Source organism: Priestia taiwanensis, assembly GCF_014638355.1.
In the GTDB taxonomy this organism is placed as follows: domain Bacteria; phylum Bacillota; class Bacilli; order Bacillales; family Bacillaceae_G; genus Priestia_D; species Priestia_D taiwanensis.
Map to the genome: position 1 here is coordinate 230,685 of NZ_BMFK01000002.1, position 230,686 is coordinate 461,370.

The 230,686-nt window shown below is 37.6% G+C and carries 218 protein-coding genes, 2 tRNA genes, 1 pseudogene and 5 other annotated features (2 of these 226 only partly in view); of the genes and pseudogenes, 52 read left to right on the forward strand and 169 right to left on the reverse strand.

From position 1 onward, the window contains the following. The 10 genes from IEV41_RS13320 to IEV41_RS13365 form a co-directional block, all read right to left on the reverse strand. Positions 1 to 687 carry the 5' portion of an SPOR domain-containing protein gene (locus tag IEV41_RS13320; protein WP_188388999.1) on the reverse strand. It extends 267 nt beyond the left edge of the window, so 687 of the gene's 954 nt are visible here — the first part of the coding sequence; its start codon is at positions 685 to 687; its stop codon lies off the left edge, out of view. Positions 688 to 816: 129 nt separating this feature from the next. After that, positions 817 to 1,485 carry a type II secretion system protein M gene (locus tag IEV41_RS13325; protein ID WP_188389000.1) on the reverse strand — a complete coding sequence of 223 codons (669 nt, stop codon included), beginning with the start codon at positions 1,483 to 1,485 and terminating at the stop codon, positions 817 to 819. Further along, a complete protein-coding gene (locus IEV41_RS13330) occupies positions 1,482 to 1,949 on the reverse strand; it encodes a PilN domain-containing protein (protein ID WP_188389001.1) in 468 nt (155 codons plus the stop codon). Before IEV41_RS13330 ends, IEV41_RS13325 begins: the two co-directional genes overlap by 4 nt. A gap of 104 nt (positions 1,950 to 2,053) precedes the next feature. Next, positions 2,054 to 3,043, reverse strand: coding sequence for a type IV pilus biogenesis protein PilM (gene pilM, locus IEV41_RS13335; RefSeq protein WP_188389002.1), 990 nt, complete (start codon positions 3,041 to 3,043; stop codon positions 2,054 to 2,056). 26 nt (positions 3,044 to 3,069) lie between these two features. Next, a complete protein-coding gene (locus IEV41_RS13340) occupies positions 3,070 to 3,825 on the reverse strand; it encodes a prepilin peptidase (protein ID WP_188389003.1) in 756 nt (251 codons plus the stop codon). Between the two features lie 87 nt (positions 3,826 to 3,912). After that, the gene (locus tag IEV41_RS13345; protein WP_188389004.1) at positions 3,913 to 4,374 is read right to left on the reverse strand and encodes a type II secretion system protein; all 462 of its coding nucleotides are present in this window, start codon (positions 4,372 to 4,374) and stop codon (positions 3,913 to 3,915) included. Positions 4,375 to 4,391: 17 nt separating this feature from the next. Further along, on the reverse strand, positions 4,392 to 5,600 hold the full coding sequence (locus IEV41_RS13350) for a type II secretion system F family protein (protein WP_188389005.1): 1,209 nt from the start codon (positions 5,598 to 5,600) through the stop codon (positions 4,392 to 4,394). Continuing rightward, on the reverse strand, positions 5,587 to 6,642 hold the full coding sequence (locus IEV41_RS13355; protein WP_229722240.1) for a type IV pilus twitching motility protein PilT: 1,056 nt from the start codon (positions 6,640 to 6,642) through the stop codon (positions 5,587 to 5,589). Before IEV41_RS13355 ends, IEV41_RS13350 begins: the two co-directional genes overlap by 14 nt. A gap of 13 nt (positions 6,643 to 6,655) precedes the next feature. After that, entirely contained in the window at positions 6,656 to 8,305 is a 1,650-nt protein-coding gene (locus IEV41_RS13360; RefSeq protein WP_188389006.1) for a GspE/PulE family protein, read from the reverse strand. Positions 8,306 to 8,347: 42 nt separating this feature from the next. Beyond that, on the reverse strand, positions 8,348 to 9,634 hold the full coding sequence (locus tag IEV41_RS13365) for a VanW family protein (protein ID WP_188389007.1): 1,287 nt from the start codon (positions 9,632 to 9,634) through the stop codon (positions 8,348 to 8,350). A gap of 258 nt (positions 9,635 to 9,892) precedes the next feature. Between IEV41_RS13365 and IEV41_RS13370 the strand changes: the two genes are divergently transcribed. From IEV41_RS13370 to IEV41_RS13380, 3 genes are all read left to right on the forward strand, one after another. Beyond that, the gene (locus IEV41_RS13370; RefSeq protein WP_188389008.1) at positions 9,893 to 10,444 is read left to right on the forward strand and encodes a type IV pilus modification PilV family protein; all 552 of its coding nucleotides are present in this window, start codon (positions 9,893 to 9,895) and stop codon (positions 10,442 to 10,444) included. A gap of 69 nt (positions 10,445 to 10,513) precedes the next feature. Continuing rightward, entirely contained in the window at positions 10,514 to 11,005 is a 492-nt protein-coding gene (locus IEV41_RS13375) for a PulJ/GspJ family protein (protein WP_188389009.1), read from the forward strand. Positions 11,006 to 11,018: 13 nt separating this feature from the next. Beyond that, on the forward strand, positions 11,019 to 12,188 hold the full coding sequence (locus tag IEV41_RS13380) for a hypothetical protein (protein ID WP_188389010.1): 1,170 nt from the start codon (positions 11,019 to 11,021) through the stop codon (positions 12,186 to 12,188). 38 nt (positions 12,189 to 12,226) lie between these two features. On the opposite strand, the gene IEV41_RS13385 is transcribed toward IEV41_RS13380, so the two are convergent. The 3 genes from IEV41_RS13385 to IEV41_RS13395 all read right to left on the reverse strand — a co-directional run bounded on the left by IEV41_RS13385 (position 12,227) and on the right by IEV41_RS13395 (position 17,767). Beyond that, positions 12,227 to 13,516, reverse strand: a complete 1,290-nt coding sequence (locus IEV41_RS13385; protein WP_188389011.1) for a bifunctional folylpolyglutamate synthase/dihydrofolate synthase — start codon at positions 13,514 to 13,516, stop codon at positions 12,227 to 12,229. Between the two features lie 111 nt (positions 13,517 to 13,627). Next, the gene (locus IEV41_RS13390) at positions 13,628 to 14,800 is read right to left on the reverse strand and encodes an MFS transporter (RefSeq protein ID WP_188389012.1); all 1,173 of its coding nucleotides are present in this window, start codon (positions 14,798 to 14,800) and stop codon (positions 13,628 to 13,630) included. Positions 14,801 to 15,121: 321 nt separating this feature from the next. Then, entirely contained in the window at positions 15,122 to 17,767 is a 2,646-nt protein-coding gene (locus IEV41_RS13395; RefSeq protein ID WP_188389013.1) for a valine--tRNA ligase, read from the reverse strand. A gap of 58 nt (positions 17,768 to 17,825) precedes the next feature. Continuing rightward, positions 17,826 to 18,068: a binding site (T-box leader), on the reverse strand. A 197-nt stretch (positions 18,069 to 18,265) separates the two neighbouring features. Here IEV41_RS13395 and IEV41_RS13400 point away from each other — a divergent pair. Further along, positions 18,266 to 18,460, forward strand: a complete 195-nt coding sequence (locus IEV41_RS13400) for a YszA family small membrane protein (RefSeq protein ID WP_188389014.1) — start codon at positions 18,266 to 18,268, stop codon at positions 18,458 to 18,460. A 40-nt stretch (positions 18,461 to 18,500) separates the two neighbouring features. On the opposite strand, the gene ysxE is transcribed toward IEV41_RS13400, so the two are convergent. Further along, the gene (gene ysxE / locus IEV41_RS13405) at positions 18,501 to 19,532 is read right to left on the reverse strand and encodes a spore coat protein YsxE (RefSeq protein ID WP_188389015.1); all 1,032 of its coding nucleotides are present in this window, start codon (positions 19,530 to 19,532) and stop codon (positions 18,501 to 18,503) included. A 74-nt stretch (positions 19,533 to 19,606) separates the two neighbouring features. Beyond that, on the reverse strand, positions 19,607 to 20,641 hold the full coding sequence (spoVID, locus tag IEV41_RS13410; RefSeq protein ID WP_188389016.1) for a stage VI sporulation protein D: 1,035 nt from the start codon (positions 20,639 to 20,641) through the stop codon (positions 19,607 to 19,609). 233 nt (positions 20,642 to 20,874) lie between these two features. Between spoVID and IEV41_RS13415 the strand changes: the two genes are divergently transcribed. Beyond that, positions 20,875 to 21,441 carry a biotin transporter BioY gene (locus IEV41_RS13415; RefSeq protein ID WP_188389017.1) on the forward strand — a complete coding sequence of 189 codons (567 nt, stop codon included), beginning with the start codon at positions 20,875 to 20,877 and terminating at the stop codon, positions 21,439 to 21,441. A gap of 27 nt (positions 21,442 to 21,468) precedes the next feature. Here the strand turns inward: IEV41_RS13415 and IEV41_RS13420 are convergent, their stop codons facing one another. Beyond that, the gene (locus IEV41_RS13420; protein ID WP_188389018.1) at positions 21,469 to 21,894 is read right to left on the reverse strand and encodes a hypothetical protein; all 426 of its coding nucleotides are present in this window, start codon (positions 21,892 to 21,894) and stop codon (positions 21,469 to 21,471) included. A 126-nt stretch (positions 21,895 to 22,020) separates the two neighbouring features. Here IEV41_RS13420 and IEV41_RS13425 point away from each other — a divergent pair, with 126 nt between their 5' ends. Then, positions 22,021 to 22,185, forward strand: a complete 165-nt coding sequence (locus IEV41_RS13425) for a YflJ family protein (protein ID WP_188389019.1) — start codon at positions 22,021 to 22,023, stop codon at positions 22,183 to 22,185. 41 nt (positions 22,186 to 22,226) lie between these two features. On the opposite strand, the gene hemL is transcribed toward IEV41_RS13425, so the two are convergent. From hemL to IEV41_RS13490, 13 genes are all read right to left on the reverse strand, one after another. Continuing rightward, positions 22,227 to 23,516 carry a glutamate-1-semialdehyde 2,1-aminomutase gene (gene hemL, locus IEV41_RS13430; protein ID WP_188389020.1) on the reverse strand — a complete coding sequence of 430 codons (1,290 nt, stop codon included), beginning with the start codon at positions 23,514 to 23,516 and terminating at the stop codon, positions 22,227 to 22,229. 2 nt (positions 23,517 to 23,518) lie between these two features. Continuing rightward, complete coding sequence (gene hemB / locus IEV41_RS13435) at positions 23,519 to 24,499, reverse strand: porphobilinogen synthase (protein ID WP_229722241.1); 981 nt, start codon at positions 24,497 to 24,499, stop codon at positions 23,519 to 23,521. Beyond that, positions 24,456 to 25,301: a uroporphyrinogen-III synthase gene (locus IEV41_RS13440; RefSeq protein WP_188389022.1), complete on the reverse strand. Its 846-nt coding sequence runs from the start codon at positions 25,299 to 25,301 to the stop codon at positions 24,456 to 24,458. The genes hemB and IEV41_RS13440 overlap by 44 nt, the downstream gene beginning before the upstream one ends. Then, positions 25,294 to 26,232 carry a hydroxymethylbilane synthase gene (hemC, locus tag IEV41_RS13445; protein ID WP_188389023.1) on the reverse strand — a complete coding sequence of 313 codons (939 nt, stop codon included), beginning with the start codon at positions 26,230 to 26,232 and terminating at the stop codon, positions 25,294 to 25,296. The genes IEV41_RS13440 and hemC overlap by 8 nt, the downstream gene beginning before the upstream one ends. Before the next feature lie 14 nt (positions 26,233 to 26,246). Further along, a complete protein-coding gene (locus IEV41_RS13450) occupies positions 26,247 to 27,071 on the reverse strand; it encodes a cytochrome C assembly family protein (RefSeq protein ID WP_188389024.1) in 825 nt (274 codons plus the stop codon). A 14-nt stretch (positions 27,072 to 27,085) separates the two neighbouring features. Then, entirely contained in the window at positions 27,086 to 28,426 is a 1,341-nt protein-coding gene (gene hemA, locus IEV41_RS13455) for a glutamyl-tRNA reductase (RefSeq protein WP_188389025.1), read from the reverse strand. 339 nt (positions 28,427 to 28,765) lie between these two features. After that, positions 28,766 to 29,350, reverse strand: coding sequence for a ribosome biogenesis GTP-binding protein YihA/YsxC (gene yihA / locus IEV41_RS13460; protein ID WP_188389026.1), 585 nt, complete (start codon positions 29,348 to 29,350; stop codon positions 28,766 to 28,768). Continuing rightward, complete coding sequence (gene lon / locus IEV41_RS13465; RefSeq protein WP_188389027.1) at positions 29,347 to 31,671, reverse strand: endopeptidase La; 2,325 nt, start codon at positions 31,669 to 31,671, stop codon at positions 29,347 to 29,349. Before lon ends, yihA begins: the two co-directional genes overlap by 4 nt. 179 nt (positions 31,672 to 31,850) lie before the next feature. Then, positions 31,851 to 33,515: an ATP-dependent protease LonB gene (gene lonB, locus IEV41_RS13470; protein WP_188389028.1), complete on the reverse strand. Its 1,665-nt coding sequence runs from the start codon at positions 33,513 to 33,515 to the stop codon at positions 31,851 to 31,853. Positions 33,516 to 33,772: 257 nt separating this feature from the next. Continuing rightward, positions 33,773 to 35,038 carry an ATP-dependent protease ATP-binding subunit ClpX gene (gene clpX, locus IEV41_RS13475; protein ID WP_188389029.1) on the reverse strand — a complete coding sequence of 422 codons (1,266 nt, stop codon included), beginning with the start codon at positions 35,036 to 35,038 and terminating at the stop codon, positions 33,773 to 33,775. Between the two features lie 286 nt (positions 35,039 to 35,324). Continuing rightward, positions 35,325 to 36,611, reverse strand: coding sequence for a trigger factor (tig, locus tag IEV41_RS13480; RefSeq protein WP_188389030.1), 1,287 nt, complete (start codon positions 36,609 to 36,611; stop codon positions 35,325 to 35,327). Positions 36,612 to 36,789: 178 nt separating this feature from the next. Further along, positions 36,790 to 37,797 (reverse strand): hypothetical protein, encoded by a 1,008-nt coding sequence (locus IEV41_RS13485; protein WP_188389031.1) that lies wholly within the window; start codon positions 37,795 to 37,797, stop codon positions 36,790 to 36,792. 174 nt (positions 37,798 to 37,971) lie between these two features. Beyond that, positions 37,972 to 38,142, reverse strand: a complete 171-nt coding sequence (locus IEV41_RS13490; protein WP_188389032.1) for a hypothetical protein — start codon at positions 38,140 to 38,142, stop codon at positions 37,972 to 37,974. Here IEV41_RS13490 and IEV41_RS20260 point away from each other — a divergent pair. The 4 genes from IEV41_RS20260 to IEV41_RS20070 are packed head-to-tail and all read left to right on the forward strand — an operon-like array spanning position 38,108 to position 38,758. Continuing rightward, positions 38,108 to 38,320 carry a glycosyltransferase family A protein gene (locus IEV41_RS20260; RefSeq protein ID WP_308420341.1) on the forward strand — a complete coding sequence of 71 codons (213 nt, stop codon included), beginning with the start codon at positions 38,108 to 38,110 and terminating at the stop codon, positions 38,318 to 38,320. The genes IEV41_RS13490 and IEV41_RS20260 overlap by 35 nt on opposite strands. Then, complete coding sequence (locus IEV41_RS20060) at positions 38,226 to 38,435, forward strand: glycosyltransferase family A protein (RefSeq protein ID WP_239534569.1); 210 nt, start codon at positions 38,226 to 38,228, stop codon at positions 38,433 to 38,435. The genes IEV41_RS20260 and IEV41_RS20060 overlap by 95 nt, the downstream gene beginning before the upstream one ends. Then, positions 38,381 to 38,569 carry a hypothetical protein gene (locus IEV41_RS20065; RefSeq protein WP_229722264.1) on the forward strand — a complete coding sequence of 63 codons (189 nt, stop codon included), beginning with the start codon at positions 38,381 to 38,383 and terminating at the stop codon, positions 38,567 to 38,569. The genes IEV41_RS20060 and IEV41_RS20065 overlap by 55 nt, the downstream gene beginning before the upstream one ends. A 21-nt stretch (positions 38,570 to 38,590) precedes the next feature. Then, positions 38,591 to 38,758, forward strand: coding sequence for a hypothetical protein (locus IEV41_RS20070; protein WP_229722243.1), 168 nt, complete (start codon positions 38,591 to 38,593; stop codon positions 38,756 to 38,758). Between the two features lie 331 nt (positions 38,759 to 39,089). Here the strand turns inward: IEV41_RS20070 and galU are convergent, their stop codons facing one another. Continuing rightward, on the reverse strand, positions 39,090 to 39,968 hold the full coding sequence (gene galU, locus IEV41_RS13500) for a UTP--glucose-1-phosphate uridylyltransferase GalU (protein ID WP_188389033.1): 879 nt from the start codon (positions 39,966 to 39,968) through the stop codon (positions 39,090 to 39,092). A 307-nt stretch (positions 39,969 to 40,275) separates the two neighbouring features. Here galU and IEV41_RS13505 point away from each other — a divergent pair, with 307 nt between their 5' ends. Beyond that, positions 40,276 to 40,890, forward strand: coding sequence for a PH domain-containing protein (locus IEV41_RS13505; RefSeq protein ID WP_188389034.1), 615 nt, complete (start codon positions 40,276 to 40,278; stop codon positions 40,888 to 40,890). Positions 40,891 to 41,717: 827 nt separating this feature from the next. Continuing rightward, a complete protein-coding gene (locus IEV41_RS13510; RefSeq protein ID WP_188389035.1) occupies positions 41,718 to 42,215 on the forward strand; it encodes a hypothetical protein in 498 nt (165 codons plus the stop codon). A gap of 158 nt (positions 42,216 to 42,373) precedes the next feature. Here IEV41_RS13510 and IEV41_RS13515 read toward each other — a convergent pair whose 3' ends face one another. Then, the gene (locus IEV41_RS13515; protein ID WP_188389036.1) at positions 42,374 to 43,210 is read right to left on the reverse strand and encodes a hypothetical protein; all 837 of its coding nucleotides are present in this window, start codon (positions 43,208 to 43,210) and stop codon (positions 42,374 to 42,376) included. A gap of 217 nt (positions 43,211 to 43,427) precedes the next feature. Here IEV41_RS13515 and IEV41_RS13520 point away from each other — a divergent pair, with 217 nt between their 5' ends. Next, a complete protein-coding gene (locus IEV41_RS13520; RefSeq protein WP_188389037.1) occupies positions 43,428 to 44,042 on the forward strand; it encodes a hypothetical protein in 615 nt (204 codons plus the stop codon). A gap of 428 nt (positions 44,043 to 44,470) precedes the next feature. Here IEV41_RS13520 and IEV41_RS13525 read toward each other — a convergent pair whose 3' ends face one another. Both IEV41_RS13525 and IEV41_RS13530 read right to left on the reverse strand, forming a co-directional pair. Beyond that, positions 44,471 to 45,358 carry a hypothetical protein gene (locus IEV41_RS13525; RefSeq protein ID WP_188389038.1) on the reverse strand — a complete coding sequence of 296 codons (888 nt, stop codon included), beginning with the start codon at positions 45,356 to 45,358 and terminating at the stop codon, positions 44,471 to 44,473. Between the two features lie 387 nt (positions 45,359 to 45,745). After that, positions 45,746 to 48,487, reverse strand: a complete 2,742-nt coding sequence (locus IEV41_RS13530) for an nSTAND1 domain-containing NTPase (protein WP_188389039.1) — start codon at positions 48,485 to 48,487, stop codon at positions 45,746 to 45,748. A 175-nt stretch (positions 48,488 to 48,662) separates the two neighbouring features. Here IEV41_RS13530 and IEV41_RS13535 point away from each other — a divergent pair, with 175 nt between their 5' ends. After that, positions 48,663 to 49,658 (forward strand): hypothetical protein, encoded by a 996-nt coding sequence (locus tag IEV41_RS13535; RefSeq protein WP_188389040.1) that lies wholly within the window; start codon positions 48,663 to 48,665, stop codon positions 49,656 to 49,658. Between the two features lie 292 nt (positions 49,659 to 49,950). Here IEV41_RS13535 and IEV41_RS13540 read toward each other — a convergent pair whose 3' ends face one another. From IEV41_RS13540 to IEV41_RS13605, 14 genes are all read right to left on the reverse strand, one after another. Continuing rightward, on the reverse strand, positions 49,951 to 50,409 hold the full coding sequence (locus IEV41_RS13540; RefSeq protein WP_188389041.1) for a hypothetical protein: 459 nt from the start codon (positions 50,407 to 50,409) through the stop codon (positions 49,951 to 49,953). Between the two features lie 532 nt (positions 50,410 to 50,941). Next, positions 50,942 to 52,732 carry a hypothetical protein gene (locus IEV41_RS13545; RefSeq protein WP_188389042.1) on the reverse strand — a complete coding sequence of 597 codons (1,791 nt, stop codon included), beginning with the start codon at positions 52,730 to 52,732 and terminating at the stop codon, positions 50,942 to 50,944. Next, a complete protein-coding gene (locus tag IEV41_RS13550; protein ID WP_188389043.1) occupies positions 52,729 to 53,523 on the reverse strand; it encodes a hypothetical protein in 795 nt (264 codons plus the stop codon). The genes IEV41_RS13545 and IEV41_RS13550 overlap by 4 nt, the downstream gene beginning before the upstream one ends. A 335-nt stretch (positions 53,524 to 53,858) precedes the next feature. After that, the gene (locus tag IEV41_RS13555) at positions 53,859 to 54,869 is read right to left on the reverse strand and encodes a tyrosine-type recombinase/integrase (RefSeq protein ID WP_373284227.1); all 1,011 of its coding nucleotides are present in this window, start codon (positions 54,867 to 54,869) and stop codon (positions 53,859 to 53,861) included. A 133-nt stretch (positions 54,870 to 55,002) separates the two neighbouring features. Further along, positions 55,003 to 55,076 (reverse strand) — tRNA-Arg (locus IEV41_RS13560). Positions 55,077 to 55,083: 7 nt separating this feature from the next. Next, positions 55,084 to 55,157 (reverse strand) — tRNA-Gly (locus IEV41_RS13565). 94 nt (positions 55,158 to 55,251) lie between these two features. Beyond that, positions 55,252 to 55,764, reverse strand: coding sequence for a metallophosphoesterase (locus tag IEV41_RS13570; protein WP_188389044.1), 513 nt, complete (start codon positions 55,762 to 55,764; stop codon positions 55,252 to 55,254). A gap of 21 nt (positions 55,765 to 55,785) precedes the next feature. Next, positions 55,786 to 56,385: an XTP/dITP diphosphatase gene (locus tag IEV41_RS13575; protein ID WP_188389045.1), complete on the reverse strand. Its 600-nt coding sequence runs from the start codon at positions 56,383 to 56,385 to the stop codon at positions 55,786 to 55,788. Positions 56,386 to 56,398: 13 nt separating this feature from the next. Next, on the reverse strand, positions 56,399 to 57,136 hold the full coding sequence (gene rph / locus IEV41_RS13580) for a ribonuclease PH (protein ID WP_188389046.1): 738 nt from the start codon (positions 57,134 to 57,136) through the stop codon (positions 56,399 to 56,401). A gap of 148 nt (positions 57,137 to 57,284) precedes the next feature. Further along, complete coding sequence (locus tag IEV41_RS13585; RefSeq protein WP_188389047.1) at positions 57,285 to 58,322, reverse strand: GerMN domain-containing protein; 1,038 nt, start codon at positions 58,320 to 58,322, stop codon at positions 57,285 to 57,287. 158 nt (positions 58,323 to 58,480) lie between these two features. Continuing rightward, positions 58,481 to 59,275, reverse strand: a complete 795-nt coding sequence (gene racE / locus IEV41_RS13590; protein WP_188389048.1) for a glutamate racemase — start codon at positions 59,273 to 59,275, stop codon at positions 58,481 to 58,483. A 160-nt stretch (positions 59,276 to 59,435) separates the two neighbouring features. Then, positions 59,436 to 60,230, reverse strand: a complete 795-nt coding sequence (gene racE / locus IEV41_RS13595; RefSeq protein WP_188389049.1) for a glutamate racemase — start codon at positions 60,228 to 60,230, stop codon at positions 59,436 to 59,438. A gap of 117 nt (positions 60,231 to 60,347) precedes the next feature. Next, complete coding sequence (gene gerE / locus IEV41_RS13600; protein ID WP_188389050.1) at positions 60,348 to 60,572, reverse strand: spore germination transcription factor GerE; 225 nt, start codon at positions 60,570 to 60,572, stop codon at positions 60,348 to 60,350. A 216-nt stretch (positions 60,573 to 60,788) separates the two neighbouring features. Further along, on the reverse strand, positions 60,789 to 61,055 hold the full coding sequence (locus tag IEV41_RS13605) for a CsbD family protein (RefSeq protein WP_229722244.1): 267 nt from the start codon (positions 61,053 to 61,055) through the stop codon (positions 60,789 to 60,791). A gap of 166 nt (positions 61,056 to 61,221) precedes the next feature. Here IEV41_RS13605 and IEV41_RS13610 point away from each other — a divergent pair, with 166 nt between their 5' ends. Then, positions 61,222 to 62,211, forward strand: a complete 990-nt coding sequence (locus IEV41_RS13610; RefSeq protein WP_188389051.1) for a metal ABC transporter substrate-binding protein — start codon at positions 61,222 to 61,224, stop codon at positions 62,209 to 62,211. Positions 62,212 to 62,267: 56 nt separating this feature from the next. On the opposite strand, the gene IEV41_RS13615 is transcribed toward IEV41_RS13610, so the two are convergent. The 4 genes from IEV41_RS13615 to IEV41_RS13630 form a co-directional block, all read right to left on the reverse strand. After that, the gene (locus IEV41_RS13615; protein ID WP_188389052.1) at positions 62,268 to 63,149 is read right to left on the reverse strand and encodes a sulfite exporter TauE/SafE family protein; all 882 of its coding nucleotides are present in this window, start codon (positions 63,147 to 63,149) and stop codon (positions 62,268 to 62,270) included. A 128-nt stretch (positions 63,150 to 63,277) separates the two neighbouring features. Then, positions 63,278 to 65,236 (reverse strand): ABC transporter permease, encoded by a 1,959-nt coding sequence (locus tag IEV41_RS13620; RefSeq protein WP_188389053.1) that lies wholly within the window; start codon positions 65,234 to 65,236, stop codon positions 63,278 to 63,280. Next, the gene (locus IEV41_RS13625) at positions 65,223 to 65,990 is read right to left on the reverse strand and encodes an ABC transporter ATP-binding protein (protein ID WP_188389054.1); all 768 of its coding nucleotides are present in this window, start codon (positions 65,988 to 65,990) and stop codon (positions 65,223 to 65,225) included. The genes IEV41_RS13620 and IEV41_RS13625 overlap by 14 nt, the downstream gene beginning before the upstream one ends. Positions 65,991 to 66,177: 187 nt before the next feature. Continuing rightward, on the reverse strand, positions 66,178 to 68,148 hold the full coding sequence (locus IEV41_RS13630; protein WP_188389055.1) for a penicillin-binding transpeptidase domain-containing protein: 1,971 nt from the start codon (positions 68,146 to 68,148) through the stop codon (positions 66,178 to 66,180). Positions 68,149 to 68,290: 142 nt separating this feature from the next. Between IEV41_RS13630 and IEV41_RS13635 the strand changes: the two genes are divergently transcribed. The 4 genes from IEV41_RS13635 to IEV41_RS13650 are packed head-to-tail and all read left to right on the forward strand — an operon-like array spanning position 68,291 to position 72,628. Further along, positions 68,291 to 68,986 (forward strand): response regulator transcription factor, encoded by a 696-nt coding sequence (locus IEV41_RS13635; protein WP_188389056.1) that lies wholly within the window; start codon positions 68,291 to 68,293, stop codon positions 68,984 to 68,986. A 3-nt stretch (positions 68,987 to 68,989) separates the two neighbouring features. Then, entirely contained in the window at positions 68,990 to 69,964 is a 975-nt protein-coding gene (locus IEV41_RS13640; RefSeq protein WP_188389057.1) for a sensor histidine kinase, read from the forward strand. Between the two features lie 29 nt (positions 69,965 to 69,993). Next, positions 69,994 to 70,779 (forward strand): ABC transporter ATP-binding protein, encoded by a 786-nt coding sequence (locus tag IEV41_RS13645; RefSeq protein ID WP_188389058.1) that lies wholly within the window; start codon positions 69,994 to 69,996, stop codon positions 70,777 to 70,779. Then, entirely contained in the window at positions 70,739 to 72,628 is a 1,890-nt protein-coding gene (locus IEV41_RS13650) for an FtsX-like permease family protein (protein WP_188389059.1), read from the forward strand. The genes IEV41_RS13645 and IEV41_RS13650 overlap by 41 nt, the downstream gene beginning before the upstream one ends. A gap of 47 nt (positions 72,629 to 72,675) precedes the next feature. Here the strand turns inward: IEV41_RS13650 and IEV41_RS13655 are convergent, their stop codons facing one another. The 4 genes from IEV41_RS13655 to IEV41_RS13670 form a co-directional block, all read right to left on the reverse strand. Next, the gene (locus IEV41_RS13655) at positions 72,676 to 73,125 is read right to left on the reverse strand and encodes an acyl-CoA thioesterase (protein WP_188389060.1); all 450 of its coding nucleotides are present in this window, start codon (positions 73,123 to 73,125) and stop codon (positions 72,676 to 72,678) included. 93 nt (positions 73,126 to 73,218) lie between these two features. Then, entirely contained in the window at positions 73,219 to 73,980 is a 762-nt protein-coding gene (gene sdhB / locus IEV41_RS13660) for a succinate dehydrogenase iron-sulfur subunit (RefSeq protein ID WP_188389061.1), read from the reverse strand. Further along, on the reverse strand, positions 73,973 to 75,733 hold the full coding sequence (sdhA, locus tag IEV41_RS13665) for a succinate dehydrogenase flavoprotein subunit (RefSeq protein ID WP_188389062.1): 1,761 nt from the start codon (positions 75,731 to 75,733) through the stop codon (positions 73,973 to 73,975). The genes sdhB and sdhA overlap by 8 nt, the downstream gene beginning before the upstream one ends. Positions 75,734 to 75,746: 13 nt before the next feature. Next, positions 75,747 to 76,388 (reverse strand): succinate dehydrogenase cytochrome b558 subunit, encoded by a 642-nt coding sequence (locus tag IEV41_RS13670; protein WP_239534555.1) that lies wholly within the window; start codon positions 76,386 to 76,388, stop codon positions 75,747 to 75,749. A 275-nt stretch (positions 76,389 to 76,663) separates the two neighbouring features. Between IEV41_RS13670 and IEV41_RS13675 the strand changes: the two genes are divergently transcribed. Further along, entirely contained in the window at positions 76,664 to 77,104 is a 441-nt protein-coding gene (locus tag IEV41_RS13675; protein ID WP_188389277.1) for a YslB family protein, read from the forward strand. A 45-nt stretch (positions 77,105 to 77,149) separates the two neighbouring features. On the opposite strand, the gene IEV41_RS13680 is transcribed toward IEV41_RS13675, so the two are convergent. The 13 genes from IEV41_RS13680 to IEV41_RS13740 all read right to left on the reverse strand — a co-directional run bounded on the left by IEV41_RS13680 (position 77,150) and on the right by IEV41_RS13740 (position 89,681). Beyond that, a complete protein-coding gene (locus IEV41_RS13680) occupies positions 77,150 to 78,388 on the reverse strand; it encodes an aspartate kinase (RefSeq protein ID WP_188389064.1) in 1,239 nt (412 codons plus the stop codon). A gap of 117 nt (positions 78,389 to 78,505) precedes the next feature. Further along, positions 78,506 to 79,132 carry a sterol desaturase family protein gene (locus tag IEV41_RS13685; protein WP_188389065.1) on the reverse strand — a complete coding sequence of 209 codons (627 nt, stop codon included), beginning with the start codon at positions 79,130 to 79,132 and terminating at the stop codon, positions 78,506 to 78,508. A 75-nt stretch (positions 79,133 to 79,207) separates the two neighbouring features. Beyond that, positions 79,208 to 80,986: an excinuclease ABC subunit UvrC gene (uvrC, locus tag IEV41_RS13690; protein ID WP_188389066.1), complete on the reverse strand. Its 1,779-nt coding sequence runs from the start codon at positions 80,984 to 80,986 to the stop codon at positions 79,208 to 79,210. 224 nt (positions 80,987 to 81,210) lie between these two features. Next, a complete protein-coding gene (locus IEV41_RS13695; protein WP_188389067.1) occupies positions 81,211 to 81,609 on the reverse strand; it encodes a YhfM domain-containing protein in 399 nt (132 codons plus the stop codon). A gap of 17 nt (positions 81,610 to 81,626) precedes the next feature. Continuing rightward, positions 81,627 to 82,745, reverse strand: a complete 1,119-nt coding sequence (locus IEV41_RS13700; protein WP_188389068.1) for an anti sigma factor C-terminal domain-containing protein — start codon at positions 82,743 to 82,745, stop codon at positions 81,627 to 81,629. Continuing rightward, positions 82,732 to 83,235 carry an RNA polymerase sigma factor gene (locus IEV41_RS13705; protein WP_188389069.1) on the reverse strand — a complete coding sequence of 168 codons (504 nt, stop codon included), beginning with the start codon at positions 83,233 to 83,235 and terminating at the stop codon, positions 82,732 to 82,734. Before IEV41_RS13705 ends, IEV41_RS13700 begins: the two co-directional genes overlap by 14 nt. Before the next feature lie 413 nt (positions 83,236 to 83,648). Next, positions 83,649 to 83,963 (reverse strand): thioredoxin, encoded by a 315-nt coding sequence (gene trxA, locus IEV41_RS13710; protein WP_188389070.1) that lies wholly within the window; start codon positions 83,961 to 83,963, stop codon positions 83,649 to 83,651. A 110-nt stretch (positions 83,964 to 84,073) separates the two neighbouring features. Further along, complete coding sequence (locus tag IEV41_RS13715; RefSeq protein ID WP_188389071.1) at positions 84,074 to 84,466, reverse strand: VOC family protein; 393 nt, start codon at positions 84,464 to 84,466, stop codon at positions 84,074 to 84,076. Between the two features lie 103 nt (positions 84,467 to 84,569). Next, positions 84,570 to 85,547 (reverse strand): electron transfer flavoprotein subunit alpha/FixB family protein, encoded by a 978-nt coding sequence (locus IEV41_RS13720; RefSeq protein WP_188389072.1) that lies wholly within the window; start codon positions 85,545 to 85,547, stop codon positions 84,570 to 84,572. 80 nt (positions 85,548 to 85,627) lie between these two features. Next, the gene (locus IEV41_RS13725) at positions 85,628 to 86,401 is read right to left on the reverse strand and encodes an electron transfer flavoprotein subunit beta/FixA family protein (protein WP_188389073.1); all 774 of its coding nucleotides are present in this window, start codon (positions 86,399 to 86,401) and stop codon (positions 85,628 to 85,630) included. Positions 86,402 to 86,452: 51 nt separating this feature from the next. Next, positions 86,453 to 87,226 carry an enoyl-CoA hydratase gene (locus IEV41_RS13730; RefSeq protein ID WP_188389074.1) on the reverse strand — a complete coding sequence of 258 codons (774 nt, stop codon included), beginning with the start codon at positions 87,224 to 87,226 and terminating at the stop codon, positions 86,453 to 86,455. A gap of 14 nt (positions 87,227 to 87,240) precedes the next feature. Continuing rightward, positions 87,241 to 87,843 carry a fatty acid metabolism transcriptional regulator FadR gene (fadR, locus tag IEV41_RS13735; RefSeq protein WP_188389278.1) on the reverse strand — a complete coding sequence of 201 codons (603 nt, stop codon included), beginning with the start codon at positions 87,841 to 87,843 and terminating at the stop codon, positions 87,241 to 87,243. A 152-nt stretch (positions 87,844 to 87,995) separates the two neighbouring features. Next, positions 87,996 to 89,681 carry an AMP-binding protein gene (locus IEV41_RS13740; RefSeq protein WP_229722245.1) on the reverse strand — a complete coding sequence of 562 codons (1,686 nt, stop codon included), beginning with the start codon at positions 89,679 to 89,681 and terminating at the stop codon, positions 87,996 to 87,998. Between the two features lie 209 nt (positions 89,682 to 89,890). Between IEV41_RS13740 and IEV41_RS13745 the strand changes: the two genes are divergently transcribed. Together IEV41_RS13745 and IEV41_RS13750 are read left to right on the forward strand one after the other, a co-directional pair. Then, positions 89,891 to 90,463 carry a glycerol-3-phosphate acyltransferase gene (locus tag IEV41_RS13745; protein ID WP_505891278.1) on the forward strand — a complete coding sequence of 191 codons (573 nt, stop codon included), beginning with the start codon at positions 89,891 to 89,893 and terminating at the stop codon, positions 90,461 to 90,463. Next, positions 90,447 to 92,060, forward strand: a complete 1,614-nt coding sequence (locus tag IEV41_RS13750) for an aminotransferase class V-fold PLP-dependent enzyme (protein WP_188389076.1) — start codon at positions 90,447 to 90,449, stop codon at positions 92,058 to 92,060. Before IEV41_RS13745 ends, IEV41_RS13750 begins: the two co-directional genes overlap by 17 nt. A 33-nt stretch (positions 92,061 to 92,093) precedes the next feature. On the opposite strand, the gene argF is transcribed toward IEV41_RS13750, so the two are convergent. The 5 genes from argF to argC form a co-directional block, all read right to left on the reverse strand. Beyond that, positions 92,094 to 93,035: an ornithine carbamoyltransferase gene (gene argF, locus IEV41_RS13755; protein ID WP_188389077.1), complete on the reverse strand. Its 942-nt coding sequence runs from the start codon at positions 93,033 to 93,035 to the stop codon at positions 92,094 to 92,096. A 69-nt stretch (positions 93,036 to 93,104) separates the two neighbouring features. Beyond that, positions 93,105 to 94,256 (reverse strand): acetylornithine transaminase, encoded by a 1,152-nt coding sequence (argD, locus tag IEV41_RS13760; RefSeq protein WP_188389078.1) that lies wholly within the window; start codon positions 94,254 to 94,256, stop codon positions 93,105 to 93,107. After that, a complete protein-coding gene (gene argB, locus IEV41_RS13765) occupies positions 94,253 to 95,014 on the reverse strand; it encodes an acetylglutamate kinase (RefSeq protein WP_188389079.1) in 762 nt (253 codons plus the stop codon). Before argB ends, argD begins: the two co-directional genes overlap by 4 nt. 13 nt (positions 95,015 to 95,027) lie before the next feature. Further along, a complete protein-coding gene (gene argJ, locus IEV41_RS13770) occupies positions 95,028 to 96,257 on the reverse strand; it encodes a bifunctional glutamate N-acetyltransferase/amino-acid acetyltransferase ArgJ (protein ID WP_188389080.1) in 1,230 nt (409 codons plus the stop codon). A 22-nt stretch (positions 96,258 to 96,279) separates the two neighbouring features. Further along, positions 96,280 to 97,317 carry an N-acetyl-gamma-glutamyl-phosphate reductase gene (gene argC / locus IEV41_RS13775; protein ID WP_188389081.1) on the reverse strand — a complete coding sequence of 346 codons (1,038 nt, stop codon included), beginning with the start codon at positions 97,315 to 97,317 and terminating at the stop codon, positions 96,280 to 96,282. A gap of 184 nt (positions 97,318 to 97,501) precedes the next feature. On the opposite strand from argC, the gene IEV41_RS13780 reads away from it, so the two are divergent. After that, complete coding sequence (locus IEV41_RS13780) at positions 97,502 to 97,981, forward strand: DinB family protein (protein WP_188389082.1); 480 nt, start codon at positions 97,502 to 97,504, stop codon at positions 97,979 to 97,981. 180 nt (positions 97,982 to 98,161) lie between these two features. Here the strand turns inward: IEV41_RS13780 and IEV41_RS13785 are convergent, their stop codons facing one another. The 4 genes from IEV41_RS13785 to zapA all read right to left on the reverse strand — a co-directional run bounded on the left by IEV41_RS13785 (position 98,162) and on the right by zapA (position 103,136). Continuing rightward, positions 98,162 to 100,519 carry an endonuclease MutS2 gene (locus IEV41_RS13785; RefSeq protein ID WP_188389083.1) on the reverse strand — a complete coding sequence of 786 codons (2,358 nt, stop codon included), beginning with the start codon at positions 100,517 to 100,519 and terminating at the stop codon, positions 98,162 to 98,164. Between the two features lie 20 nt (positions 100,520 to 100,539). Beyond that, on the reverse strand, positions 100,540 to 102,252 hold the full coding sequence (polX, locus tag IEV41_RS13790) for a DNA polymerase/3'-5' exonuclease PolX (protein WP_188389084.1): 1,713 nt from the start codon (positions 102,250 to 102,252) through the stop codon (positions 100,540 to 100,542). Between the two features lie 86 nt (positions 102,253 to 102,338). After that, complete coding sequence (locus IEV41_RS13795; protein WP_188389085.1) at positions 102,339 to 102,866, reverse strand: CvpA family protein; 528 nt, start codon at positions 102,864 to 102,866, stop codon at positions 102,339 to 102,341. Positions 102,867 to 102,881: 15 nt separating this feature from the next. Continuing rightward, positions 102,882 to 103,136, reverse strand: coding sequence for a cell division protein ZapA (zapA, locus tag IEV41_RS13800; protein WP_188389086.1), 255 nt, complete (start codon positions 103,134 to 103,136; stop codon positions 102,882 to 102,884). Positions 103,137 to 103,307: 171 nt separating this feature from the next. Between zapA and rnhC the strand changes: the two genes are divergently transcribed. Continuing rightward, positions 103,308 to 104,231, forward strand: a complete 924-nt coding sequence (gene rnhC / locus IEV41_RS13805; protein WP_188389087.1) for a ribonuclease HIII — start codon at positions 103,308 to 103,310, stop codon at positions 104,229 to 104,231. Positions 104,232 to 104,301: 70 nt separating this feature from the next. Then, positions 104,302 to 104,451, forward strand: a complete 150-nt coding sequence (locus IEV41_RS13810) for a hypothetical protein (protein WP_188389088.1) — start codon at positions 104,302 to 104,304, stop codon at positions 104,449 to 104,451. A gap of 68 nt (positions 104,452 to 104,519) precedes the next feature. On the opposite strand, the gene pheT is transcribed toward IEV41_RS13810, so the two are convergent. From pheT to IEV41_RS13825, 3 genes are all read right to left on the reverse strand, one after another. Further along, positions 104,520 to 106,937: a phenylalanine--tRNA ligase subunit beta gene (gene pheT, locus IEV41_RS13815; RefSeq protein ID WP_188389089.1), complete on the reverse strand. Its 2,418-nt coding sequence runs from the start codon at positions 106,935 to 106,937 to the stop codon at positions 104,520 to 104,522. 16 nt (positions 106,938 to 106,953) lie between these two features. Beyond that, positions 106,954 to 107,997: a phenylalanine--tRNA ligase subunit alpha gene (pheS, locus tag IEV41_RS13820; RefSeq protein WP_188389090.1), complete on the reverse strand. Its 1,044-nt coding sequence runs from the start codon at positions 107,995 to 107,997 to the stop codon at positions 106,954 to 106,956. Between the two features lie 207 nt (positions 107,998 to 108,204). Continuing rightward, positions 108,205 to 108,450, reverse strand: a binding site (T-box leader). 48 nt (positions 108,451 to 108,498) lie between these two features. After that, the gene (locus IEV41_RS13825; protein ID WP_188389091.1) at positions 108,499 to 109,251 is read right to left on the reverse strand and encodes a TrmH family RNA methyltransferase; all 753 of its coding nucleotides are present in this window, start codon (positions 109,249 to 109,251) and stop codon (positions 108,499 to 108,501) included. 182 nt (positions 109,252 to 109,433) lie between these two features. On the opposite strand from IEV41_RS13825, the gene sspI reads away from it, so the two are divergent. Further along, positions 109,434 to 109,640: a small acid-soluble spore protein SspI gene (gene sspI, locus IEV41_RS13830; protein WP_188389092.1), complete on the forward strand. Its 207-nt coding sequence runs from the start codon at positions 109,434 to 109,436 to the stop codon at positions 109,638 to 109,640. Positions 109,641 to 109,801: 161 nt separating this feature from the next. Here sspI and IEV41_RS13835 read toward each other — a convergent pair whose 3' ends face one another. The 6 genes from IEV41_RS13835 to adhP all read right to left on the reverse strand — a co-directional run bounded on the left by IEV41_RS13835 (position 109,802) and on the right by adhP (position 114,746). After that, positions 109,802 to 110,887 (reverse strand): M42 family metallopeptidase, encoded by a 1,086-nt coding sequence (locus tag IEV41_RS13835; RefSeq protein WP_188389093.1) that lies wholly within the window; start codon positions 110,885 to 110,887, stop codon positions 109,802 to 109,804. 172 nt (positions 110,888 to 111,059) lie between these two features. After that, positions 111,060 to 111,419 (reverse strand): 50S ribosomal protein L20, encoded by a 360-nt coding sequence (gene rplT / locus IEV41_RS13840; RefSeq protein WP_188389094.1) that lies wholly within the window; start codon positions 111,417 to 111,419, stop codon positions 111,060 to 111,062. Positions 111,420 to 111,459: 40 nt separating this feature from the next. Continuing rightward, a complete protein-coding gene (rpmI, locus tag IEV41_RS13845; RefSeq protein WP_188389095.1) occupies positions 111,460 to 111,657 on the reverse strand; it encodes a 50S ribosomal protein L35 in 198 nt (65 codons plus the stop codon). Between the two features lie 21 nt (positions 111,658 to 111,678). Further along, a complete protein-coding gene (gene infC, locus IEV41_RS13850; RefSeq protein ID WP_188389096.1) occupies positions 111,679 to 112,182 on the reverse strand; it encodes a translation initiation factor IF-3 in 504 nt (167 codons plus the stop codon). Positions 112,183 to 112,249: 67 nt separating this feature from the next. After that, positions 112,250 to 112,377 (reverse strand) — a sequence feature (ribosomal protein L20 leader region). Positions 112,378 to 112,622: 245 nt separating this feature from the next. Next, a complete protein-coding gene (locus IEV41_RS13855; protein ID WP_188389280.1) occupies positions 112,623 to 113,312 on the reverse strand; it encodes a transglycosylase domain-containing protein in 690 nt (229 codons plus the stop codon). A gap of 417 nt (positions 113,313 to 113,729) precedes the next feature. Further along, entirely contained in the window at positions 113,730 to 114,746 is a 1,017-nt protein-coding gene (gene adhP / locus IEV41_RS13860) for an alcohol dehydrogenase AdhP (RefSeq protein ID WP_188389097.1), read from the reverse strand. 205 nt (positions 114,747 to 114,951) lie between these two features. Between adhP and IEV41_RS13865 the strand changes: the two genes are divergently transcribed. After that, on the forward strand, positions 114,952 to 115,683 hold the full coding sequence (locus tag IEV41_RS13865) for a glycerophosphodiester phosphodiesterase (RefSeq protein ID WP_188389098.1): 732 nt from the start codon (positions 114,952 to 114,954) through the stop codon (positions 115,681 to 115,683). A 37-nt stretch (positions 115,684 to 115,720) separates the two neighbouring features. Here the strand turns inward: IEV41_RS13865 and thrS are convergent, their stop codons facing one another. The 23 genes from thrS to IEV41_RS13980 form a co-directional block, all read right to left on the reverse strand. Beyond that, on the reverse strand, positions 115,721 to 117,652 hold the full coding sequence (gene thrS, locus IEV41_RS13870; RefSeq protein ID WP_188389099.1) for a threonine--tRNA ligase: 1,932 nt from the start codon (positions 117,650 to 117,652) through the stop codon (positions 115,721 to 115,723). A gap of 47 nt (positions 117,653 to 117,699) precedes the next feature. After that, positions 117,700 to 117,939: a binding site (T-box leader), on the reverse strand. A 35-nt stretch (positions 117,940 to 117,974) separates the two neighbouring features. Continuing rightward, positions 117,975 to 118,847 carry a sporulation protein YtxC gene (gene ytxC / locus IEV41_RS13875; protein ID WP_188389100.1) on the reverse strand — a complete coding sequence of 291 codons (873 nt, stop codon included), beginning with the start codon at positions 118,845 to 118,847 and terminating at the stop codon, positions 117,975 to 117,977. Between the two features lie 113 nt (positions 118,848 to 118,960). After that, positions 118,961 to 119,944 (reverse strand): DUF2705 family protein, encoded by a 984-nt coding sequence (locus tag IEV41_RS13880; RefSeq protein ID WP_188389101.1) that lies wholly within the window; start codon positions 119,942 to 119,944, stop codon positions 118,961 to 118,963. Then, positions 119,937 to 120,851 carry an ABC transporter ATP-binding protein gene (locus tag IEV41_RS13885; protein ID WP_188389102.1) on the reverse strand — a complete coding sequence of 305 codons (915 nt, stop codon included), beginning with the start codon at positions 120,849 to 120,851 and terminating at the stop codon, positions 119,937 to 119,939. Before IEV41_RS13885 ends, IEV41_RS13880 begins: the two co-directional genes overlap by 8 nt. 17 nt (positions 120,852 to 120,868) lie before the next feature. Further along, positions 120,869 to 121,657 (reverse strand): hypothetical protein, encoded by a 789-nt coding sequence (locus IEV41_RS13890; RefSeq protein ID WP_188389103.1) that lies wholly within the window; start codon positions 121,655 to 121,657, stop codon positions 120,869 to 120,871. Then, entirely contained in the window at positions 121,651 to 122,352 is a 702-nt protein-coding gene (locus IEV41_RS13895; protein WP_188389104.1) for an ABC transporter ATP-binding protein, read from the reverse strand. The genes IEV41_RS13890 and IEV41_RS13895 overlap by 7 nt, the downstream gene beginning before the upstream one ends. 1 nt (position 122,353) lies before the next feature. Further along, a complete protein-coding gene (locus IEV41_RS13900; RefSeq protein ID WP_188389281.1) occupies positions 122,354 to 122,737 on the reverse strand; it encodes a GntR family transcriptional regulator in 384 nt (127 codons plus the stop codon). 168 nt (positions 122,738 to 122,905) lie between these two features. Continuing rightward, positions 122,906 to 123,838: a primosomal protein DnaI gene (gene dnaI / locus IEV41_RS13905; protein WP_188389105.1), complete on the reverse strand. Its 933-nt coding sequence runs from the start codon at positions 123,836 to 123,838 to the stop codon at positions 122,906 to 122,908. A 2-nt stretch (positions 123,839 to 123,840) separates the two neighbouring features. Next, a complete protein-coding gene (locus IEV41_RS13910; protein WP_188389106.1) occupies positions 123,841 to 125,268 on the reverse strand; it encodes a replication initiation and membrane attachment family protein in 1,428 nt (475 codons plus the stop codon). Between the two features lie 149 nt (positions 125,269 to 125,417). Continuing rightward, complete coding sequence (gene nrdR / locus IEV41_RS13915; protein ID WP_188389107.1) at positions 125,418 to 125,876, reverse strand: transcriptional regulator NrdR; 459 nt, start codon at positions 125,874 to 125,876, stop codon at positions 125,418 to 125,420. 148 nt (positions 125,877 to 126,024) lie between these two features. After that, complete coding sequence (speD, locus tag IEV41_RS13920) at positions 126,025 to 126,408, reverse strand: adenosylmethionine decarboxylase (protein ID WP_188389108.1); 384 nt, start codon at positions 126,406 to 126,408, stop codon at positions 126,025 to 126,027. Positions 126,409 to 126,765: 357 nt separating this feature from the next. Then, positions 126,766 to 127,800 (reverse strand): glyceraldehyde-3-phosphate dehydrogenase, encoded by a 1,035-nt coding sequence (locus tag IEV41_RS13925; protein WP_188389109.1) that lies wholly within the window; start codon positions 127,798 to 127,800, stop codon positions 126,766 to 126,768. Between the two features lie 91 nt (positions 127,801 to 127,891). Beyond that, on the reverse strand, positions 127,892 to 128,506 hold the full coding sequence (gene coaE / locus IEV41_RS13930; RefSeq protein WP_188389110.1) for a dephospho-CoA kinase: 615 nt from the start codon (positions 128,504 to 128,506) through the stop codon (positions 127,892 to 127,894). 46 nt (positions 128,507 to 128,552) lie between these two features. Then, positions 128,553 to 129,293, reverse strand: a complete 741-nt coding sequence (ytaF, locus tag IEV41_RS13935) for a sporulation membrane protein YtaF (protein WP_373284232.1) — start codon at positions 129,291 to 129,293, stop codon at positions 128,553 to 128,555. After that, complete coding sequence (gene mutM, locus IEV41_RS13940; protein ID WP_188389112.1) at positions 129,253 to 130,077, reverse strand: DNA-formamidopyrimidine glycosylase; 825 nt, start codon at positions 130,075 to 130,077, stop codon at positions 129,253 to 129,255. The genes ytaF and mutM overlap by 41 nt, the downstream gene beginning before the upstream one ends. A 12-nt stretch (positions 130,078 to 130,089) precedes the next feature. Continuing rightward, the gene (gene polA, locus IEV41_RS13945; RefSeq protein ID WP_188389113.1) at positions 130,090 to 132,717 is read right to left on the reverse strand and encodes a DNA polymerase I; all 2,628 of its coding nucleotides are present in this window, start codon (positions 132,715 to 132,717) and stop codon (positions 130,090 to 130,092) included. 347 nt (positions 132,718 to 133,064) lie between these two features. Next, entirely contained in the window at positions 133,065 to 134,813 is a 1,749-nt protein-coding gene (gene pnpS / locus IEV41_RS13950) for a two-component system histidine kinase PnpS (protein ID WP_188389114.1), read from the reverse strand. Continuing rightward, positions 134,806 to 135,522 (reverse strand): response regulator transcription factor, encoded by a 717-nt coding sequence (locus tag IEV41_RS13955; RefSeq protein ID WP_188389115.1) that lies wholly within the window; start codon positions 135,520 to 135,522, stop codon positions 134,806 to 134,808. Before IEV41_RS13955 ends, pnpS begins: the two co-directional genes overlap by 8 nt. Positions 135,523 to 135,686: 164 nt before the next feature. Beyond that, positions 135,687 to 136,157, reverse strand: coding sequence for an FAS1-like dehydratase domain-containing protein (locus IEV41_RS13960; protein ID WP_188389116.1), 471 nt, complete (start codon positions 136,155 to 136,157; stop codon positions 135,687 to 135,689). Positions 136,158 to 136,259: 102 nt separating this feature from the next. After that, positions 136,260 to 137,192, reverse strand: coding sequence for a malate dehydrogenase (mdh, locus tag IEV41_RS13965; RefSeq protein ID WP_188389282.1), 933 nt, complete (start codon positions 137,190 to 137,192; stop codon positions 136,260 to 136,262). A gap of 22 nt (positions 137,193 to 137,214) precedes the next feature. Then, positions 137,215 to 138,501 carry an NADP-dependent isocitrate dehydrogenase gene (gene icd, locus IEV41_RS13970; protein WP_188389283.1) on the reverse strand — a complete coding sequence of 429 codons (1,287 nt, stop codon included), beginning with the start codon at positions 138,499 to 138,501 and terminating at the stop codon, positions 137,215 to 137,217. A 113-nt stretch (positions 138,502 to 138,614) separates the two neighbouring features. After that, positions 138,615 to 139,733, reverse strand: a complete 1,119-nt coding sequence (gene citZ, locus IEV41_RS13975) for a citrate synthase (protein ID WP_188389117.1) — start codon at positions 139,731 to 139,733, stop codon at positions 138,615 to 138,617. A gap of 237 nt (positions 139,734 to 139,970) precedes the next feature. Next, on the reverse strand, positions 139,971 to 140,432 hold the full coding sequence (locus tag IEV41_RS13980; RefSeq protein WP_188389118.1) for a DUF441 domain-containing protein: 462 nt from the start codon (positions 140,430 to 140,432) through the stop codon (positions 139,971 to 139,973). Between the two features lie 92 nt (positions 140,433 to 140,524). On the opposite strand from IEV41_RS13980, the gene ytvI reads away from it, so the two are divergent. Beyond that, a complete protein-coding gene (gene ytvI / locus IEV41_RS13985; RefSeq protein WP_188389119.1) occupies positions 140,525 to 141,634 on the forward strand; it encodes a sporulation integral membrane protein YtvI in 1,110 nt (369 codons plus the stop codon). A 29-nt stretch (positions 141,635 to 141,663) separates the two neighbouring features. Here the strand turns inward: ytvI and IEV41_RS13990 are convergent, their stop codons facing one another. The 8 genes from IEV41_RS13990 to dnaE all read right to left on the reverse strand — a co-directional run bounded on the left by IEV41_RS13990 (position 141,664) and on the right by dnaE (position 152,463). Continuing rightward, positions 141,664 to 142,044 (reverse strand): FxsA family protein, encoded by a 381-nt coding sequence (locus IEV41_RS13990; protein ID WP_188389120.1) that lies wholly within the window; start codon positions 142,042 to 142,044, stop codon positions 141,664 to 141,666. A 73-nt stretch (positions 142,045 to 142,117) separates the two neighbouring features. Further along, the gene (pyk, locus tag IEV41_RS13995) at positions 142,118 to 143,872 is read right to left on the reverse strand and encodes a pyruvate kinase (protein WP_188389121.1); all 1,755 of its coding nucleotides are present in this window, start codon (positions 143,870 to 143,872) and stop codon (positions 142,118 to 142,120) included. A 57-nt stretch (positions 143,873 to 143,929) separates the two neighbouring features. After that, complete coding sequence (gene pfkA, locus IEV41_RS14000) at positions 143,930 to 144,889, reverse strand: 6-phosphofructokinase (protein ID WP_188389122.1); 960 nt, start codon at positions 144,887 to 144,889, stop codon at positions 143,930 to 143,932. A gap of 406 nt (positions 144,890 to 145,295) precedes the next feature. Next, the gene (gene accA / locus IEV41_RS14005; RefSeq protein WP_188389123.1) at positions 145,296 to 146,282 is read right to left on the reverse strand and encodes an acetyl-CoA carboxylase carboxyl transferase subunit alpha; all 987 of its coding nucleotides are present in this window, start codon (positions 146,280 to 146,282) and stop codon (positions 145,296 to 145,298) included. Beyond that, positions 146,279 to 147,136, reverse strand: a complete 858-nt coding sequence (accD, locus tag IEV41_RS14010; protein ID WP_188389124.1) for an acetyl-CoA carboxylase, carboxyltransferase subunit beta — start codon at positions 147,134 to 147,136, stop codon at positions 146,279 to 146,281. The genes accA and accD overlap by 4 nt, the downstream gene beginning before the upstream one ends. 17 nt (positions 147,137 to 147,153) lie before the next feature. Then, a complete protein-coding gene (locus IEV41_RS20195) occupies positions 147,154 to 147,798 on the reverse strand; it encodes a FadR/GntR family transcriptional regulator (protein WP_188389125.1) in 645 nt (214 codons plus the stop codon). 14 nt (positions 147,799 to 147,812) lie between these two features. Beyond that, positions 147,813 to 149,045: an NADP-dependent malic enzyme gene (ystJ, locus tag IEV41_RS14020; RefSeq protein ID WP_229722246.1), complete on the reverse strand. Its 1,233-nt coding sequence runs from the start codon at positions 149,043 to 149,045 to the stop codon at positions 147,813 to 147,815. Between the two features lie 88 nt (positions 149,046 to 149,133). Next, on the reverse strand, positions 149,134 to 152,463 hold the full coding sequence (dnaE, locus tag IEV41_RS14025; protein ID WP_188389126.1) for a DNA polymerase III subunit alpha: 3,330 nt from the start codon (positions 152,461 to 152,463) through the stop codon (positions 149,134 to 149,136). 222 nt (positions 152,464 to 152,685) lie between these two features. On the opposite strand from dnaE, the gene ytrH reads away from it, so the two are divergent. Then, positions 152,686 to 153,021 carry a sporulation membrane protein YtrH gene (gene ytrH, locus IEV41_RS14030; RefSeq protein WP_188389127.1) on the forward strand — a complete coding sequence of 112 codons (336 nt, stop codon included), beginning with the start codon at positions 152,686 to 152,688 and terminating at the stop codon, positions 153,019 to 153,021. Beyond that, positions 153,022 to 153,522 carry a sporulation membrane protein YtrI gene (ytrI, locus tag IEV41_RS14035; RefSeq protein ID WP_188389128.1) on the forward strand — a complete coding sequence of 167 codons (501 nt, stop codon included), beginning with the start codon at positions 153,022 to 153,024 and terminating at the stop codon, positions 153,520 to 153,522. A 39-nt stretch (positions 153,523 to 153,561) separates the two neighbouring features. Here ytrI and IEV41_RS14040 read toward each other — a convergent pair whose 3' ends face one another. Continuing rightward, positions 153,562 to 154,500, reverse strand: a complete 939-nt coding sequence (locus IEV41_RS14040; protein ID WP_188389129.1) for a DHH family phosphoesterase — start codon at positions 154,498 to 154,500, stop codon at positions 153,562 to 153,564. A 148-nt stretch (positions 154,501 to 154,648) separates the two neighbouring features. Here IEV41_RS14040 and IEV41_RS14045 point away from each other — a divergent pair, with 148 nt between their 5' ends. Beyond that, a complete protein-coding gene (locus tag IEV41_RS14045) occupies positions 154,649 to 154,957 on the forward strand; it encodes a YtpI family protein (RefSeq protein WP_188389130.1) in 309 nt (102 codons plus the stop codon). Positions 154,958 to 154,999: 42 nt separating this feature from the next. Here IEV41_RS14045 and IEV41_RS14050 read toward each other — a convergent pair whose 3' ends face one another. Beyond that, positions 155,000 to 156,313: a DRTGG domain-containing protein gene (locus IEV41_RS14050; protein WP_188389131.1), complete on the reverse strand. Its 1,314-nt coding sequence runs from the start codon at positions 156,311 to 156,313 to the stop codon at positions 155,000 to 155,002. Positions 156,314 to 156,434: 121 nt separating this feature from the next. Further along, positions 156,435 to 157,118, reverse strand: coding sequence for a metal-dependent hydrolase (locus IEV41_RS14055; RefSeq protein ID WP_188389132.1), 684 nt, complete (start codon positions 157,116 to 157,118; stop codon positions 156,435 to 156,437). Positions 157,119 to 157,267: 149 nt separating this feature from the next. Here IEV41_RS14055 and IEV41_RS14060 point away from each other — a divergent pair, with 149 nt between their 5' ends. Then, positions 157,268 to 158,365 carry a M24 family metallopeptidase gene (locus IEV41_RS14060; protein WP_188389133.1) on the forward strand — a complete coding sequence of 366 codons (1,098 nt, stop codon included), beginning with the start codon at positions 157,268 to 157,270 and terminating at the stop codon, positions 158,363 to 158,365. Positions 158,366 to 158,568: 203 nt separating this feature from the next. Beyond that, positions 158,569 to 161,127: a bifunctional lysylphosphatidylglycerol flippase/synthetase MprF gene (gene mprF, locus IEV41_RS14065; RefSeq protein WP_188389134.1), complete on the forward strand. Its 2,559-nt coding sequence runs from the start codon at positions 158,569 to 158,571 to the stop codon at positions 161,125 to 161,127. 44 nt (positions 161,128 to 161,171) lie between these two features. On the opposite strand, the gene IEV41_RS14070 is transcribed toward mprF, so the two are convergent. Both IEV41_RS14070 and ald read right to left on the reverse strand, forming a co-directional pair. After that, positions 161,172 to 161,894, reverse strand: a complete 723-nt coding sequence (locus IEV41_RS14070) for a lytic transglycosylase domain-containing protein (protein ID WP_229722247.1) — start codon at positions 161,892 to 161,894, stop codon at positions 161,172 to 161,174. A gap of 132 nt (positions 161,895 to 162,026) precedes the next feature. Continuing rightward, positions 162,027 to 163,160: an alanine dehydrogenase gene (gene ald, locus IEV41_RS14075; protein WP_188389135.1), complete on the reverse strand. Its 1,134-nt coding sequence runs from the start codon at positions 163,158 to 163,160 to the stop codon at positions 162,027 to 162,029. A 209-nt stretch (positions 163,161 to 163,369) separates the two neighbouring features. Here ald and IEV41_RS14080 point away from each other — a divergent pair, with 209 nt between their 5' ends. Further along, positions 163,370 to 163,813 (forward strand): universal stress protein, encoded by a 444-nt coding sequence (locus tag IEV41_RS14080; protein WP_239534553.1) that lies wholly within the window; start codon positions 163,370 to 163,372, stop codon positions 163,811 to 163,813. Between the two features lie 67 nt (positions 163,814 to 163,880). Here the strand turns inward: IEV41_RS14080 and argH are convergent, their stop codons facing one another. Both argH and IEV41_RS14090 read right to left on the reverse strand, forming a co-directional pair. Further along, positions 163,881 to 165,257 carry an argininosuccinate lyase gene (argH, locus tag IEV41_RS14085; RefSeq protein ID WP_188389136.1) on the reverse strand — a complete coding sequence of 459 codons (1,377 nt, stop codon included), beginning with the start codon at positions 165,255 to 165,257 and terminating at the stop codon, positions 163,881 to 163,883. Further along, complete coding sequence (locus IEV41_RS14090; protein ID WP_188389137.1) at positions 165,254 to 166,456, reverse strand: argininosuccinate synthase; 1,203 nt, start codon at positions 166,454 to 166,456, stop codon at positions 165,254 to 165,256. Before IEV41_RS14090 ends, argH begins: the two co-directional genes overlap by 4 nt. 173 nt (positions 166,457 to 166,629) lie before the next feature. Here IEV41_RS14090 and IEV41_RS14095 point away from each other — a divergent pair, with 173 nt between their 5' ends. Further along, the gene (locus IEV41_RS14095) at positions 166,630 to 166,938 is read left to right on the forward strand and encodes a hypothetical protein (protein WP_229722248.1); all 309 of its coding nucleotides are present in this window, start codon (positions 166,630 to 166,632) and stop codon (positions 166,936 to 166,938) included. A 50-nt stretch (positions 166,939 to 166,988) separates the two neighbouring features. Here IEV41_RS14095 and IEV41_RS14100 read toward each other — a convergent pair whose 3' ends face one another. The 7 genes from IEV41_RS14100 to tpx form a co-directional block, all read right to left on the reverse strand. Then, on the reverse strand, positions 166,989 to 167,822 hold the full coding sequence (locus IEV41_RS14100) for an EcsC family protein (RefSeq protein WP_188389139.1): 834 nt from the start codon (positions 167,820 to 167,822) through the stop codon (positions 166,989 to 166,991). A 114-nt stretch (positions 167,823 to 167,936) separates the two neighbouring features. Further along, positions 167,937 to 168,782 carry a metallophosphoesterase gene (locus IEV41_RS14105; RefSeq protein ID WP_188389140.1) on the reverse strand — a complete coding sequence of 282 codons (846 nt, stop codon included), beginning with the start codon at positions 168,780 to 168,782 and terminating at the stop codon, positions 167,937 to 167,939. A gap of 247 nt (positions 168,783 to 169,029) precedes the next feature. Then, a complete protein-coding gene (locus IEV41_RS14110) occupies positions 169,030 to 169,881 on the reverse strand; it encodes a peptidylprolyl isomerase (RefSeq protein WP_229722249.1) in 852 nt (283 codons plus the stop codon). A 145-nt stretch (positions 169,882 to 170,026) separates the two neighbouring features. Further along, positions 170,027 to 170,563 carry a cell division protein SepF gene (locus IEV41_RS14115; protein WP_188389141.1) on the reverse strand — a complete coding sequence of 179 codons (537 nt, stop codon included), beginning with the start codon at positions 170,561 to 170,563 and terminating at the stop codon, positions 170,027 to 170,029. Positions 170,564 to 170,852: 289 nt separating this feature from the next. Then, the gene (locus IEV41_RS14120; protein WP_188389142.1) at positions 170,853 to 172,043 is read right to left on the reverse strand and encodes an acetate kinase; all 1,191 of its coding nucleotides are present in this window, start codon (positions 172,041 to 172,043) and stop codon (positions 170,853 to 170,855) included. Positions 172,044 to 172,321: 278 nt separating this feature from the next. Further along, positions 172,322 to 173,317: a class I SAM-dependent methyltransferase gene (locus tag IEV41_RS14125; protein WP_188389288.1), complete on the reverse strand. Its 996-nt coding sequence runs from the start codon at positions 173,315 to 173,317 to the stop codon at positions 172,322 to 172,324. A gap of 245 nt (positions 173,318 to 173,562) precedes the next feature. Then, the gene (tpx, locus tag IEV41_RS14130) at positions 173,563 to 174,063 is read right to left on the reverse strand and encodes a thiol peroxidase (protein WP_188389289.1); all 501 of its coding nucleotides are present in this window, start codon (positions 174,061 to 174,063) and stop codon (positions 173,563 to 173,565) included. A gap of 160 nt (positions 174,064 to 174,223) precedes the next feature. On the opposite strand from tpx, the gene IEV41_RS14135 reads away from it, so the two are divergent. Continuing rightward, positions 174,224 to 174,937, forward strand: a complete 714-nt coding sequence (locus IEV41_RS14135) for a nucleotidyltransferase domain-containing protein (RefSeq protein ID WP_188389143.1) — start codon at positions 174,224 to 174,226, stop codon at positions 174,935 to 174,937. Between the two features lie 41 nt (positions 174,938 to 174,978). Here IEV41_RS14135 and ytfJ read toward each other — a convergent pair whose 3' ends face one another. Both ytfJ and IEV41_RS14145 read right to left on the reverse strand, forming a co-directional pair. Then, positions 174,979 to 175,383: a GerW family sporulation protein gene (gene ytfJ / locus IEV41_RS14140; protein ID WP_188389144.1), complete on the reverse strand. Its 405-nt coding sequence runs from the start codon at positions 175,381 to 175,383 to the stop codon at positions 174,979 to 174,981. Beyond that, positions 175,383 to 176,024 carry a DUF2953 domain-containing protein gene (locus tag IEV41_RS14145; protein ID WP_229722250.1) on the reverse strand — a complete coding sequence of 214 codons (642 nt, stop codon included), beginning with the start codon at positions 176,022 to 176,024 and terminating at the stop codon, positions 175,383 to 175,385. The genes ytfJ and IEV41_RS14145 overlap by 1 nt, the downstream gene beginning before the upstream one ends. A gap of 181 nt (positions 176,025 to 176,205) precedes the next feature. Between IEV41_RS14145 and IEV41_RS14150 the strand changes: the two genes are divergently transcribed. Next, positions 176,206 to 177,024, forward strand: a complete 819-nt coding sequence (locus IEV41_RS14150) for an NAD kinase (protein ID WP_188389146.1) — start codon at positions 176,206 to 176,208, stop codon at positions 177,022 to 177,024. Here IEV41_RS14150 and IEV41_RS14155 read toward each other — a convergent pair. The 8 genes and pseudogenes from IEV41_RS14155 to ezrA all read right to left on the reverse strand — a co-directional run bounded on the left by IEV41_RS14155 (position 176,972) and on the right by ezrA (position 186,787). Next, positions 176,972 to 178,001: pseudogene (locus IEV41_RS14155) on the reverse strand (ABC transporter permease). The gene IEV41_RS14150 and the pseudogene IEV41_RS14155 overlap by 53 nt on opposite strands. Position 178,002: 1 nt before the next feature. After that, entirely contained in the window at positions 178,003 to 178,851 is an 849-nt protein-coding gene (locus tag IEV41_RS14160) for an ABC transporter permease subunit (protein WP_188389290.1), read from the reverse strand. A 68-nt stretch (positions 178,852 to 178,919) separates the two neighbouring features. Continuing rightward, the gene (locus tag IEV41_RS14165; RefSeq protein WP_188389148.1) at positions 178,920 to 180,494 is read right to left on the reverse strand and encodes an amidohydrolase; all 1,575 of its coding nucleotides are present in this window, start codon (positions 180,492 to 180,494) and stop codon (positions 178,920 to 178,922) included. 60 nt (positions 180,495 to 180,554) lie between these two features. Beyond that, positions 180,555 to 182,144, reverse strand: coding sequence for an acyl-CoA synthetase MbcS (gene mbcS, locus IEV41_RS14170; protein ID WP_188389149.1), 1,590 nt, complete (start codon positions 182,142 to 182,144; stop codon positions 180,555 to 180,557). Between the two features lie 149 nt (positions 182,145 to 182,293). Continuing rightward, positions 182,294 to 182,494 carry an alpha/beta-type small acid-soluble spore protein gene (locus IEV41_RS14175; protein WP_188389150.1) on the reverse strand — a complete coding sequence of 67 codons (201 nt, stop codon included), beginning with the start codon at positions 182,492 to 182,494 and terminating at the stop codon, positions 182,294 to 182,296. A 104-nt stretch (positions 182,495 to 182,598) separates the two neighbouring features. Then, positions 182,599 to 183,807, reverse strand: coding sequence for a tRNA uracil 4-sulfurtransferase ThiI (thiI, locus tag IEV41_RS14180; RefSeq protein WP_188389151.1), 1,209 nt, complete (start codon positions 183,805 to 183,807; stop codon positions 182,599 to 182,601). Positions 183,808 to 183,812: 5 nt separating this feature from the next. Then, positions 183,813 to 184,946 (reverse strand): cysteine desulfurase family protein, encoded by a 1,134-nt coding sequence (locus IEV41_RS14185; RefSeq protein WP_188389152.1) that lies wholly within the window; start codon positions 184,944 to 184,946, stop codon positions 183,813 to 183,815. Positions 184,947 to 185,086: 140 nt separating this feature from the next. Continuing rightward, positions 185,087 to 186,787 carry a septation ring formation regulator EzrA gene (gene ezrA, locus IEV41_RS14190; RefSeq protein ID WP_188389153.1) on the reverse strand — a complete coding sequence of 567 codons (1,701 nt, stop codon included), beginning with the start codon at positions 186,785 to 186,787 and terminating at the stop codon, positions 185,087 to 185,089. Positions 186,788 to 186,987: 200 nt separating this feature from the next. Here ezrA and msrC point away from each other — a divergent pair, with 200 nt between their 5' ends. The 3 genes from msrC (at position 186,988) to IEV41_RS14205 (ending at position 189,704) form a co-directional block, all read left to right on the forward strand. Beyond that, positions 186,988 to 187,473 carry a free L-methionine (R)-S-oxide reductase MsrC gene (gene msrC / locus IEV41_RS14195; RefSeq protein WP_188389154.1) on the forward strand — a complete coding sequence of 162 codons (486 nt, stop codon included), beginning with the start codon at positions 186,988 to 186,990 and terminating at the stop codon, positions 187,471 to 187,473. Positions 187,474 to 187,745: 272 nt separating this feature from the next. Further along, a complete protein-coding gene (gene rpsD, locus IEV41_RS14200) occupies positions 187,746 to 188,348 on the forward strand; it encodes a 30S ribosomal protein S4 (protein ID WP_188389155.1) in 603 nt (200 codons plus the stop codon). Between the two features lie 168 nt (positions 188,349 to 188,516). Continuing rightward, positions 188,517 to 189,704, forward strand: a complete 1,188-nt coding sequence (locus IEV41_RS14205) for an oxalate decarboxylase family bicupin (protein WP_188389156.1) — start codon at positions 188,517 to 188,519, stop codon at positions 189,702 to 189,704. 14 nt (positions 189,705 to 189,718) lie between these two features. Here the strand turns inward: IEV41_RS14205 and IEV41_RS14210 are convergent, their stop codons facing one another. Together IEV41_RS14210 and tyrS are read right to left on the reverse strand one after the other, a co-directional pair. Further along, positions 189,719 to 190,288, reverse strand: coding sequence for a mechanosensitive ion channel family protein (locus IEV41_RS14210; RefSeq protein WP_188389157.1), 570 nt, complete (start codon positions 190,286 to 190,288; stop codon positions 189,719 to 189,721). A gap of 535 nt (positions 190,289 to 190,823) precedes the next feature. Continuing rightward, positions 190,824 to 192,080, reverse strand: a complete 1,257-nt coding sequence (gene tyrS / locus IEV41_RS14215; protein WP_188389158.1) for a tyrosine--tRNA ligase — start codon at positions 192,078 to 192,080, stop codon at positions 190,824 to 190,826. Positions 192,081 to 192,136: 56 nt separating this feature from the next. Beyond that, positions 192,137 to 192,357 (reverse strand) — a binding site (T-box leader). A gap of 144 nt (positions 192,358 to 192,501) precedes the next feature. Here tyrS and IEV41_RS14220 point away from each other — a divergent pair. After that, a complete protein-coding gene (locus tag IEV41_RS14220) occupies positions 192,502 to 195,147 on the forward strand; it encodes a transglycosylase domain-containing protein (RefSeq protein ID WP_188389159.1) in 2,646 nt (881 codons plus the stop codon). Between the two features lie 51 nt (positions 195,148 to 195,198). Here IEV41_RS14220 and acsA read toward each other — a convergent pair whose 3' ends face one another. After that, positions 195,199 to 196,917, reverse strand: coding sequence for an acetate--CoA ligase (acsA, locus tag IEV41_RS14225; protein ID WP_188389160.1), 1,719 nt, complete (start codon positions 196,915 to 196,917; stop codon positions 195,199 to 195,201). A gap of 196 nt (positions 196,918 to 197,113) precedes the next feature. Here acsA and IEV41_RS14230 point away from each other — a divergent pair, with 196 nt between their 5' ends. From IEV41_RS14230 to IEV41_RS14240, 3 genes are read left to right on the forward strand one after another with little or no spacing between them, the layout of a single operon-like run. Then, positions 197,114 to 197,746, forward strand: coding sequence for a GNAT family N-acetyltransferase (locus IEV41_RS14230; protein ID WP_188389161.1), 633 nt, complete (start codon positions 197,114 to 197,116; stop codon positions 197,744 to 197,746). Between the two features lie 23 nt (positions 197,747 to 197,769). Beyond that, positions 197,770 to 198,414 (forward strand): CBS and ACT domain-containing protein, encoded by a 645-nt coding sequence (locus tag IEV41_RS14235; protein WP_188389162.1) that lies wholly within the window; start codon positions 197,770 to 197,772, stop codon positions 198,412 to 198,414. Further along, positions 198,411 to 199,589 (forward strand): acetoin utilization protein AcuC, encoded by a 1,179-nt coding sequence (locus IEV41_RS14240; protein ID WP_188389163.1) that lies wholly within the window; start codon positions 198,411 to 198,413, stop codon positions 199,587 to 199,589. Before IEV41_RS14235 ends, IEV41_RS14240 begins: the two co-directional genes overlap by 4 nt. A gap of 23 nt (positions 199,590 to 199,612) precedes the next feature. Here IEV41_RS14240 and ccpA read toward each other — a convergent pair whose 3' ends face one another. From ccpA to IEV41_RS14275, 7 genes are all read right to left on the reverse strand, one after another. Then, complete coding sequence (gene ccpA / locus IEV41_RS14245) at positions 199,613 to 200,611, reverse strand: catabolite control protein A (RefSeq protein ID WP_188389164.1); 999 nt, start codon at positions 200,609 to 200,611, stop codon at positions 199,613 to 199,615. Positions 200,612 to 200,949: 338 nt separating this feature from the next. Then, complete coding sequence (gene thrB / locus IEV41_RS14250) at positions 200,950 to 201,858, reverse strand: homoserine kinase (protein WP_188389165.1); 909 nt, start codon at positions 201,856 to 201,858, stop codon at positions 200,950 to 200,952. Further along, a complete protein-coding gene (gene thrC, locus IEV41_RS14255) occupies positions 201,855 to 202,910 on the reverse strand; it encodes a threonine synthase (RefSeq protein ID WP_188389166.1) in 1,056 nt (351 codons plus the stop codon). Before thrC ends, thrB begins: the two co-directional genes overlap by 4 nt. 4 nt (positions 202,911 to 202,914) lie before the next feature. Beyond that, a complete protein-coding gene (locus IEV41_RS14260) occupies positions 202,915 to 204,198 on the reverse strand; it encodes a homoserine dehydrogenase (protein WP_188389167.1) in 1,284 nt (427 codons plus the stop codon). A gap of 218 nt (positions 204,199 to 204,416) precedes the next feature. Further along, positions 204,417 to 206,606, reverse strand: a complete 2,190-nt coding sequence (locus IEV41_RS14265) for a bifunctional 2',3'-cyclic-nucleotide 2'-phosphodiesterase/3'-nucleotidase (RefSeq protein WP_188389168.1) — start codon at positions 206,604 to 206,606, stop codon at positions 204,417 to 204,419. Positions 206,607 to 206,755: 149 nt separating this feature from the next. Beyond that, a complete protein-coding gene (ytxJ, locus tag IEV41_RS14270) occupies positions 206,756 to 207,082 on the reverse strand; it encodes a bacillithiol system redox-active protein YtxJ (RefSeq protein ID WP_188389169.1) in 327 nt (108 codons plus the stop codon). Between the two features lies 1 nt (position 207,083). Next, positions 207,084 to 207,527, reverse strand: a complete 444-nt coding sequence (locus IEV41_RS14275; protein ID WP_188389170.1) for a DUF948 domain-containing protein — start codon at positions 207,525 to 207,527, stop codon at positions 207,084 to 207,086. A gap of 238 nt (positions 207,528 to 207,765) precedes the next feature. On the opposite strand from IEV41_RS14275, the gene IEV41_RS14280 reads away from it, so the two are divergent. The 6 genes from IEV41_RS14280 to IEV41_RS14305 all read left to right on the forward strand — a co-directional run bounded on the left by IEV41_RS14280 (position 207,766) and on the right by IEV41_RS14305 (position 212,611). Beyond that, positions 207,766 to 208,881 carry an aminopeptidase gene (locus tag IEV41_RS14280; RefSeq protein ID WP_188389171.1) on the forward strand — a complete coding sequence of 372 codons (1,116 nt, stop codon included), beginning with the start codon at positions 207,766 to 207,768 and terminating at the stop codon, positions 208,879 to 208,881. Between the two features lie 185 nt (positions 208,882 to 209,066). Next, entirely contained in the window at positions 209,067 to 209,423 is a 357-nt protein-coding gene (locus tag IEV41_RS14285) for a lmo0954 family membrane protein (RefSeq protein WP_188389172.1), read from the forward strand. A 21-nt stretch (positions 209,424 to 209,444) separates the two neighbouring features. Further along, positions 209,445 to 210,092 (forward strand): PspA/IM30 family protein, encoded by a 648-nt coding sequence (locus tag IEV41_RS14290; protein ID WP_188389173.1) that lies wholly within the window; start codon positions 209,445 to 209,447, stop codon positions 210,090 to 210,092. 113 nt (positions 210,093 to 210,205) lie between these two features. Continuing rightward, positions 210,206 to 210,937: a cell wall-active antibiotics response protein LiaF gene (liaF, locus tag IEV41_RS14295; protein ID WP_188389174.1), complete on the forward strand. Its 732-nt coding sequence runs from the start codon at positions 210,206 to 210,208 to the stop codon at positions 210,935 to 210,937. Beyond that, positions 210,934 to 211,977 carry a sensor histidine kinase gene (locus IEV41_RS14300; RefSeq protein WP_188389175.1) on the forward strand — a complete coding sequence of 348 codons (1,044 nt, stop codon included), beginning with the start codon at positions 210,934 to 210,936 and terminating at the stop codon, positions 211,975 to 211,977. The genes liaF and IEV41_RS14300 overlap by 4 nt, the downstream gene beginning before the upstream one ends. Before the next feature lies 1 nt (position 211,978). Beyond that, the gene (locus tag IEV41_RS14305; RefSeq protein ID WP_188389176.1) at positions 211,979 to 212,611 is read left to right on the forward strand and encodes a response regulator transcription factor; all 633 of its coding nucleotides are present in this window, start codon (positions 211,979 to 211,981) and stop codon (positions 212,609 to 212,611) included. Between the two features lie 40 nt (positions 212,612 to 212,651). Here the strand turns inward: IEV41_RS14305 and murC are convergent, their stop codons facing one another. From murC to IEV41_RS14375, 14 genes are all read right to left on the reverse strand, one after another. Further along, the gene (gene murC / locus IEV41_RS14310; RefSeq protein ID WP_188389177.1) at positions 212,652 to 213,950 is read right to left on the reverse strand and encodes a UDP-N-acetylmuramate--L-alanine ligase; all 1,299 of its coding nucleotides are present in this window, start codon (positions 213,948 to 213,950) and stop codon (positions 212,652 to 212,654) included. Between the two features lie 203 nt (positions 213,951 to 214,153). Beyond that, positions 214,154 to 215,263, reverse strand: coding sequence for a nicotinate phosphoribosyltransferase (locus IEV41_RS14315; RefSeq protein ID WP_188389291.1), 1,110 nt, complete (start codon positions 215,261 to 215,263; stop codon positions 214,154 to 214,156). 66 nt (positions 215,264 to 215,329) lie between these two features. Continuing rightward, entirely contained in the window at positions 215,330 to 217,936 is a 2,607-nt protein-coding gene (locus IEV41_RS14320) for a DNA translocase FtsK (protein ID WP_229722251.1), read from the reverse strand. A gap of 170 nt (positions 217,937 to 218,106) precedes the next feature. Further along, positions 218,107 to 218,829, reverse strand: a complete 723-nt coding sequence (locus tag IEV41_RS14325; protein WP_188389178.1) for a hypothetical protein — start codon at positions 218,827 to 218,829, stop codon at positions 218,107 to 218,109. 66 nt (positions 218,830 to 218,895) lie between these two features. Next, positions 218,896 to 219,504: a CalY family protein gene (locus tag IEV41_RS14330; RefSeq protein WP_188389179.1), complete on the reverse strand. Its 609-nt coding sequence runs from the start codon at positions 219,502 to 219,504 to the stop codon at positions 218,896 to 218,898. A gap of 73 nt (positions 219,505 to 219,577) precedes the next feature. Continuing rightward, a complete protein-coding gene (gene sipW / locus IEV41_RS14335; protein WP_188389180.1) occupies positions 219,578 to 220,153 on the reverse strand; it encodes a signal peptidase I SipW in 576 nt (191 codons plus the stop codon). Positions 220,154 to 220,171: 18 nt separating this feature from the next. After that, on the reverse strand, positions 220,172 to 221,032 hold the full coding sequence (locus IEV41_RS14340) for a DUF4047 domain-containing protein (protein WP_188389181.1): 861 nt from the start codon (positions 221,030 to 221,032) through the stop codon (positions 220,172 to 220,174). Between the two features lie 177 nt (positions 221,033 to 221,209). Next, a complete protein-coding gene (locus tag IEV41_RS14345; protein WP_188389182.1) occupies positions 221,210 to 221,797 on the reverse strand; it encodes a TasA family protein in 588 nt (195 codons plus the stop codon). Between the two features lie 268 nt (positions 221,798 to 222,065). After that, on the reverse strand, positions 222,066 to 222,680 hold the full coding sequence (ytpR, locus tag IEV41_RS14350; RefSeq protein WP_229722252.1) for a YtpR family tRNA-binding protein: 615 nt from the start codon (positions 222,678 to 222,680) through the stop codon (positions 222,066 to 222,068). After that, on the reverse strand, positions 222,677 to 223,480 hold the full coding sequence (locus IEV41_RS14355) for a DUF1444 domain-containing protein (protein WP_188389184.1): 804 nt from the start codon (positions 223,478 to 223,480) through the stop codon (positions 222,677 to 222,679). Before IEV41_RS14355 ends, ytpR begins: the two co-directional genes overlap by 4 nt. 90 nt (positions 223,481 to 223,570) lie before the next feature. Then, a complete protein-coding gene (locus IEV41_RS14360) occupies positions 223,571 to 223,888 on the reverse strand; it encodes a thioredoxin family protein (protein WP_188389185.1) in 318 nt (105 codons plus the stop codon). A 5-nt stretch (positions 223,889 to 223,893) separates the two neighbouring features. Then, positions 223,894 to 224,907: a PTS sugar transporter subunit IIC gene (locus IEV41_RS14365; protein WP_188389186.1), complete on the reverse strand. Its 1,014-nt coding sequence runs from the start codon at positions 224,905 to 224,907 to the stop codon at positions 223,894 to 223,896. Position 224,908: 1 nt separating this feature from the next. Next, complete coding sequence (locus IEV41_RS14370) at positions 224,909 to 225,430, reverse strand: DUF84 family protein (RefSeq protein ID WP_188389187.1); 522 nt, start codon at positions 225,428 to 225,430, stop codon at positions 224,909 to 224,911. A 66-nt stretch (positions 225,431 to 225,496) separates the two neighbouring features. Next, complete coding sequence (locus IEV41_RS14375; protein WP_188389188.1) at positions 225,497 to 226,570, reverse strand: M42 family metallopeptidase; 1,074 nt, start codon at positions 226,568 to 226,570, stop codon at positions 225,497 to 225,499. A gap of 192 nt (positions 226,571 to 226,762) precedes the next feature. Here IEV41_RS14375 and IEV41_RS14380 point away from each other — a divergent pair, with 192 nt between their 5' ends. Further along, entirely contained in the window at positions 226,763 to 227,101 is a 339-nt protein-coding gene (locus tag IEV41_RS14380; RefSeq protein ID WP_188389189.1) for a PepSY domain-containing protein, read from the forward strand. A gap of 50 nt (positions 227,102 to 227,151) precedes the next feature. On the opposite strand, the gene IEV41_RS14385 is transcribed toward IEV41_RS14380, so the two are convergent. Further along, positions 227,152 to 227,994, reverse strand: a complete 843-nt coding sequence (locus tag IEV41_RS14385; protein WP_188389190.1) for a YtnP family quorum-quenching lactonase — start codon at positions 227,992 to 227,994, stop codon at positions 227,152 to 227,154. Positions 227,995 to 228,082: 88 nt separating this feature from the next. Continuing rightward, positions 228,083 to 228,718 carry a tRNA (guanosine(46)-N7)-methyltransferase TrmB gene (gene trmB, locus IEV41_RS14390; protein WP_188389191.1) on the reverse strand — a complete coding sequence of 212 codons (636 nt, stop codon included), beginning with the start codon at positions 228,716 to 228,718 and terminating at the stop codon, positions 228,083 to 228,085. 143 nt (positions 228,719 to 228,861) lie between these two features. On the opposite strand from trmB, the gene IEV41_RS14395 reads away from it, so the two are divergent. Then, complete coding sequence (locus tag IEV41_RS14395) at positions 228,862 to 229,140, forward strand: YtzH-like family protein (protein WP_188389192.1); 279 nt, start codon at positions 228,862 to 228,864, stop codon at positions 229,138 to 229,140. Positions 229,141 to 229,232: 92 nt separating this feature from the next. Here IEV41_RS14395 and IEV41_RS14400 read toward each other — a convergent pair whose 3' ends face one another. Both IEV41_RS14400 and pulA read right to left on the reverse strand, forming a co-directional pair. Continuing rightward, the gene (locus IEV41_RS14400) at positions 229,233 to 230,018 is read right to left on the reverse strand and encodes a phosphotransferase family protein (protein ID WP_188389193.1); all 786 of its coding nucleotides are present in this window, start codon (positions 230,016 to 230,018) and stop codon (positions 229,233 to 229,235) included. A 294-nt stretch (positions 230,019 to 230,312) separates the two neighbouring features. Further along, positions 230,313 to 230,686, reverse strand: the final stretch of a protein-coding gene (gene pulA / locus IEV41_RS14405; RefSeq protein WP_188389194.1) for a type I pullulanase. Its footprint extends 1,762 nt past the window's final position; the window shows 374 of its 2,136 coding nt (coding positions 1,763-2,136); its start codon lies beyond the right edge, outside the window — the gene reads right to left on this strand; its stop codon occupies positions 230,313 to 230,315.

Genomic DNA, 230,686 nt, shown 5'->3' on the forward strand with positions numbered 1-230,686 from the left:
CATCTTTCTTGATTGCATCAGTTTCTCTTCATTCTCTTTCCCGACTACTTCTAATTTACTTTCTTCTATACTATATGTTTTCTTAAAAACACCCATATTTTTCTCTTTATATAACGTATGCAACTGTTCTAACGAAGCCTGCTCCTTCCCGACTCCAACAAGTACATAGTAGTTATCTCGTTTTACAATTGTTGCTGGTAGACCTTTTTCTCTCCATGTATGTTGAAATGCCTTCGCAGCATTTTCCGTCTTGAACACACCAGCTTGTAATACAGACAAAGATAACGCGGATAACGTTACATTGCTACCATTGGCAGGTACTGCAGGTGGTTGCTTCGTCTGTTGTGTAGATGGTTGTCCTTTCGGTGTTGGCGCCGTCTTATCTACAACACCTAACAACCCTTGACCTAAGATTGTACCTACTATTATTGCTCCAATAATAATGACAGCGACCTTCCCACCCACTCTTCGTTGCTTTCTAACAACCTCTTCTCCTTGTCCAAAAGAACGCTTCCGAAATAAAAATGGCTTTTTCCGATTCCGATGTTCCGCTAAAGATACAACTTTATGTGAACTAGTAGACCACTCCGCCTGTTCTTTCCATCCCTCTTGCTCTTTTGCTTGTCCACTATCTTTGAATACCGTTTCCGCACCGTTAATTTTCACCGAAACTTTCTTTTTATCCACTTGTTCCTCCTCCTTTCAAACAACTTTTCTCCATTAACCCTTACCGCAATAAACTTGTTTGCATTTTATCACATGCAAAATAAAAAAGAACAAGACATTTGTCGTCTTGTTCCCTTTACTTTCCGACATTTATTGCACCGTTAGTGGATTTGTTTTCTTGCTTCCCTTTGGAATATCCACTTTCGGTAATCCATCTTCCAATCCTTGTAGATCAGCTGCATAGAACGCAGATATTTTCACGCTATACGTTGATTCTGTCTTCTTTTCTACATTCGCTCCTTCCACTTGCCCTCTTCGTTCTTGCAACGGCTGTTCCATTTCATCCTTCCACGAAAATGCAAGTGCATCCACATGAATAATTCGTTTTTGGTTTTGGAGTAATTCAAGGAAATATTGCATTTTCTCATACGTTTCAAAGGACACTTTCACATCTAACGTCACTTTCTTCGCATTCTCAATACCTTCTATCCCTTCCTCGAACGTTATACTTTTCACTTTACTTCGTGACATCACTTCTGCTTTTTCAATAAATAACACAATTTGTTCCGTTAATGGTTGTATTGGTACTTTATATTGTAAAACAGCTGAACTTACAGTTGGATTTACACGTAACTCTTCTACACGCTTCTTCGTTTGCTCTAATAGTTGCCTCTCTGCTTGTAACGATTGCTTCGCTTGCTCATGCTCAGCTTGTACAGGCTTGATGTACAAATAATACGCGCCTATACTAGCTCCACTTAACATCACAAAAAGGAGAAGTGAAATAACTACTATTTTTTTCGTCACAGCTATTTTCATGACTCTCCTCCTTTCTGCAATTGTTGTAACGTTTCTTTCTCTATTTCAACTTCGTAGATACCTACATAATGACTCTCCACTTGATTTCCTGATCCTTCTACTTCATTCACAGAAGGCATCTTCACTGACTGTATCCACTCTTCATCCTGCAAGCGTTTATAATAAAAGGCCGCTTCCGTATACTCTTTAAACACTACTTGTAACGTTACTTTCCCCTCTGCATATGTATATGATTTGAAGTACCCTTCTGCCGGAAGTAAGGCAACAATTCGATCCATCATGTTAACACTTTTTATCGTACGCTTCTCTACCTCTGTCACAATTGTCTGCAATTGTTGCAAAGAGTTCCCATCCGTATTTTCCGTCAATTTCTTTTCTTCTCCAATTTTTTGCGCTTTCGCTTGTTGTATTTCCGTCTTCACCAGCTCGAGTTGTTGTTTCTCTTCTACCACCTTGCTATACAACAAACCTCCTATGATACTACACAGGAGAAGAAACACCCCACCTATCACAAACGGAGTCAGATTACGTGATTTTCTTCTTGGTAAAAGGTTAATTTCTACTAACATTACACTCCCTCTTTCACTGCCAATCCTAGTACACTATGAAACCTACGATCAATCGTATCATCGCTATTCGTCTTCATTAAGGACGTTGCTAACACTTCAATCGGTAACGAAAAATTACTCCTTACTTCTTCACAAATATCTTCAAAATATATATGATCCCCTGTCAGCAATATTTTCGTAATTGTCTTCTTTCCTTGGTGAAACGAAAATTCATAGAAACGAAGCATACGATTAATTTCGATATACATATCTTTTAACGCATTAATCATGTCTTCTTTCGGAAACTGGGCATCTTCTGCTAGTTTGCCTTCTTCTGTTGATTCAATTGTACATACCCCTTCTTTATATGGAATAATAACGTGCTGCATGAAAACAGGTTGATGATTTTCAAAGATTGTAATTGTCACCGTCTGCAAATCCATTTGCACAAGTAACGAGCGATCTTCTTCTTTTACAGCACCGTGGTGATGAAACAGCCGATAATGACAAAGTGGTGAAATATCTGCTACCACGGGTTTCGTTTTTTCTTCACGTAACTGAAAGTGATATGAATCAACAACTTCTTCTGGCGAAGCGACAAGTAACACTTCTTTCGTCTCCTCATCTTCCGATAATAAGGCATAATCTAACGTCGGATTTTCGAAAGGAAGATGAATTTTGTGCCCTAACTCAAAATAAAGATGACCTTGTATCTCTTCCGTTGGTACTTCCGCAGGTACGTCCACTTTCCGAATGACGACCGCAGGGTCAGGAACGATAAAACGAATGTTTCTTCCTTTCAATCCCCACTCCTGCACACATGTACGGATAATTTCTTTGAATTTATCCATATCAACAATTTTCCCGTTGTGAATAATCCCTTCGGGCACATAATACTCTTCACAACGATTCACCACAACCGGTGCACGGTGTTTAATATCTCCGTAGCGAATAACGTAATCTTTGATTTCAATACTCGCATCCTTTTTTCTTGTCAAAAACGATAACATGATTCATCCCCATCCTCTACATGATGCTACAAGTTCACTAGGTTCATATACCAATTAATAATCGGGGTATAGAAGAAATATGCAATAAGCGTACCAACCATAATATATGGTCCAAACGGCATCGTTTCGCCTCTCTTCACCCTTCCAATTAGTAGACCTACACTACCACCAATTGCCCCCGCAAGCGTTGAGAGAAAGAATGAAAGCAATACGACTTTCCATCCAAGCACATACCCTAACACAGCGTATAACTTAATATCACCGCCACCCATACCACCACGACTTACTACCGCAATCACATACAGCAATCCAAATCCAACAGCCATACCAAGTAGCGAATCATACCACAGCGTAGGTGGCACAATGAAACGACCTACCACAAATAAACAAAAGAAAAATACTAACACACGGTTCGGAATCAACATATAAGCCAAGTCACTAACCGTAATAATCATAAATAATGAGACAAGTAGAATCGCAATAGCTGTCTCACCTTGAAAGCCAAATAACAGAAATGATACGACGAACAACAATCCCGTTAGTAACTCCATACACGGATATAACGATGAAATCTTCGTCCTACAGTTCGCACATTTCCCTCGTTGCCACATATATGACAAGACAGGAACAAGCTCCTTAGCCCTCAATGTATGATGACACGCCGGACATGCCGAACGAGGTGTTACAATTGACTGCCCGTTAGGCACACGGAGACCAACGACATTGAAGAAAGAACCGAAGATGAGACCGATGGTGAAGATGTAGAGCGTAACAAAAAACATATACAACAATCCTTTTTTAGCATTCTAGTTATTTGAAAAAAGCGTGGTTATTATGGCGTATAACCACGCTTTTAATTAATTGTATCTCTAAGGTTTGACAACTACGGTTTGTTTATCTTCATCGTTAATATTAGCAAGTGTTGCGTTCTTAAATTCAATTTTTTTCTTACCAGCCTCAACGCCAGTTTCATTTGTGCTAATAGCCGGCACTCCTTCGTCATTGAATACAACTTTTACATCAACATTATCCCACTTCTCATTAGGAACATCTACCAATTCGTCTAATTTACCCCAATCATAAGTTTTAGTTTTCGTCGTTGTATTACCACTTGTTGTATCTTCACCTGCAGTAGCATCTTGTGTATACAATAATTTTGCTCCATTAATAATTTGAATTGCATCTGCTCTAGTCGCACTTTCTTTCGACTTCTGAATAATCCCACCAATAGCTGGAACAGCAATTGCCGCGACAATTGCTAACACAACGATAACTGCTAATAACTCGACTAACGTTAATCCTTTCTCGTTCTTTACTGCTTTTTTGAACATGAATAATTCCTCCTTTGTTATTTTATTGCATTAAATATTTCAAACATCGGTGCAATAATCGATAGGACGATTGTACCGACAATTGATGCTAAAAATACGATCATTAATGGCTCGATTAATGCCTTCATTTGATCGGTTGCGGTGTCGACTTCCGCTTCATAGAAGTCTGCTACTTTCATTAACATGTGGTCCAGTGACCCTGTTTGTTCGCCAATTACAATCATTTGTGTCACGAGCGGCGGAAACACCCAATGTTCATTCATCGGCTCTGTTAATGATTTCCCCTGTTCTAACGAATGACGTGACTCTCGTAAGACACGTGCGATAACTTCATTCCCAACAACTGCTTCTACAATGGTGACCGCTTGAAGAATCGGCACAGCACTTGAGAACAAGGAGCTTAACGTTCTCGTTGTACGAGCAAGCGCTGATTTTTGCAGCAAACCCCCGAAAATCGGCATTTTAAGTAGTGCATAATGCAAATAATACTTACTTCTCTGTTCTCTACTTACAACATATATAGAAGTGAATAATAGGCCTATTCCTAACCCCATTAACCACCAATAACTTAGCATCCACTCACTCGCCACTAATACAAACACCGTAATAGTCGGAAGTTCCCCGTCAAATTGATTGAACATATCAACGTACATCGGTACGGTATACATTAATAGAAAGACAACTACAACGAGAGAAATGATCCCAACAGCAATCGGATACGTTAACGCAGATTTCACTTTTTGCCTCGTACGATATTGCTTCTCATAGTAATCTGCCATTCTTTCTAACGTGCTGTCTAACGTACCACTCACTTCCCCTGCTCGTACCATATTAATGAACATGTTTGTGAAGATTTTCGGATGCTTGCTGTATGCGGCAGAAAGATGATTCCCTTCACGTAATTCTTCCTCTACTTCGTTTAATGCTTTCTTCAACGCTTTACTTTCTGTTTGCTGGGCTAAAATACGTGTAGCATCGACGACTGTAATACCAGCACGAAGCAACGTTGCCAATTGACGTAAATAAATGACGAATACTTTCAGCGGCACAGGTGCACCAATATGTATTTCTTTCGTCCAAATCGTTTCTTTCTTCTGTTCTACCTCAAGCACACGCATACCGCGTTCACGCATTTTCATATGTACTTCGTGTTTCGACTGTGCTTGTAGGATACCCGTCCGCTTCTTCCCTGTTCGATCACGAGCAATATAACTAAACTGTGGCATTCGCAATCCCCTTCATATACGTTCGTGCATCTTCATACGAAATCATATTTTGCTGCAGCAAGTCTCGAATACTCATCTCAAGCGTATACATCCCTTGATCACGAGACGTCTGCATTAACCCTGGAATTTGATGAATTTTTTCATTCCGGATTAAGTTACTAACAGCTGTGTTATTCACCAATATTTCCGTCGCCGCAACCCTTCCAGAAGCGAGATATAATGGGAAAAGACGCTGTGACACAATAGATAACAGTACCGTCGATAATTGATAACGCACTTGAGCTTGTTGCGCTGGTGGAAATACATCAATAATACGCTCAATCGTCGCTGGTGCACTTGACGTATGAAGGGTACCGAGTACAAGGTGACCTGTCTCAGCCGCGGTAATTGCAGTCGAAATTGTTTCTAAATCACGCATTTCTCCTACTAAAATAACATCTGGATCTTGGCGTAGTGCTGCACGTAATCCAGTCGCGAACTTATCTGTATCTGTCCCCACTTCTCGCTGGTCGATAATCGATTGGTTATGCTCATGCATGTATTCAATTGGATCTTCTAACGTAATAATATGTTTGCGTGCAGTCGCATTAATGTACGAAATCATCGAAGCTAACGTCGTTGACTTACCACTACCTGTCGGACCTGTCACAAGCACAAGTCCTTGTGGTTGGTTTGCTACTTCCTTTAACACACGTGGCATCTTTAATTCATCTAAACTCGGAATATGTTTCCCTATCAAACGAAAGGCCATTGCAATTCCTGAACGGTGTTTAAACACATTTACACGGAACCGAGAAGCATCTTGTAATTCATATGCAAAATCAGCATCTCCTGTCTGAATAAAGGCGTCCCATTCTTCCGTTCCCATCATTTCTTTTGCCATCCATTCCGTTTGTTCACTCGTACATACTACTTCCCCGTCGTTCACTAATTTCCCATGAATACGAAAGACAGGAGGTAACCCAACTGTGAGATGAACATCTGAAGCACCTTGCCCTACAGCTTCGGCTAATATCACATCTAATTGCGCTTTTCCTACCAAGACTTCCACCTCTTTAATCCGTAATAACACGTAATACTTCTTCCGTCGTCGTAATGCCTCGCTTCACTTTTACTAATCCATCATCTAACAAGAACTTCATTCCACGTTTCATAACAAACGATTGAATATCAGTGACTGGTTGATTGTTCATAATCATCCGTCTTAACTCATCATCCATGACGAGTACTTCATGTACCGCAATACGCCCCCGATACCCAGTCATATTACAGGTTGGACATCCCTTCCCTTTGTAGATCGTATGAATGGTCATTCCTCTACTTTCGAATATTTCTTTTTCTCGCTCCGTTGCCGCTTTTTCTTGCCGACAATCTCGACACACTTTTCGAATGAGTCGCTGTGATACAACACCATTTAATGACGAAGCAATAAGAAACGGCTCAATTCCCATATCAATTAAACGATTGATTGTACCAATCGAATTATTCGTATGTAGCGTACTTAACACAAGGTGACCTGTAATAGATGCCCGAACCGCCATATCCGCTGTTTCACTATCACGTATCTCTCCGACCATAATAATATTTGGATCTTGGCGAAGAATAGAACGAAGCCCTGCCGCAAATGTAAGGCCAACAGTCGGATTCGTCTGAATTTGATTAATCCCTTCTAGCTGATATTCAACCGGATCTTCAATTGTGATGATATTCACTTCTTCACTATTTAACTTGTGTAACGCTGCATATAACGTAGACGATTTCCCGCTACCAGTCGGACCAGTAATAAGAACAATCCCGTGTTGCTTTTTCATCAATTGGTTCATCTTCTCTAAATTACCCATTTCAAAACCAAGCTGTTCTAAATCATTCAAGACAGTATTCAAATTCAAAATACGAATAACAATTTTTTCTCCGTAAATCGTTGGTAACGTACTAATACGCAAATCCACTTCATACATATCAATGTTCATCTTCATTCGACCATCTTGCGGGATTCGTTGTTCCGTAATATCTAAGTTGGACATAATTTTCAACCGGGCTATTAAGACTCCTTGCATATGCTTTGGTAACATTCGTTCTGTACGTAACGTACCGTCTACTCGGTAACGAATATTGATTTTCGTTTCTTGTGGATCAATATGTATATCGCTTGCTCGTTGGATAACAGCTTGCTGCAACAGTTGATTAACAAGCTTAATAATAGGTGAGTCTTCTTCTACTCCAACAACCTCTTCTACCGCCGGCTTCGGAAGCGCCGATGCCCAGTCACTTACATAATCATCGAGTTCATAATACTTCGTAATGCTACGAATAATATCATCTTTCGTAGCAATAGCTGGTTCAATTTGAAAGCCAGTCGCAAGTCGTAAATCATTGATAGCGAAATAGTCCATCGGATCTGCCATCGCAACATACAACTTGCTTCCTTCTTTCTTCAATGGAATAACAAGGTGGCGTTTCGCAAAGTCTTTTGATATAACAGTGAAAATAGACTCATCAAACGGATAACGGTACAAACTCACATGCGGAATACCAAGCTGAAACTCTAGTACTTCGATTAATTGTTGTTCCGTAATATATCCTTTTTGAAGGAGAACATCCCCAAGCTTTTGGTTATTACTTTTCTCTGCTAATGCTTGCTGTAGTTGTACTTCTGTTAATAAATTCGTCTCTACTAATAAGTCTCCCAACCGCTTTCGCTGCATACTTATGCCTCCCTTTCCACTCCAACATCCACTTGAGCTGTGTTACTTCCCCTGTTGGTTAGATTGTATTTCCCCTTGCTTTTCTTGCTTCTCTTCCCGTTCCTCACTCTCTTCCCTATATAAAGAATCTTCCGTTACTTCTTTTATCTTCTCATTCTCGTTATTCGTCTCTACTTGTTTTGGTTCTGACATTCCTACTTCCATAACCGTTTTAGTTGGTGGATAGAAATCTTCAAACAACACTTCTTCTCCCACTACTCCAGAAGGTGATACTTTCTGTCGCATCACTACACCACTTATCCCATCTCGCCCTTGCTGCTTCACACGGCGCTTTCCTTCGCTTAAATGTGGCGCTACAATACTCTCCACTTGTGGTTCATATGTCACCTTGTTTGCCAAAAGCGTTTTATACGTATAAATAAAAGGTACTCCAATAACATCCATTGTTAATCGACCTTGTTCATATGTCGAGACAACTCGATATGTAGCCTTATTATTATGACCAAATGCAAAATCTAATTTATTTGTGACCACTTTCGCTTCACTTCCAAGAGTCGTATAACTTGGTAATGTCCGTCCTATATGTCGCTCTTGTATGTAGAAGTTCGTTGGCATCACTACTTGGAATAGTGTTGTCGAAATGAAACTCCACTCTTCATCGCTATACATATCTCCTTTTGCCATCGGTCCTTGTAAGAAAGAAAATGTTTCATTTTTCTCCAAACGAATATCACCGAACTCATCTACCCAATGAGAAACAACATCTCGAAATCTCTTCGGAACCTCTAAAGAAGACGTACTCACTACTTGCTCTTTCCCCGCTTCCACACGTACATAATCATTTAGGTCTATCACATATTTGCCACTTTGTAGCTTCCTTGCTCGTTGTATAATCGCTTCATTTAATGACGTAATATCCAAATGCTCCTGTAAGGTTCTATCTGCTATTTCTGTTACATGCCTTCTTAACATCGCATGACCCACTTGTATATGTATATCTAAGCTCGTTGGTTGTTCAATAATAAGTTGCTCCATTGTTTTATCTAGATCAATCCGAAAAACGTCAGAAGAAACTTTTTCTTCTTTCCCTTCATACAAAAGTGTAATTTGCTGTTCATTCTGCCACTTTTGCAAACTCGATTCTATTAAACTTCTCGCTTCTGTATATGACTTTCCATCCAACTCTATTCCAGCAACATTTGTCCCAGTTAGAAACGAATCTTCTCCGTAGACCACTGACTGAAAGAAATTCTTCCCATAATAAACAATGAATACACTACATGCTACTAGCAAACTAGCTATTAATATTCGTTGATTCTTCCTTTGCATTCGCACGCACCCCTCTTAAATAGGTATTAAATAATAGACAAAAATCGAAAACTCATGACTTTTTACTTATAAATATCCCTTTTTCCAATTGCATCATCTAGGAATATTTTATAATATATTAGTAACATATGGAATATATTTCTGCAAATTTACAAATGAATAGACATTTTGTCACATAAAACGACACATTTTATTTGTTTTTTAGACATAATTTCCATAAACCCCGACAAATAAGATGTAGTACAGGAGAATTAGATTATGATAAAAAGACTAGTAAAACAAGATGGATTCACACTTTTGGAACTACTACTTTCCTTTACCATTTTAATGATTGTCCTAATCGGATTTTTCACTTTCTTCTCTAATGCTGCTAGTTTCACAAAGAAAAACAACGAAGATTTACAGGCTATCAACCTAGCGCGTGATGTAGTAGAGAGAACAAAGGTATCTGTACATGCAGAAAATTTAATAAAAAAACACATAACGCCTAAGAAAGAAACGAGCACAAAAACTAGTACGATAAGCTCCATGACGTTATCACAAAAAACTATTCCAGGATTATTAGAGAACAAAGGTATCGGAAAAGACGTATCGGCTCTTTTAACAGAAATAGGAATTAACCAAAAAGGTATATTTATTGATCCTGAGAGTGATCATTTCCAAGTAGTTTGGGCACTTACTTCACCACCTCTAGATACACCTGGATTAATGATGCTTACCGTCTCTATCTATCATAAGGATACAGCCTTAGAGGATAAGGGAGAAGCCGTCACGGAGACATATGGATACATTGAAATAAGAGAAACATAATACGAGATCTTCCCAAAATCAAAAAGGACTTACAGTCATATACAGGGAGAGACATTGGAGGGATATAACATGAGACACATACAAAATCAAAAAGGACTTACGCTCATAGAACTATTGGCAGCTATGGCCATTCTTCTTACTACGTGTGGATTATTTTTCAGTATATTCATCAGTGTATTCCAGACAAATGACCGTATCCAACAGAAAATAACGGCTCAACAAGAAGCAAATTATATTGTATCGGCATTAACAAAAATGCATCAAGAAAGTCAAGAATATGTGATTAACCAACCTAGTCCATCTGAAATAGAATTAAAAGATACTAAGCATCCAATGAATGCCGTAAAATTAGGCAATACCGGATACGAATACAGCTTCATGATTACTCCGGCAAACAGCAAAGAAACAAAAAATATTTTTATGAACGAAAAGGTAACCTTAACCGGGCCAGATGCCCAAACACACCTACACGTTTCATTAACCGTTACAAACAAAGAGAATAACAAAGATACCTTCACCATTGTTACAACTATTTCCCGTATGACGAAAGCACCTGACTAAAAGGAGGATTACGATGACAAAGAACGAACAAGGCTCTACTTTACTCATTGTCCTACTAGCAAGCACATTAATTGTCACCTTCGGATTAGTACTACTTGGCAATACAATTAGTACCGCAAAACAAACGACTAAAACAGAGGAAACTATTCGGGCCACACATTTAGCAGAGATGGGAGTTGTCCATTTAAAGAAGGTATTAGAGACTTCAAGCGGGATGGATAAAAAGAATTTGGAAGCAGAATTAAAAGCACTTGCAACTAACATAACTAGTCCACCTTTTCAAACAAGCGATATGTATTATAACGTTACATTTAAAGACACAAAAGATAACAAAAACACTAGTACAGCTATCTTTGAGATAAGCGGAGTAGACGCTAAGGAAACAAAAACATTAACCTCCTCTTTTACGCTCACTCATTCAAGTAGCTATTCAAGTGTAGAAGATATTGAAAGTAATTTAACTTTTAAAAAGCCAGAGCCATTGTATATAGAACAAAACGCTTTAACTATCTCAACGAATGAAACCATTCAAAAAGATACTCAATTTAACGAAAACGTTACACTAATTAAAGGAGGAGAACTTACAACTAGTACAGCTATTTTTAAGAAGCCTTTCAACATGAGCGCGGACCATGAAACAAAGAAAGAAGGGAAATTAACGATAAACGGGAACGCACAATTCCAACGGTTTCACGGCTCCGCACCAAGCATCGTCACAATTAATAGAGATGCATTCTTCCATGACCGATTTATGCTTACCGGAACAAACTCTTCTCTCTATATAAAAGGAAATTCCAAATTTCACAACGGCTTCGAATTAACTAACAACTCTGACGCTACAATTGATGGGAGTATGTTTTTTGATGGATCTGGACAAAATTTAAACTTGGAAAGTGGTAGTCTACTTACTGTGAAGGGAGATTTCTTTATTCGAGTTCCATCTTTTGATAAATGGTTTCTAGACTTACGTGGCACAATTGTAGTCGAAGGGAATTTATATATTGCAACAAAAGACAAAGTATCCAACAAAGACATCATACGTGTAAACCCTACGTCTATCAGTCAAACACCTGTAACAGACAATGTTCCATCTATAATAGAATCAAATGCAAAGACTATTTATGTTAAAAAACGAGCAATCAATTCTAACTGGAGCGTTTCCCTAGATACAGTCGAATACTAAAAAAAGCAGGATAAGTCACCGACCTATCCTGCTTTCCATTATTTCTTCATATACTTCCTTACTTCGGAAATAAAATACAATGAACCTGTAATAACACAAATCTCATTTTCTCCAATTTCCGCTAAGGTCTCATCAATTGCCACTTTAAAATCACCGTATACAACATGTTCTTTACTTGCGTACTCTGCTAATGTTTCTGCCGGTAACGCTCGGTAGAAATCAAATGATGTGAAGACCATTTTGTCTGCTAATTCTTCTAACATCGGTACCATTTCCCCAATTTTCTTATCTGACACAGCACTAAACATAATGGTAATTCTCTTGTCACAATAATGTGTTTGCAGTGTATCAACTAAGCATTTTACTCCTTCTGGATTGTGAGCACCGTCAATAATAACAGTTGGATTGTCCTGGACTTTTTCAAAGCGACCTAACCAAAATGTTTTATGAAGAGCCACTTCCATTTGCTCTTTATCTACTAGTATCGAGAAGTATGTTTTTAAATAGTGCATTGCCATAAGTGCTAGTGAGGCGTTCTTCACTTGATGCTTTCCCTTCATTGTTAACTCCGCATGCGGCAATGAACCGAAAGCACATGAGAAGGAAAATGCCTCTCCGCCTTCTGACTGACCTTTGTATTCACTCATAAATTCTTTTCCTAACACGTATAAAGGCGCTTTTTTCTCTTTGGCAATCGGTGTGATAACTTCTAATGCCTCTAATTGTTCAATCGCTGTAATAATTGGTACACCGTTTTTAATAATACCGCCCTTTTCATACGCAATTTCTTGAACTGTCTCCCCAAGAATATGTTGATGATCTTGTCCAATGTTCGTAATAATTGTCACGAGTGGATGAATCACATTCGTAGAATCAAGACGGCCACCTAGACCTGTTTCAAACAAGACAATATCAGTCGGATTCATACAACCGAAATAGTAGATTGCCATCACCGTAATGATTTCAAATTCCGTCGCTTCTCCCAAATCTGTTTCACACAGTTTTTCCGCAACAGGTTTCACAATTTGAACTAATTTCGTAATCTCGTCATCAGAAATTGGTGTTCCGTTTACACTAATACGCTCATTAAACTGTTCAATATACGGTGATGTAAACGTTCCTACTTCGTATCCTGCTTCTTGTAGCATGTAACGCATATAACTTAGCGTCGAACCTTTACCATTCGTTCCTGCGAGATGAACGGCTTTTATGCGTCGTTCTGGGTTATCTAATTGTGCTAACATGAATTCCATTCGTTCTAATCCCGGCTTAATTCCAAATTGTAGACGATCATGAATCCACTGGATTGCTTCGTTATATGTATGCATCGTTCTTACTCCTTTTTATCCGTTTCATTTCTCGTTTCATTATACTATTTGTACTATGACGACGCCATAACGAAGCCCCCTCATTCCATCTGAATAAGGGGGCTTTCTTTTTTATAGATTACTAGCTTGTTCCTCGATCATTTGCTTCTCTCGTCGTCTCATACGAATCGCAATAAAACTACCAATGATTAAGAAGTTAAGTGCAGCTGCTAAGAAGCCACCTGCAGGTGATAAGGATAGTGCGCCTGTAATGAATGAACCTGCTACTACTCCTAATGAGAAAAATGCATAGAAGATACCGAATGCTTTTCCTCGCTCAGATTCCGTCGTATGTTGTACAATTAACACACTCATCGATGGGAAAATGAAAGCAAATCCTAAGCCATAAATTCCTAAAATAACGAACATCATGTTTTTTGTATCAAATATACTTAATAGTACTAATGAAAATGCGATAATTCCCATTCCAATTAACATGATTATTTCTCGTTGGAATCTATCAAATATTTTATTCGTTGGAAGAATAAAGAAAATAATAGCCACAATACCGAATGTGCTTAATAACATCCCTGTTGTGGATGAAGGTAAACCAAGCGCCTCTACTTTAACAGGTAACATATACGCTAAAATACCTTGTGAGAACATTAACGCAAATGAACCGATGTATGCATGAACAAGACCTTTTCGGCTCCATAATGCTCGCATTTCTGTAAAGCTAAACGTACGCTTCTTCTCCTCTTTGCTTTTCACATTACCTGGTAATACAATAAATACGAAAATAGAACAAACAATCATTAATACGGCAACAACGATAAATACCCATTCAATGCCGTACATAGATTTTACAATTCCACTAAAAGCAGGACCTACAATTGCTGCAAATCCAACTGCTGCACCAGATAATGCCATCGCTTTTCCTTGTTTGCCATCTTCTGAGCGATTCGCCAAGAATGTGAAGGCTGCTGGCACAAGGAATCCACCACTTATACCGTGCAAGAAGCGAATAATAATTAATTGAATTGGTGATGTCACCACTGTATATGAAAGAAGGATAATCCCTGTAACAAGCATTCCCCATCCTAATACTTTCTTAGCCCCAGTTCGATCAATCCACTCTCCAGCTACGACATTCCCCATCATATTCGATAGAGAATACATTCCGACAGCCATCCCCATTAGAAGAGGGGTTGCACCTAGACTTTGTGCATATGGACTAATAATCGGAAGCTGGGAGAACGTATCAATAAACGCTGTTACGACGATAAAATATAAGAAATATTTCATGACCTTTCTCCTCTACGCTAATTTGTTCTTAGTATACCATCATTGATAATTATTATCAATTAATAATAAATATAACCTAATAATAAAAGGATTACCACTTCCAATAATTAGCGAAGTTATCCTAGAATTCTATTTTCACTATGTTAACAGTATTTTTCATCCTTATACATTCTATCATATTATAACAACAGATATGCTTCATCATTTTTGTCTATTTTGTTACTAAATGTTTTCGAAGTAGATTATCTTGGATGATTTATCTAAAGTACCTAGAATTTATCAAAAAAAGCTACTAGTCATTCGACTAGTAGCCTCGTTGCATTATTTCTTTAATTCTTCAATACGCTTTAGAACTGCATCGCGTTTTTCGATGTAGTCTGCTTCTTTCGCGCGCTCACCTTCAATTACATCAGCTGGAGCTTTCGCTACGAAACCTTGATTTGATAATTTCTTCTGTACACGCTCTACTTCTTTGTTGAATTTCTCTAATTCTTTTTCAAGACGTGCAATTTCTTCATCCATGTTAATTAAGCCTGCAAGTGGTAAGAATAATTCTGCACCTGTTACGATTGTCGACATTGACTTCTCAGGAGCTTCCATGCCTGTTGCAATCGTTAAGTTCTCTGGGTTACAGAAACGCTCTAAGTACGAAGCATTCTTCACTAATTGTTCTTTAACGTTCTCGTCTTTCGCGTTAATCATTAATTCTACTTTCTTGCTCATTGGCGTATTTACTTCTGCACGGATGTTACGAACAGAGCGAATGATATCTACTAGAAGTTTCATTTCGTTCGCTGCGTCTTTGTCGCTTAACTCTGTGTTTACAGTTGGCCATGCTGCTACTGTAATAGACTCTCCGTTTGTCGGTAATGCTTGCCAAATTTCCTCTGTTACGAATGGCATGAATGGGTGTAACATGCGCATTACGTTATCTAATACGTATGCTAATACAGAGCGAGTTGTTTTCTTCGCTGCTTCATCTTCACCGTATAATGGAAGTTTCGCCATTTCAATGTACCAGTCACATACATCATCCCAGATGAAGTTATATAATACACGGCCAACTTCACCGAACTCATAACGGTCCATTAAGCGTGTTACTTCTTCGATTGTTTCATTTAAGCGTGTTAATACCCACTTATCTGCAACTGATTTCTCACCAGTTAAATCGATTTGATCATGTGTCATACCTTCCATGTTCATTAATGCGAAACGTGAAGCATTCCAAATCTTATTAACGAAGTTCCACGTTGCTTCTACTTTCTCATAGCTGAAGCGTAAGTCTTGACCTGGTGAGCTTCCAGTTGTTAAGAAGTAACGTAATGAATCCGCACCGTACTTCTCGATTACATCCATTGGATCTACACCGTTACCAAGTGACTTACTCATCTTACGTCCTGATTCGTCACGTACTAAACCGTGGATTAATACATCTTTGAATGGACGTTGTCCTGTGAATTCACGCCCTTGGAAGATCATACGAGATACCCAGAAGAAGATGATGTCATAACCAGTTACTAAGCAAGCTGTTGGATAGTAACGTTTGAAGTCTGCATCTTCTTCATTTGGCCAACCTAATGTTGAGAATGGCCATAAAGCACTTGAGAACCATGTATCTAATACGTCGTTATCTTGTGTCCAGTTCTCTACATCTGCCGGTGCTTCGTGACCTACGTGTAATTCACCTGTTTCGTTATGGTACCAAGCTGGGATACGGTGTCCCCACCATAATTGACGAGAAATACACCAGTCATGAATGTTCTCCATCCAACGTAAGTATGTTTTCTCAAAACGATCTGGCACGAAGTTTACTTTCTCTTCACCTTCTTGCATCTTAATTGCTTCTTCTGCAAGAGGTCCCATCTTAACGAACCATTGTTTTGAAAGGTAAGGTTCAACTACTGCACCACTACGCTCAGAGTGACCTACTGAGTGCATATGCTCTTCGATTTCAACAAGTACGCCAGCTTCTTGTAAGTCTTTCACTAACTGCTTACGGCACTCGAAACGATCCATTCCATGATATCTACCTGCTTTTTCATTCATTGAACCATCTTCGTTCATTACAAGAACGCGAGGTAAATCATGGCGGTTACCAACTTCGAAGTCATTCGGGTCGTGAGCTGGAGTGATTTTCACTACACCTGTACCGAACTCTTTATCTACATAATCATCTGCAATGATTGGAATTTTACGACCAACGATTGGTAATGTTACTGTTTTGCCGATTAAACCTTTGTAACGCTCATCTTCTGGATGAACCGCTACTGCTGTATCACCTAACATTGTTTCTGGACGAGTTGTCGCAATACGAATATGTCCTGAACCATCTGTTAATGGGTAATTCATGTGGTAGAATGCACCTTGTACTTCTTTATGAATTACTTCGATATCAGATAACGCTGTACGAGCAGCTGGATCCCAGTTAATAATACGCTCACCGCGGTAGATGTAGCCTTTTTCGTATAACTTTACGAATACTTCATTTACTGCTTTTGATAAACCTTCATCTAATGTGAAACGCTCACGAGAGTAGTCTAATCCAAGACCAACTTTCGCCCACTGTGCACGGATGAATGAAGCATACTCTTCTTTCCACTCCCATGCTTTCTCTAAGAATTTCTCACGGCCTAGGTCGTAACGAGTAACGCCTTCTGCACGAAGTTTCTCTTCTACTTTAGCCTGTGTTGCGATACCTGCATGGTCCATACCTGGTAACCATAATACGTCGTATCCTTGCATACGCTTGAAGCGAGTTAAAATATCTTGTAATGCTGTATCCCATGCGTGACCTAAGTGTAATTTACCAGTTACGTTTGGTGGTGGAATTACGATTGTATAAGGCTCTTTCCCTTCGTCACTCTTTGCTTCGAAGAATTTACCTTCTAACCACCACTGATAGCGATTTTCTTCTACTGCTTTAGGATCATACTTTGTTGATAACATTTTTTCAGTTGTATTCTCCATTGTTTTCCCTCCTAATGTTCATACTATAAAAACAAAAAACTCCACTCATCCTTCTTAACGAAAGGACGAATGGAGTTATATTCGCGGTACCACCTTTATTTGCAGCAACTAGTAATCATTCTATGCGTTGCTACACACTCATGTTTTAACGGTTATTATCCGTCTTTTGCTACTTAACAACTTGTTCACAAAAGCTGCTCGAGGGCTACCTTCTGACGCTACTATCTAGGAAATCTTTCAGCTAATGATTTCCCTCTCTTAAGATGTACTTCGTCGTACTCCTCCCTGTCATTGCATTACATATTTAATTTGGTTACACTCTAGTCTACAAAATAATGATAGCAATCGTCAATATGCTCGCTTATTTTTTTACAATTAAGTTATGTTTCATATGCCGAAACGTTCCTATATAGTTTACCTCTTCTATACAACTTTTATACTTTCAAGAATGATTAAGAAATACAAGCATACATATGTACTAAACTGGAGGTGTCCATCATGAAACAACGAAAATTGCTCCCTTATTCACGCTCTCCTTGGTTACAACGCTTTTTCTCTTCTTTCCGCACATACGTCGTACCACTAACAGTCTTTCAAGGATTTCGCACGTTATTTTTCCCTTCATTTGTTGATATTACACTATTTTTCATTTTACTTGCTTTTGCTATTAGCTTTCGTTCGAATAAGTTTTAACAATAGAAGAAGCAGCGATGAAGCTCACATATAATGGGCTTTATTGCTGCTTCGCTAATTCTTTCATATGCTCTGCTTGTTGAATTTGTGAAATAAGAAACTCTACATTATTCATCATCCAACTTGCTCGCTGTAATTTATCTGAGCTCGCTAACTCACTCTCCTTACGCTGCTGTTTCTCATATTGTAGAACATAGCGAACCATCGCGTGCGGATACGCTAAATAACTCATGAATAAATGTTTCTCTTCTTTTAATAATGGATAATGCTTCTCATATTCTACCAACCATTCAAATCGATCTGTCCTTGCGACAGGATACGTAAGAAGCGAACGCGAATAAAATGTTACTAAATCTTGAATAGGAGATGCTTCCTTTGCATTCTCTAAACTAATGAAAAAACCATTACTATCACCATCTATTAAAAAATGCTGTCTTGAGAAATTCCCATGTGTTAACACAGATCTCGTTGTTTCTTTCTCCTTCATTTCTTTTTGCCATGTTTCTAGTTGACCTACCGCAAATTCATACGCACGTGTCGTCTGATGATAATACGAACAATAATACAACTCAAACGGAGACATATACCACTTCTGTTCGCATTTCTCCACAAATTGGTCAAGTAATTCCCGCTCCGCCTCCCATTTCTTCTTCATTGTGTCGCAGTGCTTCGTGACTGTTTCCTCTGTTATCTCTTTTGATTTCGTTGTCTTCTCATGTAGCTTTGCTAGTGTACGAAACATATGATGATAATGCTCATTTTGCTCCGCAGCTCGATCCGCATTCTCTATCCACGGCATAACGTAATAGTACTCTTCTTTCTCATAAATTAAGAAACGTCCGTCATTGGTATAATAGAGTGGCAACATGCTACGAAATCCATTCTCGGTTAATAATTGCATATTTCGCAAAATATTGTTCCGTTGTTGCCCTTTTATCATTGCTTTTTTCAATGCATAGGTCCCTTTATCTGTGTATACTTTCGTTACATTTCCATGCTCCTCCATGAAATTTGCTTTTATATCAAACAACTCTAAAATAGATGCATATTTTTGAAAGAGTTCTACACGCATTTCTCTCTCCTTTCCTATGCAAATATCCCTCGCTTCGTCCATGTATTTGTTCGGAGCAAGGGATACATACTATGTTATGCTTTGGGCCTTGATGGACGTACTGGAATGTACAATAGTTGGCCTTCGAACAAAAAATCGTCCTCTAGTTGATTCTTTCTCGTAATCTGTTGTGTTTGCACTTCATATTTTTCTGCAATTGATTCTAGCGTATCACCATTTTGGACAAAATACATGCGCATTTTCCTGAATTCATTTTCACTATTACGCTGAAATAACTTCGTTAAATATAAGGCATTCTCTGGTCGATTCGGAACTTTTTCTCGGACCTCTTCTTCCTCTTCTTGTTCCACCGCCTCCATCTTTACTTCGCCTTCTTTTCCTTCATCAAGCGTATGCTTATAGCTAGCATCTTGCCTGCTAAAATATTCTACTTGCGGCTGCAAGAATGTATCCATCTCTTCTTTTTCTTTCAACTTCTCTTGTTCCATTTGCTCCTCTAAATCTTCTTCTGTCGGCATCTTTCTCATTTCAAATTGAAACGGTTCGAAGTAATGCTCACTTGCAGGCATATTTTGTACTTCTTCGGCCTCTACTCTCACTTCCTCGAACCGCGTTATTTCCGGCGGCGTATCTAATGGTTCAAATGGAACGAATGCCGATTCCATCGGTTGCTGTACTTCCTGTTCCGCCAAACCTTGGATGGATAAATCAGCAAGTATCCTTAATTCATTATCCTCTGTTAAATCATAATCAAAAGATTCAATTTGCACATACACATCTTCTACTTCTTGTATACGACTCCGTGGTATTGTAACATCTAGCGGAAATAAATGCGTTAATACATAAATACCATCTTCTCGTTCATACACTTCTTGGGCAGTACGTACGTGCCCTGTTTCCCTTAATGATGCCATCTCTCCAGCTGGCTTGGCATAATATTCCCCGTACAACTCAAGAGATCCTTTCACTTGAATATAGTCACTATATTCTTGTACTCCAACTTGTGGATGTAATTCAATCGATAGCAAGTCAGCGACTTCCTGTCCCCTTTGAAACCAAATAGCTTCGTTTAACGAAAAGCTCAATGATGTTTGATTTTCTGCTGACAAATAAATCCCCCTCCCTAGCTACACATCAAAATTCTATGACATTACAGATGTATGCACGAAAGAAGAATTTATGAGTAGAAACTTTTCCACCTCTATATGTAAACCTGTCATTATTTACAGTTTACAAAAAGGAAATCTCCTTTTATAATGCATAGTAAGTAAGAATAATAAGAATACTCTTTATAACATTCTTACAATACGCACTTATATTCTTTATCGGAGGAGAAAGAAAAATGAAAACGAAGGATATGGTTTTTGTCGCATTATTCGCGGCGCTTATGGGGGTATTAGCACTAATTCCAGCTATTAATCTAGGATTTACTCCTGTACCAATCGTCTTACAAACAATCGGTATAATGTTTGCCGGTGCTATTTTAGGTTCACGCCTTGGAGCCTTGAGCCAAATCGTGTTCTTATCATTAGTTGCTGTTGGTGTACCTCTTTTGGCTAACGGAAAAGGCGGAGCAGCAGTATTTGTTGGACCTACTGGTGGATATTTAATTGGTTACATTGTAGGCGCATTCGTAATTGGCTTTATTCTCGAAAGAACAGAAAATGTGACATTTGTTAAAATGTTCATCGCAAACCTTATTGGTGGCGTATTGATTCTATATGTATTCGGTATTCCAGTATTAGCATTTGTAACAAACATTTCAATTATGGAAGCTATTAAAGTTAATTATGCTTTCATTCCTGGAGACTTAATCAAAGTAACGATCGCAACAATCTTATCACTACGATTACGTAAAGCACTCGCAGTATATATAAAACCACATAAATCAGCTTCAAAAGTTGCATAAAAAATAGGCCTCTTCATCCAAAGAGGCCTATATCCATTTCTGCTCCTTATCCCTCTTTAATATCCCAATCGAAATACACATAGCAAGAAAAAATGGTGATAATATACTAGCAAATAAAAGTATAAATCCTATAGCGTAATTGTCATCGTCATGCGGATGTGTACTAGGAAACAACGTTCCTGCAGATAAAGCAAAAGAAAGAAAATACGGAAACCATAAGATAACGGGAACATACGATGTATACGAATTCTTCAATGATTTATTCGCTATGTATCCAATGAGTATGCCTATGAAACTAATAAACAAAATAATTAACGTAAAATATGTTAATTGATCGAGAGTTAGTCCTGTTTCCTCTGAAAGTTGACTCCCTCGCACTAATAATCCCCCACCTAATACAAAGAACACAGCATAAATGGCGCTAACCATATTAACATATCCAAACTGACTCATCTCTCACTCTCTTTTCTATATAGTAGACTATAACCTCTCTCTTAGTATTTTACAAAACTCTATCTTTCTAGTAAAATTAGAACAATTAGAATTTTCTAATAAACCATACTGTAGGGGGTTTTTATTATGGCATTCAAAGGTTCAAAAGGCTGGTACATTCAAGAATTAAAGAAGGTTGGTATTACACGTCACCCGATCGAATTACGCAAACTTGAAACATATAAAACTTCTATTATTCGCAGTATTTATGAAAAACATGTAGTAAACACAGAAACAGCAAAAGAAGCATAATAAAAAGGTCGAATTCTATTCAAGAATTCGACCTTCATTGTTTACTTCGTTAATTTCGCAAATACACGATCAACTGCCGCAAGTGATTTCTCAATGTCTTCATCGCTATGCTCTGTTGATAAGAACCAACCTTCGAATTGAGATGGCGGTAAGTATACTCCTTCATTTGCCATCTCACGGAAGAATGCCGCAAAAAAGTCTAAGTCAGATGTTTTTGCTAAATCGTAGTTAATTACTTTCTCCTTCGTAAAGAAGAATCCAATCATACTACCTGCACGATTTACTGTTAAAGGAACATTGTGCTTCGCTGATAATGCATTTAATCCTTTTTCTAACATATCACCTTTACGAATGAACTCATCATAATGAGCAGGCGTTAATTGACGTAATGTCTCAAATCCTGCTGTCATTGCCAGTGGGTTACCTGATAACGTACCGGCTTGGTATACAGGACCATCTGGTGCGATTTGACGCATAATCTCTTCTTTACCGCCGTATGCACCTACTGGGAGACCACCACCAATTACTTTACCTAAACATGTTAAGTCTGGTGTTACACCGAAGTAACCTTGCGCACAGTTATATCCTACACGGAAACCAGTCATTACTTCATCGAAAATAAGTAATGTGCCATTCGCTTCTGTCACTTCACGTAACCCTTCCAAGAATCCTGCTACTGGTGGAACTACTCCCATGTTACCTGCTACTGGCTCTACAATAACAGCAGCAATATCATCACCGTAATGTTCAAATGCTACCTTTACAGAGTCAATATCATTGTAAGGAACTGTAATTGTATTCACTGCTACTCCTTCTGGTACACCTGGGCTATCTGGTAGCCCTAATGTCGCCACTCCAGAACCAGCTTTAATTAATAATGAATCTCCGTGTCCGTGATAACAACCTTCAAACTTCAAAATTTTATTACGCCCTGTATAACCACGAGCAAGACGAAGCGCACTCATTGTCGCCTCTGTTCCCGAACTTACCATACGTACTACTTCAATCGATGGTACACGCTCAATTACTAGTTTCGCTAACTCACTCTCAATTAACGTCGGCGCACCGAAGCTTGAACCTGTCTCCGCTACTTTTTTGATTCCTTCTACTACTTGGTCGTTCGCATGACCTAAAATAAGCGGTCCCCATGATAATACATAATCAATGTATTCATTACCATCAACATCATATACTTTTGAACCTTTGCCACGTTCAAAGAAAATTGGGTTCATACCAACACTTTTCATTGCACGTACGGGGCTATTCACTCCCCCTGGCATATATTGCTTTGCTTCTTCAAACGCTTCTACCGAACGAGTATATTCTTTCATACTTATAATCCCCCTTCATCTAACCAACGAGCCGCATCTTTTGCATGATACGTAATAATTAAGTCCGCTCCTGCACGCTTCATGCTTGTTAACATTTCAAGCACCATATCCTTCTCATTTATCCATCCATTTTGTGCAGCAGCTTTAATCATGGAATACTCTCCGCTTACGTTATACGCAACGACCGGTACAGAGAAATTATTCTTCACATCACGAATAATATCTAAGTAAGATAAAGCAGGTTTTACCATTAAGAAATCTGCCCCTTCTACCACATCTGATTCCGCTTCACGCATTGCTTCGATTCTGTTAGCAGGGTCCATTTGATACGTCTTACGATCTCCAAATTGCGGAGCTCCTTTTGCTGCATCTCGGAACGGACCATAAAATGCTGATGAATATTTCACTGCGTACGACATAACTGGAACATGTGAAAAACCAGCTTCGTCTAACGCACCGCGAATTGCCGAAACGAATCCATCCATCATGTTAGACGGTGCAATAATGTCTGCTCCTGCTTTCGCTTGGGAAACAGCTGTTTTTGCAAGTAACGTTAACGATTCATCATTTTGAATAATACCATTCTCAATCGTCCCGCAGTGCCCATGTGAAGTATATTGACATAAACACGTATCTGCTACAACGACTAACTCGGGATGCGCTCCCTTAATTTGATGGATTGCTTTCTGTACAATACCATGCTCACAAAACGCTTCGCTTCCTACTTCATCTTTTTCAGCTGGTAGACCAAAGACAATGACAGATTTAATACCTAAAGCAACTGCTTCTGCAATATCTTCTTTTAGTACATCTAATGACATTTGATATACACCTGGCATAGACGGTACTTCGTTCTTTACATTCTCCCCATCTAAAACAAAGACAGGATAAATGAAATCCTCTTTATGTAAGTATGTTTCTCTCACTAATGCACGCATGTTAGCGCTTTGACGTAGACGACGATGGCGTTGAAATTGTAACATCATCGTTCCCCCTTTCTTTTTTCCCTATCTTATTTATCATTTCTTTCACTAATTCATCAAATGTGTATACGGCTGGAACAATCGTTGGTTTCATGCCGTACTCAATCGCAGCTTGCTCCGTTACAGGTCCGATACATGCAATGTGTATACCTTCTATTTGTTGCTTCCACTCTATTCCTTCTAATAAAGAAACGAAAGCACGAACAGTAGAGGGGCTTGAAAAAGTAAGTACGTCTATTTGTTTCATAGCTATTACTTCTTGTAACCCCTCTTGACTGCGCCTGTTTTCTTTCGTCTCGTACACAATAAGATCCTTCACATCTATATGATGCTTCTGCATGATTTCTGTAATCGAACTTCTCGCCAAATTTCCTTTCGGGAACAACACACGTTCTCCCGATTGAATATGCTCTGTTAATTCGGTTGCAAAAGCATCTCCCTCGAAAACAGACGGAACAAAATGAACATGTACACCTATCGTTTCAAGCACTTTCTTTGTCTTACTTCCAATTGCAGCTACTTTCATATGCTTTGGCAATGCGTATTGCTTCGTTACTGCCTGTAATAGATCAAAAAAGTAGGTCACTGCATTTTTACTCGTAAAAACAATCCATTGATAAGAAGCAATGTTCCTCACCTGTTCACGTAATTCTTTTGTCTTTTCTACTGCATCTATTGTAATAAGCGGAATGGTAATTGGAATGCTTTTCGCTTGCTTCAATTTCTCCGCGAATTCTTTTGCTTGTTGTTTTTCTCTCGTGATGACGATTCGCTTTCCTTGAAGAGGATACGATTTAGTCATTCGCTCCGATTTCTTCCTTTGCTTCGGCGATTAATTCGCGCGCGCCTTGTGCAGCCAATTTTTCTACCGCCTCTTTGCCTACCATTTCCGCGTTCTTTCCTACCACTACTTCCTTCACAATTGTTTTGCCATCTTTTGATCCTACTAATGCCGTTAACTCAATTTCGTCATTATCTGTTACCTGCGCATAACCAGCAATCGGCACTTGGCAACCACCTTCTAAACCATGTAGGAATGTACGCTCTGCATCTATACAACGACGTGTTACGTCATCATTCAACTTACTTAATACTTCTAATAAATCATGATCATCATCACGGCACTCGATTGATAGAGAGCCTTGTCCAACAGCAGGAATACACACATCTTCTCCTAAATATTCTGTCACTACATCGTCACTCCAACCAAGACGCTTCAATCCAGCTGCCGCTAAAATAATGGCATCATAGTCTTCATCTTTCAATTTTTGCAGGCGTGTATCAACATTTCCGCGAATCCACTTCACTTGCAAATCAGGACGTAATGCTAATAGCTGTGCACTACGACGTAAGCTACTCGTTCCTAGAATAGCGCCTTCTTTTAACTCCTGTAATGGTACATTATCTTTTGAAATTAATACATCACGAGGGTCTACACGTTTCGGTGTGCATCCAATTGTCAGCCCATCAGGTAATACAGCTGGCATATCTTTCATACTATGAACAGCCATATCAATTTCTTTATCTAATAATGCTTGCTCAATTTCCTTCACAAATAAGCCTTTCCCGCCTACTTTTGATAAAGTTACATCGAGTACAACATCCCCTTTTGTCACGATTTCCTTCACTTCAAACTCATACGGCAAGCCTAAATTCTTTAACTGTTCGATTACCCAGTTTGTTTGTGTAATCGCTAATTTACTTCGTCTAGAGCCAACAATAATTTTTCTCATAATAGCCTCCCAATTTACGCATACCAAAAATGAAACGATGACATGCTACCTGATAGAAAGAAGTTTAATAGTAATACAAGGTAACACGTAACATTCCACTGGCAAAAAACTCTCCCATTTAATCGATTACTTTTCTTCATATACAGTAATACAAGATACGACATCACAACAAACATCGAACCGATAATTTTCGGATCGTACCAATGGAAGGACTCTAACTTAATTGTCGCCCAAACTGTTCCAATAATAAGTGAAACTAACAGCATTGGTACACCAGTAACGTTCAGATAGTAAGACACTCGCTCGAGCTTTGACAATTCCCCTAGCCTTCTTAAGTGCTTATTCCACTTCTTCTTCTTAAGTAAGCGATACTGAATGATATACATAATCGATAATACAAATGATAATGAACACATTCCATACGATAATAACGCAAGGATAATATGAACAAATAGCAATTCAGATACAAGTGCCTCCGATAACTCCATCGATTGATAATAATTAGATGAAAACACAAATAGCATAAAAATAATGAATGCTAATACGTTCGCAAAAAACAAGATAAAATCTACCGATACGAGTTTATTTAATATTAACGATAATGTGGTCAGTAGCCATACATAGAAATAAATACTTTCTAAACTGGTTAATAACGGGAATGATCCCGTATACAGAACTTTACTGATGAAGAATGCAGTTTGTAATGCCCATATAATCGAAAGTAACCAAAAGGCTATTTTATTCGCCTTTTGGTTATGCTGTAGAAAATCAATGGAATAAAAGATTACGCTTAGCGCGTAAAGTACAATCGTTATTTCATAAACTAACGTATCATTCATATTAGCGCTCCTTACTACAACATAGCATTTTGCGCTGTCTTATTAGCGTTCCATACTTCCTTAGCTGTTTCCTGTTGCTTTGTCTCTATTTCTTGTTCAATGTTAAATATCTCTTTGAATAACATCAACTTTTCTTTTGCCATTGGCTCATTTGCCATTTCTTTCGCTTTTAAGATTGGATCACGTAGCATTTGGTTCACAATACTCTTTGTTAACTTATTAATGATTTTACGCTCCCTCTCTGTTAGTGACGGTAACTTGCGCTCTAAACTTTGAAGTGTCTCCTCTTGAATGGCCGTTGCTTTATCACGCAATGCCGCAATAACCGGAACAACTTCTAACGTTGATAACCATTTCTTAAATTGAAGCATTTCTTCTTCAATCATAATATCAATCTTCTCAGCTTCACGCGTGCGCTCTTCTACATTTGCTTCCACGATGCCTTCTAAATCATCAATATCATACAAGAAAACATTATCAAGTTCATGAATGGATGGATCTAAATCACGAGGAACCGCAATATCTACCATAAATAGCGGACGGCCTCGTCGCATTTTCTCGACATGTTCCATCATATCTTTCGTAATGACATATTCCTTTGCGCCAGTTGAACTAATTACAATGTCCGTTTCGACTAGTGCACACTGCAACTCATTCAACGATTTCGCATCACCTTCATATTTCGATGCCATACTTTGCGCCTTTTCATATGTTCTATTTAATACCGTTACTTTGTTCACACCATTACCATACAAGTTCTGCAGTGCTAGTTCACCCATTTTTCCTGCACCAATAATTAATACATTACAGTTGCGCAATGATCCGAAGATTTTCTTAGCCAACTGTACTGCAGCATAGCTAACAGATACGGCGTTTTCACCAATCTCTGTTTCTGAATGTGCTCGTTTCCCTACTGTAACAGCTTGCTTGAATAACATATTGAAGATTGTTCCTGTCGTTCCTAATTCTTGCCCTAATAAGAAACTAGACTTTACTTGCCCTAATATTTGTGTTTCTCCTACTACCATGGAACGTAGCCCACACGCTACATGGAATAAATGATCCACAGCTCCTTCTTCTTCATGAATACGTAAGTAAGGAGAAAATTCTTCTACAGGTAGTTGGAACCACTCTGACAAGAATTGCTTCACATAATAACGACCTCGTGGTAATTGATCTACAACCGCATAAATTTCCGTTCGATTACATGTAGAAACAATCACATTTTCTAAAATGCTATTGCAGTCTTTCAATGCTCTCATCGCTTTTTCCAAGTCTGAGCCTTGAAATGTTAACTTTTCCCGAATTTCTACTGGGGCAGTTTTATAGTTTAACCCGACAACCAAAATGTACACTTAGAAAGGCCCCCTATCCTTTTCTCTGTCCTTTTTCACTATTATAACATTATTTAAGTAAGTAAAATTTGATAATAATGTGAATATATTTATACTTATCATAAGAAAATGATGGTATTTGGTGACTTCCTACTTGCACATAGGTGTACTTTCACCCTTCACATACATGTTCGACATATTTCACACTACTCCCTATCCATATTTTATTATAATAGTTTATTCCGGAAATAAGAAAAAAAAAGAACTAATAATTAAAAAATAACTTTTCTCCCATTATTTTTCCACTTTTTCTATGTATATATGCAAAAAAGAAGTGCGTACGATACGCACTTCTTTTTTTTATTGTACAAACTTATAAATAGCAGACCATGCTTTTTCTTTTCCCTCTCCTGTTTCAGAAGAGAATAGCACAAGCTCGTCACCTGTTTCAATTTGCAATGTTTCACGCACTACTTTCAAATGCTTCTGCCATTTTCCTTTTGGAATCTTATCTGCTTTTGTCGCGACAATAACCGTCGGGATTTCATAATGCTTTAAGAAATCATACATCATGACATCGTCTTTAGACGGTGCATGGCGCAAATCAACAAGTAACACAACTGCTTTTAATTGTTCACGTGTTGTGATATATGTTTCAATCATCTTACCCCATGCAGCACGTTCTGTCTTCGATACTTTTGCATATCCATATCCAGGAACGTCTACGAAATATAAAATATCATTAATGTTAAAGAAATTTAGTAATTGCGTCTTTCCTGGCTTGGACGAAATACGCGCTATTGCTTTACGCTGTAGCATTTTATTAATGAATGATGATTTCCCAACATTTGAACGACCAGCTAAAGCGATTTCTGGGAATTGACTCACTGGATATTGGTCCGGCTTCACAGCACTTGTAATAAATTCGGTTTTTGTTACTTTCATTGTTTCTCTCCTACTAATGCATGCTCGAGTACTTCATCTAGATGTGATACTAATACAAATTCAATATCTTCTTTCACACTATCTGGAATGTCTTCTAAGTCTTTTCCATTTTCATACGGCATGATAATTTTCTTTAGTCCCGCTCGGTGTGCACTTAATGATTTTTCTTTTAAGCCACCAATTGGTAACACACGACCACGTAATGTAATTTCTCCCGTCATCCCTACTTCACGGCTAACAGGGCGCCCTGTTAATGCAGATACGAGTGCAGTTGCCATCGTAATACCTGCAGATGGGCCATCTTTTGGTACAGCACCTTCAGGAACATGGATATGAATATCATTCTTTTCATTAAACTGTGGATCAATATTCAACTCTTCAGCTTTCGAACGAATATAACTAAATGCAGCATGTGCTGATTCCTTCATTACGTCGCCAAGCTTTCCTGTTAAGATTAGCTTTCCTTTCCCTGGTGATAATGATACTTCAATTGCCAATGTATCTCCACCAACTGTTGTATACGCTAATCCTGTTGCTACACCAATTTGATCTTCTTTCTCTTTCGTACCATAGCTGAACCTCGGTTTTCCTAAGAAATCATGTAAGTTCTTCTCTGTTACGGTAATTCGCTTTCTTTTCTCCGTTACGATAATACGAGCCACTTTCCGGCAAATAGATGCTAGCACTCGCTCTAAACTACGAACTCCGGCTTCACGTGTATGATGGCGGACAATTGCAAGCAATGCCTCATCACGCACTTGAAGGTTCCCTTTTTTCAATCCGTGTGCTTCTAATTGCTTCGGTAGTAAGTGGTTTTTCGCAATATGCATTTTCTCTAATTCTGTATAACCAGCAATATGAATAATTTCCATACGATCACGCAACGGCGCTGGAATGGATCCTAGATTATTCGCTGTTGCTACGAACATTACTTTCGATAAATCGTACGTTTCTTCAATATAATGATCACTAAATGTATGATTTTGTTCAGGATCTAAAACTTCTAACATTGCAGAAGATGGATCACCTCGAAAATCATTCGACATTTTATCGATTTCGTCCAATAAGAAGACCGGATTAATTGTTCCAGCTTTCTTCATTCCTTGAATAATACGGCCTGGCATCGCCCCAACATATGTGCGACGGTGACCACGAATTTCTGATTCATCTCGCACACCACCTAACGAAACACGAACAAAATTACGATTCAATGATGTCGCAATTGAACGCGCGAGTGATGTCTTACCAACACCTGGAGGCCCCGCTAAGCAAAGGATCGGTCCTTTCAATGAATTCGTTAGTTGTTGAACAGCTAAGTATTCAAGTACACGCTCTTTCACTTTCTCAAGTCCATAATGTTCTTCGTCAAGAATTTTCTCTGCACGTTTTACATCTAATATGTCTTCTGTCGTTTCTGTCCAAGGAAGTTGTAATAACCAATCAATATATGTACGGATAACACCACTTTCAGCCGCGTTTGCTGGTAGTTTCTCGTAACGATCTAGCTCCTTAAACGCTACCTCTTTTGTGCTTTCTGGCATACCAGATTCCACGATTTTCTCGCGTAGCGTTTCTACTTCGCTACCCTTGCCATCTTTGTCACCAAGCTCCTTTTGGATAGCTTTCATTTGTTCGCGTAAGAAGTATTCTTTTTGTGTACGTTCCATTGAGCGCTTTACGCGTTGATTGATTTTCTTTTCAAGATGTAATAATTCTTTCTCATCTTGAATATGTGCAATCAACTTCATAAGACGCTCTTTCGCCTCATATGTCTTTAAAATATCTTGCTTTTCTTTTACTTTCAACGGAAGATGAGACGCAATCGTATCCGCAAGTTCACTTGAGGATGAAATATCTGCTGTCGCAAGGTATGTTTCATGCGTTACTTTCTTCGATAAATTAACGTATTGCTCGAAATGTTGAAGCAATGTGCGCATTAACGCTTTCTCTTCTAATCCATCTTCTTCCTTTTCTTCCAATACGCCAACCGTTGCTTCTATGTATGTTTTTTGCTCATCATACGTAATAATTTCTGCTCTATGTAACCCTTCCACTAAGACACGGATTGTGCCGTTTGGTAACTTTAATAACTGTTTTACCTCTGAAATTGTTCCAACTTTATATACATCTTGTTCATTCGGATTATCCTCATCCATCGCTTTTTGCGCAACAAGAAAGACTAATTTATCATTCGCCATTGCTACTTCTAGCGCTTCAATTGACTTTTCACGTCCTACATCAAGATGTAGCACCATTGTTGGATATACTAAAGTGCCTCTTAATGGCAGGAGGGGTAGAACCATCTCTTTTTTATTTGTCATTGTTAGTACACCTCCAAAATGTATTGCCCTATTATCATATTGTATATTACACCATGTGAAAAGGAAAGCGTATTTCACCGCCTATTCCTTATTCACCACGAACTCTTCTTCATGCACGGACATCAAAAAAGCTAGGAAAAGAGCTTTCCCTCTTCCTAGCTTCTCCATATATCCCTCTCTTACATCGATTTTGCTTCATTTTCTGGAAACACTAACGACGATTTATCTACTAATGACTGCTTACCAAATGTGATATGGAACACTTCTTCAATATGACTAACAGGAATAACTGTAATTCCCTCAACATGTTGAATCATTTCTTGATGATTCTCCTTCGGAATAAGTACTGTTTTCGCTCCTGCTTTTTTCGCAGCTTTAATCTTTGCTCGCACTCCACCAACAGGCTTTACATCACCGTATACACTTATTTCCCCTGTCATTGCAATCATATTTGTAATCGGAATACCACTAACAGCCGAATAAATACCTGTCGCAATTGCTATACCAGCTGAAGGTCCATCTACCGGTATCCCCCCAGGGAAATTAACATGAATATCATACCCTTTTGTCAATAACTCTAGTTTTCTTAATACCGTTACAACATTTTCAACAGATCCTTTTGCCATACTTTTGCGGCGAATAGATTTCCCACTATTCCCAAGGCTTTCTTCTTCTACAATACCTGTCACAGTAATACTACCTTGTTCCTCTGTTTTTATCGCATTCACTTCTATTTCAAGTAACGCACCAGTATCAGGGCCGTACACTGCTAATCCATTCACAATTCCGACACGAGGCTTTGTAGGAATCATCTTTTCATGACGCGGGGCTAATCGACTTGAATACACGACCCACTCTACATCTTCGTTGTAAATAGTCGTTTCATTTTTCGTAATCGCCATTCCCGCAGCAATTTGGACTAAATTAATAGCTTCACGTCCATTTCTTGCATATGTACTAATTAACTCCAACCCTTTCTCATCAATATGAAGTTTAATTTTGAGTGCCGCATTTTTCGCCACTTGTTTAATTTCTTCTTTTTCTAACTCACGGAAATATATTTCTAAACAACGTGACCGAATCGCCGGTGGAATCTCTTCCGGAGAACGTGTCGTCGCGCCAACTAAACGGAAATCTGCAGGAAATCCATTTTGAAAAATATCATGTATATATGATGGAATCATCATATTCTCTTCACTATAATAAGCACTTTCAAACAATACTTTGCGGTCCTCTAACACTTTTAACATTTTGTTCATTTGAATCGTATGAAGCTCTCCTATTTCATCGATAAACAAAATACCTCCGTGTGCATCTGTCACCGCACCTTTCTTTGGCTGAGGAACACCAGCCTGCCCCATCGGGCCAGCCCCTTGATAAATCGGATCGTGTACAGAACCAATAAGTGGATCTGCAATACCACGTTCATCAAAACGCGCAGTTGTTGCATCTAACTCCACAAACACAGCATCACGTCGGAACGGTGACTTTGCATTTTTCTTCGCTTCCTCTAATACAAGGCGTGCCGCGGCAGTTTTCCCTACTCCTGGTGGACCGTAAATAATAACATGCTGTGGATTCGGGCCGCACAGCGCTGCCTTCAGCGTCTTGATACCATCTTCTTGACCAACAATGTCTTCAAATGTCGTTGGTCTAACCCTTTCTGACAGCGGCTCTGTTAAAGAAATCTTTCGCATCTTACGTAATTGCTCCATTTCTTTTCTTGATTCCTTATCTACAGACACTTTTTGCGTGCGCTGGTTTCGGAGGAGATGCCAAAAGTATAATCCTATAATTACCCCAAAAAACAACTGACTAAATAACAATATATTTGTCCAGTTCATTGTATGCCTCCTACACTCATAGATGACTATTTATACTACATTAACGAGCTATAAAAACACTTCTCTTAAAAGGTAAACAGCTCGAAAAGGCCCGATTAGCGTCACTTACAATCACGAGAGACTCCAACTCCAATGATAGAAGTTCACTTTATATGTAGTATGTCCGCCACAAGGTAAAAATAAACAAAAAATCCCTTTTTCTCTCTCCTCAAAATACAAAAATCCCTCTGTACAAATTTGTACAGAGGGATTCATTGTTATGCAGATGTTTTCTTGTTTTCTTCTAATAACGTGCCATCTTGTAGCAATAATTTCGGTGCTACTTTATCACGTACTGTTTCTGCAGAGATAATGCATTTTTCAATATCATCACGAGAAGGAAGTTCGAACATCACATCTAACATAATGCCTTCAATGATTGAACGCAAACCACGAGCTCCTGTTTTACGCTCAATTGCTTTCTTCGCAATCTCTTGTAATGCACCTTCTTCAAACTCAAGCTCTACGTCATCAAGTTCTAATAACTTCTGATATTGCTTCACTAGCGCATTCTTCGGCTTCGTTAAAATTTCTACTAACGCATCCTCATCTAATGGTTCTAAGTTCGCAATAACAGGTAAACGACCGATGAACTCAGGAATTAAGCCATAGCGCAATAAATCTTCCGGTAACACATGGTTAAGAATATCCTTTTGCTCAATATCACCAGTTAACGTATCTGCACCAAAACCAATTACCTTTTTACCTAAACGGCGCTTGATAATTTGTTCAATACCATCGAATGCCCCGCCACAAATAAATAGGATATTCGTTGTATCAATTTGAATGAATTCTTGGTGTGGGTGCTTACGTCCACCTTGAGGAGGTACACTCGCAACTGTACCTTCTAAGATTTTCAGTAACGCTTGTTGCACACCTTCACCTGATACATCACGAGTAATAGAAGGGTTCTCTGATTTACGGGCTACTTTATCAATTTCGTCTATGTATATAATACCTTTTTCTGCCTTTTCAACGTCATAATCTGCCGCTTGAATTAGCTTTAATAAAATATTCTCTACATCTTCTCCTACATATCCTGCTTCTGTTAAAGAAGTAGCATCCGCAATTGCAAAAGGTACGTTTAAAATACGCGCAAGCGTTTGAGCTAATAACGTTTTTCCACTACCTGTAGGACCGATTAAGCTAATATTACTCTTTGATAACTCAACATCATCAATTTTGCTGTTTGAATTAATACGTTTGTAGTGGTTATACACCGCTACCGCTAAAGCTTTCTTCGCAGAATCTTGACCGATTACGTATTCATCTAAAATCTCATGAATTTCTAATGGCTTTGGAACATCTTTGAATTCAACTTCATCATCTTTTGCTAATTCTTCTTGTACAATTTCTGTACAAAGTTCGATACACTCGTCACAAATGTACACGCCAGGACCAGCCACTAACTTACGAACTTGGGATTGAGTCTTCCCACAGAAAGAACATTTCAATTGCCCTTTTTCATCATTAAATTTAAACATTGTTTCACACTCCTTTTTAAGTGCTTTTCAAAATATGTAATCTTTACACTAACCTACATTACGTCTTTCATCAACAAAAAAGTATGTAAATGTTGTTCTTTACTAACAGAATACCATTTGAAGGAGTAAAATATGTATACTTTCCACAGGAATAAAAGATGCGTACAAATATATTCTCTATTTGCCTTCTATTTCCTGCCCGTTCTAAAAATTATGTACACGATATTTCCATCTTATAAAACAAGGCACGATATCATCGCGCCTTGTTTGCTTGTGCTTAATTATATTATGCAACAGTTTTACTGTTTTCTACAAGTAATTCAACTGCTTTACGGAATTTAAGATCTTCCTTCACAGCACCAAGGTTAGCACCTAACATTTGCTTAATGTTTTCAACTGGCATGTTGTACATAGCAGCCATTTTTTCGATTTCAGCATCTACATCAGCTTCTGTTACTTCGATGTTTTCAGCTTTCACGATTGCTTCTAATGTTAAGTTGATGCGTACGCGCTTCTGTGCATCTTCTTTCATTTGACCTTTTAATGCATCTTCATCAGTACCTGTGAATTGGAAGTATAACTCTAAGTTCATTCCTTGGTGTTGTAAGCGTTGTTCGAATTCTTTCATCATACGATCTAACTCAGTGTCAACCATTGCTTCTGGAATGTCAACTTCTGTGTTAGCTGCTGCTGCTTCTACTAAAGCGTCGCGAGTTGTCGCTTCTGCTTCATTTTTCTTAGCAGCTTCTAAGTTTGTACGTAATGATGCTTTTAATTCTTCTAAGCTTGCAACTTCTTCATTAGCATCTTTAGCGAACTCGTCATCTAAAGCTGGAAGTTCTTTTACTTTCACTTCATGAAGTGTTACTTTGAATGTAGCTGGCTTACCTGCTAACTCTTCAGCATGGTACTCAGCTGGGAATGCTACTTCTACGTCTTTTGTAGCGCCTGCTTCTAAACCAACTAATTGCTCTTCGAAACCTGGGATAAATGTGCCAGAACCGATTGCTAATGAGTAGTTCTCGCCTTTTCCACCTTCAAATGCTTCGCCATCAACGAAACCTTCGAAGTCGATTACTACTGTATCACCTTCAGCTACAGCACCTTCTTTAACTACAAGCTCAGCTTGACGCTCTTGTAATTTTGTTAATTCAGCTTGTACATCTTCTTCTGTTACTTCTGTTGTTACAGCAGGAACTTCTAAACCTTTGTACTCGCCTAATTTAACTTCAGGCTTCACTGTTACTTTCGCAGTGAATACTAATTTTTGACCTTTAGCCATTTCTTTAACATCGATTTCTGGATGAGCAACTGGCTCGATTCCAGCTTCTTCAACAGCTTTACCGTAAGCTACTGGTAAGATTTCATCTAATGCATCATTGTAAAGTGCTTCTACACCGTACATTTTTTCAAACATTGGACGAGGAAGTTTACCTTTACGGAATCCCGGTACGTTTACTTTTTTTACAACTTTCTTGAAAGCTGCATCTAAACCTTTGTTTACATCTTCAGCTGATACTTCAACTGTTAATAAACCAACATTACCTTCTAATTTTTCCCATTTTGTTGTCATTATATTCGTTACCTCCAATATAAATTAAAATCTAGAGTAATGAATTTACTAATTAAGTATGTTATGGAATAAATATCCAATATTCATTCTTTATAAAATCGACTCTCTACAACCCTTACATTATACCATAGAATATAATTGTTTCAAGATTTGCAAGGATTCTTTTTTCTACCAATCCTTATAATATCGTCGAAACTTCTTCTATTTCTACTAAAAACTGAATTGCATCCTGTAATTGTTCCTCATCTACATCGTATAGAGATACAATCTCTGCCCCTTCAGCAAATCCATATAATCGAACACTAATTGTATGAAGTGCCGCAGCCCACAGGTTCTCTTCTTGCGGGTCCGGAAGAAGCGGGAATAATGTATATAAATGTTGTAGGAAGTAATCTCTTGCCGTTTCGGCAAGCATAGGGTTCTCTTGTCCAATTTTCTCCTCAATTACTTCCATAACACGTTGTACGAACGGATCATCACCTTCCTCATACAATACAAAAGGACTTACTTCCATTGTCCTCCTGAACTTTCTCACAAGTAACGTTGCCTCTATCTCTTCTTTCATCAAGACGTGTAGAATCATTGTCTTAACTAGTGGATGTTTTTCCCCATCTGCTAGGAATTCGCGGAAAGTTGACAAGGCATATTTCAACATTCGTCCATGTAATGATTGTACGAGCGTCATCTGTTCTTTCACATCGTCTCCTTGAATCAACACACGTTGTACATGCTGTAACTCTTCACTGTCCTCATCATCAACCACAGATTCAGTCATCTTCATCGAAATACTTAACAGCGCTCGAAGCTTTTGGATATGTTCTTCCGAAACACCTTCTTCGTGAAGCGCTCGTTGCAAGACACGCTCTACCTCTTCGTAATTATTTAATTGTACTAAAATAGACAAGTAAATTTCAAGCGCATCAAAGTGTTGCATCTTGCCCCACACTAATTCCTCACACGTTTCTTTTGCTTCTTGTAGACGACCTAATTCAACTAAACAAATAATTATTGCTAGCTCTGTTTCCGCCGTATGATATTCGTAATCTCGCATCATTTGGAATGTATCGTAAGCCTCTTGAAATCGTTTCTCGTTCAAGCACTCATGGCCACGCTCTAACAATCGTCTTTTTAATTGCGGAAATAACACAATATTATTTTGTTGTTCCCCATCCTTTGATTGCATCATCACTTCGCCCTCATCTATGTATAATTTTGTTCTTTGATAGACTATTTATCTTCCCTACAGTGTAACAAGAATACAGGGACAAACTCAACTATAAAATTAAACCCCTTATATATGAAAATATAACAAAAAGATGATCTTTGTTCCTATCCAAAGATCATCTTTTTTAAAACATATTTATCTTACAATTTCTTTATAATATCTCACTGTCTCTTTACGTAAGCTCTCTAATGAGAAATATGTCGTTGCTCGCTCATACAACCTATCGCCGCTCTCTCTTAGCTCGCCTTCTTTCTTCTCATATGCATCCTCAATCGCAACTGCTAATACATCACTATCTTTCACCATAACAATCCAACAGTACTGCTTACCTTCAATTTTAGATCAGATATATATAAATTTTGAAATCATTGTTGTAGATGACGAAAATACTGACCAACCCGCCACAATTATCAAACAACTACAAAACAAAATTAAGATATCATTCGTTATATTTCCAAAAAAACAGTGGTGTTGCAGTTGCTAGAAACACCGCCACCGAACACGCAACAGAAGAATACGTTGCTTTTCTAGATAGCGATGACTTATGGCATCCAACAAAAATTGGGAAACAAATAAAAACCTCCACGCCACCAACATGAATGCGGGTTATTGTGGATATAAGTATTATTATGAAGCAACAGAAGAAAAAGTCGAACAGAAAACAAACTTCATGAAAGGCTATATCACACATGCATTCATTACGCACCAAGTACTGGCTCAAACAAGTACCTGAATCATTAAACGTGATACTTTAATGATTCATCATATTCGTTTCACTCCTGATTGTAGCTGGGGCGAAGACTTAGAGTTCTTCTTCAAAGTAATGAGCATAACAAATGTATGCTATGTAGATGAATATTTAACGTATTATCGTATCCTAGCAAGTGGAAACTTGTCATCAAAGTATAACAATACTCGTTGAAAACGACAAAAGAGCTAGATGTTTTCCACCGGATGATGAAAAAGGCCCAGAATCACCTCATGAAACTATTTATAACGTAATAAAAGCTTTTCAAAAATATTTGTTACCTTACAACGTTATTAACAACGCATGCATTTATATTAAAGAACACAACAAAGTGGAAAAATGAAGAGGCACTGCAAATAAAGCGTGATTTAAAGACATACTGCAACAACTTCACCCTCTACAATGGGAAAAGAAGCATAAAATTATACTTAATGCTTTGGTTCACATGCTTAAGAGTGATGTTTTCATAATCCGTGCATTCAACCAGATACCTTCTCTTCTGTCATTATTTCGTATACTGTGTGATTGCTTTTGACATGAACTCAATTAATTGCTCACGTAGCTCTTCTTTTTGGAGCGCCATTTCAATAGTCGTTTCAATAAATCCTAATTTTTCTCCGACATCATAACGTTTGCCTTCGAAATCGAACGCAAATACACGTTGGATTTCATTCAACTTCTGAATTGCGTCTGTTAACTGAATTTCTCCACCCGCACCTATATTTTGTTCTTCTAAGAACATAAAGATTTCAGGTGTTAACACGTAACGCCCCATAATCGCTAGGTTAGAAGGAGCTGTTCCTTGTGCTGGTTTCTCAACAAATTGGCGAACTTGGTAACGGCGTCCATCCTTTTCTATTGGATCGATTACACCGTAACGATGTGTTTCATCGTCCGGCACAGGTTGCACACCGATAACAGACGATAATGTTTTTTCATATTCGCTAATTAATTGTCCTAAACAGGGCTTGTCTGCTTGTACAATATCATCTCCAAGTAATACTGCAAACGGCTCATCCCCAATAAATTTTCGTGCACACCATACAGCATGTCCTAGGCCCATTGGTTCTTTTTGACGAATATAATGGATATCTACCATTTTAGAAGACTCTTGCACCTTCTCTAATAATTCAAATTTTTCTTTTTCTATCAAACTTTGTTCTAACTCATACGCATTATCAAAATGGTCTTCAATCGCACGCTTTCCCTTTCCAGTAACAATAATAATATCCTCAATCCCTGATTCTATTGCCTCTTCCACAATATATTGAATCGTCGGCTTATCCACAATCGGTAACATTTCCTTCGGCATCGCCTTTGTTGCCGGGAGAAACCTCGTTCCTAATCCCGCCGCCGGTATAATCGCTTTTCTTACTTTCTTCATTGCATATAACCTCCAATAACAAAATCTCCAGAGGGACATTTTGTTGTTATTTGCTGGTTCTCTCTATAAAAAATAAAACAATTACTCTTCCAAATAATAACTACTACATAATTATAGCAAATTAACGTTAATTTTAACATTCATGAATCTAAAAGAAAGCTTGTCACTTTCGCTAAAAAATGTTTATATACAAAACAAGATTGAATACGCTGTCTCCTCTTCCATACAAAAACGAATGACCACCTCTACAATGATGGTATACTAAAAGGGAACCAGTCTAAATACGTAAATCAGGAGGATAAAAAGTATGTTCAAAAAAGTTGCAAACGACCTACTAGGATTAAGTGATATTGGTACAGTTATCAAACCTGCCGACTATGACAAAGTAGAAGCAGATGACTACATCATGCACGAAGAAGACGAGAAAATTTACTTCCTTATCAAATCAAAGACAGATGAGTATTGCTTTACAAACACAGCTCTTGTTCACGTAGATGGAACGAGCGCAGTAAGCAAAAAACGTACTCTCCGACGCTATAACTATCATACACACCGTATTTCAAATGTTTCACTTGAAACAGCTGGTACAATTGATTTAGATGTAGAAATTAAGTTCACAATGGGTGGCGAACATTACTCAATCGACGTACATAAGAAACATATCGAAGAAATAAAAGACTTGTACAAAGCCCTATTTAAAATCTCAGAAATTATGCACGACAACGAGATTACGACACAATATGCAAACAGAAGTTTAGACATCGCATCTTGCACATTAAATAACGTTCGAAACGCAGAAATAAATCTTGCTGAGCAATTTAAAGAAATTAACCAATTTGCATTCAACTGGCTCGTAGATACACGAGATCAATACAGTACAAAAGACTTCGGGCATGTATTTGAGAAGTTTATTAATAATTAATCAAGAAAAAAGCAAAGGCACGATTTAATGGCACCTTTGCTTTTTTCTATATAAGGAGAAGGATTCACCAAATCCACTCTTTCTCCTTTCAATTAAAACAAGCAAAATAATAAGCCCTCTAGCTCATTATTGATTTTTCTCACCATGAACCAGAAAGCTTATTTTACACAACAAAAAAAGCGTTAAGTTCATACAAACTTAACGCTTTTTGGACGTCCCGGGAGGGATTCGAACCCCCGACCGACGGCTTAGAAGGCCGTTGCTCTATCCTCTAGAAAACCCTTATATACCAATACTTTTACTCCGCTCAGTGCAACGGTCATTTTCCGAACTTTGACCGTTATCGCTTTTCTTATTATAATAGGGCTCGTTTATGAATTCAATATCTATTTGAAATACTTTCATATATAGAAATGTCTATACTGTGTATATGAAACTACTGCTTTGCACTGGGAACAAGATATTGATTTAGATAATCTTATATTAACCATCAATTATTCACTACGTCTTAAAAATGGTAATTACTGAACGATTAAACCAAGAAAAAACAAAGCAGGGATGCATGCAATTGCATTAGATACTGATACAATAGATATCTTAAAAATATGGAAGCCTCTACAAGAAGAATTTGGAAAAATTAATCTTTTATTCTCCTATGATGTCAGACCAACATCAAAATCGACTATTTTACGAGTTATCAAAAGGCATACAAAACTGACTGGTGTAAACCTATATAATTAACACTCTTAAAAATGAAAAATTTTTATAAAATAATAATTAATGGTATAATATTGAATATTATTACTTTTTTGAAAGAGGCGAAATTTATGTCCAAAAATGATTTTTATGCAGATTTAGATAAGATAAATGAAAAAGGTGTATTAGTCACAGGTCATGGAAAAGGCCTAGTTAGTAAGAATCCTAATATTAACGGAGAATATATAGCTAACGACATGGTTCGGCTAATAGCTAAGAATGGTGAGTTATTTGGTTACCAAGGATATGTTGAAAAAGAAGATAACGAATTAACTAAAATTGAATACCTTTTATACTTTTTCGAACAATCCGAACCTAATCAGCCACCAGAACCCGCTATTATTACTGCTGAAACTTATTTATCGTTGAGTAAACATAATATCGATATGGGTGAACAAACTTCAATGATGTTAAGTCCGTTATTTGGTAAACCTTCTCGAAATTCAAAAAGTGCGTACAGTGAATATGAAGAAATCTTAAAGCAAGTAAATAATGCTTATTTCATTTCCGTACCATTTACAAAAGACGAAAACCAGAGAGCGACATTTGTAAATAATCTAATTAAGTAAAAATTTTCTTTAGAAACTTAATTCGTCTAATTGTTTACAATTGGTTTGCAAAGACAGAAAAAGCTTAGAGCCCTTATAAATCAAGGGTTCTAAGCTTTTTATAGAATTCATCCATGTCTTTGGAATTTTTATGTAACTTTTTTGTATACATTTTTCATTTAAGTAATGTTATTTTTATGAGGTAAAGCTAACTTCCTTTCAATTCGTACAAAGGTTTTAGTCATTTCAGCTAACATAATAGCTTCTTCAGCTTCAATATTAGGAAGTTGAGTACTCCCGTGTCCTGCTAACGGTTCTTTATTTCTTTTTCTGTATATTTCAATTATATAATCCAAAATAGGTTCTGGAAGACTAGAATTCTTTCGATACCTATCAAAAAAGCCTCCGAGTGTTTGGTTTTCAATAGCCGCTAACCCTACCACATCTTTCGCTAACGTTTCAAATATTGTTGCACTTGTATGTAAAACAGCTGAGTAATCCCTATCAGCAAGTACATTATCCATTCTCTTGACTAATTTCCTGATATTTGGGTGTTCCTCTGAATCATTTACATCCTCTATTTCTTCAACAGGAGTAATGTACACTTTGACATTATTATAATTTTCCGCTTCAAAAAAAATAGAAGTCCCATCTTCAATTAGAATTTCATTAACGATATTAATATCTAACAAGTTTTCTTGTAGCATATCTGCCAATATTCCAACTAATTGTGTTGTATTTGGTCGCCTCATTATAATCTCAATTTCCCCAAAATGCCAAGCATGTTCAGCAACTTGGTATTCACCCATATCATCTGACTCTAGTATATAAAGTGGTTTACCAAGAACATTGTTAGCTATATTTACAAATCTGTTTTGTCTTAATAGATGAAGACTAGTATCATCACTATTAGATGCAATCTTAATCAAACGGGTTAACTTTAAACGTGCTTTATCTGAAATCACTTCATATTGAAGCCTCTCTTCATCAATTTTTGTTAGTCCTAAAAAACCCATTTTTAGTCCCCCTTTATTATATACAAACAAAAAATATTTTACTTTGATATTTCTCATTTGTACAATAATTCATCTTCCATTAATTATTAAAATACACTCTAACCAATTTATATATAGTTACAATTTCTCCTATCATAAATGAATTGTTGGAAAGATAATTCCAAACTATGGTAAAATAGTAGCGTCATAGAGCGATAGAATGGAGGGATCCCATATAATGGATTATAATAGACTGATGAGAGAAACCCCTAAAGATTATTCAAAACTTGATGATGAAAACTTCCAAGAATTAATCCAGTTAGATATTAAAAATAAACTGAATGAACAATTAGCCAGACAATTAAGAAAAGATGAAGAATCTGTAGTAAAATGGTTAAAAGAGCTAAAATCTTTATACGCTGACCTCCTCACACAGTTTTCACGACGTAAAAACGAAGATGAGGAATACAAGGCCGAATTGAAATTACGTTATAATGGAAAAGAATTTACCAAGAGGTGGGCAACACGAAAGGCTGAAACTAGCCGTTGGAAGAAAAATGTTGGGAGATATAAAGAAAACTTAAAATTGAGGTTAGACGAAGCAAAAGAATTAAACACTAAATTCAAACAACAACCACAACCCATGAAAAAATCTGATGCCAGCCTTGAACGTGTAAAATTAAAGAAAGCTATTGCAGAGATTGCCGATTTAATACGTCATGAACAATCTTTTGATGAATTTGAAGAAAATCAAAAAAAAATCCTTTCAATTATTGAACGTGCTGTTGGAAAATCAATAAGAGAGATGTTCGATAACCAAGACCGTAAAGAAAAAAGAACTCCAATAAAATAATTAATACACTAAACCTTTATTCCTCTATCTATAACGTTTTTTATAATTGGATAAACTACACAAGAAATCAAGGTCAAATAGACTATAACTAAAGGAGAATCTGCATCACTAGTCAAAAAAAGAAAACTATACAATTTTAAAACTGCAGTGTATTTCTCTCCTAATTCTCTTTCAAATAACTTTAGAAATGTTTTTCATACATGTATAACACTCCCTTTACCAACGCAAAAGAACAGTCGCTACACCTTTATTCAAACAGTTGAATTGGACTTTCATCTTTTTTAAATGTAGCAGGGTGCATAGATACTGTTCTCTCTGCTACATTATAATCTTTAAATTCTACACTACCTCTCCTTTAAAATACAAAAAACGTCCCCACAATCTGAGAACGCATAGTATAGTGAATAAATATCATCGTAACTTCTGAATTAATTTGCTTCCTTATTCTCATCTATTAGCGAATGTTCTACCACTATCCTATTCAACGTCTTATTATGAATTAAAAAGCCTACACTATTAAAGACCACAATTTCATATCTATTACTAATTTTACTAAATCGTACTTCACCAGTTGCTGAAAACACTAGGTTTCGATGTTCATTCAAGTATCTTTCTATATGATGAAACATCCCAACATAGCTCTTATTTGCAGCAAAAAATGCTTCTTCAAATTTAATATTAACTTGAACATTATTTTTCTCGACTTCTATCACTATACTTTTACTGCTATTAATTAACACTCTCTTTAATTGGCCTGTAACCGTTCTTGTTTCCCCTAAATCCTTTTCTTTTAATGCATCTGCACTTTTTTTATACAATCTCATCCCACCAGATATTAAATTTTCATTAATTTCATCAGGATTAGATACTATTCTTTGAGCAGCTTCTTTCTTTGTTCCACCACGGATTTTCTCTCTTTCCCGCTTTCTTTTCCTTCTTTCTTTATCTCTTTCTCGCTGTCTCTTCTTTTGCTCTTTTGACATCATTTCTAATAAAAAGGCTTCTCTAAGAGAATTTTTTATTCTTTCATCACTTACAATACCAGTAACTTGCCCCTCTGTTCTTTTCCCCTCACGAGTTGCTACTTTTTCAAAGTAAAATAGACATGTTTCTATATGCGGGCTACCTCTCCACGTTCTGAAGTGGTCACTGTCATTTTCTTTATGAACATACGCTAGTTTAGCCGAACAATTGGCCGTTGCACAGTACAAGTTCCCTCTATACTTATCAATATAATTTGCAGGATTAACACTATCAATATAAATCAGCTCTTGTTTTTCTTTTTTCTTATAATTCGCTTCATAAATACTTATCATATAGAACCACCCCTCATCTTCATTATTCAGAACATCCAATATATCTATATAATTACATTTTACTACAATTTTCGCAATTTTATTACTATAAACTTAAAATCATACTAATATAAAATTATAAAAATTGATAACATGTTAGATTTATCATTACCAAAGGAACTTGTATAACCAATTTGATACTCGAGAAGGGGGTATCCTAAAATTAAAATTCACTAATAACTAAGTTATCATAAAGAAATCGTCTAATATTATTAACCCCAAGTGTGAAGAGGCTCTCAAAAATACACTTGAAAAATACGAAAAACTTTTAGAGATTTAGTATTAAGATGACTTTTAAAAATATAAATACCCCCTATTAACTTCGATGAAATTAATAGGGGGTATTTATTATACAAGGACTAAAGGGTCTTTATTACCAATAATATCCATAGCCCACTTATGCCATTTTAATAACGATAGTCCTGTACGAGTTTTAGAAGCATCTTTCCATTCTCTATTTAAAAGTCCAGCAACTATTGTTCCAACTTCTTTTGCGGTAGGTGGAATTTCATTCTCTTTAATATAATGTTCAATCAATTGAAGTGTTTCCGTCTCAAGAACCTTATTAGCTAAAACCTTTTCATAATCATCATATAAATTCACTAATTTTAATGTATCCACTTGTTTTATTGCTAGTCCAAGCGATTTTAGAACAGTAATTGCATTTCTCAAGCCTAGCTTTTTCAACTCTTCCTCATCATTTATCCCAGCTTTAACCTTCGTAATTAACTCTAAAACTCTTTCTGCAGGAGCAGCTCCTAAAAATGGATGTAGTTTTGCATTAACAGTTATTCTACCCTTAGATATTAAAATTTGTTTAGTTATAGGGACTTTCTCCGATAAATAAGTAATTTTCCCATGATTAAACCTCATAATATTTAATCCCAAAAACCAATTTATAGCCCTATTAATATATGCTTCAAAAGTTTTTTCACTAAATTGAGATTCCTTATACAAGTTAATGAATGTCTTTCCAAATTCTTGGGAGGTTACACCAAAACTTTCACCATACTGAGTTACTAATGTTTTTAATAAAATGTGACTATTAAAGAAAGAATATGCTTTATTTATTGCCTCTATCTCTGTTTCTTGAAGAAGAATGATTTTTTCCCCTTGCCTAGTTACATTCCCAAACATAACCATATCACGAATGAGATTTTCTGAAGCCTTTCTACTTATCTTTAAATTTTTTGCTAGGTCAGTTAAAGACATCTCTCTTTCATTTAATAATAATTGAAGCAAGTCGTTATACTTTTTCAAATTCCCTTGAGGTATATACGTTACAGTTATTTGAGGTACAGAACCCGTTAAAACATAGTCCCTGAAAATATCCCAATATAATATTAGTTTGTGAGCTTTGCGAATTATTAATCTTCTATTCAATAGAGCATGGACTGTCTCACTCCCGAAGTCTTGGTCCATTTTAAAGAAGTCTGCAGGCGATTCATTAGCAATTCTCTTCAAGCACGCTAACTCTGAAGCAGATAATTCACTTAAATCTCTTTCAAATAGAGCTTGGATGTCCAGCCCTTTTCCCATAATTTCATTTTGTTCAATACCACTCTTAATTAAAGAATGAACATGAATACATAACTTCTTTAATAACCAAGGATATCCCTGACAATGGTCTATTAGGTATTTTTTCAAGTTCGGATTTAACGGTTGTCCTAATTCCTTTGAAAATATCCCCAATGCCCTATGTATTTCTTTAGGGATAAATGTAGAGAGTTGAAACTCTCTTCTTCTATCAGATAAACTTTGCCACATATAATACGCTGGATGGTCTGTTGGCGTTGTTCCATCTGTTTTCCAAGCAAAACCAAGCACAATATTTTCTTTAGCTGCATCTATTGCAATTGCTAGTCTTCGTATGCTTTCAAACAAATCCGCCAACTCATTTTTAGAAAATATTTCTTCAAACTGGTCGAAACATAAAACCAATACTTTACTTTCTCTCTTTAATGATTGTAATAACTCATTCATTCCTTCACTTGCTAAAGGGTTATTAACACTATTTATAATTAATTCTTTTTTAGGTTTATTAATAAATCCCTTTTCAATAGCAGAGTTGACACAAGACAATAATGACAATTCTCCATATCGACGTGAAGTTGCCGCACGCACATCTACCGCATGAACAAAGTATTTAGTTTTATACCTTCTCCCCTCTGCATTGGAAACTAACTTTAATAATGCAGAACTTTTCCCCCAGCCTGAAGGAGCTTTAATGGCTAAAAGTCGTGTGCTAGTTTCATTTTCTGCCACCGAATTAAGATACTTAAATATTTCACGAAGCAAATCTTCTCGCCCAACAAAATCTTTAGGCCTAGACGGCCTATAATCTGCCCATTGGTCTCCACCTGTAACTGTAGCAATGTTGCTAAGCTCCTCTATAATCTCATCTGTAATTATGTTATTTTCTTTGTTTAAATCACTAGTAATAAACTCAAGGTCATCAAATGAAGTTTGGAGTTTTGAAAGCGAATTAAGAACATCCTTGTCTGTTATCAGTTTGGCATTTTCAGCATCGTACAAAACTACTCCAAAAGGTACGCCTGCTGAAACATGTAATACTTTAATTGCCCAAAACCTTCCATATTCAGACACTAGAAGAGTATTTTCCTCTGCATATGTATATTTTTCATCTCTAGGTAAGGTTAAAGGATTACATATTTTCCCCGAATTAATTAGTAGTTCTACTAATTTATCAGATGTATAAATATTTAGTTTTCTTCTTTCTTCTGAAGGTCTCTGAGACCATTCTTCTTTAAATCCCTTTGCATCTTTACTAAGAGGTCCAGTCGTAAATAACCAGCCTGAAGAAACGCCCTTAAAAAATACATTTCCTAATAACTTTGTAAGCACATCGGACGATAGAGTATTCTGATGGGCTTTACATTCCACAAAAATTGTTTCACCACTAATACGATTTCTAGCTAACAAATCCACTTCCATCGCTGTAATTCTTACTTCATCCATCACTTCATACTGCAAAATAGATAGTAATTCTTTACCCAACACTTCCAAAAGTTTTCCTTTTTGAGTATTGGTAGATTTATCTGACACAACAATTTCAATAAAATTACCCATTCCCCTACCACCTTATTTCCTAATATACAATTAAAAACCTATAAAACCATAAACATACATTTATAATATTATTATATCATTCAACCTCATAAATGTAATAAAATAAACCAGTATGCTTGTTATTAAATTAGATATCATAAAATATAGATTGATAAAACAAAAGGAGAAATAAAAAATGCTGTTACTAGATAACGAACTAAACAACTATAGCGATTTATCATACCAAAAAATAAGTGGAGAAAAATTCCAAATAATTGACCATAAATTCCAAAAAGAAGTAGTCTTTAACTTAAAAAATACCACTACTACCTCACATCTTCAAAAGGAAAAACTTCATAAAGAAAAACTTCATGAAGACCTAGAAAAAATGAATAATTACCGCTATGTCAGTGGACATGGCTATTTTCTTGATGGATATAGTGAAGTTAGCATAACAGGTTTTATGGAACAAGAAAATTACCATGGCTTATTTGAAATTGGAAAGACATACTCCTTTGGAAGTTATCACTTTGAAATTGGTTCAAAAAGCGAACTTTTTAGCTTCCTAACATCTTATGAAGATGAATCAAAGTATGATTTTTACACTCTTAAACTTAACGGAGTTAGCAAGGACACCTTCTCTCTCGAAATAGAGAAAGCTCTCTTTTATATTGGTTCTAAATTTTCTGAGGACATTGAACAGGAGTATCGTGAGTTTCTTTACCCACGAGTTATTGACTTCCGAACAGTTGGCGTAACCAGTGAATTATTTAATTATACCGAAATCAACTTAAACTTAGACTGGGGTTCACCAATAGTTAGTAACCTTTCTTCATTTAATCAAGGCGAGTCATCAGATGATTATAACTTTTTCGCTTACTATAGATTCATAGAAACATTTTTTGGCACAGGGAATGAAGAAAATGAATTAATAATGTTAGTTGAGTCCATAGATTCAAAGGAATTATTAACCTTCTCTAAAGAACACCGACTTATCCAAAACAATGGAACAGCCAAATCATTAGCAAAATCTCTGTATCAGACCCGAAATAATTACATTCACCATAAATTAAATAAGAAAAGAACTTTTGACCCTACCTTTAACCTTCCTGTACAAGCTCTGACTAAATGGAAAGTCATCACAAGAGAAATAGCTATTCAGTTACTCAATCTTCATTGTGGCAAAAAATAAATAAAAGACAGATTTTATTAAATATCCACTCAACTCAAACAACCTTTTTATTTTATTTTTAACTAATATTAAGCCAACATTAGACAATTCTTTTTTTGTGTTGTTAACTTTATTGTTAGGGAGCTTATGTATATGATTTAGACTGACTCTTTGTTTTTTGGCGGATATATATAGATTATATTTATATGTCCGCCAAAAAACTGATTACCTGAATAGATAATCGATTTCACGTGAAGGAACACGTAAAAAGCAGAGATGACTTCCCTGCTTTTACATAACATATCTTATAGCTCTATGGCCGCTGCTTATCATCTATATATTTCCAATCATGTTTCTTCTCATTATCTTTATTTGCTTCTCGTACCCTTTCATTAATCAATTTTTCTGCTTCCGAGCCAAATTCTGTCTTTCCAATTTTATACGAAGATGCATCTATCATCACTTCAGCAGTTTCCCTTTTATCATTCTTAAATGTAATCTCTCTATCAAATACTGTTCCACTTTCAGTTTCTTCACGTATTTTCACCATATTTTTCACTTCATCATGTTCCAGGACTTTATATGTTTTTTCTTCAACCTTATCCTTAATAACTTGTATTAAGATTCCATCACCGACATAATAATGTGCGCCTGATTCTTCATCTGTCCAATGACCATAAAGTGATGTTTTTACATTTGATAAATCTCTACTACTACCACAAGCACTTAAAAAAACAAATATAATTACAGATAACAAAAACAATTTCTTCATTCGATATTTCCTCCCCTAAAATAGTTATCACTTCTAACAGAACAATCCCCCATTTTAAATACATTTAATTCTCATATCCTAATTTTTACTAAATATAATTATATCATTCAATAAAAGTTTACGGGTATGTTCACGGTAAAAATACATGGGCCCATGATAAAATCTTAATATGAACCTTCGGTAATCATTTTTAATAGAGATTAGAAGGCAATATCACTATTTATTGTACTAACTTAAAATGAGTGTATCTATACATGGAAATTACTGTGTGAAAAATAGTAGGTACTAAACCATCCTACTTTTCTTAATTAAAATCCACCTTATATCGGAAGAACGATATACCTGACGCTATATTTTCACAAAGAATAAAATCATTTTTTTATGAAATACTCGCTTAACATTACGTTTAAATCAAATAATGTTTTTGGTATTTTTATGTTTTTTCGTGTTTTTATTTGTACCTAGTGTTAAGCGAACATTTCAGGTACTCCGTATTTTTTTCGTGTTTTTATGTTAAACCATACAATAGTAGTTACACCTTTTCTCTAATAATATAGCCGTAGCCATTTCCTCCTATATTCATTTCCCCTTTTATTTCTTTATTTAATCTTATACACTCAAGATGATACGCATTTAACATTTCACCTAAACAAATTTTAAATTGTTTTTCTTTAAAGTTTTGCTGACCTTTAAAATAAAGTTTAACGCTATCCAATACCTCTCGTTCAGAAGTCCATCCTTTTTGTTTAATATTTTCAAGTACTGTTTTATGCATCATGGACACTACATCTTCACTTAAAGTAGAAATTTCTTTTCCTTTATCTTGTGGAAATACTCTATTCGCTTCTTCTATGCCAAAATTCCTCATTATTCCTTCGTAATTTATTGTCTTAGTTGTACATTTTTTCTGTAGCCACATTTTACACTTGCTATCTATCTCTTTAAAAAAATCATAACTATATAGATGCATCTCATAAGTACTATTCAAGTACTTATAACCTTTTTTCTTCCTTATACTCTGTTGAATATCCAACAGTTGTTTAGGAACTTCTTCTACATTAAGCTTCGATAATAGATTAAAGAATGTAAAAAGATTCATTCTTGTATGTGTTACACTCTTACTCCTTCCAAACTTTTTAGCTATTGTTTCAATAGAGTGATAAAACAACAATCGAGGGTCATCCCCTGAAGGTAAGTACTCCTTCACTAAATCAAGAAGTATATACATATCTTTTAGGTATCCATGATTAGAAAAAACCTTATAAAAATTAGGATACATTTCCTCCAAGTCTTCTGACTGCAAAAACTCCTTGTATGTATCAATTACTGCTTTTAGCTCTTTTTGCATATCACTCTCATGCAGCTCAATCTTGTATAACTCCATAAGAAATCTTTTCGCTTCTAAAATAGAACAGTTCAGTAATTTTTCTGTTATCTCCAAAATAGTCCCAGTGAATGAGTAACTATCTGAAAAACATTTATATAGTTGATGCCCATTATTCTTATTTGATTCATAAATTGAAGCACTTGGATTATTCTCTTCGTGGAAGATATCAATGAAGTTCTTATCCGTATGAATTCCTAAATATAAACGTAAATCACGTTTCTTTAAGTAATCGAAGATTTCATAATTATTATGCATAATTTGGGGTTCGGGGTTAATTATTTCGTGTAGTTTTCCTATGTTCTTCTGTTTTATTAGCTGGATATTTTCCGCTATATTGCTATTCACCTTGTATCCATTAGATTTTTTTCGTTGTTTTTTTGTAGACTGTATTATTTCTTCATTATCTATTTTCTTCATATCAGTTTTTAAGAAACTACTTACACCTAATCTATTATCATAATTCAACTCGATTAATTCTTTTCCTCCGTAGAATAAACGAGTGCAGTCTTTACATTGCACATCTGCTTGCGGGTACTTACTCATTAGCCCCGTTATTATTTGTTCAATTTCATCGGCTACGTATACTAGTCTATCTAAAACAAACACTACTCGAAACTTATGCTTCTCTTCCGTGTGAGAAAACGTAGTATACATAAAGGCCGCTGTATCAGAGAACTCATTAATTGCCTCATCTAAGTTCATTCCATTATCAAAGTCTAAAGCTACAACTTCCTGAGAATGCCAATATTCTCTTTTTCTTTGTATCGTACCATCTTTTTTTATAAAGTAGCCTGGTACAAAAGCCTTTCCTTTCGCCAATTCTTTCCCTAAACCTCTAACGTCAATATCAATTGGAGACTCAATTAGTCTATTACTAATATCTCCCGCATAATTAGGTTTTGATGCATAAGCATGTTTATCTAACATCATTTTCATTCTGGCATCATCTGACTTTCATTGAACCAAATACCATAAGTATAAAAACTATTTTGCCTTATGCCTATAAGGTATTCCTTTCCCGTCACATTATCTACCAAGAATTTCTTCATAGTAATAACTGCTTTATAAGATGGAGTATCTTGCACTTTTAACTGTCCATCTATAGTCTGTACAAACACGGAGTAAGCGCTATCAATTTCATGCATTCTACCACTATTTTTTATTACATTTAATACATTACGTCCTGAAATCCCCAATTCTTTCATAACAGCTTCCATAGACTCATAGTCTGCAACTCTAAATGGCCTTAAATTTTTAATAAACATTACTTTACATTTTGTACCGACGCCTTTGACTGTATTTTCACCATGCGGAAGTGCTTGTATATTGCTTAACATATAATGTCCTCCTTTTTCTATATCTGCTTCTATACGGTCTAATGTAGGCCTCAACGTATCTTTCCTTCCACTTATTTCATATACCTCGGTTAACCTTAGCCACTCATACCAAAAATCTTCCTTCTCCATTAAAGCATTTTTCATATCCAATGGTTTTTCCCAATCGATTTCCACTCCACGATAATGTTTCTTCTCATTTCTTCTACACCGTTCCAAGGCTCTTATACAGGACTGATGTAGTAAATGCTTTGCGTATTGAATACCCGTCAAAGCATCGATTCGATTCTTTGATTTTTGACTCCTACATTTTTTACACCTGTTTCCTTGATGATGAAATTCTTCATGTTTTACATTTTTATTGCAATCTTTGCAGTATTTTTTTTCACTCATATAATTCCTCCTTTTTTATTAAAAGTCTATTGACAGCAGATTGACTTTCAATGTATAATTATGATATATTAAGAGGGTTTACTACACTTTTTATATCATGAGATAATTATATAATATAATCATAGAATTGTCCAATTACATGTAACGATGATTTCGTATTTACATGATTTTGACGATTGTTTTTAGGCGGATATATATAGATTATATTTATATGTCCTGCAAAAAACCCCATTTCTGAATAGAGAATGGGGTTTTAGTGCAGGTATAGCAGTGCTATCACACTTATTCATGTATGTTGTAATCAATATGGTCATAAGTACCCCCTATTCATCATTTCATAAATAGGAACGCAAACTATCCACTACTTCATCTACATCTAAATGCAGGTACTTGGTTGTAACCGCTATATCACTATGACCCAACGCTTTAGAAATCACAGCCACATTCGCACCTTTATCCAGTAAGGACTTAGCAAAACCTCTTCTTAGTGCATGAGGATTAATATTCTTCAGCCCATACATCCTAGCATATTTGTTTAATCGTTTCTGAATGTTATTATGAGTTGGAGAATTTGAGATGATATCGCCGTATTTAGTAATGAATAGCCAACTATTCTGTTTTCCATATTCTTGTCTAATCACCACATTATGCTTCATCAATACTTCTAAAAGTTTTCTCAACAAGTCGTCAAAAGGCAACTTAATCTGTTGATGATTCTTCATGATGCTCCCTTCGAGGTTTAATACATTGTTTCCAAAGTCGATATGCCGTTCCTCAAGCTGAACCAATGTGTTAATACGAATACCAGTCTTAAACATCACTAGAATAGCTACAGCATCTCTTAATTGAATGAAGTTACTTAAGTCTAATACAGATAACAAGAGGTTTATCTCATGCTCTGTAGCACCTTCTTTAATCTTCTGGTCAACTTTAATATTAATTGTCTTCCAGAACTTCATTTTAATCCAACCGTTATCAAAACAACGTGAAAGAAAAGCCTTCAAACACTTTAAACGTGTTAACTTTGTTTGATTACTTACATTCATACTATCTAACCAACGGTAAATGGTAGCTGCTGAAATATCTTCAATACGCTTTGTGTTTGTTACACTCTGAAAGTGCTGTACATGTAGAATATAGTCACTAATAGTCCGACTCCTGTAACCACTCACCGTCATTTGCCTTGCAACAATATCCAGAGCTTCATCAATTAGCATGAAATCATTATTAGATACCACAGGTACTTTAATTTCTTTTTTAGAAGCATTAGAATTTTGCTTAGGCAATTCAGCTAACAATCCTTTTACATCCACCTTAATATCCAGTAAACCTTTCTTTTTCGTCACAACAAAAAACCTCCTATACCATTCAGTTCTGAAGTCGATAACAGGTGTAATTTCTTACGTGACCGTTATACTGACCGTTTCACTAAATGATATAGAAGGCTTATCTGACGCACTTTCAGCACGCTTTTTTGGACGTCCCGGGAGGGATTCGAACCCCCGACCGACGGCTTAGAAGGCCGTTGCTCTATCCTGCTGAGCTACCGGGACATATGTATGGAGCGGGTGAAGAGAATCGAACTCTCGACCAGAGCTTGGAAGGCTCTTGTTTTACCACTAAACTACACCCGCATATGTCTTTTTTATGTTTTGTCTCTTTCGACATTTTTTATTATATTCATATATCCTTTAGAAGTCAACACTTTTTTTCAATAAGCCAAAGGGATTATCCTTGGCTTATTGAAAATGTAACATAGTCTATCTCTTCATGCTCAGTGTTTAAGAAACGAACTGTCATTTGCTCATTATCTTTTTCTATTAATGCATAGGTCTTTTCTTTATACAAACGGGGTAATAAGATACTTCCTGGATTTACGAAGAGAATACCATCAATCATCTCCACACCACGAACATGCGAATGACCAAAGCAGACGATATTCGCTTCTACTTCTACCGCACGGTACAAAATACGTTGTAGTGACGTTTTGATACCATACAAATGTCCGTGCGTCACATAAAACCGCGTGTCCTGAACATCTTTTGTAATATCTACAGGGAAGTCTACACCGTAATCACAATTCCCTCTCACGATGTAGTATCCTCGCACCTCTTCATCCGTTGAAGATAGTTCTGAATCACCACAATGAAAGAACGCATCGACTTCTGTTGCATACTTTTCTTTCAACAATCGTAATTCACTTGTAGAGCCATGATTATCACTTACAATTAACACCTTCATCGTATGTATCCCCCGTTCTCTTTACTTCCCCATCTTCTCTGTTAATACTTGCGTCAACTTACGAAGTGCCTCAGAACGATGACTAATTACCGCTTTCTCTTCCGCCGTCAGTTGTGCCATTGTACGTTTCTTTTCTTCTACATAGAAAACAGGATCATATCCGAAGCCATTTTCTCCAGCCGGCTCTTGTGCAATCTTCCCTTCACACGTTCCATTCACAAAGATTGTTTCTTCCCCTGGAGTTGCAAGTGCTAGTGCACAGTAGAAACGAGCTGTACGTTTCTTTTCTTCAACGCCACCTAACTCTTGCAGTAACTTCTCATAATTCTTTTTATCGTTCTTTTCCGGTCCTGCATATCGGGCTGAATATACACCTGGTCTCCCTGATAACGCATCAACTATTAGACCTGAATCATCCGCTACAACCATTTCATTTAATTGCTTTGAAATACTCTCTGCTTTTAAAATCGCATTCTCTTCAAACGTTTCCCCTGTTTCTTCCACTTCTTCTAACTCAGGGAAATCATGCAATGATTTCACTTTCACATTTAATGGTTTAAATAATGTTTCAAAGTCTTTCACTTTTCCACGGTTATTTGTTGCAATAACGATTGTTTTCATTATGTCTATCCCCTTATTCGATATGTTGTGCTAATTCACCTAACGCTTCTTTTTGTTTCTGAATAAGATCTTGGATGCCTTGTTCTGCAACTGCTAATAATTCATTTAGTTCTGCATAGGAGAATGTTGCCTCTTCTCCTGTTCCTTGTAATTCTACAAATTGACCTTTTCCTGTCATGATAACATTCATGTCTACATTTGCCTTTGAATCCTCTTCGTAATTTAAATCAAGCACAACACCAATTTCATCCACAATTCCAACAGATGTTGCAGCTAAGTAATCTTTAATTGGTAACTTCTTGATACTACCCTTTTCAAGTAACTTGCCTAATGCTAATACCATCGCGACAAATGCACCTGTAATGGATGCGGTTCTCGTGCCACCATCTGCTTGAATAACATCACAGTCAATCCAAATCGTCTTCTCGCCTAAATCTTCTAATGAAACAACTGAACGAAGAGCACGACCTATTAAACGCTGAATCTCCATTGTACGGCCCGTTACTTTCCCTTTTGTCGCTTCACGCATTGTACGCTGTTCTGTCGCACGAGGTAACATTGAATATTCTGCTGTAATCCAACCTTTTCCTTCACCACGCATAAAAGGAGGTACACGATCTTCAATACTTGCTGAGCAAATTACTTTCGTATCCCCAACAGAAATTAATACAGAGCCCTCCGGGTGCTTTATGTAATTTGTCTCAATCTTAATATGTCTTAATTCATCTTGCTTTCTTCCATCTATTCTCATTAGTTCATCCTCCTTTAATCCTACATTAGTATAGCCAATAATTATTCAGAAAAGAAATCAACTTCCATTTTCATAAAAAAATCTTTTCATAGAAATAAATAAAAGGAGGAATACTCCTCCTTTTATTTATTATAGCAAATATCGTTTATTAATAACTACCTGTATTCACTTTTTGTGGGCGACTAACAGGCTCTGTTATTTTTTCTCCCTTGTCATCAAGCACATCTGTCTTCCCGTTTACTTGCACAACTACTTTTTTAACGTCTTTTTGCTCAGTCAATGATAAGACAAGTGACTTTAATGTATGCTCTGAAATTTTACCTTTTGACGTAATATTTTCGTTAAAGTTCAATGTAACAACACCATCTTTCAGCTGTGGTGCTCCTAGCAACTTCACATCTTCTTCTAAATCACTCACTAACTCTGATTGGACATCTTCTCCCTTAATTAATTCATTTACTGCAGCTGTTAGCATATCCGTTCCATCGATTGGAGCACGACGAGTTACTGGAACATAATATACCCCTCCTGCATTTTCCGATAAGAAATACACAACAACAGGTCTCGTATTCATTACATCTGTCGTATTACTATAATCAAAGTTAATGCCATTCGCTCTCGTCAATCCGTCTCCAATCGGACTCTTCGCTACTGGCATAACAGCTAAGTTAGAACCATTTACTTGGAACTTCACCTTCTTCACATTCTCAAATTGCGTTAACGTCCAAGTGACAGCTTGAAGGATTTTCGCTTCATCTTCTGCTTTATATTTTTGGAATTCTGGATTGAAGTCAATTGTCGCCACTTCCTTCTCCACTTTCACTTTCATCTCTGTTCCCGCTGGCAAAACTGCGCGGAAGCCATTCGGAAGTACATTTGCAACTGGTCCATCTTCTACTAAGTATTGAAGAACTTGATCAACCGTTGCCTTTTCCTTTGGAATTGCAACTGTTTGTGGTACAACATAACCGTGTTTATCAATTAAATAAATTTCTGTCCCATTTGTTATAGCTTCTTTATTCTCTTTGCTTTCTTCCTTACCTTCTTCTTTCTTCGCTTCTTGCGCTGGTTGTTTCTCACCGTTTAAGTCTTTTCCGACTTGATCATAGTTAATACCACAAGCTGATAATAATCCCCCACATAATAAAACAACACATCCAAGAATGAATGATTTTTTCTGTTTCATCCAAAACCCTCCTACCCATGTTTGTACTACTATGTATACGAGCTAACTTGTACTTTAGACCAAACATAAAAAAACTTTTTTCAGCATATATCCTCTCTATTCTAGCGACGTATCGTACATATACATAACAAAATGGGTATAGCCACCGGCTATACCCATTACAATGAAATCTGCTGTACATTATTAATTTGCTTACCAAATAGATGGGAAGCAATGATTCTAAATGTTTCTGTATCACCTGTCGTGAAGAATTGATGTTCGTTCTTTTCTTTTCCTTTGTTCAGCATACTACTATGGTGTAAGATTGTACTCACTTCTCGTGCTGTTTCATCACCCGAACTAATAAGTTTCACTTGCTGTCCCATTATTTCTTGAATAACCGGGCTTAGTAGTGGATAATGTGTACAGCCAAGAATAAGCGTATCAATATTCGTTCGTTTTAACGGCTCTAACGTCTCTCTTACTACCTCATATGCTTTTGATGATTCGAACTCAAACTTTTCTACTAACGGTACGAAAGGTGGACATGCTAGACTTTCTACCTTTGTATCTTGATTAATTTCTTTTAACGCATTCTCATACGCATTGCTTTTAATTGTCGCGATCGTACCAATAATACCAACATGATAATTATTTGTTACTTTAATTGCTGTACGTGCACCAGGATGGATAACACCAATAACAGGAATAGAAAGCTTCTCTCGCATTTCTTCTAGTACAACCGACGTTGCAGTATTACACGCAATTACTAACAATTTAATATTTTTATCTAATAAATAGTTCGTCATTTCCCATGTGAACTGACGAATTTCTTCTACACTTCGTGGCCCATATGGGCATCTTGCTGCATCGCCTAAATAAATGATTTCTTCTTTCGGTGATTGACGCATAATTTCTTTCGCTACAGTCAATCCACCAACTCCTGAATCAATGACACCGATTGGTCTATTCAAAAGATCGCCCCATTTTTCTGATATAAATTGTCTATGTAAGTCATACTGTCTTAAGATTGACCCTAACTATAAATTATCCTCCTGTTCATCTGAAAAATCAATGTAAAATAAATCCTAATCAAAAATAAATAACCAGCCCTCTAAAGGACACTGGTTATCTTCATAACGTTATTTGCTGGACGTGATGAATCTTTTTACGGAATAAATAAGAACCAATTGCTCGGAAAGCAGTTGGATCACCCGTTGTTAAATAAAGAGGTTCTCGCTTCGCCTTCCCGTTGTTCAACATGCGATTATGATACAAAATTGTACTCACTTCCCGAGCCGTTTCATCTGCCGAACAAATCAATTGAATGTGTTGCCCTACAACTTCTTGAATAATTGGGCGTATGAGAGGATAATGCGTACACCCTAAAATAAGCGTATCCATTTGAGATTGTTCAAACGGAGTTAACGATTCTTTGACAACCGAATATGCCTCATCCGTCAAAAATTGTAGAGTCTCTACTAACGTAACAAACTTAGGACATGCCACACTCTGTATCATTACTTCACTATTAATTTCCTTCAATGATTCTTCATACGCCTTACTATTTATCGTTGCAATCGTACCAATTACACCAACTTGATAATTATTCGTCACTTTAAGAGCTGTTCTTGCTCCAGGGTGAATAACTCCAATCACTGGTATGGGCAACTTCTCACTTAACTCCTTCAAAACGACAGAAGATGCTGTATTACATGCAACAACTAATACTTTAATATCCTTCTTCATTAAATAATTCGTCATCTCCCACGTAAATTGACGAATTTCTTGAACTGGCCTCGATCCATATGGACAGCGCGCTGTATCTCCTACATATATAATTTCTTCCTTCGGTAATTGCCGTATAATTTCTTTCACTACTGTTAACCCGCCAACTCCTGAATCAATTACACCAATTGGTCTATCCACAAGATCGCCCCATTTTCGAGAATATTTTCTTATGTATATTACACAGTAAGCTACTCATTTCCTTCTTATTTAAAACAACCGACTTTCCTCTTTACACGAAAGAAAGCCGGTTGAATACTATAACTCGAGTTCTCCCATTCGAAGTAACTCAACTACTGCTTGTGAGCGCCCCTTTACTCCAAGCTTTTGCATCGCATTTGAGATATGATTTCTTACTGTCTTCTCGCTAATAAACAACTCACTCGCGATTTCTTTCGTTGTCTTATCTTGAACTAACAACTCAAATACTTCCCTTTCTCGTTTTGTGAGCAACGGCTTTGATTGAAAATTATTTTCCTCCAAAAGTGTGAACCCTCCTTGCTTAAGCAAGAGCTGCCGTTCAGATGGGTATATATTTAGTCAATTTAGTTTATGAAACCTTATGCTCTGTGGTGCATAAAAGCTATCGAGAATAATGGGAAGTTTTTTATTCTTAGTTCATTAAATAAAACGAGCAGTATTTACCCGTAAGATAAAAAATAAATCTCCCTTTATAAAAAAGAGAGATTCAATGGTATTTTACTGCGTTGGTGGTTGTTTAAATAAGTCTTTTGCTTCTCCAATCTTTTCTTGTACAGCACCTTTAACTTGTTGCCACTTACCTTCCAACTCTGTACTACTATCACTCGTTAACTGACCAACGACTTCTTTTGCCTTCCCTTTTACTTGTTCCGCAATACCTTGTACTTTATCATCATTCTTAATCCGTTCGAACGTATCCGCCATTTGATCCGCTACTTGATCCACTTTATCCATGAAATTATTTGTTCCTATATCCTTATGCATAGCAAAAACTCCTTTGTGAGAATATATACATATCCTCCCACATAAAAAAACTTTTATGTACAGCATGATAAATAAGTCTTTATAAATCGTAATTATTATTATTTACAAATCGTAACCGTTACGATATAATAACAGACAAATAGTATAAGAGAGAGGAATACAACACATGAATAAAAAAATAATTGGCATGTTTGCATTACTGTTTGTAATGGCTACATTCTTTACAGCATGCTCAGATACAGAGAAAACAAGTGGTAATACGGATAAAGTAACAGTCTATACTACCATTTTCCCACTTGAAGATTTAACAAACAAAATTGGTGGAGATTTTGTAGAAGTGAAATCTGTATATCCACCAGGAGCTGACTCACACACATACGAGCCTACACAAAAAACAATGGTAGACATCGCAAAGAGCGACTTGTTCATTTATAACGGTGCAGGAATGGAAGGATTTGCAGATAAAGTAACAGATATCTTAAAAAACGAAGATACAAAAGTAATCGTTGCTTCTGACGGTGTTGATTTATTAAAATCTTCTGATCACCATCATGGTCATGAACACGGAGAAGAAGGTCATGACCACAATCATGGTAAAGAAGAAGAGAAAGAGGAACACAACCATGATCACGGAGATGTTGATCCACACCTTTGGTTCGATCCAGTTGCAATGCAAAAAGTAGCTGAAAACATTAAAAACGGCTTAGTAGCTGCAATGCCTAGCCAAGAAGAAACGTTCAACAAAAACTACGAAGATGTATTAGCGAAATTACAGAAGTTAGATGCAGACTACAAAGCAATGGTAGATAGCGCAGCACACAAAGAAATTTTAGTATCTCATGCTGCATACGGCTACTATGAAAAACGCTATGGTATTAAGCAAATTCCAATCACAGGTATTTCCGCTTCACAAGAACCTTCACAAAAACAACTTACAGAAATCGTACAACTCGCAAAAGAACATCAGCTTGATACGATTTTATTCGAAACACTTGCAACACCGAAAGTCGCAGAAGTCGTGAAGAAAGAAATTGGTGCAGATAGCTTAACGCTTAATCATATCGCCACTATTTTAGAGGAAGATAAAAAGAATAATAAAGATTACTTCTCTCTCATGTATGAGAATTTAGAGATATTAAAGAAAGCAATGAACTAACCCCAATAGTTTTATACAGAGAAGCCTGTGTTGACGACAACACAGGCTTCTTTCTTTTATCCTGATATTTCTGCTGTAGGTGGCTTTTTGTATCGGCGTACTGCAAAAAGTACTGCTGCTGCCCATAACACTACGATTGCACCATATATATATGGATGGCTACTTGCAGGCGCGCCCCATGCTTTTAATAGCGTACGAGCATTCGTTAAAATAATTAACCCACCAACAAGTACTCCAAGCAGGTGCGAAGGGATAATACGTACAAGCCATGCTGCAATCGGCGCCGCTACTACTCCCCCTATCATTAACGCGAATACCCATTGCCACTGAACTTGCTCCCACCCTAGTGAAATAAGGAAACCTAATGTTGCCGACACTGCAATCGCAAATTCAGACGTATCAACTGTACCAATTACTTTACGTGTTTCAATCCCTTTATTCGTTAATAATACCGGCGTTGCAATCGGTCCCCAACCACCTCCACCAGTCGCATCAAAGAAGCCAGCTACCGCCCCTAACGGGATAAGTTGCTTATTTGATAACTCCTTTTTCTTTACTTCTTTTCCAGGTTGATAAAGGAATAAAAAACGAATAATAATATAAATTCCTAATGACAATAAAAATAGCGAAATATATGGCTTTACTAAATCGCCAGGAAGATTACTTAAGAAGCATGCCCCTACAAATGCTCCAATAGAACCAGGAATAATTAATCTCACAACCATTTTGCGATCCACGTTCCCGAACTTCCAATGCGACGCACCTGATGCCGCAGTTGTTACGACTTCGGCTAAATGTACAGAAGCAGACGCTGCCGCCGGAGCAACGCCAAATGACAGTAATAATGTTGTTGACGTTACCCCATACGCCATTCCTAACGAGCCATCAATCAATTGCGCGAGAAAACCAACCAAGATAAATATAATCAACTTATTCATTTCAGTTTACACTCCCTTTTTATAAAAACGTATTGAAGTTATTTTAATTCACACAATACCAACCTGTAAAGTATGAATTGATGAAAAAAATAAAAAAGTTCAGTGCTCAAGCACTGAACTTTCAACATTTACTTATTACTTACAATGCTCGTGTATGAGCGAACTGTTAACACATAATATCCTAAATAAATAAAGCAATAAATAACTGAGCTAATTAAAATAGGCGTGACATCTGATAACCCGAAGATTACTTTCGCCGTATTTAAAGCAAACAGACTGTGTAAGACCGCAACTAACAGCGGTGCAACGAATATAAATGCAATTTGCTTTCCAATTGATTTTTTCATTTCTTTTCTTGTTACACCAATCTTACGTAATACTTCGTAACTTCCTTTGTCCATCTCTGCTTCTGATAATTGTTTGAAGTAAATAATCGAACCTGTCGCTAATAAGAATACTAAACCAAGGAATGAACCGATAAAGATCATTAGACCTGAACCTTCAAGACCTTCACGATACATTGAATAGAAGTCTATTACCTCTACGCCCGTTAGCGTTTCTTTCATCTCTTTCGTTAAATCGGCACTTTCTTTTTGATTATCTACTTTAATGATACGGTGTGCCTCTTGTGTCCCTGTTTTTGTAGCTTCTGTATACATAGTATCTGGTAAAACAACAAGCATTGACATAAACTGAGGACCCGGTAAGACTGCTTGCTCCTTACGAATCATTTGCTTATGTTCCTTGCCATTTAACGTAAATACTGCAGCATGCCCTTCATAACTGAAATCAAATTCCTTGAATGCCTTTTCCATTTCTTCATTTAATTTAGGCTGTTCAGCTTTCACTAATACTGCTTCATTGTCTGATAATGAAGGCATATCTGTTATATCTAGTTTTTTGGCAATACGTTTATATTCACTCTGTGAAATAACATTAATTGTACGTTTATCTGCATGGGGATCGACCATGTTTATCTCTTCTGGAGATTTAATATCCCCTTTAATATTCATACTGTTAATAGATAAATCAGCTTTAACCGGATGCTTGTCCTTGTATTTCGCTAATACATCATCTACAGCCTTTTCATGTTTCACTTCTGTTGTCTTATAAGCATAACTTGTCGGCATACTCATTTCTACCATTTGACCTACGTTGAAATAAAGAGAAACAGAAATACCAATTGCACAAATTGTCACTGCACAAAGCGTTGCAATAGTCGCTAATGATGTTGCGTTTCCTTTAATACGGTATAGTAACTGTGATGTGCTAACCATATTCATACCATTGTAGAAGCTTCCTTTACGATTTCGCATGTAACGAAGAAGCATAACCGTTGAAAAATGGAACAGGATAAACGTCCCACCAACTGTTGTTACTAAAATAAGAATGGCTAACGTTAAAGGATCAAGACTTTTCGCTAACGATATAAAGTTATATGCGCAGTAATAACCAATCCCTACAGAGCTAAGACCAATAATCGCAAGTACAATTGAACCTTTTGGAATGGATTCCCCTTGCTTCTCTGCTTGGAATAATTCAATTAATTTAAAGCGATAAATTAAAAGATACCCTTGGAAAGACGTATATAAAATAATACAGAAAAATACTAATACTGTATTAAGAACCGCTTCAATTGGAACTTCAAATGAAATAGCTAAGTCAACTCCCATTAAGTTTAATAACAACTTAATGAATAACGTAGATAGTCCAGAACCGATGACGATACCAATTGCTAATGCAATGAATCCCATTAATAAATTTTCATAGCATAACATTTTTGCTATTTGACGTTTTTGTACCCCTAACAGTGAATATAATCCAACTTCTTTCTTACGCTTTCTTGTAAAGAAACCATTTGAATAGATAATAAATATTGCAACAAATAGGATTAATAAGATACTAGATGTCGTAAAAGCACCCGATATTTTCTTTGATCCTTCCGCCGCCTTCTCAATTTGAGAATTATACTGAATCGCTTTAAATGTATAGTAAATTACAATACTAAAGATCATGGAGAAGAAATAGAGGAAGTAACTTTTCATGTTACGCTTCATATTTCTTAATGCTAACTTAGATAGCGTCATCCTTATTTCCTCCAATCTCTCCTAGCACAGCTAAAATTTCATTAAAGAATTGCTTACGTGTTAATCCATCTTTATACATCTCTTTAAATAACGTACCGTCTTTAATGAAGATAATTCGTTCACAATAGCTTGCTGCAAACGCATCGTGCGTTACCATAACAATTGTAGAGTCGTCTTGTTCATTTAATGCTTTTAACGAGTCTAATAAGTCTGTTGCAGATTTTGAATCTAAAGCACCTGTTGGTTCATCACCAAAAATAAGACTTGGTTTTGTAACAAGCGCACGTGATGCTGCACAGCGCTGTTTCTGTCCACCAGAAATTTGGTATGGATATTTTTCTAACATTCCTTCAATACCAAACTTCGTTGCAATTTCTTCTACACGACGGTTAATTTCCCTTACTTTCACTTTCGATAACGCTAACGGTAATGCAATGTTTTCTCGTACCGTTAATGAATCAAGTAAATTATAATCTTGGAAGATAAACCCTAACTTTTCACGGCGGAAAGTTGCTAACTGTGCTTCTTTCATCTTCACAATACTTTGTCCATCAATTAAAATATCACCATCTGTTGCTGTATCAATTGTAGAAATAATATTAAGAAGTGTTGTTTTCCCTGCTCCTGAAGGACCCATTACTCCAACAAATTCTCCTTCACTCACTTGTAAATCAACATTATTTAAAGCTATATACTCATTCCCTTTTTTTCCGTATGTTTTCGAAACACCTTTTACGTCTAATACGTAGTTCATTTCTTTTCCTCACTTTCGTTATACGCAATTTCTTTGATGCCTTTATTGTAGGACAAAGAGTACATTGCCCCCATCTATTAACCTTACAGCTACATTACAATGTTGTAAGGTTGTTATATCTTTTCTTATATTCCCCACCTATAACGAAAAAGACGCCCCTCATTGTGAGAAGCGCCTTCTTCGTTTATTATTTAGCAAATTGCTGTAATACATTTTTCACTTTTACAGTTGGACTAACATTTTTACCTTTCGTATCTTCGATCATCATTGATACTAATACATTCGGTTTCGTTACGGAATAACCAACGAATAAACTATTTTCTTTGCCGTCTTCATTCGCTGACTTTTTCAGTTCAGCAGTACCCGTTTTCCCTGCAATATTTAATCCTTCTACTTTCGCTGCTTTACCTGTACCTTCGCTTTCATTCACAACACCTAACAATCCTTTTTGGATAACATTTCTTGCATCTGCTGATACAACATCTGTTTTCCATGTACCTTTTTCAGTGTTTTGGAATAAAACTGGCTTCGGAATATTCCCTTCATTCACATAAGGTGTATATGTTAATGCTAAGTGTAATGTCGTCATTAACACTTCCCCTTGACCATATGCTGTATCTGCTAATTGTTTCTCATTTTTGATTCCATCGTTTGCTAATTGAGATGCTTCAATACCGTATTCGAAATCAAATTCCTCTCCAAATCCGAATTTCTTCGCTTCGGTTTCAAACGTTTCTGTCCCTAACTCAAGTGCTTTTTGTGCGAAGTAAATGTTGTCCGAGTATACAAGGGCTTTATGCAGGTTCACACTGCTTATGTCTGATACACGCGTAACAGCATCACTTCCCCACGAACTACCTTTTGTCCATTTGTAACCTGAGATAGCTACCTCTTTGTTCGGGTCCAGCTTACCTGCATCTAACGCAATCGCTGATGTAATTGGTTTGAATACAGACCCTGGTACATATGCATGTGCAAAGCGATTAAAGAATGGTTTTCGTTCATCCTTTGCTAACTCTTCTTGATACACTTTACGAGAACCTCGTAATAACTTATTTGGATCATATGCAGGGCTACTAACAAGCGCTAACACTTCACCTGTCGTTGGGTGCATTGCCGTAGTTGAACTAGCGTCATTTTGCACTTCTTTGTAAATAGCAGACTGCATTTGTCCATCAAGTGTAAGGTGTAAGTCTTCTCCAGGTTGCGCTTTACGTTCGATAAGTGTATGCTTCACTTTCTTATCTGCACCGACAATTTGAATCTTACCACCGTTTTGCCCTCGTAATTTCTCTTCCGCAAGTTGCTCTAATCCTGCCTTACCAATTGTATCCGTAGCAACATATCCTTTTCCTGCATTCTTCTCTAATTCTTCTTTCGTAATGTCACCAATATATCCAACAACATGTGCCGCGGCCTCTTCAAGCGGATATGTACGTACTTTTACAGTATTTGCTTTCACCCCTGGTGTTTGGATATATGTATCTACTGACTCACCAAGTGGAATAATCATAAATGGAACGAACGAATCTTCTTTCACCCATTTTTGATCTAATTTCTTCTGTACATCCTCGACAGACATATTAAATAACTTCGCTACATTCGTAAGGTCGCTTCCTACTTTTCCAGGCACAAGACCTAACTCATACGCTTCTTGATTCACAGCTAACTCTTTATTATTGCGATCATAAATTTGACCACGCACTGCTTTCTCTGACTTAACTGATATTGTGTCACCATCTGCCATCTCCGGGAAAATAAGCGATGGACTCCATTCTACAAGCCACTTCGCTTCTTTCTTTTCTCCTTCTTTGACAAGCTTCGCACTATGTTTATACGAATACTCGCCAACGACCGTATCCATCTTCACTTCGTATCCATATTCATTTTTTTCTTCATTCTTATCATCCGTCGCTTGAATCTTTATGTTACTTGCTCCGACACCTGAGAAAATTTTCTCATATTTCGTTACAAACTCATCTTTCGAAATTTTTCCTTGCGCGTCACTAGAAAGCAAAGCATACATATCTTCATACTTTCCTTCTTCCCATTTTGCAAGGTAGTCAGCCATCGCATCTTCTGGTTTCGCCTCTTTGCCACACCCTGTTACAAGTAGCATAAGCACAAACCCTACTACCATTACTAGCTTCTTTTTCAACAATATCCCCCTCTTTCTCCCTCTATTATACTAAACATTGGAAAATATGGACAGGAAAGATGGCATGTTGCACTCTTTTTCACAATTAGTCATAATAACTAAGTAATACTACGTATATTTTTTCAAAGAAAAGAGGAACACCATGTATAAAATTATGATTGTAGAAGATGATCAAAGTATTGCAACACTCCTTAGCTCTCATATCGAGAAATATGGGTATGAAGCGATTGCTGTAGATAATTTCGAAACGGTATTTGAACAATTTGAACAACAAGCTCCTCATCTTGTTTTATTGGACGTTAACTTACCAAAATTTGATGGCTACTATTGGTGCCGTAAAATACGTCAAATATCCACATGCCCAATTATCTTTATTTCAGCCCGTGCTGGTGAAATGGAGCAAGTAATGGCCATTGAAAGTGGTGCTGATGATTATATTACAAAACCATTCTACTACGATGTAGTGATGGCAAAAGTAAAGAGTCAATTACGACGTGTCTATGGAAGTTATGCACCAAGTATGGACGAGCGCCTTGTTGAACTAGAAGGATTAAAGCTATACCCTGAACGACCAGAATTACACTTCCGTGACGAACAAATTTTATTAACAAAAAAAGAAGCAATTCTAGTGGAAGCTTTGCTATCGAAATATCCTAAAACAGCAACACGTGACGCCTTACTATCAAAGTTATGGGACGATGAAAGTTTTGTAGAAGAAAACACGTTAAATGTAAATATTGCGCGCCTTCGCAAAAAATTCACAGATTTAGGAATGGAAGAAGCAATTGAGACTGTTCGCGGCCTTGGCTACCGATTAAACGTGACATGGAGAAGCTAACAGATGAGACTATTTATTCGTGACCATCTATCTTTTTTTGCTTTATATGTATGTAACTTTGGATTGTTATTTGTTCTCTACCATATAATTGATGGATTCCGCACAAATGTTATGTACTTTTTAGTTGTAAGTTTCTTTCTCTTTACATGTTTTCTTACATACCGATACATGAGCAATCGTCGTATGTATCAAATCCTTTCAAATGAACCAACCCGACCAGAAGATATATTGCTTCGCTATTCATATACACCATTATCAACAAGCTTTGAACAATTATTAAAGCAACAATATCGTCTCTTCCAACAAGAGATACAAGAGTATGAGATTAGGCAAGACGAACACCAAATGTTTATTAATCAATGGGTTCATCAAATGAAGACTCCTTTATCCGTTATCCAACTCATTCTTCAAGAACATGAAGATGAACCACACATAGAGAAAATGAAGCAAGAAGTAGAGAAATTACATAATGGCTTGAATACAGCATTATATATGGCCCGCCTTGATACATTCCATCATGATTTTCGAGCTGAATCCGTTCTAGTAAAACCACTAGTCAAAAAGAATATTAACGAGCTAAAAGAACTTTTCATTCGAAAACGAGTATTCCCGAGTATTGATATTGCCGATGACTTAACTGTACCATCGGACGCAAAATGGTTAACATTTATTATTCATCAACTACTAACAAATGCAATTCGTTACTCAGGAGAAGGAAATAAAAAAGTATATATACGTGCCTATCCGTACCGTGAGCACACTGTACTCGAAGTACGAGATGAAGGAGTTGGTATTCCAAAAGCGGATATTAACCGGGTGTTTGATCCTTTTTACACAGGTGAGAATGGGAGGCGTTTTGGAGAGTCAACTGGAATGGGGCTCTATATTATTAAAAGTGTCTGTGAAAAATTAGGACATCAAATCGAATTAACATCTAAAATTGGAGAAGGTACAACTGTGAAAATTACTTTTTACTAATGATAACTACGTAGAGAGGTATGAATAAGATGAACACTTTACAACTACATCGTGTTTCAAAGATTTACGAAGGAAAAATAATGCATAAAGCATTAAAAAATATTAATCTTACTGTTAGCAACGGAGAGTTCGTTGCAATTATGGGACCATCTGGAAGCGGTAAATCAACACTATTAAATGTTATTTCTACCATTGACACACCAACAGCTGGAACTGTCACCATTAATGGGAAGAAACCACATGATTTACGTAAAGAAGAACTTGCTATATTTCGACGTAAAGAACTAGGTTTTGTCTTTCAAGATTTCAATTTATTAGACACATTAACAATCGGAGAGAATATCGTTCTGCCATTAACATTAGATAGTACTCCAGTAAGGGACATGGATAAAAAACTACAAATCATTGCGCCAATACTAGGGATTGATTACCTATTAGACAAACGTACATTTGAAGTATCTGGCGGTCAAGCCCAGCGAGCTGCCATCGCTCGTGCGATTATTCACTCACCTTCCTTACTACTTGCGGATGAACCGACTGGAAACTTAGATTCCAAGTCTTCAAAAGATGTAATGGAGCTGTTCGAAACATTAAACGTACGTGATAACATTACAACACTTATGGTGACACATGATGCATTAGCTGCAAGTTATTGCCAACGTGTTATTTTCATTAAGGACGGAGAACTATACAATGAAATTCATCGTGGAGATAACCGCCAACAATTTTACCAGCAAATTCTTAATATGCTCGCACTTCTAGGAGGAGAAAAACATGACATTTCGGCAGTTCGCTTATCGCAACATCACTCGTAATACACGAGCGTATGCCGCTTACTTCTTAAGCAGTACATTTTCTATTTTCATCTTTTTCTCCTTCGCTATTTGCATGTTTCATCCAAGTATGTATGTCAATCAAGATATTACACGTCACATCGAAGGCTCCTTACTAGCAGCCGAAGTAGCCATTGTTTTTTTCTCATTCTTTTTTATTCTGTATTCCATGAATGCATTTTTAAAAGTAAGAAGAAAAGAATTCGGGATACTTATCATGCTTGGCATCTCAAGGAAACAATTAAACAGGTTACTCTTTATGGAAAATATGCTAATTGGAATTATCTCCATTGTCTGCGGAATATTAATAGGGTTATTATTCTCTAACTTCTTCTTACAGCTACTAGGAATTGCTGTTTCAACGACAATGTTTTATTTCTATATCCCAATCAAGGCATATTGGGTAACTACTTGTACATTTACACCGTTATTCTTAGTTTTATCTTTTCTTGTGCCACGCTCTATTCGGCAAACAAAAGTGTCACATCTCTTACGTCAGACGAGAGAGAAAAAGCATACTATTTTCGTTTCTATTCTTTTATCTATCTTAGCATTTAGTTGTTTGTACAGAGGTTATTACCTTGCCTATACAGCGGCTTCCAGTATCCAAAATAATACATTACTTTCGATTCTATTCTTCGTTTCGTTAGGGACATATTTATTATTTAGACAAGGGAGTATCTTCCTTCTATACTTATTGACGTTAAGACGCTCTTTCTATATGCGAAAGACGAACATGATTTGGATATCAAACTTGTCTCACCGTCTACGTGACAACGCGATGATGCTATTTATCGTCACCATTTTATCTGCCATTTCTTTTACAGCAATCGCTTCGCTCTATTCTGTAAAAACAATTGAACAACAAGAACTTGAAATAAAACATCCATTTGCATTTACTTTTTATTATAAAGACACAGAAAACACAGAAGACACACACATGCTACAACAGCTAGAAAACGCCTTACAAAACGAATCATTTACATACGAACGGTTTGTAACACCATATATTAAGATACCAGAAGAACAGCACACCCTTATTGTATTAGCAAATTCTGACTACAACCAACTATCTAATGCATTAAATAGACCTCTCATTTCCTTAGAAGAGAAAGAAGCTTATTTAGCTGCAATCTATCGTTATCTAGACATTATGAAAGAACCGTTCTTTAACCAGTCAACCGTTTCTTTTCCTATTTTGGATGCACCTCTTACTGTTACTGGATTTACAAGTAAAGCCGTTCTCCCACATGGAATTGGAACCTACGTTATTCTCGTACATGATAATGTATTTACTGCATTACAAAAACATTATCCTACCATGAATTTATATAATTACAACGTTCCCAACTGGCAATATACAGGGAAAATAGCTAGCACGATATATGCCACATACCCAGATTCTAGAGCTACCTTCACTTCTGCTGCATATTGGTTCGATCAACAAAGTACTTCGTCGAATCTAATGTTGTATATTGGTACATTCATCGGGATTATTTTCTTCGTGGCAGCAGGAAGTTTTCTCTACTTCCGTCTATATACAGACTTGAACAAAGAGAAAGAAACATACTATAACATGAGCAAAATTGGGCTATCCTACAAAGAAATGAAAAAAGCAGCTACCGTACAAATTGCATTGCTATTCTTTGCGCCATTTCTACTTGCAACTGTTCATACCTTTTTTGCATTGCGAATACCAGAGCAATTACTTGAAGTATCGTTACTTGCTCCAACAATGACCGTACTTAGTATTTTTGGTATTCTACAAATAATTTATTTCTTTGTTCTTCGTTCTCTGTATATTCGTCATCTAGCCCGATATATGGTATAAGTGCAAAGGAACACCTCCTCTCACGTGAAAGGAGGTGTTTTTGCTTCTTATTTACTTTCTAATCGTTCTTTCCATTCCTCTGGCCATGACATACTCTTCCCCGTTTTCTTCGATACGTTCACCATCGTACCACGTCCTACGAAACAAATTTTCCCTTGTTCATTTTTTGCCATGTAATGAAGATCAACAGAAGAAGTACCGACACGCGCTGACTTTACGTATAGACGAAGCGACTCACCAAAGTACACTTGACGTATATAATCACACTGTAAATCTGCAACAACTGGCATCATTTCAACTGACATCTTTACCCACTCTTGCATGAATTCCATATGCTTAAAATATTCGATACGTGCCTCTTCAAAATAAACAAACATTACAGTATTATTCAAATGACCAAACATATCCGTCTCTGAGAAACGAACATTAATTGGGATTGAAAATGAAAATTCTTGTTCCCACTCTTCCATCTGATTAACATACGAAATACGACTCATTGTTTCTCCTCCTTAAATTACTTCTATATCGCTTTATACACAGAGAAGCCCCTTCTACAAATAGAAGAGGCTTCCTAATCTTGTTGTTTTACTTTATACGTTATCGCTACCGAAGAAGTCTTTAAATGCTTGGAATGTCGTATCACGGTTTAACGATGCGATTGATGTTGTTAAAGGAATTCCCTTTGGACAAGCTTGTACACAGTTTTGTGAGTTACCACAGTTCGCTAAGCCACCGTCTCCCATAATTGCATGTAGACGTTCTTCCTTATTTAATGCACCTGTTGGATGAGCATTGAATAGACGAACTTGTGATAATGGTGCTGGACCAATAAAGCTAGAATTGTCGTTTACGTTCGGACAAGCTTCTAAGCACACACCGCACGTCATACATTTCGATAACTCATATGCCCATTGACGTTTGCGCTCTGGCATACGTGGTCCTGGACCTAAGTCATACGTTCCATCAATCGGAATCCATGCTTTTACACGTTTCAGAGCGTTGAACATTCTGCTGCGATCAACTAATAAGTCACGTACAACAGGGAATGTCTTAATTGGCTTTAAGCGAATTGGTTGCTCTAATTGATCAATTAGAGCCGAACATGATTGTCTCGGTTTCCCGTTAATAATCATCGAACAAGCACCACATACTTCCTCTAGACAGTTCATATCCCACGTAATAGGGGATGACGAGTTCCCATTCACATCCACAGGATTACGACGAATTTCCATTAACGCAGAAATAACATTCATATTCGGACGGTATGGAACTTCAAATTCTTGATCATACGGAGCTGTATCTTCACTATCTTGTCTTATAATAATAAGACGAATCGTTTTATTCTCAGACATTTTGTTTCTTCGCTCCCTTCTTCGTGTAATCACGTTTACGAGGTTTGATTAACGATACATCGATGTCTTCGTAGTGGAATGCTGGTGATTCTCCGTCGAACTTCGCCATTGTTGTCTTTAAGAACTCATCGTCATTACGGTCTGGGAATTCCGGCTTATAATGAGCTCCGCGAGATTCGTTACGGTGATATGCACCTAATGTAATAACACGTGCTAAGTGTAGCATGTTCTCTAATTGTCTTGTAAACATCGCACCTTGGTTTGACCATTTTGCTGTGTCATTAATGTTAATGTTTTTGTAACGCTCTAGTAACTCTTGAATCTTATCATCTGTACGAAGAAGTCTATCATTATAACGAACTACCGTTACATTATCTGTCATCCATTCTCCTAGCTCTTTATGAAGAATATAAGCATTCTCTTTACCATCCATCTTCATAATATCTTGGAATTTCCCTTCTTCTTCTCGTACGCTTGAAGCGAATACTTCAGATGAAAGATCATTTGCAGATACTTCTAATCCTTTAATGTATTCAACTGCTTTTGGACCAGCTACCATACCACCATAAATAGCAGATAGTAGTGAGTTTGCACCTAGTCGGTTTGCACCGTGCTGTGAATAATCACACTCACCTGCTGCAAACAGCCCTGGAATATTTGTCATTTGATCATAATCTACCCACAGTCCACCCATTGAGTAATGAACAGCTGGGAAGATTTTCATCGGAAGTTTACGAGGATCATCTCCAGCAAACTTCTCATAGATTTCAATGATGCCACCAAGTTTAACATCTAACTCATGTGGATCTTTATGAGAAAGGTCTAAATACACCATGTTCTCACCGTTAATACCTAATTTCAAGTCAACACATACGTGGAAGATTTCACGCGTTGCGATATCACGTGGTACAAGGTTTCCGTATGCTGGATATTTCTCTTCTAAGAAGTACCAAGGCTTTCCGTCTTTGTACGTCCATACACGACCACCTTCTCCACGCGCTGACTCACTCATTAAACGAAGCTTGTCATCACCAGGAATTGCCGTCGGATGGATTTGGATGAATTCACCGTTCGCATAGTATGCACCTTGACGGTAAATTGCCGCTGCCGCTGAACCTGTATTAATAACAGAGTTCGTTGATTTACCGAAAATGATACCAGGTCCACCAGTTGCCATAATAACAGCATCTGCTGAGAAACTCTTAATTTCCATTGTTTTTAAGTCTTGAGCAACAATTCCACGACAGTGGCCATTATCATCCACTATTACTCTTAAAAACTCCCAACCTTCATACTTCGTTACAAGGCCATCTACTTCATGACGACGTACTTGCTCATCTAATGCGTATAAAAGCTGTTGTCCTGTCGTAGCTCCAGCGAACGCTGTACGGTGATGAAGTGTTCCACCGAAACGACGGAAATCTAATAATCCTTCTGGCGTACGGTTGAACATAACACCCATACGGTCCATTAAATGAATAATACCAGGTGCAGCTTCACACATTGCTTTAACTGGTGGTTGGTTCGCTAAGAAATCACCGCCGTATACCGTGTCATCAAAGTGACTCCAAGGAGAATCCCCTTCCCCCTTCGTATTTACCGCACCATTAATACCGCCTTGTGCACATACAGAATGTGAACGTTTAACTGGCACTAATGAGAATAAATCAACTGCAACGCCTGCCTCCGCTGCTTTAATTGTCGCCATTAGACCTGCTAATCCACCACCAACAACAATGATTCTTTGTTTCATCGCCTTTCACTCCCTACATTTTCGCTAGTTCTGGATCTATAAACGCTAACATTGTTCGAATACTCATGAACGCTAACGCTACGAAAATCCCCATCGTAATATACGTTGATATGCGCTGAGAACGAGGTGATACTGTGATTCCCCAGCTAATAAAGAATGACCATAAGCCATTTGCAAAATGGAAAATAGATGCAAGTACACCAACTAAATAGAAAATAAACCACGGCGTACTACTTAAAATATCTGCCATCATGTCATAGTTAACCTTCGTGCCCAGTGCCGCTTGCACACGTGTTTGCCATACGTGCCAAACGATGAAGATTAACGCAATAACGCCTGTATAACGCTGCAACATAAACATCCAGTTACGGAAGAATCCATATTGTGTTGCATTGTTTTTTGCCGTAAACGCTATGTACAAACCGTAAACTGCATGATATAACAATGGTAGAAAGATGAAGAAAATTTCTAAAAGATAACGAAATGGTAATGCTTCCATAAACTGTGCCGCTTTGTTAAACGCCTCTGCACCTCTTGTTGCAAAGTTGTTTATGACTAAATGGTTAATTAAGAATAACCCTACAGGAATAACACCTAGTAAAGAATGTAATTTCCTGTTAACAAATTCACGTTCTTTCACAACAATACCCCCCATCGAGAATCCATCTATTGTCATACAATTGCAGACATTTGAAGTAGAGATTCTCTAATTTCGAAACAGATGAAAACTTCAAAAAATTCTGGTTACAATTTATGACAAGTTTATTTTACTCCTACTATAATAATAACGTCAAGGCAACGTACTCGTAAAATAAAACGCTTGCATTTCCATTATTTCGAAATAACAAAAGCGAAGAAAAAATGTGTTTATTTCCTACATAATAAGATATAATAACTGCAGATAGAAAGAGGGGAACCATATTGACAGACATGAAAACAAACGAATCGTTACATAACATACACGTATCAGGATTTGCTTATGAATTACTCCGAAACGACTTACTTCCTAATTTAATTGGAAAAGAAATTTCTTCCATCCTTTACTGGGCTGGAAAGAACTTAGCTCGTAAGTATCCTCTTCAAACAATCGATGAAATTATGGACTTCTTTATCCAGGCTGGCTGGGGGCACTTACACCTCGTTCACGAAAAAAAATCCGAATTAGAATTCGAGCTTAGTAGCGAACTCATAACAGTTCGTCACGAACAAAATAAACAAACTTGCTATCAACTAGAAGCAGGTTTCATTGCAGAACAAATTCAACAACAAAAACGCTTCTTAACCGAAGCATGTGAAAAACCGAAAAAGAAAAGTGCATCCATTATCTTAACGGTCCAATGGGATCCAAAAGATAGCATTGATAACGAATAAATATAACGAAGCACCCATCTCCATAAAAGACGGGTGCTTTTCTACTTACATTGTTTCTACTGAATCTTTCGCTTTTGCTTCTAATCTAAAGCCATCGTGAATAGCACAAACTGCTTTTTTCATTGATTCTTGCGTAATAACTGTTGATACTTTAATCTCTGATGTACTTACCATCTTCACGAGAATACCCTCTTCTGCTAAGATATTGAACATCAATGCCGCAACTCCAGGGTTGGATACCATTCCTGATCCAACAATAGATACTTTACATAAATCTTTCTCATATTGTACAGAATCAAATTGAAGCTGATGTTTCTCATCTTCTAATGTTACAAGTGTATCTTGTAAGTCCTCTGTCTTGATAGAGAACGAAATATTCATTTTCTCTTGCACGATATGTTGAATAATAATATCAACATTCACCCCTTTATTCGCAAGAGATGAGAACACAACTGATAATCCATCTACTGTAATTGGTAAGCCTTTTACCGTTACTTTCGTCACATCCTCCTCAAATGCGATACCCTTCACTACTGATTGATTCTCCACAACCTCTTCCTCCCCAATGACTGTACCAGGTACACTTTCCATGCTCGAACGTACACTTACTTTCACATGATAATTCTTCGCAAACTCTACAGCACGGGGATGAATCACACCAGCACCTAAGTTTGCAAATTCAAGCATTTCTTCATACGATACAAAATCTAATTTACTAGCTGTAGATACGACACGTGGGTCAGTTGTGTAGACACCTTGAACGTCAGTATAAATATCACATACGTCTGCCTCTAAAGCAGCTGCAATCGCTACCGCAGTCGTATCCGAGCCACCTCTTCCTAATGTTGTGATTTCACCTTCAGCGCTCATACCTTGGAAACCAGCAACAACTAACACTTTTCCTTCATCTAAATAGCTCTTCATACGATCTGTACGTATATTTTCAATACGTGCATTCCCGTGAAAAGATTCCGTTTCAATCCCAGCTTGCCAACCAGTTAACGAAATGGCATCCATTCCTTTGCTTTTCAATGCCATTGTTAGTAAAGCGATGGATACTTGTTCACCTGTAGACAAAAGCATATCCATTTCTCGCTTATATTTCACCTCTGATACACAATTCGCTAGATGTACTAGCTCATCTGTTGTATGCCCCATCGCAGAGACAACTGCAACTACCTTACTTCCTCTTTTGTACTCATTAATAATTAAATCCGCAACATGGTGAATACGTTCCGGAGAACCGACGGATGTCCCGCCAAACTTTTGTACTACTATCCCCACTAGTCCCATCCCTTTCTACCCAAATGAATTTGAATAATCAGAATTATATCACAACGTATTTGTGGACACAACAAAGAAAACAGAAGATTTTCCATCCCCTGTTTCCTCGTTTTTTCATTAGGTAGTAGATTTATATTTTCTTTTCTCTAAATCTCGCGCAGTCTTACTTGTTTCGACTTCTTTCTCATCTTTTAACGTACCAAAAATTTTATCGAAGACTGGATTTGATACACCGTACCAATAGTTTTCATTTTTGAAATGATGTAAAATGTGTGTCTTCTTCAACCATTGCCCAAACTTCGTCTTCGGCTTAATTGGACGATGTGCAATATAATGCTTCCATTCATATAAAAGTAGCATACACATAAGTCCGCCTGAAAAAGAAAGCGTTATCAAAAATGATTGAATGAATACATAGAAGACAGCTGCTAAGACAAATAAGTTTGGGATACTGTACCAAAGCGGCAAAAACAAAAGAGATAAGTCATTCGGATGGACATGATGGTCATAATGAAGCCTCTTAATAAGCTTCAACATAAATGCATTTTCTGGTGGCTTCATATGGAAAATAAAACGATGCGTCACATACTCACTAAAAGAAAAGATAATTAATCCTAATACGAATGCACCTACTAAAACGAACGTTAAGCCACTATACACTACATAAGCAATGGCTCCTAAAAGCATCATAATAACAAAAAAAACATCAAAGTGAAAAAAGAAATCTCGATATACTTTCGGCATACTATTTCCCCTCTCTTCCTTCCTACTTCTATTATACTAAATATTCTGTCTCTATGATGTAAAAAAAGACGCTCATCACGCCTTTTCTTCTTGTAATTTTTCATAAATAAGTTGTGCAGTTGCTGATGGTATCCCTGCCTCCCGAATTTCGTCTACTGTCGCTTCTTTTAATTTCTTTACCGAACCAAAATGTTTTAGCAATCCTTTTTTTCGTTTCTCGCCGACACCAGGAATATCATCTAATACAGATTGGAATAACGACTTACTACGAAGCTGACGATGGAACGTAATTGCGAAACGATGAACCTCATCTTGAATACGTTGCAGTAAATAGAATTCTTGGCTATTATGCGCTAACTCCACAACCTCTAACGGATTCCCAAGTAATAGTTGTGACGTTCGGTGCTTTTCATCTTTCACAAGGCCTGCAATCGGTACTTCTAACCCTAATTCATTTAACAATACGTCTTCTACTGCTGCTAAATGTCCTTTCCCACCATCGATAATAATTAAATCAGGAAGTGGTAAATTCTCTCGTAGTACGCGTGTATATCGTCGACGCACTACCTCACGCATCGATTCATAATCGTCCGGTCCTTGTACCGTCTTAATTTTGTACTTACGATAGTCTTTTTTCGCAGGCTTTCCGTCCACAAAAACAATCATCGCCGATACAGGATTCGTTCCTTGTATATTCGAATTATCAAACGCTTCAATACGATACGGAGCGGATATGCCCATCTTCTCGCCTAAGTTCTCCACTGTCTTAATTGTTCGTTCCTCATCTTTCTGTACAAGGGCGAATTTCTCAGCAATCGCAATCTTCGCATTTTTCTCCGCTAAGTCAACAAGTTCTTTCTTTTGCCCTCGTTGTGGCTGAACAACCTTAATACCAAGTAATTGACCTACTAATTCGCTATCAACTGCCTTTGGCACGAATACTTCTTTGGGCTTAATATTTCCATTTTCATAAAATTGCCCGATAAATGTAAGGAACTCCTCTTCTGGCTCATCATAAATGGGAAACATCGACGCATCACGTTCAATCATCTTTCCTTGACGAATGAAAAATACTTGAACACACATCCAGCCTTTATCAACGTAATAACCAAATATATCACGGTTTACTAAATCAGCAGATAAAATTTTCTGCTTCTCCATCAGTGCATCAATATACGAAATTTGATCGCGGTATTCTTTCGCACGTTCAAACTCTAGATTCTCGGATGCTTCAAACATTTTCTTCGTTAAACTCTCTTTAATCTCTTCATGCCCACCATTTAAAAAATTCGCTATTTCCTCAACGATCTCACGGTTTTGTTCTTCCGTTACATCTTTTACACAAGGCGCTAAACATTGTCCCATATGGTAATACAAACATACTTTGTCTGGAATCGTTGCACATTTTCGTAATGGATATAATCTATCTAATAACTTCTTCGTTTCATACGCTGCTTGAGAATGAGGATACGGACCAAAGTACTTTCCTTTATCCTTTTTCACATTTCGTGTAATAAGAAGACGTGGTTGCTTTTCTGATGTGATTTTAATATATGGATAACTTTTATCATCCTTTAGCATGACGTTATACTTCGGATCGTACTTTTTAATTAAGTTCATCTCTAATAGTAGCGCTTCTAAATTCGATGAGGTCACGATATATTCGAAATCAACAATATCATTTACAAGGCGCAATGTCTTCCCATCATGCGCCCCCGTAAAATAAGAACGTACACGATTCTTTAGCACTTTCGCTTTTCCAACGTATATAACAGTACCTTGGCTATTCTTCATTAAATAACAGCCCGGTTGATCTGGTAATATCGCTAACTTTTCTTTTAAATGTTCATGCATCAATGTACCTCCTCTCTTGCCTTATCTTCCGGTGATGACACAAATAATCAGCAGGTCCTCTCCACTGATTATTTGTATCGTCTATCTAGTACTATTATATACGTTTTCCATACGTTATTCCTAGTCTGATACGTACAAATGTTTGTTTTTGTATTTTTGCATTCCATACGTCACCTCGTTATATATATCTTTAAAAAGAAAAAGGATAATACATATAGCATGCATTATCCTTCTATATAATCAACTAGCTTTTTCACATCTTCTTCACTTAGCGAATAATACCAATCACCTTGCTTGATTTGTCCCAATAGACGTTCTGCATCCATCCATAAAAAGTACTCTTTCTCTTCGCCATTTTCCCGAAGTACTTTAAGATGATAATCTGCACCATTTCCATATGCCACAATTCCAATCTGTTCTTCTCCACTTGTTAATATCCTTGTTATTCCCTTTATATCATCTTCCTCACTAATTGCTTTATACGTTTCCAATTTGGGATTATCATCCGATCGATCATTCTTAATTACTTGCTTTATTTCAATAGAAGTAACTGGATTAAATGCATCACAACCGCTTATTACTATAAGTAATAACACTCCAACAAAGAATAACGGCTTCTTCACACACTCTCTCCTCCTCCTTATTGATTTTTATCAGCTACAGCGCCTAACGAAATTGCTTTCACAAATGGCAAACCTTGTAGAGACTGTAGTCTTTTCTCATCTCCTGTTACAACTGCTCCAATAATACGAATGTCCTCTTTCCCTGGCTCTACTTTTCCTCTACTTAATTCATCGTACACATCTTCAGCATAATGACGAAAATCATCTACGCCCGCCATATTATGAAATGCTCTTAAACTCCCGTCACCTTTGGCTTTTTTCTTTCCTTTCGCAATTCGAATTTCCTCAATGAAACCCTCTTCTGTTTTTGTCACATCAAACCCCATTACATATTTATCCCAAATTGGATATATTGGTGGATTATCATAGTACTGCATGCTATCTAGTGGAGTGTCTACCCAGTACCACACTTGTGTCACATCTGCTGGTAACATCTTCTTTACTTCTTCTAATAAATACGATTTGTCAAATGATAAAGCTACTTCCATCACTTTATTTTCATACTTGCTTATCCTCTCTAAATCGTTCGGATACATATCATATTGTTTGTCATGATGATAAAACTGCATTTCACGTTGCTTCGTTTCTAATGAATAAACAGTGGATTTATCTTTGTCTAATTGGAATGTAGTTGCATCTTCCCCGTACTTTATAGAATGCGAGACTTTCGGAAAGTAGGCCTTTTGTGATTCGGAATATTGATACATTTCCTCTTTCCACGGAATAAGAATTCCTTCAATTACTTTGTAACTAATCGCTACGACTTCTCGCTTTTCCCAAAACCTTTCTAACAGTACTTCCCTAGCACCAATTCCTAATGAATCCATACGTGCCCAAAAGTCTTTAGGTTGATAATTATTTATATTAATATCGTATTCTGTATTTGGATGCCCTAGCTCATATTCACTTGTTAACGTATTAATAATCTCATTTTCTTTCTTTCTCATATCCGCCAATACTTCTTCTGCATAATTCGAAATCATTCTCGTTAAGATTGTAGAAATAAGAATAATTCCTATTAGCATAACAGCAAGCGCAATACCACTATATTTAACAATCGCTTTCCACCTTGCTTTTCGTAACATCTGCTTTACCTTCTTATCCTCTAACTCAAAAGGTACTTTATCCTCTTCCATTTTTCATCACCTCATATCGCTCTTTGAATACGTTACGAGCACGGTATAACGTTGTGCGCACAACATCTTCACTCATATCAAGAACTTGCGCTATTTCCCGGTAAGATAGGTCATAATCGTATTTAAGTAGGAGTACGTGCTTATATGTGACGTGCATCGTTTCAAAGACAGCTCTGATTTCTTCTTGTAATTCTGCCTGCAGCAACTCTTCTTCGATTGCTTTGCTTCCAATTAGTTGGCATACTTCGATTGGAACAGTATCTATTCGCTTCTTCTTTCGCACATAGTCGTGATACACGTTCAAGCCAACTTTGAACATCCATGCTTTCACGTTAGTAACAATCATCGTTTCAATAGAAACAAGCGTTTTGTATAACGTATCTTGCACAATATCTTCTGCATCACTATGTGGCACACCTAGCTTTAAGAAATATTTATATAATACTTTTGCTTGCGCTTGTAATATATCTTCTATTTTTCCCTTCGCCATACTCCCTCCTTTCTCGACCTCTCTACTTAATAAGACGATGATAAGGCGAAAAAGTAAACAGAAAATGGAAAAATTTTTATATACTCATATATTCCTTTGTAGCATTAACACATTTATCGACTAAAAATTTCTTTTATCAGTCTAGATAAGAGTCACAATTGTCCCCTAGTAGTTATCGGTTTGGTTTTGAGAGAATAAAAAATATTGCATACACGAAGCGGAGAGTGGCGACTCCTGCGGGAATAGCGAGGAAAGTGAGCCCCCGCAGGCTTTTGCCGAGGAGGCTCACTCTCGCCCGCGGAAAGCGTCCACTCGGAGCGCAGTGTATAAAAGTCCACCCGCCCTACTCAAGATGCACTTTTTTGCATAAAAAAAAGAGAATGGAACATAATGTCCATTCTCTTTAATAAGTATTATAAGTGTTTGTCTAATAACTCAGCTAATGCTTCTTTTGGTTGGAAACCTACTGTTTGCTCCACTACTTCACCATTCTTTAATACGAATAATGATGGAATGCTCATTACTTCGAATTTCGCAGCAATTTCTTGGTTCTCATCTACATCAACCTTAACGATTTTTGCTTTGTCGCCATACTCTGCAGCTAATTCTTCAAGAACTGGAGCGATCATGCGGCATGGACCACACCAAGTTGCCCAGAAATCTACTAAAACAACGCCTTCGCTTGTATCTTGTGCGAATGTTTGGTTTGTTGCGTTTACAATTGCCATTTTATTTCCTCCTATACAAAAAACTTTATGTGCTACTAAAAGTGTAGCACTTATTAGTAAATGAAGCTATTATAATGCACTTCCTTTAGTGTTGTCTACCCTTTTGTGATCTATTCACTTGCTGGTTCGAACAATTCTAACCATTCACCGTCTGGCCCTTTGAAAAAAATATACTTTGAGCCATTCGGCAACGTTGTAGGAGCTTCGTCAATGAACTCTACATTTAAACGCTTAAAGCGTTCTATTTCTTCCTCCAACTGATCGACAGTAAAGGCCAGATGGTGAACAACACCTTCTTTTGGAAGTGAATCATTATATCCTTCAATTAATTCAATATCCGTATGCGCACTGTCTTTGAACTTTAGAAATGCTAATTTGATTACTTCATTTGTATGTATGAATGTCTTCTGAAGTTCTAATCCAAGTACATTTGTGTAAAAGTGAATCGATGCCTCAATATCCTTCACCATAATTCCTGTATGCTCTAAACGCCTAATTGCCATCCCACAACCCCCTTAACCAAGTAATTTAATCGGATTATAAGACAATTGTCATCTTCAGTCAATCAAAAAGGGTTACGTATGACCGTAACCCCTCTTCACATTTTTACGCGTTTACTTTTAATTTCTTTAACTCTTCCGTTAACATTGGGACAACTTCGAATAAGTCCCCAACGATACCGTAGTCTGCCACTTTGAAAATATTCGCTTCTGGGTCTTTATTAATTGCTACGATTACTTTTGAATTCGACATACCCGCTAAATGTTGGATTGCCCCTGAAATACCACAGGCGATATAAAGGTCAGGTGTAAGAACTTTACCTGTTTGACCAATTTGAAGTGAATAATCACAGTATTCTGCGTCACACGCACCACGTGATGCACCAACTGCACCGCCTAATACGTCTGCAAGTTCTTGAAGTGGTTTGAAGCCGTCTTCACTCTTCACACCACGTCCACCGGCAATAACTACTTTCGCTTCGGATAAGTCAACACCTTGTGTAGCCTTACGAATGACGTCACGTACGATTGTACGTAAGTCTTTAATTGCTACGGATAATGATGATACATCGCCTGTACGCGCAGCATCTTTCTCTAGTGCTGGAACGTTGTTCGGACGAATTGTTACGAACATTAATCCGTCTGTCACAATTTTCTTCTCGAACGCTTTACCAGAGTAAATCGGGCGTGTAAATACGATATTTCCACCTGCTTCTTCTAATGAAGTCACATCTGAAATAAGACCTGTATCTAATTTACTTGCTAAGCGTGGCGATAAGTCTTTTCCTAATGCTGTATGACCGAATACAAGCGCCTCTGGGCTCTCTTCTTCCATTACAGCTAATACCGCTTGGCTGTAGCCATCTGATGTATATGTTGCTAATAATGCATCTTCTACAGTAATAACACGGTCTGCACCGTATTGAATTAATTCTGATCCTAAAGAAGCAACGCTCTCTCCTACTAATAAACCTACTACTTCGCCACCTTCAGCCATTACTTTCGCTGCAGCGATTGCTTCAAATGATACGTTACGTAAAGATGAATCACGAACTTCTCCCATTACTAATACTTTACGAGCCATTAATAATCCCTCCATTTACATAGTTACATGTTCATTACTTATACTGTTATTACTTATTAACTGATACGACTTACGACGTTTTATACTACTTTCGCTTCTGTATGCAATAATGACACAAGCTCTTTTACTTGGTCTGCTAATTCCCCTTCAAGCACCTTTCCAGCATCTTTTTTTGCTGGCATGTAAATTTCAATTGTTTTCGTTTTTGCTTCTACATCGTCTTCTTCTAAATCTAAATCATCCAACTCTAACTCGCTAAGAGGCTTTTTCTTCGCCTTCATAATTCCTGGTAATGATGGATAACGCGGCTCATTTAAGCCTTGTTGCGCTGTAACAAGAAGTGGTAACGTTGTTTCAATTACTTCTGTATCCCCTTCTACGTCACGCTCAATTTTCACGTTTGTTCCGTCAATCTCAAGCTTTGTAATAGTTGTTACGTATGGAATATCAAGTAGTTCTGCTACACGTGGTCCCACTTGACCAGAACCGCCATCAATTGCAACATTTCCACCAATGATTAAGTCTACTTCTTGCTCTTTCAAATACTGCGCTAATACACGTGAAGTTGTATATTGGTCGCCACCTTCTACATCATCTTCAATATTAATTAATACCGCTTTATCGCAGCCCATTGCTAATGCTGTACGTAATTCTTTTTCACTATCTTCTGTGCCTACTGTAACAACTGTTACTTCGCCACCGTGCTCTTCTTTTAATTTAATTGCTTCTTCTACCGCATACTCATCGTATGGGTTAATAATAAACTCTGCACCGTCTTCTTGAATCGCACCGTTTTTAACAACAATTTTCTCTTCTGTATCGAATGTTCTTTTTAATAATACATAAATGTTCATGTTCTTACCTCCACTTTTAAGAATATTCAGATATATTATTGTAAAAAAATATTATTTCCCTGTGAATACTGGTTTGCGCTTTTCAATAAATGCTGCTACACCTTCTCTAGCGTCTGCGGATGTAAAGACATCTCCGAAAATCACGGCTTCCTTCTCCACACCTGTATGAAATGCTTCTGTTTTCGATGTATGAATAAGCTTCATCACAGCTTGAACAGAAAGTGGGCTTTTCGCTGCCATTTTCTTCGCGACTGCAAGTGCTTCTTCAAATAATGTTTCTTCTTTGCAGCATCTCGTCGCAAGTCCACATGCAAACGCCTCTGCACCTGTGATTGGTTCGCCAGTTAACATCATTTCTAATGCTTTTGATGTTCCTACATAACGTGGTAAACGCTGTGTACCAGCAAAGCCTGGAATGATTCCTAAGTTCAACTCCGGTAAACCAAGCTTAGCTGTTTCACTAACAATCCGCATATGACAGCTCATCGCGAACTCTAAACCACCGCCAAGCGCAGCACCGTGAATAACCGCAATAATTGGCTTAGCAAAACTCTCCACACGCTCAAACAATTGCTGACCATTCTTTGCTACTTCATATGCTTCTTCTTTCGTTTCAATAGACGTAAATTCTTTAATGTCTGCACCAGCCGAGAAGAATCGTCCTTCTCCTCGAATTAGTACAACTCTTACACTTTCGTCATTCTCAACTGACTCCAACAATGGCAATAATTCTTTCAATACATGCGATGACATAGCATTTGCAGGCTGATTATTTAATGTAATCGTCGCCACATATTCATTCACACTCATTGATAACAAACTCATATTTTCCTCGCCCCTTATTGGTATGTTTTGCTAACAGGTACACAGCATCCATTCATCAAGAAATGATGAACATTTTTTGCTAATGCAACTAAATCATATTTATGCTCACTCATCACCCAACTTGTGACAATTTCATCTAACGTCCCGAAGATCATTTGTCTTGTTAAGCGTATATCTAGCTCCTTGCTAAATTCGCCTTTTTCCATCCCCGTGCGTAAAATAAGGTCGATCACTTCTAAATACTTCTTCAACACCTCGTTAATTTTCACACGAAGCTCCTTATTCGATTGACGAAGTTCTAATTGTGTCACAATTGCTAATTGGTGATCCGCAGCTAATAATGATAAGTGCGTCTCTATTAGCATGAATAACTTCTCGGAGGCACTTTCGATTCCCTCTATTTCCGCTTCAATTTTCGTAATGAATTCGCCCATTTTTTCTTGGAATAACGAAATCAAAATGTCCTCTTTGTTCTTGAAGTAAAGATAAATTGTACCATCCGCTACACCCGCCTGACGCGCAATCTTTGAAACTTGCGCTTGATGGTAGCCGTTTTCGGCAATTACAATAACTGCCGCTTCAATAATCTGCTTATATTTCGGTTTGTTTCTTTTCACCATTTCTATCCCCTTCTAGTGAATGACTATTCATTCATGATTCAATATTACAAATTTTCTTATTTCTTGTCAACAAAGATGCACAAAGCTTCATTCACTGAAGAGAATATTTACTTATCCAAAAAAAGAAGACGACTATGCTCGCCCTCGCATTACTGTTCGTTTGCTTTCTTTGCTTTCTCTTCTTCTTGTAATGCTCTTCTTAATATTTTCCCGATCATCGTTTTCGGTAGTTCTTTTCGGAATTCGTAGAGACGAGGCACTTTATAAGCTGCTAAATATTTCCGTGCAAATTGATCAACTTCTTCTTCTGTACACGTTACACCTTCTTTTAATACAACGTATGCTTTTACTGTTTCACCACGGTACTCATCTGGTATCCCAACGACAACTACTTCCTGTACTTTCTCAAATTCGTATAATACTTCCTCAACTTCACGAGGATAAATATTGAATCCACCTGCAATAATCATATCTTTCTTTCTATCTACGATATAAAAATAACCTTCTTCATCCATATATGCCATGTCACCGGTGTAGAACCAACCATCCCGTAATGATACAGCTGTCTCTTCCGGGCGATTCCAGTATCCTTTCATCACTTGTGGCCCTCGAATAATTAACTCACCAATTTCTTTCCCTTCAACCTCTTCACCTGTTTCAAGTGATACAACTTTTGCATCTGTGTCTGGCCACGGTACACCAATGCTGCCACTCACACGTTTACCCCAAATTAGATTACTATGTGTAACAGGCGATGTTTCTGTCAATCCATAACCTTCTACTAATTTCCCCCCTGTTACTTTTTCAAATTGATCTTGCACTTCAACAGGAAGCGGTGCTGAACCACTTAGACATGCGTCAATAGATGATAAATCATATTCTTTTAACTTAGGATTATTTAAGAGTGCAATATACATAGTTGGTGCCCCTGGAAACAATGTCGGTCGATGCTTTTGAATTGCTTTTAAAATATCTTCTACTTGGAAACGAGGCATAATAATAATTTTGTATGCTTCCATCACACCCAAAATTAAACATGCCGTCATCCCGTATACATGGAAAAATGGAAGTGCTCCTAGCATAATTTCTTCGCCTCTTCGGCATTTAAATAACCAATGACGAATCATAATTGTGTTCGATACTAAGTTACTATGCGTCAACATAACCCCTTTGGGAAACCCTGTCGTACCACCTGTGTATTGAAGTAATGCTAAATCTTCTTGTGGATTAACATCTACTGCTAGTTCATCTGCTGGGCTATTCTTTAAAATATAAGGTAGAAGATGATTCGTTCCTTTGTGTTCAACTTTTACAACAATATTGTGCTGTTTCTTTTGTATGAATGGATAAATGAGATTTTTCGGGAATGGTAAGAAGTCTTTAATACCAGTTACAATAATGTGCTCTAATGGTGTGGAATCTTTTACAGCTGTAACACGTGGATATAACAAATCTAAACAAAGGATAACTTTGGCACCTGAATCACTCATTTGATATTCTAGTTCTCGTTCCGTATAGAGAGGATTTGTTTGAACAACGATACCGCCCGCTAGTAATATGCCATAATAACCGATAACCGCTTGTGGACTATTTGGAAGCATAATAGCAACACGATCACCTTTTTCGATACCTAATTCTTTTAAATAATTAGCAAAGCGGAGAGCATGATGATATAGTTCTTGAAACGTTACGTCTTTCCCCATAAAATGAAGCGATACCTTATTCGGAAATTCAGTTGCTGTTTTCTTCAAATAAGACGGTAATGGTTCTACATCGTATTGCAGACTTACTGGAATTTCTTCTGGATAACTACTCAACCATGGTCGTTCTAACATATTATTGAATCCCTCCATTCATTTTTGAAAACCTTTTCATTTTTAGGTTTATCCCTATTATAGAACAGCGTACAAAGCCCATACAACTTATTTTTAGAAAATTTAGTTTAATTAAAACATACTTTTCTTCTCTTTTTTCAATTTCCATATTATGATAATTTTAAATAACTTTTTTCATTAGAAGGAGTGGTACTATTTTAGTCGTATATATTCTACTATCCTATTTAATTGGAAATTTCTTATTTGCTTATCTCATTGCAAAGTGCCTACGTGGCACTGATATTCGAGCAGAGGGAAGTACCAATCCAGGAGCACGAAATATTGGAACATTATATGGAAAACCTTTTTTCATCGCTACATTCCTTGGAGATGCTGGCAAAGGAGCACTTGTTGTCTACATCGCAACTGTTATGACGGAATTACATCCATATGCACTTATTGGCTTTTTAGCTGTTATAATCGGGCACTTATATCCTATTTTCTTTCGTTTAAAAGGTGGAAAAGGACTCTCCACATTTGCAGGTGGTTTGCTCGTAATTGAGCCACTTCTCCTTCTCGCTCTACTAGCAATTGCGGGTATTCTTTCTTTATTTATCCGTTCTTTCACGGTAGGAGGAATGATTGGCGTCGCAGTTGCACCAATTGGACTTTACTTTTTCACTCATTCATATATGGACATGTTTGTTATGGGTATTTGCTCCTTACTTATTATCTTTTCCCATCGTACAAATATTGTTCGTTCTTTAAAAAAGGAGGAAAAGCTGCATGAGTTTTCATTATAAAATCGCTACAAGCGAACGTGAATTTGAACAAATTCACCGCTTAAATTATCAAACATTTGTCGAAGAGATTCCTCAACATAGCATCAATGAAGAAGAACAATTAATTGATCGCTTTCATCATGATAATACATACATTATTTGCATTCACAAAAACGAAGTCATTGGCATGATTGCGGTACGAGATAAACGTCCGTTCTCACTCGATGAAAAGATTCCTAACTTAAATACGTACCTACCAAAAGAAGCATCGAACATATGTGAAATTCGCTTATTGACGATTGTTCCAAAATATCGTAATGGCCGTGTGCTTGTCGGACTTATTAAATGTTTATACCGTTATATCAAACATCATTACGATATGGCTGTTATTTCGGGTATTACAAAAGAAGTAGAATTATATAAACAAATGGGCTTTGTTCCATTTGCTTCTGTCGTTGGAACAGAAGCAGCGTCCTATCAACCGATGTACTTAACAGCGGAATCATTCAAACAATCCGCTGGTGGACGGCTACTAACAAAAGATATTTCATTCTTACCTGGTCCCGTGGAAATGGAAGACGCCGTACAAGCCGCTCTTCATACAACACCTATTTCACATCGTTCGACAACGTTTATGCATAAAGTACAAAAGGTAAAACAAACATTAGCTTCGATGACTCATACAACACATGTCCAAATTATGCAAGGTAGTGGGACATTAGCAAATGACGCAGTTGCAATGCAACTAACGCTTCTTTCTGGAAGAGGAATGATTCTCTCAAATGGTGAGTTTGGCAAACGTCTTCAAGAACACGCTACCCGTGCTGGCTTACAATTCGACGTAATAGAAGCACCATTCGGTGAGCCATATTGTTATGAATCTATTAAACAAGCAGTGCACGAGCATTCCTATTCATGGCTTTGGTTTGTTCATTGCGAAACATCTACCGGTATCTTAAATGATTTAGAAACATTAACAGCCTTATGTAAAGAACAAAGTATTCACCTCTGTGCCGATTGCATTAGTACGTTAGGAGCCATTCCACTTAATCTAAAAGATGTATATTTAGCAACCGGCGTAAGTGGGAAAGCAATTGGGTCCTACACAGGCTTAGCTTTTGTATTCTACAACCATACTATCTTGCCAAATAAAACGATTCCACGTTATTTAGATGTCGGCATGTATGAATCGTATGAGAGTGTGCCGTATACACATTCTTCTGTACTAGTAGAAGCACTAACAGCCGCTCTTCGAAAATATGAAACACCTGATATATTCACATGCATTCAAGAACGTTACGACATCATACGAACAGAGTTAGAAAATATGGGTGTACACATCTTAGCATCGAAAAAACACGCATCACCAGTTATTATGACACTCGTTCTAGATGAGCGTTATTCCTCAAAGGAAATTGGCGACTATATGACATTACAAGGATATATCGTACATTATCATAACCCTTACTTACTAGAGAGCAATTGGATTCAAATTGCTACAATCGGTGAGTTACATCAACGCGATATAAAAAACATGTTAAAAGCATTCCGCGTAGCGCTATCATTCGCCGATAAACCAAAAGAAGGAACAAACTCCATCTATACCGTGTCGCTATAACTATAAAAAACAAGAGTAGAGAAGGTACATCCTCTACTCTTGTTCTGTTAACAATGCTTTTAACAATGCTTTTTGGATATGCAAACGGTTCTCTGCTTGCATAAACACAATTGAATGTTCACCATCGATAATGGAAGTGGTCACCTCTTCCTCACGATGTGCAGGTAAACAATGCATAAAATAATAATTCGGATGTGCATGTGCTACTAAAGCATCATTCACTTGATATCCTTGAAAAACCTCTTTTCTCGCTTCTTGTTCTTTCTCTTGCCCCATACTTGCCCACACATCACTATAAATGAAATGCGCTCCGTGTACCGCTTCAATAGGGTCGTTTGTTATCTCAATGACCGCACCTGTTTGCACTGCAATGCCCTTTGCTTCTTCCACTATTTGTTCGCTTGGTTCATGACCTAACGGTGTCGCACATACCACATGTAAACCTACTTTTGCCGCAGCTAATAATAACGAATGGCATACATTATTCCCGTCCCCAATATATGTAAGCTTTACTCCATTAAATGTATCCATTATTTCATAAATTGTCATCATATCTGCTAATGCTTGGCAAGGATGGTGATCATCTGTTAATCCGTTAATAACAGGGATTGAGGCATACTTTGCAAGTAATTCTACTTTCTCATGAGAAAATGTGCGAATCATAATTGCATCCACGTATGATGACAACACTTTTGCTGTATCTTCAATTGGCTCCCCACGTCCTAGTTGCAAATCACTTCCATTCAAATATAATGCACTTCCCCCTAATTGAATCATTCCTGCTTCAAATGACACACGCGTTCTAGTTGATGCTTTATCAAAAATCATCCCTAATATTTTTCCTTGTAACACATTTTTTGTACCGTACTGTTTCATATCCATCGCCATATGAAATAGCTCATACATCTGTTCACTCGTCAATTCATGAAGTGTTAATAAATCCTTTGCATACACCGCTTTTTGTTTAATCTTCATGTTCTTCCCCTTTTCGGAATTTTTATTTATATTTTTGAATTTTTATACATTTATAAGCACATGAAATGACTAATTTTTCAGCGCAACATGCATTGCTTCTTTCATTATCGCAACAGCTTCTTCTAGTTCTCTCTTTGTCACCGTTAACGGTGGCAATAGTCGAATAACATTCGGTCCTGCTGATAATACTAATAATCCTTTTTGCTGCAATCGCATAATATACGGAGCCACTTCTTCTGTACACTCCACGCCTAGCATTAATCCTAATCCCCGAACTTCCGTAACACCTTGGCAATCATGTAACGCTTCTTTCAACAAAGAATAGAAGTGTGCTCCTTTTTCTTGTACATCCGCTAGAAATAGCTTATTTCCGATTGTTGTAATAACTTCCTTCACAACAGCCATCGCTAACATATTCCCACCAAATGTCGAGCCATGCGTTCCCGCTTGGAAAGTAGGAATAAGTTCCTCTTTCCCAATCATTGCTCCAACAGGAAATCCGTTTCCTAATCCTTTTGCAACCGTAATGATATGTGGAGAAACATTATATTGTTCATGTGCAAAAAATGTACCCGTTCGCCCAATTCCTGTCTGTACTTCATCGACAATGAACAATGAACCATGCTTCTTACATAAGCACTCAATCTTTTTCAAAAACTTCTCCGTTGCAGGAATAACCCCCCCTTCTCCTTGTACAACTTCCACCATGATTGCCGCTACCGTATCATCCATCTCATTTTCTAATGCAAGTATATCGTTATACGGAACATAGGAAAATGTCGGGAGTAGCGCACCGAATCCATCATGGATTTTCGATTGTCCAGTTGCACTCATCGTAGCAAATGTACGTCCATGAAACGACTGCTTGAACGTAATGATTTTCTCTTTACCTGTATGCTTTCTCGCTAGCTTAATTGCTGCTTCATTCGCCTCTGCACCGCTATTACAGAAAAACACCGCATTCCCATCACACTGCTCCGTTAACAACGTTGCTACTTGTTCTTGCAATGTATTCTCAAATAGATTTGATACGTGCCATACTTTTTCAATTTGCTCATGTAATGCCTCTTTCACTCCATCATGACAATGTCCTAAGTTACATACTGCAATACCAGACGTAAAATCTACATACTTCTTTCCGTTCACGTCCCATACGTGTGTACCTTTCGCTTCATTCACTTCAATCTCCCAGCGATTGTATACAGGAAACAAATGACTCATTGTACGTTCACCCCTTTTGTAATTGTCGTTCCAATTCCTTTTTGATACTTCGCAAGACAAGATATAATGCATACTTCTTGCACATGATGATCGATTGCCTTTAATGCTGCTTCTACTTTTGGAATCATCCCACCTGCAAGTGTTCCATTGCCCATAAGTGTATGGATATACCCTTTATCAATCGATGTGAGCAAAGTATCCTTCTCCATAATGCCAGGCACATCTGTAAAGAAAAAAAGTTGTTTTGCTTGTAAAAAAGAAGCAATTCCTGCCGCCGCGCTATCAGCGTTAATATTAAATCGATCATATGACCTATCAACACCAATCGGGGCAATGACTGGTATCATTCCTTGTTGAAGTAGACTCTCAAGCAAAGGTACATTCACACTCTGCAACTCTCCCACATAGCCAAATTGTTCTTTATTTAACGGTGTCACACAAAGAAGTTCCCCGTCGCATCCACTTAACCCTACTGCTTTTATCCCTTCTTTCTGCAACTGACAGACTACTTCTTTATTAATACTTCCAGCCAGCACCATTGAAACTACTTCCATCGTTTCTTTTGGTGTAATGCGTATGCCATCTTGTTTGCTTGTTTTTATGTGCAAACGACCTAACATCTCATCTAATTGCGGACCACCACCATGGACAATAATAATTCCATACTGATTCTGTAACTCTCGTAATTTTGTATAAAAAATATCTGTCAAACTTTGAAGAGCATTTCCACCTAGCTTAATGACAACGATATCCTTCAACACCATTTCCCCCTCACGTGCGATAACAAGCATTAATTTTCACATATTCATAGCTCAAATCACAGCCCCAAGCCGTACCTTTACTTTCTCCAATTCCAACATCAACATGAATGAAGACGGTGGATTGCTGAAGGTGTTTCATTACGTCTTCTTCACTATATAGTACCTTCATGCTATTCTTTAAAATCGGTACATCACCCAGCGCGATACTAATATTCGTTGGATTCACACATGCATCACTATGACCAATTGCACAAATAATTCGTCCCCAGTTTCCATCTTCACCGTGAACAGCTGTCTTCACTAAATTAGAAGCAACGATTTTCTTCGCAATCATTTTCGCGTCATTTTCACTTACTGCACCCGTCACATGCACCTCTATTAATTTTGTCGCACCCTCTCCATCCTTTGCAATTTGTTTCGCCAAATCTTCACATACTTGTTGTAATGTTAAAAAGAAATGACTCCAATCTGGATGTGTCTCTGTTAATACTTCATGTTCTACTAACTTACTAGCCATTACGACAACCATATCATTTGTTGATGTTTCCCCGTCTACTGTAATCTGGTTAAATGTTTTGTTCGTCACAAGACTTAACGCTCGTTGCAGTGCATCACTCTCAATATTTGCATCCGTGGTCACAAATGCTAACATCGTCGCCATATTCGGATGAATCATCCCAGATCCTTTCGCTGCTCCCGCAATTGTCACGACTTTCCCATTAATCGTCGTTTCATAACATGCTTTCTTCACTTCAATATCTGTCGTCAAAATAGCTTCATAAAATCCTTCTGCTTCTTGTTCGTCTTTACTCGGCGTTGCTAATTTAATTCCCTCTGTAATTTTATCCATTGGTAAATATTCACCAATAACACCTGTTGATGCTACTGCAACATGATGATCTGCCACAGAAAGTAACTGTGCCGTCAATGCCCGCATTGTGTATGCGTCTCTCTCTCCTTGCTCTCCTGTGCATGCATTCGCACACGCACTATTTACCACAATTGCTTGAAGTGTTTGCTCTTTCGCAATACTATCTTTCGTTACAATAATTGGTGCTGCTTGAAACGTGTTTTGTGTATATACTGCAGCACAACTCGCTGGCACATCACAATAAATCACCCCTAAATCTTTTTTCATCTTACGTAGCCCTGCATGCACACCAATTGCGGAGAAGCCCTTTGGCGTCACGATAGAACCTTGTTCAACATGTACATACATTTCTTCTTTTGACGTATACATTTCTCTTTCATCCCCTTTGTCATTATGGAAAAATCGGTAAAAAGTCTAATCCTGTTCGTTCATCTAATCCATACATAATGTTAAAGTTTTGAACCGCTTGCCCAGCAGCACCTTTCATCACATTATCGATAACCGATACAATCGTCACTCTACTTGTTCGTTCATCGTACGCAATCCCAATATCACAACAATTAGAACCATATACTTGTTTAATAGATGGATAGATTCCCTTCTCTTGAATACGCACAAACGAACAATCTTGATAGCATTCTTTGTATAAATTAATTAATCGTTCTATACTCTCTTCTTTTTTCACTTTTCCATACATCGTTGCCATAATCCCTCTCGTAACCGGCAACAAGTGCGTACTAAATGTAATAGGTGCCACATTTTTATTCCACTTTGCTAATTGCTGTTCAATCTCCGGAATGTGCTGATGTTCATTCATTCGGTAAATCTTGATGTTTTCATTTGTTTCAGGAAAATGAGTCATCATCGTCGGAGACTTTCCTGCTCCTGATACACCTGACTTTGCATCTATGACTATTGAATCCTCTTCAATAACGCCATGCACAAGCAACGGTGCTAATCCAAGTAATGCTGCGGTTGCATAACATCCTGGATTTGATAATACATTTGCGTCTCGGATATTTTCCTTATTCCATTCAGATAAACCATATACCGCTTGTTGTACATATGACATAGGTGCAGGTTGATTCTTATACCACTGTTCATACATACCTTCTTCTTGTAACCGAAAATCACCAGATAAATCGATTATCCGAATCCCTTTGTCAATAAAGGGAAGTGCTAACTCTTTTGCAATACCAGATGGTGTGGCAAAGAAAACAACATCACAAGCCTTCGCTATTTTCTCCACATCAATTTCTTCTAATTGAAGCGACAGCATTCCATGTACATGCGGAAAGTACTCATGTAAAGGAGTATCCACCTTCGAAGAACTATGAATAGAATGTATATTCACATGAGGATGTTTATACAGTAGACGTAAAAGTTCTATCCCAACATATCCCGTAGGTCCTATTATAGCAACGTTCATTCTCATCCTCCTGAATTTTCCGAATTTTAATATTGATTATAAGTTATGTATATTTATAAAGTCAATTAAATATTTATAAGTTTTTCTCAAGGTGTTTTACAAATTTTAAAAATACAATAGCAGGATTAAGATAGATTTGTACGAATATACTTAATCGTGGGCAGAATACAAGGGGGGATTTGTTATGTTTCAAACAGTAGAAGGCTTTATGAAAACATGGAAATACGAAGCTAGCGTTACGGAGAAAGTATTAGATACACTAACAGATGAGTCATTATCACAAGAAATTACTGCTGATCACTGGAATTTAGGTCAACTTGCTTGGCATATTGTTGTCGCTGCTCCGTTCATTCTATCAGCGACTGGATTGAAAATAGACTGGGAGATGAAGAGTACTCCGCCATCGTCTGCAAAAGCAATTGCTGATGAATACCGCGCAATGAGTGCAGCGTTACTTACAGCAGCTGAAAAACAATGGACGGATGAAGATTTAACAATAATTAGTGAGTTTTCTGGCTATACAATGACGAACGCACTTTTCTTAATGACTACTCTCAGTCACCAAAACCACCACCGCGGGCAAATGAGCGTTCTTATGCGCCAAGCAGGATTGAAAGTTCCAAGCATTTATGGACCAACGAAAGAAGAGAGTCTATCTCGCTAATAAAAAAAGGCAAAAGTCGCATCGACTTTTGCCTTTCTCTTTAACTTAAAAACAGTAAATACACAATTCCTACAAGCACAAATACCCCACAAAACCCAAAGAGCACTTTTGCTAGTTTGTCCATAAACATGTTGTATTCCCCTTATCTGTTCATTCTTCTCTCCATACATGAACACTTCGTTATTTTAATTCAACAACCGTTACACCTAAGCCACCTTCACCCATATCACCATAACGGAAATTCTTCACTGCACGATGTTTCTTCAAATACTCTTGGACACCTTGTCGAAGTGCCCCCGTTCCTTTACCATGGATAATCGATACGCGTGGGTAACTTGCTAACAGCGCATCATCAATATATTTCTCCACACGGATAAGTGCATCTTCATAACGTTCACCACGTAAATCTAGCTCTAAGTTCACATGATAATCTTTACCACGAATTGTCGCCAACGACTTCTTCTCAACCTGTTTCGGACGAGAAATGTACTGAATATCACTCTCTTTTACTTTCATCTTGATAATACCTAATTGTACTTGCCACTCATCAGCACTTACTTGTTCCAATAGCTGCCCTTTTTGGTTAAAGCTAATTACTTTTACTTCATCGCCTGCTTGTAAATTTTGTTTTGGCTTCTCTACAACTTGTTGCTTCTCTTTCTTCACAAGTGTAGGAGCAGCACCTTCAAGACGTGCTTTCATCTCAATTAACTCATGCTCTTTCACGTTTACGAGTTGTGCTTTTTGCAGAGCACGTAACTCTTTCATAATACCTTCTGCTTCTTTCTTCGCTTCTTCTACTTTCTCCTTCGCGAATTCTTCTGCTTTTTGGTACATTTTATCGCGCTCTTCATTGAATTCAATAATCTGACGTTGTAATTCTTTATGAAGCTTCTCTGAATCGTTACGGAACGCTTCCGCCTCTTTCCATTCTACTTCTGCTTGTTTTTGGCTTTCTTCGAGCGACGCAATCATATTCTCAACTTTATTGCTCTCTGCGCTCACATGTTCTTTCGCATAGCTAATCACACGATCTGCTAATCCTAATCGCTTCGAAATTTCAAATGCATTACTTCTTCCCGGTACACCAATCAATAATTTATAGGTCGGGCTTAAACTATTCACATCAAACTCAACGCTTGCATTAATTACTTTTTCACGGTTATAACTATATGCTTTTAATTCTGGATAGTGGGTTGTCGCCACAACACGTGCGCCGCGATTATGCACTTCATCTAAAATAGAAATCGCAAGTGCTGCGCCTTCTTGTGGGTCTGTTCCCGCTCCTAGCTCGTCAAAAAGAACGAGTGAATTGTAATCTACTTTATCTAAAATATCAACAATATTAACCATATGGGATGAGAATGTACTTAAGCTTTGCTCAATCGACTGCTCATCTCCAATATCTGCAAAGACATGGTCGAACATACAAATTTCCGAACCGTCTAATGCAGGTAATTGTAAGCCAGACTGAGCCATTAATACACATAGTCCAACTGTTTTTAATGTTACGGTCTTACCACCTGTATTCGGTCCCGTAATAACAATTGTTGTGAAGTCTTGTCCTAATTCAATATCATTCGCAACAACAACATCACGCGGAATAAGTGGATGACGTGCTTTCACAAGGCGCATGTACTTATCATTATTCATCTTCGGCTTACTTGCTTTAATACGATGGCTATATGCAGCTTTCGCAAAAATAAAATCGATCTCCGCTAAAATGGCAACGTTATGTAACAATTCGCCAGCTACTTGCCCAACTTCATTTGATAACGCCGTTAAAATACGTTCTACCTCTTGCTTCTCTTTCATACGTGCCGCTTGCAGTGTATTATTTAAATCAACAACGGACTGTGGCTCAATGAATAACGTTTGACCAGACGCCGATTGGTCATGTACGATTCCACCGTACGCACCACGATATTCTTGTTTCACTGGAATAACATAACGATCGTTACGGATTGTAATTAACGTATCTGAAAGCATTTTCGAAGCAGATGATGAACGAATCATACTCTCTAATTTCTCACGGATACGTGCTTCTGATGTACGTACTTGATGACGTAAACTACGTAACGTATCACTTGCATCATCCATAACATGCCCATTATCGTCTATTGCACGCTTAATGTTTTTTTCTAAGCTATATACATCTAATAGTCTCTCAGTAAGCTCAAGAAGAATTGGTACTTCATGATCATCGTCTACTAACGATTGAACGAAGTGTTGCATGTTTCGTCCAGCGTAAATTGTTCCTGCTACATCTAATAACTCACTTGGACTCAACATACTTCCAATTTCAGCACGCTTTACAAATGGACGAATATCTACTAATCCACCTAATGGTACATTTCCTTTTAATCGCAATATCGTTACTGCTTCATCTGTCGTATCTTGCAAGTGACATACTTCCTCAAAATCAATAGACGGTACTAAGTTCTCGACTTTCTCTCGTCCAAGTGAAGAAGCAACATGCTTGCTAAGTTGTTCCTTTATCTTTCCATATTCTAATACTCTAAGTGTACGCTCTTGCACACTGAATCCCTCCTAACAGACTACTTACGCTGTAAATAAGTAAGTAGCGTCTCTATATCCCATGTATTCACGACCGTATCACACTGAAGCCACGCTTTACGTGCTGTTGATACCCCGACCTTCATATCTTCTAACATATCTAAATTATGTGCATCTGTATTAATGGCAATCTTCACGCCATTTGCTTGTGCTTTCTTTAAATGTTCAACATTTAAATCTAGTCGATTTGGATTTGCATTTAATTCTAAAATTGTGCCTGTTTCTTTCGCTAGTTGAATAAGCATATCTACGTCTACATCATATCCTTCACGGCGACCAATTAGTCTACCCGTTGGATGGGCAATCATATCAACATGTGCATTCTCCACCGCTGCTTTTAATCGCTTCATAATTGTTTCACGATCTTGTGAGAAGCTAGAATGGACAGACCCAATAACGAAGTCTAGTCCTTCTAACACATCATCATCAAAATCAAGCGTTGCATCTGGTAAAATGTCCATCTCGATGCCACGTAAAATCATGAAATCATCATACTTTTCATTTAGGCGCTTTACTTCTTCTCCTTGCTTCAATAAACGCTCTTTCGTCAGTCCATTTGCTACTTTTAAGTATTGCGAGTGATCTGTAATTGCCATGTATCGATAACCTCGTGCACGACATGCTTCCGCCATTTCTTCGATGGAGTATCCACCATCACTCCAAGTAGAGTGCATATGGATATCGCCTTTTATATCTTCTAGACAAATAAGCGGTGTTGACTCTGTAAATAACTCTACTTCTTTTCCATCTTCGCGTAATTCTGGCGGAATAAATGGTAGACCAAAGTGTGCAAAAAATGCTTCCTCCGAGTCAAACGTCAACACTTCTCCCGTTTCTAAATTCTCGACACCGTATTCACTAATTTTCTCGTTGCGGTCTTTTGCTAATTGACGCATACGAACGTTATGATCTTTCGAACCTGTAAAGTGATGGAGTGTTGTGACAAATGCTTTCGGTTCAATTAGGCGGAAATCTACCGATAAATCATATTCATATGCAAGAACAACAGACACTTTCGTATCGCCACTTGCGATTACTTCTTTCACTTTTGCCAATTGTAAAAGCTGCTCACGAACAGCTGCTGGATTTTCCGTTGCAATAATATAATCTAAATCTTTCACCGTTTCTCTTCCACGGCGTAGGCTACCTGCACGTGAAAAACGGGAAACTTCTGTAAATGTTGCAAGTGCTGCTTCAATTGCTTCTGCAATTGGTAAAACAGTTGCAAGTGGTAAACGCTCTGGACGAGAACCAAACTGTTCAATTGCTTCTAAAATTTTCTCTTCCGTCTTCTTACCGAAACCAGCCAGCGCTTGAATATGATGGTTCACACACGCGTCTTTTAACATATGTATATCTTCGATACCAAGCTCTTTGTATAACTTTGCTACTTTCTTGCCACCCAGTCCAGGTAGCTTGAGAAGTGGGAGTAATGTACTTGGAATCTCTGCTTGTAACGCTTCTAACACAGAAGATGTTCCTGTCTCCATATATTCTGTAATAACAGCTGCTGTACCTTTTCCAATACCACTAAGCGCTGTAATATCTTCCATTTCCGACAAACTTCTTTCATCTACCTCAAGCGCATTTGCCGCTTTACGAAAAGCAGAGATTTTGAACGTATTCTCTCCCTTTAATTCCATATATAACGCAATTGTCTCTAACAATTTAATTATTTCTTTTTTGTTAATCATCGATTTGTCCTCTCTTTTTTCATACTATCTTTATCATACTCAAAAAAAAACTCCTCTTGCAATGAAAGAGAAGTTTTTTCTATGCGTTATGCCCATAAGTTTTTGATACTTTTTGAAAGGATAGGCGTCTGTTCTACAATTATTTCCGATAAATACGAATTTTGCATAGAATGTTGAATACTCTCTATTGGAAGCTTAGAACCAATTATAAGAAGCACGAACAGAAGTAAATACGTCTCTACTAATCCTAATGCTCCACCAGCAATCGAATTAATTTGCTTTAACACTGGAATACTTGCAACGAAATCCAACATCGAACCGACGATAAATAGTACAATTTTTGTTCCTATAAAAATAATAAAAAACGCAATGACATAATAATAAGCTGTCTCTACAGACACATCACGCAAAAATTCTGTTAAGAAACTTTGGTCACCTATCGCAGGAAATGGAATCCATAAGTGCAACTTAGCGCCTAAATCACCTGCATAGATGTACGCAACAATAAATGCTGCAATAGAGCTAAGAAGACGTATTGTCTGCATAACAAAGCCACGCTTGATTCCACGTAAAAACCCTACGAATAATAGTGCTAAAATAATAAAATCCAACATGTATGTATCAACCTCTTAGTTATGATCTAGTTTACTTCGTAATTCTTCTAGTTCTTCTTTCATTTTCAATGACTCATGGACAACATTTACGGCCGTTAATACTGCTAATCTTACTGTATCAAGACTAGGATTCTTCGCACCAATCTCTCTCATTTTCTCATCTACCATTGCGGCAACCATGCGAATATGGTGAGCACTTTCATCGCCAACTACTGTATATTGCTGTCCATAAATAGTTACTGTTTGCTTTTTTTTATTTTGTTGTGACAAACTTTTTGCCCCCAATCTGTCGTAAAGAATCCCTAATTTTAATCTTACCATGAATATTTATTGATTGAAAAGATAATTGACGTCTTTTTCTGAAAAGTATTGTCATTTTCTTCTAAAAACAATTATACTGGATAAATCACATCTAGCTCGTCTAAGGAGGTTATAAAGTAAATGGAAGTAATTATCGTTACTCCTTCTATAATAGAAGAAATGAAACAACATTATCAACGTACTATTCAACCAACTGTACCACAAGGCGGTGTCTTTCTAGCTAAAGAACCAGGATGTACAATTACTGCTTACAAGTCCGGAAAAGTGATGTTCCAAGGTAGTTCGTTTGATCGAGAAGTAGCTAAATGGAAGAATAACGCTACATCCGTACAAAAAAAAGAAACGAAACAAAAAGATACAGGTAATCTCCCACCTAACATTTCATCCTTGGCAGTCATTGGATCAGATGAAGTTGGAACTGGTGATTATTTCGGACCAATGGTTGTTGCTGCAGCGTACGTCCCACCAAGTAAATTTGCCCTCTTAAAAGAATTAGGAGTCAAAGACTCAAAAGATTTAAAAGACGAACAAATTTGCGAGATTGCAAAACAAATCATCCAAGTGGTACCGTATAGTTTGTTAACGTTACATAACGTCAAATATAATGAATTACAACAAAAAGGAACAAATCAAGGAAAAATGAAAGCATTGCTTCATAATCAAGCAATCTCACATCTCCTTCAAAAAATGCAGCCTGAAAAACCAGATGCAATCTTAATCGATCAATTTTGCCAACCGGGCGTTTATTTCAATTATTTAAAAGGTCGTCCAACTGTCATCCGAGAGCGTGTATGCTTCTCCACGAAAGCAGAAGGCGTTCACTTGGCGGTTGCTGCCGCTTCTATCATTGCTCGTTATGCATTCGTTCGTCAATTTGATGAGCTAAGCAAACAAGCTGGATTCCCTTTACCAAAAGGAGCAGGAAAACAAGTTGATCAAGCCGCAGCGAAACTCATCCGCAAAAACGGTGTCGAAGCTCTTCAACACTTCACAAAATATCACTTTGCAAATACAGATAAGGCTCTTACACTCAGTAAGAAATAGACGAATATGGACAAAGGAGAAACACATAAATTAGAATACGACATTTTATGAGAGGTGGCGGATACATACAATGATCAACCTGCTCATCGTGTTCTTATTTGTCTTCGTGATTTTCTTAACATTGCTCGTCTATGTCATGAATGAGAAACTATCCTTGCTGATGCAAAATAACAAAGACATCTTAAACCAAATAAAGCAATATAGAAAAGAAGAAGAGTAGTCACTCTTCTTCTTTTCTATATAAAGATAGCCGCTAAGTTCTACCTAGTGGCTATCTTCTCTATCTAATTACGCACGTAGCGTCGCAGCGAATACTTCTTCTACTTTTGCTAACACTTTGTCGTGTACTTTCGTTACTTCTTCGTCTGTTAACGTACGTTCTGGATCGAAGTAGCGTAATGAGAATGCTAGTGACTTCTTACCTTCTTCTACGTTGTCACCTACGTACACATCAAATAATGATACGTCTTTCAGTAACTTTCCACCTGTTTCAGTGATTGTTGCAAGAATCGCACCAGCTTCAACCGCTGTATCAACAACTACCGCCATATCACGAGTCATTGATGGGAAGCGAGGAATTTGTGTATATGAAACTTCTTGTACATCAGCATGTAATAATGCTGCTAATGAAAGTTCGAATACGTATGTTTCTTTTAAGCCCCAAGACTTTTGTGTTTCTGGGTGTAATTGGCCGATGAAACCAATAACGTTACCGTCTAATAAAACGTTCGCTGTACGGCCTGGATGCATATCATCCATTTTTCCTTTTACGAATGTTACACGGCTCGTTAAGCCTAATAAATCTACTAAGCCTTCTACAATACCTTTTAACACGAAGAAATCTACTGCTTTCTTCTCACCTTGCCACGGGTGATGTAACGTTAAACCTGTCATTACACTTGCAAGATGTGGCACTTCTGTTGGAAGCTCGCCCTCTTGTGTTGGTACGAAAATAGATGCAATTTCGTATAATGATACACTATCATTTTTACGTGCTACGTTGTAGCTTACGCTATCTAATAAGTGCGGGATTAAACTTAAACGAAGCTCACTGCGATCTTCACTCATTGGAAGTGCCAAGCGAACTGGTTTCACATCTTCTAATTGTGTAAAGCGAGTTGCTTTGTCTGGGCTTGTTAATGAATATGTTACAGCTTCGAATAAACCAGCACCTTCTAAATAACGACGTACTTTACGGCGTTTCGCTTGGTACGGTGTTAATGTACCTTGGCTAGGCTTCTTGTTAATATAACGTACTGGAATATCATCATATCCGTAAATACGTCCTACTTCTTCTACTAAGTCTTCTGGAATTGTAATATCCGGACGACGTGTTGGGATTGTTACGAAGAACGTACCGTTATCTTCGCGATAAGCAAATCCTAAACGACCGAAGATAGACGCAATTGTTTCTTGGTCAATCGTCATACCTAACACATCGTTAATTTCTGTTACAGTTACTTCAACAGTTGGCTCTGTAATCGTTAAGTTATTCACTTCGACAACGCCTTCTAACACTTCACCGCCAGCAAGCTCTTGCATTAATGCTGCTGCACGTTCGATTGCTGCTTTCGTACGTTGTGGATCGATTCCTTTTTCGAAGCGAACGCTAGACTCACTACGTAATCCAACGTCTTTGCTCGTTGCACGTACTAATAAGTTGTTAAATACAGCTGCTTCTACTAATACATCTACTGTATTTCCGTCTACTTCTGTATTTGCTCCACCCATCACACCAGCAACCGCAATTGCTTCTTTACCATTTGTAATCACAAGGTGAGATGCTTTTAATTCACGTTCTGTATCGTCTAACGTAACGATTTTCTCGCCTTCATTCGCCATACGAACAACGATTTCTTTTGAATCTAATTTGTTGTAGTCGAATGCATGAAGTGGTTGACCGTACTCCATTAACACATAGTTCGTAATATCAACGATGTTATTAATTGGACGAACACCAGCTGCCATTAAGCGCGCTTGCATCCATAATGGTGATTCTGCTACTTTAATGCCTTTTACCATTTTTGCAATGTATAACGGATTCTCTTCTTTTGCTTCTACTGATACGTTAATATAGCTGCTTGTTTTCTCTGCTGAAACAACTGGCGCTACTTCTGGTAATTTCACATCTGTACGTAAAATAGCTGCTACTTCGTATGCAACACCTAACATATTTAAGCAATCTGCACGGTTTGGTGTTAATGATAACTCAAGAACACTATCATGAAGTTGTAAATATTCTAATGCGTTCTGCCCAACTTCTGCATCGCTTGGGAAGACGAAGATGCCTTCTTGGTATTCTTTCGCTACTAACTTGCTTTCTACACCGATTTCTTCCAGGGCACAAATCATACCCATTGATACTTCACCGCGAAGTTTCGCTTTCTTAATTTTGAAGTTACCTGGTAACACCGCTCCAACTGTTGCTACTGGTACTTTTTGACCTTGTGCTACGTTTGGTGCACCGCAGATGATTTGTACAGGCTCTTCCGCACCAATATCTACTAAACATTTGCTTAATTTATCTGCTTCTGGGTGTTTTTCACGCTCTAATACGTGACCGATTACAACACCTGTAATCCCTTTATCTAACTTCTCAACAGCTTCTACTTCGATTCCGCTCTTCGTAATTAACTCCGCAAGCTCATCAGCTGTTTTTCCTTGTAAATCTACATATTCTTGTAACCAACGATATGAAACAAACATTTTCTTCTACCTCCTCTTATAGCTGCTTAAATTGTTGTAAGAAACGAACATCATTTGTATAGAAATGACGAATATCATCTACGCCGTATGCTAACATTGCGATACGCTCTTGACCGATACCAAATGCATAACCACGGTATTTCTTCGGATCATAACCAGCCATTTCAAGTACGTTCGGATGTACCATACCAGCACCTAAAATTTCAATCCAACCTGTACCTTTACAAATATTACAGCCACACCCTCCACACTTCATACATGAAGTATCTATCTCTACTGATGGCTCTGTGAACGGGAAGAAACTTGGGCGTAAGCGAATCTCACGATCTTCACCGAACATCTCTTTCGCAAATGCATCAAGAATACCTTTTAAGTTACTCATTCCGATATTTTCGTCTGTAATTTCTTCAATTACTAACCCTTCTGTTTGCATGAATTGATGTGAATGCGTCGCATCGTCATCATCACGACGGTATACTTTACCAGGGCAAATAATTTTGATTGGTTTACCTTTTTCTAATTCCATCGTTCTTGCTTGAACAGAAGATGTATGTGTACGAAGTAACATATCTTCCGTAATGTAGAATGTATCTTGCATGTCACGAGCTGGGTGACCTTTTGGTAAATTCAACGCTTCGAAGTTGTAGTAATCTTTCTCTACTTCTGGACCTTCGACGATTTCAAATCCTAAGCCTAAGAAGAAGTCTTCAATCTTCTCCACAACAGCTGTTAATGGGTGATGATTCCCTACTGCTACTGGGCGACCTGGTAATGTTACATCAATCGCTTCTGCTTCTAATTTCTTCTCGATAGCAGCGCGCTCTACGTCTGCCATCTTCGTTTCTAACTTCTCTTGGATTGCTCCGCGTACTTCGTTAGCGATTGCTCCGATAAGTGGACGTTCTTCTGCCGAAAGTTTACCCATTCCTTTTAATACTTCTGTAATTGGGCCTTTCTTCCCTAAATATTCAACACGAATATCGTTTAACATCTTTAATTCATTTGCTACTTCGATTTTCCCTAATGCTTCTTGTTGAAGTTCTTTTAAACGATCTTGCATAGTACAAACCTCCTAATTTTTGTTTCATAGGTAAATACAAGGTCTTTCACCAAAATCTGTGTTGACGCACTGTACTCCGAGTGGACGCTTTCCTCACTTTTTCCGTAGGAGTCGCCACTCTCCGTTTCGTGCATGAAATATCCTTCATTTTCAAAAATCAACCACATAATTTGAAGATAAACCAAATAAAAAAACCTCGCCCCCCTAGAAAGGGACGAGGTTATATTTCGCGTTACCACCCTAATTAGTAAAATGGATAAGACCACTCTACTCACTTCATTCCTAATAACGGCTCTTCACCGGAATACTTTTACACAAGTTCCTCACTTGTGGTCCTAGTATCAGCTCCAGAGGTGAATTCCTTTATCCCTATCATAAAAATGCTCCCAGTCTACGGCATTTTCTCCCTTCATGACGGTCGATAAAGTACTACTTCTCTTTCATGGCTTTTCGTATGATTATTTTCCTTACTATTATAGTCATTATTCGTTATCGATGCAACTACCCGCGTACATAATACAATAAAATTCCGCACGCAACCGCAACGTTTAATGATTCAGCACGACCATGAATCGGAATATATAAATTCTCATCTGTCATCACAAGTACTTCTTCTTGTACACCGCTTCCTTCGTTCCCAACGATTAATGCAGCTGGTCCCTCTACTGCTACTTCTTGATATGGTTTCGCTTCATGTAAGGATGTACCATATACTTTCACACCGTTCACTTGTAACTTCGTAATCCACTCTTTTAAATCACCTTTTATAACAGGCACATGGAAAAGAGATCCTTGTGTCGAACGAATTGCTTTGCTGTTGTAGACATCTACCGATCCGTTCCCAATAATAACAGCACGTACACCTGCTGCGTCTGCTGTACGAATCATCGTACCAATGTTACCTGGATCTTGGACCGCATCAAGTAATAAGTATGTTCCACCTTGTAAATCGATATCCGCTACGTCTCCCTTTTGGCAAACAGCAATGATTCCTTGCGGTGTCTCTGTTTCACTTAATACTTGCATAATGTCCTTCGTCACGATTACAACATCCGCATTGTCCATCTTCCATCCACTAGGGAATGTTATATCTTCTATAATTAAGACCGTTTCTACTACTTCTGCTTTTAGCGCTTCTTCTACTAAGTGGAAGCCTTCTACAAGAAACTTCCCTACTTTGTCACGTTCTTTCTTTGTATGTAATTTCTTCCACGTCTTTATACTTCCATTTTGAATAGAATCAATTCGTTTCATTCTGTATATATCCTCTCTCCGTCACTTCTTCTACCTATTATCATAGTCAAAACTAGATCATTTAATCCTCTTCTATCTTAGTGAATGAACCGACATAACACAAGTTTTTCTTAGATGAATACATAATTACATATTTTTTAACACATGATAACGAAGTAACGATAGCGAAAAGGAGTGTTTCGATGAGCTTTAACATTCGTGGTGCGGTTATTGCAAATGTCTCTGGGAATACAGAAGGAGAATTACAAGCTACTATTACAGACGCAATCCAAAACGGCCAAGAGAAGATGCTCCCGGGCCTTGGCGTTCTATTTGAAATCATTTGGAATAATTCAAATGAACAAGATCGCCAAGAAATGCTTCATGCACTAAAATCAGGACTGCAATAACGATATAACTTTACGTATTTTTTCAAGATGAAAATCCCCCTAACATCCTCTACAGTTAGGGGGATTTTCGTTTGTACTTAATAAGGAGCAAATTTTAAAAAGGATAGTGTTTCTTCATAAAAAAAGCTCACCAACTTCTGCTGGCAAGCTCTTCTTTATCATTAATCAAATGTAATCGTATGGACTGCTTGTGCATCTAATCGCTTAATTACTTCTGCAATTAACTTCACTGTGTTCTCATAATCATCACGGTGTAACATTGATGAATGAGAGTGAATGTAACGAGTTGCAATCGTAATCGCAAGAGCTGGTACACCATTCATCGTTACATGAATTGCACCTGAATCTGTTCCACCACCTGCAATTGCATCGTATTGGTAAGGAATATTTAACTCATCCGCTACACCTACAACAAAGTCACGAAGGCCTTTATGTGATACCATCGATGCATCATATAAAATGATTTGTGGACCTGCACCTAACTTACCTTGCGCTTCTTTCTCTGTTACGCCTGGTGTATCACCTGCAATACCAACATCTACTGCAAAGCCAATATCAGGTTGAATGAAGTGCGTAGACGTCTTTGCACCACGTAATCCCACTTCTTCTTGAACTGTACCAACTCCGTATACAACGTTCGGATGGTTGACACCTTCTAATTGCTTTAATACATCAATCGCAATAGCACAACCAATGCGGTTATCCCATGCTTTTGCTAATAATAATTTCTCGTTGTTCATCACTGTGAACTCAAAGTAAGGAACGATTTGATCACCTGGTAGTACACCAAATCCCATCGCTTCTTCTTTGCTTGTTGCACCAATATCAATGAACATATCTTTAATTTCCACTGGTTTCTTACGCGCTTCCGGAGGTAAGATGTGTGGCGGTTTTGAACCAATAACACCTGTTACGTCACCTTTTTTCGTTACGATTGTCACACGCTGCGCAAGCATAACTTGGCCCCACCATCCACCGATTGGTTGAAAACGTAAGAACCCTTTATCATCAATTTGAGTTACCATGAAACCAACTTCATCTAAATGTCCAGCAACCATAATTTTCGGTCCATTCGCATCACCGACTTTTTTCGCGATAAGGCTACCTAAGTTGTCCATCTCAATTTCTGTTGCGTATGGTTCTATGTATTTCTTCATCACTTTGCGTGGCTCTGCTTCAAAACCCGCAACACCTTTAGCATCGGTTAATTCTTTCAACATTTCTAACGTGTTATCTAACTTTGCCATGATGATTCCCTCCTACTAACACTATGTATAAAACTAACACTCTTATCATACTGCATATTTTTCAATTTTCATACTACCTCTATCCATTTTCACTGAAAATTCTCAAAGAAAGGTCATTTTTGCACATAAAAACCCTAGAATGCAATATTCTAGGGTTAAATACGTTCAATTATTATTTGTTTAATTGAGCTTTAGCAGCTTCTGCTAATTGTGCGAATGCTTTCTCATCAGCGATAGCTAAGTCAGCTAACATCTTACGGTTAACTTCGATACCAGCTAATTTTAAACCGTGCATTAAACGGCTGTAAGAAAGACCGTTCATACGTGCAGCCGCATTGATACGTGTGATCCATAATTTACGGAAATCACGTTTCTTTTGACGACGATCACGGTAAGCATACATTAATGATTTCATAACTTGCTCGTTAGCAGTTTTGTAAATCGTATGTTTAGAACCGAAATAACCTTTAGCTAATTTTAATACCTTTTTGCGACGTGCGCGAGTCACTGTACCGCCTTTTACTCTTGGCATATTATTTACCTCCTAAATATCTATCTACGTTCAGTTTTAATTACATTGTGTCTAACATTTGACGAATGCGTTTGAAATCTCCAGCGCTAACTACGCCAGCTTTACGTAATTTACGTTTTGCTTTTGTAGACTTGTTAGCGAATAAGTGAGAAGTATAAGCGTGAGAACGTTTTAACTTCCCAGATCCTGTCTTTTTGAAACGCTTTGCAGCGCCACGATGAGTTTTTTGTTTTGGCATAGGGTTTTCCTCCTCTATTAACTACTTATCATTTTTAGGTGCTAATACTAAGAACATGCTGCGTCCATCCATACGTGGTGCAGATTCTACAGTACTAACTTCCTTACAAGCTTCTGAGAAACGATCAAGAACACGTTGACCAATCTCTTTATGAGTAATCGCACGACCTTTGAAACGAATCGACGCTTTTACTTTGTCACCTTTTTCAAGGAATTTAATAGCATTACGAAGCTTCGTATTAAAGTCATGCTCATCAATAGTAGGACTTAAACGAACTTCTTTCAAGCTAATAACTTTTTGATTTTTACGTGCTTCTTTGTCTTTCTTTTGTTGCTCAAAGCGGAATTTACCGTAGTCCATAATACGACATACTGGCGGTTTTGCTGTTGGAGCAACCATTACTAGATCAAGATTAGCAGTAGTTGCTAACTCTAATGCTTCTTGACGAGTTTTGATTCCTAGTTGATCACCATTTTGGCTAATTAAACGAACTTCACGAGCGCGAATACCTTCGTTTACCATCATGTCCTTGCTAATAGTAAGCCACCTCCAAGGTTTTATAAAATACTGTCCATGTCTGAAGTGTCACCGACTCAACAAAAAAGTGTGAGTACATGACGCACCCACACTTATGACTTCACACATTAAATGTAATCATCGTAAACCTGTTAACTACAATTGTGTCAACCAGGTGAGAAGCGGGTGCTTCTTCTTGCATACAAACAAGTATTTTTTTCTTAAGCAACTATATCACAACGACTCAACTAGTGTCAAGCTAGCGTTTGTTTTAGTAGCAACAAAAAATATTCTAGCAAATTATCTTCGAACATGCAATGTTTTTTTTCGAAAACAAAACAAATAATGTATGTTATCCAATTATTTAGGGGAAACTAATGCGTTATAACATAAAAAAAGAGCGTCAAAATATATCTCTTCTGACGCTCTTCACATTTCCCAACACGCTATTACTTTAAGACGACTTTCTCTGTAATCGCTACTTCATACTCCTCATTCGTTATATAACCTTGCTCATGCATAAGACGCAACGTCAAATTACGACGTTCAATTGCCTTTTCTAAGTTATTCGTTGGAGCATAATACGTCGGACCTTTAATAACAGATGCTAACATTGCCCCTTCTGCTATCGTTAACTGTTCTACTTCTTTACCAAAGTAGTTATATGCAGCACTCTTAATGCCATACGAACCATTCCCATAATAAATATTGTTCATGTACATATTTAAGATTTGATCTTTTGAATATGTTCGTTCGATTTTCTTCGCGTATAAATATTCCTTCCACTTACGGGACCATGTACGATCATTCGTTAGGAAGATATTCTTCGCCAATTGTTGTGTAATTGTACTACCACCTTCTACAATACGTCCTGCTTTTATATCCGTAACCGCCGCACGAGCAATCGCTCTTACATCAATCCCATCATGTTCATAAAACCTTTTATCTTCTACTGCTATAAATGCTTGGCGGACATGTTCTGGTGTTGCACCTACTATTATCCCCTCTTGTTGGACAGGAATCATTTTTTTGTCTATATTGGCTACGTCTCCTGCGATAGTAGCACTTAACGAATATTGCAAGCGACTTATGTCTTGAAAAGCTATGGCGCTATTAATCGAAACGGCCATGAGTAACATAGCAATACACAAAACAATCGACCATATTTTCCATCGTTTTATTTTAGCAATATATTTACGTTCAAAGTTGGCTTCTTCTAGCATTATTGCATGTGCCATCTTCTTCACCTCTTTAGCTTATGCTTTCTACATATTATATCTTTTTCTCACTATTCCCTACATTGAATCAACTTACAGAACCCTTACATTTTTGTAAGTTTCCGTAGTGATTATAACCCACTCATAAAGCGAGATTTTTCATTATACACGAAAAGCTATAACACGTAAAATAGCAGTAACCAGATGAAAACCCTTTCTATAATAAGGTTCCTTCCACCTAATGTTCCACAAACAGCACAATCTAAAGAGTTGTAATTATTCTCAAATAATACAAAAAAAAACGCTTCTTTCTCTAATCAAAAGAAGCGTTTTTCATTTTTATTTTTTCATATCAATAACGATACGACCATTTATTTTCCCTTGTTCCATTTCATCAAAAATCTCATTAATTTCGTCTAATGTACGTGTTTCAATAATTGTCTTCACTTTTCCTTCTGCCGCAAATTGCAATGTTTCCTGCAAGTCTTTACGTGTTCCCACTATTGAACCAGCGATCTTCACTCCATTTAATACGGTATCGAAAATTGGTACTTCCATCATTTCTGGTGGTAGCCCAACTGCTACACACGTTCCTCCACGTCGCACAGCACGATATGCTTGTCCAAATGCCGCTTTTGATACCGCCGTACAAACTGATGCATGCACACCATCAATCTCACGATGGATAAACTCTGCTGCATCTTCCTTCATTGGATTGACTACTAAGTCTGCTCCTAGCTCTTTTGCTAACTCTAACTTCTCATCAAATGTATCGACTGCTACAACATTCATTCCCATCGCTTTTGCATATTGCACTGCCAAATGACCTAAGCCACCAACACCGAAGATTGCAACCCACTCACCAGCTTTTGCCTCCGACACTTTCAACGCTTTATATGTTGTTACTCCTGCACAAAATAGCGGTGCTGCTTCTACAAAGTCAAGGTTTTCTGGTACTTTCACAACATAATCCGCTGCAGCCACACAATACTCTGCATAACCACCATCTACTGAATAGCCTGCGTTATGTTGTTCTTTACAAAGGGTTTCACGTCCAGTAATACAATATTCACAATGTCCGCATGCTGAGTATAGCCAAGGAACACCAACACGATCACCGATCTTCAGATGGGTTACACCTTCTCCAACCTCTTCTACCGTTCCTACGCCTTCATGTCCTGGAATAAGTGGTAATTTCGGTTTTACAGGCCAATCTCCGTGTGCCGCATGTAAATCTGTATGACAAACACCGCATGCATGAATGTGTACTAATACTTCATTCACTCCTACAGATGGTTTGGGTACTTCTTTCACTTCTAGCTTCTCTTTGAATTCATTTACTATAGCTGCTTTCATTATCGAATCACCTTCACCTTATCGTATAATTGTGACGCTTCACATATATAATTGTAATATATTTCCGGAACGAATAAACTCTTCTATTGTTACAGGGAAATGAACATTATTTGGCAAAAATATGAACAAAATGGATTGTCATTATACCTCGTTTCTCCCATACTGAAAAAGAAAGAATAACTCATTACAGAGAGGAAAGATACATATGGCGAAAAAACCACTTATTTTTGCCCATCGCGGGGTGAAAAGTACACATCCCGAAAATACGATGATTGCATTTAAGGAAGCTGTCAATGTCGGTGCAGATGGTATTGAATTAGATGTTCAATTATCAAAAGACGGAGAAATCATCGTTATTCACGACGAAACATTAGATAGAACAACAACCGGAAAAGGCGCTGTCCAAGATTATACATTAGAAGAATTAAAACAAATTGACGCCGGAGAAAAATTCAACACAGTATTTAAAGGCGAAACAATTCCGACATTACGTGAAGTATTCGAATGGGCAACAACAAACAAGTTACTACTAAATGTTGAACTAAAAAATGATGTTATCCATTACAACGAACTTGAAGAAAAAGTAATCGCTTTAATAGAAGAATTCGAATTACATAGTCGTATCATTCTATCTTCCTTTAACCATCAATCAATTGCTAAATTATCCACATTAGCACCCGAATTAGAACATGCATTGTTATATGAAGAGAAAGAAAATGAAATCGTCCAAAATATTCATCAAAACCGTGCGAACGGATTCCACCCAAACTTCAAATGGTTAACAGAAGAAATGATTAAAGAAGTTCAACAAGCAGGCTTCATTGTTCGTCCGTACACAGTAAATAATATGGCAGATGTACAACGAATGATTGACTACGGGGTAGATGTTATTATTACAGACTATCCACAACAAGCAAAAGCATTGCTAGAAGCATAAAAAGGAGAAATGCGGCCGCATTTCTCCTTTTTCTATCTTATCGTCTTACTTCTTCTTTAATCATTTCTACAAATGATGCTAATGATACAGTCTCTGACTTCTGCTCACCGTATTTACGTACGTTTACGCCAGTTTCAGCAACTTCATTGTCACCTACCACAAGCATGTACGGAATTTTTTGCATTTGTGCTTCGCGAATCTTATAACCAATTTTCTCTTCACGGTGATCAAGTTCAACACGAAGTCCGGCCATTTGTAATTCTTCTTGTACTTTCTTCGCGTAGTCTAAATGCACGTTCGGAGATACTGGAATTACTTGTACTTGAACTGGTGCTAACCAAGTCGGGAATGCACCTTTGTACTCTTCGATTAAGAAGGCAACGAAACGTTCCATTGTTGATACAACGCCACGGTGAATAACTACTGGACGATGGTGCTTACCATCTTCACCGATATATGTTAAATCAAAGCGCTCTGGTAATAAGAAGTCTAACTGTACAGTTGATAATGTTTCTTCTTTACCTAACGCTGTTTTCACTTGAACATCAAGCTTCGGACCGTAGAATGCCGCTTCACCTTCTGCTTCGTAGTAATCTAAGCCTAGCTCATCCATCGCTTCTTTGATCATTACTTGTGCTTTGTTCCACATTGCATCGTCATCATAGTACTTCTCTGTGTCTTGTGGATCACGGTATGATAAACGGAATGAATAGTCATTGAAGTTGAAGTCTTTGTATACTTCAAGAACTAAGTTCACTACACGCTTTAATTCTTCTTTAATTTGGTCTGGACGAACAAAAATGTGTGCGTCATTTAATGTCATTCCACGTACACGTTGTAACCCAGCTAATGCTCCTGACATTTCATAACGGTGCATTGTACCTAACTCCGCAATACGGATTGGTAATTCACGGTATGAGTGAATGTCGTTTTTGTATACCATCATGTGATGAGGGCAGTTCATTGGACGAAGAACTAAATCTTCATTATCCATTTCCATCGGAGGGAACATGCCATCACGGTAATGATCCCAGTGGCCTGATGTTTTGTATAATTCAACACTTCCTAATACTGGAGTGTATACATGATCGTATCCAAGACGAACTTCTTTGTCCACGATATAACGCTCAATAACACGGCGAATTGTTGCGCCCTTTGGTAACCATAGAGGTAAACCTTGTCCTACTTTTTGAGAGTTCATGAATAAATCAAGTTCTTTACCTAATTTACGATGATCACGCTCTTTCGCTTCCTCTAATAAACGTAAATGCTCATCTAATTCTGCTTTCTTGAAGAATGCAGTACCGTAAATACGTTGTAGCATTTGATTATCAGAGTTTCCACGCCAGTAAGCACCAGCGATGCTTAATAACTTGAATGCTTTCACTTTCCCTGTTGAAGGAACGTGTACACCACGACATAAATCGAAGAACTCACCTTGTTCGTAAATCGACACTGCTTCACCAGCAGGAATTGCATCTAATAATTCAAGCTTTAAGTTATCATCGATTGCTTCGAAACGAGCTTGTGCTTCTTCACGACTTACTTCTACACGTGTGATTTCTAAGTTTTCGTTGATAATTTTTTGCATTTCTTTTTCGATTTTTACTAAGTCTTCTGGCTTGATTGACTCTTCCATTTCGATATCATAGTAGAAACCATTTTCAATAACAGGACCAATTCCGAACTTCACATCTTTGTAGATACGCTTAATTGCTTGCGCTAGAATATGAGCAGAACTGTGACGCATAATGTCTAGCGCCTCACCTGTTCCTTCTGTAATGATGCCAATACTTCCATCTACTTCAATTGATGTACGTAAATCGATTGGGTTACCATCTAATGTACCTGCAATCGCCTTCTTCTTTAAGCCTGGGCTAATTGATGCTGCGATTTCTTCTGTTGTGACCCCTTTTGGAAATTCCTTTACAGCCCCATCAGGGAATGTCATTTTTACTACTTCAGCCATTTCATTCACTCCTCTATTTTTGTGCAATAAAAAACACTCCTCCCATAAAAAGGGACGAGTGTTAAAGTCGTGGTTCCACCCTTGTTTCAGCCAATATGACATAATCATACACATTAACTGCTCAAGATACGATAACGGTTTGTTCCGTCAGTAATTACTAAGCTAGGCCGTTCACTACTGAAGTTCAGAGGTGGTAAATTACTTTCTCGTATTAGGAAGCTCTCAACCAGTGTCTTCCCTCTCTGTGAATCGTAAAAAATAATTCGTGTCCTCATCAATACTTCTTTGTTCTATTATGTAAAATATTATATGCATTCTATTTTTAAAAATCAAGTTCCTTTGTGTACTTTTCCTCATTTTCTCCACTTTTCGATCCCTGTATACGGTTTGTCAAAAAATCTTGCAGATTACAAATCGTTACCCTATCTTGAAAAACGTTCAATACAGTCACAATAAGTGGAATATCAATTGTTTTCGTATACATATATATTTTGCGCGGCGCATAATAAATTAACGGAGCCAATACTTCTGTATCCATCCCATTCTCTTCATCTATACTATCTAACATGGAACAATCTATTCGTTCGTACATATCGTCATACAACGTAAATCCATTCTCATATACAACATGGGCTATCGGTAATCCTTCTTCTACATCATTCACCCTTGTCCGCAATTCATCGATAAGTACTTGATATTCTTGTTCTAATTGATACTCATCAATCGCTCGTTGCGTCACAAGCAATAAATGATGGATGTACGTTCTTAAGCGAAACTGAAAAAACCCTTCTATTGAAAACGAAATAGAGAACGACATAAAGTCCTCTAACGCATGCGTAATTTTCTTTTTCCTTGTAGAAACAAAATCACTACCCGATAAATCTTTTCGCTTTCCATATAAAATATCTTTTCCAATTGTAACAATATAATCAATTTCCTCTATATCTTCGTAATAGAACTGCTTTTGTAGTAAGGACGCCATCCATCTTGCTTCTTTCATCGTAACGATAAACTCAACTAGCGTGGGAACAATAATATTCTTCAAGCATGCTTTCGCTTGCTTCTTACACGAGACGTTCACTTTCTTCTCGTCTAATTTGACCTTCATATAATGAAAAGAAGTTATCTTCTTCATTAATAATCGTTCATACACAAACATTGCTTCATCTCGATCTTCAAATAAAATCGTCAGCAACTTGCCCCCTCCCTTTCACATACGCTTGTTCCATGTATATGAGAAGAGAACACAAAAAATACACATCCGACATTTCTTTTGCGTCAGATGTGTATTTTTTTCAGAGTATACTCTTATATATCACGCTTTAGGAACGTTACAAAAGAAAGAGCATAGAAAACAACAGCGTATAGCACAAGTATTATAATAGAGAAGCCTAGTGTCATCCCTTTAACAACTGTTGCCCCTGCATAAATACTTCCCAGGTCTCCATGCATAAATAGAATATACTTAGACCACTCATATCCTCTCAGTAAACCAAAAGTTAATCCACTAACAACAAAGTTCAAGAACATTGTAACACCGATAGAGGCCCCTACCGACTTCATAAGAATTGAAATGAAGAAAGCTAGCGCAACATAAGGAAGCAATTCAATAACTTCAAAACCAATCATTCTTCCTAGCTCAACAATTAAGCTACCCTCAACAATTTTACCATCTACAATGTCTACTGTACGATACGTTTCTGCCACGAAACCTTCAAAGAATCCACCCACGATATATCCTAAAACAGCAGAAAAAATATAGAAGATAAGCGCTGCTAACAGTACCATCACTAATTTCGACATTAGAATTTGGAAACGGCTAACTGGACGAATTAATAAAAATTTAATTGTTCCAAACGCATACTCTCTCGCAACACTAGTACTTGCATAAACAATGATCATTAAAAAAATAACAGAAGATACAAATTTCAATGAACCAAACATATGACCTATCGCACCTGTATTTGTTGAGATATCATGTTCTAAATGATAAGCATTTTTTTGATAATCCTCAATATCGGGATTTTTCAACATTGGATCCTTTTCTATCGGAGTAGCAAGAATTTGTTCTTTCGTCATTTGTAATCTTTGCTCAATCTCTTTATTATCTTCTATTATGGATGTTTTCCAATCCGATTTAGATTCTACCTTAGCTTCCTCTTTACTCATCATCTTGCCAGCTACAGGTATACCAATAATTAATAACGCCAAAATTAAAAACGGCGCAATTGCAGACTTTGTTTTAAACATTTTAACAAATTCATTCTTAATCAACTTAAAAAACTTAGACAATTTGATTTCCTCCCGTCTTCTCTAAGAATCTATCTTCTAATGACTTCTTCTCTTCCATGACACGGAATATCGCTATTCCTTCACTAGCTAATTTCGTAATGATTGCAGGGACTTGCTCATCCTCCAACGTTATTAACACTTTCTTCTCATGTACATCCGCAACAAGATTGAAGTCTTTTGCTAAAATCGCGCTTGCTTTCGCTGTATCATCTACTACTAATGCAAGTGTAACCTCATCTGTTTCACTTTCGATAATACGCTGATCTTCTACAAACTTACCATTTTGAATAATAATAATACGATCACACATTAATTCAACTTCTGATAGCAAGTGACTTGATACAAGGATAGAAATACCCTCTTCATTCGCAATTTGTCGCATATATTCACGCATTTCACGAATACCAGCTGGATCCAAACCATTTGTTGGCTCATCCAGAATTAATACAGCAGGCTTATGAAGTAACGCCTGTGCAATACCTAGACGCTGGCGCATACCTAGTGAATATGCTTTTACTTTCTTGTCTAGTGCATTTGATAACCCTAATAATTCAACTACTTCTTTAATTCTCTCTTCTGTTACACCATCAGCCATACGAGCGTATTGCATTAAGTTATCGTATCCAGATAAGAACGGGTAGAACTCTGGATTCTCTAGAATTCCTCCAACGTGCGCTAGCGCTTTTGAACGCGCTGTTTTTACACTGTGACCGTTAATTGTTACGTCCCCTTCTGACATAGAGAACAATCCTACCATCATCTTCATCGTTGTTGTTTTACCAGCTCCGTTTGGTCCTAGTAATCCAACGATTTCACCTTTTCCTACTTGAAACGATAGATTGTCAACTAACGTCTTTGAACCGACGCGTTTCGTTACATTTTTCAACTCTAATACGTGTGTACTCATTTCTATCCTCTACCTCCTTAAATATCTTTACGTACCTTTAGTAAGTACGCAGTGCTATATATTAATACAATGCACAAGTTAATTACTATAAAGAAATGTGCAAAGTTAAAGCCATAACTTACTGTTTCAACTATCTTTTCTTGCGATACTTCATATACAACAGTTTTTTCTTCTAACATAATTGCCGGGCAAATGTTTAACACCCAATTTGCGACAAAGAAGTCCAATGCAACAAAAACAATAAAAATGATTGCCATCATGCAGGCACGAAACTTCTTGCCTTTTATAACTAACTTAATTGCTGTATATGCGAAAAAAAGAAGCAATAAATATGCGCAACTTACGACAAGAGCTTCTACATGACTCACCATAACAGCGAAATAATTATCAAGCATCATTGATTCAATAATCCCTTTTTCCATACCATTCAAATCATCAAAGTTATAAAAAAGGGAATATACGTAAATAGAGCCTATAAAATATGTAGCTGTAACACTCGAACAAATAAACCAAAATAATAACGGCGCTAAAATAAAAGATGTATCTTTCACCGGTAATAAGCACTTATAATAATTCGTGATATTTTCTCTATATAATTTGTACGAAACAATAAAGAGAATACACATGGCAACTACCCATAATACTAATGCAAAAAACAAATTCCATGATACTTGCATAGAAGCAAATGGCACTTTCCAGATACGTAATCCTAGTAGCATTAATATTTGTAAGCTTACAATCCCTAGCAACAATCCACATAATAAAGGTACTTTCGCTTTAAAATGATATTTGAGCAACGTCAACAATCTCCGTACACCTCCCGAAAGAGGTCATGAACCGATACTTTTCGTTTAAAGCGAATGTCCTCGACATTTTCATGAATAGCGATACTTCCGTCTTTCACGAAAATCACTTCATCAAAAATACGCTCAATATCCTTAATTAAGTGTGTAGAGATAAGCAACGTACTCTCCTCATGATAAAACTCGATAATCGCATCCAAAATCTTCTCACGTGCGATTGGATCTACGCCACCAATCGGTTCGTCAAGCACATATAACTTCGCATCTCGCGATAATGCTAGCGTGAGTTGTAATCGCTCCATCATTCCTTTTGATAAATCTACAATCTTCTCTTGCTTATCTAACTTCATGAATGTAAGCATCGCCTTAGCTTTCTCACTATTAAAATCTCTATAAAAGTCTTGAAAGAACGTTACAATATCCTCTACTTTCATCCATTTTTCAAAAGTCGCCTTATCCGGCATGAACGAAACAATCGACTTTGTCTGATATCCTACTGGAATGCCATCGATGCTAACGCTTCCTTCTGTCGGTCTAGATAGACCTGCTAGCATTTTGCATATCGTTGTTTTACCACTTCCGTTATTCCCCAATAACCCAACGATTTTCCCTGTTTCAATATGCAACGTAATGTTTTGTAGCACTTGTTTTGAAGCAAATTGCTTGCTAACATTCTCTATTTGCACACACAACCCCATCTTATTCCCTCTCCCTAGACTGATTATTTTCTACCGCACCTGTTATAACGTTAATAATTTCTTCTTTTGTGAACCCTAAAGAATACATCCCTTTTAAAAACGTCTGAATTAGCTCCTTTGACATTTCCCTTTTTATATCCATTATTTTCCCCCGTTCCTTCGTTACATATCGTCCCATTCCTCTTTTCGTTTCCACAATACCTTCTCTCTCTAACTCTTGAAACGTACGTTGAACCGTATTGGGATTGATTTGAAGTTCCGTTGCTAACTCACGAACAGAAGGAATCTTATCTCCTTCTTTTAACTGGCCCGTCACAATTTGCTTTTTGATATAATACATAATTTGTATATAAATCGGTAAATTATTGTCAAATTCCACACCTATACCTCCTTTCCCTTTGGCAAATTCACCGCACCACTGTACTACTTACATAATACACTAATATTCAAACACTGTGAATACTATTTTTACCATTTTTTATTTTTTTAAACAATCACGCACCTAAACATATACACACACAAAAGAGCATGCCGCTATCGACATACTCTCATCCTAATCTCGTCTATTTTTCCCCTGCAGTTCAATTGGATCTGCTAAATATTTAATCCGTTCCATAACACGAGCTGCTTTCATCTTTTCTTCTTCTCCGCGTTGTGTGTATGTTAAATGATGCAACAGTTGCTCAAAATTAAAGTTTGATGTAAAGAAAGTTGGTAAATTCTCGAGCATTCTAAATTGCAAAATTGTACCTAAAATGTCGTCGCGAACCCAACTTGACATTGATTCAGCTCCGATGTCATCTAGCATTAAAACAGGTACATTTTTTACAACCTCTAATTTTCCATTCAAGGAATTATCCTGCATCGAGCTCTTTAGCTCTCGTAAAAACTCTGGTAGATACACAAGCATAGACGATACATTTCTCTCTGCCAACTCATTCGCGATTGCTCCGAGGATATACGTCTTCCCTACTCCAAATGAGCCGTATAAATACAAGCCTTTCATCTTCTTACCAGGTTCGTACTGTTGAACAAAGTCACTTGCAAAATCAATCGCTTGGAATCTTCCTTTATCATCTAACGCCAAATCTGCTAGTGATGCTTGCAAGATATCCTTTGGAACATAAATGCTTTGAATTAGTGATTCATGTTTTTTACGTTCATCTTGTCGTACCTTTGTCGGACAACGATCATACTGTACATCAATCATTTTCCCTTGAATAACTAAGTGTGGGTGATAGCCTTGAATCATATTTTTGCACGAAGCTAGATTCTCACATCCTTCACAATTTACACTTTGGCCAATATACTCATACAACTTCACTAAACTTCTATCGAGCATGTCTTGATTTATTTCTTCTCGGTGCTCCGCCAAAAACAACTGCACTTTCGGATGCACCAACACTTCTTGCTTCATCGCCTCATATCTCGCACGAAATGAATCATTTTGAATTAATTGTTGCAATGATTGTCGTACTTTTTGCATGACTATCCCTCCTTCGATACTTTATTTTTCTGGAACTTCTGTAATTTCTCTTGTAGCTTTCTTCTTTCCTCATCTTCTTGATTTGTAGGTTGTTCCGAAACTGGTTCCTCTACTTTATTATTTCCAAACCACTCCGGTAACATTTCTGTACGTGTTCCTTTCTGGCTTCGTCCCTTTGCTTTTGGATTATTTTTTGTTTCTGCCCATTGCTGGTATTGACGATGTTCTTCCTTCGCAATCGCCATTGCTTCTCGAACAGTTCGGATTTTCTTCCTAGCCCAGTGACTAGCAATTTTCTCTACATATCCCTTTGTTAACTTCATATCCGTTCGTAACATCACGTAATGAACAAGAACATTAATTACACCCGGCAGGAGCTTCTGCTTAAACATAACATCCTCAATAATCTTCAAATCACTAGCTGACGGTTCCGCACCGCCTGAAAGTTCTACTAGTAGTTGACGTGGCGATGTTTGCTCTAATTCCTTCACAAATCGTTCCTCTTCGGTCACTGGCTCCTTCTTCGTCATCGTCTGATGCTTAACCGGTTGAATTCTCTCTGTTAATGCCGGCATCGCATCTCCGTTCTCGAATTGGTACCACTCACGTGCACTTTTACGCAGTTGTTCTATATCAATTGCCTCGTTCCCAGTAATAGCACTCATCAATACATTTTTCATCTGTAAGTGATCTATCCCATATAGAAAGGCTAACCTTACAATTGCTTCTTTCACCTTTTCTGTCACTGCTTTTTTCGGGATAACTGCATCTGATAATCCCTCATAGAAAAGATCAAAGTTAAAGAAGTCATTATATATGTTCACTGTGCTCTTATCTGTACGATCCAGTAACTCTTGTCCATTTACTTGGAATAACTCTTCAGCCTCATGTGATTGTAAAGAACTTTGTAACTGACTCGGATGCATGGAAGAGAACACCTCATTAAACGAACGTGTTACCTCCTTGTACATCGTTGTATCGACTTCTGGATATAAGAAGAAGTTTTTCACACTATTATATTTTGTTTTCCCTAGTCGATGGTAAATGAAAATATTAAGAACTGCATCATCAAAGAATACCTTTGGTGATAAAGGTGGAACAAGCTCATAAATAAAGCTACGCACGTCATCTTCCTTATTCATATGCACCTTCAACAATCCAATTCCCTCTAACTTCAATCGCTCTTCATATATATCTTTTAATGGACGATGCATTTGAATCATTAACGTATGATGTGTCATTTCTTCTCCCCACATCCCTCGCTGATCAAGTTCACTCCATAACGTCATATACAAGCTGAGACCATTACTCCCAATTAACGGTTGATATAACATTGTTAATATTTTTCTGTCGAACTCATGCAACATTCCACTTGCTCTCACTTTGTACCGATCCACTGGTACTAATTCCATCCAATGATGCTTTTCCATATTACAACCCTTCCCTTTTATCCGATGCCTTTATTATATAAAATAAAGAAAATGAAGCAACGCTACCATTCCTTCTCCTTTCTTTATTTTATATTCATACGTAAAGAGTAAAAAAGAGCCTCCAGCACATACGCTTCAAGCTCTTTCCTTCATCGGTTTTTACCTAACAATTCCTTTAATTCCTGAATAAATACGTTCAAATCTTTAAATTGACGATATACAGAAGCAAAGCGAACGTATGCTACCTCGTCCACCTTTGATAGATGCTCCATGACCATTTCACCAATGATTTCGCTGTTTACTTCCGATAAACCTTGGCTACGTATCTCTCGCTCAATTGCTTGAGTGATTTCCTCTAACTGTCTAAGTGCAACAGGACGTTTCTCGCACGCTTTAATCATCCCGCGTAAAATTTTATCTTTATCGAATTCTTCACGTATTCCTTCCTTTTTCACAACAACAACAGGAGATTCTTCCATTCGTTCGAATGTTGTGAAACGAAAATGACACGCTTCACACTCTCTTCTTCTTCTTGTAGAACGCCCTTCATCAACAGGACGAGAGTCTAACACTTTTGTACCATTATGAAAACACGTAGGGCATCGCATACAATCATCTCCATTTACTAACAAAATAAACAGTTCATTTGCACAAACATATTTATTCCTATTTTCTCATTCCTATACATATATGTAAACACTTAAAAAGAGAGGTTATATAACCTCTCTTAACATTTTAAAATATTTCGTTCACTTTTTAAAGCACTTTTGCTTTTAATTGTTCAACCGCAATCGGTCCCATACCGCGTGGTAATTCAATGTTTTCGCGCTTCTCTGCACCTAGTGCTTCTGCAATGTAATTTGCAGCTACATTAGGATCGATGCGATCACCGCATGTATAAACATCGATACTAGCATAACCATGCTCTGGAAAACTATGAATTGTCAAATGCGACTCTGAAATGATAACCACTCCACTTACACCTTGAGGTGCGAATTTATGGAACGCAACTTCACGAACCTCTGCTCCTGATTTTAACGCTGCATCTACGAATGTTTGTTCAATAAATTGCATATTATTCAATTTATCAAAATCACATCCCCATAATTCCGAAATAACGTGTCGGCCCATTGTATCCATTGTACAATTCCCCCTTATACAAAATAATATACTTGTTTGTGAAAGCTCTTAACTAACAAGTACGCACCTTAAACTACCACGGGGGAAAGTTAGTCCAAAGAGGTCCTAACCCTTTAAGTAGCTCGCAATGCTTAAGAAGTTCACGAAAAATAGTATACTTTTTTTGTTAAAAAATTGCAAGACCATTTTTCAAAATTTCTGGTAACTATTTCGCACTTCACAAACTCTACATCATTTTATCCCTTATATACCAAGAGATTCCAAATTGTTTGTGTAAATAAATTTTTTCTTTTTTTCGCATATTTTGTAGAAGATTCAAAAAAAGAGAGGTGTTTCTCCTCTCCTGTTTCTCTATAATTAATTAGTATGTGTTACATATTGTGGCTCCATCATTTTGTTTGCTACATATCTTACTAAATCAACAACTCTTCTTGAGTAACCCCACTCATTGTCATACCATGCTAATACTTTTATTTTATGTTCACCAATAACCATCGTTGACAAGCTATCAACAATCGCTGAATGCGTATTCGTATTAAAGTCAATTGAGACAAGTGGCTCATCGCATACATCTAACACATTTTTCATCGCACTAGCAGCTGCCTCACGAAACGCAGCATTCACTTCGTCGATTGTTACACGTTGTCTCACATCTATTACTAAGTCCACTAATGATACATTTGGTGTAGGTACACGTAATGCCATACCATGAAGCTTTCCATTCAGTTGTGGTAATACTTTTGACAGCGCTTTCGCGGCACCCGTCGTTGTTGGAATAATAGATTGACCACATGCACGAGCACGACGTAGGTCTTTATGTGGGTTATCAATATTCTTTTGATCATTTGTGAAAGCATGAACAGTTGTCATTAATCCATTCTCAATGCCAAACTTATCATCTAACACTTTCACAACAGGCGCTAAGCAATTTGTTGTACAAGATGCATTTGAAATAATATGATGTTGTTGAATATCTAATTCGTGTTCGTTTACACCCATTACGACTGTTTTGTCTTCTTCTTTGCCAGGTGCCGTTAAAATCACTTTCTTTGCTCCGGCTTCTAGGTGTAAGGCTGCTTTATCACGTGCATTAAATTTACCAGTTGCTTCAATAACAATATCTACTTGCAGTTCTTTCCATGGCAATTCCTCAGGGTTACGGTTATTTAACAGTAACACTTTCTTACCATCGACAAGAAGATATCCTTCATATGCTTCCACAGTACCGTCAAATTTGCCGTGTACAGTATCATATTTGATTAAATGTGCTAACGTCTCAGCTGGATAGCTTGCATTAATGGCAACCACATCTACCGTATGATCTTTGATTACTTGTCTAAATACCATTCTTCCAATTCTGCCAAAACCATTAACTGCAACTTTCAATAACATACAACATCCCCCTAAATGAGTTATACTAATTACTTGAAACTCCCACTATTAGTATATCATATTAGGTGCAAAAAAGTATTGGATAATGCTCCTATTTTTTCACTTTTTTCATAATTCCCCATTTACCTAGAATTACCATCAATGTTTTCTTTGTTTCTTCTAGGCTACCATTGTTGTTAATAGCTTCATCACTACGACTAACTTTTTCTTTTAATGGCATTTGCGAATGAATACGAGCTAGAGCTTCTTCCTTCGTAAAATCATTTCGTTTCATCAATCGGTCTAGTTGCACCTCTTCGTCCACATACACGACTAACACTTTATCGACAATATTCGTTAAGTTCCCTTCGAATAAAAGAGGGATATCAAGTACAACCGCTTCTTCTCCAGCCTGTAAATATCGATTTTTGCGTTCGTTCATGCATTCGCGAACAGCAGGATGTACAATATTATTTAATATTTTTCTTTTTTCTGCATCATTAAAAATAATTGCCCCTAATTTTAAGCGGTCTAGCTCTCCATTTGGCAACAAGATTTCTTCTCCGAATGTGGCGACAATTTTGATATATGCCTCTTGTCCAACTTCAACTACTTCTTTAGCGATTTTGTCTGCATCAATAACAGGTATTCCAATTTCCTCTAACATTGTTGAAACTGTACTTTTTCCACTAGCAATGCCGCCTGTTAATCCAATTACTACTGTCATACCCTTCTCCTCCTCACATATAACATGAGCATGGCAAACGCCATGCTCACATTTTCCATATTCCAATAATGATAAGTAATATTCCCGGCAAAAATGTCAATCGTTGCAACCACCTCATACTAGAAAGCGCCTTTCCCATTCTCATACCAATTAATAAGAATGATGAGCCCATGACTGTAATAAATAAAGCCATCAGAAGAGGGGAATAACCTAACAACGATGCTCCTATACCCGCTCCAAATGAATCTAACGACAAAGAAATCCCTAAGAGTAATGCCTCAATGCCAGTAATCGTTCCTGACTTGTCAATATCCGCAACAGTTGGCTTGCGTAAAATATGAATGACAATGCCTAACCATTTAATTTCAACATTTACTAACGTTTTCTGTTCCACTAATGGCTCATCTACTGATTGATCAGATTTGAAAAATTGAATTAACACCCAAACTCCAATCGCGATAAGAACAACTCCACCAATTTTCGTTGCAACCTCTGGAGAAACAAAAGTAGCAGCGGCATACCCTACCCCCATCGCAAGCACCAACACCGCTGCTGAGCAAATAGAAATAACAATGATGGACTTAAGTGGAATATGCACTTTTCGTAGACCATATGTGAACCCTACACTACAACTATCCAAACTAAGCGCACACGCTAACAACAATAACGAAACATATTGGGGCATATACGGACTCCTTTCTTCCATACTTGTGTATGTATATGAAAAGAGCCTACAATATGTTACTCTACTTCTGACATGTTGGGCAGTAGTGCGTTCCGCGTCCACCTACTACAGTCTTCTCAATTGGTACGCCACATGTGACACAACTTTCTCCTTTTCGACCGTATACAAGTAATGTTTCTTGGAATGTACCAATCTTCCCTTGGGAGTTCACATATGTTCGAATTGTACTTCCACCTTTATCAATCGCTTCCTGTAAGGTCGCAACTGTTTCTTCCCATACACGTCTCACTTCTTCTTTTGTTAACGAAGATGCGACTCTCTCAGGGTGAATAAGAGAACGATGAAGTACTTCATCAACATATATATTCCCAAGACCAACGACAATGTATTGATCCAGTAAAGCCACCTTCACCTTTCGACTTGTACGATGTAACTTCTCATATAAATAATCAGCTGTAAAAGCCTTATCGAACGGTTCTGGACCTAATGACTTAAGAGGATCATACAAATTTTCTGTTCCCTTCGGATAGACATGCATCGTTCCGAATTTTCGTACATCACGGTACCGAAGTTGTGTATCATCTGTAAAAGTAAAAAGAACATGGGTATGCTTATCACTCGGTTCCGAAACATTCGCTACCGTATATTTCCCTTCCATACGTAAATGAGAAACTAGTGTGCAATTTGTTAAATCAATAAGTAAAAACTTCCCTCGTCGTCTTACATCCTCAATCGTTTCTCCAATTAACAATGACTTGAATACTTCAACATCATCTGGCTCTTTAATAATTTTCGGCCAATGAACATCGATTTCTTTAATTGTTTTTCCTTGCACTAGTTGAAGCAATGTTCTCCTGACTGTTTCGACTTCTGGTAATTCTGGCATGTTGTCACTTCCTTATTTCGCATCAAACCATGTTGGTCCGAATGAGTAATCAGCTTTTAACGGCACTACTAATTCAATTGCTTTTTCCATTTCTTCTGGAACGATACGCTCTAATAGCTCAATTTCTTCTTTCGGTGCCTCAAAAATTAATTCATCGTGCACTTGTAACAACAATTTCGCCTGCATGTTTTCCTTCTTTAATCGTGCATCCATGCGAATCATCGCTAACTTAATAATATCTGCCGCACTTCCTTGAATTGGCGTATTCATCGCTGTTCGCTCCGCAAAGCTTCTTAAGTTAAAGTTTCGGCTCGTAATCTCTGGGATATAACGACGGCGATTCAGAAGCGTCGTCACGTATCCTTGTAATTTCGTTTCTTGAACTGCACGCTCCATATACTCTTTTACACCCGGGAAACTCGCAAAATACCGTTCAATGAAATCCGCTGCTTCTTTTCGAGTAATACCTAAGTTTTGTGATAATCCGTAGTCACTAATACCATATACAATTCCGAAGTTAACAGCTTTTGCTTGTCGTCGCATATTCGACGTTACTTCGTCTTCTTTCACATGGAATACATCCATTGCTGTCTTCGTATGAATATCTAAATCTTGACGGAACGCATCCATTAAATTTTCATCTTGTGAGATGTGCGCTAATACACGTAACTCAATTTGTGAATAGTCAGCCGCAAAGATAATCCAATCTTCATTAGACGGAACGAATGCTTGACGAATCTTTCTTCCTTCTTCCAGACGAATCGGGATGTTTTGTAAGTTCGGGTCAATCGAGCTAAGTCGCCCTGTTTGTGTTAGCACTTGATTAAAGCGTGTATGGATTTTCGATTCATCCTCATACACAACTTTTAACAAGCCTTCTACATACGTCGAATGTAACTTACCTAATTGACGATAATGAGAAATCAGTGGAATAATCGCATGTTGGTCCATTAGTTTCTCCAACACTTCTGCTGAAGTCGAATACCCCGTCTTCGTTTTCTTTACTGGGGGCAATTCTAATTTCTCAAACAAAATAACACCTAATTGTTTTGGAGAATTGATATTGAATGTTTCTCCTGCTAATTCATGTATCTCTTGCTCAATCGTTTGTAGCTGTGCTGATAAATCTTCACCCATTTCGTGTAGACGGCTACGATTCACCTTCACACCTATAAACTCCATTTCTGCCAAAATAGAAGCTAACGGCAATTCAAGGTCTACAAACAAACCATACTGCTCATTTTCCATTAGTTCCTTTATTAATACTGGTCCAATTTCATATAATGCGCGTGCTTTTCGAATAATATGATTTGCTAATGCATCTTCACTTGGAACAGCTCGCTTTGCACCTTTTCCATATACTGTTTCTTCCGCTTGTACATCTGCATAACCTTTAGCACTCACAATTGTTTTCAACTCTTTATTTGATTCAGAAGGGTCTAATATGTACGCCGCAATAAGTACATCGTTATCTACACCTGCTAACGAAATACCTTTCCACTTTAACGCGACTGTTGCTCCCTTCACATCATATGTGATTTTCTTCATATCTTTATTTTCAAGCCAAGCTCTAAAGTCATTTGATTGAAGTGCTACATCCGTAGGAATGTAATATACACCGTTCTCATTCACTACTCCAAATCCTTGAATATCGGCCTTGTGATAATTCTCGTCCATCATCTCTACAAGAAGAGAAGAATGAGCAAGCAACATTTCTGGCGTGATTACTTCCACATGTTCGAATTTAACATCTTCTAATTCCACTTCATCTACTACTTCTTCACCTGATACTTTCTCAAGTAGCGAATTGAAACCTAAGTTCTTGAACAACTCTGTCACAACATGCGCATCATATTCTTTTACCTCAGCGTCACCTACCGTCACAGTAATTGGTGCCGTACAATTAATCGTCGCAAGCTCTTTACTCATTAACGCTTGTTCTTTGTTCTCTGTTAAGCGTTCTTTCAACTTCTTGCCACTTACATCGTCAATATGCGCTAGTACATTCTCGACTGTTTGGAATTCCTTCAACAACTTAATTGCTGTTTTCTCTCCAACCCCAGGTACGCCTGGAATATTATCCGATGCATCTCCCATTAGACCTTTCATATCGATAATTTGATCGGATGTTAATCCGTATTTCTCATCGATCATTGCCGGCGTATACTTATCAACATCTGTAATACCTTTTCTCGTAATATGCACCGTCGTCGTATCTGTTACAAGCTGAAGTAAATCACGATCTCCTGAAATGACTTTTACTTCAAAACCATCCACTTCCGCTTGTTTTGTTAGCGTACCGATAATATCATCTGCTTCGTAATTTTCTAACTCATATCTTGCAATTTGAAAGGCATCTAATAATTCACGGATAAAAGGAAATTGTTCAGACAGCTCTGGCGGTGTCTTTTGTCTTCCACCTTTATATTCGCTAAACGTCTTATGGCGGAATGTCGTTTTACCAGCATCAAACGCTACTAATACGTGCGACGGCTTCTCCTCTTCCAATATTTTCATTAACATCATTGTAAAGCCATAAATGGCATTTGTATGTATTCCTTTATCATTATTTAATAGGGGCAGTGCAAAGAAAGCTCGGTAAGCAATACTATTTCCGTCCACTAATATTAACTTTTTCATACATATCCTCCTCTTCTAACTTGTCTCCTCTATTTTACCACGCCTAGCCTATAGAAAGAAAACAGACATCAAAAAATCCCGAACACATTTTTGCACTCGGGATTTATCTTTTACATAAAGATTATGATTTTGTGGACCTCTCGCATATCCACACAAAAGGATAATAAAAAAGAAGGACGAAAAGTCGGCACTCTCGTCCCACACACTAAATCGGATGAAGGGGTTTTCACTTAGTATATTACCAGCCAATCATTAACTTTAGTTTGAGCCTATGTAAAAAAAGTGTAAAGATATACCAGTAATCGATACAAAAAGAGCATCCATCATAGATGAACACTCTTTCCCCTTTATTTCTTCGGCAATGCAACAGTAAATACTGTCCCTTCACCAACTTTACTCTTTAGCCCAATTGTACCATGATGCGCTTCAACAAGGTGTTTAACAATCGCTAGGCCAAGACCTGTACCACCAGAGTTACGGCTCCTCGCTTTATCTACTCGGTAAAAACGCTCAAACACACGCGGTATTTCGTCTTCCTCAATACCAATTCCTGTGTCAGCCACTTGTATAATGATATGGCTCTTCTTCTCTTCTAATGTAACACATATGCTTCCTTCTGCTGGCGTGTACAAAATAGCATTATTAATTAAGTTAATGAACACTTGCTGCAAACGATGACCATCTGCAATTACTTCTACTTCTTCTGTTTCTTTTAAACATAACGTAAGGTCTTTATTCTTCGCTTTATCCTGTAGAAGCTCTACCATCTCACGTAACAACACGTTCATGTTAAGTTTGCCTTTATTCAACTCGAAACCTTGCTGCTCAATTTTCGATAGATCTAACAAATCTTGAATCAGACGCTGCATGCGATCACTTTCTTTCAAAATAATCGTTAAGAAGTATTGACGAAGTTGCTCATCTTCCATCGCACCGTCTAGTAACGTTTCCGAAAATCCCTTAATAGACGTAATTGGCGTCTTCAATTCATGTGACACGTTTGCTAAAAAGTCTTTTCTCATCTGTTCTAGCTTTTTAATACCAGTAATGTCATGGAAAACTAAGACAATGCCTTTCCACTCGTGATTCATTCCGATAATCGGTGCCCCGTATATCTCAAAATGACGTTTATCCCCCTTAAGTGGTAACATCAGTTGCTTACGGACCTGAACTTCCGATAGCAAAATTTCCTCTACAAGCTTAATAACATCATTATATGGAATTACTTCATAGAACAACTTACCTTCATATTCATCTTTGGATACACCAAAGATCTCTCGGTATGTTCTATTCGCTAACGTTACGTACCCACGTCCATCTAGCAATACAATACCACTACCGACATTTTCAATTAATGTACGCAAACGATCTTGTTGCATCTCATTCTTTCGTTCCATCTCTTGCAGATCACGGGCTAAGACATTAATGGCTTGGCTTAACATGCCTGTTTCATCAATATGGTCTTCATACGTTCTTGCTTTATAATTGCCTTTTGCCAGTTCAATCGCAACACGTGTGACAGATTCAATCGGCTTTGTATATTGACTCGCGATCTTAAGACCTAAGAATAAAATAACAACAAAAGCTAATGCTAAACTAATCGTCAAAATCACCCATATTTGCTGGGTAACCTCACTTAATGAGCTCACCGAGACAGAAACAATTAAATATCCTTCTGTATTCATTGAATCTTTTAAGTAAATTCCGTACTCATACTGACCATTCTCTTGATTTACAAAATACACTTCATCTTTGTTTTTCTCTGTCTCCTCAAAAATAGTAAGATGAGATTCTTCCGTACCGATTTCTTGATTATTCGTTGCATATATTAATTTTCGCTCGCTATCAAATAGCGCTAACTTCATTTCTAATTCATCGTCTATTTTATCTAACGTCTTTGAAATGTTCCGTATATCTTGGATATTATTCTCTTGGATTAATGATGTAATAAAATGTACTTCCCGCTTCATTTGTTTATTGAACGAGTCCACATAAAAACTCTTAAATAATTGACCAATAATTACTCCTAGGCCAACTAATATCGTGACCGTTAATGTAACAATAGCGAAGAGCAACCTCGAACGAAATCTATTCATTCATTTTTGGCTCCTCTAATTTGTACCCTAATCCACGTACCGTTTTAATGTACTGTGGCTTCTTCGAATTCTCTTCGATTTTGTCACGTAAATGACTAATATGCACATCTACAATACGTGTATCACCAGCAAAGTCATAGTTCCAAACAGAGCTAAGTAATTGATCTCTTGTTAATACACGCCCTTTATTTTTCGATAAATAAAGGAGTAATTCAAATTCTTTTGGTGTTAACTCCAGTTGCGCTCCTTTAAAATATGCTTCATATGATTCTGGCACAATTTTTAAATCTGCAATTTTCAGCGTTTCTGTCTCTACTTCTTTTGCTACAAATTCTTCATACATTTTCGCACGACGTAAAATAGCTTTTACCCTCGCTACGACTTCTCTTGGGCTAAACGGCTTCGTCATATAATCATCTGCACCTAGTTCTAACCCTAATACTTTATCAAATTCATCATCTTTCGCCGTTAACATCACAATTGGTGTCATGATTTTCTCTGAGCGAAGTTGCTTACACACTTCCATTCCATCTTTCTTTGGCAACATTAAATCAAGCACAATTAAATCCGGCGCTTCGTCATGTACTTTTTGAACCGCACTTTCACCATCCATTGCCGTTACAACTTCAAATCCCGCTTGCTGAAGATTAAATTGAATTAACGTCAAGATAAATTCTTCGTCATCTACAACTAAAACTTTTTTACTCATATTCTCCTCCAAATAATAAATTCCCCTATATCCGATATTCAGTTGGTTTCATCATACTATGAATGAAATGATACCTCAATACATAAATACAACTTCCAAACTTGCAGAAAATAAACTTTATTCTACAGAAAAAAGCTAGCTTCCTATAAGCTAGCCTTCCCTCTTCAGAAGTTATCTAATGCGTGGTGAACAGATGGCGTCATATACGGCGGGGTAACAACAATATTCCCGTCAATAACAAGTACGTCATCTTCTGTACATACTACCGTTTGCACCGTCACAATTTGGCGTTCCACATCTACATGTACGACTTCAAAATCAAACTTCAATAACTCACCATGATGAATAGCTTGAAGAAAGTTCAATTCTAGTTTCATAATATGACTGCCAGGTCCAGGTAAGTATTTATTAATAGATGAGGAAATAATTCCTGTTAACATTGTCGTAGGAACAATCGGTTTTTTATACGGTGTTTGCATTACGTAGTCGTGTTGAATATATAATGGGTTCGTATCATTTGTTAACCCTAAATAAAGAAGTAAGTCTTTATCCTCCATTTTCTCTGTTAATGATAACTTTTCCCCAACACAGATTTCATGAATATGTCTACCCATTCTCTTTTTCTTTCGTAACACGCCCTCGCCCTCCCCTACTTATATCAACATCTGTAGTGAAACAAAAAGTCGAGAACGTAACATATGTCCTCGACTTTCTATATGCATTAGTTAGTGTTCACATTATACTAATGCGTTCATTACCGCTTTAACAGATTCCACTGATTTCGCTAACGCTTTTTCTTCTTCTTCTGTTAAGTCTAATTGGATAATTTCTTCAATACCATTTCCACCAATAATTGTTGGAACACCTAAGTAAATACCATCAAATCCATACTCACCTTCTAAGTAGGCAATTGTTGGTAATACACGACGTTGGTCTTTTAAGATTGCTTCCACCATTTCTACTAATGAAGCTGCTGGTGCATAGTATGCACTACCATTACCTAATAAGTTAACGATTTCGCCGCCACCTTTTCTTGTTCTTTCCACAATTGCATCTAAACGCTCTTGTGGAATTAACTTTTCTAATGGAATACCACCAGCATAGGAGTAGCGTACTAGAGGTACCATATCATCACCATGACCACCTAATACGAAACCAGTTACATCTTTCACCGATAAGTTTAACTCTTGTGCTACAAATGTACGGAAGCGCGCTGTATCTAGTACACCTGATTGGCCGATAACACGATGTTTCGGGAAACCAGATTCTTGGAATACGCTGTATGTCATTGCATCTACTGGATTTGTTAATACAACAATGAAGCAATCTGGTGAGTATTTTACAATCTCACGTGTTACAGCTTTCATAATGTTGCCGTTTGTTGCAACAAGATCGTCACGACTCATACCTGGCTTACGTGCAATTCCAGCTGTAATAACAACTACATCCGAGTCTGCTGTATCTTCATAGTCGCTTGTACCGATAATGTTTGCATCAAACCCTTGAACTGGGCTCGCTTCTAACATATCTAACGCTTTTCCTTTTGTTGGGTTTTCCATTTGTGGAATATCCACTAATACAACATCACCTAATTCTTTTTGTGCTAATAAGAAAGCTGTTGTTGCTCCTGTGAATCCGCCACCGATAACAGAAATTCTTCTTCTTTTCATCTTTGTCATGGTATCTTCCCCTTTACTTTGCTAATACAGCAGTCATATTGTTAATTAACTCATCCGCAAACTCAGAGCACTTCACTTCCGTTGCACCTTCCATTAAACGAGCGAAATCATATGTTACTACTTTCGAAGAAATCGTCTGCTCCATCGCTTCGATTACTAACTTCGCCGCTTCGTTCCATCCTAAATGCTCTAACATTAGTACTCCTGATAAAACAACAGAAGATGGGTTCACTTTATCTAAACCAGCATACTTCGGGGCAGTTCCGTGTGTCGCTTCAAAAATTGCATGACCAGTTTCATAGTTGATGTTTGCGCCTGGCGCAATACCAATTCCACCAACTTGTGCTGCTAATGCATCTGAAATATAGTCACCATTTAAGTTCATTGTTGCTACAACATCGAACTCACGTGGGCGCGTTAAAATTTGTTGTAGGAAGATGTCTGCAATTGAATCTTTAATTAAGATTTTTCCTTCTTCTTCCGCTTTTGCCATTGCTTCATTCGCAGCATTCTTACCATGTTCTTCTACGATACGGTCGTATTCAGCCCATGTAAATACTTTATCACCGAACTCTTGCTCTGCTACTTCGTAACCCCAGTTCTTGAACGCACCTTCTGTAAATTTCATAATGTTTCCTTTATGAACTAATGTTACAGATTTACGTCCTTCTGAAATTGCATAGTTAATAGCTGCACGAACTAAACGTTTCGTACCTTCTGCTGATACAGGCTTAATACCGATACCTGATGTTTCAGGGAAACGGATTTTATTTACGCCTAATTCATTTTGTAAGAATGCAATTAACTTTTCTACACCTTCTGAACCTTGTGCATACTCAATACCAGCATAAATATCCTCTGTGTTCTCACGGAAGATAACCATATCTGTATCTTCTGGACGTTTTACTGGAGATGGCACTCCTTCAAAATAACGTACTGGACGTAAGCATACGAATAAGTCTAACTCTTGGCGAAGTGCTACGTTCAACGAGCGAATTCCGCCACCAATTGGAGTTGTTAATGGTCCTTTAATACCAATTAAGTATTCTCTAATAAGGTTTAACGTTTCTTCTGGTAACCACTCACCTGTTTGGTTGAATGCTTTCTCTCCAGCAAGAACCTCTTTCCATACGATTCCGCGTTTTCCATCGTATGCTTTTTCAACAGCAGCTTCTAATACACGTGAAGCTGCTTTCCAAATATCCGGTCCAATTCCATCACCTTCAATGAAAGGAATAATCGGATGACTCGGTACGTTTAATTGACCATTCGTTACTGTAATCTTTTCTCCATTTACCATCATTAAATAACCTCCTAATTTCTTCAATCGATACGACTAAATTAAATTGATAACCCAGTTATATCGAAATAGTTTTCTGCGTATATGAAATAATCAGTTTTTTTATTGTGTAATTAATCTCTTTGCTCTAATGGAACATATACTTGCTTATCCGGTCCTGTGTAATCTGCACGCGGACGGATTAGGCGATTGTTTTCATATTGCTCCATGATGTGTGCTAACCAACCAGACGTACGAGCAACAGCAAAGATTGGTGTAAATAAATCTGAGTCAATGCCTAATGAATGGTATACTGTCGCAGAATAGAAGTCTACATTTGGCGGTAAGTTCTTCTTCTTCTCCGCTAATAGTTCCTCTACTTTCACACTCATCTCATACCATTTTTGATTTCCAGTAATATCACATAAGCGTCTTGACATATCTTTCAAATGTTTTGTACGTGGATCACCTTGTTGATATACACGGTGACCAAATCCCATAATCTTTTCTTTCTTCTCTAACTTCTCTAAGATATACGATTCTACGTTATCTAACTCGCCAATTTCCATTAACATCTTCATTACGTTTTCATTTGCACCACCATGAAGTGGTCCTTTTAACGCTCCAATTGCAGCTGTCATACCAGAATATACATCCGATAATGTTCCTACACATACACGAGCTGTAAATGTAGAAGCATTCAATTCGTGATCGGCATGAAGTACTAACGCTTTATTAAACGCCTCTTCTTCAATCTCATTCGGCACACGACCATTTAACATGTATAAGAAATTTGCTGCAAAGCCTAAATCTTTACGTGGAGCAATTGGATCTAACCCTTTACGCAAGCGAGAAAACATTGCTACTAACGTTGAGATTTTCGCTTGAACCTTTAGAGATTTTACATATAGTGCTTCTTTATCTAGTGAATCTGCATCTTTGTCGTAGAAAGAGAATAATGATACACCCGTTCTCACCACTGCCATAGGATTAATTTTATTTAATGGAATGCCTTTTAAATAATGAATAATATTCGACGGAATACTTGCATTAAGCGCTAACTCTTTTCGAATTTCTTCTAATTCCTGTTTATTAGGAAGTCTTTGGTGCCATAATAAATAAACTACCTCCTCAAAGCTACAAAATTGAGCTAACTCATCAATTCCGTATCCTACATACGTTAATGTATCATCGATAATTGATGAAATTGATGATTGTGTAGCTACTACGCCTTCGAGTCCTTTTACTACCATGTCAACCTCTCCTTTTCCAAAAAAATTTCTCCACCCCATACAATTCAAACTACTTTTCAAAGCCATATCAATCTATTTTCTCACAATTACACATACTAGTATGTAACGATAATAAAACTATAAATCTATTATAAACAATTATCTAACTTTTGTGAATTAAAACAATTTAAAGAAAGTAAGCGTATTCAAACGTATGATAAAAAGAAGTGTCATTTACACTCCTTTTTATCATACTACTTATTTGAAGTAATTAACAATCCACATGATCCAATATGCAATTCCAGCACCAATTAACGGACCTACAGCTACACCATTAAACAACGCTACAGCAAGAACTGTACCAAACACAAGCGCCGCTGTAATATGAGGATCGTTTGCTAATAAATTTAATCCACCTTTTGCAATAACTGCAACAAAAATACCCGAACCAATTGCAATCCATGCATAGTATGACTTTAATGCGTCTTGTAGCTGCCTAAATCCGATATCACCAGTTGCAATTGGGACAAGCACAGCAATTGTAATAACTGTAACTCCCCAATTTATTCCTTTAGACTGTAAATGCGGAAACACTTTATCTCCGAGTGGTGTAACTTTTAATACAAGTAATACAGCAACAGCCACCATTAATGACTGATTTTTCGCAACGAATCCAATAACAAGTAAAACTACTAAAAATAGAATCGGTTCTGAAAACATCCCGTATCATCCTCTCTCAAACATTTCTTTTCAAACAAACAATAAACGAGTACAATAAAATTACCATTATATAGGGAAAGGGGCACCCATCCTTGAATGTACATTATATACATGTCGTCTTGCGCTTACTGATCATCATCGCAATTATCACAGGTAGTATGTATCTATTCTTCTTTCTTGCCAAATTAGTATACCCTTTTGTTATTGCACTAGTACTTGCATATATGATGAATCCCCTTGTTAACTTCCTAGAACGAAACACACGCTTACCACGAGGATTAGCAGTCTTTTTATCACTCATTCTTCTTATTGGTTCACTTGGAGGTATTCTTACCTTTTTAATTGTTGAACTTATTAACGGTACACAATATTTATCAACTATTATACCGAGTTATTTCCGCCATACCGTTACCTTTATTGAAGACTACCTGACACAACATATCGTTCCTATCTACGAACAAATAAATTCTCGCTTCAGTGAATTAGACCCAAGTAATCAAAATACAATCATCCATAATATCCAAAATTTTGGCGAACGAATTATTGACTCTAGCACAAAAATCATTTCCAACATTCTACTAAGTATTAGTGTTTTCATTAGTAATTTACCTACAACTATTGCCGCACTTGTATTTTCTCTATTAGCAACCTTTTTCATCAGTAAAGACTGGGACAAACTACGTCGATTTATCCAACGGATTCTTCCGCAAAAGTTTCATCGTTACGGAAGACCTATCATTCATGAATTAAAGAAAGCTTTTTTAGGTTTTATAAAGGCACAACTTATGCTAATTACAATGACAACCGTTATTGTCTTAATCGGATTAACCATTCTACAAGTCCCATACGCTATTACTGTTTCACTCATTATAGGATTCGTTGATTTACTCCCATACCTTGGTACAGGATTCATTCTTATCCCGTGGATTGCATACTCTTTCCTCACAGGAAATATTAGCTTTGCAATTGCCCTCCTAGTCTTATACATCATTGTACTGATTCAAAGACAAATTATGGAACCTAAAGTTCTGTCATCCAACATTGGATTAGACCCATTAGCAACGCTAATTGCACTATTTGTTGGATTTAATTTATTCGGCTTCTTGGGGTTAATTATCGGACCAGTTATCTTAGTTATCATTAAGACATTACACTCCGTTCACATCTTTGAAGATTTATGGCGATTTATTATTAAAAAATAACAAAGTCTCCTTTTTGAAAAGGGAGACTTTTATCGTCGATATGAAGAAAGCACTCGATGCTGTATATATCCTTTTATTGTGTCTCTAACTTTTCCTCTTGTAAGCGGAAGAAGACACACAAGACCAATTACATCTGTCACGTAACCAGGAATAAGTAGCAAAATACCCCCAATGATAACACAAATACCATCCAATACAGCATCAGTTGGCACTTGCCCACGACTTAATTGCAATTTAATATCATTCATAATTTTAATACCTTGTTTCTTTAGTAACAAAATACCAATAATGCTTGTACATACAGAAATGAATATTATTGGTAGTACCCCAATATATTGACCAACTAAAATAAACACCATAAATTCAACAATGGCTATGCCACTTAGTCCAATAAATACATATTTCTTCATCCGTCCTCCCCCTTTAACATTATTATAATATAAAAAAAAGAGAAGGTCGAAACCTTCTCTCCATCAATATTTCTTATAGCACTCCTGAGTTACCATTATAAACAATTCCACGAGAAGCATCAACTGTAATATCTTGGCCATCTACAAAAATGTTCGTTGCATTTGCAGCACCAACAATTACTGGAATACCTAAGTTAACTCCTACTACTGCAGCGTGAGATGTTAATCCACCTTCTTCAACAATTAATGCAGCTGCTTTTTCGATTGCAGGCATCATATCTTTATCCGTTGCAGTTGTTACTAATACCGCACCAGCTTTCATTTTGCTCATTGCCTCTGCACCTGTATGAGCTACGACTACTTCACCAGTTGCTGATTTACGACCAATTCCTTGGCTTGTTAATAATGCTTCGCCAACCATTTGTACTTTCATCATGTTTGTTGTACCTGTTTCACCTACAGGAACTCCAGCAGTAATTACGATTGTATCACCGTTATTGATGAAACCAGCTTTCATACCAGTTTGAACTGCACTGTCAATCATTTCGTCTGTTGTGTTTACTTTCTTCGCAAGTTGAGCATTCACACCCCATACAAGTGATAAACGACGGCATACATGCTCATCAAATGTTACTGCCACGATTGGAGCTTTTGGACGGTACTTAGAGATTGTACGAGCTGTATGACCAGATTCTGTTGGAGTTACGATTGCAGCAACATCTAATGATAATGCAGTGTGTGCAACAGATTGTCCGATTGCATTTGTAATGTTTGTTTGTACGTCTTTCGTACGCTTGCTTAATAAGTTTTTGTAATCTAAGCTCGCTTCCACAGTCTCAGCGATTGTTGCCATCATGTGTACTGATTCAACTGGGTATTGACCAGCAGCTGTTTCACCAGAAAGCATGATTGCATCTGTACCATCTAAGATTGCGTTCGCAACATCAGATGCTTCCGCACGAGTTGGACGTGGGTTGCGTTGCATTGAGTCTAACATTTGCGTTGCAGTAATTACTGGCTTCGCAAGTAAGTTACACTTCTTGATTAAACGCTTTTGTACTAATGGTACTTCTTGAGGTGGAATTTCTACACCCATGTCACCACGAGCAACCATTAAACCATCAGATACTTCTAAGATTGCATCGATGTTATCGATACCTTCTTGGTTCTCGATTTTTGGAATGATTTGAATATAGTCAGCACCATTCTCACGAAGTAATTCACGAATTTCTAATACATCAGACGCTTTACGAACGAATGAAGCGGCGATGAAGTCCACACCTTGCTCAACACCGAAAAGAATATCTTGCTTATCTTTTTCTGTTATACCAGGTAACTTAATGCTTACGTTTGGTACGTTTACACCTTTTTTGTTTTTTACCATACCGCTGTTTAATACACGTGTACGGATATCAGTTCCTTCTTTAGCGATTACTTCTAACTCAATTAAACCGTCATCGATTAAGATACGAGAACCTACTTCTACATCATCGATTAAGCCTGGGTATGAAATCGAGAATCGCTCTGCTGTACCTAACACTTGCTCTGTAGCAAGAACTACTTCAGCACCTATTACTAATTCGGCTTGACCATTTTCAAAGTCATGCGTACGAATTTCAGGACCTTTTGTATCTAAAAGAATCGCAACTGTTTTTCCCACTTCTTTCGCAGCTTCACGGATTGTCGTAATACGTGCTGCATGCTCTTCATGACTACCATGGGAGAAGTTCAGACGACAGACGTTCATGCCTGAATTCATTAACTCGATTAATTTTTCTTTACTTTCACTTGCAGGACCAATTGTACAAACGATTTTTGTTTTACGCATTTTGTTTCCTCCATCTTTCAACTAGAAGTCTATACAAATTTTGTCAAATCCGTAAGACTAGATTGATAATTCTTGTGATAACTTATACATGTCGAAGCCAATTTGGTGCTTCTGAGATAATGCTTCGATAATGTCGTGGTCGACTAATTGGTTGTTTTGGATACCAACACAACGACCACCTTTTCCTTCTAGTAATAACTCAACAGCTCGAGCACCTAAACGACCTGCTAATACACGGTCAAATGCACTTGGAGCTCCACCACGTTGAACATGACCTAATACCGTTACACGTGTATCGAAGCCTGTTGCCTCTTCAATTTTCTTTCCAACGTCAACTGCACTTCCAACGCCTTCTGCAACAAGAATAATACTGTGTTTCTTTCCACGTTCACTACCACGTTTTAGACGAGTAACAACCTCATTCATATCATACTCTACTTCTGGTATTAAGATTGTTTCTGCTCCAGCAGCTAATCCAGCCCATAATGCTAAATCACCAGCGTGACGACCCATTACTTCAATTACGTATGTGCGCTCGTGAGAAGTAGCCGTATCACGAATTTTATCAACAGCGTCAATTACTGTATTTAAAGCCGTGTCAAATCCAATTGTAAAGTCTGTTCCTGGAATATCATTGTCGATTGTTCCTGGAACACCAATGCAAGGGTAACCATGCTCAGTTAATTTTTTCGCACCTTGGTAAGAACCATCTCCACCAATAACAACTAATGCTTCAATACCATGCTTCTTCAAGTTTTCGATGCCTTTTAATTGGCCCTCGACTGTCTTGAATTCTGGGCAACGTGCTGTAAATAACTTTGTACCACCACGTTGAATAATATCACCAACAGATCCAAGGTCTAATTTCTCAATACGATCTTCAATTAATCCTTGATAACCATTATAGATTCCGTACACTTCTAATCCATGAAACATTGCTTTACGCACAACTGCACGTACAGCGGCATTCATACCAGGAGCGTCACCACCACTTGTTAGCACGCCGATTCTTTTCATTTCAAATTCACCTCTATGTATGATTGTTCTGTCTTATTTTACACAAAAGAACATGTTTTTAAAATACCATGAACATATAGCTAAAACAATAGATATTCTACGACAATTTGATAAATATGCAACTGTTTTTCAAAAAAGTTTTCTTTCCTAAACAATAATATGTTACTTTACTTTTTTCATGAAACATAGCGAAGGAATACGCCTTAAATAGTACATACCATTATAGAAAAATAACAAAAAAGTATAAAACAATGAAAACGCTGTCTTTAGGTCCTTTTTGAACATAAATGGAATATTTTTGCTCAAAATAACGATATAGAGGAAGCATGTCCGTCTCTATCTTCTCTTATTATTTTATGTCAGAGCCTAAATAATACGCAAAAAAAGAAAAGCGTACATTCTTAAATTAAGAACGTACACTCTCTTTGCTGTTTCCCTCTGCAACCGTGAATTGACCAATCGTTCTAAACTTTTCATAACGTTGCTCAACTAACTCTTCCTTGTCTAATTGTAGCAATTCTTGCAGTGATTCTTTTACTAATTTGTCTATATAAGCCGATTGTTCTTTTACATCACGATGTGCTCCACCCTTAACTTCTGTAATAATATCATCAATAATACAGAAGTCTTTTAAATCTTGTGCGGTAATTTTCATCGTTTCAGCAGCTTTTTTCGCATATGAAGCATCTTTCCATAAGATTGAAGCTGCTCCTTCTGGCGAAATAACCGAATACGTTGAATTCTCCAGCATATAGAGCTTATTGCCAATCCCTAAACCTAAAGCTCCTCCGCTTCCGCCCTCTCCAATTACAATACAAATAACTGGAACGGTTAAGCCTGCCATCTCAAATAAGTTTCGCGCAATCGCTTCACTTTGGCCACGCTCTTCTGCCGCTTTTCCTGGGTATGCACCTTTCGTATCAATAAAACAAATGATTGGTCGGTTGAACTTCTCTGCTTGCTTCATTAAACGTAAGGCCTTTCTATACCCTTCTGGATGAGGCATCCCAAAGTTGCGACGAATATTCTCTTTCGTATCTTTTCCACGTTGATGACCAATAACAGTTACTGGTAATCCGTGATATCTTGCAATTCCACCCACAATTGCTGCATCATCTCCATACAAACGGTCCCCATGACACTCGAAAAAATCATCGAATAAGTAATGAATATAATCCAATGTCGTTGGGCGTTCTGGATGACGAGCTGTTTGAACTCGATCCCATACTTTCATATTCCCGTAAATTTCCTGTTCTAAATTTTCTAATCGTTGCTCTAAATGAAAAATTTCTGCTGAGAAATCAACGTTATTTTCACTTGTGAACTTTTTCAGTTCACTAATTTTATTACGTAGTTCAATAACCGGCTTCTCAAATTCTAATCCCGTATTCATTGTAGAACACCTCCACAATGTAATTCAACAATTAGCTGCAATCTCTCTTTCATATCTGATCGCTTAATAACCGCATCAAGCTGACCGTGCTTCAATAGAAATTCTGCTGTTTGGAAATCTGACGGCAAATCTTCTCGGACGGTTTGTTCGATAACACGTCTTCCCGCAAACCCAATTAATGCTCCCGGCTCCGCTAAATTATAATCACCTAGTGAAGCAAAACTAGCTGAAACACCACCTGTTGTCGGATGTGTCATAACAGAAATAATAAGTCCGCCTTGATCGCTAAATTTCTTGAGCGCAGCACTTGTTTTTGCCATCTGCATTAAACTAAACATTCCTTCTTGCATTCGTGCCCCGCCAGAAGCAGTAAAAATAAGAAATGGTACTTGTAATTGACCCGCTTTCTCAATTGCATTTGCAATTTTCTCTCCCACAACAGAACCCATACTTCCCATTCGGAACCTAGAGTCCATAACTGCAATTACAATTTTGTTACCGTGTAACAAACCTTCCCCTGTTACGATTGCCTCATTTAACTCTGTTTGCAATCGATCTTTTTCTGCCTTTTCTTCATATTGAGGGAAAGAAAGGGGGTTTGTAGAAATCATATCTTTATCATATTCTACAAACGTACCCTCATCGATAATAGATTGGATACGATCTGGAGCACTCATTGGATGGTGGTAACCACACGTTGTACATACTCGTAAATGTTTCACAAACTCCTTTGTCAAGGTGATTTTTTTGCAATTAGAACATTTTGTCATCACCCCGTCAGGCACATCACGCTTTACATGCTCTGAAGGTACTTGTGCATACTTCTTCTTTTTTGTAAATAGATCTTTTAACAAAGGATCAACCTCCCCTCTTATCCTTCCATATGAAACAATGTAAGAACATTCTCATATTGTTGCAGTGCATGTTGTTCATCTTTCATAGCAATGGCTTCATACAACTGTCGCATGACACTTCTGCTCTTTTCTTCATCTAGCTCTATACGTAACGAATAAAAGTATTCATTAATTATGTCCCAAATACGATACAACAAGAAGTTTCCCGTAGACTCTACAATCTTGGAAAAGAATAAGCTATACAAGTCAACAGAAGATGCCTCTTCTATTTTCTTTTCCACTAATTCTTTTATTTCTACAAATGTTTCATTTTTGCTACGCTGGCATGCTTGTTTAATTGCTTCACGTTCAATTAACATTTTCGTTGCAATTAAATCATCTTTTGCTTCCTTTCGTTGCAAAATAAACGTTCCTAATAAATGAATTAAATGATTGCCTCGAAAGTCTTTTAAAAATGTACCTTCTCCTCGTTTTGTTTCGATTAATCCTACTAGCTCTAAAGCACGGAGAGCCTCTCTCACAGAGGATCTCCCTACTTCTAAACGAGCGGACAATTCACGCTCAGAAGGCATCTTATCTCCTGGTTGTAAATTGTCCTCATCAATAATCGTACGTATTTGTTCAACAATATCTAAATATACTTTTTGTTGTGATATTGTCACAAGATTTCCTCACTTTATTCAATAATCGCTAATCGCTTCGTCTTCTCTGCTATTTCATTTGGATCTACTTTTACCCTTGCAACCCCTGTCTCCATTGCTGCTTTCGCTACATATGCAGCTACTTTCGGTGCAACACGAGAATCAAATGGTGCTGGAATAATGTAATCTGGATGTAACTCATCTTCAGAAATTAATTCTGCGATTGCTTGTACAGCCGCAACTTTCATTTCTTCGTTAATATGCGTTGCACGAACGTCAAGTGCCCCTCTGAAAATACCAGGGAATGCTAATACATTATTTACTTGGTTCGGGAAGTCTGAACGACCCGTTCCAACAACTAATGCTCCTGCCGCTTTTGCTTCTTCTGGCATAATCTCAGGATTCGGATTTGCCATTGCGAAGATAATTGGGTTCTCATTCATACTACGAACCATTTCCTGCGTTAGCGCACCTTCGACAGATACGCCTACGAATACATCTGCTCCTGCTAATGCATCTGCTAATGTACCAGCAACTTTATCACGATTTGTATACTTCGCTACTTCATTCTTCACTGGGTTCATTCCAACTGGACGACCTTCGTACACTGTGCCTTTTGAATCACACATAATAATATCGCGAACACCGTAGCTATATAATAACTTAATAATGGCAATACCTGCTGCTCCAGCCCCGCTTGCTACTACTTTAATTTCTGACATTTTCTTATTCGCAAGTTTTAATGCATTCACTAAACCAGCAACTGTTACGATTGCTGTTCCATGTTGATCATCGTGGAATACAGGTATATTTAATTCTTTCTTTAATCGTTCTTCCACTTCAAAACAATTTGGAGCTGCAATATCTTCTAAATTAATTCCTCCAAATGTCGGTTCCAATAATTTCACTGTCTCAACAATTTTATCCACATCTTGCGTATTTAAACAAATTGGAAACGCATCTACTCCTGCAAAGCTCTTGAATAATAATGCTTTTCCTTCCATAACTGGCATCGCAGCCTCTGGACCAATATTCCCCAGTCCAAGTACCGCTGTACCATCAGTCACAACAGCCACCATATTTCCCTTCACTGTGTAATCATATACTTTACTTTGATCTTCATAGATAACTTTACATGGTTCTGCAACACCTGGTGAATATGCCAAGCTTAAATCCTCTGCATTTCTTACTGCTACCTTTGAAACTGTTTCTAACTTCCCTTGATGTGTACGATGCATCTCTAATGCCTTCTCACGTAATCTAGACAAGGTGTTCACTCCCCAATCGATTAAAATATATTTTAGTGGTCTGACCAGTGACACCTATTATGATAATGAAAAAAACGGAAATTGTCCATTAATTTTTTAGGACGACATTTCCTTCACCTATTAATAGTTGTAATTTCTCCATGCACGATTTGGTCGGATGTACATGGAAGCGTTGGTCTAACTTCACCAACTTCTTCGCTTCTTCATCATACACATATACTTCTACATACCCTTTATGCTCTTGCAGGATACGCTGTATACGTTGTACAATTCCTTCTGCGTGTTGCTTCGTTATTTTGAGATAGAGAGATTTGCCTACATAGGATGCATATTCTTCCACACGTTGAATAGATTGAACATGCTTCATAATAAATTGCTTCTTTCCCATTCTCTCCTCTACATTCCCCTCTACATAAACAATTTCTCCTTTTTTTAACATTGGGAAAAATTGTGCATATTCATTCGGGAAAATTGTTGCGTCTATTTCTTTACTTTGATCAGAAATAGTTAAGAAAGCCATTTGTTGCCCTTTTTTTGTCTGAATTGTTTTTATTTCACTTACATAGGCAAGTACTTTCATACGCTTTTCTTCTCTGGCTAACATACCGATTTGTAAATTCTCTATAATATGTTGATAAGAACTCGTTGGGTGTCCAGATAAATACACACCTAACGTTTCTTTTTCTAACCTTAAAATTTCGATAGGTGACAACGCTTCTCCTTCCATATATTTTGGTTTTGGAATAAATTCCTCCTCCAAGAACATATCTTCCTGTTCTGTTGACGATGGTCGAACAAGCTCTGCATACTCTAGTGCAACATGTAAACTACTTACTAAACTACCACGCCCCACACTAAACTCATCGAAACAACCTGCATATATTAACGACTCCATGATGCGACGATTCACTTTCACTCGCACACAAAAGTCAAACAAGTCAGAAAATCTACGTTTCTTTCGTTCTTGCATGACCTCCTTTAAAGTAGCAATTCCGACATTTTTAATTGGTAGAAGTCCATAGCGAACTTTTTCTCCCTCCACCGTGAATCCATATTGACTGGCATTAATAGATGGTGGGAGTAATTCAATTCCTCGTTGCTTCGTCTCTGTAATACTCGTAGCCAACTTATCCTCTTGGCCCATTACGCTCGATAATAAATTCGCTGCAAAATCAAGTGCATAATGCACTTTTAAATAGGCAAGTTGATAGGCAATCATACTATACGCAACCGCGTGACTTTTATTAAATCCATAGTTGGCGAAGCGAACAATTAAATCATATACCTCATTCGCAATGTGCTCGCTGTACCCTTTTGCAATGCTTCCCTTAACGAAGTGAATACGTTCTTGATCCAATACCTCTTTCTTCTTCTTACTCACCGCTCGGCGTAGCAAATCCGCTTCTCCAAGAGCAAACCCTGCCATACGGGACGCAATATGCATAATTTGCTCTTGATACAAGATAACGCCATACGTCGGCTCAAGAATTGGTTTTAAATCTGGATGGATATAAGTCACACTTCGCTTCCCATGTCGATACTCAATAAAGGTTGGAATTTGCTCCATCGGACCTGGACGATACAGTGCATTCACCGCAACAATATCTTCAAATCCTGTTGGCTTTAAGCTCTGTAATACTTTTCTCATGCCCGCTGATTCTAATTGGAAGATACCCGTCGTATCCCCTTTGCTTAACAGCTCAAACACACCTTTATCTGTTAATGGCAATGATTTCAAATCAACGTTTTCCCCTAAGCGTTTTTGAATAGATTGGCAAATTTTCTCTAAAAGAGATAGATTCCGCAAGCCTAAAAAATCCATTTTCAACAGCCCGATTTCCTCTAACACATCACCTGTATACTGCGTTAAATACACCTCATCGTTCCCTTCTTGCAAGGCAACATAATTTGTTAACGGTTTGTCGCTAATAATAATGCCAGCAGCATGAATAGATGTGTGACGAGGAATACCTTCGATTCTTCGGGCAATATCATATATGCGTTCATGCAATGGCTTCTCATGAACATACGAACGGAAAGAAGCCGAATCTTCATACGCCTCCCTCAATGTGATACCTAGGCGACCTGGGATTTTCTTCGAAAAGAAATCAATCTCTTTCGGTGCCATTCCCATTACACGTGCCACATCTCGAATTGCTGCTTTTGCTGCTAATGTACCGAACGTAATAATTTGTGCAACATGGATACTTCCATACTTCTTCGCAACGTATTGAATGACCTCATCTCGACGATGATCTGGAAAATCAATATCAATATCTGGCATCGTAATACGTTCGGGATTTAAGAAACGTTCAAATAACAAGCCATACTTCAGAGGATCTACATCCGTAATATAAAGGACATACGCAACAAGTGAACCGGCTGCTGAACCACGCCCTGGCCCCACTAATATTCCATGTTCATGCGCATATTTTATGAAATCCCAAACAATTAAGAAATAATCACTAAATTGCATTTCTTTAATAATACTAAGTTCATATGTAAGACGGTCGAAATATGCCTCATCAATTGTTCCAAAACGCTGCTTTAGTCCTTCTATACATAGTCTCTCTAAGTATTCATCGGCCGTTTCACCTGTATGGATAGGATATTTCGGAAGAATTTTTTGATGAAATGGTAATTCAATATTACACATATCAGCAATACAAGTCGTATTCTCTATCACTTCTGGCATTGCTTCAAATAAAGCTGTCATTTCCACTGAGTCTTTCAGATAATACTCCTCACTTTGTAATGTAGGATGTGTACCCTCTATTAATTTCGAACCATATCCTATGCACGTTACACATTCATGAACAAGGCTATCGTTCTTCTCTATATAATGCACATCGTTCGTCGCAACAAGTGGTATATTATAGGATTGACTAATTCCCTTTAATTTGGGCACTATCATTTTCTCTTCTTCTATCGAATGATGCTGTACACTTAAATAGAAATCAGGAAATGATTGCTTATAAAATGCAACACTATCATGAATTTTCTCTTCTTCTCCATTTAAAATATATTGTTCAATTTCTCCTTCTAACCCTGGTGTAATAGCAACTAAGTGCTCTCCATATTTTGCTAACCATTTCTTCGGAATACCTTCTGCTGACTTCGTTTCAATCGCGCTCGATATTTTCAAGAGATTATGGTAACCATGTATATTCTTCGCAAGTAATAAAAGACCGAATGTACGATTCTCATCTAAAATAGACACATGCAATCCGATAATTGGTTTTATCCCTTGTTGATGGCACTCTTTATAAAAAGAAATAGCGCCGTACATGACATGCTTATCCGTTAGAGCAAGTGCTGTATATCCTTGCTCCTTCGCCTTCCTTACTACTTCCTTTATTGAGCACGTACTACTAAGTAGACTGTAGACACTCTTCATTTGCAAATGTACAAATTCCATACATTTCATTCCTTCTCTATTATTCTTTCTATATAGCATAACAAGTATGTTTTTTTACCGTTCCTACCTCTATAGTACCGCAAAAGAAAACATACTGCTCCCTTTTTGTCCATATACATGAAGTATACACACATCCTTCTTAAAACACACCCTCCACAAAGAGAAGTCATACAACAAAGACACCTCGAAAAAGAATGATGTATATAAGGAAAGGTGACGGCAATGGAATTCAAACAAGCATTTATTCCGTTATTAATTACAAGTTATTTCGTTGCATTAGGCGTTATACTAGGGGGATCTTTATTAGGAGGACTAGCTGCCTTCCTCGTTGGTGACCCACCATTTTATTGGCTTCGACGATTCTCTGAAGGGCTACGAATATGGGCAATCGTCGCAGCGATTGGTGGAACATTTGATACTTTTTATAGTTTTGAACGTGGTATTTTCGCTGGAGATACGAAAGAAATAGTCAAACAACTACTGCTCATTCTATTCGCCATGGGCGGTGCTCAAACAGGTGCAGCTATTCTGAAATGGTTTATACAGGAGAGTGGATAAATGCGTATTCCTACTCTGTATAAAGAAAAGAAATGGCAACTATTCTTTGCTGGTGCCGCCATTGGAGGTATTATTAGCTGGACTTTGTTTCTATATATACATGGAACATTCTTAGAAGCACAGCGCCAATTAGTCATTAATCAGACGGAAGAAATACGTCAACTAAAATTACAAGCGAACGTTTTATTGGAAGATAAACAAAAACTAAATGAAGAAAACAAACAAAAACTCGTGATTCAAGAAATCAATATCGCAATCCTACAAGCTGAAAAATATAATATTACTTCCTTATTAAAAGAACAACTTACACGCGCTGTCTATAAAGATTTACGTCATCTTCTTCTTCATCATGTCGAAAGCGTTGCACAAAATAAAGAAATTTTAACATCAGCAATTGAAAATAAAACATACGAAATTGACGATAGCCAGTATACATTTGCAGTGAAAACAATATTTTTCTACACAACACTTGAGATTGAACTAGAAATAAAAAGAAAATAAGAAAACGACTGTTGTTTCATAACAGTCGTTTTCTACTTTTTAATGTTCCTTACAAATACCTCTTAAATCTTCAATCAGACGATCTGCTTCTTCCCATGAGTATACAGTGGCACCAGAAGCAAGTGGGTGTCCACCGCCATTATATTTACCAGCTAAACCATTAATAACTGGACCTTTTGAACGTAAACGAACTCGGATGCGCTCATCTTCTTCAAAGAAGATGACCCATGCTTTAATGCCTTCTACATTCCCCATTGTGCTGACAAGCTGTGATGCTTCAGAAGTAGTTAAATCAAACTGACGTAATAATTCTTTCGTCACTTTCATCGAACCTGTTCCTTCTTCTGTAAAATCGAAGTGTTGCAATACGTACCCACCTAATCGCGCAACACGAATATCTGTTTTATACATATTCTCATAAATCTCTGGGAATGAGAAATCATGCTCTACTAATTCCGATGCATAACGGAATGTTTTGCTCGTCGTACTTGGGAATAAGAAACGACCTGTATCTCCAATGATTCCTGCGTACAAAAATCTCGCTGCTTCTTTCGTTAATACTAAACCTTTGTCACGTCCATACGAATAAAAATCATAAATCATTTCACTCGTTGAACTTGCTGATGTATCTACCCACACAATATCACCGTAAGGCTCTTTATTTGGATGATGATCGATTTTGACTAACAGTTTACCTGTCGTGTAGCGTTGATCACATACACGCTCTTCATTCGCTGTATCACACACAATAACTAATGCGTCTTCATACACGTCATCAGAAATTTCATCCATTTCATTTAGATATGTTAATGACTTCTCATGTTCACCGACTGCATATACTTTCTTTTCCGGGAAAGAGTTACGAATAATTTGGACAAGTCCACCTTGAGATCCATATGCATCCGGGTCTGGACGGACGTGACGATGAACGATAATCGTATCGTACTGCTTAATTGCTTCTAAAATTTGTTCTTTCATCTTTCTACTTCATCCTCCTTCAATATTTCCTATTAAATCAGGCACCCCAAAAACGAAATTCTATTTACCTGTAACATCTTAGGTGACATATACTATCATTCCTCGTTACAATAGAAAGAGAACATTATGTACAAACGGGGGATGTCACATGTTAATATTAGTTGTTTTCATTATTCTATCACTTACACTTTATCTTTTCTATAAGGTGAGATATGTTCGTACACAATTACCAATGGAGAAAAAATGGCTTTCTGCAAAATGTAGTATTGCACTTGGTTTATTCGTTGCTTTATTTGGCGCCAATATTTTCTTCGTACATCTTACTGCTGTCGGCATTACAATCGCTATCGTCTTTTTACTAATTGGTCTGAGTAGTGCCTTTACAGGATATAGAGCATATCGTCACTATTTACCTTTTGCTATTGAAGAAGCAGAGGCATATAAACAAATGAATTAACAAAAATAGCTACGGTAGGCATATGCTCCGTAGCTATTTTTGTTATCTGTCAATTAATTGTACCATCATTAATGCTTTTCCAACAACAACGCCTTCTTGATATACTTCTACATCTACTTTTCCAAATTTACGACCTAACTCTAGCACTTTTGGATACACTTCAATAGTCGTTTCAATTTGAACAGGCTTAATAAAGTACACCGTAATATTTTCTACAACCGTATCACCCTTCTTATGAGAACGAAGAACACGGTTCCCGGCTTCGGTAATAATTGTCGTAAATACACCGTAAGATAACGTACCAATAGCATTTGTCATTTGTGGGGTAACGACGAAACGATACGTATCTTGACTCTTCGAATCTTTCATATCAACAAATTGACTTGTTACAATATCATCAATCGTTTCTCCGACTTGTGGTTGACGCTGAATCATCTGTAGAGCCTTGAGTACATCTTGACGACTAATAATTCCACGTAGTTTATTATACTCATCTGTCACTGGTAGTAATTCGATACCTTCCCATACCATCATACGCGCAGCAGATGCAACAGATGTTTTGCCATTTACACTAATCGGATTTTTGGTCATTACTTTCTCGATAGGCGTATCTTTCTCTACACCAATGATATCCTTTGATGTTACCATTCCAATTACCTTGTGATTTACATCGATAACGGGGTAACGTCCGTGCAACGTTTCTTGATTATATGTATACCACGTTTGTACTGTATCAGAAGATGATAAAAATACCGTCTCCTCAATAGGTGTTAAAATATCTTCTACTAATACAATCTCCTTCTTAATAAGTTGATCGTAAATTGCACGGTTTATTAACGTCGCTACAGTAAACGTATCATAGCTTGTCGAAATGATTGGTAACTTTAGTTCATCCGCCAGCTTTTTCACATGTTCTTCCGTATCAAAACCACCGGTAATAAGAACTGCTGCACCCTCTTCTAATGCTAATTGATGCGCTTGTGTACGATTACCGATAATTAATAAGTTACCTTTTTCCGTATAACGCATCATCGCTTCTAACTTCATCGCACCGATAACAAATTTATTAAGTGTTTTATGTAATCCCTCTCGCCCACCTAATACTTGTCCGTCTACGATATTTACTACTTCTGCATACGTTAATCGTTCAAAATTCTCTTTCTTCTTCTTTTCAATACGGATTGTTCCAACACGCTCAATCGTACTAACATATCCTTTATTTTCGGCATCCTTAATAGCACGATAAGCAGTACCTTCACTTACTGCTAAATCTTTTGCAATCTGTCTTACTGAAATCTTATGGCCAATCTCGAGACTATCAATATACGCTAATATTTGATCATGCTTTGTTGCCAAACAGCTCACCATACTTTCGAACTAATGTTTTTCCCTCTACCTCTATTATAAAAGCGATAATGCGTTACTTCAATGATACATCTACAAAAAATCTGGAAATAAATTCACGAATGGAATCATTTCAAAGTTTGATAGTCTCCCCTACTTCTACAACCATTCCAACATTACTATCTAATAAACCGATGAAATCACAAGGGTCTTGTTCAATAACCGGGAATGTATTGTAATGAATTGGAACAACTTTTTTTGCTTGTATCCACTTTGCTGCAAGTGCTGCATCCGTCGGACCCATTGTAAAGTTATCTCCAATTGGTAAAAATGCTACATCAATACAATGTAACTCCCCAATCATTTTCATATCCGAAAATAGCGCTGTGTCTCCTGCATGATAAAGAGTTTTTCCTTCTACTTCTAATAGAATTCCTGCTGGCATTCCTGTATATGTAATTGTCTTCGTCTCTTCATCTACATAGCTAGAGCCATGAAAAGCTTGTGTCAACTTCACTTTCCCAAAATCAAACAGATGACTACCACCGATATGCATTGGATGTACCTTTACACCTTGCCAACTCAAGAATTTTGCTAACTCAAATGGTGCAATTACTACCGCATTATTTTTCTTCGCTAACGCTACTGTATCTCCTACATGATCGTTATGCCCGTGCGTTAATAAAATATAATTCACTTTTAATTCATCTACTGTTAAATCTGTTAAACTATTCCCTGTAATAAATGGGTCAATAATAAGAACTTGACCGCATGTTTCTACCTTTACAACAGAATGCCCATGATAGGAAATTTTCATTTTGTTACGCCTCTCTTCTATAAATATATATTCCATTACTCTTTTTCTTAATAATTAGACATACAATAAAAAAATCCTCTACTTCACTTGTTTTATCTTACTAAAATAGGTAAAGTTAACTTACAACCTTTTAGAAAACAGGTGATACTATGAATAACCGATTAACAAAATTAACAAACTGGTTACAAGCCGAACATCTTGATTTTGCTTTTATCTCATCCACTGATAATGTCTTTTACTTAACAAATTTCCATTGTGATCCGCACGAAAGACTACTTGGATTATTTGTCTTTCCACACGAAGAGCCTATTCTTGTTTGTCCAAAGATGGAGCTAGAACAAGTAAAAAGCGCTGGTTGGAACTATGAAACAATTGGATACACAGATACAGATAATCCTTGGAAAATGGTACAACAATCGTTAACAAAGCGTAACGTAAATGGAGAACATCTTGCAATTGAAATAGAGCATATGAATGTCAGTCGCTACGAAACATTAAAAACTCTTTTCCCACATGCAACATTCGTACCTGCTGAAACCAAGCTGCATGAGTTACGTATGTTAAAAGATAAAAAAGAATTTGCCATTTTACAAGAAGCTGCCGCTTATGCAGATATCGCTATCGATATTGGTGTATCCGCAATTAAAGAAGGCGCAACAGAATTAGAAATCCTTGCAAAGATCGAATATGAATTAAAGAAGAAAGGCATCCATAAGATGGCTTTTTCGACAATGGTATTAACAGGAGCAAATTCAGCATTGCCACACGGAGTACCTGGGGCTAACAAAATAACAAAGGGTGACTTCGTTCTATTTGACTTAGGTGTTATCATTGACGGATACTGCTCTGATATTACACGTACCGTTGCATTTGGACATGTAACAGAACAACAAAAAGAAATTTATCACACGGTTCTGCAAGCAGAGCAAGCTGCTATCGAAGCTTGTAAGCTTGGAACTCTATTAAAAGACTTAGATAATACAGCTCGCTCTATCATTACACAAGCAGGATATGGTGACTATTTCCCTCATCGACTGGGACACGGATTAGGAATTGGCGTTCACGAATTCCCTTCTTTAAAATCTGATAACGATATGCCACTTCAAGAAGGAATGTGCTTCACTATTGAGCCAGGTATTTACGTTCCAAAAATCGGTGGCGTTCGAATTGAAGATGACATCTTTATGACAAATGAAGGTCCACATATTTTAACCGCTTATCCAAAAGAATTAGTAATTGTTTCATAATGATGAAAAGGTCTCTTTTCTTTCGAGACCTTTTTCCATGTTTTTTAAACAAGGAATATTTATACAATATGTAATGAATTCTTTCTTTTCATTACATACTGTATAACGTAGCACTTTCATCACAATTCATTTTGATTGATAATAAATTATTACATACAGAAAGCGTATTATGACGTGTTAACATACATTGAGGAGTTGAAATTGTGTCAGATTCACTAAAAAAATGGCTCATTCGGATGGTAAAAATCTTATTTCCGATTGCCATTCTTACCTTTGTATTTATGCAAGGTAAAAAAGAATTATCTGGTTTATCGCTGAAAGAATCACTAGAGGCAATTAAATTAATGCCGGCTGGTGGTTTTACGTTAACAATTGTGCTAGGTGCAATTGCAGTTTCCACGATGTTTTTCTATGATTATTTACTTATTAAATCGTTGAACTTACGTGTTTCCGTCGGAAAAATTTTCCGCGTATCGTGGACAGCGAATTCATTAAACGGAATTGTTGGCTTCGGAGGCTTAGCTGGTGCTGGGATCCGAACAATGCTATACAAAGAACATATTGACGATACGAAACAACTTGTTAAAGGAATTGCATGGATGACCCCATCCATGTTAAGTGGTTTATCCTTGCTTGCATTCTTCGTCTTAATTGACGTATTTTCAGCAAAAGAGTTGTTAGCAGAAAAGCAATGGCTTTGGATTGCACTCATTGGTGTATTTCTCTTCTTGCCAGTATATCTAATTTCATCGAAGCACAAAGGGAAAGAAACAGCATCGGCAACACTTACATTTAAGTATACGCTTGTATCCGTCATTGAATGGTTATCTGCTGCATCTGTTGCGCATGCTATTCTCATTTTATTAGGTTCTGATATTCCAGCTTCGTCCGTATATGGCATCTTTATTTTGTCTGCTATTGCCGGACTTATTAGCTTAGTTCCTGGCGGATTCGGGACGTTCGACTTAACATTTATTCTTGGGTTTAAATATGTAGGTGTACAAGAAGAAATTGTCTTAACCGCGCTACTACTATATCGAATTGTGTATTACTTTATTCCATTTATTCTCGGGCTTATCTTTGCCATTTTTGAATTTGGTGGCAATGCTATCAAAAAAATCGAAGACAAACCAATTATTGGACCTGCACTAGAAACGACGAGTGTCATTTGGGCTGTCCAACGAAATTTCCTTTCGTCACTAGCTTACTGGGCACTTGCTACACTTGTTTTCTTAACAGGATTAGTTCAGTTCATTCTGTCTATTTTCCCACCAGATGAAGGTGATTTCGCATTATTCACACAGCTTATACCACCATCTGTCGCATACATTGCAAATGGATTATTATTTGGAACAAGCTTAATCCTACTTATGTCTGTTACAATTTATAACCGCACAAAGCGAACATATTGGATTGTATGTGGTGCTTTAGTTGTCGGTATTATTGGGAATATATTAAAAGGCTTCGAAATAGAAGAAACCCTTTGGTATGCTGTTATGCTTAGCATTTTTTATTTTAGCAGCCACTTGTTCACCCGTATTCGGAAACGTGTAACTGCAATCGGGACGCTTGTACGTGTTGGCTTACTTTATTACCTTGTCTACAGCTATTTCGTATTAGGGCTATCAACAGCCTTACTTGTCAACACAGAAGAAAGATTCATGACCTATACACCAAGTGAATTCCATCTTATCTTTTGGACTGGGATTATTTTCTTCATTCTTTATTACGTTGGAACCGTTGTTCTCTTTGAAATGAAACAGAAAGAGCAATTCGGAGTATCCATGACAAATGAACAACTCAAAGATTTCTTCCATACATACGGTGGAAACTTCTTAAGTCATCTTGTTTTTTTAGAGGATAAACAATTTTTCCTCTCATCTGATAAGAAAGTGCTCATCCAATTCGCTAGAAGCGGGAAGAAAATCATCGTACTTGGTGATCCAGCGGGCGAGAAAGAGTCATTTCGTGAAGCGCTACAAGAATTTTATGACCGTGCCGATTTGTTCGGATATGACATTATTTTCTATCAAGTAGATGCAGAATTAATGCCACTCTACCATGACTTCGGAAATAACTTCTTCAAATTAGGAGAAGAAGCAATTGTCGATTTGACGACTTTCACGATTTCTGGAAAAAAACGAGCAGGCATGCGCGCAACGAAAAATCGCTTTGAACGAGAAGGATATTCCTTTGATATCATTCATCCGCCATTCTCTCCTGAATTCTTAACAGAACTAAAAGATGTCTCAGACAAATGGCTTGGAAAGAAGAATGAAAAAGGATTTTCTCTCGGATACTTTGATGAAGCTTATTTATCTCACGCTCCAATTGCTATTTTACGAAATACAGAGCAGAATATTGTTTCCTTTATGAACATCATGCCTGTCTATAAAGAAGGTGTTCTATCTGTTGATTTAATGCGCCATTATCCTGATGCTCCAAGTGGTATTATGGATGCAATGTTCATTAACTTATTTGAATGGGCAAAGGGCGAAGGGTACACAACCTTTAACATCGGCATGGCACCACTATCTAATGTTGGACAATCCGTCACATCATTCTGGTCCGAACGTGTTGCCGGAGAAGTATTCAATAACATTCGCTATATGTATAGCTTTAATGGATTACGCAAATTCAAGGATAAATACGACCCAACTTGGGAGGCACGTTATTTAGCCCACCGAAAAAATCGTTCTTTACCAGCAACGATGATTGAAGTATCACGCTTAATCGGTAAAGGTATGCCAAAGAAAAAATAAAAAATCCCGCTTATTCACAAAGGAATAAGTGGGATTTTCTTGCATTAAGAATAATATGTATTTGTTACCTTCTTAATATAATTTTGTGTTTCTTTAAATGGTGGAACACCACCATACTTCCTTACATTCCCCATCCCCGCATTATAAGCTGCTAGCGACAACTTCAAATCACCATCATATTTATTTAAGTACTTGCGAATCTCTCTTGTACCAGCCTCAATATTTTGTCTTGGATCAAAACGATCTGTCACGCCGAATTCTTTCGCATTCACTGGCATTAATTGCATCAATCCTGCCGCTCCCGCATGGCTAACTGTCTTAGAATTAAAGTCAGATTCATGCTTAATCATCGATTTAATTAACTTGGGATCGACGTTATACTTTTGACCCATCTCTTCAATAATGTGGTCATATCGCGTATACTTCTCTTTATTTCCTAGAGCTGGCATATGCACACGATTCGATTGATACCCGTATTCCCCTTTACCAACAGTAGGAATAGTAGGTGTTACGGCCTGTTGTATATTCGTATTTGTTTTTTGATTTAATGTATGTGCCGCAAACGATGTATCCTTAGGCAACGATAATGACTGTGCTGCCGATTGTATCTGTTGTTGTTCCGTCAGCAATGACATTACTTCGACAGCTAACATATTCATAAAAGCATCACTATTTCCTACTAAACTATCTGTCGATGTACGCCTTGACGAACTAAGATTTTGAAGTGCTTGTAATTGCATCAGCGTTTGCAATGATTTAACGTCCACTTGTTGTGTCCCCCTTTGCTGTATTGCAGAAATTATTCCACGATGTAATTTCTCTTTCTTTTATTGTACTTAATCAGCAAAGGAATGAAAATGAGAAAAAAGGCACTTTTTCAAGTGCCTTTTCTTATCAAATTAAGAGGAAATAGATATGCCCTCTAGTAACATAGACGCTTCTGCATATGGAAGTCCATGAACATCTGCTACGGCTTTATATGTGATATATCCATTTAATGTATTGATGCCTTTTAATAAAGCTAGATTCTCAAGGCAAGCTCGTTGGTACCCTTTGTTCGCAATTTGCACAGCATATGGAACCGTTACATTTGTTAGCGCAATTGTCGATGTACGCGGAACTGCTCCTGGCATATTTGCTACTGCGTAGTGAACAACACCGTGCTTCTCATATGTCGGGAAATCATGTGTCGTGATACGGTCTGTCGTCTCAAAGATACCGCCTTGGTCAATCGCGATATCAACAATAACAGAGCCTGGCTCCATCGATTTTACCATTTCTTCAGTTACTAGCTTCGGAGCTTTCGCACCTGGAATTAATACAGCACCAATAACTAAATCAGATTCTTTCACAGCTTGAGCAATATTATATGGATTTGACATTAACGTTGTTACATCATTGCCGAAAATATCATCTAACTGACGAAGGCGATCTGGGTTTAAATCGATAATTGTTACATCTGCCCCTAATCCAATCGCAATTTTCGCTGCGTTCGTCCCTGCAACACCACCACCGATAATGGTTACTTTTCCACGTCTTACTCCTGGTACACCACCAAGTAAAATACCTTTTCCGCCTTTTGGCTTCTCTAAGAACTGAGCTCCAAGTTGAGCTGACATTCGTCCGGCAACTTCACTCATCGGCGTTAATAGCGGCAATGAACCGTTTCCTAATTGTACCGTTTCATATGCAATTGCTACTACTTTCTTTTCTACTAGTGCCTTCGTTAATTCAGGCTCTGGTGCAAGATGTAAATACGTAAATAAGATAAGCCCTTCACGGAAGTATACATATTCTTCTGGAAGTGGCTCTTTCACTTTCATTACCATATCAAGTCCCCATACTTCCTCTGCAGTAGGGAGAATATGAGCCCCTGCCTCCATATATGCTTCATTCGTAAATCCTGAACCAAGTCCAGCATCTTTCTCTATATATACTTCATGTCCCGATTTTACTAAATGAATAACACCAGCAGGCGTCATCGCAACACGATTCTCATTATTTTTGATTTCTCTTACTACCCCAATACGCATATAAAAGTCCCCCTAATAGATCGAAATAGATGCAAAACAGAGTAATCTGCTCTGAAATCTACTTTTATTCTATCATACTTCCACACACTTAAGAAAGCGTTATCATTCATGATAGGTATTTACGAAAAATTCCAATATTGTTCATATATACATGACTACTTCCTACTCCATAGCCATTACAATAAAGGTAAGGGAAGGAGAGAACAATAATGTTAACGTATCAAAACATACTCGTCGCAGTAGATGGCTCAAAGCAATCTGAATTAGCTTTAAAAAAAGCGATTTCTATTACAAAGCGAAATAACGCTACATTACATATCGTACACGTTCTCGAAACAAAAACACATGCGGAAATGGAAGCATGCAAAACCGTTATTACAGATCGCATGATCAAATATGCAGAAGACTTGCTACAAGAATACCGTCAGCTGTCATACGATGCGGGAGTGCTGAAAGTCTTAACAATTCTAGAACACGGTGACCCAAGAATAGCAATTCCACGAAAGCTAACTCCGCTATATGAAATTGACCTTATTATGTGCGGTGCAACAGGATTAAGCACAATAGAGCGATTCTTCGTTGGTAGCGTGTCTGAACATATCACTCGCCATGCAACATGTGATGTATTAATTGTACGTAATGCTAATGCTTAACTTTCATTCATCTAATATGTATAATGTATAGCTAGCAAAGCGTACCTCTATCTAGAGGTACGCTTTGCTATTCGTCTATTTGTTTCTTTGCTTGTCGCAACGCCTCTTGCACTTGAGCAAACCCAGTACCACCTGTACTATTTCGGCGTGAAACTACTGTCATCACATCTAGTATTTTATAAATATCTTCTTCAAAATAAACAGATGTCTCCTTATATACACTCATCGGCAAATCTTGTAAATATACTCCTTGCTGCAAGCATAGAAGAACAAGCTTGCCGACAATTTCATGAGCTTCTCGAAACGGAATGCCCTTCTCTGCTAAATAATCAGCAAGCTCTGTCGCATTTGAGAAGTCTTGCGTTGTCGCTTTATACATCTTCTCTTTGTTTATCTGTAATGTCTCAATCATACCTGTCATAATGGTAAGACAACCTTTTAACGTCGTGACGGTATCGAACATGCCCTCTTTATCTTCTTGTAAATCCTTGTTATAAGCGAGAGGTAATCCTTTCATCACCGTCAATAAGCTCATTAAGTTTCCATATACACGTCCTGTTTTTCCACGAATTAATTCCGCCATATCCGGATTTTTTTTCTGCGGCATCATACTGCTTCCAGTCGCATATGCATCATCAATCTCAACAAACTGAAATTCTTGGCTCGACCAAAGAATAAGTTCCTCACAAAAGCGCGATAAATGCATCATCATCATTGAAGCATTACTTAAAAATTCAATAATAAAGTCACGATCACTTACTCCGTCCAGACTATTTGCATATATTCCATCAAACCCTAGTAATTCTGCAGTATAGTGACGGTCAATTGGAAATGTTGTCCCTGCCAATGCACCGCATCCAAGTGGAGAAACATTAATCCTCTTTAATGAATCCTGCAAGCGCCTTATATCACGGTCGAACATCCAAAAATACGCCAATAAGTGATGCGCAAATGAGATAGGCTGTGCACGTTGTAAATGTGTATAACCAGGCAGAATTGTTTCCACATGCTCTTCCGCTTGGTGAAGAAGTGCTTGTTGGCATACTCGAAGTAAATGAATGACTTCAATCACCTCTTTTCGCATATATACATGCATATCTGTCGCTACTTGATCATTACGACTTCTTCCTGTATGTAGCTTACCTCCGACCTCCCCAATGTCATCGATTAGCATTTTTTCGATATTCAGGTGAATATCTTCTTGCTCTATTTTGAAAGACAAAGCTCCCTCTTTTGCTTTCAACGATAGTTTTTCTAGTCCACCTTTTATTGTTTTCACATCTTCCATCGGCAAAATCCCACATGCACCAAGCATCGTTACATGAGCAATGCTTCCTTGAATATCTTCTTCTACTAACGTTTGGTCGAACAAAATTGACGCACCGAATTCTTCTATCCACGCTTCTGTCGTCTTCTCAAATCTTCCTCCCCATGCTTTCTTCACACTTCCACCTTCTTCTGATGTACTTCAGCATGTACTTTCGTTGGTAATCCCCATAATGAGATAAAGCCAACTGCTGCCTCTTGGTCAAATGTATCTTCTGCTGAGTACGTCGCAAGTTCTTGATTATACAAGGAATACGGTGATTGTCTTCCTTCGACAATCGCATGTCCTTTAAATAATTTCACACGCACGACACCTGTTACGTTTTTTTGTGTTTCATGTAGAAACGCATATAATGCATCTTTTAGCGGCGAAAACCAAAGGCCATTATAAATCACTTCCGCCAACTTCTTACCAATAACCGGCTTGAAATGTGCAACTTCCTTTACAAGCGTCAAATCTTCTAATTCTTTATGTGCTTTAAGCAATGTCATTGCACCGGGACATTCGTACACTTCACGAGATTTAATCCCCACAAGACGGTTTTCCACGTGATCAATACGTCCAACACCGTGCTTTCCTGCTAATTCATTTAACTTTTTCACAAGTGTAGGTAGTGGATAGATAACGCCATCTAGTGCAACTGGAATACCAGACTCAAACTGTATTTCAATCGTATCTGCCGTATCTGGTGCTTTCTCTACACTTACCGTCAGTTCATACGCTTCTTCGGGTGGCGCCACCCAAGGATTTTCTAACATACCGCATTCACAGCTTCTTCCCCATGCATTTTGGTCAATCGAAAACGGATTATCAAGATTGATAGGAATTGGAATATTATGCTCTTTCGCATAGTTTATTTCCTCTTCACGTGACCACTTCCATTCCCTGACTGGCGCAAGGACTTTCAAATGAGGAGCAAGCGCATGGATTGATACTTCAAATCGAACTTGATCATTCCCTTTCCCTGTACATCCATGCGCGACGGCCATTGCACCTTCTAATTCTGCTACTTCTACTAGTTTCTTCGAAATAAGCGGACGTGATAACGCTGAAACAAGTGGATATTTCTCTTCATATAACGCATGGGCTTGCATTGCCATCATTGCATATTCATGCAAGAATTCTTCTTTCACATCCAACACAACTGACTTTACAGCACCTATTTGAAGTGCTTTTTCTTGTATAAAAGCTAAATCTTTTCCTTCTCCTACATCTAAACAACAAGCAATAACATCATATCCCTCTTCTTGTAACCACTTAATTGCTACTGATGTATCTAACCCACCTGAATACGCTAATATAACTTTCCCTTTCACATAAATCCCCTCTTTCTAATTGAATATTTATCATTAAATTTAAATAAATATTCATAATTTATTTAACACTTTAACAAATACCCGCTAACTTATCAACTATTTTTTCTCCTTATCAATCTACAAAATCGAACTTTTAGTGAAGATGCTTTACAATGAGAGAAAGGAGGAATAGCATGTATTTCAAATTAGACGAACGATTGCAAATAGAAATTCCCCATCTAGCAAAGGATTGGGACGAATATAGTGATGAAGAACAACAGTATATTTTACTTATGTGGGAGAGTATTCGAGGAAAAATCCCTGATCGTATTTTTGCACTGGAGGATATCATCAACGAAAAACAAGCAAAACTCTCCAATGAAACAGATTTCCATGCATCTTGCACACTTAACAGCGAAATTTCCGATTTAGCTTCTATGATTAATGATTTATGGCTTTGGTATCGAACAAATCAGGATATATCAGACAAACGTCATCTTTAGTTCTACAAAAAAGGCCCTCTTTTGATATAAATATCAAAAGAGGGCCTTTTTTAATTCATTTTATCGGCTAATGCGCGGAATTGATAAAAACGATTCGCAAAATCTGTGACGTGACGCGTTAGCTTATAGTTCGCTGTCGAACCAATCGCAATCCCAAGAAGCGGAATACCTTGCCATACTTTGCGACGAAGTGCATAAATTGCTAACATTTTCAACAATTGCTTCATCGGTTGCTCAAGCCACTTCTCATTCGTTAATTCTTCGTTTCCTTCATAAAAGAATGGGCGCTCACCTGGCTGCACATCTTGTACTAATTGGTCCCATGCATATTGTTGCAAATGTCCTGGCAATAACGCCGCATGGAATACCCTTAAAGCCATCATCATTTCATATGGCTTGTTCACATCATACCCATACGTCATCGCTACTAATTGTACCGCCCGTAAATTAATGGTTGCCATCGTTGGAATATCCATTCCTAAGAACAGAATACCACCTGTCCCTGCCACACCACCTTGTACGAACGAGTAAAGACGATGTTTCGCTAACATTTGATCTACCATATATGCACGAACATCAATGGATAAGCCACTCATATCTTCAATCTCTTCTACTGTTTCATCAAATGTACGAGCGTAAAGTAAAATGCGATTTTTCGCATCTATTTGTACTTGTGATTGTTGAATAAATGCATGTAGATGAAATAACCATCCATCAAGGTGACGGAAAAATGAGTGTTGTTTCTTCGTTGGTATTGTCTTAAATACTTCTTCCACCCATTTATCTAACTGTCGTTGTACAACATTCGCATCTTTATTTGCTAACGTGTTCTGCCATTCAAGAATATCATTCCAAATCTTTTGTTCACGTGTTGTTAATTCCATGGAGATTCCTCCTATGTACTAAATTTTCTTTAGTTTCATTGTACTATATCTAGTTAAATAACAAAAAGAAAGTCTAACAAATTACCGAAAAAGAGATTACACTTTAAATTGTTGTTACTTTGCTAAAGTAACAACTACAAGTTCTGGTCGATTAAAGATTCTTATAGGGATAATACTATTCCCTAAGCCTCTACTAACAATCATAGCTGTATTATTTTTCATGTGAATCCCTTCTGTAAACTCAGGAAAAATCCCTTGATCTGGAGCAACTACCCCTCCAATAAACGGCAATCGAAACTGCCCACCATGAGCATGTCCAGAAAAAACCAAATCAACTTCACTAGCTGAATAGACATGAAACAATTCAGGTCGATGAGAAAGCAAAATCCGAAATGTATTCGTTGTATCTATTAGCTTACTTACTATATCTTTCGTATATTCAACACCACTCGAGGTCGAAGAATTCAAATTAGCAAATGCAATATCTGATAAGCCAATCAGTTCAATCGAACTGTTTTCTTTAGAAACTTCCACTTTTGAATCCTCCAGTACTATAACATCTGTTTCCTCTAATTTGTGTTTTAAGCTATCATATACACCAGACCAAGCCTCATGATTTCCAGAAACATAGTAGGTAGGAGCCATTTCGCTTGCTCCTTTCATTAAATCAAGAGCAACATCGATGTTAGTAGTTTTAGAATCGATTAAATCGCCTGTAACAACAATGATATCCGGTTGTATCCTCTTTATTTTTGCTAGCAGTTTACTTTGCTTATCCCCAAACTCTTTATTATGTAAGTCCGATATTTGTACTATTTTGTACCCGTCAAACGCTTCTGGAACTTTCTCATTTTTGATTACTCGTTCATTTACAGTTATTGCATCATTTTGCCATGTAAAAAAACCAATCAACATAACAATAATAAACACTATCTTTTTTCTTCTCGTCTTTACAATCATCCTATCCCCCAGTGCATTGTAATAGATGTATTACCTATTTATCCCTCTACTACTTATTTTTTCTCCTTGAATGAATACTGCTGCTTCATTCCTCTAGTTAAACTCATTTTAACCCCTCTTATATAATTTTGTATATTCAGGCCTATGTACTTCATTACTCCAATACATAACCATACAAAAACTGCCCCTAATTAGTAGTTGTCGTCTAATAATTAGGAGCAGTATCTTTTGTTTGTAGATAGCTATATTATTTTTCTAAAATAGCCTTAAATGTATCTTTCAAGTCAGAATCTTTTACTTTAATATCTGCATCTGCCAATGCTTCTTTGATTACTTTGTTTTGCCATTCTGGGTCACTTAATCGTTTCATTTCAATTGTTTCACGAAGTGAGTCTTTTACTTCATCGAATGGCTTTAATTCTTTCTTATCTGTTACCTTAATAATGTGGTAACCGTGTGATGATTTCACCGGCTCACTCACTTGCCCTACTTCTAATGCATACGCAGCATCTTCAAATTCTTTTACCATTTTGCCAGGTCCGAAGAAATCTAAATCTCCGCCCTTCTCTTTCGAACCAGGATCAGTTGAATATTCCTTCGCTACGTCTTCGAATTTGGTACCGCTATTTAGTTTGTCTTTCACTTCTTTTGCTTTCTCTTCTGTCTCTACTAAAATGTGGCTCGCTCTAATTTCCGGCTTATGGTTCGCTTCCACATCCTCTTCTGTCACCGTATCTTTAATTGCCTTTTCAATTGCCATATTTAAACGAATACGGTCCTTTAACTCACTCTCACTCGGAATACCTTGTGATTGTAAGAATTGATCAAAACTCTCTCCAGCCTGTTCTTTCAATTCATCAAGAGCTTCTGTTACGTCTGCATCTGCAATTGGATATTTCTCGTTAATAATTTTCTCCACCATCATATGATATAACATTGCTTGTCCGGACTGTTCTTTTAACGCTTTTTCAAGCTCAGCTTTTGAAATATCGCCTGCACTAGACGATGCAATTGGAATGAAATGATCTTTGAAGCCAAATCCGAGTAGCCCGGCAATCGCGACAGCTCCAACTGCTATACTTATATATTTTTTCTTCAATGAAAGCACCTCTTTTTTTCTTTTTCTATCTAGTGCTTTATTGTACATAGGGGATGTGTCTAAGGTGTGAAGTTCACGTGAAATACGTCCGTACATAGAAAAAAGCGTACATTCATCTATCATGAACATACACTTTATCCATTTATTACCTTCTTGTCAATCCTAGTCGACGCTTTTCTTCTTCAATATCCTCATCTCGGTAAAGCTTTGACTCTTCTGTATACGTCTCTTTGTAAGAAGATACTTCTTCACTCTCAATTTCTTTGAATGCTTCTTCTTGAAATACTTCTTCATATGTAGGTACTTCTTCTATAGGTGCTTCTTCTACCATTTCTTCATCTTCCACTTCATCACGTTGCAGAAGTGCTTCTGAAATGCTTCCACTTACACTTACATTATTAGGTACACATAAGAAAATCCCCTCGCCAACTTCCTTCATATCCCCACCAATAACGTGAAGAACTCCATCTAAGAAGCTAACTGCTTGTTGTACAACATCTATGTTATCTGTCTTCATGCTCATAATAACAGATTTATTTTGTAATAAATAATTTGCTACTGTACTCGCATCTTCGTATACTTTTAACTCGAATAAAACAAGTTGCGATTCCTGTTCTTGTTCACCATTTCGTCTATTCGTTGCTTTCTCCGGTAAGTCAAACAATTTCGATATAATACTCATCTTAAAACCTCCTCGTTATCTACATTTTCCGTTCTACTGAGCAAAAAAACAAGTAAAATTTTTCACGAAAAAGACTTTGATTCTAAAAACATCTAAAATCCTCTTTATTACGGCAAAATCATTAATACTGATGTCTTTCTCTAATTAACTTATTACTTCTTTTCCATCTACTCACGATTATGTCATGAATGAATTTTTTTCATTATCGTAACAAAATCAAAAAGCTCCTTTCATGTATCAAAACATGAAAGGAGCTCAAGTTATCTGCTATTTGGCAAATAAAGAAATATTAAACTGATGCTAGACGTACTACGTCACGTGCGATCATTACTTCTTCATCTGTTGGAATAACCATTACTTTAACAGGAGAATGCGGGAAGCTGATGAATGCTTCTTTACCACGAACGTTGTTTTGCTTCGCATCGAAGTATACGCCCATGAACTCTAATCCTTCTAAGATGCGCTCACGTAATTCGATTGCGTTCTCACCGATACCAGCTGTAAATACGATTGCATCTACGCCTTTCATACGAGCAGCGTAAGAACCGATGTACTTGTGAATACGGTTAACGAAGATATCTAATGCAACTTGTGCACGCTTGTCGCCTTCTTCAGCTGCGCCTTCTACGTCACGTAAGTCACTTGAAAGACCAGTAAGACCTAACATACCACTCTTCTTGTTTAATACGTCTGCAACTTCTTCAACTGTTTGACCAGTTTTCTCCATGATATATGGAATTAACGCTGGGTCAATGTTACCAGAACGTGTACCCATTGTTACACCTGCAAGTGGTGTGAAGCCCATCGATGTATCAACAGATTTTCCACCTTCGATTGCAGCGATACTTGCACCGTTACCTAAGTGACAAGAGATGATGCGTAATTGCTCAACTGGACGACCTAATAAGTCTGCCGCACGTTGTGATACGTACTTGTGAGAAGTACCGTGGAAACCATACTTACGAACGCCAAATTTCTCATAGTACTCATAAGGTAAGCTGTATAAGAATGATTTCTCAGGCATTGTTTGGTGGAATGCCGTATCGAATACTGCTACTGCAGGTACGTTTGGTAAGATTTCTTTAAATGATTTAATACCAACGATGTTAGCTGGGTTGTGTAATGGTGCTAACTCATTTAAGCTTTCGATTTGCTCAATTACTTCGTCTGTTAATACAACAGAGTCAGCGAATTGCTCGCCGCCGTGTACAACACGGTGTCCGATACCATTAATTTCTTCTAATGAGCTAATAATACCTAGACCTGTTAATTTATCAAGTAACATTTTAACTGCCACTGCGTGATCTGGGATATCTGTAACTTCTGTTACTTTCTCATCATTTACTGAGATTGTGAATACAGAATCTTTTAAGCCAATACGCTCTACAAGACCTTTTGTTAATACTTTTTCGCTTGGCATTTCGAATAATTGAAATTTAAGTGAAGAACTTCCTGCATTAATTGCAATAACTTTTGACATAGCGTCTATCGCTCCTTTTACATTCCTGATCAAAAAATGACTAATTCTGACGAAATAAGTCGAACCGTTTTCTTTCCATCTCTAATTTAAACACCGACTGAAAGATATTTCAAGAATAAAATGAGCAAAAATCATTATTACACATATTTTTTTTTAGTAATACAGATTCACTTTCACTCTTTGTACACAAATAAAAAAGCATGTTAACAAAAAAGGGAATTTTATCCGACACAAAACTGTAACAGTTCAAAATGACATCTGTTATATAACTAACCTACTTATCGTTTAGCAAATTCCGTGTCGAACCAATTATTCATTTGCACCATCATCTTCTCCATTGCTGCCATGTTCGTAAATGAAGGAAGCTCTGCAAGTAACACTTGTTTCGGTGCTTTTGCACCCGCTCCTTTTTTCTGTAAAACAAAAATACTTTTTGCATGACGATCATTTTTGAACATAGAGACAGGAAGCTGCAATAAGCCTTGGATATAACATGTCTCATTAATAAATTCATGCAACGACTTTGCTTCTTCTCCTTCAAACATAAAGTTAGGGATGAGTAAGAACATGTACCCACCCTCTTTTATATGATGTGCACATTGCTCAATAAATAAATGGTGTGTATATGACATACCATTATTTGCTTTTAAACGATACGTTGCTGCACGTTCCTCATTTGGATAGTGTCCAACTGGAAGATCACACACAATTGCATCTACTGGATCAATATATAGCGATCCAAGGCTATCTCCATTAAATAATTCAATACCATGCTTTTGCAAATTCGCATTCACAAACGCTAGACGAAGTAACAACTCATCTGCATCTACTCCGTAACCTGTCACTTCTTTTCCCTCTGCATTGTTTAAAATAGCCGTGACTAAATTCCCCGTTCCAACAGCTGGATCTAATAACGATAATTCTTTTTTCTCTTGTGTAAATTTATTAAATAAGTAACTAACAAATAATGCCACTGCATCTGGTGTCATTTCATGATGAGGTTGAATTCCCTCTTTCATTCCTTTTAATAGACAAAGCTGGAATGCACGACGAATATCTTCTGTTTTGTATTCTATCTCTGCAAATGCCTTCACACTTGCTTCTAATCGCTCCTTTACAGAATCAAAGACACCTTCTTGTAATACTTCCCCTTGGAACATGTTCTCTCCACTTTCTACAAGTGCTTCTAAATACGAATATCCTAACTGCTTTTTTAATAAAAGTGTCGCTTCATCAATTGTTGAGAATAACGTTTCCACATCTGTTCTTTCCATCATACGTTAAGTCCTCCATTATCATTTCTATTCATATATAGGTATTGTTACCTATGATGATTGTATATTTTTCGTATCTTCTATCCTGCATTAACGGACTGTATAATTCCGTTTAAATAGAAGAGCAACAGCCCGTAGGAAGAAAAAGCATTTCCTACGGACTGAAGTTTCACTCTATCTTACCATTCTTTTCACCAAAAGAAAAAGCTCCTCGTACGAAACAAGGAGCTTTTCAGGGAAAATACTTATTTTGCTTGACGAGCAGCTTCTAAAGCAACTTCGTAGTTCGGGTGATTTGTTGCTTCACTTACGTATTCTACGTGTGTTACGTTGTCTTCTGCATCTAATACAAATACAGCACGTGCTAACAAGCGAAGTTCTTTAATATGTACACCGTAGTTTTCACCGAATGACACTTCGCGATGATCAGATAATGTAACAACATCTTCTAAACCATTTGATGCACACCAGCGTTTTTGAGCGAATGGTAAATCACAGCTAATTGTTAAAACTTTCACTCCACCAATTTTTGTTGCTTCTTCGTTGAAGCGACGAGTTTGCGCATCGCAAACACCTGTATCAATAGAAGGAACAACGCTAATGATTCGTACGTTACCTGTTGTATCTTTTAATGTTACTGCACTTAAGTCATTTGCTAATACGTTGAAGTCTGGAGCTTTATCTCCTACTTTTACTTCGTTACCTAATAATGTTACTGCATTACCTTTAAACGTAATATTCGCCATTATTTTCACCCTTTCGAATAAGTAATTACATCTCAAATAATAGTCATTTTTATGTGATAAAGCAACTAAAATGACAAGGAAAATACACATTTTCAAGAAGGGAATGCCCTCCTCTATCACGAAACATAGGAGATACAAAGAAAGAAAAGAGGATGAAGCAATGAACAGATTATCTCCAATTGACGCCGCACAAGCATTTATTGAAAAACATTTCCCAACATGCCAAGGTGCACTATTAGCAGGAAGCGTAAGCCGAGGTGAAGCAACAGACACATCGGATCTTGATATTGTTGTATTTGACAAAAACCTTGCTTCTGCTTATCGAGAGTCCCTTATTGACTTTGACTGGCCGATTGAACTATTCGTACATAATTTAACATCATACAACGTGTTTTTTGAAGATGACTGCAAACGAGCACGACCGTCTCTCCCAAGAATGGTTTCAGAAGGAATTATCCTAAAGGACGAAGGAGTTATAAATACGATAAAACAAGAAGCAAGACATCTTCTACAAGCTGGTCCAGAAAACTGGTCAGAAGAAATTATTACAACAAAACGGTATTTTATTACCGACGCACTAGATGATTTTATCGGCGCATCAGATCGGGGAGAAGAATTACTTATCGCTAATACATTAACAGAACTCGTCAGCGAATTTGTGTTACGTACGAATAAGCAATGGATAGGCGAGTCTAAGTGGATCATTCGTTCTCTACGCCAATACGATGAAGCATTTACCGAACAATTTGTGAGGGCTTTCGATTTATTTTATCGAACGGGTGAGAAAGGAAAGGTTATTCAACTCGTTCATACTGTTTTATCTCCGCATGGTGGTACATTATTTAATGGTTTCTCACTTGGAAAAGAAGCATAAAAACAAGAAGAATTCCTTTTATCAGGAATTCTTCTTGTTTTTCACATCGTTACATTTTGCCTAGTTGAAGATGCTTCTTTCTTCTTGTTCATCATTTGTTGTACTTTATCAACTGCTTGAGGTGCTAAGTCAATTACTTTATCTAAAATGTGAGCTTGTTCTGCTAGATGAAGAACTTTAATGCCTTGTGAGCTGACGACAAGAAAAGCGACAGGATTAATAGATACTCCTCCACCGCTTCCACCGCCAAACGGCATAGCTCCACCTTCCTGATCACCGAACTGACTTCCTCCCGCCGCAAAGCCAAATCCAACTTTTGATACAGGAAGAATGACGCTACCATCAGGCGATTCAATCGGATCCCCCACAATTGTATTCGCTTTAATCATGTGTTCTAAATTAGTCATTGCTGTATTCATCAAACTTTGAATTGGATGTTCTGCCATTATGAAATACCTCCTTGCTCTACATGTTTTTCCTGTAGTGCGCGATATTGTACTTGTTGTTTTCGCCAATACCGCAGAAAAGAAAGTGCACAAATAAGAACAGACCACACTCGAAGAGACATACGAAGTTTCATTTCTGTCCTAACTCCCTTTCCTTGAAATACAGGCATAACATTCATATCTATTCTATCTTTTACTCGAAAATAAGAAGTCATCAAACCTAAAATCCATCCTTTTCCCGTCCAGCATATACCGGCTATCATTCCTGTAGACGCAGCATCACCTGTTCCAACAGAAGAATGCCATGTTAATTCGCGAATCGTCACACGCTTGAGAAACTTCTTAACGATAGTATGTATCTCGCCAATGCTTTTTATGAGTGAATGAAGCATCGCCTTTTTGTCTATTTCTTCTGTATCATCCTTTTCTTCTTCTCCTGTATTCTTTGCTTTATTCTTATTCGTCAACTCATCTAACACATCAATTGATATACGTATTAATCCAAACAGCATGTACACATAAACATATACTTGCTTCTCCTCTTCTGTGTAAAATGCGTGTACCTCTATTGTTATTTTCATGATTAATAAGAGTAACAATACTACAAGAATAACTCCAACAATCCATAAAGCTATATACACACGACTCACCTCTCACACATCCATTATTATCCAATACATACTAACCTAAACAATATTTCTTTGAAGAGATGGAATTTAATCGTGAGCTTGTCTTTTTTTAAGAAAATTCAAGGATTTTTGACTATTTTTATCGAATTATAGTAGAGAGTTGTTATTTTCACAATTTAAGGGGGGAAATGGCGTGCCAAATCGTCGTAATATTTATTTCTTTTATAAACACGATCCAGAACTAGTGAAATTAATCGAACCTCTGCATCACGTTTTCCAAAAATACGACTTCACAATCGTAGAACATCCAGAGGATGCAAACATTATTGTAAGTGTAGGTGGAGATGGCGCTTTTTTACAAGCTATAAGAAAAACAGGATTTAGGGAAGATTGTTTATATGCAGGTATTACAACTGACAAGCAAACATCGCTATATTGTGACTTTCACATCGAAGACAACGCAGATGGAATCCTGCATGAATTAACAACAAATGCAAGTGAAGATCGAGAAATCGAAGTACGTAAATATCCAACAATTGAAGTAATGTTAGATGATCATTCGTCATTCCGTTGCTTGAATGAATGTTCTGTTCGCTCAAGTATTATTAAAACATTTGTCATCGATGTATTCGTTGATGACCTTCACTTTGAAACATTCCGAGGTGATGGCTTAGTTATTTCAACACCAACTGGAAGCACTGCTTATAATAAATCATTAAATGGTGCAGTAGTTGATCCACAACTTCCGTGTTTCCAAGTATCAGAAGTCGCTTCCTTAAATAACAACACATACCGTACACTTGGTTCTTCCTTTATTTTAAGTGGCAACCGTATATTAACACTAAAAGTCCAACAAGACGGGAATGATTATCCAATTATCGGTATGGACAATGAAGCAATTGCCATCCGTCACACAAAAGATATTCGCATTAGATTAAGTGAAAAACCGATTAAAACAATTAAATTAAAAAATAACTCATATTGGGAGAAAGTAAAACGTACTTTCTTATAATACGTATATAAAAAAGGAAGTTGTTCTCATGAACAACTTCCTTTTTGCTGCGCGCGAATAACCTTCCTTTTCTCCAGTGCGCCTTGTATACTTGCCAATATCATATTGCTTGCCATAATCGTCAGCGTAAAGCACAGAATCGGAGTAAGTGGAATCCATGGATGTGAAGATAATGAACGAAAATAACCTCCAATTAACCCCGACCACTCATTTGTCACAGAATAAAAAGACATATCTCCTGCTCCACTAGCTACAATTGTTCCTCCAAAAAATAAATTCAATATACCTAAGTGCAAAAATAAAACAAGCACTTGTACAAACTGTTGCATGAAAACAATTGGAAGCGTAGAAGATAAATGTGGGAACACATGCCTTCTAAAAACTTCCCACCTTCCTGCTCCCAATACTTTCGCTGCCACAACAAATTCTTCCGTCCCTATCTTCCTTACTTCATTTGCGATATAGAAAGCAAGTGGCGGTACCGCTAAACATGTAACAACTCCAACTTGGAAAAAAAGCCGATAATAAAACGGAATAGCATCTTCTCCACTAGAAAACATCAATACATTCACTAATAAGAAATAAGCAATAAGTGTCAGTGGAAGTACAGAAAAGCTATCAAAAAACGCCTCGATTTTTTTAAATCCTCGTCGAACATATATGCCGACCACTATACCGAAGATCATTCCAAATATAATGCGTAACACCCCAATAAAGAATGCCGCACCAATCGTCCATTTCGCTCCTTCAATTACAACTTGAAGTAAGTCTTTCCCGCTTGAATCGGTCCCTAACAAAAATTCAGACGAAGGAGGGAATGGCGCAGCCGTTACTTTCCCATCTTCAGGCATTAACATACGTACTTCGCGAATATGCCCGTCATAAAAAATTGTATTTCCAATACTCAGCAGCATCATTATGACTAAAAAACTAAGACTAACAAGGAACTTTTTATCTCGAACTAAATATGCCCACACTTTATATCTCCTCCTTTCTTACATGAGGTGCTATAAAGCGTAGTACATGAAACACACAAAAAATAGGGATATACAGAAGTAGCAATGAAATTGTAAACACTTCAGCAGTTGGATGATCATAAATAAACATAAAAATACCCATGGAGTTGAATAAGTACTCTACGATAAATAAATTAGAAAGCATAAACCAAATAATTGTTTTTGAAAAGAAAAGGATACTTAACATAACATTCCGATAAATATGATGATGCAGAATATATAACTTTCGCATTCCTTTTGCTTTTGCAAGTAACACATAGTCTTTTACTAGTTCATCCTCAAATCGAAGTAACAACATCTTTGTAAACATAATAATTGTCGGGATGCTTAAACAAATAATTGGCAATGCACGTACAGTTTCATCCCACGTTCCGACAATACGAAAAATGATGATTCCTGTTTGCTGAAAAATCCAAACAACTACGAGTTGCACACCAAGTATAAATGCAACGTCTGGAATCGATTCTAGTATAAGCAAAAACGCCTTCACCCTCGCTTGAGCTTTGTTACTCATATGCAACAATCCATACACAAGCAATGTTGCTACTACTAACGATATAACGAAAGCAGATATAAATATAATAAGGGTTTCACCATATTGTACAAAAAGCTGCGGAAATAACAATCGATCATAATCTCCATATGTAATAGAAGTAGGGTTAAGCAATTGTACACATAATTGCTTAATTGTTTGTATATAAGCCTCAACGTTTACCTCTAGGCCTACAAACAGACTCGGTAATGCACCTAAACAAATAATTCCACTTATCGCCAACACAAGATGTACTACTAGATGAAGCAACGGATGCATAACTTTCTTCACTCATTTCCTCTCCCTTAGGCAAAACGATCATTATTTCTCCATTTTCTACACATTACTTATTTCCTCTGGTAGACAACTTCCCCATCTACAATAGTCATCACTGCTTCTATAAACGGAATTTCTTTTATCTTCAGGCCAAAAACATCTAAGTCAATAACCGTAAAATCAGCGTCATACCCTACTTGAATCATCCCTCTGACATTTTCTTTATTACTTGCATACGCACTACCTGTTGTATACAACGATACTGCTTCAAAGACAGTTAACCTTTCCTGTTCACCGTATACAACATCCTTCTCGCCATGGAAACTTTTTCGTGCAACTGCACTATATATGCCGATAAATGGGTTTGCTGTCTCAATAGGAGAATCTGAACCACCAGAACAAGCTATTCCATTATCTAGTAATGTTCGCCACGCATAGCTGTATGTCATTCGCTCTTCTCCTAAACGATTTATCACCCAAGGAAAATCCGAAGCAAGGAAAGTCGGCTGAATATCTGCTACCATTTGTAGATTTTTCATACGCGCTACTAATGCCCCGTCCAGTACTTGGCAGTGAATAAGCCTATCACGCTTGTTATTAACAGGACCGTGTTGTTCAATTGCATCAATAACATATTCCATCGCTAAATCTCCAATCGCATGTGTTGCAATAGCCATCTCTCTCGTTCTCGCTTTATGAACAAGCGTTGCTAATTCATCTTTCGTAAATAAAGCAAGTCCCTTTTTAGACGTGTCGTCTGCATACGGTTCACGTAACAAAGCTGTTCGACTTCCTAACGATCCATCTACAAAAATCTTCATTGGCCCCATTTCAATATAGTGAGAAGATTCTATGTCCCTCATTTCATCTACTACTTCATGGTGTACAAGTAAATGTAATTTGAATCGCTTCTTTCCCTTCTCCACTACTTCTTGGAACGTATGATGTACAAGCTTTGCACTACCGTAATAATTCAAGTCTTCCGTATGAACCCCTGTAATCCCATATTTCCACATATCTTCAATTGCTAAAGTTACAGCTTCTTTCAAATAAGCTTCTGTTGGGACAGATGCAAGAGAAAGGACTTTCTCTTGCGCTGTATCATACAACATGCCTGTTAACTCTCCATCTTTTTGACCAATTTCTCCACCTTTTGGTGACAACGTATCAATTGTAATTCCCGCTTGTTGTAACCCAAGCCTATTTACAAAAAGCGAATGTCTACATACACGCTTTAAAACAATGGGATGAGAATTCGTAATTACATCGATTTCTTCTAAAGAGAAGTCTTTCTTATCAAGAAAAATATTCTCATTCCATCCTTCACCGACAATCCATTGATTCTTCGGTGTTTGTGCCACTTTCTCTGCTACTTTCTCCATGACTTCTTTCATGGACGTACACATACTTAAATCGAGCCTATTTAGCATTTCTCCGTGACCAATAAGATGGATATGGCTATCTACCAACCCAGGTATCATCGTCCGTCCTTGTAATTCTATATATTCATCAATAGGATACTCTTGCTCTAACTTCTTTTTATCACCAATGGCGATGATCGTTGCATCATCTGTCACAACTGCTTCAACAACTTCGCCTTCTTCTCTCATCGTATAAATTATTCCACCATGCCAAAGCTTCTTCATACGGCATCCCCTTATCCTAAAGATAGACAGCTGGCAAGATGCCTAGCTGTCTCTTTTGTTTTATCTATTGTATGATGCATTCAATTCCTTCTCACGTAATTCTACTCTTCTTATTTTACCAGAAACTGTCTTCGGAAGTTCTTTCACAAACTCAATTTTACGAGGGTATTTATACGGTGCAGTTAATCGCTTCACATGATCTTGCAATTCTTCCTTAAGTATTTCTTCATCTTGCAACGAAACGTGGTCTAGAAGGACAATATATGCTTTCACAATACTTCCTCTTATTTCATCAGGACTAGCAACAACGGCACATTCCCGAACAGCTTCATGCTTTACAAGCGCATCCTCTACTTCAAATGGTCCGATTGTATAACCCGAACTAATAATAATATCGTCACCCCTACCTTCGAACCAGAAATATCCATCCTTATCTCGCTTTGCCTTATCACCAGTAATGTAATATTCTCCGCGGAATTGACTTCTCGTACGCTCTTCATCTTTGTAATAACATTTGAATAATGCAGGTGTGCTTATATGGACAGCAATATCTCCAACTTCCCCTACTTGTACAGGTTCGCCGTCTTCATCAATAATTTCTACAACATTCCCCGGCGTTGGTTTTCCCATCGAGCCAATTTTCACATCCATATTTTTCAATGTTCCAACTAATAGCGTATTTTCTGTCTGCCCATATCCATCTCGTACCGTTAACCCAAAATAACGCTGAAACGTATCAATTACTTCTCTATTCAATGGCTCTCCTGCCGATACAGCACTATGGAGCGAAGATAATGTGTAATCTCCTAGCGATTTCACTTTTGCCATTAACCGATACTCTGTTGGTGTACAACAAAGAACGTTAATTTGATACTTGTCCATTAACTGTAAATACATGTTAGGATCAAACTTTCCGTTATAGACAAAAGCTGTTGCACCAGAACCTAGTGTTGCAAGAAATGGACTCCAAATCCACTTTTGCCAACCTGGACTTGCTGTCGCCCAAACAAGATCATCTGACTCAATACTTAACCAACTTCTCGCGGATGTTTGCAAATGCGCATACGCCCATCCATGTGTATGCACCACCCCTTTTGGTCTCCCTGTCGTTCCAGACGTATACGATAGAAAGCACATATCCTCACAAGTTGTTTCCCCCATACTTAATTCATCCGATTGTTTCTGCATTTCTAATAAAAGAGGGATCCATCCTTCTACTTCTTCTCCAATAACAAACGATTGAACATTTTGCATCTCTTCTATCTCACTAAATTGATGCACAAGTGGAGCATATGCGATAACTGCCTTTACTTCTGCATGTACAAGACGGTACACAATATCTTGCTTCCGTAACATTTCAGAGCTCGGAATAACAACTAGTCCGAGTTTCAACGCTGCTATGTATGCCATGTACGTTTCAACTAACTTAGGAAGCATAATGAATATCGTATCTCCTTTTTGCAATCCCTTCTCTAAGAAAACGTTACCAATTTTATTTGCGCCTCTTAACATTTCTGCATATGTAAGCGTACGTGAATTATCATTCTCATCTACCCATACAAGTGCCACTTTCTCTTCACTGCTTGCATATCTTTCCATTTCCTCTACGAGGTTATATATATGAGGAGCAATCAATTCTTCTCGTTTCATCTTTATTCCCCCATTTCCGACGATTCTCTCTTCCATTATAACGAAGATGCCACTTTCACCGACGTACATTCGTCCTACAAAATCAGCCAAATCTCGCACAAAAAAAGAAGGTGGGACAATCCCACCCTCTTAAGCCATTTTATATACAATTATTTTTGGAAGCCGCCTAATTGTTGTTCAGCCATTTGAACTAGACGTTTTGTAATCTCGCCACCTACAGAACCGTTTGCACGTGCTGTAGCATCTGGCCCTAATTGTACACCAAATTCGCTAGCGATTTCGTACTTCATTTGATCAAGCGCTTGTTGAGCACCTGCAACTACTAATGAGTTTGAACCGTTGTTTGCCATGTGTTATTCACCTCCTTGTGAGTATAGAGTGTGTTAAAACACATGGCTTCATACGAAAAATAACTAGGTAATTTTTGGTATAATATCTTCAAAGAAAATGACAATTATAATAAGTCTTTAAATTCGTCTTCTACTTGTTTCACTTCATGCTCAAGAATGATTTTCTCTGTACGCTCTACTGCATCTTGAATTAGTGCTTCGTAGTCGAATAATTGTTCAAAGTGCTGTGCCTTTTCACGCTTCGGCTTCGTTGCCGGATTAGCTGGTGTGAAAATTGTACAGCAATCTTCGTACGGACGAATTGAAATATCGTACGTATCAATCGCTTGTGCAATATCAATAATCTCCAATTTGTCCATTGTAATCAGCGGACGAATGATTGGATAATTTGTTACTTCATTAATTGTGTTCATGCTGTCTAACGTTTGACTCGCTACTTGTCCTAAACTCTCACCTGTCGCTAACGCCATTGCACGACGATTCTCAGCGATACGCTCTGTAATACGCATCATCATACGACGCATAACTGTCATTTCGTAGTTAGAAGGTACTTTCTTATGAATCATCTTTTGCATATCTGTAAACGGTACAACATGCAGAACAACACCGCGGCAATACTTCGTTAAATGACGAGCAAGGTCAACAACCTTTTGTTTTGCACGTTCGCTTGTATAAGGTGGACTATGGAAGTGAACAGCTTCCACTGTTACTCCACGTTTCATCGTTAAGTAGCCAGCTACTGGACTATCAATTCCACCTGATAGAAGAAGCATTACTTTGCCACCAACACCAACTGGATAGCCACCCGCACCTTTCACTTCTCCACATGTAATGTACGTTGCATCTTGTCTTACTTCGACGCGAACGTCTACATCTGGATTATGCACATCTACACCAATATTGCCTGCATTAATTAAAATATGTGCGCCTAATTCTTTATTTAATTCCATCGTTGTTAGTGGGAAACCTTTGAATGAACGACGCGCTGTAATCTTGAACGTCTTGGCATCTTTACGTTCTTCGTTAAACGCTGCTAGTACACCAACTTTAATATCATCTAAGTTCGTTTCCGTACGCATAGCTAAACTGAACGTATGAATACCAAACACATGACGAAGATCTTCCATTACTTCTACATGGTCTTCACCATTTAACATGATATACATACGATCTCTCGTTGCTTCATATTTTAAGTTTCCAAATCGTTTTAGCTTTGTTGCAATATTTTGACGTAAAATGCTGACAAAACGATTACGGTTTTTTCCTTTTGTTGTCATTTCGCCGTAACGAATTAAAATGCGATCATATTTCATTTCCTTTACCTCATCACTTCATATAAATTTGGAACAATTTCTATAACAGCTTGTTTGAAAGCTTCTACTTCTTCTTTTGTATTTTCAAATGAAAGGCTAATACGAATAGCACTTTCTGCAATTTTCTCTTGTAATCCAAGCGCTAATAAGACACGGCTTATCTCTTTTTGTTTCGATGAACATGCTGATTTCGTCGAAACAAAGATTCCTCTCTCTTCAAAAGCATGTACAAGAACTTCAGGCTTTAAGCCAATAAACGATACGTTTAAAATATGCGGTGCTCCTCCGACTGGAGAATTTACGTGTGCATAATCAAGTCCTTCTAGAAAAGTTTGAAGTTCTTCCTTGAGAGCTGTGACATAGCCTACTGCTTCCTTGCTCTTCTCTAGAGTCATACGTAATGCTTTTGTCATAGCAACAATTCCTGCTAAATTCTCTGTTCCAGACCGAACAAAGCTTTCTTGCTGTCCACCTGAAAGAAGAGGATCTAACTTCACACCATTTCGAATGTATAGAATCCCAGTTCCTTTTACACTATGAAATTTATGGCCTGATACTGTACATAAATCGATATGTTGCAGAGAAATTGGTACTTTTCCAATTCCTTGTACATGGTCCACGTGGAAGAAAACTTTCGGATAATTCTTTAATAACTGAGCAATTTCTTGGATCGGTTGAATTGAACCGATTTCATTATTTACATGAATAAGCGATACAAGAATTGTATCGTCACGTAATGCTTCTTTCACCGACTGAACAGTAACTACACCTTGTTCATTTAAAGGTAAATACGTAACGTCAAATCCTACTTGCTCAAGTTGTTTACAAGCTTCTACAACAGAAGGGTGTTCACCTTGTGATGTAATAATATGCTTCCCACGATTTCGATGCTTCAACGCAATTCCTTTAATCGCTAAATTATTCCCTTCCGTGCCACCTGATGTAAAAACAATTTCCGATTGCTTTACATGTAACAAGCTCGCAACAACGGTTCTCGATTGTGTTAACAATCGTTCTGCTTCGCTTCCTAGTTGATGAATGGAGGAAGGATTTCCAAAATAATTTGTAGAAACCGTTACGAATGCATCCAATACCTCTTTATATGGCTTCGTAGTTGCACTATTATCAAAATAAATCAACACTACCCCTCCAACCTTTACATTTCGTTGCATCCCATAATCTTATCATACAATAAATAAAGAATCTATATCCTACCATCATCGATGTACAGCTTCATCTACTTATGTAAAAAAGAAAAAAGATGCATCTATATGCATCTTCAATCTACATCAATCATTTCTTTTAATTTTCTTACAACACCCGGCTCTATCGTTTCTACAACGGAGGCCGCTTGCTCTAACGCTTCCTCATACTCGTACTTTCTAAATAAACTCTCAGCTTGTCCAAGCATATAGGCTGCTTTTTCATCACGACTACGATACCTATTTCCATATTGAATAACTTTCTCTACTAAGTATGCTTTCTCAATAAGCGTCTTCGTGTTTTGATACGAACTCATCACATGTGTTCTTGCTTCTTCTAGTAATTCATTTACCTCAGCCATATGCAATGGCTTCACTTCTAATTGATCATATACTGCTTGCACTTTTTTGCTAGCTTGCTCAAATTCAAATAGATGACTCTTTGGCAATCCTGGTAAATTCGAATGATGAAGCATTCGTCTTGCTTCCATCATATAGTGTTTCATTTCTGCTAATTGTTCACGAGCTTGCTTTTCGTCTTTACGCAATACTTGTAGTAATTCCTCGTATTCTTTATGTGCTTCACGTGCCGCATCTAATTGCTTACGAATATCTTTCAAGTCATCTTGCATCACAGAGAACGCAATATCCTTTTCTACAAGACGTAATTGCACCATATCAAAACGCTTCTTCAATATTTGAAGTTGCTTATCAATGTACTTCTGCATTTCTACATCTTTGTCATACAATTGATAGTTTTGTTTCACAATTTGTGTTTCTTCTTTCGTAGCAGCTGCACTTTCTTTAAATACTACTAATGCTTCCTCTACTTCGATAACTTCTTTCTTTACGAAGTGTTTTGCATTAACTTCTGTTTCTAATTGATCATATACATCATCCATATAACCTTTTATATATGCTAATAGCGTCTTTGCTTCTTCTACTTGTAACAATTTAATATGTTCGATGCACTTCTGATTCGCCTCTACTAATTGCTGTGCTTCCTCTTCTAGCGACAGATGGTTCAATACATAACCATCTTCTTTCATTTGACGGTATCCATCTAACATGCTTTCAATTTGCACAGGAAGATCTGCCTGGCACTCCACCTGCATATGTGGTAATTCTTTCATCTTCTCTTGAAGCTCTACCACTTCTTTCGAAACATCGGCACAGATTTCTCTTGCAAGTAAGTAATTTCCTTCCTCGGTTGCTTCATTGAAGCGCTGGAAGTCTTGTTGCAATTTATCTAACGCTTGTTCAATTGCAGTTTCGCATAAGACAAACATGTGGCGATGTGCCAATAGATTCTTCTTACAATCACGATAAACCCCTTGTGCCTCTTCCATTGCTGTGACACTTTTTTCTTTACTACCAATTAAATCTTCTAACTCGCGGCAAATTGCTGCTGTTTTATCATCTATCTCTTGCAGTATATTCTCAATTTCCTGTAACTGACTTTTTGCTTTGCGATATTTATACTTGGTAGCTTGCTGTTCGACTGTATCAGAAAGTTGTTCTACATTTGGCAACATAACACCAACGATTTCATCCCACTCTACACGCCATTTTTCAAATAATTCTTCTGTTTGACCTGTTAAGTTCAATTCTTTAAGACGTCCTAGTTGTTCTGCAACTGGTCTACTTGACAGTTCAATTCTCCACACCTCTAGCCTATCCAATTCTTTAAACACTTTGTTTCGAATCATTAACCCTACAATCATCGAACAGATAATGATTGCAAGAATTAAAATAATAATGCCAAATGTACTATTCATGGTGCTACCTTTTTCCACCCTTCATCCAGTAATTACAAATTCCGTACCTTATTTTATATATCGTCATAAAAGAACACATTTCCATAGAAACATGTATCGTGCAATATGTATATTATATATGATAACATGTAACCAACCTTTTTTGACCTAAATTTTTGAAATTTTTTAAGAGAATTATTAGAATGAGGGGCGGTATATTCATGTTTGAAGCAAAATCCTACACAGGAACGAAGGAAGAGAAATATGAACTTGTATTAAAGCAAGTAGAAGCATTGATTACTGGAGAAACAAACAACGTCTCAAACTTAGCTAACGCTTCTGCTTTATTGAATGTATTTTTGCATGATATTAATTGGGTTGGCTTCTACTTAGTAGACAAAGAAAATCAATTGGCATTAGGACCATTCCAAGGATTACCTGCATGTGTCCGTATTCCATTTGGAAAAGGTGTATGCGGTACCGCTGCACAAGAGAGAAAAACATTACGTATTGCTGATGTACATACATTCCCAGGTCATATCGCATGTGATGCGGCTTCTAATTCAGAAATTGTAATTCCACTAATTAAAGATGATAGTGTACTTGGTGTCTTAGATATTGATAGTCCAATCAAAGATCGTTTTGATGAAATAGACGAAGCTTATTTACAACAGTTCGTCACAATCTTAATGAAACACTGGACATAAGCTACATTTCTCTTAATAAAAGCAGACATGTTAAGCCTTTTACCTTAACACTTGACTCTGTCGAATAGACATATTATAATATTTTTTGTGTAAAATATCGCAGCCCACAAAAACACTTATAAGTATTCATTCTGTTCCTCCATGGGAGGTGTATCCCGTAACTTTTGCTGCAAAAGCGAAGATACATGAAAATAGAATGCGCTTATTTGGAGCTTTTGCGGTTGATTTTGTTTTATGCCAAATAAATCAAAACAACAAAGGAGGAGTCTATTATGGCTCGTTATACAGGTCCATCTTGGAAATTATCTCGTCGCTTAGGTCTTTCTTTATCAGGAACTGGTAAAGAATTAGAAAAGCGTCCATACGCACCGGGACAACACGGTCCTAACCAACGCAAAAAATTATCTGAATACGGTTTACAGTTACAAGAGAAGCAAAAGCTTCGTCACACTTATGGTGTTACTGAGCGTCAATTCCGCAACTTATTTGACATTGCTGGTAAAATGACTGGTAAACACGGTGAGAACTTCATGATCTTACTTGAGTGCCGTTTAGATAACTTAGTATACCGCATGGGCTTAGCTCGCACTCGTCGTGGAGCTCGCCAATTAGTTAACCACGGCCACGTAATGGTTGATGGAAAACGCGTTGACATCCCATCATTCCGCGTTAAAGTTGGTCAAACAATCAGCTTACGTGAAAAATCTCAAAACTTAACAGCTGTTAAAGAATCTGTAGAAGTAAACAACTTCGTACCAGAATACTTAGCATTCGATGCTGAAAAGTTAACTGCTACTTTCACTCGCTTACCAGAGCGTTCTGAATTAGCTGCTGAAATCAACGAAGCATTAATCGTAGAGTTCTACTCTCGTTAATAACATCGCTGATCCAAACCCTAGAAACCATGTTTCTAGGGTTTTTCTTTATAGATAACTTCTCATTTTCCTCCAAAGCGATATATTCCCCCTACCCACATCATACATTACTGATAGAACAAGACACTGTTCTCTATTCTTCCCCTATTAGAGAAAGGAGTATCGCTGATGAAAAAACAACATGGAAAGCTCCCCTCCTATAAATATATACCACACCCTATTCGTGATGATGGTGCTGGCGCAACAGATTTCGGTCCACGTGACATCTTAAGAGACCTTGAAAATCCCGATATGCTTGTTCCACCAGCTACTGATGCTGGAACAATCCCCAATTTAAAATTCTCTTTCTCCGATACACATATGCAATTAAATCATGGCGGTTGGTCAAGAGAAATAACGATTCGAGAACTCCCTATTGCTACAACACTGGCCGGAGTCAATATGCGACTTACACCAGGTGGCGTCCGTGAACTTCATTGGCACAAACAATCTGAGTGGGCATACATGATTCTTGGTAACGCCCGGATTACTTCCGTCGATCAAAATGGTCGAAACTTCATCGCGGATGTCAGTGCCGGAGACCTATGGTTTTTTCCCGCTGGAATTCCTCATTCTATTCAAGGATTAGGGGACGGATGCGAATTTTTACTTGTCTTTGATGATGGCAATTTCTCTGAGTTAGATACCTTCACCATTACTGATTGGTTCGCACATACACCAAAAGACGTACTCGCTGCCAATTTTGGCGTATCGAAAGAAGCCTTTTCTCACATCCCTACAAAACAACGTTATATTTTTCAAACAAATGTACCTGGCTCACTCGAAAACCAGAAAGTACCTGACCCTTATGGAGCCATCCCACAAAGTTTCACATATAAATTACTCGACCAAGAACCTATCATCACTCCAGGCGGAACCGTACGTATCGTCGATTCTACACACTTCCCTATTTCAACGAAAATAGCAGCTGCATTAGTTGAAGTGAAACCTGGTGGAATGAGAGAAATGCATTGGCATCCAAATAACGATGAATGGCAATATTACCTTTCCGGTACCGCTCGTATGACCGTATTTGGCGCAAGTGGTACTGCACGAACATTCAACTACCGAGCAGGTGATGTTGGATATGTACCATTCGCAATGGGACATTATATTCAAAATACAGGAGAGACTAGTTTATGGTTTTTAGAAATGTTCCAAAGTAATCGTTTCGCCGACGTATCATTGAACCAATGGATGGCATTAACCCCTAAAGAACTTATTAAAGACCATTTACATGTAGGAGAAGAACTAATCCATGCATTGCGAAAAGAGAAATGGCCTGTCGTTAAATATCCGGATACTGAACACCAATAGAAAAAGCAGCTGATTTACTCAGCTGCTTCTTCTTGTTCTGTTGCATATGTAAGGTTTGCTACTTGTGTAATACTACTATTTGATAAATAGAAATACTCGCCGTTATCACCTTTTATTTTTGTTGTACGAAGACCTAATTCTTCAACTGCCCCTTCAATACCGTTAATGCGTACTTTATCACCAACACCATATTGGTTTTCGAATAAAATAAAGAATCCTGTTACAATATCTTTCACTAAACCTTGTGCACCGAAACCAATCGCAAGACCTAATACCCCCGCACTTGCTAAAATTGGTCCTAATTCAATACCGAATAAACCAAGAATTGTTACGATTGCGATGAAATAAATCACATAGTATACGATATTCTCACAAAGTTTAATTAACGTTTGTTCCCGTCCTTCATTCACTTTTCCTGGCACACGTGCCTTCATCTTAAAGAAATTACGAATACCTTTGCTTGCAAGGCGCGTAATAATACTTGCAAGAACTAAGATAATAATGATTTTTAGGATCCCCATCCCAATTGTCATAAATGTTGCTGTGTTCACGTAATCTCGTTGAATACTATAAAAAACATCCATGTCGTTTCTCTCCTTTATTGTCATTAAAGTTAATATGAACTATTGTATGGTAATTCATGCATCAATTCAAGACATGTAAAAAGAGCCTTTCTTTTCCTATAAATCAGACTATTCAATCTATATAACGTAGTAAAAAACCTCCCTTTTGTCACAAAGGAGGTTTTTTACTGTACGTATGTTGTATGCCTATTTCACTTAAAGGTTGGTTACTTCGTCTGTTATACGGTGTAAATAGTGAGGGAGTATATCATCCATGATGCTAATAGCTAGCAAAGGAAGGACGAAGCTTTCTTTAATCAAATATGTTGTTTCCGACTGCATATACCTATGCTTGTTGTATAAAGGATTGATGAACTTGTTATAAAACCTTTGTTGTGTGCATGTCGAATACAACTATTATTATATCATTTCTCTAATTAAAATCAATACTTATTTAAAATAATTATTATTTAAATACAATTATTGAATGATGACGTAAAACAAAAGTCGTTTCAGCAAAAAACTCTTGCCAAAACGACTTCTGGTACAGTCCAAATTAATATTTAATTAAGAAGTATTTCTTCTTGCCACGACGGATAATTGTAAATTGACCTTCGATACGGTCTTCTTTCGTTAATACTTTTTCTAATTCTTGCGTACGTTCACCATTTACGTATACAGCCCCGTTTGTTACATCTTCACGTGCTTGACGTTTTGATGGAGAGATTTTTGCTTCTACTAATAAGTCTACAAGACCAACTTCTTCGTCTGTCGCTTCAAATGTTGGAACATCTTTGAAGCCTTGTTTAATTTCTGCCGCTGTTAATTCCGCTACTGAACCGCTGAATAATGCTGCTGAGATTTTGATTGCTTGTTCTAACGCTTCTTCACCATGAATTAAACGTGTCATTTCTGCTGCTAATGTTTTTTGAGCAACACGTAAGTGCGCTGCTTCTTCCATTTGTTTCTCAATATCAGCAATTTCTGCTTCTGTTAAGAATGTGAAGAATTTTAAGTATTTAATAACATCACGGTCATCTGTGTTAATCCAGAATTGATAGAACTCGTACGGGGTTGTCTTCTCTGGGTCTAACCAAATTGCACCGCTCTCTGTTTTACCAAACTTCGTACCGTCTGCTTTCGTTACAAGCGGAATTGTTAAGCCATACGCTTTTGCACCTTCCCCTTGCTTCTTACGAATTAACTCTAAACCAGCTGTAATGTTGCCCCATTGGTCACTTCCACCAATTTGAAGTTTACAGTTATGGTTTTCGTATAAATGGTTGAAGTCCATTGCCTGTAGGATTTGGTATGTGAACTCTGTGAATGAAATTCCTGTTTCTAAACGAGATGCTACCGTATCTTTTGAAAGCATGTAGTTTAAGTTAAAGTTTTTACCGAAGTCACGTAAGAAATCAATAATGCTAAGTGGTGATGTCCAGTCGTAGTTATTCACCATTTCTGCGCCATTTTTGCCTTCAAAATCAAAGATACGCTTCATTTGCCCTTGTAAGCATGCAACGTTATGTTGAATAGTTTCAAGACTTTGTAATTGACGCTCTTCCTTCTTACCACTTGGATCACCAATTGTACCAGTAGCTCCACCTACAAGAATAATTGGCTTATGTCCAGCTTGTTGGAAACGACGTAAAATTAAAAACGGTAATAAATGTCCGATATGCATACTGTCCCCAGTTGGGTCAATTCCGCAATACAGTGCAATCTGTTCTTTTTGTAATAATTCTTCTAATCCCTCTGCATCCGTTTGTTGATAAACAGCTCCACGCCACGTTAATTCTTGAATAATACTCATCGTTCAATCTCCTTTACTTGTTAAAATACACATAAAAAACGCCCCTACTGTTCACCAGTAGGGACGATATTATCGCGGTACCACCCTAGTTGTAGACAAAAGCGTCTACCACCTTGTTTAAATAACGGTTTATCACCGTCTTTCCCCTCTTGAATATTTCAATTGAAGAAAGATGCTCCAGACTGTAATTCATACTTATCCCCGTACTAGTTCTCACCGTCCACTAGCTCTCTTCAACAAGGTAATAAATACTACTTCGATCCTTCATCGCTTCTTATTCATATATATCTTCTTTTATATCATTACTTTACCCAAAAAGTCAAATAAGCCTCGTCTATATTACCTACATGAAAACCAAATAATGTATCTTTTTTCCGTACATGGTATAATAGGTGTAATTTTCTAGGAGGAATTTCTATCTATGAAAAAGAAAACAACATCTTTTCTTATACGAATCATTCACTTTTTCAAAAAAGAACCTACAAAAAGAAAAGCGAGGATTACATACGATGTAATATGGAATTTAACACTCGTTCTTTCCTTCTTACTTGTCGTAGGTCTTTGCTTTGGATTTGGTATTGGAATGGGCTATTTCACTTCACTAGTGAAAGACGAACCGTTGCGTAGCCATGCCGAGATGGAAAAACAAATTTATGATTATGAAGAAACGACGGAATTATATTTTGCCAATAATGAATTTCTCGGCAACGCTAGGTCAGACTTAGAACGGGAACACGTCGCTCTTGGAGACATGTCAGAACATGTGAAACATGCCATCATCTCAACGGAAGATGAGCATTTCTATGAGCATTCAGGTGTTGTACCAAAAGCAGTATTACGTGCTATGTTCCAAGAAGCTGCCAACACATCCGCTCGCTCAGGTGGTAGTACACTAACGCAACAATTAATCAAAAACCAAGTATTAACAAATGAAGTTTCTTTCGAACGTAAAGCGAAAGAAATCTTACTTGCATTACGACTTGAAACACTCTTTGAGAAAGACGAAATTTTGGAAGCATACTTAAATGTCGTTCCATTCGGTCGCAATTCGTCTGGTCGGAACATTGCAGGTATCCAAACAGCTGCAAAAGGATTATTTGGTATTAATGTGAAAGACGTTAATTTAGCTCAAGCGGCGTATCTTGCTGGGTTACCTCAAAATCCATATGCTTTCACACCGTACACCAAAAATGGTGAAGTAAAGGAAAATATCGATGCAGGACTAGCACGCATGCAGACGGTTTTAAATCGTATGCATAAAGAAAAATTCATCACGGACGAACAACTACAAGAAGCACAATCCTTTGATATTAAGGCAAGCTTAATTCCGAAACAACCATCACCATTCGAACAGTATCCATGGCTAACGATGGAAATTGAAAAACGAACGACTGAGATTTTAGCAGAAACGTTAGCAAAGAAAGATGGAAAAGACTTAAATACTTTAAAAAAGGATGAAAAAGAAATTTACAAAAATTATGCACAGCGTCAATATCGTCAAAATGGATATAAAGTACATACAACCATCGATAAGAAAATATATGATGCAATGCAACAAGCAACACAGACTTTTTCCAAATTTGGTCCAAATAAATCATATAAAGGGGAAAGCTATCAAGAAGAAACTGGCGCTATCATGATTGATAATAAGACCGGGGCTATTTTAAGCTTTGTTGGCGGCCGTGACTTTAACAAATCACAAATTAACCATGCCACCCAAGAACCACAACAAAACGGGTCGACAATGAAACCGTTACTTGTGTATGCACCTGCACTTGAAAATGGCTCTATTCATCCAGGTACAAAAATAGAAGATTCCCTAGATGGATTTAAATGGCCAAAAGGATGGAATCCAGGAAACGCTAATAACAAAGAAAATGGAATAGTTACAATTCGTGATGCAATCAAACATTCTTATAATATTCCAGCAGCAAAAGTATATTTAAATAACGCATCTACTAAACCTATTTCATACTTAGAAAAAATGGGTTTTACAACATTACATGAAAACGATCGTGGGGCCGCTTCATTATCTTTAGGTGGTATGAGTAAAGGGGTAACAGTAGAAGAAAATGTTAATGCTTATACAACATTCGCTAACGGCGGAAAATTCATTGATGCCTATATGATTGAAAAGATCGTAGATAAAGCAGGAAATATTATTTATCAACATGAAAGTAAACCAGTCGAAGTATTTAGTCCACAAACCGCTTACTTGACAACCGATATGATGCGCGATGTTATGCAAGGTACTGCCGGTTCATTAAATTCACATTTAAATTTCCGGACAGACTGGGCAGGGAAAACAGGAACATCGAATAACTACTATGACTTATGGTTTGTCGCAACAAATCCTAACGTCACATTTGGCACATGGCTCGGCTATGACAAAAACATCTCTGTTGATCCCAGTGGTCATCGCCGTAACTTAGAACTATGGGCTAGATTGGCAAATGCAGCTTATCAGGTCTCTCCATCTGTTGTGGGCCCAAAAATAACGCATCAAATGCCGTCTGGAATTGGGAAAAGAGAAATTTGTGGGATTTCAGGACTACTCCCTTCTGAAGGCTGTCGTCAAGCAGGTCATGTCACAAATGACTATGTCAACTTAAAGTTCTTACCGACAAAAGCAGATAACACAGTTAAACCAGAAAACTTTGTTATGATTAATGGAAAACTATATGCTAGCCTACCTACAACTCCTAGTGAGTTTATTGAATCGAAGTACAAAAATTCATCCTTATCTATCGAAAGAAGCATAGAAGATGGAAAAAACCCTTCACCAGTTCAAGGGGTAACACTCTCTGGAAATAGATTGGCATGGCAAGCAAATAAAGAAGCGGATGTACTTGGATACTATATCTATCGAGACAATAAGAAAGTCGCAACAATTAAACGTGATAGCTCATTACAAACAACGATTGCCGAAGCAGGTGACTACTATGTTGTCGCAGTAGATATAGCCGGAAAGTTATCCTCTCCATCAAATGTTGTTAAAATAGAAAAAGAAGATAGTCAGAACGAAGACAACACAGATGAAAGTAGTGAAAGTAATACAAACCAATGATAATATGAACCCATAAAAAAAGAGGCTGTGCTACCACAGCCTCTTTCTCTATTAATCTTCTAACGTCGATAAATCACCCGTTGGTAAATTTAATTCCCATGCTTTTAGCACACGGCGCATAATTTTACCACTACGCGTCTTCGGAAGTTTGTCTTTAAATTCAATAACACGAGGAGCTGCATGTGCAGCTAATCCTTTCTTAACGAACAAACGAATATCTTCTTTTAATTCATCACTTGCTTCATAACCATGACGAAGCGCAATAAACGCTTTAATAACCTCTCCACGAACAGGATCTGGAATACCGATAACCCCAGCTTCTGCAATTGCAGGATGTTCAACGAGCTTGCTTTCTACTTCAAATGGACCTACACGCTCTCCAGACGTCATAATAACGTCATCGACACGGCCTTGGAACCAGAAGTACCCGTCCTCATCCATATAAGCAGAATCACCTGATACGTACCAGTCTCCTGGCATAAAGTATGATTCATACTTTTGTGGATTGTTCCAAATTTGATGCATCATCGATGGCCATCCACGCTTAATTGCCAAATTCCCCATCGTATATGGTGGTACTTCGTTTCCTTCATTATCTACAATTGCAGCTTGTACGCCTGGAATTGGCTTACCCATTGAACCAGGACGCATGTCCATACATGGATAATTACAAATTAACTGTGCACCCGTTTCTGTCATCCACCACGTGTCATGTACACGTAAATGAAACATTTTCATTCCCCAGCGAATTACTTCAGGGTTTAATGGCTCTCCAACACTAAGAATATGACGCAACTGACTTAAATCAAATTTACGTACCACATCATCTCCAGCACTCATTAACATACGGAACGCAGTCGGTGCACTATACCATACCGTCACACCATAATCTTCTAGCGTCTTATACCACGTTTCTGGTTGGAATCGCCCGCCAACTACCACATTTGTTGATCCTGTTAACCACGGTCCAAAAATCCCATACGACGTACCAGTTACCCATCCTGGATCAGCCGTACACCAATAAATATCTTCTTCTTTTAAATCTAATACCCACTTCGCTGTTTGATAATGTTGAATCATCGCATTCTGAATATGTAATACGCCCTTTGGTTTTCCTGTTGAGCCAGATGTATAGTGAAGAATTAGTCCATCTTCCCTCGATAACCACTCAATATCTAATTTCTTCGACGCACTCTCAAAGCATTTCTTGTAATCGACAATTTTTCCGCCTTCTTCAACATCTTCTCCAACAAGGAAAATTGTCTTTAATGCTGGTAAATCATTAATTGGTACTCTCTCTAATAACTCAGGTGTTGTCACAAGTACTTTGGCTTCACTATCTTCTAAGCGATCCTTTACTGCACCTTCCATGAACGCTTCAAACAGGGGTCCAACAATTGCCCCCACCTTCAATGCGCCTAATACTGCAAAATATAATTCTGGGCTACGCGGCATAAAAATAAAGACACGGTCCCCTTTTTGTACATCTGCAACATTACGATACACATTTCCTGCTTTATTCGACAGCTCCATCATCTGCTTATACGTGTACGTTTCATTTCGCTTGTCATCTCGATAATAGAGAGCTACTTTATTCTTACGATAAGTGTTCACATGCTTGTCAATTGCTTCATATGCGATATTAACTTTACCAGTTTCATACCAAGAAAATTCCTTCTCTACTTCTTTCCAATCAAAAGCTGCATACGTTTTCTCGTAACTTTCTAAGTTAAATTGCCCATTAATCACCGGAAGCGTTTCCACTTTCATTTTGTAATCTCCCTCCTTCATCGTTCTATCTTCTATTATACCGATTATTTTTAAATTTTTTAGTATTTTCTGAACTTTTTGTGACAATTATTTATAGACAAATTTCGATTTATATTTCACTGTATATTCTGTATGATAAGAGTAGAAAGAAATTTCCAAAAATATTTTCTCATCAGAAGGTGGTGTATGAAATCTTATGGATCACAAAAAGATTTACCACGCTAGAAAGCTACGCACAGCAAAAGGAGATATCGTCATTGAAGGTCCTGTTAGTTCCCACGTGTTAGAAACATTAGATTTCAATGAAGGGCTAACGGCATTCCGTCTTCCACCGCAACAACATAAAGCACTAATTGAAATTGCGAAACTCCCAGAAGCTCGCATTTTAATTGCTAGATACAATCATGCAATTGTCGGCTATGTCACGTATTTATATCCAGATCCATTAGAACGCTGGTCAGAAGCGAAAATGGAAAATTTAATTGAACTTGGTGCAATTGAGATTAGTCCAGCTTTCCGCGGTAGTGGCCTTGGAAAGAACTTATTGCAAGTATCCATGCTTGACGATGCAATGGAAGATTATATCGTTATCACAACAGAATATTATTGGCATTGGGATTTGAAAGGGACAAAACTAAATATATGGGATTACCGAAAAATGATGGAGAAAATGATGAATGCTGGTGGTTTGCAGTGGTACGCAACAGACGACCCAGAAATTTGCTCGCATCCCGCAAATTGCCTGATGGCGCGTATCGGAAAACGAGTAGATCCAGATTCTATCCAACAATTTGATCGCTTACGATTCATGAATAAATTTATGTACTAATTCAAGTAAAGGAGGAACCCCTCATGCTTGTAGAAGAAATTATGACACAAGATATTATTACACTACATTCAACTGATACAATCGAAACTGCCTATAAAACAATGGTTCAGCACTCTATTCGTCATCTTCCAATTGTCGATGACGAATATAAACTAGTAGGGATTATTTCTGACCGCGATATTCGTGATGCAGCACCGTCTATTTTCCATCAAGAATTTTCGCTAAATTTGTTCCAAGAACCAATTGGAAAAATTATGATACAAGAAGTATTTACCTGTCATCCACTTGACTGTGTAGAAGAAGTTTCCCTTATTTTCTTTGAACAAAAAGTCAGTTGTCTACCTGTCCTTAACGGCGGTAAATTAGTTGGTTTACTGACCGGTTCCGACTGCTTACGCTCCGTACTCACCTTAACAGGTGTACATACACCTAGCTCACGTATCGAAATTAAAGCAAAAAATGAACCACATATGCTAAATAATATCACGCGTTTTTTTACGAAACGTCATATTAACATGGTTAGCATCCTTGTCTATCCTCATCAAGAAAGTGACTATAATGTATTTATTGTACGTTTTCAATCGTTAAATCCCCTTTCCCTTATTAATCAATTAAAGCAAGAAGGGTACACAGTCCGGTGGATTAGTGCAATGGGAGAGGCAGAATGAAACAAGATGCTGTCTTTGTTTATTCACCACAATTCAGCTCTTATTCATTCAACGATCATCATCCGTTCAATCAACTACGAGTAGATTTATCATTGGATTTGCTTAGAAAAGGGGATTATATTAACGATTCACACCTTATCCAGCCAAGAATTGCGACAGACGAAGAAATTTTGTTAATACATGATAAAGTCTATATGGATATAGTCAAACGGGCTGGTCACGGAGAAGTAACCAAAGAAGTAACACTTCCATATGGTATCGGTACAGAAGATACACCCATTTTTCAAAATATGCATGAAGCAAGCGCTTTGCTAGTAGGCGGGACATTAACAGCAGTTGACTACGTCCTAGAAGAAAAAGCACGTCATGCCCTGAATTTAGGTGGCGGCTTACATCATGGCTTCCACGCAAGAGCTTCAGGATTTTGCATTTATAACGACAGTTCCATTGCAATTAAATATATCCAACAAAAGTATAAGTTACGTGTTATGTATGTCGATACAGATGCCCATCACGGTGACGGGGTGCAATGGGCATTTTACGATGATCCAACTGTGTGTACATTTTCTATTCATGAAACTGGACGCTATTTATTCCCTGGTACAGGTGGTATACAAGAACGTGGACAAGGTGCTGGGCTCGGTTACTGCTTTAATATTCCAGTAGATGCCTTCACCGAAGATGAATCATGGTTATATGCGTATAAGACAGCATTTCGAGAGATTGCTGATTATTTTCGACCAGATATCATTATCACCCAGAACGGAGCAGATGCCCATTACTATGACCCACTTACCCACTTATCTTCTACCATTCGTATCTATCAAGAGATTCCAAAATTAGCGCACGAACTAGCACATAAATATTGTGACGGACGATGGATTGCCCTAGGTGGAGGCGGCTACGATATGTGGCGAGTTGTTCCTCGTGCTTGGTCCTATATATGGTTACATATGACTGAGCAAACAAATGTTAGTGGTGCTATCCCAAAAGAATGGCTTACAGCGTGGCAACCTTATGCACCAGTAAATATGCCCATAACATGGGAAGACCCTACTGACTTGTATCCCCCTATCCCACGGAGGATAGAAATTGAAGAAAAAAATGAAAAGACCGTTGCAAAGGCGTTAGAAATTATCCGTAAACATAGCAAAAACAGCCACTATTTCACATAAAATAGTGGCTGTTTCGTTTGCAATTATTTCGTTGATTGACGTACTTTGATACGGTGTGGAAGAGTAACCGTATGATTGTCTACCGCTTCTTTGTTCATTAATTTTGTTAATAAACGCATCGCAACAGCACCGATATCGTATGTTGGCTGTACAACCGTCGTCAATGTCGGACGAACCATTGTTGCTAATCGTGTATTATCGAAGCCAATTACTTCTACGTCTGTCGGGATTTGTAACCCTTTATCTTGCGCTGCATGAATTAATCCTAACGCTAATTCATCTGAAGATGCGAAGATTGCTGTCGGTTTATCATCTAATTCCCATAATTTATCAAACGCTTCCATTCCTGAATCGTATGTGAAGTCGCTATCTACAAGAAGTGATTCATCAAATGCAATGCCAGCCTCTTCTAACGCGCGACGATATCCAGCTAACTTCTTGTTTACACTATTAATTTCTTCTGTTGGTCCAGATACGAAACCAATACGTTTATTACCTTTTTCAAATAATGAAGTAACTGCATCGTACGTTGCTTGTTCATAATTAATATTAACCGATGGAACTACATTTCCTTCATCGAATGAAGCTGCTAATACGATTGGTACTGGCGAACGTTCGAACTCCTCTACAAGTACAGGTGTAATGTTCTCGCCCATGAAAACAATACCATCTACTTGCTTGCCAAGCATCGTATTTAATAAATGGAATTCTTTCTCTTTGTTTTGATCTGAGTTACTTAAAATAATGTTGTACTTGTACATTGTTGCAATATCTTCAATACCACGCGCTAATTCCGCAAAGAAGATATTTGAAATGTCAGGGATAATAACACCTACTGTTGTTGTCTTCTTACTCGCAAGACCACGTGCAACAGCATTTGGACGATATCCTAATCGTTCAATTGCTTCTAATACTTTCTTTCTTGTAGTTGGTTTCACATTAGGATTACCATTAACTACTCGTGATACAGTCGCCATTGAAACGTTCGCTTCACGAGCTACATCATATATCGTTACGTTCATCTTAATTATTCGCTCCTTTATGTACTATCTTTCTATTTAAACTATAGTTTTATTATTTTTACATGAAAATATGAAAAAAAGACATCTAAGCCGCGCATGAGATGTCAAAAAAAATACGTGTAGTCCATACAATTGTATACTACATTCACGATTTCGACAATTAATTACATAAAAAAACACGTTCTATTCGCAAGAAATATGCCAAATTACCCTTATTTCTTGTAAAAAAAATCCTCTTAGCCTAATACGAACCATATCCCATTACAAGAAAGCGTTAACATTTTTTTCTAAACGAGTAAGCAGGGTGTCTAATTCCCCTCCTTATCCGCTTTCAGATTTTATTGTTGTACCTCTTCACTCTCTCGTTGATTGATACAATGAATGATACGGGCACCTTCTTTTTCTACTTCAAGTTGTTGCACAAGCATATCTTCTGCTATCTTTTGCAAAACTTGTTGCAATGATTCACCTTCTCCTGCCCCTGTAAATACTAATACACAAGGTCCCGCTCCGCTCAAGACTGTTCCATACGCACCGTTTTCTTTCGCAACTTGACGAACTTTCTCTAAATGAGGAACAAGCTTGCTTCGATATGGTTCGTGAAATACATCCTCTTCCATAACTCCTTTTGCTGTATCCCAGTCTCCAAGTAATAGCGAAGCTACAAGTACATTCGCTGTAGCGCTTGCTTTTACCGCATCTTTGTAAGGCATTGCTTCCGGTAACACATTACGACTCTCTGTCGTCTTTAACTCCGTATATGGAATTACTGCAATGATATCACATGGTGGAAATGTATGATGAATATAACGAACTTTCGCTTCAACTACCATTCCAACAACAAAGTCCCCTAATATTGCTGGTGCAACATTATCTGGATGCTGCTCAATAATAGAAGCTATTTTTACCTTCTCTTCCTTTGATAACAATAAATTACCTAACATATTTGCTACCTCAATTCCAGCAACTATCGCAGAAGCACTACTACCAAGCCCTCTCGTCAATGGAATATCGTTGCGGACTTTTAACGTATGTGGTGGAAGAGATGGGTGCACATATAGTGCTGTTTCCACAATTAAATTTCGCTCATCCTGTGGAATATCATCACCTAAATCATGTATTACATTCCATACCTCTGAAGGGCCGATAACTTCTACATCTAAGTAGAGAGATAACGCTAATCCCATCGAATCAAAACCAGGACCTAAATTTGCTGTCGTTGCGGGTACACGTACTGTGAACATCATGCTAATACTCCACCACGAAGATACGTACGAATCTCTTCTATATCATTTAATTCCGTGATATTCACTTCACTAGAAGAAAGAGCCGTATCTTGATCTTTCAAGCCATTGCCCGTTAACACAAGTACCACTGTTTCTCCTTTCTTGATTTTTCCTTCTTCCACATGTTTTATTACACCTGCTACTGATGCAGCTGAACCTGGCTCCGCGAAAATCCCTTCCTTCCGTGCAATCTCGTGATAAGCATGAAGAATCTCATCATCCGTTACGAAGTCAATTTCCCCGCCTGACGTTGTTGCAGCCTGCACAGCACCATTCCAACTCGCAGGATTTCCAATACGAATTGCCGTTGCGATTGTTTCAGGAGCTTCAATTGGCTCTCCTTTTACAATCGCTGCCGCTCCCTCTGCTTCAAAACCATGTATACGAGGAAGAGCATAACCAGCCCTCTTATGATACTCATTAAATCCCTTCCAATATGCTGTAATGTTCCCAGCATTACCAACTGGAATGGCAAGCACATCCGGCGCCTCTCCTAATTGCTCACATACTTCAAACGCTGCTGTTTTTTGCCCTTCAATTCGATAAGGATTAACTGAGTTTACAAGTGTAATAGCTTCTGTTTCTGCTAATTTTCTTACCGCTTTTAACGCTTCGTCAAAGTTCCCATCAATCGCCACAATATTAGCTCCGTACATCACCGCCTGAGCTAACTTACCAAGCGCAATCTTCCCACTCGGAATGACGATATATGCTTTCAAACCTGCACGGGCAGCATATGCAGCCGCTGAAGCAGATGTATTACCTGTTGAAGCACAAATAATTGCTTCTGTACCTTCTTCTTTCGCTTTTGCCACCGCCATCACCATTCCACGGTCTTTAAAGGAGCCAGTTGGATTTGCTCCTTCTAACTTTGCATATAGCCTAATACCAAGTTCCTTTGATAACTGTGTAAGAGGCACTAACGGCGTATTTCCTTCTACTAATGATACAATTGGTGTTGCTTCTGTTATCGGTAAGAAATCTCGGTACTTGTCTAATAACCCTTTATACATGAACTTATTCCCCTTCCACTCGATATAAACTAACCATCTCCATATATTGACTGTCTAACGATGCACATACTTGTTGTATTTGCTTCTTCGATGTTGAATGCGTCACAACAACAACCTCCGCATTTTCATCATCTAGTGGCAATTGCAAAATTTTATCGAAGCTTATATTTTCTTGTACAAAACTTTTCGTCAATGCTAAGAATGTACCTGTTTCATCTTTCATATGCACACGCAAGAAATACTTTGAATGAATGTTGCTATCATCTTGTAACACTTTCGACCTAGATGCGAATGACATCGCTTTTCCTGTCGTACCAAGGCGCATATGCTTCACTACTGTTACAATATCACTTACAACAGCCGTTGCTGTCGGCAATTGTCCCGCACCTGGTCCATAGAACATTGTCTGTCCAACTGCTTCTCCGTACACGTATACAGCATTATATTCATTACGTACACCCGCTAATGGATGTGACTTTGGTATAAGTGTTGGTGCAACGCTAATCGATACCGCACCATCCTTCTCTTCAGCTGTTCCAATTAGCTTCATGACATATCCTAACTGTGAAGCAAGTTGTAAATCTTTTTGCGTAACATGGCGAATTCCTTTTACATCAACATCTTCAAATGCTACTTTCATCGAAAATCCTAATGTCGCTAAAATAACCATTTTTCGTGCCGCATCTAATCCATCGACATCCGCTGTTGGATCAGATTCAGCAAATCCTAGCGCTTGTGCTTCTCGTAACACACCTTCATACGAAACGCCTTCCTCTGTCATTTTCGTTAACATATAGTTTGTTGTTCCATTCACAATTCCCATTACTTTTTGAATGCGATCGGAAGCTAATCCATCTACTAAACCTCTTAAAATCGGAATTCCTCCTGCTACTGATGCCTCGTAATACAAATCCGAACCATTCCTTGCAGCAGCGTTCAATAACTCTTCTCCGTGCATCGCAAGCAAATCTTTGTTTGCTGTAACAACGTGCTTCTTCGCTTCAAATGCACGCAAAATATACTCCTTTGCTTCCTCTGTTCCCCCCATTACTTCTACTACAACGTGAATAGAAGTATCTTCTAGTATATCTTCAATACATGTCGTTAACTGTGCACCGTGTAACGGATAAGACCTTTCTTTTTCCTTATCACGAACAACGATTTTCTTCACTACTACATCACAACCTGTTTCTCGCTCCATCTTCTCTTTATGCTCATGCAAAATCCGTACTACACCACTACCAACTGTTCCATATCCTATTAATCCAACTCCTACAACCTCTTTCATTTGCTACACCCTCGTTTCTCCTATAATTTAAAAAGAATAATGCATTGATTGGTTTCTCTATTCCACTCATTATATAAAGTAATAGCTTAAAAAGCAAAATATTCTGATAATTAATTCGTTTTTCCATTATGTATATTGCAAGAATCAAAAGAGGTGCGACGGTATTCCATGCAAAAAGAAAAGACCACTTTCTTTTGCGGTCTTTTCTCTCCATCTCATTATTCATTTGATGTCATATGTTTACGACTGTATAGAAATACCCCACTACCAACTACAAATAATATTAACCCACTTAAAAGAAGATTAAAGATAGGGGTTGCTGTATTCGGTAGTTCTTTTTCTTCTGTTCCTTTCGTGTGTTCTTTCGTTACATCTTTTCCACCGTCCGATTCATTCAGACCTGGCTTTTCTGTTTCCTTCGTCTCCTCTTTCTCTTCTACCGTTGGTTCTTTCTGTTCTGGCGGTGTTGTTGTTTCTGCTTTTAGCGGTAATGTATATTTATATGTCGCAAATCCGCTTCCTTCTGTTTTTGCATACGAAATTGGTGAATCCGCTCCGATATATGCTTGTCCCTTTGGTGAAGATTCAAATACTGTATTTACATGTGCATATTGTTTGTCGATTGGGGCAAATGACCAGTTTTTATCTGCTGTTGGATTAATATTTTTTGTATCACGAATGTATTCAACGATTGTTTCTCTCGTTTCTTTCGCACCGCTATAGATTGTCTGTGCATCTTTCACACCTGGAAATGCTTTATTCGAACCACGATAGTTATTTGTCACCACAACAAATTTCTGATCTGCCACTACTGGCTTCCCGTTGTAGGAAAGGTTCACAATACGACTTGTATTCGCATTTAACACTTCATTTTTCGCACCGTATTTAGCTGGCTTTGTTACGTCAATCTGGTATGTTACACCATCAATGACATCAAAATTATACGTACGGAACTTCGTGTCTACTAATTGTTGCTCTTCTTTCTTGGATACATCGATATGATTAAATTGCCCTGCCGACATCTCTAACCATTCTTGTAGCTGACTACCTGTTACTAATAGACCGTACACTGTATTCGGATATACGTATAAGTCTGCTACGTTTTTAATTGCTAACGTTCCTGGTTGAATATCTGTATAATACTCTACTCCGTTACGGCCACCTGCTTTAAATGGTGCAGCTGCCGATAAAACTGGATACTTCTCATATTCTGTTCCTTTTAATTCTTTCTCCATAAACCACTTCTGGGCGTTCGATACGATTTGAACAGATGGATCATCTTGTACAACAGCAAAATAGCTATTAATAGATGCTGTTGTTTTGCCAACTTCTTGGTTAACATATTTAATTGTATTGTCATGGTCTTCCTTCACAACATTCATTAAACCTTCGTCATTACCCTTAATATCTTTAATGGCACGAAGAGAACCTTTTCCATTCTTTACGCTCCATTTGTTGTTCTCTTTCGTTAACGTTAAATCAATTACACCTAGATGACTTCCATATACACCAGGCATCGTCGTTGGTGTATCGTTCATTGTTCCATTCGCTGCATCTACATTCGGTAAATGTGTATAATTCGTTCCTGATGGGAATTGATCATGCGAGTGCCCTGTTAGAACGGCATCAATTCCGTCTAGCTTGGTTAGTTGATACGACGCATTTTCCATTCCTTTTTCATGTGTTGCAGAACCGTATCCAGAATGAGAGAGTGCTACGATAACATCTGCGCCTTTTTGTTTCATTTCTGGAATGAATTTATTGGCTGTTTCTACAATATCTTCTACTCTTACTTTTCCATCAAGATGTAACTTGTCCCAGTTCATAATTTGCGGTGGAACAAATCCAATAACACCGACTTTAATCTCTTGCTTGTTGCCATTTGATTCTTTTACTTCACGTGTTAAGATTTCATATGGCTTATAACGGTTTTTATTTGTGTTCACATCATACACATTCGCATTCAAAATTGGTAATCCAGCTGACGCGATTGCTTCATCTAAGAATGATAAACCATAATTAAACTCATGGTTACCTAAATTACTAGCATCAAAACCTAAATACTTCATCGCACGATAAACAGCGTGGTTTTTTCCTGTTTTCTTAACAGAAGCAGTATAATCTCCTAGAGGATTACCTTGTAATGCATCCCCGTTATCTAGCAAAATAGTATTCTCATTTTCTTGTTTTGCTTGTTTAATAAGTAAAGCTGTTCGTGTTAATCCTACATTATTATCTTCTTTTGTTTGATAATAATCGTAGTTTGTAAGATGTGTGTGTAAATCCGATGTTCCTAAAATACGAAGTGCAACTTCCGCTTCTTTCGTTTCAGCTGAAGCAGTTGGTGATACAATAAATGATAGAATAAATACAAGTGCTACTACTAAATGAAACCATTTATTTCTCATGTTCTACCTCTTTCATATTTTATTCATTACAACCATATCTTACATTTTTCGGCTTGTTTTGAGAATTTATTTATCTTATTTTTCTACACATTCAGACTATAGTAGGAATAAAAAAAGAAACTTGATGCTATCGCACCAAGTTTCTTCGTTTATCCAATATGTTTTGTTAATGAATCTACTGTAATACGCCAGTGCGATTCGTTCCATGTAACTTCTCCGTTTTGAACGTATAATACTTGCGGAGATTGATGACGAACACCGTATTTCTCTGCAATGTGGTTTGATAATGGGCGTGCTTCTTGCACGTATAAATAGTAGCTAGGTAATGATTCATTTTTGCTCATGTATGTATTGTATTCTACGAATGCATCTTCGCTAATGTTGCACGTTGTGCTCGCTTTGAAAATAAGGAATGTTTGTTGTTCCTGTGCAATTGTTTCAAACTCTTCTACTGTAATAATCTTTTGTTGTGACATATTATTCTCCTTCTCGCTCACGATAAATTTTCGCTTGCTTCTTCTTCATGCGTAATTTGTTAATTTGATCTAAAAAGCCGTTCACCACTTCTGATACTTGGACGAACTTCGTTGCGCTTACTTGTAAGTGATCTGTCACTGTATTTGATACGTTACGTACCTTATGGTTGAATGTCGAAACAGTTTCACCAATCTCCCCAACAGCGTCTACTACTTTGTTTAACTTCTCCGACTTCTGTTCTATATCTTCCGCTAAGCGGTTCGTTTTATGTAATAATTCAGCTGTTTCCTTCGTAATACCCTGCATTTGTTTCTCTAAACTATCTGTTGTCTTTGCTACTTCACTTAATGTTTTTGATAATGAGTTTAACGTCTTTGCTAAATACCCTACTAATACGGCAAATGCTACCGCAATAATAAACACACTTATATGCAATAGATCCATCTTTCTCAACCTCCATTATGATAATAATATGTATTCGACTTTTTGACTCCTTTAATCATACTATATCATACCCAAAATTGCTTCTAATCTACTTTTTGATAGAATGTTAAATATTTTTAGATAACTAAAAATATATTTACTTCAACATTTCGAATAAGTTAGGGTACAATTAAGAAGAGACAGTATACTACTTGTCATACTAATAATAGTATTGTACATACATAGGAGGAGTAACCGAATGAAAGACCCACGTATTACTTTATTAGCAAAGAATCTAATTAACTATTCAGTAAAACTACAAAAAGGCGAAAAAGTATTAATTGAAAACTTCGGCTTACAGCGAGAGCTAGTAAATGCATTAGTAAAAGAAGCATATGCAGCTGGTGGATATCCATTTGTCTTATTAAAAGACCATCAAGTAGACCGTTCCCTTCTTATGGGAGCAACAGAAGAACACTTCGATTTACTTGCACAGTACGAAGCTAATGTGATGAAAGATATGGATGCATACATTGGCTTACGCTCTGGCGATAACATTACAGAACTATCAGATGTACCTGCTGACAAAATGAAAGTATTCGGTAGCACAGTTGGAAAGAAAGTTCACCGTGATATTCGTGTACCAAAAACAAAATGGGTTGTTCTTCGCTACCCGAATGCTTCAATGGCTCAATTAGCAAAAATGAGCACAGAAGCATTCGAAGACTTCTACTTCGACGTATGTAACCTTGACTACGGCAAGATGAACGCCGCAATGGACACCCTTGTAGAACTAATGAACACGACAGATAAAGTACACATTAAAGGACCTGGAACTGACTTAACATTCTCGATTAAAGACATTCCAGCTATTAAATGTGCAGGTGAAATGAACATTCCAGACGGTGAAGTATTTACTGCACCAGTGAAAGATTCGATTAACGGAACGCTTTCCTATAACACGCCATCTCCATACAATGGATATACATTTGAGAATGTTCAATTAACATTCAAAGACGGAAAAATTATCGCTGCAACAGCCAACGATACAGAGCGCATCACGAAAATCTTCGATACAGATGAAGGTGCCCGTTATGTTGGAGAATTCGCGATTGGTGTGAATCCATACATTTTACATCCAATGGGCGACATTCTATTCGATGAAAAGATTGACGGTAGCTTCCACTTTACTCCAGGTCAAGCATATGAAGAAGCATACAACGGCAACAATTCAGACATCCACTGGGATCTAGTATGTATCCAACGCCCAGAGTACGGCGGCGGTGAAATTTACTTCGACGACGTACTAATCCGTAAAGACGGTCGCTTCGTTATCGAAGCATTAGAATGCTTAAACCCAGAAAACTTAAAATAACGAACCATATAGCTGATAGAAAGAGGCAATTACAGCCCTTTTCTATCAGCTTTTTTTATGCTCTCCACCTCTCGTACCTTCTCTTCTCGGTCTTAAGTCTTAGTTCAAAATCATGCTGAAGCTCGTTATCCGTTTTCTCGCAATTGACTATGATAAGAGTAAGAAAACGAAAGGAGGACAACACGATGAAAAACTTCTTATTAGTTGTCGCAGCTATTGTCTTAGGCTTCATCGCAATCGCTAGTCTAGGAGGTATTATCGGAATAGCGATTGGAGCAGCAATTGCCTACTATAGCGTAAAATCGTTTAGCAAAGCAACTTCCCTACCAGGCAAGTTAGGATGGGGTATCGTCGGTCTTATCGGCTTATCGATTGCGCTTGGTAATTTCCCAGCAATCATCGGTATCGGTGCAATCGCCCTTCTATACTATGGCTACAAAGAATGGAAGAAAGACAAGCAAGATGACTATCATTCTTCAAACACACAAGACAGCTTCCATAACTTCGAACGTGAATGGAACGAATTAAGCAAAAAACATTAAAAATAAAAGGAGAGATTCCCTATGAAAAACATTTTTCAACGTATTCGTGACAACGTATTAGCAGATATTCATGCTGTATTAGATGAGAAAGAGAGAAAGAGCCCGATTGCTTTACTAAACCAATACTTACGTGATTGTGAACGAGAAACAAACAAAATCGAAGCACTTATTCAGCGCCACCAAAAATTACAACGAGAATTTTTCCGTGAGAAAGAACAAGCACGTATACTCGTTGAAAAACGTACAAAGCAAGCAGAAATTGCTCGCCAAGCTGGAGAAACAACACTAGAAGAGCGTGCATTACAAGATATCTCTTACTATACAGAACGTGCTGAACACGCTGAAAAGTTATACAACGACTGCATTACACAAACAGAACAACTACAAGATAACTTACAAGAAGCACGCCGTAAGTTACAAGAAATGCAGACCAAACGATTAGAATTAATGGCCCGTGAAAACATGGCACATACACATCGCCGTATTAACGACTCTATGCATAAACTATCGGAGAACAATCCATTCTTCAAATTCGATGAAATCGAACAACAAATGAAAGAAATAGAGCTTCGCGTAAATGCAGATTATGAGCGTGACACATTCGATTATCGTATTGCACGATTAGAACAACAACAAAAAGAAGTAGAAAGAAAAACAGTTGAAGCATAATAACTAAACACTTCTCTTCACGTTTCTCTACTCTTATACTAAAATAAAGGTATTGTGCAACATGACAATACCTTTATTTTCATTATAGACTGGGCCAAAAGGGGGCTTGCTACTTGTTAAAACGACCTAAATCAAAATCCGAACTCGCTGGAATTATTGCATTGCTTATTTCCATCGGTTTTATCGCCGATATTTTTCTCTCTGGCGGTATTAACATAATAGGTATCGCCTTTTCCATCGGGCTTATCCTATTAGGAAGACATTACAAACAAAAAGATAAAAAGAAAGGAAACATCCTCTTTATTCTTGGTATCTTTTTCTTTGTTATGTGTATGTTAGGCTCTTACGCCTTTCAATTTATTCTTGTAGCTACCGTCGCCTATGTTGGGTATGAATTGTATACGAGTAAAGAAAAACCAAAGAAAGTGGATCTCTTCATTGAACCCTCTTCTAACCATAAGCTAGAGAGAGTAGAGCCATTTGTAAACAATATGCTCATCGGTCACATACGAATGATTGATCATGTATACGAACTACAAGATATTAACATCCATTATGGAATGGGAGATGTTCATATTGACCTATCGCTTACCGTCCTTCCAGAAGGAGAAACGGTGATTCTCCTTAGAGGACTTATTGGTGATGTACGTATATACGTCCCATACGATAGTGATGTGTCCATTCAAAACGCCGTTCTTATCGGGAAACTTAATGTACTTGGTCATCAAGAAAAAGGCTTTAATCATTCTTATACACTACGAACAGAAAATTATCATCAAGCAACGAGAAAAGTAAAAATCATCTCCTCTTTATTAATCGGTGATATCGAGGTGAGAAACATATGAAAAAGACAAACATTCAAATATTGTATATGAAATATTCGACTCTTGCCTTTTTGCTTCTGTCTGCACTTATTTCGTTTCTTTATATATGGTATAGCGAAGAGCTTTCATATACATTTCTATTCAAAACAGACGTCGCCTCTATCCCACTTGCATTATTCATCCTTATACTTAGCATTGCATTCGGTATTTGTACAGGATATATAGGTGGTTACGTGATTAAAAAGCGATTGCGTGAACTAGATACATCACTGCTTCAAATAGAAAGAGGCCAATTTACGCTTCCAGAAAACGACGTACTAGATGATTTTACAAACATCGAACAACGCTTCCATGCTCTGGCATCAAGCTTAGAAGAACAAGCTCTTTCATTCCAAAAAATCACAAACGAAAGAGCCAATGAAACAGAAAAAGAACTAGAGAATGCTGTCTCAAAAGAACGAAATCGTTTAGCACGCGAACTCCACGATTCGGTAAGCCAGCAACTCTTCGCCATCTCTATGATGATTTCGGCCATTAATGAAATGCCAAACACGAACAAACAACCATTTGAGCGACAACTTCAATTAATTGAGGAAATGGCAGTTAATGCACAGTCCGAGATGCGTGCTCTCCTTCTCCATTTAAGACCTGTTCAATTAGAAGGTAGAAAGCTAAAAGACGCTATCCATGACTTATTAACAGAACTCTCAGCAAAACAATCCATCACCATTAAGTGGTACATTGACGATACAATCTCCTTGGAAAAAGGCGTAGAAGACCATCTTTTCCGGATTGTTCAAGAAGCTCTTTCTAATACACTTCGTCATGCGCAAGCAAAGAATATTGAACTACGCTTACGTCCGATTGAAAAAGGAATCTTACTCAAAGTTATCGATGACGGCGTTGGCTTTGATCTAAACAAACCAAAAGCTGGTTCATATGGCCTACAATCGATGCGTGAACGTACAAATGAGATTGGTGGCACATTCAAACTTGTCAGCTTACTAAAGAAAGGTACACAACTAGAAGTAAAAATACCTGTTGCAGAAGGAGGAATATAAGATGATATCTGTTCTACTTATTGATGATCACGAAATGGTGCGGATGGGCGTCTCCACATACTTATCGTTACAGACAGATATGACTGTCGTTGGAGAGGCTGAAAATGGCGAAAAAGGGATCGAACTTGCTCTTTCCCTGCGACCTGATATTATTTTGATGGACCTTGTCATGGACGGAATAGACGGGATTGAAGCAACGAAAGAGATTATGAAGCAATGGCCTAGCGCAAAAATCATCGTTGTAACAAGCTTCTTGGATGATGAAAAATTATATCCTGTCATTGAAGCAGGTGCGACAAGTTATTTATTAAAGACTTCTCGTGCAAGCGATATTGCCGATGCAATCCGTGCCACGTACAACGGAGAATCTGTTCTTGAACCGAAAGTAACAGGTAAAATGATGAATATGATGCGAAACAAAAACACAACCCTTCCACATGAAGAATTAACCGAACGTGAACTAGAAATTTTGCTACTTATGACAGAAGGAAAATCGAACCAAGAAATTGCAGATGAATTATTTATCGCACTGAAAACAGTCAAAACACACGTCAGCAATATTTTAAGCAAATTAGATGTAAGTGACCGCACTCAGGCTGTTATTTACGCTTTTCGCCACGAACTAACCAACTAAAAAAGACTCCTTTTATCATCGATAAAGGGAGTCTTCTACTTTATTTCGCGATTTCTTCATATGCACGTTGAAACTTCGTAATGTCCCCCGCACCCATGAAAATAAGCACACTTTCGTCATGTTTCTTTAAGATATCAATTGTTTCTTCTGTAATTAATTCTGCACCGTCAATACGCTCTTGTAAGTCCTTAATTGTTAATGTTCCTACACTTTCACGAGCAGATCCAAAGATATCACATAAATACACTTTATCTGCTTTTTGCAAGGCATCTGCAAATTCATTCAAGAACTTCTCGGTACGAGAGAACGTATGTGGTTGGAATACTGCAACAAGCTCACGTTCCGGGAACTTTTGACGCGCTGCATCAATCGTTACATTAATTTCCGTTGGATGGTGCGCATAGTCGTCAATTAATACTTGCTTTCCAACTTCTTTCTGGTTGAAGCGACGTTGTACACCGGCAAATGTTTCTAATTGCTTCGCAATAATTTCTGCATCAATATTTTCATAATGACATAGCGCAATAACGGATAAAGCATTTAAAATACTGTGATCGCCATATCCTGTAATCGTAAATGTTGAGTAATAGTTATTACGGACAAATACATCAAACGTCGTACCTTCTGTTGTCTTCTTAACATTACGCGCTTGGAAATCATTATCCGCACCGAATCCATAGAACATTACTGGTACCTTCGCTTGAATACCTTGAAGATGCTCATCATCACCACATGCAATGATACCTTTCTTCACTTGCAATGCCATCTCTTGGAATGCACTTATAACATCATCAATATTTTTGAAATAGTCTGGATGATCGAAATCAATATTTGTCATAATTGCATAATCTGGGTGGTACGCTAAGAAATGACGACGATATTCACATGCTTCAAACACGAAATATTTTCCGTTCTCTACACCTCTACCTGTACCATCTCCAATTAAATAAGAAGTTGGGTGTGCGCCTTGAATAACGTGTGATAACAAACCTGTTGTCGATGTTTTTCCGTGGGCACCCGTTACCGCAACACTAATAAATTGATTCATTAAATCGCCTAAGAAATGATGATAGCGATAAACTGGTATTGCTAACTCTTTCGCCACCTCTAATTCTTCATGTGTATCAGGGAAGGCATTTCCTGCTACAATTGTTTGACCCTGTTCAATATTTTCTTTTCCAAAAGGATGTATATTAATGCCACGTTTTTTCAATTCATTTTCTGTGAAGAAATACTTTTCAACATCCGACCCTTGTACTTTATACCCCATATCATGAAGTATTTGTGCTAAAGGACTCATTCCAGCCCCTTTAATCCCTACAAAATGGTAAACCGTCATATACAGACCTCCAACATTCTTTAACCTCTATATTATATCTCATTATATGAGCACTATATTATGTTTGGGAATTATTCTTCGCTTCTCTTTGAATATATCCAGCCTATTATAGCACTTTTCTTTCGGTAAAACCACGAAAAATATAAAAGGAAGGAGTTAAATAATGCTTGTTCTCCTTCCTAGATTGCATGTCTTTTATTTACTTAATTTCCTGCCATGTTCACTTTCTCTAAGCGGGTATTTGGTCGCAGTTTTCGACCGGCTTTCGCTTCAGCATCACCGTTCAATTCAACGTTATCACCTGTGAATCCAATCGCTACCTTCAAGAGGCTACCACCAACCCCATAAATATCAACAGGCACATTATTCGCTTCAAATTCTTTAATACGTTCTTTCGTAAAACCACCGCTCACGACAATCTTCACATGATTAAATCCTTCTTTATCCAGCGCCTCACGAAGTGCACAAATAAGGGTTGGATTCGCCCCGCGTGGATCGAACGTACCTAATAATTCTGGATGACGAATGAAATGTTTATCAATCATTGTACGTGATGTATCAACACGTACACCTTTTAATATTGTTCCAAACTCACGAGCAACCTTCAATGCATCTGTAATAACGTCATTATTATAATCAATTAACACCGTTAAATCATCTTCTGGGAAGCTTGCATGATAAGCCTTTGCCGCTTCTACAACATCACCGTTGAACATTTGAATCAATGCATGCGGCATTGTACCCATTCCTCGCTTGCCCCACCATTCATTCATCGCATGTGTTGCTTGCGCAGTTGAACCACCAATATACGCTGCATAGCCATCTCCTGCTTGCGTTGTATAATGGTCATCGCGGTCTCCCATGAAAATAACTGGCTTTTGTACACCAGATGTCTTCGCTGCCTTCATCACATTATACACATTCGTTGCAACAGATGTACGGCGCGCTAAAATCCCATCAATAACACCTTCTAAATAACCGAAATCAACATAGCGACCTTTAATTGTTAGTACTGTCTCAAATGGTTTAATACGGTCTCCATCACGTAACGAATGCACTTCTAACTTTTCTGGATTATCGGCAAATGTTTGCAATAATGCAATGACTTCGTCTGTTCCACACAACACTGCATTGTCTTTTTGGAAAAATTGCATTGTTACAATTGAATCCGGCTTCGTCGCGCGAATAATTTCACGTGTTTTTAGAAAATAAACAGCTGAAAACCAACCTTCCCCAATTCGTTTATCGAACTTGAATGTGTCATTCGTTAATCGTTCAAGTTTTCCTTGCAATTTCAAATCAAATTCTTTCATCATGTAAACTCCCCGTCAGACTCTTTCTTCTCTATATTTTTTCTTTTAGTATGATGTAATGAAGTTTTAAACATTCATATCTGTTAATTCATCTTCTGTAATTAATACTTCTCGTGGCTTACTACCTCTTGCTTCCGAAATAATTCCTTGTGCTTCCATCATGTCCACTAAGCGTGCTGCACGATTGTATCCAATTCGGAACTTCCTCTGCAAGCTAGAAGCAGATGCACCGCCCTGCTCGATTACAAATTCACACGCTTCATAGAACAAGTCATCGTCCACGTCACTTGTTGTTGCCTTCAGCACTAAATCTTCTTGTTTGAATAAGTAATTTGGCCCCATTTGTTTCTTCACATGTGAAACAACACGCTCAATCTCTTCATCCGATACGTATACACCTTGTACACGAACTGGCTTCGATGAACCATTTTCTAAGAATAACATATCTCCACGACCTAATAATTTATCCGCACCATTCGTATCAATAATTGTACGTGAATCAATTTGCGAAGACACCGTAAATGCTAAACGTGTTGGAATATTTGCCTTAATTAAACCCGTAATAACATCAACAGAAGGGCGTTGTGTCGCTAATAATAAATGGATACCACAAGCACGTGCCTTCTGTGCAATACGACAAATCGACTCCTCTACATCTCCTGGTGCTACCATCATTAAGTCCGCTAATTCATCAATTACAATAACTAAATAAGGAAGCGGCTCTCCTTGACCACCATGCTTCTTCGCCAATTCATTAAAGCGCGTTAAATCGCGAACACCTGCATGCGCAAACATTTCGTAACGACGCTCCATTTCTTCCACTGCCCATTTTAACGCAGCTGTGGCTGCTTTGACATCGGTAATAACTGGTGATACAAGATGTGGGATATTATTATACGGCGCCAACTCTACCATTTTCGGATCAATTAACATTAATTTCACTTCATGCGGTTGCGCTTTGTATAAGATACTTAACAAAATGGCATTAATACATACACTCTTCCCTGAACCTGTTGCACCTGCAATTAACCCGTGTGGCATTTTCTTCACATCCGTCACAATCGGTTTCCCTGAAATATCTAAACCTAACGCAACGGGAACTGGCGACTCATCTTTCGTGAAAGCAGGTGTACGTAAAATCTCCCGTAACATTACTGGCTTACTCGTACGATTTGGCACTTCAATTCCTACTGTGTTCTTACCAGGAATCGGCGCTTCAATACGAATATCTTTCGCAGCTAAATTTAATTTAATATCATCTGTTAAGTTCGTGATTTTGTTCACTTTTACACCTGGATCTGGTTGCACTTCAAAACGTGTTACTGCAGGCCCTTGTGTATAATGAACAACTTTTGCTCCAACATTGAAGTTCTGTAAGGCAGTATGTAACAGTTCTGCTTGTTCTTTAATCCATTCTTCATCGTTCCCTTGTGAATGCGGAGGAATATTTAATAACGATAACGATGGAAATTCATACGTAGGTTTTGGTTTTGTTTCCACTGGTCGTTGGACATTACGTTCACGATCTTCCTTACGCATCATCACGTTATATGGTACAACACGCTTTCTTGGTTGTTCTTGTTCGCGCTGAACTGATTGTTCTACCTGCGTTTGTTCTTCTCGTTGCATATTCTCACGAGAAGGTGGTTGCTGTAATTGATTCGATACAAGTGGACGAAGTGGTTCTGTCACCATAATCTCTTCTGTATCTTCCTCTTCTTCTATCAATTCTATTACCCGTTCAGAAACATGTGGTGAGTCCCATTCTCTCTCGTCTTCATCGTCAGCAAGTTCAGAATACGACACTTGTATTTCTTCTGTTACGTTTTCTTCTTTAGTAGGTACATTCGCCTCTCTAACTTCCATTGATTCATCAATTACTTCTATATCATATGTACAAGAATCTTCTTCGTTCTCTAAGCCAACACTCTCATCTTCTTTAGAAGAATGACTAGGCTCATCTATGGCTTGTGTTACTAGCTCTGGATATTCTTCTCTCTCCTCAGAAAGAATTTGTTCACGTTGTTGTATTTGAAGAACTTCAGGCTCACTCGTGAAAGGCATTACTTGTTCCTGATTCGCTTCCATCTCCGAATGAACAACTTGCTCATTTTGTACTGGTGAACAGTCCTTTCTCATAGGTGGGGCTACTCGTTCTTGATGTATTTCTTTCTTCGGAGGAACAGCAGGATCACGTTGTCCTAATGGACGATACTCATGCTCATGAACAGATGGAGTTACTAACTCTCTTTGTTCCTCTTTCTCCTGCACGGTGGAAGGTTGTGCTGGACGATTGAATCCGTAGATCGGCGATGGAATTTCCGATGGACGAAAAGGTCGTTTCTTCACGTTCTCTTGTTGGACCGGTTCCTTTGGTTGCATTCGTCGGATAGGCTCTTTCTTTTTAACTACCGGTGTTGGCAATGGTTCTTGTTCATCATGATGCGTCTGCGACTGACTTAGCGGAACTCTTTCTCTTTTTTCTTCATATGTAGGTTGCTTAGTAGTAACTGGACTATCAGGAATGACCGGAAAACGGAATTTCCCTTGTGGATATAGATACCCTACATCCGAGTCTGACTCTCTTTGCTCCTCCTGCATTGCAGGTATCACTCTTTCTATTTCTTCTATATACTCATCTTCTTTTTCAAAAAGCTTCTTAAACCATTTCACTATTATTCACACTCTCTCTACAAGCAAAATACCAAAACACTACCTCATATTGTACCAAGAAATATGAGTGTTTGTCATAAAAAAACGGAAAATGTACGTTTCTTCCTACAAAGGCGTATGTCCTGTACAAAAAAATCTGTGCTCTTTTGCATAAAGGCACAGATTTTCTTCTATTCTTGTTCTGCTGGTTCATTCTTATATTTCCGATAAAGTAATAATACTAGTAACCATATAAAAGCTGCCGTTATAAGGGTACCGCCAATAAAAGGAAGGTACGTTTCTACTTCGCCTGTTGCTGGCAAGTTCGTCATCGATCCTTTCCCCTTGTCTGGCTTCGGTTTATTCCCCCCGGAATCAGGTTCATTATTGCCGTCCGGAGGTGTCGTTGGATCTGTAGGATTCGTCAGGTCTGCTTTCGCATAAAAGACAAACTTCACTGCCCCAGCAGCCTTTTGTAAATAATTTTGATTTTGGTTTGATTCAATAAAATCAACTCGGAACGTTAAATCTTCGCTAGCTCCTAGCTTCAACGGACGAAGAGGAAACTCTTTTGAAGTGGTAACTCTTTCATTAAATATAATGCCGTTTCTGTCACTTATCTTCAGGTTATACTCCTTCAATAATCCCTTATCGTCCACGATATCTTCTATTTTCATCATATACAGTATATTTTCCGAACCATTATTCTGTACCTTTAACGTCCGTGTCATCCAGTCTCCTGGCTTCCAGTTCTCTGCTTTAAACAATACTCCGTCTTTATCTACTCCACTTAAATTAAGGTCCACATTCAACTTCGTCGCCCCTGCTTCATTCACCTGAAAGAAAATACCGAATACACTTGCTACGACTAAATAAATAGAGAGAAACAGCATTACTGCCTTTCTTTTTTTCACACCTTCCACCTCTCTACATATTTATCAAAAAAGGTAGAGGAAAGCCCTCTACCTTCTTGTTTATTCTTATCTTTCTTCGCCTTCGAATTGAGTAGCAGTGAATGACCATTTAAGCTCTAAAGAGTCACCTTGGAATACGTTTTGCTCTTGACCGTTATCTACAAACTCAAACTCTACATATAAATTATCTTGTGTACCTGCTGCTAAATAACCATTGAATAATTCATCCCAGAACTCATCCCAGAAAATTACAACGTTAGTATCTTTACCATTGCTGTACTCTTCTTTTAACTCTTTTAATGTTTTAGAGAATACCGGTACACTGTCTTTATCCGCATTGTATAAGAAGTTTACGCGAATATGCTCACCGAAATCAGCTCCAGCATTATCACCTTTTGCATCTGTTACTTTATAGTCTGTTGCTAAGAATACATCGTCAATATCTAACGAACCGTCATTTCGGATTTCAAATGGTCTAAAGATTGTATCACCAGGTTTTAAGTTTCCTACATTTACAATTTCAACTGGGTCAACAGATAAATCTAACGTACCAGCAGCAAATGTATTGTTTGTTTCTGCTGTATCGTTAAAGTAAGCAAACGTTCCTCCACCAACTAATGATAAACCTAATGCAGCGCTCATAACTCCCATGCCTAATTTTTTCTTTAATGTCATGCTTCATTACCCCCTAATATAATTTTTTATTTATGTATAACTTTTATCTAGTAGATAAAAGTTACTACCGATGTTAGGCAGACTTAGGATCTTCGTTTTTCCCTTTTCCTTCAAGCTCCCTTACTGCGCCAAAAATAGATACACCTGAATAAATGAGGAGAATAATACCTGGGATGATTAATAATAATGCTGCTCCCATTTTTGAGTTTGCATAGTCTAACAAGTAACCAACATACGGAACGGTAAAATCAGTATAATGACCAATAACGTTTTGCGCTAAGACTGGATTTGTATCTGGTCCATCATTGTTATCTCCCTTTGTAACGTACGAAAGATTGTTACCTTCACCTTTCACTTCTACAACTCTATGTGTCACAATTTTGTTATCAGCTTCTTTAAAAATGATAACATCGTCTTTTTTATATGATTTCCCACCATCTTCAGTAGGTTTTATCGCAATAATTGAACCTGTTTGGAATGTCGGTTCCATGGATCCAGATAATACGGTTTTTAATTGATACCCCATAACGGTTGGATTTCCTCCACTTGCTTTAGACGAAATTACAACGATTGCTAGTGATAACATAAGAAGAAATAATAACGTCGACATAATACTACTAACAATTTTCAAGATTTTTTTCTTTGTCATGTCCTCGTCACCTTCACTTTATTTATTCGTTTTCTCCACAGGTTCTTCTTGTGAAGTATCTTCTTTCGGCGTTTCTACTGGAGCTGGATTAATTGTTGGAGGTGTTGCAGGTTGTTCTGTCGGCTCTTGCTTATCTTTGTTATCCTGCTTTTCTTGTGCTGCTTTATCTTTTTCAGCTTGTGCTGATTTTCCCTTCTCTTCTTCAGCTTCTTGTTTCTCTTTTTCTTCTTTCTTTGATTTCTCTAAACGAGCTTTTTCTTCCGCATCGCGCATTTGTTGTATAGTAGCTTTTAAGTTAGCTACTAAACTATCAAAATCACTTATTAATTTTGTACTACTATTAATTGTGGATATCTCTGTATAGCCTACTTCAACATATTCTTGCACTTGCAAAGCTCTATCATAATTTTCTTTAATAGCAACGGCTCTTACGTCTTCCTCGTCATATAGAGAAAGCTGCAAGGAAATCACTTGTACCCTATTTACAGCTTCATTACTATGTGTTTGTATCTCTTTCAGTAAATTGTCTAATCCCTCACGAGCAGAAAGAAAACTATTCCTTTTTGATTCTAATGCAGCTAATACTTTTTCTCCTTGCTCTAATGTAGAGAATGATTCGGCTGTAATATAACTATCTATTTCTGTTTGTAATACCTTCGCTTGATCAATCATCGTACTAATTGTCTTAGGGAATACAAATGCTGTTGTAAATACACCATCTACTTGTTTTGTGGAGGTAAACTTCGCTTCTGTTGGTGTTACAACTTGTGCAGATACATAAAGTGTTAAACAACATAAACTACCAACGACAAACTTTGTGTGTATTGGATTTTTCTTTCGTTCCATTTTTTTCATTTTACTTTTACGAGTTCTTCTCATCTCTCCACCCCGCATCCCTTTTGAAGAACAATTAAGTTCATTATAGAGAACGATATACAAAAAGTAAATAGAATTTGCAGATAATTCACAAGTTGTTTTACGACAAAAAATACGCCAGGTTTCTACATTCTATTTACGGGAGAAAGAAGAAAAACTCTTCTTCCTTTCTTTCCATACTTATCTAGATTCTCCGTCTGTTTGTGTCGCTTTAAACGTCCATTTAAGCTCTACAGAATCTCCTTGGAATACGTTTTGATTTTTCTTGTTATCAACGAACTCAAATTCAACTTCTATTTTATCTTTTGCACCTACTTTAAGGTTCGTATCATATACAAGGAACCAACCCTTTTCTTTCAGTAAGTCTTCGGAAATGTTATTCAATTCCTTTAATGTTTTTGATTTTATAATTGTTACTTTTCCATCTACATTTTTTAAGAAATTAACACGAATATGCTCACCGAAGTCTGCCTTAGCATTATCACCTTTTGCATCCATTACTTCATAACTTGACCCTAGTAACACTTTATCAATTGGTAATGATCCATCATTTTTGATATCAAATGTTTTCTTCACTTTGTCTCCAGGCTTTAAATTTTCAATATTCACGATTGTTTCTGGATTAAGGGATAAATCCAACGTGCCTGCTGTGAAGTTGTTTTTTGACACTTCTGTGTCGCTAAAATAAGCATATGTTCCCCCACCGACTAATGATAAACCAAGTGCTGCACTAACAGCTCCCATACCAAACTTCTTCTTCCATGACATCTTCTTTTCCCCCTAATATTATCTCTATATAAATATAAGTACTGCCTAAAGGTTATGTAGATGTAATTTCTCTAGTGAGTTAACATATAGATACGAATGTATAATTAGGTATGTATCCGCTTTCTTTAACTTTCGAAAGAACACTTAAATTCATTATAGAGAACGATTCGACAAAAGTAAACAACTTTCAGAAAATTCATCATATCGTAACAAAAAAGCTATCCTACCGCCTATATCTGACAGTAAAATAGCTCTTTTTCTTCTTCACTTATTCAAAAAATGCTTGTCCTACTTCATACGAATCTTCTAAGACAAGAATACCTTTTTCTTGTGGTGCATCTGGTAGCGCTAATTCACGTGCTGAACAGATCATACCAGAAGAGGCAATACCACGTAACTCTGCGTCTTTAATAATTAAACCGCTTGGCATTACCGCGCCAACTTTTGCTACGACAACTTTTTGTCCTTGCTCTACGTTTGGTGCACCGCATACGATTTGTAATACTTCTTCACCAACGTTGACTTGGCATACATTTAACTTATCTGCGTTTGGATGTTTTTCTTTCTCTGCTACGAATCCAACAACGAATTTAGGCGATAAGTCTACTTCTAATACATCTTCAAAACCATTTTTCGCTAATACGTTATTTAATGTTGCAACGAACTCTTCTGTTAATGTTACAAAGCCTGTCTCTTCCACTGTTACGTATGTAGATGCATTGAAAATGTTATATCCAGCTACTTCATTCGTTTCCTTGTTCATGATTTTTGCAACGTCACCTTTTTTCTCAAATGTGCGTTGTTCAATGTCACCATCTTTTAATGTAATAATTAGTGTATCGCCAATTCCTTCTTTATTATAAAATACGTTCATTCTATTCATCCTTTCTTCGGGCGGTTCTTCCCTAATACAAAAATAGGTTCTAATTCTTTCTCTTCATATAAGAACGATAACGATGTAATTGGTACAAGTCCATTCGAGAAGAATTGCATCGTCATTTGAGCAATAATATCATACCCCATGTCATTTCGAATGTCAGCAATAATTAATACATCTTGATGCGGAACCGCAACAACCATATCACCTTCGACTTTCGTACGGTAGCTCTCAAGTAACGATTCATCCAAAATACGACTCGCATCGTATCCGTCATTGGCACGGAAGAAATAATAAATGTTGCCAGCTACTTCATCACGCTTTTCCTTTACAGGTAACGAGCGAACATTAAATGCCGCAATTTCCTTTACGTGCTTCTCTTCTACACCAACTTCTTGTAAGAAATCCTTATCAAGTAGGCGATACGTCTTTCCTAAGTCTAGTACATAATAAATGCGTGTTTCCGCTGTATGCTCCTCCACAACGAAATCCACACCTTTCTCGTTTTGTAACGGGAATGACGTCGAACGAATAACCGGGAATACTTTATTTTCTTTCCACTCTGTACTATTCATATGCATAGCACGTAATGCCTCTTCCACGTAGTACACCACTTCATCAATTGCATCGTCTTTCTTTTGTTGCCATTTCGCGATAACACCTGGAAGTGAAATCGTAATACCTTTTTTTGTTTCTATATGTTCAACACGTAACGTGTCTTTCTCTCGATTGAAACTAGTGTGCCACTCTGCACGTTGGAGACGATTTTGCAAAATATCTCTCATTTGCAAGCTTGTCATTTTCATTTTAACAACTCCCTCCCTTATTCAAAGGGTAACATATGTTTCTATTGTACCATAGAAAAAGGCCCTATCAAAGTTGATAAGGCCTTGTCATTACTTTCGAACAGTCGCAACAAATTCGTTAATTTGTTCTTTCGTTTTGCGGTCTTTGTTCACGAATCTTCCTGTTTCTTCTCCTTTGTTAAACGCAACAAAGCTTGGAATACCGAAAATATCACTTTCGATGCATAAATCGATGAACTTATCACGGTCTACATAGTAGAATGAGAAGTCGCTATTCTCTTCCATGATTTCCGGTAAGAATGGATCGATAAAGCGGCAATCTCCGCACCACTCTGCTGAGAACATAAAGACCACATTTTCTTCTTGCTTTAACGCCTGGAATTGTTCAATACTTTCTATTTTTTGCATATGTACTACGCCCCCATCTCTATTTTCATATCACCTTGCTTGATGAAACCACGCTTTCGCATCCACTCTGATAATACCAAACTAATGATAGCTGGTGCAATAATATGCATACTAAAAATGAGAAGAATAGTGGATGAAGAGAATCCCATTGTCGTTACGGTCATAATTTGACCAACAAATCCACTCGTTCCCATCCCTGCTCCGGCTGCGTTATTTTCCATCATAAAGACCATTGTACTAATAGGGCCAAGAATTGCTCCTGCTACTGTTGGAGGAATTAAAATAAGTGGGTTTTTAATAATATTTGGTACTTGCAGCATCGATGTTCCAATTCCAATCGCAACGAAACCACCAAATTTATTTTCGCGGTAACTACTCACAGCAAATCCTATCATTTGCGCACAACACCCAACTGTCGCTGCACCAGCTGCTACACCGTTCAAATCAAGCATTAATGCAATTGCAGCACTTGAGATTGGTGCCGTTAACGCTAATCCCATCAGTACAGCAACAACAATCCCCATGACAAACGGCTGTTGTTCCGTCGCCCACATCACCATCCCACCAAATCCAGTTAATCCTGTTTGAATTGGTGATCCAATTAATAACGCTATGCCATATCCAACAGCTACCGTCACAAACGGAGTCACAATAATATCTACTTTTGTTTCTTTACTTACTAATTTTCCGCACTCAACCGCAACGACTGTTGCAACGAAACTTCCAGCTGGACCACCAAGCGTCGCACCAAATGTTCCACTGAATAATGCCGCAAACAAAACAAGTGGCGGTGCTTTTAATCCATATGCAACTGCTACCCCAATACCGGCTCCCATTAAAGACATACTTACTTCGCCCATTGTTACAAAATGAGTGATACCTACTTGCTGACCAATTGTTTTTAAAATAAGTCCAATAATTAAAGTCGAAAATAATCCTAAAGCCATAAAACTTAATGCCGTAATAAAATATTCTCTTGGCGATAGGGAGACGCCTTTTCGATTAAAAAATTCTCTCATGTTATTCCGTTATTCCTCTCTGACGTTTGTACTCATATTGTCCGATTAACATTTTAGTAATATGCGTAAACATTTCTTTTCGGTTAATATGTCCATTCGTTAAAATACCAATAGCGCCTTCCCCTTGACGAACATTATCTCGCTTACTATATTGTTCCATAAGCGGACCAAGCTCTATTCCATTTAACAATGGGATTTCTAATTCTTCTGGTAATTGAATCCGTGCACCACCAGCAACAACTGTTACCTCTCCATCCGTTAATGCCCCCCAATTACATAAAAACAATCCTTGCGGTGTTTCTACAACACCACCTTCTAAACCAATACCAACATCTGCCCCTTCCGCTACTAACACATTATGAGCGCGATTAATTGCACCTCGCATCGTTTCATCATCAGAAAAAGGTTGTGGCGACACCTGTGAAGACACCTCTATACATGAAAAAGTAACCTTATAGCCCGTAAAGGCTCCTTCTACCGCTGCAACTTTTGCTTTATTTGTTGAACCAATACTAACTTTCATCTTCTTTCCTCCTATCTCTCATACGAAAGGCGAGCAAGATATGCGCTTCTCGCTCGCCCCTGATCATTATGTATTTGACTTAATTGTTGCTAACGTTGAATGATCTAATGTTTTCACTAGTTTCACAATCAATTCTTTCGCTGCAGCATAATCATCGACATGAACAATAGATGCATGCGTATGAATATATCGTGAACAAATACCAATTACTGCTGATGGTACACCGTTTCTTGATACGTGTACGCTACCTGCATCTGTTCCACCCGCTGATACGAAATATTGATATGGAATGTTGTGTGTTTCTGCTGTATCTAGAATATACTCTCTCATTCCACGATGTGTTACCATCGTACGATCTAAAATACGGAGCAATGCACCTTTTCCTAATTGACCGAATTCTGTTGTTGAACCAGACATATCATTTGCTGGACTTGCATCTAACGCAAAGAAAACATCTGGCTTAATCATGTTCGAAGCTGTCTTCGCTCCTCGTAAGCCTACTTCTTCTTGTACCGTTGCACCAGAGAATAACATGTTCGGTAACTTTTCATCTTTTAACTCTTTCAATAATTCAAGCGCTAAACCACAGCCATAACGGTTATCCCATGCTTTCGCAAGAATTTTCTTTTCATTTGCCATTGGCGTAAATGGACAAATTGGTACGATTTGTTGTCCTGGACGTATGCCAATTCGTTTTGCGTCTTCTTCATCATCCGCCCCAATATCAATTAACATATTCTTAATATCCATTGGTCTCGCACGTTGTTCATCCGCTAATAAATGTGGTGGAATTGAACCGATTACCCCAATAACAGGACCATTATCCGTCATCACTTGAACACGTTGCGCAAGTAGAACTTGACTCCACCACCCACCTAGTGGTTGAAAACGAAGCATGCCGTTTTTTGTAATACCAGTTACCATGAATCCTACTTCATCCATGTGACCTGCAACCATGATACGCGGGCCATTTTCGTCACCTTTTTTCACACCGAAAATACTACCTAATCCATCTTGGATGATTTCATCCACGTATGGCTCCATTTCTTTTCTCATAAAGCGACGTACTTCATGTTCGAATCCAGGAGCACCTTGTAACTCTGTTAAAAATTTAAACAACTGCAACGTTTCTGTATTCATCTGATAACCCTTCTTTCAATGCATGATTATGAAACACATGAACCATATTTAATTGAATAAAACATTTTACAAAAATATTGTATCGAATTTTTTGTAAACACGCTACCCTAACATGTATATTAAAGATAGGCATTTGTCACACTAAAAGTTGTTTTACGCTATACTAGTGATTAAAAAGGAGAGGATTATACCATGAGTTGGAAAAAAGTTCTTATCGGCGTTGGAATCGGTGTTGGTGCTGGTGTCGGCGCAAATATGCTTGTTCAAAAGAAACTTGAGAAGAAATATGTGAAACCTGAGGATGCTCTTTCAACAGTAAAAGAAGCGTTCAAACGTAAAGGAGAGATCAGTGGTTCTTGGATTCACATGATTCCAGAATCTTATGACCGCTTTGGCCTTGAATATGAAGTATATCGTGGTGGTATTACAGCGAAAGAGGAAGAAGGCTCTATTCGCTACGAATTTTTAGTTGATGCAACAACAGGTACAGTACTTGATGTATCACCCTTAAAAGACGCAGTAACAGTCTAATTTATCACTTAAGCACTACAAAAGGGAGGTCATATCCCTCCCTTTCTCTCTTATTTAGCCACTTTTAGTACATCTACTAGCTCGCCTTCCCCATTCCACTTCACTGCACGGTAATATGCATCATGGTAAAATGTGAACCAAGCGTTCTCTTTGACACCGTAATCAATCCATTCTTCTTTCTCATAAATAGAGGTCATTGGATAATCGTCATATGCCATCACCCACAAAGGATTTTGATGCGCATGTGTTGGCATAATATCACCAAGGTGTAACATTTTCTCACCATTACTCTCAATAAGGATAATAGAATGACCATCGCTGTGCCCACCTGTATGAATCATTTTAATTCCTTCATCCAAATCTAATTTGTCTGTAAACGTACATACTTGTTCTTGAATATGCTCCCAATTTTCTCGCCAATATGTATTTCGGGAACGTATATTTGGATTTCTCATTTCATCCCATTCAATATGTGAGGTGTAAATTGTTGCATTTGGATACATAGAAATTAGTATGCCATTTTCATTTCTCGTTAATCCACTAACGTGATCAAAATGAAGATGTGTCATACAAACACAATGAATATCTTCTCTTTTCAATCCTAATATTTGTAATGATTCGTCAATATTCGCTTCTTTTTGTACTCCAAAATTACGTTTTTGCTTATCGTTTAATCTCGCCTTTCCCATACCAGCATCAATTAAAATATTTCGATTTCTCGTCTGAATAAGTAGGGGATCATTTCGCATATGAATTTGATTTAGTTCATTACATGGATACTTCTTCGTCCATAGTAGTTTAGGAACAACCCCAAACATCGCACCACCGTCTAGCGCTGTATTTCCACCATCTAACCATGTTACCGTTACTTCACCAATGTTCAATTTCTCCATTCTTCACCCTCCCATCTTTTGTAAACACTTTCATTGTAACATAACGTATACAAAAAAAGGGTACAGACATTGTCTGTACCCTTTACTATTAGAATTGCGCTTCTACTCGGTAAATAGGATTTCCTTTACTTGAGAACTTCTCTTCGTATTCTGTCATAATATTGCCTTCGAAGTCACTCTTGTGTAAGTCTAAGCTAATGAACTTCAACTTCATGCCGTATTGTGACATACTCACTAATGAGTATTCATATAAGACGCGATTATCCGTCTTGAAATGGATTTCACCGTTGTCGACTAATACATTCTCATAAGAAGCTAAAAACGTTTTGTATGTTAAACGACGTTTTTCATGACGAGCCTTTGGCCACGGATCTGAGAAGTTTAAGTACACACGATCCACTTCTCCTTTTTCAAAGTAATCCGCAAGCTCATTTGCATCATCATTAATAAGCTTTACATTTGGTAAGTTTGCTTCTAACATACAATCTAACGCATCTACTGCAACACTTGTAAATTTCTCAATTCCAATATAATTAATATGAGGATTTGCTCGTGCCATTTCTGTAACGAAACGTCCACGTCCTGTTCCTACCTCAATATGAATTGGTTGATCGCTCTCAAATAACTCTTTCCATTTCCCTTTTTGCTCTTTCGGAGCAGCTGCCACGTATTGTGGATTGTTATCTACTTTTTCTCTTGCCCATGGTTTATGACGTAAACGCATAAAATGCACTCCCTTTCTTGTACTTCCATACATAAGATGACCACATACAATACGTTGTACTTGGTCACCCTTTTTCATTTGTATAAGCTCAACCTTTTTTTGTAACACTAACACTATTATGTGTGAAAAGAGGTGTTACTGTTATGCCAATTAATCACGAACATCAAATGGCTCTCCTTAAAGATATTTTAACCGAACATTCGATGGACTGCTGCGGAACAGTTTCAGAATGTGAACAATTAGAACGGGTTATTAAATCATTATTAGGAAATGATAATATTAACCAAGACATGAAAGCAATGCTTCATGATATTTATTCTTACAGCCAAAATGGCAAATACTCAAATAATCTCGATCAACATATTTCTAATCATCAAAATCAATTATCACAATGGGTGACAGATTTTGACCAATATTCATAACAGCATGAAATAATCAGTGGGAGTAAGTATCCCACTGATTATTTCATGCGATGGAAATCTACATTATCTGCATATTTCCGAGGAAATAGTTGTCATAAAATGTTTTGTAAGAATGCGTACCAATAATCCCTATCTTCTTTGTCTTTTGTCTTGTACCATTGAATAGACGAAATAGTTTGTAATACAGCATACCATTTCATACGATGGAGCAATTCATCTGTCATTTCTAAGCCATACGCATGTAACCATCCTTGCCACTTCGCCGTTGGAATATAACAATATAACAACATCCCAACATCCATAGCAGGATCTGCAATAACCGCACCGTCCCAATCAATCAAGTATAACTGATCGATTTCATCCACAATCCAATTGTTATGATTCACATCACCATGACACACTGCCATATCCTCATAACATGTAACTGGTAGTTCTTCCTGTAGGAACGCTAATGCCTTTTTCGTCAATGTGTCTTCCTTAATATCCTCATCCAACGTGCTACAAACTTTCTCAAATAACACACTTGGATAATATGGTTTCTTACGAATGCGTTGCAGCATATTAAGCAATTCTTTGGACGAATGTATCTTCTTCAGCAAACTAGCTACATCATCTCGTGCCATATCTTCTGGCTTTAATATTTTCGAATCTAGCCATTCTTGCGCCGAAATGACATCCCCATTTTCCAGACGCTTTGTCCATAACAGCTTTGGAACAATTCCCTCTGCGGACAAAACAGCTAAAAATGGTGAAGAATTACGCTTCAGAAATAAGCGCTTTGCTTCAAGTTCCGCAATATACGCTTCTCCTGTTGCTCCACCAGCAGGACTAATATTCCATTGTTCTCCTAATAATTGATTTAGCCATTCTATGTTCATTTCCGTTTACTTTATCCTTGTTGAATTTTTTATTCCTTCTCTTACATGATACGTATAAAGAAGGACCTTTGACCTATCCACGTTCCTTTTCTCGCCTATAATAAAACAAAGAAAACTCGGCATCCGCCGAGCCTTTGTATAAAGGCAAAGCATAAGTACGCTTCTATATATATTCATTCACGTATTACATTCTTTATAGTCATAAAAAAGACAGCTATTAGCGTAAGTCTACCCTGCATAGCTATCTTTCACAATTTTACCTTCATTCTTTTGTATCAGTCAAGTACATAATCACTATATTTTGAAAAGGATGGTCACACCAAGAGGAAATAACTTTATCTCCCTCCCCTTTACTTTCTCATGAGAAGAGATTAGTTGCTCTCCTTGTATCCTAATATACCAGTCTTCCTCTTCTAATTGTACTGTATGCTCCGTTGTGTCCACATTGAAAAAAACCGCTATATCTGACCATTCTCCATAAGCCCCTACATCTCTCAACGTGTATCCAAGTACATGGTCACTTGTTTCTAACCATACCATATGACGGCGAATTAACTCCGCAGTTGAAAAACGAAACGCACCATGAGATCGGCGAATGTGAATTAACGCTTTTACATAACGAACAATATCTATATGCTTCTCTTTTGCATTCCAATCTAACTGATTAA

What these genes read in the sequence shown, in the direction of transcription:
- ytfJ (WP_188389144.1), bottom strand. Translation starts at nt 175,383, where the DNA reads ATGGCAGAACATCCAATTCAAAGTTTGATGAATACAGCAATGACTAAT.
- IEV41_RS13620 (WP_188389053.1), bottom strand. Translation starts at nt 65,236, where the DNA reads ATGACGCTATCTAAGTTAGCATTAAGAAATATGAAGCGTAACATGAAA.
- IEV41_RS14205 (WP_188389156.1), top strand. Translation starts at nt 188,517, where the DNA reads ATGAAAAAACAACATGGAAAGCTCCCCTCCTATAAATATATACCACAC.
- IEV41_RS13530 (WP_188389039.1), bottom strand. Translation starts at nt 48,487, where the DNA reads ATGGGTAATTTTATTGAAATTGTTGTGTCAGATAAATCTACCAATACT.
- IEV41_RS14370 (WP_188389187.1), bottom strand. Translation starts at nt 225,430, where the DNA reads ATGAAAGTTAGTATTGGTTCAACAAATAAAGCAAAAGTTGCAGCGGTA.
- IEV41_RS14135 (WP_188389143.1), top strand. Translation starts at nt 174,224, where the DNA reads ATGAACAGATTATCTCCAATTGACGCCGCACAAGCATTTATTGAAAAA.
- IEV41_RS13605 (WP_229722244.1), bottom strand. Translation starts at nt 61,055, where the DNA reads ATGCATAAGGATATAGGAACAAATAATTTCATGGATAAAGTGGATCAA.
- IEV41_RS13865 (WP_188389098.1), top strand. Translation starts at nt 114,952, where the DNA reads ATGGCGAAAAAACCACTTATTTTTGCCCATCGCGGGGTGAAAAGTACA.
- IEV41_RS13750 (WP_188389076.1), top strand. Translation starts at nt 90,447, where the DNA reads ATGAGTTTTCATTATAAAATCGCTACAAGCGAACGTGAATTTGAACAA.
- IEV41_RS13855 (WP_188389280.1), bottom strand. Translation starts at nt 113,312, where the DNA reads ATGTTACTCATGGCCGTTTCGATTAATAGCGCCATAGCTTTTCAAGAC.
- IEV41_RS14280 (WP_188389171.1), top strand. Translation starts at nt 207,766, where the DNA reads ATGAAAGACCCACGTATTACTTTATTAGCAAAGAATCTAATTAACTAT.
- pfkA (WP_188389122.1), bottom strand. Translation starts at nt 144,889, where the DNA reads ATGAAAAGAATCGGCGTGCTAACAAGTGGTGGTGACGCTCCTGGTATG.
- IEV41_RS14040 (WP_188389129.1), bottom strand. Translation starts at nt 154,500, where the DNA reads ATGAAAGAACAAATTTTAGAAGCAATTAAGCAGTACGATACGATTATC.
- IEV41_RS13520 (WP_188389037.1), top strand. Translation starts at nt 43,428, where the DNA reads ATGGATTATAATAGACTGATGAGAGAAACCCCTAAAGATTATTCAAAA.
- argC (WP_188389081.1), bottom strand. Translation starts at nt 97,317, where the DNA reads ATGAACGTTGCTATAATAGGACCTACGGGATATGTTGGGATAGAACTT.
- IEV41_RS13955 (WP_188389115.1), bottom strand. Translation starts at nt 135,522, where the DNA reads ATGAGTAAAAAAGTTTTAGTTGTAGATGACGAAGAATTTATCTTGACG.
- murC (WP_188389177.1), bottom strand. Translation starts at nt 213,950, where the DNA reads ATGACGGTTTACCATTTTGTAGGGATTAAAGGGGCTGGAATGAGTCCT.
- IEV41_RS13720 (WP_188389072.1), bottom strand. Translation starts at nt 85,547, where the DNA reads ATGGCTCGTAAAGTATTAGTAATGGGAGAAGTTCGTGATTCATCTTTA.
- IEV41_RS20065 (WP_229722264.1), top strand. Translation starts at nt 38,381, where the DNA reads ATGGCATCCAACAAAAATTGGGAAACAAATAAAAACCTCCACGCCACC.
- mutM (WP_188389112.1), bottom strand. Translation starts at nt 130,077, where the DNA reads ATGCCAGAATTACCAGAAGTCGAAACAGTCAGGAGAACATTGCTTCAA.
- IEV41_RS13625 (WP_188389054.1), bottom strand. Translation starts at nt 65,990, where the DNA reads ATGAACTACGTATTAGACGTAAAAGGTGTTTCGAAAACATACGGAAAA.
- IEV41_RS14275 (WP_188389170.1), bottom strand. Translation starts at nt 207,527, where the DNA reads ATGGATCTATTGCATATAAGTGTGTTTATTATTGCGGTAGCATTTGCC.
- galU (WP_188389033.1), bottom strand. Translation starts at nt 39,968, where the DNA reads ATGAAGAAAGTAAGAAAAGCGATTATACCGGCGGCGGGATTAGGAACG.
- clpX (WP_188389029.1), bottom strand. Translation starts at nt 35,038, where the DNA reads ATGTTTAAATTTAATGATGAAAAAGGGCAATTGAAATGTTCTTTCTGT.
- IEV41_RS14045 (WP_188389130.1), top strand. Translation starts at nt 154,649, where the DNA reads ATGTTAATATTAGTTGTTTTCATTATTCTATCACTTACACTTTATCTT.
- argF (WP_188389077.1), bottom strand. Translation starts at nt 93,035, where the DNA reads ATGAAGATTAAACAAAAAGCGGTGTATGCAAAGGATTTATTAACACTT.
- IEV41_RS13895 (WP_188389104.1), bottom strand. Translation starts at nt 122,352, where the DNA reads ATGGGGTTGTGTGTGCAAATAGAGAATGTTAGCAAGCAATTTGCTTCA.
- polX (WP_188389084.1), bottom strand. Translation starts at nt 102,252, where the DNA reads ATGATTAACAAAAAAGAAATAATTAAATTGTTAGAGACAATTGCGTTA.
- IEV41_RS14290 (WP_188389173.1), top strand. Translation starts at nt 209,445, where the DNA reads ATGAAAAACATTTTTCAACGTATTCGTGACAACGTATTAGCAGATATT.
- IEV41_RS14120 (WP_188389142.1), bottom strand. Translation starts at nt 172,043, where the DNA reads ATGTCAAAAGTTATTGCAATTAATGCAGGAAGTTCTTCACTTAAATTT.
- IEV41_RS14115 (WP_188389141.1), bottom strand. Translation starts at nt 170,563, where the DNA reads ATGAGTATTATATCGAAATTGTTTGACTTACCGGAGAAAGCAACGAAT.
- tyrS (WP_188389158.1), bottom strand. Translation starts at nt 192,080, where the DNA reads ATGAGTATTATTCAAGAATTAACGTGGCGTGGAGCTGTTTATCAACAA.
- rpmI (WP_188389095.1), bottom strand. Translation starts at nt 111,657, where the DNA reads ATGCCAAAACAAAAAACTCATCGTGGCGCTGCAAAGCGTTTCAAAAAG.
- trmB (WP_188389191.1), bottom strand. Translation starts at nt 228,718, where the DNA reads ATGCGTTTACGTCATAAACCATGGGCAAGAGAAAAAGTAGATAACAAT.
- IEV41_RS13450 (WP_188389024.1), bottom strand. Translation starts at nt 27,071, where the DNA reads ATGAATGATACGTTAGTTTATGAAATAACGATTGTACTTTACGCGCTA.
- pheS (WP_188389090.1), bottom strand. Translation starts at nt 107,997, where the DNA reads ATGCAAGATCGTTTAAAAGAACTTCAACAAGAAGCATTAGGGAAAATC.
- IEV41_RS13795 (WP_188389085.1), bottom strand. Translation starts at nt 102,866, where the DNA reads ATGTTGGATTTTATTATTTTAGCACTATTATTCGTAGGGTTTTTACGT.
- IEV41_RS14125 (WP_188389288.1), bottom strand. Translation starts at nt 173,317, where the DNA reads ATGGAAAGAACAGATGTGGAAACGTTATTCTCAACAATTGATGAAGCG.
- IEV41_RS13345 (WP_188389004.1), bottom strand. Translation starts at nt 4,374, where the DNA reads ATGTTCAAAAAAGCAGTAAAGAACGAGAAAGGATTAACGTTAGTCGAG.
- IEV41_RS14210 (WP_188389157.1), bottom strand. Translation starts at nt 190,288, where the DNA reads ATGGATGTTTTTTATAGTATTCAACGAGATTACGTGAACACAGCAACA.
- IEV41_RS13360 (WP_188389006.1), bottom strand. Translation starts at nt 8,305, where the DNA reads ATGCAGCGAAAGCGGTTGGGAGACTTATTAGTAGAGACGAATTTATTA.
- hemB (WP_229722241.1), bottom strand. Translation starts at nt 24,499, where the DNA reads ATGTTACAATTTCAACGCCATCGTCGTCTACGTCAAAGCGCTAACATG.
- pilM (WP_188389002.1), bottom strand. Translation starts at nt 3,043, where the DNA reads ATGTTATCGTTTTTGACAAGAAAAAAGGATGCGAGTATTGAAATCAAA.
- IEV41_RS14165 (WP_188389148.1), bottom strand. Translation starts at nt 180,494, where the DNA reads ATGAAGAAGCTTTGGCATGGTGGAATAATTTATACGATGAGAGAAGAA.
- IEV41_RS14105 (WP_188389140.1), bottom strand. Translation starts at nt 168,782, where the DNA reads ATGATTGTAAAGACGAGAAGAAAAAAGATAGTGTTTATTATTGTTATG.
- IEV41_RS13780 (WP_188389082.1), top strand. Translation starts at nt 97,502, where the DNA reads ATGTTTCAAACAGTAGAAGGCTTTATGAAAACATGGAAATACGAAGCT.
- IEV41_RS14265 (WP_188389168.1), bottom strand. Translation starts at nt 206,606, where the DNA reads ATGAGAAATAAATGGTTTCATTTAGTAGTAGCACTTGTATTTATTCTA.
- mbcS (WP_188389149.1), bottom strand. Translation starts at nt 182,144, where the DNA reads ATGAAACGAGAAGAATTGATTGCTCCTCATATATATAACCTCGTAGAG.
- IEV41_RS13350 (WP_188389005.1), bottom strand. Translation starts at nt 5,600, where the DNA reads ATGCCACAGTTTAGTTATATTGCTCGTGATCGAACAGGGAAGAAGCGG.
- citZ (WP_188389117.1), bottom strand. Translation starts at nt 139,733, where the DNA reads ATGGTAGTAAAAGGACTCGAAGGCGTAGTAGCTACACAATCATCAATT.
- thrC (WP_188389166.1), bottom strand. Translation starts at nt 202,910, where the DNA reads ATGTATAAAGGGTTATTAGACAAGTACCGAGATTTCTTACCGATAACA.
- IEV41_RS14340 (WP_188389181.1), bottom strand. Translation starts at nt 221,032, where the DNA reads ATGAGAAGAACTCGTAAAAGTAAAATGAAAAAAATGGAACGAAAGAAA.
- IEV41_RS13725 (WP_188389073.1), bottom strand. Translation starts at nt 86,401, where the DNA reads ATGAACATTTATGTATTATTAAAAAGAACATTCGATACAGAAGAGAAA.
- IEV41_RS13505 (WP_188389034.1), top strand. Translation starts at nt 40,276, where the DNA reads ATGTTCAAAAAAGTTGCAAACGACCTACTAGGATTAAGTGATATTGGT.
- ytrH (WP_188389127.1), top strand. Translation starts at nt 152,686, where the DNA reads ATGGAATTCAAACAAGCATTTATTCCGTTATTAATTACAAGTTATTTC.
- IEV41_RS13325 (WP_188389000.1), bottom strand. Translation starts at nt 1,485, where the DNA reads ATGAAAATAGCTGTGACGAAAAAAATAGTAGTTATTTCACTTCTCCTT.
- IEV41_RS13515 (WP_188389036.1), bottom strand. Translation starts at nt 43,210, where the DNA reads ATGGGTTTTTTAGGACTAACAAAAATTGATGAAGAGAGGCTTCAATAT.
- IEV41_RS14375 (WP_188389188.1), bottom strand. Translation starts at nt 226,570, where the DNA reads ATGAATACAGAAACGTTGCAGTTGTTTAAATTTTTAACAGAGTTACAA.
- argD (WP_188389078.1), bottom strand. Translation starts at nt 94,256, where the DNA reads ATGAGTCATTTGTTTCCTGTATACAATCGCTGGGAGATTGAAGTGAAT.
- tpx (WP_188389289.1), bottom strand. Translation starts at nt 174,063, where the DNA reads ATGGCGAATATTACGTTTAAAGGTAATGCAGTAACATTATTAGGTAAC.
- IEV41_RS13835 (WP_188389093.1), bottom strand. Translation starts at nt 110,887, where the DNA reads ATGGCAAAGTTAGATAACACGTTAGAAATGTTGAAAGAATTAACCGAT.
- IEV41_RS14230 (WP_188389161.1), top strand. Translation starts at nt 197,114, where the DNA reads ATGGATCACAAAAAGATTTACCACGCTAGAAAGCTACGCACAGCAAAA.
- IEV41_RS13715 (WP_188389071.1), bottom strand. Translation starts at nt 84,466, where the DNA reads ATGGCAATTAGGCGTTTAGAGCATACAGGAATTATGGTGAAGGATATT.
- ytpR (WP_229722252.1), bottom strand. Translation starts at nt 222,680, where the DNA reads ATGAATAGAATGAACGTATTTTATAATAAAGAAGGAATTGGCGATACA.
- IEV41_RS14220 (WP_188389159.1), top strand. Translation starts at nt 192,502, where the DNA reads ATGAAAAAGAAAACAACATCTTTTCTTATACGAATCATTCACTTTTTC.
- IEV41_RS13610 (WP_188389051.1), top strand. Translation starts at nt 61,222, where the DNA reads ATGAATAAAAAAATAATTGGCATGTTTGCATTACTGTTTGTAATGGCT.
- IEV41_RS20070 (WP_229722243.1), top strand. Translation starts at nt 38,591, where the DNA reads ATGATTCATCATATTCGTTTCACTCCTGATTGTAGCTGGGGCGAAGAC.
- accA (WP_188389123.1), bottom strand. Translation starts at nt 146,282, where the DNA reads ATGAATACGGGATTAGAATTTGAGAAGCCGGTTATTGAACTACGTAAT.
- IEV41_RS13400 (WP_188389014.1), top strand. Translation starts at nt 18,266, where the DNA reads ATGAAACAACGAAAATTGCTCCCTTATTCACGCTCTCCTTGGTTACAA.
- IEV41_RS13925 (WP_188389109.1), bottom strand. Translation starts at nt 127,800, where the DNA reads ATGTTATTGAAAGTTGCAGTTAATGGTTTTGGCAGAATTGGAAGAATG.
- IEV41_RS14360 (WP_188389185.1), bottom strand. Translation starts at nt 223,888, where the DNA reads ATGCAAAAAATAGAAAGTATTGAACAATTCCAGGCGTTAAAGCAAGAA.
- IEV41_RS14300 (WP_188389175.1), top strand. Translation starts at nt 210,934, where the DNA reads ATGAAAAAGACAAACATTCAAATATTGTATATGAAATATTCGACTCTT.
- ytrI (WP_188389128.1), top strand. Translation starts at nt 153,022, where the DNA reads ATGCGTATTCCTACTCTGTATAAAGAAAAGAAATGGCAACTATTCTTT.
- sipW (WP_188389180.1), bottom strand. Translation starts at nt 220,153, where the DNA reads ATGACAAAGAAAAAAATCTTGAAAATTGTTAGTAGTATTATGTCGACG.
- IEV41_RS14395 (WP_188389192.1), top strand. Translation starts at nt 228,862, where the DNA reads ATGCCAATTAATCACGAACATCAAATGGCTCTCCTTAAAGATATTTTA.
- IEV41_RS13740 (WP_229722245.1), bottom strand. Translation starts at nt 89,681, where the DNA reads ATGTTAGAACGACCATGGTTGAGTAGTTATCCAGAAGAAATTCCAGTA.
- infC (WP_188389096.1), bottom strand. Translation starts at nt 112,182, where the DNA reads ATGATGGTAAACGAAGGTATTCGCGCTCGTGAAGTTCGTTTAATTAGC.
- icd (WP_188389283.1), bottom strand. Translation starts at nt 138,501, where the DNA reads ATGGTAAATGGAGAAAAGATTACAGTAACGAATGGTCAATTAAACGTA.
- IEV41_RS13650 (WP_188389059.1), top strand. Translation starts at nt 70,739, where the DNA reads ATGACATTTCGGCAGTTCGCTTATCGCAACATCACTCGTAATACACGA.
- IEV41_RS14100 (WP_188389139.1), bottom strand. Translation starts at nt 167,822, where the DNA reads ATGGAATTAACAACACGTGAACAAAAGATTTGGAATGATATTCTTGAA.
- IEV41_RS13385 (WP_188389011.1), bottom strand. Translation starts at nt 13,516, where the DNA reads ATGCATACATATAACGAAGCAATCCAGTGGATTCATGATCGTCTACAA.
- yihA (WP_188389026.1), bottom strand. Translation starts at nt 29,350, where the DNA reads ATGAAAGTAACAAAAACCGAATTTATTACAAGTGCTGTGAAGCCGGAC.
- sdhB (WP_188389061.1), bottom strand. Translation starts at nt 73,980, where the DNA reads ATGTCTGAGAATAAAACGATTCGTCTTATTATTATAAGACAAGATAGT.
- IEV41_RS14235 (WP_188389162.1), top strand. Translation starts at nt 197,770, where the DNA reads ATGCTTGTAGAAGAAATTATGACACAAGATATTATTACACTACATTCA.
- IEV41_RS13615 (WP_188389052.1), bottom strand. Translation starts at nt 63,149, where the DNA reads ATGAATAAGTTGATTATATTTATCTTGGTTGGTTTTCTCGCGCAATTG.
- IEV41_RS13390 (WP_188389012.1), bottom strand. Translation starts at nt 14,800, where the DNA reads ATGAAATATTTCTTATATTTTATCGTCGTAACAGCGTTTATTGATACG.
- rplT (WP_188389094.1), bottom strand. Translation starts at nt 111,419, where the DNA reads ATGCCAAGAGTAAAAGGCGGTACAGTGACTCGCGCACGTCGCAAAAAG.
- IEV41_RS13545 (WP_188389042.1), bottom strand. Translation starts at nt 52,732, where the DNA reads ATGAAAATGATGTTAGATAAACATGCTTATGCATCAAAACCTAATTAT.
- IEV41_RS13440 (WP_188389022.1), bottom strand. Translation starts at nt 25,301, where the DNA reads ATGACTAAATCGTATCCTCTTCAAGGAAAGCGAATCGTCATCACGAGA.
- IEV41_RS14365 (WP_188389186.1), bottom strand. Translation starts at nt 224,907, where the DNA reads ATGAGAGAATTTTTTAATCGAAAAGGCGTCTCCCTATCGCCAAGAGAA.
- IEV41_RS13825 (WP_188389091.1), bottom strand. Translation starts at nt 109,251, where the DNA reads ATGAAACGAATTGATTCTATTCAAAATGGAAGTATAAAGACGTGGAAG.
- sspI (WP_188389092.1), top strand. Translation starts at nt 109,434, where the DNA reads ATGAGCTTTAACATTCGTGGTGCGGTTATTGCAAATGTCTCTGGGAAT.
- hemL (WP_188389020.1), bottom strand. Translation starts at nt 23,516, where the DNA reads ATGAAAGAATATACTCGTTCGGTAGAAGCGTTTGAAGAAGCAAAGCAA.
- IEV41_RS14285 (WP_188389172.1), top strand. Translation starts at nt 209,067, where the DNA reads ATGAAAAACTTCTTATTAGTTGTCGCAGCTATTGTCTTAGGCTTCATC.
- IEV41_RS13885 (WP_188389102.1), bottom strand. Translation starts at nt 120,851, where the DNA reads ATGAGTACACACGTATTAGAGTTGAAAAATGTAACGAAACGCGTCGGT.
- speD (WP_188389108.1), bottom strand. Translation starts at nt 126,408, where the DNA reads ATGGATACAATGGGCCGACACGTTATTTCGGAATTATGGGGATGTGAT.
- ysxE (WP_188389015.1), bottom strand. Translation starts at nt 19,532, where the DNA reads ATGCGTGTAGAACTCTTTCAAAAATATGCATCTATTTTAGAGTTGTTT.
- uvrC (WP_188389066.1), bottom strand. Translation starts at nt 80,986, where the DNA reads ATGCATGAACATTTAAAAGAAAAGTTAGCGATATTACCAGATCAACCG.
- IEV41_RS14315 (WP_188389291.1), bottom strand. Translation starts at nt 215,263, where the DNA reads ATGAAAGAATTTGATTTGAAATTGCAAGGAAAACTTGAACGATTAACG.
- nrdR (WP_188389107.1), bottom strand. Translation starts at nt 125,876, where the DNA reads ATGCGATGCCCTACGTGTTTTCATAATGGTACAAAAGTGTTAGACTCT.
- lon (WP_188389027.1), bottom strand. Translation starts at nt 31,671, where the DNA reads ATGACAAATAAAAAAGAGATGGTTCTACCCCTCCTGCCATTAAGAGGC.
- IEV41_RS13420 (WP_188389018.1), bottom strand. Translation starts at nt 21,894, where the DNA reads ATGAGTCAGTTTGGATATGTTAATATGGTTAGCGCCATTTATGCTGTG.
- thiI (WP_188389151.1), bottom strand. Translation starts at nt 183,807, where the DNA reads ATGAAATATGATCGCATTTTAATTCGTTACGGCGAAATGACAACAAAA.
- IEV41_RS14400 (WP_188389193.1), bottom strand. Translation starts at nt 230,018, where the DNA reads ATGAACATAGAATGGCTAAATCAATTATTAGGAGAACAATGGAATATT.
- IEV41_RS13425 (WP_188389019.1), top strand. Translation starts at nt 22,021, where the DNA reads ATGGCATTCAAAGGTTCAAAAGGCTGGTACATTCAAGAATTAAAGAAG.
- hemC (WP_188389023.1), bottom strand. Translation starts at nt 26,232, where the DNA reads ATGAGAAAAATTATTGTTGGCTCTAGACGAAGTAAATTAGCGATTACA.
- dnaE (WP_188389126.1), bottom strand. Translation starts at nt 152,463, where the DNA reads ATGGAATTTGTACATTTGCAAATGAAGAGTGTCTACAGTCTACTTAGT.
- IEV41_RS13910 (WP_188389106.1), bottom strand. Translation starts at nt 125,268, where the DNA reads ATGGAAAAGCATCATTGGATGGAATTAGTACCAGTGGATCGGTACAAA.
- pnpS (WP_188389114.1), bottom strand. Translation starts at nt 134,813, where the DNA reads ATGAATAGATTTCGTTCGAGGTTGCTCTTCGCTATTGTTACATTAACG.
- IEV41_RS13540 (WP_188389041.1), bottom strand. Translation starts at nt 50,409, where the DNA reads ATGAAGAAATTGTTTTTGTTATCTGTAATTATATTTGTTTTTTTAAGT.
- IEV41_RS14260 (WP_188389167.1), bottom strand. Translation starts at nt 204,198, where the DNA reads ATGAAAGAGGTTGTAGGAGTTGGATTAATAGGATATGGAACAGTTGGT.
- polA (WP_188389113.1), bottom strand. Translation starts at nt 132,717, where the DNA reads ATGAAAAAGTTAATATTAGTGGACGGAAATAGTATTGCTTACCGAGCT.
- IEV41_RS14345 (WP_188389182.1), bottom strand. Translation starts at nt 221,797, where the DNA reads ATGTCATGGAAGAAGAAGTTTGGTATGGGAGCTGTTAGTGCAGCACTT.
- IEV41_RS13980 (WP_188389118.1), bottom strand. Translation starts at nt 140,432, where the DNA reads ATGTTTTCAGAACCGATTCTATTTTTAGTAGTTTTACTTGTTATTGGA.
- rnhC (WP_188389087.1), top strand. Translation starts at nt 103,308, where the DNA reads ATGGAAGTAATTATCGTTACTCCTTCTATAATAGAAGAAATGAAACAA.
- pyk (WP_188389121.1), bottom strand. Translation starts at nt 143,872, where the DNA reads ATGCGTAAAACAAAAATCGTTTGTACAATTGGTCCTGCAAGTGAAAGT.
- IEV41_RS13510 (WP_188389035.1), top strand. Translation starts at nt 41,718, where the DNA reads ATGTCCAAAAATGATTTTTATGCAGATTTAGATAAGATAAATGAAAAA.
- thrS (WP_188389099.1), bottom strand. Translation starts at nt 117,652, where the DNA reads ATGGCTGAAGTAGTAAAAATGACATTCCCTGATGGGGCTGTAAAGGAA.
- IEV41_RS13570 (WP_188389044.1), bottom strand. Translation starts at nt 55,764, where the DNA reads ATGAAGGTGTTAATTGTAAGTGATAATCATGGCTCTACAAGTGAATTA.
- IEV41_RS13365 (WP_188389007.1), bottom strand. Translation starts at nt 9,634, where the DNA reads ATGCAAAGGAAGAATCAACGAATATTAATAGCTAGTTTGCTAGTAGCA.
- IEV41_RS14385 (WP_188389190.1), bottom strand. Translation starts at nt 227,994, where the DNA reads ATGGAGAAATTGAACATTGGTGAAGTAACGGTAACATGGTTAGATGGT.
- argJ (WP_188389080.1), bottom strand. Translation starts at nt 96,257, where the DNA reads ATGTATACGTCAAAAGAAGAAATGTATGTACATGTTGAACAAGGTTCT.
- IEV41_RS13670 (WP_239534555.1), bottom strand. Translation starts at nt 76,388, where the DNA reads ATGGGGGGTATTGTTGTGAAAGAACGTGAATTTGTTAACAGGAAATTA.
- IEV41_RS14380 (WP_188389189.1), top strand. Translation starts at nt 226,763, where the DNA reads ATGAGTTGGAAAAAAGTTCTTATCGGCGTTGGAATCGGTGTTGGTGCT.
- IEV41_RS13525 (WP_188389038.1), bottom strand. Translation starts at nt 45,358, where the DNA reads ATGATAAGTATTTATGAAGCGAATTATAAGAAAAAAGAAAAACAAGAG.
- trxA (WP_188389070.1), bottom strand. Translation starts at nt 83,963, where the DNA reads ATGGCAATTGTAAACGCAACAAACCAAACATTCGCACAAGATACAAGC.
- IEV41_RS13635 (WP_188389056.1), top strand. Translation starts at nt 68,291, where the DNA reads ATGTATAAAATTATGATTGTAGAAGATGATCAAAGTATTGCAACACTC.
- IEV41_RS13990 (WP_188389120.1), bottom strand. Translation starts at nt 142,044, where the DNA reads ATGAAGAAATATGTATTTATTGGACTAAGTGGCATAGCCATTGTTGAA.
- acsA (WP_188389160.1), bottom strand. Translation starts at nt 196,917, where the DNA reads ATGAAAGTGGAAACGCTTCCGGTGATTAATGGGCAATTTAACTTAGAA.
- lonB (WP_188389028.1), bottom strand. Translation starts at nt 33,515, where the DNA reads ATGAACTGGACAAATATATTGTTATTTAGTCAGTTGTTTTTTGGGGTA.
- IEV41_RS14160 (WP_188389290.1), bottom strand. Translation starts at nt 178,851, where the DNA reads ATGCATCCGTTGCTTCATCTAGTAGTACATCTTGTGTTGGCGATAAGT.
- IEV41_RS13415 (WP_188389017.1), top strand. Translation starts at nt 20,875, where the DNA reads ATGAAAACGAAGGATATGGTTTTTGTCGCATTATTCGCGGCGCTTATG.
- ezrA (WP_188389153.1), bottom strand. Translation starts at nt 186,787, where the DNA reads ATGAATAGTACATTTGGCATTATTATTTTAATTCTTGCAATCATTATC.
- IEV41_RS13535 (WP_188389040.1), top strand. Translation starts at nt 48,663, where the DNA reads ATGCTGTTACTAGATAACGAACTAAACAACTATAGCGATTTATCATAC.
- IEV41_RS13575 (WP_188389045.1), bottom strand. Translation starts at nt 56,385, where the DNA reads ATGAAAACAATCGTTATTGCAACAAATAACCGTGGAAAAGTGAAAGAC.
- adhP (WP_188389097.1), bottom strand. Translation starts at nt 114,746, where the DNA reads ATGAAAGCAGCTATAGTAAATGAATTCAAAGAGAAGCTAGAAGTGAAA.
- IEV41_RS14175 (WP_188389150.1), bottom strand. Translation starts at nt 182,494, where the DNA reads ATGGCAAACAACGGTTCAAACTCATTAGTAGTTGCAGGTGCTCAACAA.
- IEV41_RS13380 (WP_188389010.1), top strand. Translation starts at nt 11,019, where the DNA reads ATGACAAAGAACGAACAAGGCTCTACTTTACTCATTGTCCTACTAGCA.
- IEV41_RS14080 (WP_239534553.1), top strand. Translation starts at nt 163,370, where the DNA reads ATGTTAACGTATCAAAACATACTCGTCGCAGTAGATGGCTCAAAGCAA.
- rpsD (WP_188389155.1), top strand. Translation starts at nt 187,746, where the DNA reads ATGGCTCGTTATACAGGTCCATCTTGGAAATTATCTCGTCGCTTAGGT.
- IEV41_RS13485 (WP_188389031.1), bottom strand. Translation starts at nt 37,797, where the DNA reads ATGATGCAATCAAAGGATGGGGAACAACAAAATAATATTGTGTTATTT.
- sdhA (WP_188389062.1), bottom strand. Translation starts at nt 75,733, where the DNA reads ATGAAACAAAGAATCATTGTTGTTGGTGGTGGATTAGCAGGTCTAATG.
- IEV41_RS13810 (WP_188389088.1), top strand. Translation starts at nt 104,302, where the DNA reads ATGATCAACCTGCTCATCGTGTTCTTATTTGTCTTCGTGATTTTCTTA.
- IEV41_RS13705 (WP_188389069.1), bottom strand. Translation starts at nt 83,235, where the DNA reads ATGGCGAAGGGAAAAATAGAAGATATATTACAAGCGCAAGCAAAAGTA.
- pheT (WP_188389089.1), bottom strand. Translation starts at nt 106,937, where the DNA reads ATGTTTGTTTCATATCGTTGGTTACAAGAATATGTAGATTTACAAGGA.
- IEV41_RS13550 (WP_188389043.1), bottom strand. Translation starts at nt 53,523, where the DNA reads ATGAGTGAAAAAAAATACTGCAAAGATTGCAATAAAAATGTAAAACAT.
- IEV41_RS14060 (WP_188389133.1), top strand. Translation starts at nt 157,268, where the DNA reads ATGAATAACCGATTAACAAAATTAACAAACTGGTTACAAGCCGAACAT.
- IEV41_RS13685 (WP_188389065.1), bottom strand. Translation starts at nt 79,132, where the DNA reads ATGCCGAAAGTATATCGAGATTTCTTTTTTCACTTTGATGTTTTTTTT.
- IEV41_RS14305 (WP_188389176.1), top strand. Translation starts at nt 211,979, where the DNA reads ATGATATCTGTTCTACTTATTGATGATCACGAAATGGTGCGGATGGGC.
- thrB (WP_188389165.1), bottom strand. Translation starts at nt 201,858, where the DNA reads ATGATGTTCACAGTACGTGTACCCGCAACGACAGCAAATTTAGGTCCT.
- mdh (WP_188389282.1), bottom strand. Translation starts at nt 137,192, where the DNA reads ATGAAAAGAAGAAGAATTTCTGTTATCGGTGGCGGATTCACAGGAGCA.
- IEV41_RS13700 (WP_188389068.1), bottom strand. Translation starts at nt 82,745, where the DNA reads ATGGAAGAGGATAAAGTACCTTTTGAGTTAGAGGATAAGAAGGTAAAG.
- ald (WP_188389135.1), bottom strand. Translation starts at nt 163,160, where the DNA reads ATGCGTATTGGGGTAGTAAGAGAAATCAAAAATAATGAGAATCGTGTT.
- tig (WP_188389030.1), bottom strand. Translation starts at nt 36,611, where the DNA reads ATGACAACAAAATGGGAAAAATTAGAAGGTAATGTTGGTTTATTAACA.
- msrC (WP_188389154.1), top strand. Translation starts at nt 186,988, where the DNA reads ATGTTTGAAGCAAAATCCTACACAGGAACGAAGGAAGAGAAATATGAA.
- dnaI (WP_188389105.1), bottom strand. Translation starts at nt 123,838, where the DNA reads ATGCAAAAAGTACGACAATCATTGCAACAATTAATTCAAAATGATTCA.
- rph (WP_188389046.1), bottom strand. Translation starts at nt 57,136, where the DNA reads ATGAGAATAGATGGAAGAAAGCAAGATGAATTAAGACATATTAAGATT.
- IEV41_RS13675 (WP_188389277.1), top strand. Translation starts at nt 76,664, where the DNA reads ATGAAAACAAACGAATCGTTACATAACATACACGTATCAGGATTTGCT.
- ytxJ (WP_188389169.1), bottom strand. Translation starts at nt 207,082, where the DNA reads ATGTCACAACAAAAGATTATTACAGTAGAAGAGTTTGAAACAATTGCA.
- IEV41_RS13395 (WP_188389013.1), bottom strand. Translation starts at nt 17,767, where the DNA reads ATGGAGAATACAACTGAAAAAATGTTATCAACAAAGTATGATCCTAAA.
- coaE (WP_188389110.1), bottom strand. Translation starts at nt 128,506, where the DNA reads ATGACAGTAGTAATTGGATTAACAGGCGGCATTGCTAGTGGAAAAAGT.
- IEV41_RS13370 (WP_188389008.1), top strand. Translation starts at nt 9,893, where the DNA reads ATGATAAAAAGACTAGTAAAACAAGATGGATTCACACTTTTGGAACTA.
- ccpA (WP_188389164.1), bottom strand. Translation starts at nt 200,611, where the DNA reads ATGAACGTAACGATATATGATGTAGCTCGTGAAGCGAACGTTTCAATG.
- IEV41_RS14095 (WP_229722248.1), top strand. Translation starts at nt 166,630, where the DNA reads ATGTATTTCAAATTAGACGAACGATTGCAAATAGAAATTCCCCATCTA.
- IEV41_RS13730 (WP_188389074.1), bottom strand. Translation starts at nt 87,226, where the DNA reads ATGAGTTTGTTATCAATGAGTGTGAATGAATATGTGGCGACGATTACA.
- IEV41_RS14355 (WP_188389184.1), bottom strand. Translation starts at nt 223,480, where the DNA reads ATGAAAATGACAAGCTTGCAAATGAGAGATATTTTGCAAAATCGTCTC.
- IEV41_RS14055 (WP_188389132.1), bottom strand. Translation starts at nt 157,118, where the DNA reads ATGAAAATTTCCTATCATGGGCATTCTGTTGTAAAGGTAGAAACATGC.
- IEV41_RS13655 (WP_188389060.1), bottom strand. Translation starts at nt 73,125, where the DNA reads ATGAGTCGTATTTCGTATGTTAATCAGATGGAAGAGTGGGAACAAGAA.
- IEV41_RS13340 (WP_188389003.1), bottom strand. Translation starts at nt 3,825, where the DNA reads ATGTTTTTTGTTACGCTCTACATCTTCACCATCGGTCTCATCTTCGGT.
- IEV41_RS13640 (WP_188389057.1), top strand. Translation starts at nt 68,990, where the DNA reads ATGAGACTATTTATTCGTGACCATCTATCTTTTTTTGCTTTATATGTA.
- IEV41_RS13375 (WP_188389009.1), top strand. Translation starts at nt 10,514, where the DNA reads ATGAGACACATACAAAATCAAAAAGGACTTACGCTCATAGAACTATTG.
- IEV41_RS13645 (WP_188389058.1), top strand. Translation starts at nt 69,994, where the DNA reads ATGAACACTTTACAACTACATCGTGTTTCAAAGATTTACGAAGGAAAA.
- IEV41_RS13490 (WP_188389032.1), bottom strand. Translation starts at nt 38,142, where the DNA reads ATGGTGAAAGATAGTGATGTATTAGCAGTTGCGATTGAGGATGCATAT.
- IEV41_RS14330 (WP_188389179.1), bottom strand. Translation starts at nt 219,504, where the DNA reads ATGACATTAAAGAAAAAATTAGGCATGGGAGTTATGAGCGCTGCATTA.
- IEV41_RS13585 (WP_188389047.1), bottom strand. Translation starts at nt 58,322, where the DNA reads ATGAAACAGAAAAAATCATTCATTCTTGGATGTGTTGTTTTATTATGT.
- IEV41_RS14240 (WP_188389163.1), top strand. Translation starts at nt 198,411, where the DNA reads ATGAAACAAGATGCTGTCTTTGTTTATTCACCACAATTCAGCTCTTAT.